This is a genomic window from Algoriphagus zhangzhouensis (genome assembly GCF_900148515.1).
Taxonomy (GTDB): Bacteria; Bacteroidota; Bacteroidia; order Cytophagales; family Cyclobacteriaceae; genus Algoriphagus; species Algoriphagus zhangzhouensis.
This window is the reverse complement of sequence record NZ_FRXN01000001.1, coordinates 1-230686: the sequence shown is the minus strand read 5'-3', so window position 1 is coordinate 230686 and position 230686 is coordinate 1. Positions and strand designations below refer to the sequence as shown.

184 protein-coding genes and 2 tRNA genes (1 of these 186 cut by a window edge) are annotated in these 230686 nt (G+C 37.9%); 72 read left to right on the top strand and 114 right to left on the bottom strand.

Features of this window, described 5'->3' with window-relative positions:
- The 7 genes from BUF13_RS00935 to BUF13_RS00905 all read right to left on the bottom strand — a co-directional run.
- A protein-coding gene (locus BUF13_RS00935) for a DUF3419 family protein (RefSeq protein WP_073569880.1) crosses the window boundary here: on the bottom strand, positions 1–993 show its 5' portion. The gene continues 111 nt to the left of window position 1, outside the view; 993 of the gene's 1104 nt are visible here — the first part of the coding sequence; it begins with the start codon at positions 991–993; the stop codon falls past the left edge of the window.
- Entirely contained in the window at positions 990–2081 is a 1092-nt protein-coding gene (locus BUF13_RS00930) for a hypothetical protein (protein WP_073569879.1), read from the bottom strand. The genes BUF13_RS00935 and BUF13_RS00930 overlap by 4 nt, the downstream gene beginning before the upstream one ends.
- On the bottom strand, positions 2057–2794 hold the full coding sequence (locus BUF13_RS00925) for a long-chain fatty aldehyde decarbonylase (protein ID WP_073569878.1): 738 nt from the start codon (positions 2792–2794) through the stop codon (positions 2057–2059). Before BUF13_RS00925 ends, BUF13_RS00930 begins: the two co-directional genes overlap by 25 nt.
- Positions 2795–2813: 19 nt before the next feature.
- Positions 2814–3866: a GNAT family N-acetyltransferase gene (locus tag BUF13_RS00920; protein ID WP_073569877.1), complete on the bottom strand. Its 1053-nt coding sequence runs from the start codon at positions 3864–3866 to the stop codon at positions 2814–2816.
- Positions 3867–4396: 530 nt separating this feature from the next.
- Entirely contained in the window at positions 4397–4663 is a 267-nt protein-coding gene (locus tag BUF13_RS00915; RefSeq protein ID WP_073569876.1) for a hypothetical protein, read from the bottom strand.
- A gap of 263 nt (positions 4664–4926) precedes the next feature.
- The gene (locus tag BUF13_RS00910) at positions 4927–5181 is read right to left on the bottom strand and encodes a GlsB/YeaQ/YmgE family stress response membrane protein (RefSeq protein WP_073569875.1); all 255 of its coding nucleotides are present in this window, start codon (positions 5179–5181) and stop codon (positions 4927–4929) included.
- A gap of 83 nt (positions 5182–5264) precedes the next feature.
- On the bottom strand, positions 5265–6413 hold the full coding sequence (locus BUF13_RS00905; protein ID WP_073569874.1) for a methionine aminotransferase: 1149 nt from the start codon (positions 6411–6413) through the stop codon (positions 5265–5267).
- 154 nt (positions 6414–6567) lie between these two features.
- Between BUF13_RS00905 and BUF13_RS00900 the strand changes: the two genes are divergently transcribed.
- The 5 genes from BUF13_RS00900 to BUF13_RS00880 all read left to right on the top strand — a co-directional run bounded on the left by BUF13_RS00900 (position 6568) and on the right by BUF13_RS00880 (position 9996).
- Complete coding sequence (locus BUF13_RS00900; RefSeq protein WP_073569873.1) at positions 6568–7077, top strand: YdeI/OmpD-associated family protein; 510 nt, start codon at positions 6568–6570, stop codon at positions 7075–7077.
- A gap of 2 nt (positions 7078–7079) precedes the next feature.
- On the top strand, positions 7080–7616 hold the full coding sequence (locus tag BUF13_RS00895) for a dihydrofolate reductase family protein (RefSeq protein WP_073569872.1): 537 nt from the start codon (positions 7080–7082) through the stop codon (positions 7614–7616).
- 102 nt (positions 7617–7718) lie between these two features.
- On the top strand, positions 7719–8441 hold the full coding sequence (gene pxpA, locus BUF13_RS00890) for a 5-oxoprolinase subunit PxpA (RefSeq protein ID WP_073569871.1): 723 nt from the start codon (positions 7719–7721) through the stop codon (positions 8439–8441).
- Positions 8429–9127: a 5-oxoprolinase subunit B family protein gene (locus BUF13_RS00885; protein ID WP_073569870.1), complete on the top strand. Its 699-nt coding sequence runs from the start codon at positions 8429–8431 to the stop codon at positions 9125–9127. Before pxpA ends, BUF13_RS00885 begins: the two co-directional genes overlap by 13 nt.
- Positions 9124–9996 (top strand): 5-oxoprolinase subunit C family protein, encoded by an 873-nt coding sequence (locus BUF13_RS00880; RefSeq protein ID WP_073569869.1) that lies wholly within the window; start codon positions 9124–9126, stop codon positions 9994–9996. Before BUF13_RS00885 ends, BUF13_RS00880 begins: the two co-directional genes overlap by 4 nt.
- A 2-nt stretch (positions 9997–9998) precedes the next feature.
- On the opposite strand, the gene BUF13_RS00875 is transcribed toward BUF13_RS00880, so the two are convergent.
- The gene (locus tag BUF13_RS00875; RefSeq protein ID WP_073569868.1) at positions 9999–11024 is read right to left on the bottom strand and encodes a hypothetical protein; all 1026 of its coding nucleotides are present in this window, start codon (positions 11022–11024) and stop codon (positions 9999–10001) included.
- A gap of 290 nt (positions 11025–11314) precedes the next feature.
- Between BUF13_RS00875 and BUF13_RS00870 the strand changes: the two genes are divergently transcribed.
- The 4 genes from BUF13_RS00870 (at position 11315) to BUF13_RS00855 (ending at position 16736) form a co-directional block, all read left to right on the top strand.
- The gene (locus BUF13_RS00870) at positions 11315–12550 is read left to right on the top strand and encodes a histidine kinase (RefSeq protein WP_073569867.1); all 1236 of its coding nucleotides are present in this window, start codon (positions 11315–11317) and stop codon (positions 12548–12550) included.
- Complete coding sequence (locus BUF13_RS00865; RefSeq protein WP_073569866.1) at positions 12550–14376, top strand: sensor histidine kinase; 1827 nt, start codon at positions 12550–12552, stop codon at positions 14374–14376. The genes BUF13_RS00870 and BUF13_RS00865 overlap by 1 nt, the downstream gene beginning before the upstream one ends.
- Positions 14373–15125, top strand: a complete 753-nt coding sequence (locus tag BUF13_RS00860) for a LytR/AlgR family response regulator transcription factor (RefSeq protein ID WP_073569865.1) — start codon at positions 14373–14375, stop codon at positions 15123–15125. The genes BUF13_RS00865 and BUF13_RS00860 overlap by 4 nt, the downstream gene beginning before the upstream one ends.
- A 99-nt stretch (positions 15126–15224) precedes the next feature.
- The gene (locus BUF13_RS00855; protein WP_073569864.1) at positions 15225–16736 is read left to right on the top strand and encodes a DUF4301 family protein; all 1512 of its coding nucleotides are present in this window, start codon (positions 15225–15227) and stop codon (positions 16734–16736) included.
- A 102-nt stretch (positions 16737–16838) separates the two neighbouring features.
- Here the strand turns inward: BUF13_RS00855 and BUF13_RS00850 are convergent, their stop codons facing one another.
- Complete coding sequence (locus BUF13_RS00850; protein WP_073569863.1) at positions 16839–18002, bottom strand: THUMP domain-containing class I SAM-dependent RNA methyltransferase; 1164 nt, start codon at positions 18000–18002, stop codon at positions 16839–16841.
- A gap of 165 nt (positions 18003–18167) precedes the next feature.
- Here BUF13_RS00850 and BUF13_RS00845 point away from each other — a divergent pair, with 165 nt between their 5' ends.
- The 5 genes from BUF13_RS00845 (at position 18168) to BUF13_RS00825 (ending at position 27964) form a co-directional block, all read left to right on the top strand.
- Complete coding sequence (locus BUF13_RS00845) at positions 18168–19559, top strand: 3-keto-disaccharide hydrolase (RefSeq protein ID WP_073569862.1); 1392 nt, start codon at positions 18168–18170, stop codon at positions 19557–19559.
- A gap of 12 nt (positions 19560–19571) precedes the next feature.
- Positions 19572–20921, top strand: a complete 1350-nt coding sequence (locus BUF13_RS00840) for a Gfo/Idh/MocA family protein (protein WP_073569861.1) — start codon at positions 19572–19574, stop codon at positions 20919–20921.
- A gap of 347 nt (positions 20922–21268) precedes the next feature.
- Complete coding sequence (locus BUF13_RS00835) at positions 21269–24286, top strand: SusC/RagA family TonB-linked outer membrane protein (RefSeq protein WP_073569860.1); 3018 nt, start codon at positions 21269–21271, stop codon at positions 24284–24286.
- A 6-nt stretch (positions 24287–24292) separates the two neighbouring features.
- Positions 24293–25963, top strand: coding sequence for a RagB/SusD family nutrient uptake outer membrane protein (locus BUF13_RS00830; protein ID WP_073569859.1), 1671 nt, complete (start codon positions 24293–24295; stop codon positions 25961–25963).
- A 195-nt stretch (positions 25964–26158) separates the two neighbouring features.
- Positions 26159–27964, top strand: a complete 1806-nt coding sequence (locus BUF13_RS00825; protein WP_073570790.1) for a hypothetical protein — start codon at positions 26159–26161, stop codon at positions 27962–27964.
- 59 nt (positions 27965–28023) lie between these two features.
- On the opposite strand, the gene BUF13_RS00820 is transcribed toward BUF13_RS00825, so the two are convergent.
- A complete protein-coding gene (locus BUF13_RS00820) occupies positions 28024–29046 on the bottom strand; it encodes a LacI family DNA-binding transcriptional regulator (RefSeq protein WP_073569858.1) in 1023 nt (340 codons plus the stop codon).
- Positions 29047–29218: 172 nt separating this feature from the next.
- Here BUF13_RS00820 and uxaC point away from each other — a divergent pair, with 172 nt between their 5' ends.
- The 4 genes from uxaC (at position 29219) to BUF13_RS00800 (ending at position 33721) form a co-directional block, all read left to right on the top strand.
- Entirely contained in the window at positions 29219–30664 is a 1446-nt protein-coding gene (uxaC, locus tag BUF13_RS00815; protein ID WP_073569857.1) for a glucuronate isomerase, read from the top strand.
- The gene (locus tag BUF13_RS00810) at positions 30661–31479 is read left to right on the top strand and encodes an SDR family oxidoreductase (RefSeq protein ID WP_073569856.1); all 819 of its coding nucleotides are present in this window, start codon (positions 30661–30663) and stop codon (positions 31477–31479) included. The genes uxaC and BUF13_RS00810 overlap by 4 nt, the downstream gene beginning before the upstream one ends.
- Before the next feature lie 33 nt (positions 31480–31512).
- Positions 31513–32688 carry a mannonate dehydratase gene (gene uxuA, locus BUF13_RS00805; RefSeq protein ID WP_073569855.1) on the top strand — a complete coding sequence of 392 codons (1176 nt, stop codon included), beginning with the start codon at positions 31513–31515 and terminating at the stop codon, positions 32686–32688.
- 100 nt (positions 32689–32788) lie between these two features.
- Positions 32789–33721: a UDP-glucuronic acid decarboxylase family protein gene (locus tag BUF13_RS00800; RefSeq protein WP_073569854.1), complete on the top strand. Its 933-nt coding sequence runs from the start codon at positions 32789–32791 to the stop codon at positions 33719–33721.
- Between the two features lie 58 nt (positions 33722–33779).
- On the opposite strand, the gene BUF13_RS00795 is transcribed toward BUF13_RS00800, so the two are convergent.
- The 4 genes from BUF13_RS00795 to BUF13_RS00780 form a co-directional block, all read right to left on the bottom strand.
- A complete protein-coding gene (locus BUF13_RS00795; RefSeq protein ID WP_073569853.1) occupies positions 33780–34409 on the bottom strand; it encodes a DUF2306 domain-containing protein in 630 nt (209 codons plus the stop codon).
- An 81-nt stretch (positions 34410–34490) separates the two neighbouring features.
- On the bottom strand, positions 34491–35138 hold the full coding sequence (locus BUF13_RS00790) for a hypothetical protein (RefSeq protein ID WP_073569852.1): 648 nt from the start codon (positions 35136–35138) through the stop codon (positions 34491–34493).
- Between the two features lie 119 nt (positions 35139–35257).
- Complete coding sequence (locus BUF13_RS00785) at positions 35258–36934, bottom strand: AMP-binding protein (RefSeq protein WP_073569851.1); 1677 nt, start codon at positions 36932–36934, stop codon at positions 35258–35260.
- A gap of 48 nt (positions 36935–36982) precedes the next feature.
- Positions 36983–38140 (bottom strand): acyl-CoA dehydrogenase family protein, encoded by a 1158-nt coding sequence (locus tag BUF13_RS00780; RefSeq protein WP_073569850.1) that lies wholly within the window; start codon positions 38138–38140, stop codon positions 36983–36985.
- A 151-nt stretch (positions 38141–38291) separates the two neighbouring features.
- On the opposite strand from BUF13_RS00780, the gene BUF13_RS00775 reads away from it, so the two are divergent.
- On the top strand, positions 38292–39251 hold the full coding sequence (locus tag BUF13_RS00775) for a phosphotransferase (RefSeq protein WP_073569849.1): 960 nt from the start codon (positions 38292–38294) through the stop codon (positions 39249–39251).
- Entirely contained in the window at positions 39248–40474 is a 1227-nt protein-coding gene (locus BUF13_RS00770) for an ADP-ribosylglycohydrolase family protein (protein WP_073569848.1), read from the top strand. Before BUF13_RS00775 ends, BUF13_RS00770 begins: the two co-directional genes overlap by 4 nt.
- A 57-nt stretch (positions 40475–40531) precedes the next feature.
- Here the strand turns inward: BUF13_RS00770 and BUF13_RS00765 are convergent, their stop codons facing one another.
- Positions 40532–41119, bottom strand: a complete 588-nt coding sequence (locus BUF13_RS00765) for a hypothetical protein (protein WP_073569847.1) — start codon at positions 41117–41119, stop codon at positions 40532–40534.
- Positions 41120–41649: 530 nt separating this feature from the next.
- On the opposite strand from BUF13_RS00765, the gene BUF13_RS00760 reads away from it, so the two are divergent.
- Together BUF13_RS00760 and BUF13_RS00755 are read left to right on the top strand one after the other, a co-directional pair.
- The gene (locus BUF13_RS00760; RefSeq protein WP_073569846.1) at positions 41650–42105 is read left to right on the top strand and encodes an SMI1/KNR4 family protein; all 456 of its coding nucleotides are present in this window, start codon (positions 41650–41652) and stop codon (positions 42103–42105) included.
- A gap of 193 nt (positions 42106–42298) precedes the next feature.
- Positions 42299–42778, top strand: coding sequence for a hypothetical protein (locus BUF13_RS00755; protein WP_073569845.1), 480 nt, complete (start codon positions 42299–42301; stop codon positions 42776–42778).
- A gap of 58 nt (positions 42779–42836) precedes the next feature.
- Here BUF13_RS00755 and BUF13_RS00750 read toward each other — a convergent pair whose 3' ends face one another.
- The 6 genes from BUF13_RS00750 to BUF13_RS00725 form a co-directional block, all read right to left on the bottom strand.
- Positions 42837–43424: a hypothetical protein gene (locus BUF13_RS00750; protein ID WP_073570789.1), complete on the bottom strand. Its 588-nt coding sequence runs from the start codon at positions 43422–43424 to the stop codon at positions 42837–42839.
- Between the two features lie 350 nt (positions 43425–43774).
- Positions 43775–44287, bottom strand: coding sequence for an acyl-CoA thioesterase (locus BUF13_RS00745; RefSeq protein ID WP_073569844.1), 513 nt, complete (start codon positions 44285–44287; stop codon positions 43775–43777).
- 3 nt (positions 44288–44290) lie between these two features.
- Complete coding sequence (pncA, locus tag BUF13_RS00740; protein WP_073569843.1) at positions 44291–44923, bottom strand: bifunctional nicotinamidase/pyrazinamidase; 633 nt, start codon at positions 44921–44923, stop codon at positions 44291–44293.
- Positions 44910–46397: a nicotinate phosphoribosyltransferase gene (locus BUF13_RS00735; protein WP_073569842.1), complete on the bottom strand. Its 1488-nt coding sequence runs from the start codon at positions 46395–46397 to the stop codon at positions 44910–44912. Before BUF13_RS00735 ends, pncA begins: the two co-directional genes overlap by 14 nt.
- A 24-nt stretch (positions 46398–46421) precedes the next feature.
- Complete coding sequence (locus BUF13_RS00730; protein WP_073569841.1) at positions 46422–47225, bottom strand: DMT family transporter; 804 nt, start codon at positions 47223–47225, stop codon at positions 46422–46424.
- Between the two features lie 522 nt (positions 47226–47747).
- Entirely contained in the window at positions 47748–48398 is a 651-nt protein-coding gene (locus tag BUF13_RS00725) for an ABC transporter ATP-binding protein (RefSeq protein ID WP_073569840.1), read from the bottom strand.
- Positions 48399–48550: 152 nt separating this feature from the next.
- Here BUF13_RS00725 and sucC point away from each other — a divergent pair, with 152 nt between their 5' ends.
- Both sucC and BUF13_RS00710 read left to right on the top strand, forming a co-directional pair.
- Complete coding sequence (sucC, locus tag BUF13_RS00715; protein WP_073569838.1) at positions 48551–49765, top strand: ADP-forming succinate--CoA ligase subunit beta; 1215 nt, start codon at positions 48551–48553, stop codon at positions 49763–49765.
- An 11-nt stretch (positions 49766–49776) separates the two neighbouring features.
- A tRNA-Arg gene (locus BUF13_RS00710) sits at positions 49777–49850 on the top strand.
- Between the two features lie 154 nt (positions 49851–50004).
- Here the strand turns inward: BUF13_RS00710 and BUF13_RS00705 are convergent.
- The 3 genes from BUF13_RS00705 to BUF13_RS00695 all read right to left on the bottom strand — a co-directional run bounded on the left by BUF13_RS00705 (position 50005) and on the right by BUF13_RS00695 (position 53057).
- Positions 50005–50553, bottom strand: coding sequence for a pyridoxamine 5'-phosphate oxidase family protein (locus BUF13_RS00705; RefSeq protein WP_073569837.1), 549 nt, complete (start codon positions 50551–50553; stop codon positions 50005–50007).
- Between the two features lie 211 nt (positions 50554–50764).
- Positions 50765–51667, bottom strand: coding sequence for an AraC family transcriptional regulator (locus BUF13_RS00700; RefSeq protein ID WP_073569836.1), 903 nt, complete (start codon positions 51665–51667; stop codon positions 50765–50767).
- 139 nt (positions 51668–51806) lie between these two features.
- A complete protein-coding gene (locus BUF13_RS00695) occupies positions 51807–53057 on the bottom strand; it encodes a glycoside hydrolase family 76 protein (protein ID WP_073569835.1) in 1251 nt (416 codons plus the stop codon).
- Between the two features lie 511 nt (positions 53058–53568).
- Between BUF13_RS00695 and BUF13_RS00690 the strand changes: the two genes are divergently transcribed.
- The gene (locus BUF13_RS00690; protein WP_134204280.1) at positions 53569–57693 is read left to right on the top strand and encodes a hybrid sensor histidine kinase/response regulator transcription factor; all 4125 of its coding nucleotides are present in this window, start codon (positions 53569–53571) and stop codon (positions 57691–57693) included.
- 118 nt (positions 57694–57811) lie between these two features.
- Here the strand turns inward: BUF13_RS00690 and BUF13_RS00685 are convergent, their stop codons facing one another.
- The 13 genes from BUF13_RS00685 to BUF13_RS00625 all read right to left on the bottom strand — a co-directional run bounded on the left by BUF13_RS00685 (position 57812) and on the right by BUF13_RS00625 (position 75628).
- Positions 57812–58633, bottom strand: a complete 822-nt coding sequence (locus BUF13_RS00685) for a ferritin-like domain-containing protein (protein ID WP_073569833.1) — start codon at positions 58631–58633, stop codon at positions 57812–57814.
- A gap of 23 nt (positions 58634–58656) precedes the next feature.
- Entirely contained in the window at positions 58657–59355 is a 699-nt protein-coding gene (locus BUF13_RS00680; RefSeq protein WP_073569832.1) for a ferritin-like domain-containing protein, read from the bottom strand.
- 305 nt (positions 59356–59660) lie between these two features.
- On the bottom strand, positions 59661–60494 hold the full coding sequence (locus BUF13_RS00675; protein WP_073569831.1) for an anti-sigma factor: 834 nt from the start codon (positions 60492–60494) through the stop codon (positions 59661–59663).
- Between the two features lies 1 nt (position 60495).
- A complete protein-coding gene (locus BUF13_RS00670) occupies positions 60496–61029 on the bottom strand; it encodes an RNA polymerase sigma factor (protein WP_073569830.1) in 534 nt (177 codons plus the stop codon).
- A gap of 217 nt (positions 61030–61246) precedes the next feature.
- Positions 61247–62131, bottom strand: a complete 885-nt coding sequence (locus tag BUF13_RS00665; RefSeq protein WP_073569829.1) for a hypothetical protein — start codon at positions 62129–62131, stop codon at positions 61247–61249.
- A gap of 38 nt (positions 62132–62169) precedes the next feature.
- Positions 62170–63426, bottom strand: coding sequence for a DcaP family trimeric outer membrane transporter (locus tag BUF13_RS00660; RefSeq protein WP_073569828.1), 1257 nt, complete (start codon positions 63424–63426; stop codon positions 62170–62172).
- A 15-nt stretch (positions 63427–63441) separates the two neighbouring features.
- The gene (locus BUF13_RS00655) at positions 63442–64815 is read right to left on the bottom strand and encodes a serine hydrolase domain-containing protein (protein WP_073569827.1); all 1374 of its coding nucleotides are present in this window, start codon (positions 64813–64815) and stop codon (positions 63442–63444) included.
- A gap of 7 nt (positions 64816–64822) precedes the next feature.
- Positions 64823–66166, bottom strand: coding sequence for a metal-dependent hydrolase family protein (locus BUF13_RS00650; protein ID WP_073569826.1), 1344 nt, complete (start codon positions 66164–66166; stop codon positions 64823–64825).
- Between the two features lie 66 nt (positions 66167–66232).
- Entirely contained in the window at positions 66233–66697 is a 465-nt protein-coding gene (locus tag BUF13_RS00645; protein WP_073569825.1) for a YqhA family protein, read from the bottom strand.
- Positions 66698–66784: 87 nt separating this feature from the next.
- The gene (locus BUF13_RS00640; protein WP_208327354.1) at positions 66785–68344 is read right to left on the bottom strand and encodes a M20 family peptidase; all 1560 of its coding nucleotides are present in this window, start codon (positions 68342–68344) and stop codon (positions 66785–66787) included.
- 284 nt (positions 68345–68628) lie between these two features.
- The gene (locus BUF13_RS00635; RefSeq protein ID WP_073569824.1) at positions 68629–72912 is read right to left on the bottom strand and encodes a hybrid sensor histidine kinase/response regulator transcription factor; all 4284 of its coding nucleotides are present in this window, start codon (positions 72910–72912) and stop codon (positions 68629–68631) included.
- Between the two features lie 123 nt (positions 72913–73035).
- A complete protein-coding gene (locus tag BUF13_RS00630) occupies positions 73036–74322 on the bottom strand; it encodes an aminotransferase class V-fold PLP-dependent enzyme (protein ID WP_073569823.1) in 1287 nt (428 codons plus the stop codon).
- A 421-nt stretch (positions 74323–74743) separates the two neighbouring features.
- Positions 74744–75628, bottom strand: a complete 885-nt coding sequence (locus BUF13_RS00625) for a DUF3078 domain-containing protein (RefSeq protein ID WP_073569822.1) — start codon at positions 75626–75628, stop codon at positions 74744–74746.
- 44 nt (positions 75629–75672) lie between these two features.
- On the opposite strand from BUF13_RS00625, the gene BUF13_RS00620 reads away from it, so the two are divergent.
- Complete coding sequence (locus tag BUF13_RS00620) at positions 75673–75948, top strand: DUF202 domain-containing protein (protein ID WP_073569821.1); 276 nt, start codon at positions 75673–75675, stop codon at positions 75946–75948.
- A 79-nt stretch (positions 75949–76027) separates the two neighbouring features.
- Positions 76028–76237 (top strand): hypothetical protein, encoded by a 210-nt coding sequence (locus BUF13_RS00615; RefSeq protein WP_073569820.1) that lies wholly within the window; start codon positions 76028–76030, stop codon positions 76235–76237.
- A gap of 82 nt (positions 76238–76319) precedes the next feature.
- On the opposite strand, the gene BUF13_RS00610 is transcribed toward BUF13_RS00615, so the two are convergent.
- The 8 genes from BUF13_RS00610 to glsA all read right to left on the bottom strand — a co-directional run bounded on the left by BUF13_RS00610 (position 76320) and on the right by glsA (position 86065).
- Positions 76320–77264 carry a GDP-mannose 4,6-dehydratase gene (locus BUF13_RS00610; protein WP_073569819.1) on the bottom strand — a complete coding sequence of 315 codons (945 nt, stop codon included), beginning with the start codon at positions 77262–77264 and terminating at the stop codon, positions 76320–76322.
- Between the two features lie 36 nt (positions 77265–77300).
- On the bottom strand, positions 77301–78221 hold the full coding sequence (locus tag BUF13_RS00605; protein WP_134204277.1) for a glycosyltransferase family 4 protein: 921 nt from the start codon (positions 78219–78221) through the stop codon (positions 77301–77303).
- A gap of 236 nt (positions 78222–78457) precedes the next feature.
- Positions 78458–79381, bottom strand: coding sequence for a glycosyltransferase family 8 protein (locus tag BUF13_RS00600; protein ID WP_073569817.1), 924 nt, complete (start codon positions 79379–79381; stop codon positions 78458–78460).
- A gap of 190 nt (positions 79382–79571) precedes the next feature.
- Complete coding sequence (ppk1, locus tag BUF13_RS00595) at positions 79572–81695, bottom strand: polyphosphate kinase 1 (protein ID WP_073569816.1); 2124 nt, start codon at positions 81693–81695, stop codon at positions 79572–79574.
- Between the two features lie 101 nt (positions 81696–81796).
- Positions 81797–83755: a DNA topoisomerase (ATP-hydrolyzing) subunit B gene (gyrB, locus tag BUF13_RS00590; protein ID WP_073569815.1), complete on the bottom strand. Its 1959-nt coding sequence runs from the start codon at positions 83753–83755 to the stop codon at positions 81797–81799.
- Positions 83756–83912: 157 nt separating this feature from the next.
- Complete coding sequence (locus tag BUF13_RS00585; RefSeq protein ID WP_073569814.1) at positions 83913–84293, bottom strand: CoA-binding protein; 381 nt, start codon at positions 84291–84293, stop codon at positions 83913–83915.
- Positions 84286–85269: a glycine N(alpha)-acyltransferase GlsB gene (gene glsB, locus BUF13_RS00580; RefSeq protein ID WP_244547789.1), complete on the bottom strand. Its 984-nt coding sequence runs from the start codon at positions 85267–85269 to the stop codon at positions 84286–84288. The genes BUF13_RS00585 and glsB overlap by 8 nt, the downstream gene beginning before the upstream one ends.
- Positions 85235–86065 carry a lyso-glycine lipid O-acyltransferase GlsA gene (gene glsA / locus BUF13_RS00575; RefSeq protein ID WP_073569813.1) on the bottom strand — a complete coding sequence of 277 codons (831 nt, stop codon included), beginning with the start codon at positions 86063–86065 and terminating at the stop codon, positions 85235–85237. The genes glsB and glsA overlap by 35 nt, the downstream gene beginning before the upstream one ends.
- Positions 86066–86305: 240 nt before the next feature.
- Between glsA and BUF13_RS00570 the strand changes: the two genes are divergently transcribed.
- From BUF13_RS00570 to msrB, 5 genes are read left to right on the top strand one after another with little or no spacing between them, the layout of a single operon-like run.
- Positions 86306–87202, top strand: coding sequence for a class I SAM-dependent methyltransferase (locus tag BUF13_RS00570; RefSeq protein WP_073569812.1), 897 nt, complete (start codon positions 86306–86308; stop codon positions 87200–87202).
- A gap of 9 nt (positions 87203–87211) precedes the next feature.
- A complete protein-coding gene (locus tag BUF13_RS00565) occupies positions 87212–88402 on the top strand; it encodes an aspartate aminotransferase family protein (protein ID WP_073569811.1) in 1191 nt (396 codons plus the stop codon).
- Between the two features lies 1 nt (position 88403).
- Complete coding sequence (locus BUF13_RS00560) at positions 88404–88688, top strand: hypothetical protein (RefSeq protein ID WP_073569810.1); 285 nt, start codon at positions 88404–88406, stop codon at positions 88686–88688.
- The gene (locus tag BUF13_RS00555) at positions 88688–89065 is read left to right on the top strand and encodes a magnesium citrate secondary transporter (RefSeq protein WP_073569809.1); all 378 of its coding nucleotides are present in this window, start codon (positions 88688–88690) and stop codon (positions 89063–89065) included. Before BUF13_RS00560 ends, BUF13_RS00555 begins: the two co-directional genes overlap by 1 nt.
- A gap of 36 nt (positions 89066–89101) precedes the next feature.
- Positions 89102–89521, top strand: coding sequence for a peptide-methionine (R)-S-oxide reductase MsrB (gene msrB, locus BUF13_RS00550; protein ID WP_073569808.1), 420 nt, complete (start codon positions 89102–89104; stop codon positions 89519–89521).
- Positions 89522–89531: 10 nt separating this feature from the next.
- On the opposite strand, the gene BUF13_RS00545 is transcribed toward msrB, so the two are convergent.
- On the bottom strand, positions 89532–91718 hold the full coding sequence (locus BUF13_RS00545; RefSeq protein ID WP_073569807.1) for a penicillin acylase family protein: 2187 nt from the start codon (positions 91716–91718) through the stop codon (positions 89532–89534).
- A 62-nt stretch (positions 91719–91780) separates the two neighbouring features.
- The gene (locus tag BUF13_RS00540; protein WP_073569806.1) at positions 91781–92671 is read right to left on the bottom strand and encodes an aldo/keto reductase; all 891 of its coding nucleotides are present in this window, start codon (positions 92669–92671) and stop codon (positions 91781–91783) included.
- Positions 92672–92803: 132 nt separating this feature from the next.
- Between BUF13_RS00540 and pfkA the strand changes: the two genes are divergently transcribed.
- Positions 92804–93778: a 6-phosphofructokinase gene (pfkA, locus tag BUF13_RS00535; protein WP_073569805.1), complete on the top strand. Its 975-nt coding sequence runs from the start codon at positions 92804–92806 to the stop codon at positions 93776–93778.
- A 1-nt stretch (position 93779) separates the two neighbouring features.
- On the top strand, positions 93780–94115 hold the full coding sequence (locus BUF13_RS00530; RefSeq protein WP_073569804.1) for a hypothetical protein: 336 nt from the start codon (positions 93780–93782) through the stop codon (positions 94113–94115).
- Here BUF13_RS00530 and miaA read toward each other — a convergent pair.
- Complete coding sequence (gene miaA, locus BUF13_RS00525) at positions 94103–95017, bottom strand: tRNA (adenosine(37)-N6)-dimethylallyltransferase MiaA (RefSeq protein WP_073569803.1); 915 nt, start codon at positions 95015–95017, stop codon at positions 94103–94105. The genes BUF13_RS00530 and miaA overlap by 13 nt on opposite strands.
- 33 nt (positions 95018–95050) lie before the next feature.
- On the opposite strand from miaA, the gene BUF13_RS00520 reads away from it, so the two are divergent.
- Genes BUF13_RS00520 through BUF13_RS00500 form a run of 5 tightly spaced genes read left to right on the top strand, consistent with a single transcriptional unit; the run spans position 95051 to position 98796 of the window.
- The gene (locus tag BUF13_RS00520; protein WP_073569802.1) at positions 95051–95806 is read left to right on the top strand and encodes a response regulator; all 756 of its coding nucleotides are present in this window, start codon (positions 95051–95053) and stop codon (positions 95804–95806) included.
- A complete protein-coding gene (locus BUF13_RS00515) occupies positions 95803–96180 on the top strand; it encodes a response regulator (protein ID WP_073569801.1) in 378 nt (125 codons plus the stop codon). The genes BUF13_RS00520 and BUF13_RS00515 overlap by 4 nt, the downstream gene beginning before the upstream one ends.
- 2 nt (positions 96181–96182) lie before the next feature.
- On the top strand, positions 96183–96461 hold the full coding sequence (locus tag BUF13_RS00510) for a hypothetical protein (RefSeq protein ID WP_073569800.1): 279 nt from the start codon (positions 96183–96185) through the stop codon (positions 96459–96461).
- Positions 96458–97222: an MBL fold metallo-hydrolase gene (locus BUF13_RS00505; protein ID WP_073569799.1), complete on the top strand. Its 765-nt coding sequence runs from the start codon at positions 96458–96460 to the stop codon at positions 97220–97222. The genes BUF13_RS00510 and BUF13_RS00505 overlap by 4 nt, the downstream gene beginning before the upstream one ends.
- Positions 97222–98796: an NFACT RNA binding domain-containing protein gene (locus BUF13_RS00500; protein ID WP_073569798.1), complete on the top strand. Its 1575-nt coding sequence runs from the start codon at positions 97222–97224 to the stop codon at positions 98794–98796. Before BUF13_RS00505 ends, BUF13_RS00500 begins: the two co-directional genes overlap by 1 nt.
- Here the strand turns inward: BUF13_RS00500 and BUF13_RS00495 are convergent, their stop codons facing one another.
- From BUF13_RS00495 to BUF13_RS00480, 4 genes are all read right to left on the bottom strand, one after another.
- A complete protein-coding gene (locus tag BUF13_RS00495) occupies positions 98797–99555 on the bottom strand; it encodes a response regulator transcription factor (RefSeq protein WP_073569797.1) in 759 nt (252 codons plus the stop codon).
- A gap of 121 nt (positions 99556–99676) precedes the next feature.
- Complete coding sequence (locus tag BUF13_RS00490; protein ID WP_073569796.1) at positions 99677–101542, bottom strand: fasciclin domain-containing protein; 1866 nt, start codon at positions 101540–101542, stop codon at positions 99677–99679.
- 168 nt (positions 101543–101710) lie between these two features.
- Positions 101711–103135 carry a pyruvate kinase gene (gene pyk / locus BUF13_RS00485; RefSeq protein ID WP_073569795.1) on the bottom strand — a complete coding sequence of 475 codons (1425 nt, stop codon included), beginning with the start codon at positions 103133–103135 and terminating at the stop codon, positions 101711–101713.
- A gap of 6 nt (positions 103136–103141) precedes the next feature.
- On the bottom strand, positions 103142–103570 hold the full coding sequence (locus tag BUF13_RS00480; RefSeq protein ID WP_073569794.1) for an IPExxxVDY family protein: 429 nt from the start codon (positions 103568–103570) through the stop codon (positions 103142–103144).
- A gap of 152 nt (positions 103571–103722) precedes the next feature.
- On the opposite strand from BUF13_RS00480, the gene BUF13_RS00475 reads away from it, so the two are divergent.
- From BUF13_RS00475 to BUF13_RS00455, 5 genes are read left to right on the top strand one after another with little or no spacing between them, the layout of a single operon-like run.
- A complete protein-coding gene (locus tag BUF13_RS00475; protein ID WP_024282156.1) occupies positions 103723–103959 on the top strand; it encodes an acyl carrier protein in 237 nt (78 codons plus the stop codon).
- Positions 103960–103978: 19 nt separating this feature from the next.
- Positions 103979–105229 carry a beta-ketoacyl-ACP synthase II gene (gene fabF / locus BUF13_RS00470; RefSeq protein WP_073569793.1) on the top strand — a complete coding sequence of 417 codons (1251 nt, stop codon included), beginning with the start codon at positions 103979–103981 and terminating at the stop codon, positions 105227–105229.
- Positions 105230–105236: 7 nt separating this feature from the next.
- Positions 105237–105977, top strand: coding sequence for a ribonuclease III (gene rnc / locus BUF13_RS00465; protein WP_073570786.1), 741 nt, complete (start codon positions 105237–105239; stop codon positions 105975–105977).
- Between the two features lie 16 nt (positions 105978–105993).
- Positions 105994–107835, top strand: coding sequence for an NAD(+) synthase (gene nadE, locus BUF13_RS00460; RefSeq protein WP_073569792.1), 1842 nt, complete (start codon positions 105994–105996; stop codon positions 107833–107835).
- Between the two features lie 5 nt (positions 107836–107840).
- Positions 107841–108944, top strand: a complete 1104-nt coding sequence (locus tag BUF13_RS00455; RefSeq protein WP_073569791.1) for a prolipoprotein diacylglyceryl transferase — start codon at positions 107841–107843, stop codon at positions 108942–108944.
- Here the strand turns inward: BUF13_RS00455 and yidD are convergent.
- Complete coding sequence (gene yidD, locus BUF13_RS00450; RefSeq protein WP_073569790.1) at positions 108941–109165, bottom strand: membrane protein insertion efficiency factor YidD; 225 nt, start codon at positions 109163–109165, stop codon at positions 108941–108943. The genes BUF13_RS00455 and yidD overlap by 4 nt on opposite strands.
- A gap of 61 nt (positions 109166–109226) precedes the next feature.
- Between yidD and BUF13_RS00445 the strand changes: the two genes are divergently transcribed.
- From BUF13_RS00445 to BUF13_RS00410, 8 genes are all read left to right on the top strand, one after another.
- Entirely contained in the window at positions 109227–110681 is a 1455-nt protein-coding gene (locus BUF13_RS00445; RefSeq protein ID WP_243839673.1) for a POTRA domain-containing protein, read from the top strand.
- Between the two features lie 76 nt (positions 110682–110757).
- Positions 110758–111573, top strand: coding sequence for a PorV/PorQ family protein (locus tag BUF13_RS00440; RefSeq protein ID WP_073569789.1), 816 nt, complete (start codon positions 110758–110760; stop codon positions 111571–111573).
- Positions 111564–113669 (top strand): ComEA family DNA-binding protein, encoded by a 2106-nt coding sequence (locus tag BUF13_RS00435; RefSeq protein WP_073569788.1) that lies wholly within the window; start codon positions 111564–111566, stop codon positions 113667–113669. Before BUF13_RS00440 ends, BUF13_RS00435 begins: the two co-directional genes overlap by 10 nt.
- A 65-nt stretch (positions 113670–113734) precedes the next feature.
- Positions 113735–116164: a zinc-dependent metalloprotease gene (locus BUF13_RS00430; RefSeq protein WP_073569787.1), complete on the top strand. Its 2430-nt coding sequence runs from the start codon at positions 113735–113737 to the stop codon at positions 116162–116164.
- A gap of 161 nt (positions 116165–116325) precedes the next feature.
- Positions 116326–117705, top strand: a complete 1380-nt coding sequence (locus BUF13_RS00425; protein ID WP_073569786.1) for a tetratricopeptide repeat-containing protein — start codon at positions 116326–116328, stop codon at positions 117703–117705.
- A 23-nt stretch (positions 117706–117728) separates the two neighbouring features.
- Positions 117729–119762, top strand: a complete 2034-nt coding sequence (locus tag BUF13_RS00420) for a M3 family metallopeptidase (protein WP_073569785.1) — start codon at positions 117729–117731, stop codon at positions 119760–119762.
- A 48-nt stretch (positions 119763–119810) separates the two neighbouring features.
- Positions 119811–120911, top strand: a complete 1101-nt coding sequence (locus BUF13_RS00415) for an AI-2E family transporter (RefSeq protein ID WP_073569784.1) — start codon at positions 119811–119813, stop codon at positions 120909–120911.
- Positions 120895–121827 carry a tetratricopeptide repeat protein gene (locus BUF13_RS00410; RefSeq protein ID WP_073570784.1) on the top strand — a complete coding sequence of 311 codons (933 nt, stop codon included), beginning with the start codon at positions 120895–120897 and terminating at the stop codon, positions 121825–121827. The genes BUF13_RS00415 and BUF13_RS00410 overlap by 17 nt, the downstream gene beginning before the upstream one ends.
- Here the strand turns inward: BUF13_RS00410 and BUF13_RS00405 are convergent.
- The 3 genes from BUF13_RS00405 to BUF13_RS00395 form a co-directional block, all read right to left on the bottom strand.
- Positions 121815–124715, bottom strand: coding sequence for an ATP-binding protein (locus BUF13_RS00405; protein WP_073569783.1), 2901 nt, complete (start codon positions 124713–124715; stop codon positions 121815–121817). The genes BUF13_RS00410 and BUF13_RS00405 overlap by 13 nt on opposite strands.
- 342 nt (positions 124716–125057) lie before the next feature.
- Complete coding sequence (locus tag BUF13_RS00400) at positions 125058–127322, bottom strand: aconitate hydratase (protein ID WP_073569782.1); 2265 nt, start codon at positions 127320–127322, stop codon at positions 125058–125060.
- A gap of 141 nt (positions 127323–127463) precedes the next feature.
- The gene (locus tag BUF13_RS00395) at positions 127464–128774 is read right to left on the bottom strand and encodes a TIGR00366 family protein (protein ID WP_073569781.1); all 1311 of its coding nucleotides are present in this window, start codon (positions 128772–128774) and stop codon (positions 127464–127466) included.
- A 102-nt stretch (positions 128775–128876) separates the two neighbouring features.
- Here BUF13_RS00395 and BUF13_RS00390 point away from each other — a divergent pair, with 102 nt between their 5' ends.
- On the top strand, positions 128877–130646 hold the full coding sequence (locus BUF13_RS00390; RefSeq protein WP_073569780.1) for a sensor histidine kinase: 1770 nt from the start codon (positions 128877–128879) through the stop codon (positions 130644–130646).
- Here BUF13_RS00390 and BUF13_RS00385 read toward each other — a convergent pair.
- The gene (locus tag BUF13_RS00385; RefSeq protein ID WP_073569779.1) at positions 130643–131659 is read right to left on the bottom strand and encodes an acyl-CoA reductase; all 1017 of its coding nucleotides are present in this window, start codon (positions 131657–131659) and stop codon (positions 130643–130645) included. The genes BUF13_RS00390 and BUF13_RS00385 overlap by 4 nt on opposite strands.
- A gap of 119 nt (positions 131660–131778) precedes the next feature.
- Between BUF13_RS00385 and BUF13_RS00380 the strand changes: the two genes are divergently transcribed.
- From BUF13_RS00380 to cas6, 5 genes are all read left to right on the top strand, one after another.
- Positions 131779–132126 (top strand): 4Fe-4S binding protein, encoded by a 348-nt coding sequence (locus BUF13_RS00380; RefSeq protein ID WP_073569778.1) that lies wholly within the window; start codon positions 131779–131781, stop codon positions 132124–132126.
- A 170-nt stretch (positions 132127–132296) separates the two neighbouring features.
- Positions 132297–132626: a DUF3276 family protein gene (locus BUF13_RS00375; protein ID WP_073569777.1), complete on the top strand. Its 330-nt coding sequence runs from the start codon at positions 132297–132299 to the stop codon at positions 132624–132626.
- Between the two features lie 80 nt (positions 132627–132706).
- Positions 132707–133795 (top strand): AI-2E family transporter, encoded by a 1089-nt coding sequence (locus BUF13_RS00370; RefSeq protein ID WP_073569776.1) that lies wholly within the window; start codon positions 132707–132709, stop codon positions 133793–133795.
- Between the two features lie 4 nt (positions 133796–133799).
- A complete protein-coding gene (gene ychF, locus BUF13_RS00365) occupies positions 133800–134897 on the top strand; it encodes a redox-regulated ATPase YchF (protein WP_073569775.1) in 1098 nt (365 codons plus the stop codon).
- Between the two features lie 96 nt (positions 134898–134993).
- Positions 134994–135884, top strand: a complete 891-nt coding sequence (gene cas6 / locus BUF13_RS00360; RefSeq protein WP_073569774.1) for a CRISPR-associated endoribonuclease Cas6 — start codon at positions 134994–134996, stop codon at positions 135882–135884.
- A gap of 363 nt (positions 135885–136247) precedes the next feature.
- On the opposite strand, the gene BUF13_RS00355 is transcribed toward cas6, so the two are convergent.
- Positions 136248–137522, bottom strand: coding sequence for a type IX secretion system plug protein (locus tag BUF13_RS00355; RefSeq protein WP_073569773.1), 1275 nt, complete (start codon positions 137520–137522; stop codon positions 136248–136250).
- 40 nt (positions 137523–137562) lie between these two features.
- Positions 137563–139488: an ABC-F family ATP-binding cassette domain-containing protein gene (locus tag BUF13_RS00350; RefSeq protein ID WP_073569772.1), complete on the bottom strand. Its 1926-nt coding sequence runs from the start codon at positions 139486–139488 to the stop codon at positions 137563–137565.
- A 91-nt stretch (positions 139489–139579) separates the two neighbouring features.
- Here BUF13_RS00350 and BUF13_RS00345 point away from each other — a divergent pair, with 91 nt between their 5' ends.
- Positions 139580–140773: a PQQ-dependent sugar dehydrogenase gene (locus BUF13_RS00345; protein WP_083586325.1), complete on the top strand. Its 1194-nt coding sequence runs from the start codon at positions 139580–139582 to the stop codon at positions 140771–140773.
- Positions 140774–140833: 60 nt separating this feature from the next.
- On the opposite strand, the gene BUF13_RS00340 is transcribed toward BUF13_RS00345, so the two are convergent.
- The 6 genes from BUF13_RS00340 to BUF13_RS00315 all read right to left on the bottom strand — a co-directional run bounded on the left by BUF13_RS00340 (position 140834) and on the right by BUF13_RS00315 (position 149219).
- Positions 140834–142213: an exonuclease domain-containing protein gene (locus BUF13_RS00340; protein WP_073569770.1), complete on the bottom strand. Its 1380-nt coding sequence runs from the start codon at positions 142211–142213 to the stop codon at positions 140834–140836.
- A gap of 79 nt (positions 142214–142292) precedes the next feature.
- A complete protein-coding gene (locus BUF13_RS00335; RefSeq protein WP_073569769.1) occupies positions 142293–143873 on the bottom strand; it encodes an NAD(P)/FAD-dependent oxidoreductase in 1581 nt (526 codons plus the stop codon).
- A gap of 135 nt (positions 143874–144008) precedes the next feature.
- Positions 144009–145919 carry a polysaccharide biosynthesis protein gene (locus BUF13_RS00330; protein ID WP_073569768.1) on the bottom strand — a complete coding sequence of 637 codons (1911 nt, stop codon included), beginning with the start codon at positions 145917–145919 and terminating at the stop codon, positions 144009–144011.
- Positions 145920–146182: 263 nt separating this feature from the next.
- A complete protein-coding gene (locus tag BUF13_RS00325; RefSeq protein ID WP_317129060.1) occupies positions 146183–146758 on the bottom strand; it encodes a sugar transferase in 576 nt (191 codons plus the stop codon).
- Between the two features lie 35 nt (positions 146759–146793).
- On the bottom strand, positions 146794–147930 hold the full coding sequence (locus BUF13_RS00320) for an aminotransferase class I/II-fold pyridoxal phosphate-dependent enzyme (protein ID WP_073569766.1): 1137 nt from the start codon (positions 147928–147930) through the stop codon (positions 146794–146796).
- A gap of 128 nt (positions 147931–148058) precedes the next feature.
- The gene (locus tag BUF13_RS00315) at positions 148059–149219 is read right to left on the bottom strand and encodes a glycosyltransferase family 4 protein (RefSeq protein WP_073569765.1); all 1161 of its coding nucleotides are present in this window, start codon (positions 149217–149219) and stop codon (positions 148059–148061) included.
- Between the two features lie 250 nt (positions 149220–149469).
- Here BUF13_RS00315 and BUF13_RS00310 point away from each other — a divergent pair, with 250 nt between their 5' ends.
- Complete coding sequence (locus BUF13_RS00310) at positions 149470–150171, top strand: sugar transferase (RefSeq protein ID WP_073569764.1); 702 nt, start codon at positions 149470–149472, stop codon at positions 150169–150171.
- A 1299-nt stretch (positions 150172–151470) separates the two neighbouring features.
- Here BUF13_RS00310 and BUF13_RS00305 read toward each other — a convergent pair.
- Together BUF13_RS00305 and BUF13_RS00300 are read right to left on the bottom strand one after the other, a co-directional pair.
- Positions 151471–152115 carry a DUF6266 family protein gene (locus BUF13_RS00305; protein WP_073569763.1) on the bottom strand — a complete coding sequence of 215 codons (645 nt, stop codon included), beginning with the start codon at positions 152113–152115 and terminating at the stop codon, positions 151471–151473.
- Between the two features lie 1086 nt (positions 152116–153201).
- Positions 153202–153462, bottom strand: a complete 261-nt coding sequence (locus tag BUF13_RS00300; RefSeq protein ID WP_073569762.1) for a hypothetical protein — start codon at positions 153460–153462, stop codon at positions 153202–153204.
- A 232-nt stretch (positions 153463–153694) separates the two neighbouring features.
- Between BUF13_RS00300 and BUF13_RS00295 the strand changes: the two genes are divergently transcribed.
- A complete protein-coding gene (locus BUF13_RS00295; RefSeq protein ID WP_073569761.1) occupies positions 153695–154093 on the top strand; it encodes a helix-turn-helix domain-containing protein in 399 nt (132 codons plus the stop codon).
- Positions 154094–154152: 59 nt separating this feature from the next.
- Here the strand turns inward: BUF13_RS00295 and BUF13_RS00290 are convergent, their stop codons facing one another.
- The 26 genes from BUF13_RS00290 to fbaA all read right to left on the bottom strand — a co-directional run bounded on the left by BUF13_RS00290 (position 154153) and on the right by fbaA (position 184577).
- Entirely contained in the window at positions 154153–155388 is a 1236-nt protein-coding gene (locus tag BUF13_RS00290; RefSeq protein WP_073569760.1) for a WcaI family glycosyltransferase, read from the bottom strand.
- On the bottom strand, positions 155389–156786 hold the full coding sequence (locus BUF13_RS00285) for a UDP-glucose 6-dehydrogenase (RefSeq protein WP_073569759.1): 1398 nt from the start codon (positions 156784–156786) through the stop codon (positions 155389–155391).
- A gap of 47 nt (positions 156787–156833) precedes the next feature.
- Entirely contained in the window at positions 156834–158369 is a 1536-nt protein-coding gene (locus tag BUF13_RS00280) for a capsule assembly Wzi family protein (RefSeq protein WP_208327353.1), read from the bottom strand.
- Positions 158370–158458: 89 nt separating this feature from the next.
- Complete coding sequence (locus BUF13_RS00275; RefSeq protein WP_073569757.1) at positions 158459–159553, bottom strand: glycosyltransferase family 4 protein; 1095 nt, start codon at positions 159551–159553, stop codon at positions 158459–158461.
- 10 nt (positions 159554–159563) lie between these two features.
- Complete coding sequence (locus BUF13_RS00270) at positions 159564–160328, bottom strand: sulfotransferase domain-containing protein (RefSeq protein WP_073569756.1); 765 nt, start codon at positions 160326–160328, stop codon at positions 159564–159566.
- The gene (locus BUF13_RS00265; RefSeq protein ID WP_073569755.1) at positions 160312–161337 is read right to left on the bottom strand and encodes a glycosyltransferase; all 1026 of its coding nucleotides are present in this window, start codon (positions 161335–161337) and stop codon (positions 160312–160314) included. The genes BUF13_RS00270 and BUF13_RS00265 overlap by 17 nt, the downstream gene beginning before the upstream one ends.
- Positions 161330–161830: an acyltransferase gene (locus BUF13_RS20825; protein WP_073569754.1), complete on the bottom strand. Its 501-nt coding sequence runs from the start codon at positions 161828–161830 to the stop codon at positions 161330–161332. The genes BUF13_RS00265 and BUF13_RS20825 overlap by 8 nt, the downstream gene beginning before the upstream one ends.
- The gene (locus tag BUF13_RS00255; protein ID WP_073569753.1) at positions 161824–162399 is read right to left on the bottom strand and encodes a serine O-acetyltransferase; all 576 of its coding nucleotides are present in this window, start codon (positions 162397–162399) and stop codon (positions 161824–161826) included. The genes BUF13_RS20825 and BUF13_RS00255 overlap by 7 nt, the downstream gene beginning before the upstream one ends.
- On the bottom strand, positions 162396–163733 hold the full coding sequence (locus BUF13_RS00250; protein WP_083586324.1) for an O-antigen ligase family protein: 1338 nt from the start codon (positions 163731–163733) through the stop codon (positions 162396–162398). Before BUF13_RS00250 ends, BUF13_RS00255 begins: the two co-directional genes overlap by 4 nt.
- On the bottom strand, positions 163730–165187 hold the full coding sequence (locus BUF13_RS00245) for a lipopolysaccharide biosynthesis protein (protein WP_073569751.1): 1458 nt from the start codon (positions 165185–165187) through the stop codon (positions 163730–163732). Before BUF13_RS00245 ends, BUF13_RS00250 begins: the two co-directional genes overlap by 4 nt.
- Positions 165177–165869 carry a sulfotransferase family 2 domain-containing protein gene (locus BUF13_RS00240; protein ID WP_073569750.1) on the bottom strand — a complete coding sequence of 231 codons (693 nt, stop codon included), beginning with the start codon at positions 165867–165869 and terminating at the stop codon, positions 165177–165179. The genes BUF13_RS00245 and BUF13_RS00240 overlap by 11 nt, the downstream gene beginning before the upstream one ends.
- On the bottom strand, positions 165870–167165 hold the full coding sequence (locus BUF13_RS00235) for a hypothetical protein (protein WP_073569749.1): 1296 nt from the start codon (positions 167163–167165) through the stop codon (positions 165870–165872).
- 6 nt (positions 167166–167171) lie between these two features.
- On the bottom strand, positions 167172–168191 hold the full coding sequence (locus BUF13_RS00230) for an NAD-dependent epimerase/dehydratase family protein (RefSeq protein WP_073569748.1): 1020 nt from the start codon (positions 168189–168191) through the stop codon (positions 167172–167174).
- A gap of 34 nt (positions 168192–168225) precedes the next feature.
- The gene (gene cysQ / locus BUF13_RS00225) at positions 168226–168984 is read right to left on the bottom strand and encodes a 3'(2'),5'-bisphosphate nucleotidase CysQ (protein ID WP_170865134.1); all 759 of its coding nucleotides are present in this window, start codon (positions 168982–168984) and stop codon (positions 168226–168228) included.
- A 230-nt stretch (positions 168985–169214) separates the two neighbouring features.
- Positions 169215–169493, bottom strand: a complete 279-nt coding sequence (locus BUF13_RS00220) for a four helix bundle protein (RefSeq protein ID WP_208327352.1) — start codon at positions 169491–169493, stop codon at positions 169215–169217.
- Between the two features lie 137 nt (positions 169494–169630).
- Complete coding sequence (gene cysN, locus BUF13_RS00215; protein ID WP_073569747.1) at positions 169631–170890, bottom strand: sulfate adenylyltransferase subunit CysN; 1260 nt, start codon at positions 170888–170890, stop codon at positions 169631–169633.
- Between the two features lie 116 nt (positions 170891–171006).
- Positions 171007–171912: a sulfate adenylyltransferase subunit CysD gene (cysD, locus tag BUF13_RS00210; protein ID WP_073570782.1), complete on the bottom strand. Its 906-nt coding sequence runs from the start codon at positions 171910–171912 to the stop codon at positions 171007–171009.
- 24 nt (positions 171913–171936) lie between these two features.
- Entirely contained in the window at positions 171937–172530 is a 594-nt protein-coding gene (gene cysC / locus BUF13_RS00205; RefSeq protein ID WP_073569746.1) for an adenylyl-sulfate kinase, read from the bottom strand.
- Between the two features lies 1 nt (position 172531).
- Entirely contained in the window at positions 172532–174247 is a 1716-nt protein-coding gene (locus BUF13_RS00200) for an SLC13 family permease (RefSeq protein WP_243839672.1), read from the bottom strand.
- Between the two features lie 142 nt (positions 174248–174389).
- A complete protein-coding gene (gene gmd / locus BUF13_RS00195) occupies positions 174390–175502 on the bottom strand; it encodes a GDP-mannose 4,6-dehydratase (protein ID WP_073569745.1) in 1113 nt (370 codons plus the stop codon).
- 78 nt (positions 175503–175580) lie between these two features.
- Positions 175581–176531 carry a GDP-L-fucose synthase family protein gene (locus BUF13_RS00190; protein WP_073569744.1) on the bottom strand — a complete coding sequence of 317 codons (951 nt, stop codon included), beginning with the start codon at positions 176529–176531 and terminating at the stop codon, positions 175581–175583.
- Between the two features lie 19 nt (positions 176532–176550).
- Positions 176551–177546, bottom strand: coding sequence for a mannose-1-phosphate guanylyltransferase (locus BUF13_RS00185; RefSeq protein ID WP_073569743.1), 996 nt, complete (start codon positions 177544–177546; stop codon positions 176551–176553).
- Between the two features lie 364 nt (positions 177547–177910).
- Positions 177911–178462 (bottom strand): hypothetical protein, encoded by a 552-nt coding sequence (locus BUF13_RS00180; protein ID WP_073569742.1) that lies wholly within the window; start codon positions 178460–178462, stop codon positions 177911–177913.
- 1224 nt (positions 178463–179686) lie between these two features.
- Positions 179687–182134: a GumC family protein gene (locus BUF13_RS00175; protein ID WP_073569741.1), complete on the bottom strand. Its 2448-nt coding sequence runs from the start codon at positions 182132–182134 to the stop codon at positions 179687–179689.
- Entirely contained in the window at positions 182134–182955 is an 822-nt protein-coding gene (locus tag BUF13_RS00170; protein ID WP_073569740.1) for a polysaccharide biosynthesis/export family protein, read from the bottom strand. The genes BUF13_RS00175 and BUF13_RS00170 overlap by 1 nt, the downstream gene beginning before the upstream one ends.
- Positions 182956–183515: 560 nt before the next feature.
- Complete coding sequence (gene fbaA / locus BUF13_RS00165) at positions 183516–184577, bottom strand: class II fructose-bisphosphate aldolase (RefSeq protein WP_073569739.1); 1062 nt, start codon at positions 184575–184577, stop codon at positions 183516–183518.
- Positions 184578–185065: 488 nt separating this feature from the next.
- Between fbaA and BUF13_RS00160 the strand changes: the two genes are divergently transcribed.
- From BUF13_RS00160 to BUF13_RS00150, 3 genes are all read left to right on the top strand, one after another.
- Positions 185066–186109, top strand: coding sequence for a LacI family DNA-binding transcriptional regulator (locus tag BUF13_RS00160; RefSeq protein ID WP_073569738.1), 1044 nt, complete (start codon positions 185066–185068; stop codon positions 186107–186109).
- A gap of 119 nt (positions 186110–186228) precedes the next feature.
- Positions 186229–188664 carry a glycoside hydrolase family 31 protein gene (locus tag BUF13_RS00155; RefSeq protein WP_073569737.1) on the top strand — a complete coding sequence of 812 codons (2436 nt, stop codon included), beginning with the start codon at positions 186229–186231 and terminating at the stop codon, positions 188662–188664.
- 162 nt (positions 188665–188826) lie between these two features.
- Positions 188827–189693 (top strand): type 2 periplasmic-binding domain-containing protein, encoded by an 867-nt coding sequence (locus BUF13_RS00150; RefSeq protein ID WP_073569736.1) that lies wholly within the window; start codon positions 188827–188829, stop codon positions 189691–189693.
- Here BUF13_RS00150 and BUF13_RS00145 read toward each other — a convergent pair.
- The 6 genes from BUF13_RS00145 to dnaG form a co-directional block, all read right to left on the bottom strand.
- Entirely contained in the window at positions 189670–191637 is a 1968-nt protein-coding gene (locus BUF13_RS00145; RefSeq protein WP_134204275.1) for a tetratricopeptide repeat-containing sensor histidine kinase, read from the bottom strand. The genes BUF13_RS00150 and BUF13_RS00145 overlap by 24 nt on opposite strands.
- Before the next feature lie 118 nt (positions 191638–191755).
- Complete coding sequence (gene surE / locus BUF13_RS00140) at positions 191756–192538, bottom strand: 5'/3'-nucleotidase SurE (protein ID WP_073569734.1); 783 nt, start codon at positions 192536–192538, stop codon at positions 191756–191758.
- 3 nt (positions 192539–192541) lie between these two features.
- On the bottom strand, positions 192542–193192 hold the full coding sequence (locus BUF13_RS00135; protein WP_073569733.1) for a hypothetical protein: 651 nt from the start codon (positions 193190–193192) through the stop codon (positions 192542–192544).
- A 158-nt stretch (positions 193193–193350) separates the two neighbouring features.
- Positions 193351–193989, bottom strand: coding sequence for a hypothetical protein (locus BUF13_RS00130; protein WP_073570780.1), 639 nt, complete (start codon positions 193987–193989; stop codon positions 193351–193353).
- Between the two features lie 87 nt (positions 193990–194076).
- On the bottom strand, positions 194077–195288 hold the full coding sequence (locus BUF13_RS00125) for a bifunctional 3,4-dihydroxy-2-butanone-4-phosphate synthase/GTP cyclohydrolase II (protein WP_134204273.1): 1212 nt from the start codon (positions 195286–195288) through the stop codon (positions 194077–194079).
- Positions 195289–195372: 84 nt separating this feature from the next.
- Positions 195373–197313 carry a DNA primase gene (gene dnaG, locus BUF13_RS00120; RefSeq protein ID WP_073569731.1) on the bottom strand — a complete coding sequence of 647 codons (1941 nt, stop codon included), beginning with the start codon at positions 197311–197313 and terminating at the stop codon, positions 195373–195375.
- A 158-nt stretch (positions 197314–197471) separates the two neighbouring features.
- On the opposite strand from dnaG, the gene BUF13_RS00115 reads away from it, so the two are divergent.
- From BUF13_RS00115 to BUF13_RS00090, 6 genes are all read left to right on the top strand, one after another.
- Complete coding sequence (locus BUF13_RS00115) at positions 197472–198566, top strand: Mrp/NBP35 family ATP-binding protein (RefSeq protein WP_073569730.1); 1095 nt, start codon at positions 197472–197474, stop codon at positions 198564–198566.
- 4 nt (positions 198567–198570) lie between these two features.
- Entirely contained in the window at positions 198571–198819 is a 249-nt protein-coding gene (locus BUF13_RS00110) for a NifU family protein (RefSeq protein ID WP_073569729.1), read from the top strand.
- 13 nt (positions 198820–198832) lie between these two features.
- Positions 198833–201907: a M43 family zinc metalloprotease gene (locus BUF13_RS00105; RefSeq protein ID WP_244547788.1), complete on the top strand. Its 3075-nt coding sequence runs from the start codon at positions 198833–198835 to the stop codon at positions 201905–201907.
- A 118-nt stretch (positions 201908–202025) separates the two neighbouring features.
- A complete protein-coding gene (locus tag BUF13_RS00100; protein ID WP_073569728.1) occupies positions 202026–202790 on the top strand; it encodes a PASTA domain-containing protein in 765 nt (254 codons plus the stop codon).
- Between the two features lie 8 nt (positions 202791–202798).
- Complete coding sequence (locus BUF13_RS00095; protein ID WP_073569727.1) at positions 202799–204631, top strand: T9SS type A sorting domain-containing protein; 1833 nt, start codon at positions 202799–202801, stop codon at positions 204629–204631.
- 9 nt (positions 204632–204640) lie between these two features.
- A complete protein-coding gene (locus BUF13_RS00090; protein WP_073569726.1) occupies positions 204641–204937 on the top strand; it encodes a rhodanese-like domain-containing protein in 297 nt (98 codons plus the stop codon).
- Between the two features lie 261 nt (positions 204938–205198).
- On the opposite strand, the gene BUF13_RS00085 is transcribed toward BUF13_RS00090, so the two are convergent.
- A tRNA-Ile gene (locus BUF13_RS00085) sits at positions 205199–205272 on the bottom strand.
- Between the two features lie 243 nt (positions 205273–205515).
- Between BUF13_RS00085 and BUF13_RS00080 the strand changes: the two genes are divergently transcribed.
- A complete protein-coding gene (locus BUF13_RS00080; protein WP_073569725.1) occupies positions 205516–206148 on the top strand; it encodes an HAD family hydrolase in 633 nt (210 codons plus the stop codon).
- A complete protein-coding gene (locus tag BUF13_RS00075; RefSeq protein ID WP_073569724.1) occupies positions 206138–207247 on the top strand; it encodes a site-2 protease family protein in 1110 nt (369 codons plus the stop codon). Before BUF13_RS00080 ends, BUF13_RS00075 begins: the two co-directional genes overlap by 11 nt.
- 53 nt (positions 207248–207300) lie before the next feature.
- Here BUF13_RS00075 and BUF13_RS00070 read toward each other — a convergent pair whose 3' ends face one another.
- The 14 genes from BUF13_RS00070 to BUF13_RS00005 form a co-directional block, all read right to left on the bottom strand.
- On the bottom strand, positions 207301–208209 hold the full coding sequence (locus BUF13_RS00070) for a S1 family peptidase (RefSeq protein WP_073569723.1): 909 nt from the start codon (positions 208207–208209) through the stop codon (positions 207301–207303).
- Between the two features lie 3 nt (positions 208210–208212).
- Positions 208213–210336, bottom strand: a complete 2124-nt coding sequence (locus tag BUF13_RS00065) for a protein-disulfide reductase DsbD family protein (protein ID WP_073570778.1) — start codon at positions 210334–210336, stop codon at positions 208213–208215.
- A 22-nt stretch (positions 210337–210358) separates the two neighbouring features.
- Complete coding sequence (locus BUF13_RS00060) at positions 210359–211411, bottom strand: PLP-dependent cysteine synthase family protein (RefSeq protein WP_073569722.1); 1053 nt, start codon at positions 211409–211411, stop codon at positions 210359–210361.
- Between the two features lie 95 nt (positions 211412–211506).
- The gene (locus tag BUF13_RS00055) at positions 211507–214344 is read right to left on the bottom strand and encodes a M16 family metallopeptidase (protein ID WP_073569721.1); all 2838 of its coding nucleotides are present in this window, start codon (positions 214342–214344) and stop codon (positions 211507–211509) included.
- A gap of 105 nt (positions 214345–214449) precedes the next feature.
- Positions 214450–215778 carry a thioredoxin family protein gene (locus tag BUF13_RS00050; protein ID WP_073569720.1) on the bottom strand — a complete coding sequence of 443 codons (1329 nt, stop codon included), beginning with the start codon at positions 215776–215778 and terminating at the stop codon, positions 214450–214452.
- Positions 215779–215781: 3 nt separating this feature from the next.
- Positions 215782–217116: a thioredoxin family protein gene (locus BUF13_RS00045; protein ID WP_166669800.1), complete on the bottom strand. Its 1335-nt coding sequence runs from the start codon at positions 217114–217116 to the stop codon at positions 215782–215784.
- Between the two features lie 184 nt (positions 217117–217300).
- Entirely contained in the window at positions 217301–220048 is a 2748-nt protein-coding gene (locus BUF13_RS00040) for a M16 family metallopeptidase (protein ID WP_166669799.1), read from the bottom strand.
- A gap of 32 nt (positions 220049–220080) precedes the next feature.
- The gene (locus BUF13_RS00035; protein WP_073569717.1) at positions 220081–221559 is read right to left on the bottom strand and encodes a hypothetical protein; all 1479 of its coding nucleotides are present in this window, start codon (positions 221557–221559) and stop codon (positions 220081–220083) included.
- 21 nt (positions 221560–221580) lie between these two features.
- The gene (locus BUF13_RS00030) at positions 221581–222681 is read right to left on the bottom strand and encodes a hypothetical protein (protein WP_073569716.1); all 1101 of its coding nucleotides are present in this window, start codon (positions 222679–222681) and stop codon (positions 221581–221583) included.
- A 49-nt stretch (positions 222682–222730) separates the two neighbouring features.
- On the bottom strand, positions 222731–224164 hold the full coding sequence (locus BUF13_RS00025; protein WP_073569715.1) for a RagB/SusD family nutrient uptake outer membrane protein: 1434 nt from the start codon (positions 224162–224164) through the stop codon (positions 222731–222733).
- 12 nt (positions 224165–224176) lie between these two features.
- Entirely contained in the window at positions 224177–227821 is a 3645-nt protein-coding gene (locus tag BUF13_RS00020) for a SusC/RagA family TonB-linked outer membrane protein (protein WP_166669798.1), read from the bottom strand.
- 124 nt (positions 227822–227945) lie between these two features.
- Entirely contained in the window at positions 227946–229148 is a 1203-nt protein-coding gene (locus tag BUF13_RS00015; RefSeq protein ID WP_073569713.1) for a FecR family protein, read from the bottom strand.
- A 96-nt stretch (positions 229149–229244) separates the two neighbouring features.
- A complete protein-coding gene (locus BUF13_RS00010; RefSeq protein ID WP_073569712.1) occupies positions 229245–229802 on the bottom strand; it encodes an RNA polymerase sigma factor in 558 nt (185 codons plus the stop codon).
- A gap of 394 nt (positions 229803–230196) precedes the next feature.
- Positions 230197–230532 carry a hypothetical protein gene (locus BUF13_RS00005; protein WP_073569711.1) on the bottom strand — a complete coding sequence of 112 codons (336 nt, stop codon included), beginning with the start codon at positions 230530–230532 and terminating at the stop codon, positions 230197–230199.
- Between the last annotated feature and the right edge of the window lie 154 nt (positions 230533–230686).

Below are 230686 nucleotides of genomic sequence, written 5' to 3'. Positions count from 1 at the left end.
AGGTACTTCACGAGGTATCATCAAGTTTCTGAAAATGACTCTTGCATGTGGATTTGCAGTATGTAAAACAGCCCTAAATAAACGAGAGGTTTCCTCCTCACTCATTAGCTCACAAATATTGGACAAAGCAAAACAATCAATACTTCTATCTGGTAATCCATTCAGAAAACTCTGAGCATCTTGAGTCACGATTTTTACTCGATCAACTCTGGATTTTATAATTTCGAAATTGGACTTTTTTAAATACTCAGGAACCTCATTTCGATTTCGATATTTCCCAAGCAAATAGAGTGATAAGAAGTAGTTTCCTTCAATTGGCAAATCTCTAAATACTATTTTAGAACGTTTGTAAAAACTCTCTGAAAAAGAGGAACTTCCATCATCAAAATGGAAATAATCTGCAACCAGACCGCGTTTCGCCAAGATCCATTTATTGAAAAGAATTTTAAATAAATATTTAAACCTCCTTGTATTCCAAACATTATCAAAATACTCCTGTTGTTGTTTTTTTGACTTTGGGTCGAATAGACCAACAACCATTTTTTTACCCTGAAGGAAATTCAAAAATTTACCTGCAAATATTACAAATCGTTCATACTTACCAGCCATTAGAAATCCTTGAGAAATAATGGTTTGGTTCGCCTTCCAAAAGGTCAGAGCATCTGGACTAAGGTGATTTCCTACTTTTTCAAAAATTAACTCTCGATTACCATTTTTCTCCAATCCAGAAAACACACAAAACTCTTCAAAACTTAATGCTTTAAACCCGGCGATTTTCAACTCTAGCACATAAGATTGCGCTAAATTGATGTCAACACTATAGATTTTTTTAGGATCTTTCAATAAAAATCCGAGAACATTACACCCTCCAGAAGTTATCGTAAACAAGGAGCTGTCAGCTTGGATATTTAGTGCTAATTCATCACTTCTTGGATCCTCCCAATTGTGAGTAAACACAAGCTTAGATAATTGCACCTGTTCAGCATTTTTCATTTTTTGTTCGAATTATTACCCTGATTGCATAGACCTCTAGAATTGTAAAATGGAGCCAGAATAACCCCGTGTTTCAAACTCCAACAATATATTTCTTCTATTCCTTTGTTTGTTATATTCCCTTTCCCTGTAGAGTAGTTTTCAAAAACATTTTCAAAAGCCAAAACGATTACCTCCAAAACACACCCATGTGCCAAGAATTGGTCAGGATAGGTGTAAAAAAAATTGGAGTAATCAGGTCGAAACCAATAACCATGACTTACTTTACCCATTCCCCCATGAAATAATAGATTCTCCTTTAAGTCTGAAAATTTCAAATCAAGATTTTTGGGATATCCAGCATCACATATTATAACTCCCTCACGGACATTTTTTATTTCAATATTATTAGAACTGGCTACGCTAATAATGACATCAGCCTCAGGAATCAAATCCTCCAAAGAATTCCCAAGTGCAATATTGACCCCTTGTTCAATTAGCTCTTTTTCGGCATTTTCTAGTTTTGCTTTATTTCTGGCATTTAAGATTAGTTTTTTTACCTTCCCTTTAAAATATTGGATGCACGCCATTCCTATATCTCCAGTCGCTCCGATAACCAGTAGTTTTACACTGTTCAAGTCCTGTCCCGATTCAGCAACTGCTTTTTCTACTGACTTTACAATAAATGCAGCAGTTAGTGTATTGCCTGTAGTCACCTTGAGATCGTACTCCTCAAATGAATCTATATTTCCTTCTAACAAGATGGAAGTAAAACCTCCCAAAGCAACGCGCTTTGCATTTAATTTAGCCGCAAGAATTACGGCCTTTTTCACTTTGTTAATGTTTGTTCTTAAATAAGTTACTCCCAGTTTATCGGGATCAATAAATGATTCGATATAGACACCTGTGACTTCCTTTCCAGTTTTAGATCTAAGAGTAATTCTAAAAATCTCTCTAGGAGGGATAAAACCGAACACCTCCTTGATTTTATCTACAGGTAAAGGCTCCAATTCAGCAGTCCGAATTCCATTAATGAACTTTTGAATACTTTTCCAATCTTCTGAGTGACCTACTATGGCAAAATCTAAGCTGGGAGTTTTGCTATCCATACCATCGATTTATCTCCTGGAATCCCAATTTTATCCAATGCCTCAGCATACAAGTTCAATGCATTTCCTCTCATAATAACTGAATCAAGACCGATATGATGCAATGAATTTTTCATGCACTCTCCATTGCAAACTCCACAATGTCCCCTAAGATCTTGGGTTGCGGAAAATTGAGACAATATTGTCATGCAATCGAAGTGAATAGTCTCAAATTTGGATATGAAGCCTTCAGGATCCTTCTGCAATTCCTCTTGAAGTATTTCAGTTGAATGTTCCATATGCTCCTTTTCTTCATCAGCAATAGCCAAAAATAGCTCTCCTGGAAATCCTCCCAATGCATTCCCAACATCCGTATACATGGATACAGCAAATGATTCTAACATTACTTCTTGGATAATCAGACAGGATATAAAATCATTCTTTTCAGCATATTTTAGAAAAACCTCTCTGACACTTTTCCAATATTCACCATTCAAATTGACTTTGGTGTTTAGTCCCATTTTTTTTGAGCAAGCCAAAAAACCTTCAGCATGATGTCTTTCACTATCTGCATGTTCTACAGCTTCCATTTTCTCATAGGGATCTTCAATAGTTCCTGAAAGGGATGCAAAATTTGACATACCTATGAGCTCTCCTGTAATAGCTTGAGAAAAAACATCTGAGACCACATTAAAGGTCTCTACATTATTAAAATCATAACTAACTTCCTCCATATTTGACAAACTAGTTTATTTAAACAATTGAGTAATCCTTATATGGGATCCCTTCTTTTATTCCCTTCATTTTCATTTTACTATCCTTCATGCTAACAAGCATCCCAACTGATTGAAATGTAAATCGAATTCCTTTGGGAAGCATTTGATTTAGTCCATCCTTTTCATGCAGGCTTAAAGAAACAAATGCGTAGCCTTTTTGAAATGTAATGCGCCTCGCCAAGGAGATTAGCTCATTAATTAGTTTGGGATCTTTACTTTTGACAGCAAAATACTTGATGTACAACATCTTGATAGGCTCACCTTCCAAAGGCAGTTTGGACAACCGAAAAAAGGTGCGAGCACTATTCAAAACAGATAAAGCGAATTTTAAATGCCACTGCATTTTTATAACTACATTTTGCTTTAAATCCATAGTATCGATGAGACACATTACAGATATTAATTGATCACCTTCTCTGACTTCATATAATTGAGTTTTCTCAATCTTATTATTATCAATCACACTGGCCAATTCATGTTTTGAATAATAATTATTTAGAAATTGAAGTATTTCAGAACTTGCTATTGCCTGATTAATTTGATATTTAGAATGAACTTGTTTTTTATTTGAACCTATAAACTGGTAAATATTGAATATTCCTATATTCTCAAAATCAGGGTAGTTTTTCCTGTCGCTAAAAAATACAAATGGCCTTTTATTACCCTTAGAAACATTTAGAAATGCAAAATCTGCATCCTTACTTTCCAGATATTTAACAACCTCATTTGTTAATTGTAGCCCAATCCCCATGTTGCGATGAGACGGTGCTACCTTGAAATCACTTATATAAAACAAAGGTGTTTGGTTCCCATTTATATATACTTCTTGGTCAGACACACATATGGAACCAACAATGGTACTTCCTTCTATAGCGACATAAACATAGGTTTTGCCACGTAACTTATTCAAAGCAAAAAAATTGGGAAATCTATCTATCCGTAAGGCCATATTTCCGGCCATACCAGAGTTACTAGTTAGATCTAACAACTTTTGATTATCCTCTCTTGTTGCCAACCGATATTCTATCATCTAATAATTTACAAAAAAATATCAAACAAAAAACTATAAACAATTAATAACCAGTACTTTATTATATTTAAACTGAATTAATTCCCATATAAAGATCACAAATATCGAATCTTAATTATTGGCTTAATCTAAAGGAGAACTACGCCAAATCATGGGAAAAAGAAGATCTAAAGACATTGTAGATAATTGATGTAGTTACTCGATTTTATTCAACTAACAGTAAATTATCTTTCAAAAGTGATTCCATTTTCAATTCGATTTTTACTCAAATTTTTATTTCCACCGACTCCACCTAAGCAGATAGCCTTGCTGATGGTTGGACGAAGGTCAGAATCAAAGGGGGTTTTACGGCACAACACGAACATACCATTGTAGTTACCGAAAATTCTACCCTGATTTTAAAAGAAATGAATGGGCTCTGGAAAATAAGAGTCACCTATTCATAACAAATGAAATAGGGTATAATTTGAGGCATAAAAAAAAGACCGGAACACTCCCGGTCTCTTTTTCAATCTATTCGAACCTATTAATTAATTCTCATTTAAAACTGTCTTACTTAGCTCTTTGCCTTTTTCAGTAGCCTGAGCAGTCAATTCCTTGCTTCTTTCAGCTGCCTGAGCACTAATCTCTTTCACCAGCTTACCGATTTCATTTCCGGTCTTTTTCATGCTCCCGATCATTTTGTCGAGGTTCTTTTGGTTGATTTTATCGCGGTTTTGATACACAAGGCTTCCTGCAGCAACACCTGCTACCAATCCTCCCAACCAATACATCCAAGATTTATTATTCGTTTTCATAGCTGTAGTTTTTAGTGGTTATACTTTTTATTAAAATTCTATACTACTTAAACGAAAAATCCCGCCAGAGATCTAGTTCTCTAGCATTTATTTGACAACCAATTGAATTTTAGATACTTAAAGAAGTATCAATTTTTTGGTGGTTTTAAGAAATTCTTGCTTTTACTCTTTGCATTTGCACAGGATGTAGAAAGGTTTCTACAAAAAATAAAAAAGCACAGATTCCATAACCTGTGCTTTTCGATTCTTAAGGGTAATTAAAACTACTTTCTCGCAACTTTATCATAGATCCAAAGAACTACCAATGCACCGACAACTGCGGTGATGATACTTGAAAAGCTAAAGCCTCCTGTTGTCCCGATTCCGATAAAACTACCTAACCATCCCCCAACAAAAGCACCTACAACTCCCAAAACCGTTGTCATCAGACAGCCTCCGCCTTGATCGCCTGGCTTGATCCATTTAGCCAATGCACCAGCAACTAATCCTAAGGCGATCCAAACAATAAAATTCCACATGGTATTTACTTTTAAATGTTACTCTTTAAATCTAATATTTTAATTTGAAAATTTATTCGTTTTCAGATCAATTCCTTGAAAATCTAAAATAACTCATTCAGCCTATCCAACCTTTTTAAGGCTTCTTCCAATTCTTGATCTTCTTTGGCAAAGCAAAAGCGTATGATTTTGTCGTCTTGATGATCATGGTAGAAGGCCGAGACAGGAATACAAGCCACCTTCAGTTCCTTGGTCATTCTTTCGGCGAGTTCTTTATCCTCTATTTTGCTCAAATGTCCATATCGTGCAGTTTGGAAGAAACTTCCTTGAGTGGGTTCCAGAATCAAATCCGTCTTTTGCAGACCTTGTAGGAACAAATCTCTCTTTTTCTCATAAAATGAGGGAATAGATTCGTATCGCTCCGGTTTTTCCAAATAGTCACACAAAGCAAATTGAAGGGGTGTGACGGTACTGAAAGTGACAAACTGATGAACTTTTCGAAATTCTTTGGTCAATTCTGGTGGAGCAATGCAATAGCCAATTTTCCATCCAGTCACATGGAAGGTTTTCCCAAATGAACCACATACGAAGGTCTTTTTCCTTAATTCTGGATGTCCAACCAAAGATAAGTGAGGTCTCTGATCAAATGTGATATGCTCATAGACTTCATCACTTACCACATAAATATTTCGATCTCTTACCAAATCAGATAGCTGTTTCATATCCTGCTCAGCCCAAACATAGCCACTGGGGTTGTGAGGCGTATTAATGACAATGAGTTTGGTTTTATAGGTAATTGCATGCTTGACTCTTTCCCAATCCACAGAAAAGTCCTTGGAATCAAGTGGAACATGAATGGTAATTCCTCCTGCCAATTGAATTGCCGGTTCATAGGAATCATAGGCTGGCTCTAAAACCACTACCTCGTCACCTGGGTGAACCACTGCAGTAATTGCTGAAAAAATAGCTTCCGTCGCCCCAGAAACGATGGTCACTTCTTCATCTGGATTTACTTCTGCCCCATAACACCTTAGGATCTTTTCAGCCATTCTTTGTCGAAACTGAGGAATGCCAGACATCGGTGCATATTGATTATAGCCACTCTTGGTATAATGTGCCACCAAGTCCAATAGAACCGGATCAGCACCAAAACCAGGGTATCCTTGGGAAAGATTGATGGCACCTTCATCATGGGCCATTTTGGACATGACTGTAAAGATGGTGGTCCCTACCTGAGGTAATTTTGATCTCATGGGTTGAAAAATGCTGTAAACTTCAAGTAATCGATTTATTTCAAAAAAAGCGACAATTCCTGAGGTTTGTTGGAAACAAAGCCTTTTATGAATTCACAAGAATGAAAGATTCCATAACTTCCACTTTCTGATTCTAGAAAAATTCCCTATTCCTATGGTTCAATTCGAAGAAAAGCTCCAAAAGTTTGATTTCAATCACTGGCAAGTTCATATCCCTGTGGCCGATGAATTCGCCAATCAGATGATGGACAAAAATCATCGAAGGGTTTTGGTTTGGATCAATGATAGTGAAGCCTACCACATGGCCTTGATGAAAGCCAAAGCCTATTGGTACATTCTAGTCAATCAAGATATCAGAAAGAAACTTCGAATTGACGTGGGAGATCAAGTAACTGTCAAATTGGAGCGGGACCACAGTGAGTATGGTCATGAATTACCCGAGGAATTTCAAGTTTTGATGGATCAGGATAAAGAAGGAGCTGCCTATTTCAAAGCCTTGACCCCAGGCCATCAAAGAGGACTGGTATATATCATCACCAAAGTCAAAAGCCCCGAAAGCAGAATGAAAAAAGCGTTGGCAATCATGCATCATCTGAAACTTGCCAAAGGAGTTTTGGATTATAAACAGCTTAATGAATTGATCAAATATTATAATAATCTCTGATCATGGAATTCAAAAACTCAGTATTTATAGCGACTAGCCTAGATGGGTTTATAGCCGATAAGAACGGGGAAATCGAGTGGCTCACCTCCATCCCCAATCCCGATCAAAACGATATGGGCTACCATGCTTTTATGGATTCTATTGACGCCTTAGTAATGGGAAGGGTGACATATGAAACTGTTTTAGGGTTTGGAGGAGAATGGCCCTATTCAAAGCCTGTATTCGTCTTGAGTAATACCCTTGAATCCATACCAGATTACTTAAATGAAAAAGTCTTTTTGATTCATGGAAACCCAAAAGAAATCTTAGAAACCATTCATTCAAAGGGTTTGAATCGACTCTATATTGATGGAGGAAAAACCATTCAATCTTTTATGAAAGAAGGGTTAATCAATGAATTGATAATCACAACTATAACGATATTATTGGGTAGCGGATTTTCTTTATTTGGGGATCTCAATATCCCAATCCATTTTGAATTGAAATCCTCTAAGGTGTATTTAAATCAATATGTTCAGAATCACTTTGTAAAGTCATAAATGACTCAACCATCCTAATGCTGGAATTCCAAAAAGTCGAAGCTAAAAACGGCTTTTATAAGGTAATTTCCATTGAAGCCAAAATCTTTTTAATTTTCATCGATGCTTGAAAACAGAATAAAAATCAATTGTGACCTAGGAGAAGGAGTCGAATGGGAGGATCAAATCATCCCCTATATTGATGCTGCGAGTGTAGCTTGTGGTGGTCACTATGGAAACGCAGCTAGCATTCGAAAAACCCTTATTTCTTGTCAAGATTCTAATAAGAAGGTAGGTGCTCATCCTTCTTATCCTGATGTTGAAAATTTTGGTCGGATCAGTATGGATATTCCCGTTGAAAAGCTGCTGGAGTCAATTGAACAGCAAATTGCGCTCTTTGAATCCATCCGAAAAGAATTGGGAATGGAAATGGATCATATCAAATTTCATGGAGCACTATACAATGATGCAGCTAAGAATCCTAATCTGGCAAAAGCCTTAGTTGATTTTATTGCATCAGCTTATCCAAATACCTGTCTATTCGTTCCTCCACAATCAGAAACAGAAAAGGCAGCCAAAGAAAAAGGATTAAAAATTAGAAGGGAAATATTTGGAGATAGAGCCTATGGGAATGACCTGAAATTAAGACCCAGATCTGAAGAAAATAGCCTTTATCATACATTTGAGCAGGTTAATGGTCAATTAGAAGCGGTTTTTGAACACCGGTCAATCAGAGCGGTAAATGGTCAATTGATCCCTATCATGGCAGAAACCATTTGCTTTCATGGAGACAATCCTGCTGCATTGACAGTTCTACCTCAAATCAGAAAGAAATGGTGGAGCTGAAACCTGAAATAAAACAAATTGGACCAAACCTTACTGAAATCTCCTGGCCCACTCAAATGGTTGGAGAGCTGCTTTTCAAGCGAATTCAGATCGAAAAAGCTATCCAAAAAGAGTTCTGCAACTATATCATTGAAACCAGAGCCGGATATCAAAGCATTTCTATTGTCTGGAAAAAAAAGCCGGAAATGGAACAATTATCGATGTTTTTGAACCAGGTTCAAGAAGATTCTATTCAACTAGATTTCAATCTTTGGGAAATTCCCGTTTGTTATGATCAGATTTTAGGAAAAGATTTATATGCATATTCAAAAGCTAAATCTTTTAGCATAGAAGATATAATCAACCTCCACTCTGAAAGTAACTACCAATTGAATTTCTACGGGTTTTTACCGGGTTTCATGTACCTCTCAGGCTTAAATCCTCTTTTGGCCCATCCTAGGAAGTCTGTACCCGATCGGTCGATAGATGCGGGTTCTGTTGCCATTGGAGGAAATCTAACTGGTATTTACCCTCAAAACAGTCCTGGTGGCTGGCATGTCATTGGTAAAACTCCTACACCCTTTTTCAATCCCTATTGTGATCCTCCTGTTTGGGCTAAACCAGGAGATCAAATCAGATTTACTCCTATTTCAATGGCTGAATATGAAAGAATGTCTGCTCACCCCAAATTCCCCAAAGTAGTATGATTAAGGATTGGACATTTGCAAAAATCCTAGCATCGGGACCTGGAACCAGCATTCGAGATCTTGGAAGAGTAGGCTATGCACAATTTGGTGTACCTATTTCAGGTCCAGCAGATTTGCAGGCGTTCCAATGGAACAATCATTTGCTTCAAAATAAAGAAAATGATGCCCAGCTAGAAATCAGTCAACCTGGATTTAAAATCCAATTTCTAGCTCCAACTCTCATTTCAATCTCAGGAGCTTTATCTAAAGTAATACTTAAAAATAAACTCATTAATAATACTGGTTTACAGGAAATTAACTTTGAAGACATTCTTGAAATCGGAAATATTGAATCAGGGTCAATTATTTACATTGGTATAAAGCATGGTTTCCTGTCAGAGCAAATCCTGAAATCTAGAAGTCTATTAAAAGGAATCACTAAAACCTTTCAAATAGCAAAAGGAGATGAAGTCCCCTACTTTACCAATCAGGAAATCCCGCTGTTGAATAGGCTTTCTCAAGTAAAGTGGAACAGCCAATATCTTTCTGAGGAGATAGTCCGAGTCTTTACCGGACCTGAATGGGATCAACTTCCACCAACTATTCAAAAATCTCTTTTCAACCAGTCCTTCCATATTTCACCTATGAAAAACAGCATGGCTGTTCAATTGGAGGAATTGATTTCAAATGAAATTCCAGGTATTGCTTCTGCTCCTGTTTTCCCGGGAACTATTCAATTGACATCAGGAGGGAAATTGCTGTGCCTTCTGCAGGATGCCCAAGTGACAGGAGGCTATCCACGAATTCTTCAAGTAATGGAGGATGATCTCAGGATTTTGGCACAAAAAAAACCGGGGCAAAAGCTCCGGTTCCTTTTGGTTAAAAATTAGACCTATTCCCAGGTCGGGGTACCATGGTACGTTTCCCAAAACGCTTTCCAGAAAAATAACATTTCCATTTCAAATTTTTTCCTGTTCAATTGAATCGTAGCCCAGTCTATGTCTCCTTCATCATCATACTCCTCCGAAACTAACTCGGCAAGTGAACCTGCACCACCATAGGCAAGGAGTTTATTCATTTGTGTTTCGACGTCCACACCGTAATAGGTTCCCAAAGTTTCGATCAAAATATCAGCTTTGCCTCTAGCATTTACGCCCAATCTTGCCGCCTCTCTTACTCTTTGTACTGCTGGCAATAGCAAGCTTACTTGTACTGGCTCCATTCCTGTTCCTACCTTCAATTGCTCAATCAATCTGGAAGTTTGCGCTGGATCTCTTTGATAGGACAATTCAAGAAGTAAAGCTGCAGTCTCCTCTGTTTCAGGCTTTTTCACTGGAGGAATACTATCACACCAAATGTTATCACAAGGCTCAGTAGCATTTGCAGTAGAGCTGTTACCAATGATCCTCGAGAAATGAAAACCTGGTTCTCTTCCATCTCTTGACTCCCCAGGGATGTCAGGAATTCTCAAATAATAGTCGATAGCGGCAGTTTCGTCATCGATGAACGATGCAATATCAAATTCAATCTCATGCTCATCCCCAGCCATTTCATCATGATTTCTTTGAGATAGAGGGCTTAGAAACTCCCCTCTTTTCTTCAAGGTAGAATCCCAGACTGACATAGACTTTTTGATCATATCCTCAATGAATTGGACTTCGTCTCTCGTATTCTCAAGTTTCATCAATGCTTTTTCCTTTGGAATACATATTTCCAAACCTTCATAGGCATATTCTGCCAACTGATAATTCTTGTCAATTTTATTGGTAGCTAGCATTTCTACTTCAGCCATTCTTGCATTTGCTATTGAAAGCTCTCCACTTTGCACTTGTGGGTCAACCGCTTCGTTTTCCATGCTGTCACATGAACTTTGGAGAATCATCGCTCCTACACCTAAGATTAAAAGATACTTTTTCATGATTTTATAAAATTTATTTTTGGTTTCGATCTCTAGGGCATTTCCCCTGTTGGACGATTCAAACTTAGGATGGATCGAAATTCTTTACCTCGGAGAATTTATTGAAAACAGATTCCAATTGACGGATGAAGGATTTGAATTGATAGATGCAAAAATCAATTTAAATCACTGATTTACAGATTTTTAATAGGACTATTTCATCCGTCAAATGAAAAGCACGATCCATCAATTGAAAAGCCCTATTCATCAAAATCAAACATAAAAAACATCACTAATTCTCTAATTTTCACATGCTTCAAAGAGGCAATTTGCCAGAAGCATTAATGGAATTGAGATTAAATAAGAGTATCGTGAAAAGCATTCAAGCTTCAGAAATAGAGGAAATCCTCCTTCACTTTTCAAAGTCTATGGTGACCATAGATTCTGAGGAGGAATTGCTGTGGGATATGGTCAAAAACTGTATTTCCATTCTGGACTTTGAAGATGCAGTAATCTATTTAATGGATGAATCTGGAGAGTTTCTGGTTCAAAAAGCAGCCATTGGGCCCAAAAGTCCTGATGGTAAAGAATTGATCAATGCAATGAAAATCCCTTTGGGATCCGGAGTGACCGGAAAAGTCGCACAAACTGGCCTTCCCATAGTCATCAATGACACCAGGCTTGAGCCGGATTATATTCAAGATGATGAGTTTCGTTTATCTGAATTAGCTGTTCCTATCCTATTAGAGGGAAAAGTAATTGGTGTCATAGATAGCGAAAACTCCAAAGAGGGCTATTTCACTGACCAACATCTTCGTATACTTCATGCCGTTGCCTCCATCTACGCCGGACAGATAGCCCGATTGAGAGCAGAGCAAAAAGCCAAGAAAGAGCAATTCGAACGATGGAAAGTCCAGCAAAGAATCTACAGAATGCAAATGGAGGCCATTTCCGCACAGCTAAGCCCTCATTTTGTATTCAATTCTTTGAATGCGATTCAACACTATATCTTATTGGAAGACAAGCGGAAATCTCTCCGATTCCTGAGCATTTTTGGAAAGCTTTTAAGGTATTTTCTTGGACAGATCCATCAGGAGACAGTTTTGGTACGGGATGAAATACAAATGTTGGATTGGTACCTCCAGCTCCAAAAGTTGAGATATGAGGAGAAATTTGTTTACGATATTGAAGAACACAGGGTAGATGCTCTTCCAAACAGTAAAATTCCTGCTGTGGTAGTTCAAAGTTTAATTGAAAACCTTCTTGAAGAACACATCAATCAAAGCCAGGGAAATCTGAGAATCAAAGCCCTCTTTTCTATCAAAGAGTTCGAAGTACATTTTAAAGTCCAATTAGAAATCCCTGAAAATGAATGTGAATCCAAGTCAAAATCAGAATATTTTAGAGAATTGACCCCTTGGGAAGATTATGTCAAACTCATCAATGAAATACGTCCTTATCAGATCAAAAGCCAAGTGAAGCAAGAAAAGTCAGAAAATGGACATTGTTTGAAAGTTGTTGAATTGATTTTTCCTAACTTGATGTAATGAGAAAGAATATTTTTTTAATGCTTTTTCTTGGATTCTTGCTTTCAAACCTTGCCTTCTCGCAGTCCATTTCTCTCAACTATAAAATTCCAATTCCAACTAAGGTCCTTGCTATAGACACAGCCGCTTCTATCAAACAAATTCAAAATCTATCGGATTTGAGGACTTTCCATGGCTCTGAAAATTTAGGTTCTGCACGTGCAAAGACCAATTACTGGTTTGAAATTGACTTTTCTGAGTTTTTAGAAAATCATCCGAATCTAGACAGTTTGATATTCTATCCTGTGGGAATCGAAAAAGGAAGTTTATTTGTTTGGAATCAAGACCACTTTGATTCGCTTTCCTTAAATCGCTTTGAGGAAAATGTACTCTTACGCTCTGAATTCTCTGGCTTGAACTATGTACCTATTCCCGTTCAAAACCTATATCATGGCAGTAAGTTGTTCATGCGGGTTAATTACATCCGGATTTCTCCCAATCTCACCAACAAAGTGTTCTATAGCAGCACTCCGCAAGCTCACGCTACTTTTTCAAAGTTAGTCAGTAGAAACAGTTTCAAATCCCAGGTACTGGCCTATTTTTTCTTGGGGGTTGCCTTTGTACTGTTGGTTTTTAACCTGATTCTCTTCTCCTATATGAAGGATCGGCAATACATCTATTACGGTCTGTTTATCCTGTTCCAATTGATGTATTATTCCCAAATCAGCCCAACCCTAGCCCACGTTTTCGGCTACCAATATTCGAAGTTCTTTTTTTGGTTGACGACCGTTTCCCAAGTCATCATCAATTTGACCTACTTGATGTTTATCCGGCACTTTCTGGATTTCAAGGAAAAGATGCCCAAGTTTGATCGGATCGTGAAAGGACTTGCTTACGGGCTTTGCGGATTCACTCTCCTGATGGCTGTTTTGGTAATTATCAATCCCTACAGTCGTCTTCAGGCTGATTTGATGAATGTGGAGAGGATTTTTATGGCCACATTCACTTTATTCGCAGTCATTTATCTCTGGAGAAATTACCCAGACAATCTAGTTTGGTTTGTGATTTCAGGAACAGTCATTTTTACTACTGGAGCCCTTTGCACGATGTTTTTGCTTGATCTAGACTACATGGTTGCCGGCTCTGCGGTGGAAAGTATCATCTTTTCCTTTGGTCTTTCTTACAAGATCAAAGCAATCAGTTCTCAAAAACAAAAAGCAGAAATCGAGGCCTATCAAACCAAACTCGGTGCACTCCGGGCCCAGATCAATCCGCACTTCATTTTCAACAGTTTAGCCTCTATTCAACACTTAATCAGCAGTGGACAGAATAAGGCAGCACTTCGGTATTTGTCCAAATTCAGCAAGTTTGTTCGTCAGGTGCTAGAAAATTCATTGGACATACATATCACTTTGGAAAAAGAAATTGAATTGCTGAAAGTCTACCTAGATCTAGAATCCTTGCGCTTTGATCATGCTTTTTCCTACGAAATCGAAATTGATGCTAAGTCAAATCTGGATCAAGAGGAAGTGCCAATGATGATCGTTCAGCCTTTTGTAGAAAATGCCATCAAGCATGGCTTGCTCCCCAAAAAAGAAGGAGATAAAAAATTGAAAATCCATTTTCACGAATGTGATCAATTTATCCATTGCGAAGTGATGGATAATGGAATCGGAATAACAGCTTCCAAAGCCAATAAAAGTCCGAATTCAAGACCATCTAGAGGCCTGATGCTCACCGAAGAGCGATTGAAAATGGCTCATAAATCCATCGATCAGGAAGAATTGATTCAATTCTCAGATTGTCACCCAGGAACCAAAGTTCTAATCAAAATCCCCAAACTATGAAATCCATCACCGCTGTAATAGTAGAAGACGAAGTACATAGCAGAGAGACATTAAAGAGTTTTTTGAAGGAATTTTGCCCAGAAGTTGAGCTTTTGGATATGGCTACGAATGTGGAAGAAGGCATTCAAAAAATCACCCAATTGAGGCCACAACTAGTATTCTTGGATATTGAGCTCCAGACAGGCACTGGTTTCGACGTACTTCAAAAAGTAAATCATCTGGATTTTCATCTGATCTTTACTACAGCTTTCGAACATTATGCAATCAAGGCCATCAAATTCAGCTCCATTGACTATTTGCTTAAACCCATAGACATTGATGAATTGGTGATGGCGGTACAAAAGGCTTTGAAGCAAGCTGAGCAAGAGACAAGACAGAACCTGTTTGAAAACCTACTCAACAATCTCGGTTCAGGAAGTAAAGAGGCGAAAAAGATATGTTTGGCGACTTCAGAGGGCATAGAATTCATACCTACAGATCAAATCTCCCACTGTGAAGCAAACGGGTCCTATACAGACTTTTTCTTGACAGATGGCAGAAAAATGATGGTGAGTAAAAACCTGAAGGAATATGAAAACATGCTTTCGGACATGAATTTCATGAGAGTTCACAATAGTTATCTGATCAATCTTTCTGAAGTCAAAAAATTCGTCAAGTCAGAGGGTGGCTATATAGTCATGAATGGAGATCAACAAGTAAGTATTTCCAATTCCAGACGTGAAGAGTTTTTAAAAAGAATGGGGATTTAGATTAGGCGCTCAAATTTTTTAAAATTAATGCGGCTTCAATTTTGAGTCAAGGGTATACTCCTGTTAACTTAGGTCTTTTACGAATTAACCCTAGCACTAATGGATGCCCTGTTAAAAGAAAAAATTATAGGCCAAGGCATGAGCCCAGGCCCTGTTGAAGAACAAATCAACAACTTTAAGAACGGATTCCCTTTTTTGACCATTACAGCACCTGCCACACCTGTGGACGGGATCAAAGTGATGACTGAGGAAGAGCTCAATCATTTTGTGGAGACCTACCCCATGAATGCCGCCTCCATTGACGTTGTCAAGTTCGTTCCAGCTTCTGGCGCCGCATCTCGAATGTTCAAAGATTTGTTTGCTTTCTTGGATGGAGACGGTGATTTGTCCAAAAGTGCTTTCGTTCAGAAATTCATCGATAAAATCGAAAAATTCGCTTTCTACGATGATCTGAATGCTGTTTTAGAAAATAAAGGAACCAGTATTTCAGATTGCCTGGATAGAAAGGATTACAAAGAAATAGTTGCCTTTCTCCTTTTAGATGATGGATTGGGCTATGGAAACCTACCTAAAGGTTTGTTGAAATTCCACTCTTATCCAGATGGAAGAAGAACTCCTGCCTATGAGCACTTGGTAGAAGGCATGCAGTATGCGGTAGGACATGGAAATACTGTTCAAATCCATTTCACCGTTTCTCCAGAGCATGAAATCAAGTTTAAGGAAGAAGTCAATGGCATTATTGCCCAATTGGAATCCTTGACCGGCTTGAAATTCAAAGTGACATATTCCGAGCAAAAAAGAGCTACCAATACGATTGCCGTTACGATGGAAAATGAACCATTCTTGGAAGAGGATGGAACAATCCTTTTCAGACCTGCGGGACATGGAGCCTTATTGGAAAACTTGAATGATATTTCAGCAGATCTGATTTTCATCAAAAACATCGACAATGTTGTTCCTGACAGACTCAAGCCAGAAACCAAAAAGTATAAAATGGCAATTGGCGGACTTCTATTGGAAATTCAAGCTAAGGTATTTGCCGCTTTGGAAGAATTAAACAGAGAGTTTTCTCAAGATACAGTAGACCAAGCTCAAAAAGTATTTACAGAGGATCTAGGTGCCAAATTACCAGAAAGTTTTGATGATAAAACGATGGTCGAGAAGGCTAATTTCTTGAAAGGAAAGCTAAACAGACCAATAAGAGTTTGCGGAATGGTAAAAAATACCGGTGAACCAGGCGGTGGACCTTTCTGGATTTTGGAGGATGATGGAAGTCAATCGCTTCAGATTTTAGAAACAGCACAAATCGACTTGGAGGATCCTGAATCCAAAAAGCATATGATGGCCTCTACGCACTTCAATCCTGTCGATTTGGTTTGTGGAACCAAAGATTACAAAGGCAAAGATTTTGACCTTTTGGAATACAGAGATATGAAAACTGGTTTTATCACTGAAAAATCAAAAAGTGGTAGAGATTTAAAAGCTTTGGAACTCCCAGGTCTATGGAATGGCTCCATGTCTGGATGGAACACCTTATTTGTAGAGGTTCCTTTAATCACTTTCAACCCAGTGAAGACTGTAAATGATCTTTTGAGAGACGAACACCAATAAAAGAAAGTCAGAAAGCTAAAATGAAAAAGCTGAAATCGACAAGTAGTCAATTTCAGCTTTTTTTATGATTTTCAGATTTGAGAATTGAAAATTGAATCTTGTCTATTCTTCCCTTTTCCCTTCATATAAATCATACTTGAGCAGACGGCAATCAATCGTTCCATTCCAAAACTCGATCCTTCTACTTGCCTTCAAGCCGACTTTTTTTGCCAACTCCATATTTCCGGTAAAAATATATCCTCTATAACCAGCACATTGCTGCTTCATGAAATCACCCATCCTTTTATAGGTCAAAGCCAATTCGGTCTCTTCCCCTAGCCTTTCCCCATATTCGGGATTAAACATGATCACTCCTCTCGGTCTTTCTGGAATTTCAGTATCGGCAAAATCACAAACCTGAAACTCAATCATATGATCCACACCTGCGGTGATCGCATTTTCTTTTGCAAAAGAAATCGCCTGTAGAGAGATATCTGAGGCTATAATTTTCACCTCAGGTACTTCCATGATCTTATTTTGGATCTTTTTAATTTTTGCCTGGTAGGCATTTTCATCATAGCCCAAAATGGACATGAAAGAATAATGATCCCGGTATAAGCCAGGGAATCGTTTTGTAGCCATCAATGCCGCCTCAATGGCCAAAGTCCCAGAACCACACATTGGGTTGATAAAGGGTACTCTGGTATTCCATTCCGTAGCATAAATAGTCGCAGCTGCCAAATCTTCCATCATTGGAGCCTTTCCGGGAATTTTTCTGTAGCCATGCTTCGCCAAAGTTTCCCCAGAAGTATTGATATATAAGGTAGCTTGAGTCCCTTTCCAGAACATCTGGAAAACAGCCCCTTGAAACTCAGAACCGGAATCAGGTCTTCTGCCGAATTTCTCCCGGAAGCGATCTACGATAGCATCTTTGACTTTCACATTGACAATCAATGGCGTAGTCACAGTTTCATTGTCTACAACAGAATTGATGGAAAAATAGCCATCCACATCCAGGTAATCCTCCCAAGAAATAGCTTTCACCCTTCTATAGATATCATCTGCATGACGCAAATAGAATGACTTGATTTCAAACAAAACATGGGAGGCAGTTCTCAAATGTAAATTTAAATCCATGCAATCCTCCATAGAAGCGATCAGCTCTACTCCAGTTCTTTGGACTGACTCAGGCACAAAGCCTAACTCTCTTATCTCCTTTTCCAAATAGGAAACAGATCTATCCTTGCAGGTAACAAAGACCTTTCTTCTTTCATTAAAATCAAGCATGCACAAAAGTAGGAATTTCAAACCAAAGGAATTCAATGAAAATTCAATCCTCCATTGGTAAAAAACAGTCCTATAAGTCGCAATCGATTGCGTAACTTACCTATAAATCGACTTGCTCGAAACCACCGAAATGGTCAATTTAGATTGTTACAAATACCCTAAATAATGAAATACAAAACGATTTTAGGCCTTTTTGGCGCTTTAGCAATATGGGCATCTGCCTGTTCCTCTCCACAAAAAGAGACCACCTCTGATGATGGTTGGAGAGATTTATTTAACGGAAAAGATTTGACCGGATGGAAGCCACTTGGAGGAGAGGCAACTTTTGATGTAGAAGATGGAGTTATAGTGGGAAGAGCTGTTGCAAACACCCCAAATACCTTCCTTGTTACAGAAGAAACTTTCGGCGATTACATTGTAGAGTTGGATCTAAAAATTGAAAATCTAAGCTCCAATTCAGGTGTGATGGCTCGTGGTCAATTTGATCCCAATGCCAATGATGGTCAAGGAAGAGTTTTTGGTTATCAAATCGAAGCGGACCCAAGTGAAAGAGCTTGGTCTGGTGGATTGTATGACGAAGCTAGAAGAGGATGGCTTTATCCTTTGGACCTGAATCCAGAGGCTAAATCAGCTTTTAAAATGGGAGAATTCAACCATTACCGAATCGAGGCTATTGGGGATGAAATCAAAACTTGGATCAATGGTGTAGAAGTCGCCTACGTAGTAGATGATATGGACGCAACTGGTTTTATCGGTTTGCAGGTCCATGGAATCAGAAACCCAGAAGACGCTGGCAACAAGACCTACTTCAAAAATGTGAAAGTCAAAACAGAAAACTTGGATCCTATGCCTTTCAGCAAGGACATTTTCGTAGTTAATAACAGATTGAATGAATTAACAGAATACGAGAAATCCAAGGGCTGGAAATTGCTTTTCAATGGACAGAACTCTGATGGATGGATCGGTGCTTACAAAGAATCTTTCCCTGATCATGGTTGGTCAATCACAGATGGTATTTTGACTATTGCTGCAACTGACGGAAGTGAATCTACCAATGCAGGTGATATCGTAACAACAGACGAATATTCAGCTTTTGACCTTGCTTTTGAATTTAAATTGACTGAAGGAGCCAATAGTGGTTTGAAATATTTTGTAACACTTTCTGAAGGAAACTCAGGTTCTGCCATCGGTTTGGAATATCAAATCCTAGATGATGAAAAGCATCCAGATGCAAAAATGGGGATAGAAGGAAACAGAACGCTTTCCTCTTTGTATGATCTAATCAAGGCTGACAAGCAGTCTCGTTTCATCAAACCAATTGGCGAATGGAACAAAGGCAGAGTGGTAGTATATCCTGACAACAAAGTAGAGCACTATTTAAATGGTGTCAAAGTAGTGGAATATGTAAGAGGTTCCCAAGAGTACAAAGATCTGGTAGCAATCAGCAAGTATAAGAAATGGGACAACTTTGGTGAGGCAGAAAAAGGTCGAATCCTGTTACAGGATCATGGCGATGAAGTAAGCTTCAAAAACATTAAGATTAAAGAATTGAAATAAGACCCAAAATCCATGAGTAAACAAAACAGAAGAGAGTTTATCAAAAAAAGTAGTGCTGCGACACTAGGACTCTCTGCATTAGGAGCAGTAGGATTTTCAGCGAAATCTTATGGAAGAATTCTGGGAGCCAATGATCGTCTCAATGTTGCGATAGCAGGATTGGGTAGAAGATTGGGAGCCTATTATCAACCCATAGCAGCTGAATCAAGCAATGTCAACTTACTTTATCTATGCGATGTCATGGATAGTCAGATGACCAAAGCTGCTGCAAACTTCTCAAAACATATCTCCTATCAGCCCAAATTGGAAGGTGATATCATGAAAGTTTTGGAAGACTCCGACCTAGATGTATTGATCAATGCAACTCCTGATCACTGGCATGCCCCAGGGACCTGGTTAGCATTGGAAAGAGGGAAACACGTTTACGTTGAGAAACCCTGCTCCCATAATCCAAAAGAAGGTGAGCTTTTGATCGCATTTCAAAAGAAATATGATAAAGTAGTCCAAATGGGAAACCAGCAGAGATCTTCGCCGGAAAGTCGTGAAATCATTTCTGCTATTCATAATGGAGCTATTGGAAAGCCTTACAAAGCATTAGCTTTTTACTCTAATCAAAGAGGAAGAGTGATAAACCCTACTCCTGCTGCTCCACCGAGCGGATTGAACTGGGATCTCTTTCAGGGGCCAGCTCCAAGAAAAGCCTATCAGCATGACACTTGGGATTACAACTGGCACTGGTACGGTTGGGATTATGGAACTGCCGAAACAGGAAACAACGCAACACACGAGCTAGATGTAGCCCGCTGGGCACTGCAGGTAGATTACCCTAGCCACGTCAATGTAGATGCGGGAAAATACCATTTCGTAGATGATGGATGGACGATGTATGATACCATGGAAGCTCAATTCAAATTCGCCAACGGATCTACAATCGTCTGGGATGGAAAAAGCCGAAACGGTTACAATACATATGGTGCCGACAGAGGAACCATCATTTATGGATCTGAAGGAAGCGTATTTGTAAACAGAGGAGGTTATAAGCAATTTGATAGAAGTGGCAAGTTGGTCAAAGACAGTTCTTCAGCCAGTAATGAGGCTGGAACAGCTCTTGGCGGTGGAGGTGACATGAGTACCACACACGTTCAAAACTTCTTCAATGCAGTACGAGGAAAAGAAAAGCAGAACTCAAATATTGAGGAGGGTGCAGTGAGTACACTACTGTGCCATTTGGCAAATATTTCTTACAGATCTCAAGAGCAATTGATCTGTGATCCATCCAATGGTCATATCACCAACTCTAAAAAAGCCCAAGCTCTATGGAGTAGAGAATATGAAAAAGGCTGGGAGCCACCAAAAATGTAATGTAGTTTATATATAGAAAATTGCAAAAGGTCAAATTATATAATTTGACCTTTTTTAGTTCCTTTATTTTTTCCGAAATCGTTTTCCTTATATAGAATATATTTTAGATAATTTTTCCACACCTTTTTTTCACTTTAAGCAATTTTTCCACAGAAAAATTACCAAGTTTTTACCTTTCTGATTAACAGGAATTTAAACGCAATCGATTCCGTAACAAACTTATAATAAGGTATTGTTAAGATATTTTAATCTGCCTAATTTTTTGTTTGTATTTCACTTTGTTTAACCACACTTAAACAAGTGTTTATACACTTTATTATCTATCTATTAACAAAAACCTAAAATTTATGCGTACAAAACTTTACACCTATTGGATGGTGGCGCTGATCTTTGTCTTGGGTATTACAAATACCTATGCACAAGATCAACAAATCCGGGGGGTAGTCTTCGATGAAGATGGTTCTCCTTTACCCGGTGTTACCATTTTATTAAAAGGTACTACACGAGGTACCACTACTGATCTAGATGGTGAATTCGCCATCTCCGCTCCTTCTACAGGAGTTTTGGTTTTCTCATTCATTGGATACAACCCAACAGAAATAACGATTGGTAACCAAAGCCAAATAAATGTGACTATGAGTCCAGATTTAGCAGATCTGGAAGAAGTCATTGTAGTTGGTTATGGTACTGCAAAGAAAAGCCAATTGACAGGGGCTATTTCATCAGTTGGTTCCAAAGAAATTCAGGAACTGCCAATTACAGATGCCAGACAAGCCCTTCAAGGTCGAGCTGCCGGTGTTGACGTAACCCAGCCTGGTTCGAAGCCGGGTTCTGCTCCTCAGGTAAGGATCAGAGGACGTAGATCATTCAACGCTTCCAACGAACCACTTTATGTAGTAGATGGAATTCCAATTGTAGGTGGATTGAACGACATCAACCCTCAGGATATCACTTCCATGGAAGTACTAAAAGATGCCTCAGCAACGGCCATTTATGGTTCCAGGGGCTCCAATGGTGTGGTTTTGATCACTACTAAACGAGGAACAAAAGGAAAAACTATAGTATCACTTGATTCCTATTTTGGTGTGAATAAAAAGCTCGGTACAATTGATGTATTTAACGGTGCTGAATTTGCTGAATACAAAAGAGAGTCCAGGAGAGCAAGTGGTGAATATCCTGATGGTCCAGCAACACAAGCTGCAGATGAGTCTTTATTTGAGCCTGTTGAATTAGAAGGAATTGCATTGGGTAGAAGTACAGATTATGTTGGTGGCCTTCTTAGAAATGGCGCAATCCAAAGTCATCAAATCGGTGTAAGTGGTGGATCAGAGAAAACCACTTTCTTCGTTTCAGCCAACTACTTTAATGACAAAGGTGTAATCATCAACCAGGATTATACCCGCTATACCTTCCGAGCTAATATTGATCATCAGATCAATAAGAAAATCAAATTTGGAACCTCCACCTTAGTTTCTTTCAGTGAAAGAAACGGAGAGAATTTTAATCCACTTGGAGGAGCTTTGGCAGAAAACCCATTAGGAAAACCATATGATGATGAAGGCAATCTTATTTTCCTTCCTACTTCTGATGGTTTGCGAACAAATCCATTTGCGGAAATTGTGCCGGGTGCTCAAGAGGATTTGACCAAAAACTACAGAATTTTCAATAGTATCTATGCAAATTGGGAAATTGCCAAAGGCCTAAATTACCGTTTTGTATTTGGACCAGATATCACCATAAGTAGAAATGGACGCTTTACAGGCTCTCTTACCAACTCGAGACGTGGTGGAGATGCAACGGGAAGCGTAAATGATGAATTTACTTTTAATTATACTTTGGAGAACATTTTGACCTATAATAAGACGGTCAATGAGGTTCACAACTTCAACTTAACAGCCCTTCAATCCATACAAAAGGACCGATTTGAACAATCTACTATCAGTGTTTTGGGCATTCCTGCTGAATCCCAGCTTTTCCATCGGTTAGGAGATGCTTCACAAATTACTGGAGCCAATACTTTATTGACTGAATGGGCATTGATGTCATTCATGGGGAGATTGAACTATGATTACAAAAACAAATACCTTTTGACGGCTACTTTGAGAGCTGATGGTAGCTCCCGATTCGGTGAAAACAACCGATTTGGTTACTTCCCTTCTGTTGCATTGGGTTGGAATATCCACTCTGAAGATTTCATGCAGTCTTCAAAAGTATTTGATCAATTGAAATTGAGAGTATCCTATGGTTCAATTGGTAACCAAGCGATTACACCGTATCAGACCCAGGCATTATTGGGAAGAACTTCCTATGCATTTGATAACTCTCCTGCTTATGGATATAGACCAAATACAATTGGTAACCCAGATTTGAGATGGGAAACTTCATCTACATTTAATGCAGGTTTGGACTTTGCTATTTTCAATAGCAGAATCTTCGGTTCATTGGAATACTATATTACCAACACCTCAGACCTTTTGGCGCCTCAGCCTCTACCTAATTCAATCGGTTTTGGAGGATTTACCACAAACATCGGTGAAACTCAAAACAGAGGTATTGAGTTGACACTTTCCACTTTGAACATTGAAAAAGGTGATTTTATGTGGTCTACTGACTTCATTTTCAATAGAAACAGAGAGGAAATCATTTCCCTACCAAATGGAGATGATATTTCTGCTGGAAGATTCATTGGGCAACCTTTGACCATCTTTTACGACTGGAACAAGATTGGTATTTGGCAATTGTCTGAATCTGATTTAGCTACTTCATTTGGAGATAAGCCAGGAGAGATCAAGGTTGAAGACATCAATGGAGATGGCAAAATCAATGCTGATGACAGACAATTCCTAGGATCTGTTGTTCCAAAGTTTGCTTTGGGTATGACCAATAGATTCACCTACAAAGGTTTTGACCTTTCTTTCTTCCTGTATGGCAGATTCGGATTTATGATCAGATCCCAATTCCATACTGGCAACAACACTTTGGCAGGACGATATAACAACTTGGATGTGGATTACTGGACTCCAGACAATCCGACGAATGAGTTCCCTAGACCAAACGTGAACCAGGAAAGTGCAAAGTATGCTAGCTCCATGCAATATTTCGACGGCTCATTTATCAAAGTGAGAAACATCAATTTCGGATACAATCTTAACCCTGAAGCAGCTAAGAAGATCGGCTTAACCAGCTTGAGATTGTATACAAGTATCCAACAGCCTTTCATTTTCGCAGAATATAGATCCAAGTACAAAGGAATAGATCCTGAGGTCTTTATGGATGGAGAACAAGGAGTAGCTGCTGGTTCAGTCAATGCCAATGTGGCACCTGCGGTAACTTCTTTCACATTTGGTATCAATGCAAAATTCTAAAGAGAGATGAAAAATTTAGCAATAAAAATGAACACATGGGCTAAAACTACAGCCCTAGCAATAGGATTTACAGCAGCAGTTTCCTGTAATGGTTTTTTAGAAGAAGATGTAATTTCTCAAATCGGAAATGATTATCTAAATACCCCAAAGGGACTTAATGATGGTATCAATGCGGCCTACAGCACCATGCGCGCATGGTATGGAACAGAGCGAGGCAACAACTTCACTATTTTTGGGACAGACATCTATACAAATGGTGCTGATGGTTCCTGGAAATTCATGAATACTTACACCAATCAGTTTGATTCCCAAAATGGGCATGCTCGTGAGGTATGGGATGAATTATATCGAGGAATCAACACCTGTAATGCTGTAATCGACCGATCTGTAAATGTAACTGGGGTTAGTGAAGAAGTTTTACTTCAGAGAATAGCTGAGGCTAAATTTATTCGCGCTCATCATTATTTCATTCTTGTCCAGCTTTTTGGAGGTGTGGATTTGCAATTAGCAGAAACGGTCATACCAACCAAAGAAGTGACTCGGGCATCTGTAGCTTCTATCTATGCAGCCATTATCCAAGACTTACAAGAGGCTATCCCAAATTTGGAAGCTAAAACACAATCTTCAGATTATGGAAGAGCCACGAGACCAGCTGCTGAGCACCTTTTGGGTAGAGTTTATTTAACAAAAGGAACCTCTGAAGCTGCAGAATCATCTGATTTTGCAAATGCCGAGCCGCTATTGCAAAATGTAATATCAAATTATGGGTTTGAATTGCTTCCGGACTTCGGGGATGTTCATGCCTTCGGCAATGAGATCAATAATGAGGTCATCTGGTCAGTACAATATACCAGAGATCCATTGACGAATGGCGGTGGGAACAATGCTCACGTGTTTTTCCTAATGGAATATGATGTACAACCAGGAATGCAAAGAGATACAGAAAATGGTAGACCATTCAAGAGATACAAACCTACCGATTATACTCTTGATGTGATCTTCGCAGATCGTGTTAATGATTCCAGATACAAAAAGTCATATCGTGACAACTTCCTTTCCAACAAGCCTGGCACCTACAATACCACTTTTGACAAGTCAAAAGAGACTGTGACTTTTGCGCAAGGAGATACCACGATGTGGCTTCCAGGATATAACATGTCTGAGGCTGAAAGAGCGAAATATCCTTATCAGGTTTTAACTCCTGAATTGTATACTGAGCGTCTTTTCCCTGCCTTGAAAAAGCATATGGACCCAGGAAGAGCTGATAGAACTCAATTTGCAGGAGGTAGAGATTATATCGCCTTTAGATTGGCTGATACCTATCTGCTTTTGGCTGAGGCTCAATTCCGCCAAGGAAAAACTGCTCTAGCTACTGAAAACATCAACATGGTCAGAAAAAGAGCAGCTTTCGAAGGAAAAGAAACCGATATGGAAATTTCTGAAGGCGATTTGACTTTTGAATTTATCACAGAAGAAAGAGCCCGTGAATTGATCGGTGAGCAAACCAGATGGCTGGATCTGAAGAGATGGGGAATTTTGGTGGAGAGAGTAAAAGCTTACAATCCTCAAGGAGCTCCAAATATCCAAGACTTCCACGTCTTGAGACCTATTCCACAGAACCAAATAGATAGAGCTGAGGGCAATGCCAGCGCATTCCCTCAAAACCCAGGTTATTAATAATTTATTGGGTTATTAATTTGATTAGCTGCCTTGATATTCGAGGCAGCTATTTTTTTATCTCTTTTTACAAATTTTTCAAAGGCAAAAATTCCTGATTTTTATCATGGCTTGGCGAGACATATACTAGGTATTGCCTGTGCTAATGGAGATAATTTTACTGAATTAAATTGTCAAAATATTCGCATTACCTATATGAGTACTATTTCTCAACAAAATCCCCCTCATTCCTTTCATATTCCTGTGATGGGCTTGGGATATACTGTAGATAGCCCTATTAAAGTAGCTCACCTCGGAATTTCCAGCGTTATCTCCATCATGGATGATCAACTCTTGGAAATGATGAGAAAAATTTATTCTGAAAAGCATCATCTTGAATTTCATCCTATTCATGAAAAGGAGGAAGATTCAAGAGCTAAGCGGATCACTGCTTTTTTGGATTTGACTCATTATCTGGTCGATAAGCAACTAGATGAAGTCAAAAATTTTGAAAATCTGGACTCTCCTCTTCTCCAAAAGTACATCCAATTGCTCCCTGACAACCACCCTTTGGTTGGTCTAGTCAAATCTTTGGAAGGGAAAGAAATTTCTGAAAAAGAAAGAATTGAAATTCAAAATTTGATCAAGCCAGGGAAAATTGACATTAATATCATGACCAAGGTCGATAAGATCAACTATGATGAAAATGGCAATCCCCTATCCAGAGAGTATTCGGATGCACTTTCAGCATTGAGAGGCTATGCGAATAGTAAATTAGAATCATCCGTGATTTTCTCAGCGGGGATGAATCCTGCTTTGTTTGCCTATGCTGAGAATTTCGAAGACTTTTTCCCTGATGATTCAGGAAACATAAAGAAGAAAATCTGTCTGAAAGTCAGCGATTATAGATCTGCTTTGATCCAAGGTAAATTTTTGGCTAAAAAAGGGCTTTGGGTTTCAGAATTTAGAATAGAATCTGGACTCAATTGCGGGGGTCATGCCTTTGCCACGGATGGATTCCTGATAGGCCCCATTTTGGAGGAATTCAAAAGCAATAGATCCGAATTGAAATCATCTATACTCGAGATTTGTAATAAAACCTTGTCTGAAAGAGGAAACAACTCGATTCAGGAAAACCAAGAGTTAAAAATAACCTATCAAGGAGGTATCGGAACCTCAGAAGAAGATCATTTTTTAAGATCTCATTATGAATTGGATGGAACCGGCTGGGGAAGCCCATTCTTATTGGTTCCTGAGGCCACTTCCGTTGACCAGGACACCTTGAATAGATTATTAAAAGCCAAGCAATCAGACTATTTCCTCAGTGCTGCTTCTCCTCTTGGCGTTCCATTTAACAACCTAAGAACATCTAGTGGTGAGGATCAAAGAAAGGCTAGAATTGAGAAAAATAGACCCGGTAGTCCTTGTTACAAGAAGTTCCTTTCTTTCAGTACAGAGTTTACCGAAAAACCGATCTGTACCGCCTCTCGCCAATACCAAAACCTGAAAGCAAAGCTATTTCAAAAAGGAGAAGCCAGTGCTGAATCCTTTCAAGATACCTTAGAAAAAGATTGCCTATGTGAAGGATTAAGTGCGCCTGCTATCCTGGCAAATGGAGGTACTCCTAAACGAAATCTGAATGCAGTAACCATCTGCCCAGGTCCCAACTTGGCCTATTTCAAAGGTACTTTCAGCCTTCAGGAAATGGTGGATCATATATATGGTAAAATCTCCTTGAATCTGGATGCCAACAGACCACATGTATTCATCAAGGAGCTCCAACTTTACATTACATATCTTAAAAATGAACTCGAAAAGGTAGGACCTGAAATCAATGCACGGAAGCAATCCTATTTTGAAAAGTTCAAATCCAACATTTTGGACGGAATGGATTACTACAAGGGCTTGATCCAAGAATACACTCCTGACACCGATGAAATTCTGGATAAAATGAAATCCCAAATGAATCAAATCTGGCAGGAACTGGATGAATTATTACCCAAACAAGCTGTCAATGCTTAAACACAAAAAAGCCCTTTGAAATGATTCAAAGGGCTTTTTCATATTCTTTTTCGAAATGATTACCGAGCCATAGTAGACTCTCGAATTGTCAATTTACTTGGTATCACAATCACTTGATCTTTCAATTCATTATGACGCGGCTTGGTCAGTTTCTTGATCAACAATTTTGCGCACTCCTGACCAATAGTCAATGCCGGTTGAGTGATCGTCGATAGTGATGGACTCAGCAAACCAGCAGAGCTCATATTTGAAAATGTAATGATCTTCAAATCATCTGGAATACTGAGTTTGGTTTTTTTCACCGAATGGTAGGTAGCCAATGCCAATTTTTCTACAGAGGACAATATCCCATCAGGCCTGTTTTCAGACTTCAATAGCTCCGTAATCAATTGAATATTTTCCTCATCACTACGACAGCAATGCAGACTAAATGTTGGCTCTGGCTGCATCCCAGCTTCTTTCAATGCATCCAAGTATCCTCTATATCGCTCTTTGGTAATGGAAAGCTCCTTTGCCAGCATCAAAAAGGCAATTTTTTGACAACCCTGCTGGATCAGATGCTTAGTACCTTCGTAGGCACTTTCATAGTCATTAGTGATAAACTTCGTAGTAGGAATATCCGAACAAACTCTGTCAAAGAAAATGATTGGAAGGTCTCTTTGGTACAACTTTACCAAATGTGAAACGTCACTGGTCTGACTAGAAACTGACATCACAATTGCATCTGCTCTTTTATTTTGAAGAAGCGAGACGATCTTCTTTTCTTTCTCCACATCCTCATGGGTGCTGTAGACCAATAAATGGTATCCATGCTCATGAGCTATTTCCTCAATACCATCCATCACTTGAGCAAAAAAGTTATTGATTCGCTCAGGAATAATCACCGCAATGGTCTTACTTTTATTCTCCCTCAAGCTTCTTGCAAAGGGATTAGGCTGATAATTGAGCTTTTCAGCCATGCTGATCACCTTCTTCTTTGTCGCCTCCGAAATCTCGTAGCTATCGTTCAAAGCTCGGGAGACTGTAGAAGGTGCCAATTTCAGTTCGGCAGCCAATTCTTTTAAACTAATTCCATTACTCATGACTATTTTGGGTTGTTTGAAATAAAAGTGCTTGAAAATACGAAGGAAATAAAGTCTCTTCGTAAAAATCTTTAAAAAATCGCAATCGATTTCGTATTTAAATCTTAAAAAACCCTCATTTCAGGGTAAATTCAAGCATAAATAGCCAATCCTAAAACAAGGAAAAGTACCTATGATCTCTACCGAAGTCCAAACCAATTTCCTATCGGAAGACTTTCTTCTACAAAGCCCATACGCCAAAATTTTATATCATGATTTTGCCAAAAATCTACCAATCATAGATTATCACAACCACCTCCCTCCTAATGAGGTCAATGAAAATCGGAAGTTTGCAAATATGAGCCAGATCTGGCTTGCTGGAGACCATTACAAATGGAGAGCTATGCGAACTCTAGGGGTTTCAGAAAAATTTATCACTGGAGATGCATCCGACAAAGACAAGTTCGCAGCTTGGGCCAAATCAGTTCCTTACACCATGCGAAATCCACTTTATCACTGGACTCATTTGGAGCTAAGAAGGTATTTTGGTGTTGATGATCTATTAAGTGAGGAAAATGCCTATGAAGTATATAGTCATTGCAATGACCAATTGGATTCACCTGATTTCAGTACCAATGGCTTGTTGAAGCAGATGAATGTTGAGGTAATTTGCTCTACGGATGACCCTGCTGACAGCCTTCAGGAGCATGTAGAATTTGCCCAAAAAGCTGATTCCTTTCAAATGTATCCAGCTTTCAGACCAGATAAATCCTATGCTGTTGAAAATCCGGAAATCTACCTTTCCTACTTGGAAAAACTAGGAAAAGCGGCTGGAATCAAGATCAATACCTATGAGGATCTTTTGGCAGCTTTGGCCATTCGGATTGATTATTTCCATGATCGAGGCTGTCGCCTATCTGACCATGGTTTGGAGCAGCTTTACTTCTTCGAAAAAGAACAATACAATATTCAGGACCTATTTGAGCTCTTGAAAAACAATAAGACTTTAACTACTTCAGAAATCCAGTATTTCAAGTTTAAAACCTTAACGGCCCTTTGCAAAATGTATCATGCCAAAGGCTGGGTTCAGCAGTTCCACCTGGGAGCTTTGAGAAACACAAATCACAGAATGCTTTCTACCCTAGGACCTGACACTGGTTTTGATTCTATTGGTGATTTCGTGCAAGCAAAAGCCTTAGCTCAATTCTTCAACGAATTGGATTCAACAGATCAGCTGACCAAATCTGTGATTTACAATTTAAATCCTGGAGACAATGAGGTCTTCGCTACCATGGTAGGTAATTTCAATGATGGAAGTACTAAAGGAAAGATTCAGTTTGGATCCGGCTGGTGGTATTTGGACCAAAAAGACGGAATGGAAGCACAGATGAATACCCTTTCCAATATGGGCTTGATCTCCTGCTTTATTGGAATGCTGACAGATTCAAGAAGCTTCTTGTCCTTCCCAAGACATGAGTATTTCCGAAGAATCCTTTGTAATCTTTTCGGAAAAGATGTAGAAAATGGAGAATTACCTTGGGATGAGAAGTGGCTCGGCAAAATCATCTCAGACATCTGCTATTTCAATGCTAAAAACTATTTTGACTTTCACCCAACCAATATTCAAATTAAACCATGAGTAACCATCTTTTCTCCCTCCAGGGGAAAACAATTGCATTTTCAGGAGCCACAGGAGTTTTAGGCGAATCCATGAGCCTTCATTTAGCTCAAGAAGGTGCAACAGTTTTGATTTTGGGAAGAACACCAGCCAAAGTGGATTCCCTTGTAGAAAAAATAAAATCCGAAGGCGGAAAAGCCCAAGGATATATCTGTGATGTCACGGATGAAACTAGTTTAGCTGGGGCAGCAGAAGCCATTGAAAAAGACTTTGGTTCTATTGATATTTTGATCAATGCCGCAGGAGGAAATATGCCTGGAGCAGTCGTAACTCCGGATCAGAATTTTCTGGATTTAGACACTTCTTCTCTTCGCAAAGTAATGGATTTGAACTACATGGGAACTGTACTTCCAATCAAATTCCTACTTCCTCTAATGCTTAAAAACAATAGAGGTAATATACTGAATATCAGCTCAATGGCCGCAACAAGACCAATGACTCGTGTAATGGGTTATGCTTCAGCAAAAGCTGCGATTGACAACCTAACCAAATGGCTTTCTGTAGAATTGGCAGGTAAGCATGGACCGGAATTCAGAGTAAATGCAATAGCTCCGGGATTCTTTTTAACAGAACAAAACAGGACCCTTTTGACGGAGTCAGATGGCTCTCTGACCAAAAGAGGAAACCAGATCATCACCCATACTCCTATGGAAAGATTTGGAAAGCCTGATGATCTTCTGGGAGCGCTTCAGTGGCTTTGCTCAGATGCTTCTGCTTTTGTTACAGGAACAATCGTACCTGTAGATGGTGGATTCAGTGCCTATTCCGGCGTTTAATTTCGATTATATTTAATCCCAAAATAGATCTTTATGATTCCTAAAATGGAACAGACCATGCGTTGGTATGGTCCCAATGACCCAGTTAGCTTACAAGACATCCGTCAATCTGGTGCTACCGGAATCGTGACGGCTTTACATCATATTCCAAATGGTGAGGTTTGGTCAATCGAAGAAATCCAAACCAGAAAGAAAACCATCGAAGATGCTGGCCTGACTTGGTCGGTGGTAGAATCTGTCCCTGTTCACGAAAAAATCAAAACAAGGACCGACAACTTTGAGGAATTGATCTTAAACTATCAGCAAACGCTGAGAAATTTAGCTTCTGAAGGCATTTTTACGGTTTGCTACAACTTCATGCCTATTCTTGATTGGACCAGAACGGACCTTTTCAGAAAGCTTCCAAATGGCGCCACTGCTCTTTTTTACGAAAAGAAAGCAGTTCAGGCTTTTGACCTTTTCATTTTGGAAAGACCTGAAGCATTTTCCGAGTATAGCCAAGAAGAGATTGCTGCTGTGAAATCTTATTATGAAGCTTTGAGCGATGATAAGAAGCAATTGATCATCGACAATATTCTGAAAGGACTACCTGGATCAGAGATCGGTTATACATTGGATGAGTTCCGAGCTATGCTCAAAACCTATGACGGAATTAATGAAGCAAAACTTCAGGAGCATTTACGCTTGTTCTTAGACGCTATTGTTCCGGTAGCTGCAGAAGTTGGAGTTTATCTAACAATTCATCCTGATGACCCTCCATTCTCCTTGTATGGACTTCCTAGGATCGTTTCTACGGCAGCAGATGCAAGAAGAATCATCACCGACAATCCAAGCCCTCACAATGGACTTTGCTTCTGCACAGGAAGCTATGGAGTGCGTCCTGATAATGATTTACCTGCCATGGTTGCTGAATTCGGGGATCACATCAATTTCATTCACTTGAGAAGCACTCGAAGAGATGCCGAAGGAAATTTCTTTGAAGACAACCATCTGGACGGAAATGTTCCAATGGAAGCTGTCGTAGATGAAATCTTAAAAGTTCAGGAAAAGCGAGGAAAAAGCATCCCAATGAGACCAGACCATGGTCATCAGATGCTGGATGACTTGAATAAAAAGACCAATCCAGGCTATTCCGCAATTGGAAGGCTGAAAGGATTAGCAGAAATCAGGGGAATTGAATCTGCCCTGATTTATACCAGAAATAAGTAATACTCAAGCCAGAAATTAATTTCTGGCTTTTTTTATCCTGTTAAATGCGAAACTATTCCTTATTTTCGCAACGATTCAATTTTAACATCCCTCCAAATAAATGAAAAGAGTTTTGGTAAGCGGTGGTGCCGGATTTCTAGGAAGCCATCTTTGCGACAGATTATTGAAAGAAGGAAATGAAGTCTTGTGTGTTGACAATTTTTTCACCGGAAGAAGAAGTAACATCCACCATCTTTTAGACCATAAAAATTTTGAACTTCTAAGACATGATGTAACCCATCCTCTGTTTGTTGAAGTTGATGAAATCTACAATCTGGCATGTCCAGCCTCTCCTATTCACTATCAATTTGATCCCGTACAGACTACCAAGACCTCTGTAATCGGAGCAATGAATATGTTAGGCTTGGCCAAAAGGCTAAAAATCAAGATCCTTCAAGCAAGTACTTCTGAAGTATATGGAGATCCAGAAATCCACCCGCAGCCAGAGTCTTACCGAGGAAATGTAAATACCTTGGGTATCCGTGCTTGCTATGATGAAGGCAAAAGATGTGCTGAGACTCTATTCTTCGACTACCATAGACAACATGGGGTTCCGATCAAAGTAATGCGTATTTTCAATACCTACGGACCTCGTATGCACCCGAATGATGGTAGGGTTGTCAGCAACTTTATCGTTCAGGCATTGAAAGGCGAAGACATTACGATTTATGGCGATGGTATGCAGACCCGTTCTTTCTGCTACGTGGATGACAATATCCAAGGAATGTACAGTCTGATGAACTCCAGAGATGGATTTACAGGCCCAGTCAATATTGGAAACCCTGGTGAATTCACCATGTTGGAGCTCGCTAATGAGATCATAGAGCTGACCAACAGTAAAAGTAAATTGGTATTCTTGCCATTACCTCAGGATGATCCAATGCAGCGAAAACCTGTCATTGACCTGGCGAAAAAGGAATTGAACTGGGAACCTACCATCAAATTGAGAGATGGATTGACAAAGACTATCGAATATTTCGAAGGAGTTATTTAAAAAATATATTCCAGCGATTTAGACCCTCATTGGATTTCCATTGAGGGTTATTTTTTGTTCAATCAATAACCCGACTTTTAAACTTTCTCTTGACCTTAATTGCAGGAATCCAAGAAATAGCAAATTCAATAACTAAAAGTGGAATAATCCAACTGATCCATTCCAATGTTGAATCCCGCATTTCTGGAGACTCGATAAAAAAGAATAATTTTTCCTGTGGAATATCCCCTATCAAACGCAAGAATACAAATACCAAAGCCATCCCATAACTACGAATGGCAAATAGTCGATGGTCTTTGATATTTCCATTTCGAATGGTAATCCAAGCTGCAGCCACCATAAAAATCCAGGTCAGTGAAAGTAAAATCAATGAAACAATTGAGCCTTCTAGGTCAAGTCTCACTCCCAAAACGAAAGCCGAAATTCCTCCCAACAAAGATCCAAGGAGGTAGATTTTCCCCAAGAATCGATGAATTTTAACATTCTTGATTCGAAGACTTTTTGAAAATTGAAAAGGCCCTAAAATCAGAGGAGCCAAGGCGGTCAAAAAATGAAAGACATACCAAAACACTTTGGTTTCCAGATTTCCTTCTGTTAGGAATCTAAATCGAATACCTCTAAACAAATAAAAGGCACTCAAGAGGATGATCACCGACCAAAAAACTCTTGCAAGAATTGGTTTTTTCAAATGAATTCAAAGAAATAGAATGGATCTTCTTGGTCTAGTTTTGATCTAAAATAAGCCTTTTTGGGTCAATTTTCGATATTTCTAATCCATCCTGTTTTTGAAATCATAAAAAATAGAAAGCCTCAAATCAGAACCTTCACTTTTTGCAAGTATTTCCTCTTCTGAACATAGTAACTCCCGTTTATAAGCCCACCCATTTTCAGGTTCAATCCGATAGCAGTTTCTCACAAATCTGACCGTATTCATCAATTCTAACAAGGAATATTTGATTCCATGATACCTTCCTCCGTACAAAAAATAGGGGGTTATATTAAAAACCATTCTACCAATTTGTTGAGAATAATAATAATCAATCATAGATAAAGCTTGATCGTTGATATATACAATCCCTTCTAAAACAGGCATTTCTCCTTCATTTCCTGCACCAATCGGGAAGTAGTCCCCTTCCTCCTCCCGAAGGAAAAAAACCAACTTTTGACCATTTTGATAAGGTGTCCATCTCATTGCACAGGTCCAATTGATAAATCTTCTGATCTTAAGGAAGCCCCAATCATGATTCAAAGATTGCTCCACTCTTATTGTAATATAGACAGGTTCAACCTCCACGATTTCACCCACAACAATTTTATCTGAAATTAAGATAAGTTCATCGAGAGGGATTGGAGTATAATCGGCCTTGCACAGATTACTAAAAGTGAAAAAGAATAAGAAAAATAAAAGCTTCTTCATAGCGTGAATTTCTATGAAGTTATAAATATGAATTCCTTTTTACTGAAACTCTTCGTTAAACGTAGTTAAACCAATTAAAAAAGGCTTAAATCTCTTTAAGCCTTTTTTAATTCATGATTTCATCTTCTCCCCATATGAGCTTCTTTGATCTTCCTCCTTAGGATTTTGCCCACATTGGATTTTGGAAGTTCATCCGTGAAATAAACCTCTTTTGGCACCTTATAATTAGTCAAATACTGGTGGCAATGCGTAATTACTTGCTCTGATGTCAGTGATTTGTCTTTAGGTACAATATAAGCCACAACTTTCTCAGTGGATCGCGGATCTGGCATACCAATTACACCTACCTCAGTCACTTCATCCATTCCGGCAATACAATCCTCCACCTCATTTGGATAGACATTGAATCCAGAAACCAAAATCATTTCTTTCTTTCGGTCTACGATCTTGAAGAAACCATCCTCATCCATCACTCCGATATCTCCTGATTTAAACCAATCTCCATGCATAACTTTTGCAGTTTCATCAGGTCGATTCCAATAGCCTTTCATCACTTGTGGTCCTTTGATCAAAACCTCTCCTCTTTCGCCTAAGGGAACTTCATTCCCATCATCATCAGCGATCATCATCTCAGTATTCGGAAGTGGAATCCCAATAGTACCAATCCTCTCTGTTCCATCAATAGGATTACAGGAAGCTACTGGTGAGGTCTCAGTCAAACCATATCCTTCTGCCAATGGAACTCCAGTCAAAGATTTCCACTGCTCGGCAGTATATTTCTGAACGGCCATACCTCCTCCAACTGCGATTTTCAACTTTTTAAAATTCAAGCTTTTGAAAGAGTCCTGATTCAATAATCCATTGAAAAGAGTATTCACTCCAGTGAAGACTGTAAACTCATGTTTGGATAAATCCTTACAAAAAGCCTTCATATCTCTCGGATTGGTAATCAGCAAGTTATGAGCGCCAATTTTCATCATTGCTAAACAATTGACAGTCAAGGCAAAAATGTGATAAAGCGGTAATGCTGTCACAACCAATTCTTCTCTTTCTTTCAATTTTGGCTTCATCCAAGCAGAAATCTGCTGCATGTTGGCAACGATATTCCCATGGGTCAGTTCGGCTCCTTTTGAAACTCCTGTGGTTCCTCCAGTGTATTGCAAATAGGCGGTATCTTCCAGACTAATAGTTTCCTTGGAGAAGGAATATTTAGCCCCTTTTGCCAAGGCATCTTTAAAAGAAACTGCACCAGGAATGGAATAAGCTGGAACCATCTTTTTGATATGCTTGACCACCAAGTTGACGATAGTTCCTTTCAATCCTCCCAATAAATCTCCTAACTCAGTTACCACCACGTGTTTGGCTTTGATTTTACCCATAATCTTCTCAAGATTACTTGCAAAATTTGCAACGATAACCACCACATCGGCTCCTGCATCATTAAACTGATGCTCCATTTCGGAGGGAGTATAAAGTGGATTGGTATTTACTACAATCATCCCGGCACGCAACGCTCCAAACATTACTACAGGATATTGTAGCGTATTGGGCATTTGAATAGCAATTCTAGTTCCTTTCGGTAACTTGAGCTCTTTTGAAAGGTAGTTCGCAAAATTCGCACTTAAAGTATCCAATTCATTGAATGACATGGTTTTACCCATACATTCGTACGCTGTATCATTTTGATATTTCTCTACGCTTTCCTCGAATAAATCGACAACGCTAGTGTAAGCCTCGCAATTTACTTCCTTGTCTACCGATGCTGGATAATTTTTAAACCAAGGATATTCTTTCATTATCAGGTTTTTTGGGTGATTCTGTGGGTTCAAAGATTGAATATACTCTTATTTCAATATTTTTCGGGCTATTAACTCCTTCATAATTTCATTAGTTCCGGCATAAATTCGCTGGACTCTTGCATCCGCATAGGCCCTTGCAACCCCATACTCCCACATGTAGCCATAGCCTCCATGAAGCTGGACACATTCATCGGCCACTTTACATTGAAGCTCTGTCATATTGTATTTAGCAGCTGAAGCCATTGCCGAATCCAACTTTCCTTCATTATGTAATTGGACCAAATAGTCACAATAAATCCTACCTTGCTCCAAAGCAGCAGTCATTTCAGCTAACTTGAACCTTGTATTCTGGAATTCTGAAAGGCTTTTGTTGAAAGCTTTTCTTTCCTTCACGTATTCCACAGTAGATTGGAGCATATATTCTCCCAAAGCTACGGCAGCCAAAGCAACTACCAAGCGCTCTTGAGCTAATTCGGTCATTAAATATTTGAATCCCTCTCCTTCCTTACCCAACAAATTCTCTTTGGGCACTTTTACATCCTCAAAAAATAGCTCGCAGGTATCTTGAGCATGAAGGCCTACTTTTTCAAAAGGTTTCCCTTTCGTGTAACCTTCCATGTCACTATCCATGAGGATCAATGAAATCCCTTTAGCACCTTTGGAAGGATCCGTTTTTACAGCAACCACTACCACGTCTGACAAATATCCATTGGTGATAAAAGTCTTGGATCCATTCACCAAATAATGATCCCCTTGATCTACCGCGGAAGTCCTTATCCCCTGCAAATCAGACCCAGCTCCTGGTTCTGTCATGGCAACAGCACCAATATATTCACCCAAAATCATTTTCGGGATGTATTTTTCTAAAACAGCCTGAGTACCATAATGCAAAATATAGGGCATCACAATATCACTGTGCAAAGGATAACCAATCGCAGGTCCAGAACAACCGCTCAACCCTAATTCTTCAATCAAAATGGCATTGAACCTAAAATCTTGAATATTCATCCCTCCTAACTCTTCTGGAGCCTGAATTCCCAAAAATCCATTCTCACCAAACTTGAGCCAAGATTCGCGGGAAACCATCTTTTGCTTCTCCCATTCGGCGTTATGAGGAGTGATCTCCTTGGCTATAAAATCTCTAACACTTTGCCGAAAGAGTTCATGCTCTTCCGTAAATAACATTCTAGGTAGTCCAAACATTGGGTTTATATATTTTAGATTCTTTCAAAAATAAAAAAATACATCATTTAGGAGGCCTGTAGGCATATTTGATTTCAAAAATCCTAGATAAAAAAGAGGTTCCATTATTTAAATATTCGCCTTATTTTACCCTACTTAATCAACCAAATTCATGCAATTAACATATGAATCTCTTCCAGAGGACTTATTCCAACTCGATATTTGGAACCCCGAAGAATCCATCATTTCTATTGCACCTGCTGGTGAAAGTAATATGAATGTTGTACTGAGGGTAAAAACCAACCAGCGCTCCATTATCCTCAAACAATCCAAACCTTACGTTCGGAAATTCCCTCAGATACCGGCCCCCATTGACAGGATCGACGTAGAATTCAACTTTTACTACATAATCAATTCGAACAAGTTTTTGGCAGCTTACTCACCCGAAATCCTAAAATACTGTATTACTGACCATACCCTAGTCACCCAAGATTTAGGTGATGAAGGCGATTTTTCCGGCTTGTATTCTCAATCAAGAGAATTGACCTCTGATCAATTGATGGATTTAGTCACTTATTTAGACACGCTGCACAAGCTTCCCATTTCTACTTTTCCAGAAAATATGGAAATGAGAAAGCTGAATCATGAGCACGTATTTCATTTTCCTTTCATGGAAGAAAATGGCTTTGATCTAGACACAATCCAGTCTGGCTTACAAGAATTGAGTTTTGACTGGAAGAAGGACTCAAAACTGAAACAAGAAATAGAAAAGCTTGGAAATCGATATCTAAGTACTGGAAATACTCTTTTGCATGGAGATTTTTATCCAGGAAGCTGGATCAGTTCCTCTGGTGAAATCAGGGTAATCGACCCGGAATTTAGCTTTCTGGGGGATGCAGAATTCGACCTTGGTGTTTTCTTGGCTCATGGAGATTTCTGTGGAATGACTGAGTCTTTTGAAAACGCTATAGAATTAAACTATTACAAGTCTTTCGACGCCCGGTTAGCTAATCAATATCGAGGGGTGGAATTACTCAGAAGACTAATAGGAATAGCTCAATTACCATTGAATCTAAGTTTGGAAAAGAAGAAAGCCTTAATGGAAAAGGCCAGAAAATTCATCCTATCATGAAATACGGCTTATCCATCCTGTTCTTTGTTTGGCTTTTGGCATCATGTAGTCCACCAAAATCTGAGCATATAGATAAATTGGCTGAATCAGGGCTCTCAAAATTTGAGCTTACAGACAAAATCAAAGGAATGATCGTGGGTGCAGCTATCGGAGACGCCATGGGAGCCCCAACAGAAATGTGGTCCAGAAATGACATTCAGGCCACATATGGATTTGTCACGAGCTTGGACACGATGGTTCGTGAAGTTTCTCCCGAAGGTATTTGGGTAGCCGATCTACCAGCTGGAGGAACCACAGACGATACCCGCTGGAAAGTTTTGGCAGGTGAATACCTACTGACCCAATCCTCTAACGAACTCAATCCGCAGGACTTCGCTTCCCAAATTTACCAGCGATACAAAGAGTACTTTGATCAATTATCCCAACTTGATAGCTTTGATAAGATTGGAATTGAAAACGCATTCTTGCGAGTCGGATGGCTTCAGGAATGGGCAAAGGTCAGTCAACCTTTCCTGAATAATGATTTGACGGGATATGCAGATTCCTTGGGTCGATTTTATGGAGGGGAAATGGTTTGTGCAGGCCTTTTGTATGCACCGAGCTTGGGAGTTTATTTTCCAGGAAACCCCAAGAAAGCCTATGAGGAGGCCTTTAAGCTCTCCATTTATGATTTGGGTTATGCAAAAGACTTAACCGCAATGGCTGCTGCTATGACCGCCGCGGGGATGAAAAAAGGGACAACAGTTGATTCTTTATTGGCGAGTCAAAAATTGGATCCATCCCATTATTTTCAAAGTAGGTTGGTTGGAAGAACAGCCGATCGAATCTTCAAAGATGCCATCTGGATAGCCAATGAAGCAAAAACCATGGATAGTTTGGGTACCTATTTCGATCCAGAAAGTTCTGCTTTGAAATTTGCATTTGAGCAACTGGATCAAAGGCTGCAGGACATGCCTTTTCATGCGGGAGAAATCTACCTGCAAACTATCACAGCCATGGTTTATGCTGATTTCGACTTTATGAAGACCCTGATTTTCCTAACCAATTATGGTCGTGATAATGACACTACAGCAGCATTGGCTGGAGGTATTTTAGGGGCTTTTTATGGATTTGACGCATTACCAGAAAAAGAAAAAAATCAAGTCCTAGAAGTTAATAAAGCCATTTTAAATCAAGATCTAGAAAAATTGGCGGCGGCAATCAGCGACCACATGGCCCAATAATTTTTACATAAAAAAAGTCCCGGATTTCTCCGGGACTACCTTCAAAGCTGGTTTAGTTTAGAAATGAAGGATTCGAGTTCTTCCTTTTACATCTTTTACTTCTAGATAAACATCTTCAGGATTTACACCTTCCAATTTGTAATCCTTACGGAACCCGTCTGGATGATCAATTGTCTCAGCATAAATCAATTTGTCAGTGTCTTCGTATCTGATTTTCACATCTACCCCTGGCTCAGTCAATCCGATAACAGCCAAGTTGATGGTTTCACCGTCGATGATTTTACCATAAGCCATTAGAGGATACTCTCTGATCTCTTTCTTTTTGTCAAAAGTCTCAACTGTATAGGTTACTTCTTCATCTTCAGTAGTGATTTTCACTTGATATTCTCCACAAGGAAGGCTATTCAAATCATAAGGGACCAAAACGTTTTCGTCAGTGGCTTTTACTTTTCTTTGATGAAGGATTTTTCCATTTTCATCCATGATAGCCACTTTGGCTTTGCCTACTCCCTCTTTTAATAATACATTGACTTTCTTGAACTTAGCTCTTGCGTCAGAAAGTGCCATTAAATCTTCGTTGTCATTAGATGCCAGAGCGCTTGTAGCTAAAAGTCCGGCTAGTGCGAAAGTGAATAAAGTTTTCATAGTGTAGTTTTGTTGGTTTAGCAATGTTGTGATTTACCTTATGCCAACCACATACCAAATCAGGTTTGGCATGCCAAAACCCACTATATCGAATGGGATGATTTTTAGAAAAATTAAGATTTACACAAAATATTATTCTGTTCAGTTGACCATTTTTTAACAAAACCTGTATTTCTTCTGTACACTTTTCCGTTCGGTTGTCACAGTGCCGTACACTTTTGTATGGTTTTCGAAAAATGCCAAGGTTACAGCTTATTGTGTTTGTTAAGGAAAAATAATTTTCAAAAAAATATTTTTGACATAAGTCAATTTTATTGGATCGTTCTAACCTGTACGCTTGTGTACATCTCTTGTCCGCACAGACACAAAATTTCCGAACACTCAATCGATTGCGAAGCCTGAAAATCAAGTTTTTATGAAGAAATCATATCCGAAAGATGACTAAACCCTTTCTATAATTATCTCAAATTGAAGGAGTTTATTTTCCAAACACTTATTTTAATAATCAGTTGTTCCCAATTTGACCAAAAATGACATTCGAAGATTTAAAAGAAAAATATCCTGACCGAGAACCAGCATTTCCGCAAAACTGTCCCCAGCCAAATGAAACGTATTTGAATGAACTGGTTGAAAAATATTATTGCAAATTTCCAAAGTCATTTATTGACTTTCAATTAAAATACTGTTTAGAAGTTCCAATTGGAGATTTTGCATTTGAGGGATTTGGTTTTGCTAATAATGAACTTGACCCTTATATGAATTTGGAAGAAGTTTTAAAAGATTACGCTGAATTAGAATTTCCTCAATATCTAACACCTTTCAAACAAGACAATGGAGACTTTTGGTGTTTTGACAATCGAAGTTCTTATCCCGAAGTTCCCATCGTGATTTTTAACCATAACACCAACGAAATAGAATCTGGCTCAAATAATAATTGGGAAAATTTTATTGATTGGTTGGACAAAACAATGGAAGATGAATATTAAAAACTTCATATATCAATTACCTAACCTATTTAAATAGATGAAGTAAATTACAAATCCTAATAAAAATCCGTCTCACGCGACTTCAGCGCTTGCTCAAAACCCGCACTAGTCTTAGCCGAGCCGAAAATATCCATCAGAAAGCTTATCGCAGATTCTTTTCAAATATCGTCTGAAATAAAACTTCAAAATCGTTATGAAAAGGCTTTCTCTACTTCCTTTATTTATTCTGTTTCAACTTAGTGCTTGTGGGCTGGTCCAAAATGAACCTGAGCTGATTATTGACCCTAATAGATCCTTTCTAGAAGGAGAATGGAAGCTAGTCAAGAGCATGGGCTCTATGATCAATATTGTGCTCGAAGGAGATGATTTAAAGCGAAAAGAGGTATATACTTTCTTTAATGATGGAACTTATAGTAAAACTGTAGAGGATGAGGATTACAAAGCATCAGCCACTGGCACCTATGAAATCGATGAAATCTCGGAAGATTTCAATGAAAATTATCTGGCAGTAGCAGTCCTAAGCCAAACTGGAGGCGATGCATATGCCTACAATTGTTCAAGTGGAGATATTGAAAAGGAATACCTTCACATTTCCAAAGAAGGAACTCTGGAGAATATCATCTGGGCTCCCTGTGACGGACCTTATTTAGTCTATCAAAAATTAGAAGACTAATTCCATAAAAAAAGCCATCCCTTTCGGAATGGCTCTTTGACTTATCAATTAAATCTTTTTAAAAGAATAGAGACTTTACAGTTCCCTTTTTGTCTTTGATCTCGACCATTACATCAGAAGTGTCAATATTTTTGAACTTATAGATTTTGGTGAAACCTTCTGGCTGATCCACTTCTTCAGTAAGCAATACTTCGTTGGAGAATTTCTCTCTAAAAGTAACCTCAACTCCAGGCTCTTGCAGACCGATTACAGTCAATCTCAGAGAATTATTATCTATCTCTTTGCCATATGCCATCATTTTTGGCGCAACTGGCTGAAATTCTGATTTGGTAGTGGTGAAATCATAGATCATTTGATCCTCATTTGAACTTACCTCCAAAGAGTAATTTCCTTCAGGTAGATTCTCCAAGTTATAAGGAAGAACAACATCCTTGTCATAGTCTTTAATTTTGGACTTTGCCAAAACTTTACCTCTTTCATCCAAAAGGGTAACCTTTACAGGACCGCTTTCTTGATTCAAGTAAAGGCTTACTTTTTGATCCTTTGCAACTACAGTTGCTACGTCTTTCAAATCTTCATTGCTGGCGTTTGCTATACTTGTACTAGCTAAAAGTCCAGCTGCTACTAGTGATAATAAAGTTTTCATTTTTTGTTGGTTTAGATATGCTCTCCTTGTTTCCAATGGCATACCAAACCAAATTTTCTAAATCCCATTTCCTTTTTCTGAAAAGATGATTTTTAGAAAATTTAAGGGAAAATGCTCTTTTAACAAGCTCAAAAAAATATGATTTCGTAATTCTTAAAATCCAAAAAAACAGCCTATCTCAGTCTAAACGGGCATTTTTCTACATTTGAAAAGGTTACACTTTTTAAGAAAAATTTTCAGAATTAAATTTTAAAAAAGCTTCAAAAAAAATTTTTCATTCTGATTCCAAAGAAAAAGCCTGTACGATACCGTACAAGCTTTGTTCGTTGGGATTCATTTTTTCGGACAATCTACTTCTTCAGTTCCTTTGCAAGTTGCTTTACGCGGTCCTTAATATCCATATCTGAGACATCAATATCACCGGAAGTCGCTTTCAAGAAGTCTAAAACTGCCCCACTATGATCTGTTGATTTTCCTTCTGCCAATGTCACATAGCGCATGGTAGACCATAGCACCGTTTTCAGCTGGGTCTTCGAATCATCAGTCATGTAATATTCCACCACGATAGTATTGTGATTGTGCCAGATCACCCGGCTCATAATCCTCACCCACTCTCCGACCATGGCCGGCTTGACATAGCTGATGTTGTGATTGTAAATCACCCATGCGGCATTGTATTTCCTAATCAGATCTATCATTTCCAATCCATAAAGCTTGGGAACCTGATCCTCTCTTGCATTGAAGAAATAGTCAAAGTACTTGGCATTATTCAGGTGACGCAAAGGATCACAGTCCTGAAATCGGATCACAACTCGACTTTCTGTCTCCTGCGGGTAATGTTTCTCTGGATCGAATTCAAACATGATTTATTCTATTTCGCTGGATGTGATCAAATGAATTCCAGCCTCTTCCATTTCTTTTAAAGCTAAATCTCCGTCCTCTGGAGCCAAATTCACTGCTTTGGTCGCATCAGTGACCAAATATGTATCAAAGCCTAAACTCTTTCCATCCATGGCTGTGAATTTCACACAATAGTCCAAAGCCAGCCCGCAAATATAAATAGTCTCAACACCTTTTTCTTTAAGGAAATCACCCAAACCGGTATCTCCCCTTCTCGCATTGTCAAAAAACCCAGAATATGAATCCACCTCGGGATTGGTGCCTTTTTGGAAAATAGACTCCCAGTTACTCTGATTAAGATCAGCGGAAAATTGAGCTCCTTTGGTGTACTGAACACAGTGATCAGGCCATAAGATTTGATCAAGACCGTGCAAATCGATCATATTTCCAGGCCTTTTACCCAGATGGTTGGAGGCAAAGCTCTGATGATCCGCTGGATGCCAATCCTGCGTCGCTACAATAAATTCAAACTTTTCCTGAAGCTCATTGATCACAGGAATAATCAGATCTCCATCATTGACAGCCAATGAACCGCCAGGCAAAAAGTCATATTGCACATCTACGATGATCAGTGCTTTGGATTGATTAAGCTTCTCCATTTTCCATTTGTTTTGCTTTCAACACCAAGTTCATCCGCATATGGTGTAGATTTTCTTCCAATCCCACTGGATATAGGTGAGGATTCACAATTCTCTTATGGGTTTTATCAAAAGAGGCCAACTGATTCTGGGCTCTTTCTCGGATGTCTTTAATTTTTGGACTTTTATAGACTAGTTTCCCATTTTTGAATATTGGCTTCAAAAGTTCCTCCTCCTTATAAAAAGCAGGCATAATTCGCTTTCTACGAGTTGCATCGGTAGGATCAATAATAACCGTCCCTCTCGGGTTGATTTCCTGATCCTCCAGGTAAATCATATCCGCAACTGCTTTTCCATTGGAATAGTAGCGCTTCACATTGTGAATTCCTGGAATATTGATTTTCAGTGATTGTTGGGAAATCTTGATCTTAGGAACCCATTCACCACTTTCCTCCTTTACTGCAGACAGCTTATAAACTGCTCCTAAAGCTGGTTGGTCATATGCCGTAACCAGCTTGGTCCCCACTCCCCAAACATTTACAGATGCCTCCTGACCTTTTAAAGAATGAATAATATTTTCGTCCAGATCATTGGAAGCAACAATTTTAGCTTCCGGAAAACCAGCCTCATCCAACATCTCTCGGGCTTTGTTGGAATAGTAAGCCAAGTCTCCGCTATCGATGCGAATACCGATCATTTCTTTGCCTTTGCTCCTGAGGATCTCTCCTACCTTAATGGCATTCTTGACTCCATTGATTGTATCGTAGGTATCTACGAGGAAAACACATTGGTCTGGAAAAGCATCAGCATAGGCTTCAAAAGCCTCCAATTCACTTTCGAAGGACATAATCCAGCTGTGGGCATGAGTTCCTGAAACAGGAATTCCAAATAGCTTTCCTGCCATCACATTACTTGTAGAAGTACATCCACCAATATAAGCTGCTCGACTTGCCGCCAAAGCCCCATCGATTCCTTGTGCTCTTCTTAGACCAAATTCCAAAACAGGCTCACCTTTCGCTGCCAGATTGATTCTAGCTGCTTTGGTAGCAATCAGTGTCTGGAAATTGAAAAGATTGAGAAGTGGCGTTTCTAAAAGCTGACATTGGATCAATGGTCCTCTCACGCGGATCATAGGAGCATTGGGAAACACCACTGTTCCCTCCTCAACCGCATCGATATCGCAGGTAAATTTGAGTTTGCTCAAATAGTCAATAAAACCCTTTTCAAACTGTGGAGAACCATCAGGAGCTTTCATTTTGGAAAGGTATTCTAGGTCCTCTTTTCCAAATCTGAAATTCCTGCAATAGTCAATCACATAATCCAGTCCTGCGGCCAAAGTAAATCCGCCCTGAAATGGATGCTTTCTAAAAAACAGGTTAAATACAGCCTCCTGCTCCCCTTTATCAGATTTCCAATAGGCATAGGCCATTGTCAATTGATAAAAATCAGTCAGTAAGGCTAAACTTCCGTGGTAAAGATCTTTGGTAATCTTCATAAAATTATTTCGGCAATAAAAGCTTTATTTAACCCTTAAATTCAACAAAATCCCCAGCAAAACCAATCCCATTCCCACATAAGACATGGTCCCAAAGGTTTCCCCAAACAGCAGGAACCCAAAGAAAAGGGCATATAATAAACCCAAATAGGTCATGCTGGATACCTTGGCGACATTAGCATTTTGATAGGCAACAGTCATAAAATATTGGGCAGTCTGGGTACAGATCCCAATCCACAATAAGATCGCCCAATCCCAACCTACTGGCTGAACCCAAGTAAAGTAACTGACTACTGTTGCAATAGGCAAAGTCACCAATGGGAAATAGAATATGATTACTAAAGGATGCTCGGTGTTTTTCAGCTTTCGAATAACATTGTAGGCCAATCCTGAAAATATGGCAGAAGTCACCCCTATTGCTGCATAGAACAGATTGACTCTTGAGTCAAATCCCTGCACCACTAACACTCCTGCAAATGAGATCGCGAAAAAGAGAAACTGAATGGGTTTGACTCTTTCTTTGACTAGAAATATCCCCAAAATCGTGGTGAAAATCGGAGACAGATACTGGATGGTCACGGCGGAAGCCAATGGGATTTTCTGAAGGGTATAGAAGAAGGTAATCAATCCAACAGACCCTACGACTCCTCTCAAAACCAACAACTTTTTGTTATTCCCAAAAACAGGGACTTTTTGCTGCTTAAGGATAGCATAGCTGAAAATCAAACTAAATAAAGACCGGAAAAGGATGATCTCAATGGCTGGAATGTGAGGAATGAATTTTACAGAGACATTCATCAAGGCAAAAAATATTCCTGCTAACAGCATGGATTGTACGCTCGAAATCTTCAAAAGCCGGTGTTTTAAGGGATGATGCTAAGCAAAGGAAATTTCACGGTAATGAGTTCACAAAACCCACTCAAATTTACCATTCTTCAAGTTTTTAGGAAGAATTCTAAACTATAATGATCAAATGAATTCAACTTAAAAGTGAAAAATAGATTTCAATCCATCTTAAAAATAGAATTTCCCACAGATGAACACAGAAAAAGTCACAGATAAACACAGATCTTTTTCAAATCAAAGGAGTATTCAAATTTGAAATTCTGGTTCTATAATATTACGATGAAGGCATATTTCTAGCGACGAAAGAGCTTATTTCGCTGAAGCCCTATCTCTTTTATATAGTATTTCGCCGAAGGCCTATTTTAAACTGTATTTCGCGAAGCGTATTTCCAAATACTTCAATCCCCCTACCCCCTTGCCAAGGGGGATTTGGGTTATAATTAATTGAAGTCTAATCAAAAAATATAGACTATTTCAATTGAATTTCGCGAAGCGTATTTCTTCTTATAAAATATTCCCATCCTTCATCTCCACTTTTCTATCAGCCATAGCGGCTAATTCCTCGTTGTGGGTGACGATGACGAAGGAATGCCCCAATTCTTTTCTAAGCGTGAAAAATAATTCATGAAGCGCTCTTGCATTTTGGGTATCGAGATTACCACTGGGTTCATCAGCAAAAACCACCTGCGGGCTATTGATCAATGCTCTGGCGACGGCCACACGCTGCTGTTCTCCTCCAGAAAGACTGGAAGGTTTATGATCCAAGCGTGAAGTGATTCCTAGCAATTCTGCCAGCTCTCCGGCCTTCTTTTGAATCTGAGCAGGGCTTTTGCCCTGAATGAATGCAGGGATCTGGATATTTTCCAAGGCTGTAAACTCAGGAAGAAGGTTATGGAACTGAAAAATAAAGCCAATTTGCTCGTTTCTAAATTTAGCCAGCTCCTCAGATTTCATGTTGAACAGGTCTTTTCCTCCCATCTGCAGGCTTCCTTGATCAGGTTGATCCAAAGTCCCCAAAATATGCAAAAGGGTACTTTTTCCTGCCCCTGATGAACCGACTATGGAAACTATTTCAGAAGCTGAGATTTCAAGATTTACCCCTTTGAGTACGTGGAGATTCCCATATGATTTATGGATGTCACTGGCTATCAACATGCTAATTAGTTTTGTAAGGCTAAAATTAGAACAAATCCTTGGCCTCAGAGAATTTGAAGAGGCAATTAATGGGTTTATTTGCGAAAAAAGGCAAAATCTTGGGTTGATTTATCCACGGCTAGGGCTTAACTTCGCCCAAAAATTTTCAGAGGATGAACATTCACGAATATCAGGCTAAAGAGGTACTAAAAGGTTACGGCGTTAGAATTCAGGAAGGCATTGTAGCAGACACTCCTGAGGCCGCAAACGAAGCAGCAGTTAAACTAAACGCTCAGACCGGAACTTCCTGGTATGTGATCAAAGCTCAAATCCACGCTGGTGGCCGAGGAAAAGGTAAGATCCAAGAAACTGGTTCCAACGGTGTAGTTCTTGCTAAAAAATTGGAAGAGGTTTCCGAGAAGGCAAAGAATATTTTGGGTGGTACTTTGGTTACTCACCAGACAGGACCAGAAGGTAAAAAAGTAAATAAGGTATTGGTAGCTGAGGACGTATACTATCCTGGCGATTCCGAGCCAAAAGAATATTATCTATCTATCCTTTTGGACAGAGCTACTGGATCCAATGTGATCATGGCTTCTACCGAAGGTGGTATGGATATCGAGGAGGTCGCTGAAAAGACTCCTGAAAAAATCATCAAAGAATGGATCGATCCTAAAGCAGGTTTGCAGGGATTCCAAATCAGAAAGGTTGCTTTCAAATTGGGATTGACTGGAAATGCTTTCAAAGAAATGGTGAAATTCATCGCAGCTCTTTACAAAGCTTACGAAGCAACTGATTCTTCTCAGTTTGAAATCAACCCTGTGTTGAAAACATCCGATGACAAGATCTTGGCAGTAGATGCGAAGGTAAACTTGGATGACAATGCTTTGTATCGTCACAAGGACCTAGCTGATCTTAGAGATTTGGCTGAAGAGGATCCTTTGGAAGTAGAAGCTGGTAAATCAGGTTTGAACTACGTGAAACTAGACGGTAACGTAGGATGTATGGTAAACGGTGCCGGTTTGGCAATGGCTACCATGGATATGATTAAGCTTTCTGGTGGTGAGCCTGCTAACTTCCTAGATGTAGGAGGAGGAGCAAATGCTACTACTGTAGAGGCTGGTTTCAGAATCATCCTTCAGGACCCGAATGTAAAAGCTATCTTGATCAACGTATTCGGTGGTATCGTAAGATGTGACCGTATCGCAAATGGTGTGGTAGAAGCTTACAAATCTATCGGTGACATCAGAGTTCCTATCATCGTAAGACTACAAGGTACCAACGCAGAGCAAGGTGCTAAGATCATCGATGAGTCAGGATTGAAAGTTGCATCCGCGATCACTTTGAAAGAAGCTGCTGAGAAAGTACAGGCAGTACTTGAAGCCTAAAAGCTATAGAGGCACTCGTAGTTCAACTGGATAGAATATCGGATTTCGGCTCCGAGGGTTGAGGGTTCGAATCCTTCCGAGTGTACAAAAAGCTCAGACGAAAGTCTGGGCTTTTTTTGTTGTTATTCACCACAGAGGCCGCAGAGGATTAGCCAACAAAAACCCTCCAAGGGTTTCGAACCCTTGGAGGATTATTAGATTAAACTCTAGCATCAGTTTTCAAAAGAGAGATTTTTCAATTATTCCTCCCCAAAAATCTGAGTTTCAAAGCCATCGATGCTTTTCCTGTTTTTATTATCCCAATAGGCTTCAATTCGTTCTTTTCCTTGTTTTTCTGCCCAAGTATTCAAAGTCGAACGTTCGGATTTAAACTCCATAAAAGGAACAGCAAAACCACAGGAAGTTTGAACCAAATCCACTTGCATAGAAATGATTTGACGAGTACCCACATTGGTTGGAAAAAGCCCCAAATAGGAATGAAATTGCTCATCTCTTTCATGATATATCTGGGCAGTACCATACAATCGGAGAATGATGGGTTTCTCTTCAAAGCTGCAGAACATAATCGTCATGCGATCATTGAGCAATAGATGTGCAGCAGTTTCATTTCCACTTCCTGTCAGATTCAGCCAAACGACTTGATTTGGCCCAATCACGCGAAAAGAATCTGTGCCCTTAGGAGAAACATTGACCCTGCCCTCTTCGGCAGCTGTACCAACAAAAAATATCTTTTGATCTTCTATGAAAGCCTGCAATTCAGGAGTTATAGATTCTAGCTGCTTACCCATTATGCTACTTATTTTAATTAAAAATTATCGATTCTTTCGACTCTATAAATTTCAATAAAATGAATCGAAGCTCCCTACTCTTTCAAAACTAATTAAAAAAACCTGCAGGAATATCCTTGCAGGCTTTTCAATCTTCCACCTTTTAAAAAAGACGGTAAAACCCAGATGAGAATGAAAATAATTGGTTTATAAGCTAAAGTTTAGTGCAAGATTAATTGGAGTAACCCAGGGCTTGATTGTTTTTTGAAAAGTTGAAATAAGACTTCTTGTAATCATTAGGAGTCATTCCAGTAATCCTGCGGAACTGTCGATTAAAATTCGAAAGTGTGTTGAAGCCGCATTCATAGGAAACGGCTAAAATCGAATCATTTTTCTCAATCAACTTGCTGCAAGCTTTCGAGATTCGAATCTGAGTGACATACTCGATTAAAGTCTGATTCGTAATGGATTTAAAATATCGGCAAAAAGAGGTCGGACTTAGATTGGCAAGAGCAGCTACTTCATCCAATTTTATTTCGTCTTTATAGTTTTCCTTGATGTATAAAAACACCTTCTCAAACCTATAAAGCTCCGGAAGCTGAGCCATCTCGCCATCCACATATCCAGGAGAAATAATGGAATATTCATGGGTCTCAGACAAAACACTCACCAATTCTAGTAATAGAGCTAAGTTTTTCGAACTACCCTTTGACTTGAATTTTTGAAATAATTCAATGAGTTTAAGTTTTGAATCTCCCTTGATAATTAAGCCCTGCTTTGCCTTTTCAAACAAGGTTTTTAGTGTATGGGCTTCAGGAAACTTAGAAAACTGAGTGCTGAATTGTGTTGAAAATTCAATTACCTGGGATTCTATTTGGCCGCTATTCTCTTTTTGAGCATTTCCCAAATCAAAACGCCAGGCATGTGGAAGATTTTCTCCCAATAAAAAAAGGTCTCCTTCTGCAAATGAACTCACCTCATCACCGATGTATTGAATCCCTTTTCCCGACACGATGTATCGAAGTTCTAACTCAGGATGAAAGTGAAGAGACTCGTTTAATTCTCGAGGATTTTCAACTCTAAAATTGAAGGATTTTAGTGGCTCAAATGGAATTTTAAAGAATTTAGCACTCATAGTAAATTGAATAGGTTTGGGTTTAATGTTATCTAAATAAGACTATCCAAAAGTCTTCTTGAGTTGATTGCAAACACTCTTTTAATGGAGTCTCAAGAATCAAAAGGATAGCCTTAAATAGATTTAGGTTTGGGTCTTGTTAATTTGTTAATGGTTTCAATACACACATCGCCTCCGCTAGCATGCATCCCGATAGCATCGGGGTCAAAGCTACAGGGTCATTATCTGCAGGAGCATTCCACCAATCACCCCCAAATAGCATTGTATTTTTGTTCAGGCCATTTTCAACCATGACCGTAGCGGCATTGGTAATGTAATCGTGGAAATTTTTGTGAGTTTGGGGATCCAAATCCGGATCATTTACCAGCTGGACGAAGTACCTGAAGAAAATACCATTGAATAGTCCACCATCTCCTGAAGTAGAATTGGAAAGCAGCCCATTGTTATTGGATATATGGTCAATCACATAATTGGAAGCTTTTACTGCATCTTTGAGGTATTGCTTGTCACCGGTAATTCGATACAAATCATGTGCAGCCCCTATAAATGTGCCTTGATTGTAGGTATAAATGGAAGGGCTTACCTTCCCTTCTCTATTCATATTGTCAAAGACTTTTCCGCTTTCAGCATCATATAGATTGCTTTTCAGCCAGGAAAAAATCTTAACAGCTTCTTCAAAATAAGCCTCTTTTGGCTTTGATCCGGGATTTTCTAGCTGATCATACATCTGATATATTCTCGCAGCGACTAGGGCTGCAGGTCCGTTGGAACAGGCATTTTTTGTTTTCTCCACATCGGTCTTCCAAGTGATTCCTCCATACCAAGGTGCTTCATCCTCCGGTCCCCAAGCAGGCCAAATCCAATCATTATACATCTGAATGGCCTTTAGAATATATTTTTCATTGCTCGTAGATTGATACATTCTGATTTGGGCAAGTGTAATCCACTCCATATCATCCACAAATACATTCCACCAGGCATCTTCTGGTCTACCAGAGAAATTGAACTTGGGAGCTCCCTCCCACCAAAGTGGGTAGTAATCAAGGTAAAACTGGTTTTCAGACCTTTGATAGGAATCCACGAGCACATCCATCGCATGGGCTTGAGGCCAATAATGATTAGTCGTCATATTGGACATATCACTGCCATAGTTAAAATAATAGCGATCCTCATAGCCTTTGAAATTGGCTCCCCAATAATGCTTGATCAAAGAACGGCTCATTTCATCAGCCAGATTTTCCCAATAGGCTTTGTTTTTTAAATTCTCATTTGATTTGACTTCCTCCGAAGTTCGAGTCAAAACCTCATCCACTTTTTCAGAATTGTGATCCCCTAAGAATGAAAAAACTACGAGTACAGAAAGGAAAATAATTGAGTTAATCTTTAGCATTTTGTTGGTTTATTGTTTCAAACTTTTGGCTTTTGAATTCCACCTTGCATCTATTGGAATCATCTGGCCAACTCCTTCTAAAAGGAAAAGATGAATCTGAATTTAGGTTTTCAAAAGGCTTAAAATCCACAGATATTCTTTGAATGGGGATTCCTGAAAAATCAGCTTTTTAGGTAAAGTGAGGATCCATTTTTAGATCCCCACCTTTAAGTTGCTTAGGATTAACCAAGTCACCTCATAATCTATCTATGCACAAGTACAGATATTTACCGTCCTGTATGGCTGTGCATTTGTTCATATTTTTATTCCGTTTGTACATTTCAACAGGAAAATGGCCCTTTTGACCAAATAGACCCTTGGTTCGGCTTTTCAATACATTCATTTTTTTTGTACAATCGTGCAATTGCTATCTTTCTCGATAGAAATTAATAATACACCCAGAAGCTTTCTTGTGAGAATCATCCATTCCTTAGATTTCTTTCTTTCCCCTAGAATATTGAAAAAAGGCTTTATGCTGACTTTCCTTATTGTAGCCTATGTCTTCTCGACTAGTTCAGTAATTGGACAAGCTTTCCCTTTCAAGTTCAATTATCTGACCATGGATGAGGGATTGTCCCATACAGATGTCAATGATATTGTGCAGGATGATATGGGTTTCATTTGGATCGCAACCAACTTTGGATTGGATAGATTTGATGGCTATAACCTCCGCAAATTCTATAATTCAAATGATCCGATCCAAAATGCTTTTAGAAATCGGATCATGAATATTTACCCTGATGAAAAGGGGGATTTATGGCTTTCCACAGAAGGCGGGCTTCACCGGTTTGACCCCAAGACCGAGAGATTCATGGATTATGTCCTTTTGGGAAGTCAATCCAGCCCTGTCTTAAGTAATATCTATAAACCGGAAGGTGATTTGATTTATGGAAGACTAGGATTCACTTTCAAGATTTATAAGATCTCTGGGAATCAGCTGGAGGAACAGGAGATTCCTCTTCCAGAAGGGATCCAATTTTATGATATCCAACCAGATCGCAATGGGGTCTTGCATTTTGCCGGAAATCAAGGACTTTGGAGATTAGAAAATGGAAATCAGATTAGCCAATTGACAGTATCTGGCTTGGATGAATCTGTCCTGCATAAAGTGTTTTTTGACAAAGAAAACCGAATGATTCTCTCTGCAGGCAAAACACTTTTTCTCACCAATAAAGGTACTTCGAATGGTGAATCCTCCGAGTATATTATCGAAAAAAAGGTAACCCTTGAAGAAGCTGAATCTATTCAAGTCTTTTCTGTGGCTTCCAATGGCGATTTGTGGATCAATTCACGAAATGGAATGATACGCCTTGATTCTCAGCTAAACTTCATTCAGAAAATTGACACTCAAAGCACTCCACAAAGTCTCAACACCAATGTGGCAATGAGCTCCTATATTGACCGCTCGGATTGCCTATGGGTTGGCACTTCCAATGGAGGACTCAATTACTGTGACCTGAATCAAAAGCAGTTTTATACCATGAGAGACATTCCTGGCCTGGAAAACTCATTAAATGGGAATAATGTCAAAGCGATTCTGGAAAATGGAGATGACCTATGGATAGCCACCAATGCCAAAGGTCTGAATTTATACAACCTAAAGACTAAGCAATTCACCTATTTCAACACAACAAGCTCTCCTATAAAATTAAAGACAGACGAAATTTCTTCACTGGCATTAGATGATGATAAAAACCTTTGGATAGGCAGTGTGAAAGGAATTGAAATCCTGAAAGCAGATAAAAGTGGACTTCTAAAGCCTTCAGGTTTTGATCAATTCCCTGATTATAGAATCTATACCCTGGCTAGGGATTTTTATGGAAACATCTGGTTTGGCAACTTTGAAAATTTCGGTTCTATCTGGAAGGATGAATCTGGAAAATTCCAAATCAAGATCTATGAGGAAGGTTATTTCATCTATCCAGACCCAAAAAAGCCCCAGCTACTTGTTTCAGGTCGGCACGGTTTAAAAAGGATTTTAATTGATGAAAAAGGAAACATCACAAAGACCTTCAATTACACAGCTTCAGATGCCAAAGGTGCCTTGAATTCGGATTATGTGACCGCCATAAGCCAGCAGAATGACAGTACTTATTGGATAGGAACCATTGGAGGAGGTGTAAATCAATTTAAACTCGAGCCCGAAACCAATAAATTTTCATTCCGAAATTTCAAGGATCAAAGCGGAGACTTTAATGATGTCGAAAGTGTAGAAATAGATGATAATGGAAATGTTTGGCTTGGAGGAAACGGTCTGGAAAGAATAAACCCAAAAACCTCAGAAGTAATTAGATTCAACAAGGACGATGGTTTACAGGGCAATAGCTTCAAAGTTGCAGTTTCCCACAAAGGGGCCGATGGCAAATTATACTTCGGTGGTACCAATGGGCTGAATTACTTTTATCCAGAACAAATCAAAACAAATACAATCCAGGCAAAGCCTGTTCTGACAGATATCTTAATCAACAATAAAAGGCCATCCTTTTCAAGTGAAGATTCATTACAAAACAATATCAAATATGCCATTGGATATGACGAAAATCTGACGCTCAATTACCTGCAGAATAATTTTGTCATCTCATTTTCAGCCATGCATTATGCAAATCCTTTAAAGTCCCAATACCGGTATAGACTGGAAGGATTTGATCAGGGATGGAATTACACCGATGGAAGAAGACCTTCCGCTTCTTATAATAATTTGGATTACGGAAGCTACAATTTGATCGTTCAGGCCAGCAATAATGATGGGATTTGGAGCGACGCCTCCACAGAGTTAGAGATTGTGGTTACCCCTCCTTGGTGGAATTCCAAACTTGCCAATTTCATCTATTTGTTGATTATTATTTCAATCGTTGTCGGTATATATCTCTATCAGGCCAGATGGTATAGGCTGAAAAGAGAAATGGAAATCAGAGCGATCAGTGAAAAGAAAAAGGAGGAATTATTTTCCCGCCGGGAAGAACTCTATCAACAGCAGCTGACCTTTTTTACCAATATCTCCCATGAGTTCCGCACTCCCCTCACCTTGATCATCGGTCCATTGGAGAATTTGATGAAGCAAAACCGAAACAAGGCCATCGATTACTCTTACCAGGTGATGCTTCGAAACTCCAAAAGGCTTTTTAACCTCATCAGTGAACTGATGAATTTCAGAAAGGTCTCCGAAAACATGATCAAATTGCAGGTAGAAAAATTGGATATAGAAAAGTTCTGTCTTGATCTCTCGAAGGAATTCAAACCTATTGCGTACAAAAAAGAGATTGATTTTCAGTTCATAAATAGAACCAATCATACTCAACAGGGATATTTTGATCTTCCAATTATTGAAAAAGTCCTTCTCAACCTTTTAAATAATTCATTCAAATACACAGGAACGGGAGGAAAAGTTGCGTTCGAAATCTTTGATGATTTTGAAAATTACACACCGGCATTTTCCTCTGGTTTCAATCTGATCAATGAATCCTATCGGGCAAAAAACTACCTCTATTTTAGGGTCTATGACTCAGGCATAGGAATATCAAAAGAAACAATCACCCATATTTTTGATCGCTTCTACAGAGTCAGCTCAGACCATTTGGGTTCAGGAATAGGTTTGGCGCTGGTCAAAAGCCTGACTCAGGTGCATAAAGGAGATATCTATGTCTACAGTGAAAGACAAGAAGGAACAGAGATTATCATTGGAATTCCTTGTGGTGCTGAAGATTACTCTGCTTCAGAAAAGGCCAATAATAAGGCCGTTCAGGAAGTTCGATTGGAAGCTGTGGACAAATATGAGGAGATGTTTTATACCGAAAGAATTCAACAGGAAACCGAAGATTCCAGCCCAAGCGACAGAAGTATTTTGATTGTGGAAGACAATGAGGAGCTGCGGACATTTCTGAAACAAACATTTGATAAAACATATACTGTCTACCAGGCCGAAAATGGGGAAATAGCTTTGGAATTGGCCAAAGAGAAAGTCCCCGATTTGATCATCAGTGATGTCATGATGCCAGGAATGAATGGAATTGAACTCTGCAAAGTACTGAAAGAGAGTTTTGAAACCAGCCACATCCCCTTTATCATCTTATCAGCCAAAGATGCAATCGCTTCCAAGATCGAAGGAATGGAATCAGGAGCCGACTATTATTTCTCCAAACCCCTGAGCGTCAATTTACTTTCCCTCACGGTTCAAAACATATTTGAACAAATTGAAAAATTGAAGCTGAAATTCAGAAATGATGACTATGCGGAAGCCACCCAACTGGTTCATTCTGAGAAAGATAAACTCTTCATTCAAAAACTTTTGGATCTGATTGAGGAAAATATTGAAAACACGGAATTGGATGTAGATTTCCTATGCAAACACATGCACACGAGTCGAACCAAACTTTATCAAAAGATCAAGAGCATCACGGACCAATCTGTGGCAGATTTTGTCAGAACCATCAGATTGAAAAAGGCAATTGAAATCATGACTCATGAGGATATTGCTTTGAATAAAGTCGTTGAAAGAATCGGCATGCAGAGCAGCTCCAATTTTTCTAAGATTTTCAAAAAGAAATATGGTAAGTCCCCTTTACAGTTTATGCAGTCCTTGAGAGAAAATCACAGTTAAAAACTGGATTAAATTCCAAATTAAGCCCACAAAAAAACCTGTAAGGGAATCCTTACAGGCTTTTGCAAAACCCATCTCCTTTCTAAGATGGTATAACCCAGTTTACCAAAAAATTCTATTAAGAACTCAAAAACAGACTGGCAATCCCCAGAGTTTGTTCCATGGTTAGCGGTTCATCCCAACCTTCAGAAACAGCATCCTGATCGATTCCGGTTAGATTTACAACGTTCACGCCAGCATGACTTACATTTTCCTCTCCTGCATAAATACCCGCTGCAGCCGCAGGCAAGGTTCCGTAATCATTGCCAGTAATCCAGCCTTTGGTCATGTCCTGACCCTTTTTGGTTCGCAATCTTCTGACCATGGAGGCGTGTCTAGCCTCCACAGAATGGATGGATAAAGCAGCCGTCAAGACCACATCACTCTCCATCACATTGCCTGCCTGACCTTTGTATGCCCGAACTCCGGTGTCCTCAAAAGCCTGAGCTAAAGCAAGGAATGTCGGATAATCATCAAAAGGCATGAAATTTCCCCCAGCAGTAAAATCAAATGAAGGTTCTGCAACGGGTGTTCCCATCAGAACATTGGAAATCACTTCGGTCAGGAAATTGACATGGGCCAATTCATGATCTCTAATTTTTTGAAAAATGGGACGCTCGGCGGCATCAATCACCCCAGAATCCAATCCCATTTGGTAATAGTTGTATTCCAAATGCTCCAATGTCAAGGCATAGTTTAAAACACCAATCAAAGAATCGGTATCTGCTTTGGCCACATTAGGTAAAGCACTGAGTAAAGAAACCGGCACAGCAGCTAGAGCCATCTTTTTACTCATGTCTCCAAATTGACGAAAAGCCTCCCTCCTGCTATAGAAACGGTCTTTTTCCTCAGAATTTGTGGTATCAGGACACATACTGTCCAATAGTTTTAACAAGTTCATAATTTTCAGTTTAGAGTTGGAGATTAACTTGGAAGTTGGCTGAAGTCAATTTCAGTTTTGACATAAGCACTGGCCGCAGTCAAAACCTCTTGGAAATTCAATGTCCGCTCCAAGCCATTGGCATCGATGACATCATCGCCTGCAAAATCAGCCGAATTGGGATTGATCAAATCTCGGATAGCAGCTGCATGTCTGGCTTCAACCGAAACAATCTTTCCCGCTATCAGCAACAGATCGCCACTTTCCAGAAACTGTCCTGCACCATTGTATGCGGCAACTCCCAGATCTTCAAATGTTTTTGCTGCACCCAGTACTGAATTTCGGCTGCTAAAATCAATCGAGCTGAAATCCACTTCCAAATCTGCAATCGCATTGGCCCCTAAAGCCGCTTTGAAAAACTCACGGTGAGCACGTTCATGCTTTTCCAAATCACCCATGATCGTTTTTTCTTCCGCAGAAGCATTGGCAAAATAGCTACCCATCATCACCTGAGCATAAAATGCAGCTTCCAGCTGCTCTAAAGCATAGGCATAATTCAAGATGCCCACATCTCCGGATCCTAAACTCACACCACCAGAAACAGGAGGCATTACGTCTTCGTCATCCTTACAGCCCATTAGCAGAAGTCCTGCTCCGGCTACAGATAAGGTCCCCATTTTGAGAAAAGCCCTCCTGTCTGTATGTTGAATCAAACCTTGTGGTTTGAAAAGTTCCTTTTTCATTTTGGATTGTTTTTAAGGTTAAAACTCTTTTTGGTTTCCATGGAAAAAATTTTGGCAATTCACGTGATTTGAAAAGAATTACGAGGTCGGTTCACCGATTGGATTGCCGGGTTTTGATTTTTTTTAAAAAAGAGTGGAAAAATTGCAATCTATTCCCTGAAGACCATCACTGATCACAGCCTAAAAAACTGGTTAGCAAGAAATTGAAAGAATTGTTTAATTCAGAGAAAATAGGCAATAAAAAATCGGACAAAGCAGGAAATAGACCCACAGCGTCTTTAAAAAAACAGGAAATACATTGAAAATTAAGCGACCTCTCCCAGGACAACCAGTTTCTCGAGTGTCGGAGATTCAGAACCACCCTTTGGCTCTATGGTAATGGCAAACGCCCCTGCAGCAGCCACTGCATTCATTTGCTGTAAGGTGAATTTCTCGCCCGGATTGACCAATCCGATGCCTATTGGACCATCTTCACCGATAGCCCATAACTGATAATCAAATTCGTCAGAAAGGGAGTTTAGGTTATTGACAGCTACAAACACCTCTTGGGCATTTTGATCCCAGAATACATCTACTTTGGCATCTTTTTGCATCGGAAGTGCTTCCCCCTTCATTTCTACTCGCATGAAGTCACCAGCAACAATCCGATCCAAACGGGATTCAGTTTCCTCGAATTCCAAATTGGCCTTATTCAAATTATCAGCCATCACTTGCTGATCTAAAACCAGTGCGGTGAATTTCTCATCGGTCTCGTAGAACTTCTGTGCGTAATAAATAGCAGCACTCGAGGCCAGAATTGCCACCAATGAGGCTGCAATGGCAAATGGTCTCCATGTGGAAGCTTTTACCACTTTGGCTTCTTTGACCGGTTCGGTTTTGTTAGATGCTATTGATCCAGATGTGTCCTCTTGGAAGTCTTTCTCCAAAGCAGCAAATAATTTATCCTTCACCTGAGAAGAAGGCTCTTTGCCGGTCATATCATCAAAAGCAAACATCCCCTCCTCAAGCGCATCCAATTCGGCCTGAATCTCGGGGTGAGCTTGGGCCATAGCAATGACTTCCTCGCGCTCACGCTCGGTCAACTCTCCCAGTAGGAAAAGCTCCAGTTTGCCTGATTCGATATATTGTTGGATGTCCACGCTAGATTCTACTTGAATTCTTTTTTAATACTTGCAATGCTGCCCTTACTCTTGATTTGACTGTACCCAAAGGAATGTCAAATTCCTCGGAAATTTCCGAGTGTGTATATCCTTGAAAGTAAATATACTCGATGATAAATTTTTGGTCCGTATTGAGCTGATCCATGAGCTCTCTGACTCCAATCCCGTCCACATGATCTTTTGTCTCTGATTGACTTTCTAAACCAAATACGAAGTCATCTATCGTATTGGTCTTAGTAGTTTGAGAAATTTCTTTCGAACGCAATTTATCGATGGCTTTATTCCTACAAATATTAGCCATCCAGGTATACAATCTTCCCTTTGACTCATCGTATAAGTCTATTTTTCGGGTGATTTTGATAAATGAATCGTGAAATACTTCCTCTGCAATCGTCTGATCTGAGATAATTCTCGAAATAACAGCAAATAGGGCTCTCGAATACTTTTCATAAAGGTATTCGGTAGTTGCTCGATCTCTGGACCTTAGCCCTGCTATTATTTCTTGTTCCTCCAAAAATGGTTCGGTTTTGGACCCAAGGTCTTAAAAATAAAACTCCGCACCAAATGGAAATTCTAGGTTTCAGAAAATAGATTTTATTCTTAAAAAACTGAAATCAACACAACGTAAATCTTATGAATTTTATAGAAATAGTTAACCCCCGCTTATTCGAGAGCTAACTATTATATATTCAGGATCAAATGAAAAAATATTTTACAAACTAATTTATCCATTACCAAGGCAATGGAACAACTGGAGCAAAAGTGAATCTGAATTGATGTTGTGGTCCAAAAGCTTCAGGTGAAGAAATATAATACCAGTATTGGAAGCCAACTCGAATAGGCATCTTTCCAGCCAGCAATACTTTCTGGGCTCCTGTTCCTATGGGAAATGTAAATTTGTTGCCCTTGGTGCCATTATGATTATAAGAATATGTTGGAGAAGCAGTAATTTGCCATCCTTTGGTCAAGTTGATGGTGTAAAAATACTGCCCTGCTGTGACTTTGGCACTTTTTGCTCCTTCAGCAGTAAGCCAATAGTCATCTGATAAAATTGTTGAAGTTCCTGCATCTGGATCCGTGGGGTCTCCTACTCCCCAGGCTTGGCTAACCATCAGGCCCAACACTCCAAAATTGGTCAATTTTGCTACCAAAAACTCTGGACCTAAAGTTACTTGCTTGGCTTTCAGCGCATCATTGGAAGCGGTTGGAAATCCTCCAAAAACCCCTACCAATGTTACCCATTTAGAAGGCCAACTTTTACCGACTGCAATATCAGCACTGATATTCCCTAATGCTCCTTTTTTCTCAAATCCCGCATCACCCAAAACAGGCTGTGAAATGTAAATAGGAATCAATGGTCGGACATAGAGATTTAGCCCTTCGGAAAGAGGAATAGGAAGTGATGGTTGAAAGCTCATCACCAAGCCTCCTTGATTGGCATCATTGAGGGAGCCATTGTATCTCACATAGTCAATGGGAAACAACATTTGTCCCACCGTAGCATTCGGGTTAGCCAATTCTTTGGCCAATTGTTCTGAACTCTTTTCTTCTTGAGCGAAAACGGGATTTACAAGCAATAGGATCACACTGTAAATCAGTAAATGTCTGATTTTCATAACTTTAATATTTAAGTAAGATTTCTGTTTTTTCTAGGTTAAAACTCGAATTTGGCCATTAATTGAAATCGCTTTGCATTACCGAAAGCATCATTGGAAGTCCGCTGGGCGCCCCACATATATTCTCCACCGATTGAGAAATTTTGATCAAAATGTTTGATTAGATTCAGATGACCTACTCCTCCTCTTTTCAATGCAAATGGAGCTCTTGATTCAGGTGCATCCAACCAGCCATAGGCATAATTGAAATTGGACTCCAAACCTTCCACCCATCTGTGCATAAATCCAAACATGATGGATTTGGCAGGGATAGGATCCAGTTTTCCTTCCTTATTCAATACCGCATTGGCACTACTTCCTGCAAATGCAATGATATTCTCTCCACTCGCATTCCCGAGACTGATATTGTAAGTGAAATAGTTATTCTTTCCGATATACTGCCTTCCAGCGATTACTGCATCAAATTGCAGCACTTGATCCTCGGGCCCAGTTGATCCTCCATCCCATCGCAGTTCTGCCAGGCTTGAGCCCAAAAACAAGACTCCAGTCTTCCACCGGTAATCAATTCTAAGTGCTATTAGTGGAAGTCTCAGGTTTGCCTGTCCATCAAATCCATTGGAATTCTCTATTCCCAAAGCACCTAAGTATTCCAATCCCGCAGCTATTTTCACCTTCTCACTCACTTGCTTTTGATACCTGATTTGAACAGATCGACCTCCGAACAGCGCATCTCCAGCAGCAAAGTCTATCATGAACGCCATAGACTCTAGAAATGACAAGGTTGTCCATGTTTGTCCGATGATAAAGTCACCGGCAGTGATATAGGCATGCCTTAGTCTAAATTGATTTGTAGTGGAGAAAAAATCGCCTTCGACAAAGAGCTTCAAGGGTATTTTATTGTCTGAAAAACGCCTAATATCAATATTGACCCGAGTCTCTTTTGCCAAAAAATACACATAGCCCTCATTCCCATAGGCGTCCTGTCCCTCCACAGGAATCGTTGACATCAAAAACTGGCTTTTATCAGTAGTTCCATCAAAATCATATAACAGGTCAGCTTTTAGATAGCCACCGATTTTCATTCTCAGGTCTGTTCCAAACATCGGCCAGGATCCTACGAACTGATCACTGGTTAAATCCTCGGCAGCAGTTTTCAATATATCTTCCTTAAGATCCGATTCGGGTATCACAAATTGATTCTTCGAAGAATCTTGAACTGTGATTACCTGAGTGAAACCTGATACAGGAACCAAGAAAATTAAAAGCACTTTGAGTAAACGTGAATAATTTTTCATCGACGTCATTGAGTTTTATTGCCCAGCAAGATATTTTGCAGACCTCCTTAAATAGCCCATCATTTTATCTTCACCATATGGGGGGATGTAGCCGTTGGTCGAAAAATAAACCCCCACAAAATCTCTTTCAGGATCGATGTAGATTCCCTGGCCTACATTGCCATGCTTGTATAGCGCTCCATCACTAAATACAGCGTCAAATTGAAAGGAATTCATGAGAGGTTCCTCTTGGAACTCTTCTGTAAGGCCCTTGAATTTTGCGCCTCTTCTGAAAGCTTCAACGCTTCCACCTGTTTGCAGTCTTTTTAATACTTCTGCAGAGACCACGGGTGTTACTGCTGCTTTTTCCCAACTTGGGGTAAACAGCATCCCAAATCGTCCAAAATCTTCCAAAGTGGTAGAAATTAAGCCATGAGCCACTGAGGTTCCATCAGGGGTTAGATGGTGCTGCATATCTAAGCGTGCTGTCATTTTGCCCCACACTCGCTCCTCAAATAGTTTTGCCCAGGTCTTGTTTTCGATGCGCTCGGCAATCACTACAAATATTTGTGTGACAGCGGAGGAATAACGGAAGACCTCACCGGGTTTTTCCCCTTCGATTTTTTCTGCATCCTTTAAGATATCCAGCCAGTCATCCACTTTTCCGGTTTCAGGATTTGCTGTTCCAAATTCAGCGCTGAAGAATTTTACAATGATGGAGGATGGATTGATAATGGCATCCAAAGTTTCTTCCAACTGGAGTCCTGTTGCCATATTAGCCGCATCGATCATTTTGATTCCATCCCAATTCGTTCCTTTGAATTCTGGGATATAGTCAACCACTTCTTTCTGCATATCGACTTTACCTTCCGCTTCCAATTGCGCTATCACCAACCCGACTGTTGTTTTTCCCGGTGACATCCAGGCATGCATATCCATCGGGTTCATCCCTGGATAGGCCTCATAAACGATTTTTCCTTTGTGAATCATGAGTGCTCCCTGAACCCGATGGTTGGGATGAACTACATACTCATTGACAGTTAGTTCACCTTCTTTCACAGGAAAAGTGACCTTGTTTCCAATCTCCGCATTCAAGCTTTTATCCAGCGGTCTATATAGCTCATTAGGTTTAGAAGTAGCTGTCGGCAACATCTCACTCAAGTGTAGGTTATAATAAACCGCATGGTCGCCTCCCATCTGATAATGAAAGTTTTCAAAGCTCTTTAATGCCTGCTGAGAAAATTCGAGAGAAAAAGGAGACTTCGCGAAGTTGATAGGCAGGGTTACCTTTGCCCCTGGCACTTCCAAGTATTTTGCAAGTGGGTTATCTTGGCTATATGACATGCCGGAAATCAGTGTTAAACCAAATGCAAACCCCATTCTGAATATTGTTGTCTTTAAATTTTTCATGATTGATTTAGTTTAATGTGTTTTTATAGATTTTACCGTCTTTCATGATCATCACAAAGTTGTTTTCAGGATCGGCTATTAAATTGATATCCTCCAAAGGATTACCGTCTAATAAAAGTAAATCTGCTAAGGCCTCTTCTTCAATGACTCCATTTTTTCCAGGATAAGGATCCCTGGGTCCACACAACTTGAAGAGTTCATAATTGGTACTAGTAGCCATTTTCAACACTTCCCATGGCTCATACCACCTCTTGAGTTTTGCTAGTGCCTTACCCTGTGTGGCTGCAATGGCTGCCCCATTTTGCAAATCCGAACCAAAAGCAACCTTCAAATCATATTTTGCGGCCAACTCGTAGGCTTTTTCAGTGCCCGCAGTCATTGCTAAAAATTTTTGTTGCTCGAAAGATCCATCAGGAAATGGAATGGCATCTTCATCATTCAGCAAAGGTTGCAAACAAAGCCAAGCATTATGTTCTTTGATCAATTTAGCGGTCTCTTCCGTAATCATCTGCCCATGTTCAATGGATTGAACTCCAGCTTCTAAAGCACCTCGTACCGCAATATCCGAATAAGCATGGACGGCTACATAGGTATTCCAAGTAGCTGCCACTTCTACCGCCGCCTTCATTTCATCCAGCGTATATTGCCTTACATCCAGTGGATCACTCAGCGAAGCCACGCCTCCACCCGCCATCACTTTGATCTGTGTTGCACCGCTCATTAAATTCTCGCGAACACGTCTAATCACCTGAGGAACACCATCTGCGATCTTTGTCCAGCCCATCAATTCCCCATCAAGAAGTTCTCTTCCATCTTTCCTAGTCATAGCAGTAGGAAAACGGAAATCTCCATGTCCGGAAGTCTGGGTGATATAGGCTCCTGAAGGATAGATTCTTGGCCCTACAATCCTTCCTTCATCGATCATCTTTTTGATTCCAAAAACTGGCCCACCTACATCGCGGACTGAGGTAAAACCCCGCATCAAGGCGGCTTCAGCAGCTTCTGCACCTACCAAAGTCAGATACCCAATATCATTCACAAAGATTTGCATACTGGCAATATGCGCGTGCATGGTATGCCAATGTGCATCGGTGAGCCCTGGTATCAGAGTTTTGCCAGAGGCATCAATGATTTTTGAATTCTCATCCTGGGTGATCATGATCCCTTCAGCAATCTGAACGATCTTGTTTCCACGAATAAGTACATCCTTACCTTCGAGCAAGGTATTTGTACCATCAAAGATTTTAGCGTTGATAATTAAAGTTTGCTTTTCTTGTGCTTGGACATATGTCACCGAACTAAGGAGAATCATCGACACAAACACAATTATATTAATATTTAACTTTTTCATTTTTTCATCAATTAGACAAACCTTATATAAATTATATAACAGATATAATATAATTCTAATAACTCACTATTTCAAATCCCCTTTCATCAGTTTTAAACCAAATGCTAGCAATACAATTGTTATCGGAAAAATAAGTTGCTTGTAATCCAAATCATTAGGATTTGAGAAGAAGGACAATGAACACCAAACAGTTAGTGTCAATAGCAATGTCTCCCACAACAGCACTTTTAATTCTAAAAAAGAGGTTAAATGAGAGAATATGATACTATTCTTGAATGTATTCTCATCCCCGATGAACAACTTATAAATCCCTCCAGCCAGAATTAAAATAACCAAAGCAAAGAGAAAAGTATCCACTGATTCGATTAAAGCAACACCTGTCACCCCCTCATGAATACCAATCATAATCATTACACTCTCAAACAATTCCATTGCACCTAGAATAATTACGAATACTCCAGAAATTAATATCAAAATTGATATAATCAAGGCAAAATATCTTATCCTAAAAAGATCTTCTATATTTTTCATTTCTTCTATTTATACTATATATATACAACAAGTATTTTATAATATTTTTGAAACAAACACTCAATTAAAACATACTTTATTCCTTTTCTATAAGCTTTCTAGATTCCCGAAAATCTGATAAAAGAATCCGATGGATTTCCCATATTCTCCGACCAAAATCCGCTCATTTACTCCGTGAAAACCTTCAAATTCTTTGGTATTTTCTAATTGCAAAGCGGTGATGGTATAGACATCCGGTGCGAAAGGACGGGCCTGAAAGTGCTTGGAATCTGATCCTCCAATGACAAAGAATGGAGATACCAAAAGATCATTCCCCCAAATCTGTCGGATGGTTTTTTCCAGCATGTTGTAAGCAGGATTGCCTACTTCGGCGATGTTGGTGGCTGGAGTGGAAGCCGAAATATCCCGAATGGTGATTCTGTCATCTTGAATCGCATCTTTCACATGTTGGATGATGACTTCCGGAGTATCGCCCGGCATAGGTCTAAAGTTCACCACTGCTGTAGCTGCAGGAGGCAAAACATTATCCTTGATCCCGGCATTAAACATCGAAACTGCAATAGTCGTGTGGAGCATAGCTCGGGTTACCTGGTTTTGGGACATGGTCTCTATAAATTGTTCTTCCAAATCAGTCATTTCTCCATCTTTTCCAAAAGCCACAGCTGCAAAGAGAGGCTGAAGTTTTTCATCTAACTCTGGACCCAAATAGCGGTATTGGGAACGAACAGCGGGATGGATTCTGTAAGGAAACTGCGCGGCTTCCAATTTGGTAATAGCTTTAGCCAATATTCCAATATTGGATTCAACCGGTGGTTGGGAAGAGTGACCTCCTACTCCATTCATGGCTAATTCCAAACTGATAAATCCCTTTTGGGCAATTCCGATCAAAGCGGTGTTTTCTTCTATTCCCGGAAAAATACCCGGGGTCAAAGGAGCTGATTCATCCATGACATAGGAAAATCTTTTGATTCCCCGCTGTTCCAAAACATCTGCTATATATTTGGCTCCTTCCGGACCGCCAACTTCCTCATCCTGACCAAACACAAAATAGATGGTTCGAGATGGCTGCCAACCTTCCTTGATACGCATTTCGGCGGCTTCCAATATCCCATGAATCTGATTCTTATCATCCAACACCCCACGGCCCCAGATGTATCCATCTTTTACAGTTCCGGCAAATGGATCTACTTCCCATTGATCTCGAGAGTCCGCGGGTACAGGCACTACGTCCTGATGGGCATAAAATAATGCCGGTTCCAGACTCGGATCTGTTCCTTCCCAGGTATAGAGTAAACTATAGGGCCGTGGATCCCCCAGCACTTCTTTTTTCAAGGTTTTGTGAACCAATGGATAGGCTTGCTCCAAAAATTTGTGATAATCCAAAAATGCCTTCGTATCAAAGTCATCCCGATCCTGATTGGAAATGGTAGGAAAGGTTACCGCTTTGGACAGGCGCTTTACAGCTCCATCTAGATCCACTTCTATGGAAATCTGATCAACCCCTTTCATTTGCATAGAGGTAAATTCCTCCAAATTAACCGAAGTCTGCGTGGAGGATTCCTGATCTACTTTTTTTGATTCTTGAGTGCAAGCAGTCATCATCCAAGTGATGAACAGTGCAGCCAACGAGTAATTGAATGTTCTCATGATTTTATCAATTATGGTAATAAGCTTTTCTTAACTAGAAATCAGTAAGCGTAATCGGTATTCGTAATCGGCGGGCTTATGAAATCAAGGAATCGTATTGTGAGCCCCGTAAAAATCTTTCTACAAATGTGAAGTGAAATGAAAAATGGAATTTCACTTATAGTTCTAAATGTTTGACCTATTGTTTCAAACTTGTAAAACCAATTTAAAAAACAAAAACCACTGATTTTATGATAATTATCAGTGGTTTAAAAAATTTTACCAAATGTTCTAAAAGACTTTACCTATTGTTTATGACAGTATATTTCTCTGTATTTATTAGGTGATACGCCAAACTCTTCTGTAAAAATTCTAGAAAAATAAGATAGGCTATCTAAACCTATTTCAAGCGCAACTTGACTGATATTTAAATCAGTAGTACAAAGTAATTCTACTGCCTTTTCCAGTCTAACCTGTTTAATAAAATGGGAGGTGGATTTATTGGTGAGTGATTTAATTTTATTATGCAACTGGGTCCGGCTCATATAGGCCTTTTTACAAAGTTCAGGAACACCAAAGCTCTCCTCTTCCATGCTGGCTTGCACGATTTCTCGAAGCCTGATAATGAATTCATCTTCCTGCTTGATTTCAATATCTTCTGAAGGTTTCAATTCTTTCAAATCACCATACCGAGCCCATAGCCTTTGTCTTTGAGCCAAAAGATTTTGCAGCTGGATCAACAGCTCCCGCTTATCAAATGGCTTGGCCAGATAGGCATCTGCACCTCTTTCTAAACCAGAGATTCTTGATTCTATATCTGCTTTGGCGGTAAGCAATACGATAGGAATATGACTTGTTTTCTCATCGTTCTTTAGGTTCTGGCACAAAGCAAGTCCATCAGCTTTTGGCATCATGACATCACTTAAGATGATATCGGGCACTTGCTCCAAAGCCATTTCAATTCCCATTTGTCCATCCACAGCAACCTGAATCTGATATTCCTCATCCAGGCAGGAGGCTATGTAGCTCCTGACATCAGCATTATCCTCCACTATCAATAAGGTAGGGAGATTACCTTCAGCTTCTTTATAAGTTAACGTTTGGGAATTTGCATTTTCAAGGTGAATAGGCACGTCAATCTTTGCATGTTCCGGTTCTTCCAAACCTGCCAGATGCGAAATAGGAAGCCGAACCGTAAAAGTGGTAGACTCTCCTTCCTTACTGGAAACCGAAATTTCTCCGTTTAAAATCTTTACCAACTCCCAAACCAGCGTCAAACCAATTCCTGTTCCACTTCCTGTCCTACTGTACTCATCATCCACCTGATAAAAACGATCAAAAATATGACCTAATTTATCTTCTGGAATTCCTATGCCATTGTCGGAAACTACGATCTCGTAAAAAGGATTTTCCTCCTGTTGATTGTCATTTAGAGTAACCGAAACATGTCCTCCTCTCGGAGTAAACTTGATCGCATTGGTCAATAAATTAGAGACAATGTGTAATATCTTTTCAGGATCATAATCTACCAGCAATTCTGAAGATTTGGATTCAAAACTAACAGCAACCCCTTTTTCTTCTGAAAGGGATTCAAATGACTCTATGATGTATTGAATATGGCCTAATACGTCTCCTTGGATGAAATGGGCACTTTCTGGACCAGATTCCAACTTCCGTAATCGAAGTATTTGATTGACTAGATTTAGAAGCAGTTTTGCATTTCTACGAATCAGACTTTTTTCTTTTTCATTTTCCTGAATCTGATCAGACACTCCCAATATCACAGTCAGTGGCGTTCTGAATTCATGGGAAATATTGGTAAAAAATCGCGATTTGGATTCATCCAGCTCCTGAAGTTTGAAGGCTTGCTGAGTGATTGTTTCTTTATCCTCTTGAATTTTCTTCGTCCTGCGATGAACCTCAACCTCTAATCGGTTCCTTTCTGTTTGTATCCTTCTTACATAAATGTAAATAGCTAATAGAACCGGAATAGAAATCAGAATGTAAAACCACCATTGCTTATAAAAGTACTCTTTCACATAAATGGGAATTTCTAAAGGAGTCAAGGTTTGATTTGACTTAAAATCACTTCCCTTCACCTGAACCCTATACTCTCCCGGAGGGATATTATTGATGGTTACTTCAGAAGCAGATCCAATATTGATCCAAGAAATTGCTGATTCTTGCTCTAGGGAAGTCCCCAAAGGAAGCAATCGATACAAAAAAGCATGCTCTTTCATGTTCCCGTAATCAGACAAAGCAAAATCAAGCTTCAAAAACCGCTGGGCAGCAGGAATGATTAATGGTTCTTTCAGCTCATAAGATCCTTGTCTAATCCTATTCTCCCTTTCATTACTATCGAAATACTCCAAGCTGGTTAGGTAAATTGAATTAGATTTCTTTAAGGCAGTTTTTTCAAGTACCTCCTTCGGATCCAAAATAATTGTCCCAGCATAGCCGGCAAACACCATCTTCCCATTTGGCATTCGGTAGCAGGCCTGTTTGTGGAATATTTCATGAATTAAGCCGTCCTTTTGATTTAATTCTAGCAGGACCATTCCTTCTGAATCCACTACTGTAATTCCATTGTAGGTAGAAACCCACTGGTTCCCTTCATCATCAGAAAGAATTCCGACTACCGTATTATTAGCCAAACCCTGACTTTCAGAAATTTGTTGAATGGCAAGGCTCTTAGGATCAAAAATGAGAAGACCTTGAGTACCTGTTCCCAACCAAAGTTTTCCTTTATCATCTTCATGGATTAATAAAATATCTTGGTCTTGGAGCAATGGTATTTGATAGAAATGCTCAATCTCCTTCTTTTTGAGATCTATTGCCCAAAGCCCATTTTGAGCCCCAACCCAAAGAAGAGAGTCTTCTAGCAATAAAAGATCATTTACTTTAGCACGAATGCTAAATGGCTTTTCTTCAACTAGAAAAGGCCTTTTTGATTGGGTATTGATGTTAAAAATAAAAAGTTCACCATTTTCACCGCCATCAATTCCATCATCCTTGAAAAGAGCTACCTCTTGATCATTCAAAAAGATAAACTTTTCAAATTTGGCATCTGTAGGAAAGTAGTCTATCTGGTTGGTTCGAATATCATAGGATTGTAGGCCAACTCTTTTTTCGGTATAAAAATCAGCGGACATCCATATTTTCCCATTCCTTTGAATTAGAGAAGAAAACTCCCTCGCTCTTACAAATTCTCCCCCCGTCAAGCGACTCCCTTGCCAGCCTCCATTGATCAAATCATACCGGTTGACTTGCACATCAGAATTATAAACTAAACTGGTATCACCGATACTGATGATTTGACCTCTTTTATAACTCGGACTCCCATGGATTTTGGTGATGTTCAATGGTGCCTGAATATCCATAAATGCAACTCCAGCTCTTCTTTGAGAAGAACCTATTTCCGTTTTGAAATCCTCGCTAAAAAAATTTCCTTCATGTTGGAAATCATATTCATATGAGAAACTTAATTCTTTGATTAAATCACTATAATCTACCCAGAAACCATCACTGCCTATCAATAGAGCCTTTCGATTCGCTGTAGCAGTTGCATATAAGTAAGGATCTGGATATCCAGATACCAACAAGATGTTACCTTTTTTATCTTTTGAAATAAAAACCCGGAGCACGGTATTATCTCCTTCATCTCTTAGAATCACCTGATTCAAGCCTCCATTTGGCAACAGAGTTTGTGTTTGGGTATCGAGCTCAAAAAATCCATTTTTCTTTCCCAGAAAAATCAAAAACTTCCCATTATTCTGAGACATAAGCTTCCACTCAAAACCACTTCCGTTATCTGCCATTCCTTCCTTTTTAACTGGAGGAATTCCTTCAAATTGAGTCCATGGAATAAATTCGAATTCACCTGAATTCAAAGCTGCTTTTACGAGCCCTTTTTGCTGATGAAAAAACCAAGCATGGCCATTTGAAATATCTAAAGAGTAAGCAAAAGTTCTAGGAGGAGTCGGTGAGAGTTCCCCATCAAAATTGAGTTGGATTGATCCGATCTCTTCATTTTGGGATTTATCAAAGTTAATTAAATGGTATTTGGCGGAATCAAGTTGACGTTGGTTTTCTCCTTCCAAAGTCAAAGCTAAGATCCCTCCATTAGGATCATGGATTGCATTGAGGAGTTTGGAACCTTCATTCAACTTAAAAAAGAATTGTTCTCTTGTATCTGGGTTCCAGGAAAACAAAGTCTCATTCTGTAAATCCGCACCGAATAAATCTCCCTCAGATGTGATCCCTAATAAATACCAGACAGGAGCCAAATCACCTTCTTTTATCCAATCGGGTTTGATTTCATAAAAGAAACTCTGCTCTCCATCGAACTGAAAAAAACTCATTCTTAACTCCCTCGCATCTTCTTGACAAGGATTCGCCCAAAGCCTCCCTTTTTGATCTAAAAAGCTAGTACCCAGACAATAAACAGCCAATCCGTCTGAAAGGCCAAAGTTTTGAATATTGATACTGGTAGGTGCATGTGCAAAGGTTATACTGTCCCGATCATAAAAAGTAAATCCTGTATTTAGGACAACTAAAATATATAGTATAAAAATCTTTAAATAACCCATAAAATCAACTAAGAGATTATTAAATAAAGTTCGTTAGATCTGTATTTAATAAAAGAAATAAAAAGCCTCTTAGCAAGATTTAGGAATATGAGTTTTATTCTATTTCATAAGAAAAATTAATTATTAGCTCTTAGCTAAATTGATAATTCCCCTAACAAATCTGTCTAATTCCTGAGTAGTCGTATAAACATGGGGAGTGACCCGCATCCCATGAAACTTCCCAGTCTTATCACCTTTTTGAGTAACATGGATATGATACTCTTTGAGAAGTTTTTGAGCAACTTCACCATCTGGCATATTCTTTAGAGAAAAAGAAGCTAATGCGCAGGCAAATTCAGGTTTCATGGAAGTCTTGATTTCTACATTTGGGATATCGATTACTCTCTCCACCCAATAGTTTTTTAAGAACCTTAACCTTTCCTCTTTTCTTTGAATCCCGATGACATTGTGAAACTGAATAGCTCTGGCAATTGATAATTCAGCCGGTAAATTTCGGGTTCCAAAAGTTGAAAACTTATTGATATTATCACTTTGGGGGTTTGCATGGGTAAACAGCGGCCACAGTTCCTGAATTTCAGATTTCTTGACATAAAGCATTCCTGTGCCAAAGGGAGCACAAAGCCATTTATGCAAACTGGTACCATAAAAATCACAGCCCAATTCTGGAATTTTAAAATTGATATGGCCAAAAGAATGAGCCCCATCCACTAAAACCTTCACTTTGGGGTTTACTGATTTGACAGAATCTGAGATTTTCCTGACAGGCAAAATGTTTCCATTGATATTATTGACATGAGTGATCGTCACTACTTTGGTTTTATCTGTAACAGCATTTTTATAAGCCTCCACGATCACATCATCATCCTCAACTGGTAAATCAAAAGAAAGCCATTTCAAAGTCACACCATACCTAGCCTCCACCTCCTGCCAGGTATTCATGACAGAGGTATAATCCTGCTCACAAAGAATGATTTCATCTCCTTTTTGATAATTCATCCCCCAAATGACAGTATTAATCGCTTCAGTGGTATTTCGATTGACTGCGATCTCTTCCGGACTACAACCGGCCAATTCTGCCAATTGCTCTCTCACAGCATTAGAAATATCACCTTTGCTCCACATATACATGGAGGGGATCGTATTGAATTCCCGAGTATAATGCTCAAAGACCTCCTGAACCACCTTCGGTTGTGGACTGACACTTCCATTATTCAGGTTGGCGATAGTCGATGATACGGAATATTCATTTCTCACCCAATCCCATAGAAAATCATCTTCTTCTATCAAAGGCAGTTCTTTCCAGACATCTTTTTCTTTTCGGGTTTCCATGGAAATACCTGGGGTTGCAAAAGTGGAGGAAGCCGCTGCGGCCAGAATTCCTTTCTTCAGAAAGTTTCTTCTATTATTCATTTGTATGGGTGGTGGTTTGAAAAAGATAATACTGATAAATTCTTTTCGAGTAATGAAGAATTCATTGAAACTCAAAAAATGGTGATAAGTGGAGAACTATTTCAACCAGGGCAGATTGGAAAGAAACATTCTTCATGACTCAATTCAAATTCGGAATTGTAAATGAATCAAATGTTCAGAGTTCTTATCAATAAGGAAACTCCTATGCCTTTAAGAAAACTGAAATTGAATAGGGATTGAATTGAGTGAAGTCAAAAAACAAAAAATTGTAATATTTCAAGAATAAAATAAAAAAGCAGGAGAAAATCTCCTGCCCTTTATTTGAAAACTAAACCAACTATTATTTAACTACCACAATGAATTCAAAAATAATACAATTATTAACAAAACAAAATCCAAAATAAAAATTTGTCTTTTTTATTTATTCTTTAGGAAACGTACTGCGCTGAAAAGCAATTCCCAAAGCTAGCCCCTGGCTAAATTGGATTTTATCGTCTTGGTCAATATCGTAAATAGTCAGTGTGGTTAAGCTCACATTGATCAAATTGGAAACTTTAGCATTCAAGCCTACATCTAAGCGATGATCAATCGTATCGAAAGCCAAAGTTTCATAATTCGCATACATCTGATATCTAACTAAAAGTGAGACATTTTCAGATAATTTCTTATTCCAGTCGGCCAGCAAACTAAAAGCCGCCCATTCTTTTCGTACTGTTTCCCCTATTGGTACTCCATAGTTTTCTGGAACATTCAGATACAAATCTTTATCAGTCACAAAAGTAAATCTTGGAGAAAATGGAGAAAGTCTCAGGCTAAACTCATCGTTTGGCTTGTATTCGAATCCCAAGGCAGTTGTCAAGTAAGCTGGATTGGCAAACTTGGATATCAATGTTCTTGTTCCATCATCATTGAATTCATAACCTGCAGCAAATTGTGAAAGGAAGTTAGCAGAAAAGAACATATTCCACTTTGGTCCAATAGCATAACCCACCTTTGAATCCAAGAAAATCCGGTCATTTGACTTTCGGCCATCTTCACCTTGGTTTTTCACAATCCCGTAGATGAAATCCATGGTATTGTCCCAAGACCATTTGTCTTTCTTATAATTCGCTCTACCATTGAGGTAGGTACCAATGGCAATCGAATTGACACCCCCACCCTTCCAGTTACTACTAAAAGAACCTTGATTGAAATTCAAACCTCCACCAATTTCTTTTAACCAATAGGTGGTGTCTTTTTCTGCCTCCTGGGCCATTACCTGTGTAGCCATCAAGGCTAAAAAGAAAAGCGTAAATAATCTTTTCATAAACTGTAGTTTGAGTAATTTAACTTTAAATAATTAATACAAATATGGAAAAGGACTTTGAAAATGAACTGATTATCCGAGATTTTTTAGCTAGACAGCGGACAACTTTGGCAAATCAACGTACTCTTTTGACATATATACGCACATCTCTTTACTTTTTAGTCAGCGGTACTGCACTATTTGAGGTTGAGCATTTAAATCATATAAGAGACTTCGGTTACCTTGCTTTTGTTCTTTCTGCAGTCTTTTTGGTTCTTGGTTTTTACAGTTATTTCAGTGTAAGGTCGAAACTAAAGAAAGGAAATTATCACAAAATGTAATTTCAATAATTGATAAAATTTTAATTTTAGTTTACCTATATTTCAAGTAACAAATAAACCCATTTTATCCCAAATCCATATGAAAATCTTAGGAGTAATTTTAGTTATTGCAGGAGTATTGATGCTTTTTAGTAATAGCATCAGCTTTACCACCAAAGAAAAAGTGATCGACGCGGGCCCTATTCAGGTGAGCGCAGATAAAGAAAGGACACTCGATTGGCCACAATATGCTGGAGGCATTGTTGCTGCAGCCGGAGTTGCCATCATGATTTTTGCCAAAAAGAAGTAAAAGCCCAGTCTACACATCCCTTTTACAAGGGATTACCATTCAATATCCCCCCTATAATCGTTCAAAGGTTGAGAGTTCTTTTTCAACCTTTGATCATTTTTTCAATAATCCCCTCTAATCCCAAGTGGGCTTTCCACCCCAATTTTTCAAATGCTTTTTTTGGATCTGCCCTACTTACCAATAAATCAGTAGGTCTAAAAAACTCTTCTTTTTGAATCACATGGTCCTTCCAATTTAGACCTAATTGATAAAAAGTCTGATCGACAAAATATTCTAAAGAATAAGACTTACCAGATGCCACTATAAAATCCTCAGGAATGTCTTGTTGCAACATCAGCCACATCGCTTCGACATACTCAGGGGCCCAGCCCCAGTCTCTTTGGATATCCAATCGTCCCAAGGAAAGCTTTTCTTGAGAACCTTTCGAAATCCTTTTTGCTGATTGAATAATTTTTTGGGTAACAAAACGCTCAGGCCTCAATGGGGATTCATGATTAAACAAAATCCCCGTACTTAAATGTAAACCATAAGCCTCTCTATAATTATCAACGAGCCAACTAGCCGAAGCTTTTGCCAGAGCATAGGGACTTCTGGGATGAAAAGGAGTTGATTCTGTCGCTGGGAATTCACTAGTTCCACCAAAAGCCTCCGAACTACCGGCGTGATAAACTTTTATATCATTGTCTTCCAATTTAACTGCCTCCAAAATATTCAAAATGCCAAGTGTAAAGCTTTGAATTGTTTCAGCTGGCTGCTCAAAAGATAACCCTACCGAAGATTGGCCTGAAAGGAAGTAGACTTCTTGAGGCCTAGACTTCTTGATTGCCACCAGGACAGACCTGAAATCTTCCTGGTCCATGGATATTAATTCTACGTGGGACTTGATCCCCAATTTTTGAAGATTTAAAAATGCTTTTCCTTGCGCATCTCTCGAAGTGCCATACACTTTATATCCTTTATGGATTAAAAATTGGGCAAGATAGCTTCCATCTTGACCACCAACACCACAAATCAGAGCGGATTTCATAATAGATTTTTAGATTGACAATTTTAATCGACAAGCCTACAAAAGCTGTCTGTAAAGTTGAAGAGTTTCTATTGATGTTCTTTCCCAAGAGAACTGTTGAAACCTCTCATTACCCTTAAGAATATATTCTTCTCGAACCGATTCGCTTTCTCCAATTTTTTCCAGTTGAGTCTGGATTTCTTCCAGGTTATTTGGATTGAAAGTCAATGCAGATTCACCCACTACCTCAGGCAAAGAACTTGTATTACTGCAAACAACTGGGCAATTATACCCCATAGCCTCTAGTGGTGGTATTCCAAACCCTTCATATAAAGAAGGATAAACAAATGCATAGGCAGCCTTATAAAAACCGGCTAATTTATTATCATCTCCTGCTTCCCATCGTATCTGATCCTTTTCGAAGCCAAGAGCTTGGAAAGAGTCCAATTCCTTTCTTGAAAAGCCCTGGGGACAAAAAGCCACGATGTCAAAATTCTTCATCAGTTTTTCGGATTGAGAAAATGCCTTTACAAATCCTTCGAAGTTTTTGTGCTTTAACCTGATTCCTACATAGAGAAAAAATGGTCGCCGTTGCATAGGAGGCGTAATAATCAATGAATCCGGCAAAGGCTCATCAGCGGCTAAATGAGTCACCTTAATCTTCTTCTCATCAATGTTGAAAAAATTAAGCATATCCGATTTTGTATGATGAGAGATACTTATCACTAAATCTGATCTGTCAAAAGCCGCTTGTTTTTCTTTTGTCTTCAAATAGGAACTTGGAAACAACTCTGGAAAAAGTTCATGAAGAGCATCATATTCAGTAACAACTCTCGCTTGATTTCCTTTGAGAAAAGGCTTATCGCTAAAGTAAGTTTCATGAATAATATTCGGTGGATTTACCAATTGATATCCACTGTTGATTACATTTCCTAAATCTCTTAAAACACGAATGGACCTCTTTGGAAAGGATACCATATGAGTTCCAGTTCGCAGACTCGGATCTATGTCTCTGAGGTAATTATTTATATAAAACCCTCCAAGTATTTTAGGATTTTGTCCTAGACCTTTTAATTCCTTGGCAAGCCTAACAAAATATTTAGAAATACCTCCGTATCTCTGGAGCCTAAATGTCTGATTATCAAAATGTATTCTAACTGGATTCACTGATTAAAAATTAAAAAAGACCAATAGTAATTGAAGTTGAAGACAATCTAATTTTTGTTTTTCAAATACCTCCAATATCTCTTTTTTATTGATTTAGGTATACCCCATTTTACATAATCTTTCAATCCATATTTATTTTTAAACTCTTGAGCATATTCAGTTTCATTCAAATAAGTCCAATAAAGATCTTTTAGGGGGTGTTTATTTTGGAAATGCCAAGGTTTTGAGGCCTCAGTATAATGAATGATTATTGGGTTTTTAATTGCATTTTGGAATTTCTCTTTCCCGAATTGAGACACTGCAACAGAGAATATTTCATTATCAAAAAATGAAGTTTGTACATTCCATTTAGGATCCAATCTCAACCATTCTCCCTTCAAAACCGCATTAAGCCCACACTGATCCGCATATTTAATTTTATCGGGATATTTAAAAATATACTCCAAAGCTTTTTCTCCAAGCTGCATTTCCCTCCATTTATTCAGGTTTAATACTATCATTCCTGAATTGAAATACCCTTCTTCCTTAGAGAGCTCCAATCTTCCAAAATCTTCTATTTTAGGATCTGAAACAGCAGCTAATGCATGGTCTCCTAATTCCACATTGAATAAATCGGAAACACTTCCATTAACAATAATATCCGTATCTAAATAAAGTGCTTTATCCTCTGATATCAAATCTGCTGAGAAAAGTCGAAGATAAGTAGCAACTGAAAAATGCAGTTCAACTTTTACGTTTTTTAATGAATCAAAACCAACTTCTTTTACAGTGAAACTAGCTCCTTTTTTTTTGACAAATTCTTCGATTGGCTTCAACCAACTATTATCTGGTCCCTGGCAGATTATATAAAAAGAGAAATTTAAATCGGGATTATTTTTGATCAGAGAATGGATAGTTACTGTCGCTGGACCCAAAAAATTCTTATCAAATGCTAATAAAACAGGATATGTCCTTGAATTTGTATCTTTCAAAATATACTGGAATTTATTTCTATTGGAGTCCAAAAATAAGTGGATAATTCTTAATTATATCAACTTTCCTCAACCACTAAAAAGTTATTTTTCACCACTTGGAATATTATCAAATTATATATAAAAAAGGGAACCGAAAATAATTTTCGATCCCCTTTATTCAATTAATATTTCTGCTACTAAGGTTTCCTTATTCTACTAGTTTTACTTGCATCACCTGTTCGGGATCCAAGTTGAAAAACTCTTTATGAACGTTGAAAGCGGGCTCATCTCCTACTGGATGCTTAGCAATATAAGTTCCATTTTCTTGCATCACATAAGCGTTGCAATTATCTCTCAAATTGTAAGAAAGAATATTCATCAATTGCTTTTCTAACAGAGGTGCCTCGATCTTAAATAAGGACTCCAATCTCTTATCAAAGCTTCTCACCATCATATCAGCACTACCTGCATAGGTTCTGGTATTTCCATTGTTATGGAAATGATAAATTCTGGAGTGCTCCAAGAAATCACCAACGATAGAAATCACCTCAATATTTTCACTCAAGCCAGGTCTTCCCGGTCTCAAGCAACAAATACCTCTCACAATCAATTTAATAGTTACACCAGACTGGGAAGCTCTATACAAGGCATAAATTGTCTCTGAATCTTCAAGGGAATTTACTTTGATGAAGATCCCACTTGGCAACCCATTTCTGGCATTCTCAGCCTCCTGCTCGATATATTCAATCAATTGATTTCGCATATCTCTAGGAGCAGTAATCAGGTTTTGATATTGAGATGGCATGCTATGACCTGTGATTACATTGAAGAATTCCGAAACATCATTCGCCAACACTTCATTGGTTGTCAAAAGACCAATATCTGTATACAACCTTGCGGTATCTTCATTGTAATTCCCTGAACCCAAATGCACAAACCTGGTAATCTCATTGTCATCCTTACGAACAATCAACAATAGTTTAGTATGGGTTTTTAAGTGGGTAATTCCATAAATCACAAAACAACCAGCCTTCTGAAGCTTTTTAGCTTCACGGATATTATTTTCTTCATCAAATCGAGCCTTCACCTCAAAGAGAACAGAAACGTGTTTCCCATTTTCGGCAGCTTTCAAAAGTGCTCTCGTAATACGACTATCTTTTGCGAGACGATAAATGGTCATCTTGATAGCCATGACATCTGGATCATCAGCAGCTTTTTCAATCAAATCCAAAATCGAATCGATGTTGTTATAAGGATGGTGAAGTAAAATATCTTTCTCCTTCAGCGTATCAAAGATCTCAGCCTGTCCTACCTCTTGGTAAGAAAGTGGCTTCACAGGATCGGGCATCTGAGGCAATCTATCTCTAAACTTTTTATTTCCAACGATTTGCCAAAAGCCAGTATAATCCAACATACTTGATCTTTTCACCATGAAAACTGAGTCATTTTTCAGATTCCATCGTTCCAACAGTGAATTGAGCATCCATTTGCTATAGCCTTCCTCAATTTCTATCCGAACAACACGACCAGTTTTCCGCTCCATCAACTTCCGCTTCACTTCTTCTAGGAAATTGGCATCCATATCTTCACTTTCTTCAAGTGTAAAATCTCCGTTGCGGGTGATTCTAAACAAACTGACTGCTTCGATATCCACATTTCTGAAAAGTGAAACAATGTTTTCACGAATCACCTCTTCGATCGGAATCATCAAAAGAGAGTTTTCTCTTTCAATCTCAAAAAAGCGTGGAATATTAGCCGGAATCTGGACAAAACTTAATTTGCGCATATCCTTTCGCTCACCGGGACTGGTAGTCACCACTCCAAAAATCAGGAGCTTATTCATCAGAATCGGGAAAGTCCGATAGCCATCATAAACCATCGGAGTGAGCATCGGATAGATTGCCTTTTGGAAATAATCTTTCACTTTCCCGTGCTCGGCTTCTGTCAACTTGGATGTATTTACCAAAGAGATTCCTTCGTCCTCTAATTGAGGAAGTACCTTGTCTACAAAAAGCGAATGCTGATTCGTATGAAACTGCTGGCAATCCTTCATCAATTTTGCCTTGAAAGGATCTTCTCGCAATCCAGAGTAATCCACTCTCTCTTTTTCGTAATCCAGATAGTTGTACAAGGACCCAACACGGATCATAAAAAACTCATCCAAATTGGAGGCGGTAATTGCCAAAAATTTTAATTTCTCAAAAACTGAACGGTGTTCTTTCTTGGACTGATCCAATACCCGTTCGTTGAATTTTAACCAACTTAGATCTCTACTTACAAGATCACTTTTTTGGACTACTGATTCGTATCTGTCTCCTACTGCCAGTTTCATACTGTATAAAATTAAGGGACCGGAAAAATAAGCTTTTTAGCCGGAATTCGAATTTACATTTTTGTTAAGACAAAAAAAGGGGCCCGAGAGCCCCTTTATGATTAAGTATCGATTTTTGCGTATTTGGCATTTTTCTCGATAAATTCTCGTCTAGGAGCAACTTCATCTCCCATCAACATACTAAAGAGGTGATCTGCTTCAGCTGCTGAATCGATGGTTACCTGTTTGATTGTCCTGACATTTGGATCCATGGTAGTAGTCCAAAGTTGCTCTGGATTCATTTCACCCAAACCTTTGTATCTCTGAACGTTTACACTATCCTCTTTTCCATCTTTGGCCATTTCGGCTGTCAAGATCTTTCTTTCTTCCTCAGTCCAGCAATAGCGCTCGTCTTTTCCTCTTTTCAATAAGTAAAGTGGTGGAAGTGCGATATAGATATACCCATTCTCGATCAATGCTCTCATGTATCGGAAGAATAGAGTCAAAATCAAAGTTCGAATGTGAGATCCATCAATATCGGCATCCGTCATGATGATGATCTTATGATATCTCAATCCGGACAGATCCAATTCCTTATCGTCATTGACAGTTCCAAACTTTACACCCAATGCGGTTAGGATATTTTTGATCTCATCATTGTCATAAATCTTATGTTCATGAGCTTTCTCCACGTTCAAGATCTTACCTTTCAAAGGCAAAATCGCCTGGAAATCTCTATCACGACCTTGCTTTGCAGATCCACCTGCAGAGTCCCCTTCCACAAGGTAAAGCTCACATACAGTTGGGTCAGAGTTAGCACAGTCAGCAAGTTTACCTGGCAAACCTCCGCCTCCTAGGACGTTTTTACGCTGAACCATCTCACGTGCCTTTCTGGCAGCATGACGAGCCTGAGCAGCCAAAATCACTTTTCCTACAATAGTCTTAGCCTCTTTTGGGTGCTCTTCTAACCATGATTCCAAAGTTTTGGAAACAGCTGAATCTACAGCTCCAACTACATCAGAGTTACCCAATTTGGTTTTGGTCTGACCCTCAAATTGAGGTTCAGCAACTTTCACTGATATAACAGCAGTCAATCCTTCACGGAAGTCATCACCGGAAACTTCAATCTTTAACTTATCAAGCATTCCTGACTTATCCGCATAAGACTTCAAAGTTCTGGTCAAAGCTCTTCTAAAACCGGTCACATGAGTACCACCTTCATAGGTGTTAATGGTATTCACATAAGAAACCACATTCTCAGAATAAGAGCTGTTGTAGCTCATGGCTACTTGAACGGGTACTTCTTGATCAACAGACTCAATGTAGATCGGCTCCTCGATGATTTTGTCTCTGGTTTCGTCCAAGTATTGAACAAATTCGATCAAACCACCTTCAGAGAAGAATTCATCTGATTTTGGATTGCCATCCTCCTCGATTTCACGAAGATCTTTCAAGAAAATTCTTATACCAGCATTCAAGAATGCCATTTCACGAAGCCTGTTGGCAATCGTTTCGTATTTGAATTCTGTAACTGTGAAAATGCTCGCATCCGGTTTGAAATGAATGGTAGTACCTCTTCTTTCAGTTTTACCGACTTCTCTTGCCGGATATTGGGGAACACCGATCTTGAATTCCTGCTCGGTAATGACCCCGTTTCTATAAACAGTAGCCTTTAAATCTGTGGAAAGTGCATTCACACATGACACCCCTACACCGTGCAAACCACCGGATACTTTGTAAGTGTCCTTGTCAAATTTACCCCCAGCGTGAAGGACAGTCAAAACAACCTCCAAGGCTGATTTCTTCTCCTTCGGGTGCATGTCCGTAGGAATACCTCGGCCATTATCTTCTACTGTGATGGAATTATCTTCGTTGACAGTCACGTGAATAGTATCACAATGACCAGCTAAAGCCTCATCAATGGAGTTATCTACAACCTCCCAGATTAAGTGATGAAGACCTTTGATACCAACATCCCCGATATACATGGCTGGTCGCTTTCTTACTGCTTCCAAGCCTTCCAATATCTGAATATTCCCGGCACCGTACTCTGCCGGCTTTTTCGCTTGTTCGTCGCTCATATTTGTTGGAAAAAAACCCTCAAAATCGGGCTGAAACGGTGATTTTTTGATAGTTTATTGATTCGGCAAGTTAAGCAAAAAATGTGAGTTTATCACTATAAAATTCAGGCAATTACCCCCTCCTTAAGCTTACCTAAAGTATCTAAAAAGCAATCACTTAAAACTGATTTGTACTGAGCATCACCAAGTTGCAAGCAGGAACCACCTCTACCCCCTGAGCTTTAGCCTTTTGAAAAAATTCTGGATTTTCTGTTCCCGGATTGAAAATGATCCTCTTTGGATTCAGAGAAAGCAAATAATCAATCCATTCCCCCTGATGATCTGGACCAATATATAGGGTAATCGTATGAATATCTTCCAAATCGGGCTTTCTCCTCAAATCAAGAATTTCCTTACCATATACCTCTCCATTTTTGATTCCGATAGGAATGAATTCGTAGCCCTTATCCTCATACATTCCAGCTGCTACATAAGCATACCTGGAAGGATTTGGAGTTGCTCCTACAATTAAGGTTTTGATGGTTTTTGGACTAGACATCCCTACTTCCTAAGACTCTATCTCTCTCAAAAGTATCCATATGCCTATGTTTTTTGGATTCGTAGATATCGGACAAAGTGATCAAAATCCCTGTCTCTTCAACCTCACCAAATTCATCATTCAAAGCTGTACCAAAAGTCATCATTGTAGGTGACAAATTCATGTAAGTATTGATCAAAGGAGGAATGTTCTCCCCGTAAGACCTTACACTGGTATTCAACAACTTATACCCCTCTTTATAGCTCAATCCTTCAAATGGATTTGGTCCTGTACCAACGCCTGTTTCGTAATCCAATTTCAATTCAGGCTTTGGAACTACCAAGGAGTTTTTATCTGGGAAATAATGATTCATAAATCGAAGCAAAAGGTCCCTTGCTTCACGATTGTAATGAGGATACATGGTCACCTTTCCAAACAGAAACTTCACATCTGGATTGAGTAAAACCACGGCACCTAAGCCATCCCACAAGTTATCCAGGCTGAAAATCCCTTTTCTGTTATCTATGCTTGGCTGATATTTCGGTTGAACGAAAGACCTTCCAAGTTCAATAGTATAGGGTAAATAGTTTTTAATAAACTCTTCTGAAAAATCAAACAAATGGGTGGTAGAAAGATTGATATCACCATCTTCTCCTATAGCCGTCTTGCAATGAATCAAACGGTACCCAGCAACTATTTCCTCATTCTCCGGATTCCAAGTGATCAATTGTTGATAGCAATTTTCACAGGTGTCGTTCTCATCCAAATCCAACTCAAGACCGGTCCCCCCTCCCGCAGCTCTAAAAGTCAGCTCTCTCAATCGACCGATTTCCCTCACTACATTGGGTGAATTGTGGAAGTCCACCAAGTAAACCAAATTGTCCCCGTTATTTGCATATCGAATGAATCGATCCGGGCTTAATTCGGCCTTTATCAGTGCTGTATCTACAGCAGGGATTATCTCAGCTTCTCTTTCCATTTTTCGATCCAAATTCATAAACTTTTTCTTTCAAAATTTCGGCCCATTTGGCATCAGAATTCTCATTTGTCAAACTCTCAAATGGGATCTGCTCACCAATCCTAATTTTAACCTTTTGTCCACGTTGCTTATACATTTCATCCACAAGATAAAACATCTCAACGTTTGCCTTAACTCCAAGTTTCTTTCTCCAATCAGCTAAATTGTAAAAGAAATTTGAATTCTTTCCTTCAATAAAACAAAGAAGGATATCTTTTTTGTACTTTTTAGCCTTGGTAATAAAGCTCTTTTTCCATTGAAGATCTCTAATCCCATTTCCTGATTTCCTTGAAACCAAACCTGCTGGAAACACCAAGACAGCAAAATTGTCGGCATATGCTTCTTCTATTTTTGCAAGAGTTTCCTGAGAGTTTCTTCCAAGCTTATTAACTGGAACAAATAGAGGTTCAAAATTTTCAAAGGCCATCAAAAGATCATTTACCAAAAAACGAATGTCTGGCCTGATTTTCCCAAGGGCATACATCAAAGCGATTCCATCCATGCCACCAAGAGGATGATTGGCAGCTATAATCACTCCTCCTTCTTTCGGTATTTTTTCCTCTCCTATTAGCTCAACTTCCAATTCAAACTCCTCAATAATACTATTGACAAAATCAATTCCTTTGAGGTGATTTATTCGATCCAAAACTTCATTCATCCAAGTTTCATGAGTCACTTTCTTAATATAAGAAAGTACAAATCCAGGCATCCACTTTAGCAAAGTCGGATTCTTGGAATGAATCGCTTTTTCTATATCGATAAATTTCTTCGACATATTATTTCTAGGATCAAAAAGGAGAATTTAAACTGGGTAATCTTTGGTAAAATAAAGTAAAAACAGGAAAAGTTCTGCATGCATACATTTTTTAATCATTTATTAAAACGCAGCTACCTGAAAACCAAATGATATCAAATCTGAACTTAACACCGAAAAAAATCAAGAAATACGGATAATCTTCCATCCTCTCCTCTTCCAGTTATAATTCCCTATTTTTGCCTGCTCAATCGATGAGCTATGAACGAACGCATTTTATCCTTGACTCCAGGTCCGTGGAATGATTACGAATTGATCGATACGGGTGGCTTTGAAAAGCTGGAAAGATTTGGAGAATTTATTGTTAGCAGACCCGAGCCTCAGGCCATTTGGGACAAAAGTATGTCCGAGTCAGAGTGGAGAAAAATGGCTCATGCTCATTTTGCCAAAGAAAAAAACAACCCTGACAAAGGAAAGTGGGAGCAACTCAAAAAAATGCCCCACAATTGGCAAATAGCCTATTCCAATGAAGACGGACTCAATTTGAAACTCAACCTGGCTCAAACTTCTTTTAAGCACATCGGGCTTTTCCCTGAGCAAGCAGTCAATTGGGATTATCTCTATCAGACGATTCAAAAGTCACCTGTTCAAAATCCAAAAGTTTTGAACCTATTTGCCTACACAGGCGCTGCTTCAGTAGCAGCCAAAGCTGCAGGTGCTGATGTAACTCATTTGGATTCGGTCAAGCAGGTGGTTACCTGGTCCAGACACAATATGGAAGCCTCCAAGCAGGAAGGAATCCGATGGATGGTAGATGATGCGATGAAATTCATCAAACGGGAAGCCAGAAGAGGAAATAAATACCAAGGCATTATCCTGGACCCCCCAGCATATGGAAGAGGTCCAGATGGTGAAAAGTGGGTTCTCGAGGAGCAAATCAACGAAATGCTAAAAACCTGTGCAGAAATCTTGGATCCAAAGAATCATTTCCTTTTACTCAACATGTACTCATTGAGCTTTTCCTCTTTGATAGCGGTCAATTTGATCCAATCCAATTTTGGAGAAGTGAAAAATCCAGAGCATGGAGAATTATACCTGCAGGACAGATTTGACAAAAAGCTTCCTTTGGGAATTTTCTTCAGATTCTCCAGCTATTAAAACCCAATTATGAACAACCGACAATTATTTCTATCCCATCTAGCCCAAACCACAGATTTTCCACTGCTGATCGAAATCGAAAAGGCAGAAGGAGTCTATATGTATGGCCCCAATGGGGAAAAATACATGGATTTGATCTCTGGAATCGGTGTGAGTAATGTAGGCCATCGCCATCCCAAGGTTTTGAAAGCCATCCAAAATCAGCTTGACAAATACCTCCACCTGATGGTATATGGAGAATATGTACAAAGTCCCCAAGCACAATTAGCAAAAGCTATTTGTGACACACTACCTGAATCTCTGGACAATGTCTACTTGGTCAATAGTGGCTCTGAAGCTGTAGAGGGAGCTTTAAAGCTCGCAAAAAGATATACCGGAAAACCCAAATTGGTTTCCTGTGTCAATGCTTACCACGGTAGTTCAAGTGGAGCTTTAAGCGTGGGAGGAAATGAGATTTTTAAGCGTGCCTATAGACCACTTCTACCAGGGGTCTCCAATATTCAATACGGAAATCTGGAAGATCTTGAAAAAATTGACTCAGACACTGCTGCAGTCATTGTGGAAACCATTCAGGGTGAGGCTGGAATCCGTGTGGGGACCCAAAAATACTTTAAAGCTTTAAGAGATAAGTGCCTAGAAATGGGTACCTTATTGATTTTGGACGAAATTCAAGCCGGATTTGGAAGGACTGGAAAATTCTGGGCTTTTGAGCATTTTGACATCGTTCCTGATATTGTTGTTTGCGCAAAAGGAATGGGTGGAGGAATGCCGATTGGAGCTTTTATCGCCAACAAAGAAGTGATGGGAGTTTTCAAAAACAACCCGCTATTAGGACATATCACCACTTTTGGAGGACATCCAGTAAGTTCTGCAGCTTCTCTAGCTACCATTCAGGTCTTGCAAGAAGAAAATCTGATCAATCAGGTTGAGGAAAAAGCAGAATTGTTTAAAAGCTTTCTAGTTCATCCCAAAATCAAAGGAATCCGAAATAAAGGATTGATGATGGCCGTAGAGTTCGAATCTTTCGAAGTCTTAAAACCCATCATCGATCAGGCCATTGAACTTGGAGTTATTACGGACTGGTTTCTATTCTGCGATGATTCCATGCGCATTGCTCCTCCATTGACGATCACCAAAGAACAGATCAAAGAGGCTTGTGACGGTATCCTGAAAGCTATCAACCTGGTAACTGAAGCTTGATATGGGACAGAAAAAATGCCCTCATTGCAAAGAATGGTCTGCTTGGAGCCAGAATATCGAAGATGTTTGTGAGCATTGTGGAGAAAAACTAAGCCATTTGGAGCTTGCCAGAAATCAGAAAAGAGAGGAAGAAAAGAAGGCCAATGAAGAGAAATGGAAGTTTTATATCCAGAAAGCAGACCCTCCTTTTATAGTGTTTTTGAAGAAAGTTGGGAATTTGTTTTACACAGTCTTTATGGCTATTATCACCTTTCTTATTTGGTTAATTGCAGCTCTTCCTGGATAATGACAGTTTTAAAAAATCCAATTTTTTTCGTTTCAGCCCTTCTATTTTGGGTAAATCAGGGAGCCGAGAAATTATTTGGTGAGACACATTCTTTCATTAGATCCTATGAGGACGATTTACTTGCAATGCCTGTGATTTTAGGCATCACACTTCAAGTATTCCAATGGATTCACCCCTTAAAAAATCAATTTCGATTTACCTGGGTCCAATGCTTAGTGGGCTTCCTTTATGTTTCAGTGGCTTTTGAAGGAATATTACCACTTTATTCTGAAACATACACCCGAGATTACTGGGATATTGTATGCTATGCCATTGGCACCTTCGGTTTTTATAAATTGATCAATCCAAAAGCCAGCCCGCAAATTTCTGAAGGCTAAACAAAACTTACCGAAGCTATTTTTGGTTGAAGTGATATGAGCAAAAAAGATAAAAAGGAATATCCAATCCAGATTTCAGAAGAGGATTTGAAAGGAAAATTAGATCCTGAATCCTATCATGTATTGCGAGAAAAAGGAACGGAAAGACCATTCACCGGTCAATATTATCTCAACAAGGATACCGGCATCTACGAATGCAAAGTTTGTCATAATGAGATCTTTCATTCCAGCAAAAAATATGATTCTGGCTGCGGATGGCCAAGCTTTACCGAACCGATTAGGCCAGAAGCCATTGACGTTCAGATGGATTATTCCCATTTCATGATCCGAGAAGAAATTTTATGTGCCAATTGCGGTTCCCATCTAGGACATCGGTTTCCCGATGGTCCCAGTGATCAGGGAGGCATTCGCTATTGCATCAATTCGGTAAGTATGGATTTTAAAAAAGGGGATTAAATCCCCTTTTTTATTTTCTTCTTCCTGGAACATACCTCTCCTCTGCCCTAGCCTCTACATCCTCACGATAGTAGGCTACATCCTTAAAGTTAGCATCTGCATACCGTTGAGCTTGATCCAAGAAATGAGGAGAATCTGGATGTCCGCTTTCTCCTCCTGCCAACATACTTTTTGCTTTCACCTTCTCTCCGAACTCTACCACTGCCACAAAGCTATTTCCAGAGCTCCCATACAATCTTTTAGTTCCTTCCTTGGTACTCGCTCCATAAGAAGCCAATGCACCCCAACGTCCAGAAGCCAAGCCAATTGGAATGTAAGGTTGATCATCATCATATTTTAAGTTAATATCACCAGTCAACCTCTGGAATCTATTGATCTCTCCCCAAGGTGTATTCCAGGTCCCAAAGTCTTCATTCATTTTATTCAAAGTGAATTCCAATACCTCTACCATTCTTTTTTGATAGGAAGGGTCAGCAAACTCTGGCAATGTTTCTACCTCCACCAATCGATTCAAGTTTCTAAACTCACTTTGGTAATTCATGGCATAAAAATGAGCCAAACTCATGGCTACAGACTCCTTAGATGTTTGAAAGTTCCAATCTTTCAACACTGCCAATGCTGGTTCGACTTGCTCAGAACCACCTTGCTCTTCAACTGCCTCCACTAATGCCGGAATGAGACGCTCAAAAGCCGGAATCGTGGGATCGTATGCCAATTTGATAAAGCTGTCCAGATTTAAATTACTGGCTTTTTCAAGAACGCTGACGGCGTGAATTCCTCGGAAATTCTCCGCATCCGGAGCCATGTAAACTGGGTAATCTTCTCTTTTTGGACTAAAATCCCCTGCTGCCGTAAATGGTGTGGAATTACAGTTCTGTATCCAACCAGTCCCGGGATTTAAAACGGTTATCGTTTCATCCACCTCATGCAAACCCTTCCAGTCGGTTGCAGGATCAAAACCATCTACAGGCATGGAATAATCAAGATTAGGATCTCTTTTGGGGATAAAATTCCCATGGAAGTAGGCAATATTGCCTTCAGAATCCGCAAAAACGGTATTGTTTGAAGAGTTAGTTCGAATGTCCATCATCTTTCTGAACTCTTGATAATTGGCCAATTTGGTTCTGGAAAAACTCTGAATCAAGGCATTAACAGGATCCCAATTAATTTTAGTTGCCACCCAATAATCATCCAATTGATGGGTGATCGGGCCATGATGAGTTCGATAAAAAGTGAATTCCTTTTCCTTCAACTCCTCACCCTCTTTATACTTCAAACTGATTGTTTGACTTTGAACCTCTCGCTGTTCATCTCCATACTTGTATTGGAAACCATCAGCTGTTTCATTCACTTCTTCTTTGAATTCATCGATAAAATCCACCCGAGTAGAGGTGTGAATCCAACCTGTATTTTCATTGAATCCCTGATATACGAAAAACTGTCCCCAGGTCACTGCCCCGTAAGCATTTAAACCTTCTTCCGATACGACATGAACCTCTGGTCTAAAATAAAATGAAGTATGGGGATTGATCAAAAGCATCGCATTCCCAGATTCTGTCATTTCACCTGAAACTGCAATTCCATTCGACCCTTTGGGCTCTTCATAAGGGTCTGGATGCACCAATCCATCTCCATATTCAGAATAAGCCAATGCCTTTTGCTCCTCATAAAAAGCCTGAATTCTACGAGTTGAGATTTGCTCTATGTCCCCTCCAATTGAGCCTTCGAAAAAGTACATCGTCAACCAAGGTTCATAGGTCTTGATCACTTGAGCCTCCACTTCAGGATGTTGGTTCAAATAGAAGTTAATTCCATCAGCAAATGCTACACAAAGCTCCTTCAACCAATCTGGAGCAGTTTCATAGGCAGCTTTTGCTTCGGCCTCTGTCATATATAGATTAGCTCGCAAATCAGAGAAAATAGCTTCCTCCCCTTCTAACTCTGCCAGCCTTCCAGATGCCCAAACATAATTTCTCTCTACTCTTCTGAAATCATCTTCACATTGTGCGAATAAGAGTCCAAATACGGCATCAGCATCTGTTTTACCATAAATATGGGGAACTCCAAAATCGTCCCTAATGATCTCAACATCATAGGTTTTACCGTTCCACTCAAGGGCATTGGAAGTAGAAACTGGTTCACACGAACTAGCTAAAACTAGGGAAACCAGAAACATTAAGATGAAATTCTTTCTCATAAAATAGGGTGATAGAATTCTTGAATTTAATTCATTCCAAAATCAATTTTCAACAAACTTGATTAGCGGTGATCATGGTAAAAATTTGCAGGTAATTTCCTTCTTACTGCTTGGATAAAATCCTCCTCAATCCCTTCACTCTCCTCATATGATCGCGCAATCCGTTCGATCTGTTTGACATTACTAGCTCCGATCACAAGCGATCCAACAGCTCTTTGACTCAATCCAAATCGGATCAACAAAGCCTCTGGTGAAAATTCGAAGGAGTTAAAAAAATCCTGAACAGATTTAACTTTAGCAGCATCGTAGCCCAAATAATCACGGGAATCCTTATTGATCAGCAATCCTTTTGCAAAAGCTCCTCGAACCAATACTTTGGTCTCACTTTGTTCCAAAACTGGAAAAACCACCTCTTCAGGCCTTCTATCCAAGGGATTGTATTGCATCATGATGGTAGCTGGAGGATTCATTTCCATCACTTTGCGAATGACATTGGGACGAATAGAAGAAATTCCAAAGGCTAAAATTTTACCTTGATTCTTAAGAATTTCAAAAGCCTCCAGTGTTTCTTCCCAAGGATCATCGATGGTCCCTCCATGCAACTGGTACAAATCAATTCGATCGGTACCCAACCTTTTCAGGCTTTTTTCAACAGCTTCTAGGATATATTCCTTTTTTGGATTCCAATCCCAACCACTTCCATCTGCTCTCATTTGATTCCCAACTTTGGTGGCAAGGGTGATTTCATTTCTCTTACCTTTGATAGCCTCACCTACCATTTCTTCATTCAAGCCATTTTGGTACAAATCCGCCGTATCCAGCAAATTAATTCCATGTGAAATAGCAGAATGGATAATGGCCTGAGATGTTAATTTTTCCTGAGGAAGAGACATACAACCCAGCGAAATTTCTGGGATTTTAACGTCCGTATTAGTTAGTGGAATTGTATTCATTTGTTTTTCAACAGGTTATAAATCGGGTTTTTTAGTTTCAAGAATCAGGTGATTTTTTACACTTAATTCATCCAAGAAACTACTGCTTTCCTTCTTTAATCCCTATTTTTGGGGGGCTTAAAACCTATTACTATGAAAAAAATCGCTGTTTTTACTTCTGGGGGAGACAGCCCCGGAATGAACGCCTGCGTAAGGTCAGTCGTAAGAACTGCCATCTATAAAGGACTGGATGTTTACGGAATTTATCATGGTTACGAGGGCATGATCGATGGCAACATCAAGCGCCTTCAATCCGGATCTGTTTCCAACATAGTTCAACGTGGCGGAACCATTCTAAAATCTGCAAGATCTCAAGAATTCAGAACCCCTGAAGGAAGAAAAAAAGCCTATGAAAACCTTGTCAAGCATGGGATCGAAGGCATCGTAGCCATTGGTGGTGACGGTACTTTTACAGGGGCGAAGATATTCTTTGAAGAGTACGGAATTCCAACTGTAGGATGTCCTGGCACCATTGACAATGATATCTATGGAACTGATTATACCATTGGCTTTGATACGGCTGTCAATACGGCTTTGGAAGCCATTGACAAAATCCGAGATACTGCCGCAGCCCATGACAGAATCTTCTTTATAGAAGTGATGGGAAGAGATGCAGGGTTTATCGCTGTTGAATCTGCCATTGGAGGTGGAGCTGAATTTGTGATGGTTCCTGAAACCAAAACTGATTTGGACGCGGTAGTCAAGTCTTTGAAAAACCTTCGCAAAACCAAAACTTCAAGCATTATCGTAGTCGCTGAAGGTGATGAAGAAGGAAATGCCGAAGAAATCATGGCAAAAGTGAAGTCAAAAATCAAAGACAACACCAAAGAGTTTAAAGTAACTACACTAGGACATATCCAAAGAGGAGGAAGTCCGACTGCCAGGGATCGAGTTTTGGCAAGTAGATGTGGAATGGCAGCAGTAGAAGGATTAATTGCAGGAAAAGTAAATTGCATGGCAGGAATCATGAATCAGGAAGTGGTCTACACTCCATTCAGCGACTGCATTGGCAAAACCAAACAATTGATCCCTGATCAACTGAAATTGATTGATATTCTAAGTATTTAATATGGGCTATATCCCTTTATTTCTAACAGTAGGAGGCGCATGCCTCCTATTCTTTCTTACAGTAAAAAATTCACTCCAAAAGAAGCTAAACCTTCAAAAGGAGTTGACTGCTCAATTAACCATGGCTTTTCCGGAAATGGGAATTACCGGTTTTGAAAATTTGGATACCGAATCGATTTTCGAAAATCTAAAAGCATCTGGGCAAAAAAAATCCAAGGTTGAGGAAGCTTTAAAATTACTTCGCCAATTGAAAATCAACCGACTTCAGTACAACCAACTGATTAAAAAAGCCCCTTACAATTGGGTGGCTAAAATGAGTGGTTTTCAGGAAATCTGATTTTCAATAAAAGCAATGATTTCATCCTCTTGATCCGGGTGAAACCAATAGATTTTTTCATCTCTTCTAAACCATGTCAATTGTCTTTTGGCGTATCGCCTAGAATTTCTTTTGAGAAGACGGATAGCCTCTTCCCTATCATATTTGCCTTCCAGCGCTCCAAAAATCTCCTGATATCCCACCGTTTGAAGGGAGTTGAGATGTCTCTTATCAAATAAACTTTCGGCTTCCTCAAAGAGTCCAGCCTCAACCATCTGGTCCATTCGAAGATCTATCCGTGAATACAATTCATCACGATCCCGATTTAGGCCTATTTTGATGGTTTCGAAAGGTCTTTCAATTTTACTTTTCACTCGAAATGAGCTAAAGGTTTTCCCGGTTCCTCTACATACTTCCAAAGCTCTCATCAGGCGCTGTGGATTCTGCTGATCAACTATTTCAAAATATTCCGGGTCCAGTCTTTTCACTTCATTTTGGAGGAATTTCAATCCTTTTTCCTGATACTCTTTGATCACCTCTTCTCTGATTCCTGCAGGAATCTCAGGCATCTCATCCATCCCTTCGGTGACTGCGTCTGCGAAAAGTCCAGAACCTCCAGTCATGATCACCACTTTATGCTTTTGGAACAATTGGTCCAACAATTCCAAGGCATCCTCTTCGAATGATTTCACATCATAATTTTCCTCAATCGAATGAGAATTGATCATATGGTGAGGAACTTGGTTTAACTCTTCCCTTGTTGGTTTGGCAGTACCCAAATTCATTTCGCGATAAAACTGTCTACTATCGCAGGATATAATTTCTGTATCGAATTTTTTGGCTAGATTTAAACATAGGTTAGTTTTTCCAACCGCAGTTGGGCCTACCACCAAAATCAAAATAGGTTTTTCAGAAATGTCCATAAGGCAAACTTGGGGCAAAATTGTTATTAAAGTATGAAAAGCAAAAACATTTTAATTGTTGATGACAATGATCTCAACAGGAAGCTTTTCGAAAATTTGGTCGGTCAGATCTGGTCTTACCAAACTGCTACCGATGGTTTAGAAGCGATACAAAAAGTAAAAGAAGATAAATTTGACTTGATCCTGATGGATATTCAGATGCCGAAATTGGATGGGATTTCTGCTTTAAAGCAAATCAGAGCAAGTGAATTGGCTACCTGCCCAATCATTGCAGTGACAGCTTTTGCAGATGAATCTGATCGAGCAGCCTTTCTGGACCAAGGTTTTGATGAATTCATTACCAAACCCATCAGGCCAAGGGAGTTCTTAGAAAAAATCCAGAAATTTTTGGATATAAGCCAAGAAAAGGACTCGAAATCTCCTGATAAAATGAATGTAAAAGATGTCATTCTAGACATAGATGTATTTCAACAACTTGGCAAATACAACAATCCTCAGATGATCAAAAAAGTATATTTAGATTTCATAGAGGAATCAATGGGGATTTTGGAACAAATCCCAAAAGAATTAGAAAACAACAATTTTAATAAAGTAGCCGAGTTCCTTCATATTCTGAAAGGAAATTCAGGAACATTAGGTGTCAACAGAGTTTTTATTGAAGCCCAAAAGGCTGAACTTTTGGCAAAAGAGGAAGACAAATCAAATCTATTGTCTCAGCATGAAAAAATCCAAAAGGAAATCGAGTCATTTCTAAATTATTTAAACGAAGCAACTATTTTTGAATCATGAATGAACCCAAAAAAATATTGGTTGGCGAAGACAGTTCTGTAATCATCAATTTGACTAAAAACGTCTTGGCATTTGAAAATTACAAAATGACAGCAGCCAGAAATGGTCAGCAAGTTTTGGATTTATTGGCCAAGGAAGACTTTGATCTGATCTTGATGGATATTAGCATGCCTGTCCTTGATGGAATCGCATGCACGAAAGCTATCAGAAACCTGCCAGATGAAAAGAAATCCTCTCTTCCAATCATAGCCATTTCTGGAAATATTCTAAACATGACACATGATGAATTCCGAAAGGCTGGTTTTGATGATTTTATTCAAAAACCACTTGATTATGACCAGGTGTTGGCCACAGTCAAAAAATTCCTGAGCTAATCATGGCTATCAAATTCACAAAGCATTTTTTGGACAAATTGGAAAACCTTTTTGCAGCGTCGGAATATGTACTTCGCTATGAAAAAGGGAACTTCAAGTCCGGCTATTGTGTATTGAAAGAAACCAAAATTGTTATCGTCAACAAATACTTTCCCCTAGAAGGAAAAATCAATGCCCTAATCGATATACTTGGCGAATTGCAATTGAACCCGCAGGATTTTAAAGAAAAATCAGCACAGGATTTCTTGAAAGAACTGCAACAAACTCAATTAAAATTTTGAAAATCAAATTCTTAGGAACCGGAACTTCCCAAGGAGTACCAGTCATTGGATGCCAATGTGAGGTCTGCAGATCCTTGGATTATCGGGACAAAAGATACCGATCTTCAATCTACTTGGAAATAGATGGTGTTCATCTGGTGATCGATACCGGACCTGATTTCAGGTCCCAGATGCTTGCACAAAACATCTCCAGACTTGATGCTGTCTTGTTTACCCACGAGCACAAAGACCATACAGCCGGATTAGATGATATCCGCCCCTTTAATTTTTCTCAGCAAAAAGACATGCCTGTCTTTGGAAGAGAACAAGTTTTGGATCAAATCAAAAGAGAGTTTTCATACATTTTCTCAAGCCAAAAGTACCCTGGTGTTCCACAGGTAGAACCCATAGAAATCACAGAATCTCCTTTCACTTTTGAAGGAATTACCATCACTCCCATTCCTGTTTCGCATTATAAGCTACCGGTTTTTGGATTTAGAATTGGAGATTTCACTTATATCACTGACGCCAATCAAATCCCTGAAAGTTCAATTCAATTGATTCGTGGATCAGAAACAATCGTCTTGAATGCCCTGCAAAAAACTCCTCATATCTCCCACTTCACCCTAGAGGAGGCAATTGAGATGGCTGAACAATTAGGCGCGAAAAACACCTATCTAACCCATATTTCACACAAGTTGGGACTTCATGCTGAAGTGGAAAAAGAACTTCCTGAAGGAATCCACCTAGCTTATGACGGCTTGGAGTTATCTTTGCCTTAATGCACCTTAATTTTCATTTCCTACAGTACCTCTGCCCTGTTCTCAGTTCCGAATTTCAGGGAAAAACTATCACCGAATGCTTTTCTCAAAGTAAGGATGAACTGGTCATTCATACCTCGGATGAAAATGATGAAAGATTCATTAGGGCTCATTTTTTACCTCCTCAGATTTATTATTCCTTTCCCAGCCAGTTTAGTCGGGCTAAAAGGAATTCGATCAATCTCTTCCCAGAAATCATAGGAGAAACCATTCATTCTTGTCAGGTATTGCAATTTGAGAGGGCTTTCTACTTCGAAATGGTGTCTGGCGGAATCCTCCTTTTCAAGCTTCATGGAAATCGAAGCAATGTCATTTGGTATCCTGATGGTGAAGAAACCCCAGAAAAGATATTTAGAAATGAGTTCCAAGAAGACAAAGCCCTCAATTGGAAGGATCTAGAAAAGAAATTAGACCTTAGTAAGGAATCATTTGAAGCTCTTGATGGAAACGCTTCTAAGTATCTGCCTACTCTAGGAAAAGTACCTAGAGAATGGCTGAAAAATCAAGGTTATATAGATGCGACTTTGTCTGAAAAATGGGAATTGATGCAGGACTTAGTCGACATGTTATCTACTCCTCTCTTTTCTATTGCAGAAAAAGATGGAGATGTATTCTTGAGCCTCCTTCCTGAACAAAACACCATAAAGACTTTTTCCGACCCAATAGAAGCAATCAATGAGCTTTTCTACAAAGCAATGGTTGTCGGAAACTTTGAAAAGGAGAAAAAGCAGCTTTTGAAAAAATATGGGGATGAGCTGAAAAAAACCGAAAACTACATCACCAAGTCCAGGCAGAAGCTAGAGGACTTGCAAAACGCCCAACCTCCCTCCCAAATCGCGGATGTAATCATGGCCAATTTGCATCAGTTCAATTCTTCCAAACTGGAATACGAATTGGATAATTTTTACACTGGCCAAATCTTAAAAGTCAGCTTAAAACCGAATCAAAAGGCAACAGAACTGGCAGAAAATCTTTATCGAAAAAACAAAAATCGTCAGATTGAAGTCGATCAAATAAGCCAGGCAATCCAATCCAAAGAAAACAAGCAATTGGAATTGGAGGAAAAAATTTTGGAACTAGAATCCATGGATGGATTTCGGGATCTCAAGGATTTCAAAAAAAATCACAAAGAGGACAAGGCTTTGCAAAAGGAGCAAATCAATCTTCCATTCCGACAGTTTGAGCTTCAGGGCTTTTCTATTTGGGTAGGGAAATCCGCCAAAGACAATGATGAAATGCTTCGTCATTATATCCATAAAGATGACTTATGGCTCCACGCCAGACAGGTTGCTGGATCACACGTGGTGATCAGAAATAAAGGAAAAGCGAGTATCCCCAATTTTGTATTGGAAAGAGCCGCCTCATTGGCTGCTTTTTATTCCAAACTCAAGTCTGATAGCTTGGCTCCAGTGATTTACACCGAGGCCAAATTTGTTAGAAAAGTAAAAGGATTGGCTCCCGGAGCGGTGATGGTAGACAAGGAAAAAGTCATTCAGGTCCCGCCGCAAGGGCCATCTGAAGACATCATCTCCTAATTATTGGTTGATCCAGTTTTTGAATTCGGTCACCCTTTCCCGGGCTACCACCACCATTTCCTCAAATTTTGAATTCATTGAAAGGGCCAATCTTCCATTGACATAAGGTTTGATTTCGATGAGACTTTCTAAATTAATGATCATCGAGCGATTGATTCTGTAAAAATGAAAAGGGTCCAGCAAATCATTTTCCAGCTCATTGAGGCTGTGATTGAGGATGTATTTATTAGATGAGCCATTTTCCATTAAATAAGTAATCCCGTCTTCGGTAAAGAAAAAAGCAATTTCCTGAGTCGGAATAAATACGTACTTCTTCCCTATTTTAGTTAAAAATCGCTTTCTGAAAGATTTGGGCTTTTCTTCATTCCATCTATTTTCTTTCCTAAATTTGGAAGCCAGCATCGAATTGATTTTTCTGGTCTTTTCAAAAGCCTGAATGATCCTATTTTCATTGGCTGGCAAAACGATGAAGTCCAAGCAAAAAAACTGAGTAGCCTGATACGCATATTCGGTTGAATGGGCTAAAAAAATTATCGGAGTAGCAATGCTATCCCTTTTCAAAACATCAAAAACAAAGGGCTCTGAATCAGAGACTTGACAAAAGATCAAGTCAAATTGGTCAAAATTGGGGCTTGAATCTTCGAGGAATTGCAAAGGAGATAAAGCTAAAAAGCAGGAATTCGGAAATTCGGTCAATCTCAATGCGTTTCTAACCAAATTTTGACTTACTGAATCACAGCCTACTAGAAGAATATTCATCGATTATTTGGGTTAAAAATTGTGGAAACTGGGGCACTTTTAGAACTGGGTCAATTGAAAAATGTTTAAAAAAAAAGGGGTAGAAACCTCTACCCCTCGATGTGCCTGTCTGAAATTAATATTAAAGAGTCGGTAATAAGACCCCGTCAATCACATGCACAACGCCGTTCTCGATTGCCACATCTGCAGCTACGACATTATAGGTATTCCCCATGGCATCGGTCACGGTTACTCCAGATCCAGATTTGGTAACGGTCAATTCTTCTCCTGCCAAAGTTGGAACCATTTGAGTTCCTTCAACTAAGTCAAATGAAAATGCAGCAGCAGGAACTACATGAAATCCAAGAGTCTTTTGAACACCATCTAGACCAATCATATTAACCAATTCCTCCAAAGAACCCGCTCCCAGATCAGTTAACAAATTCATAAAAGCCTGATCGGTTGGAGCAAAAACAGTCATTTCCTCTGCATCCAATAAAGTCTGTCCCAAACCGGCTGCGGTAACTGCCTGAATCAAAATATTCAAATTTGCAGCTGTTGCGGCTTCAACCACATTTGGCAGAGAAAACTCTGGAAGTAGAACTCCATCAATCACGTGAACTACCCCATTTTCGATGGCCACATCGGCAACTACTACTTGGGCTGAATTTCCCCACGCATCAGTCACCATCACTCCTGAACTACTAGCCATCACTGTCAGATCTTGTCCAGCTAAAGTGGTAAATGTATTCGTTGCTTCTAAATCTGTAGAGAATGCTACAGCAGGAACGACGTGGAATCCAAGTATAGTTTGTAGGTTTTCAATTCCACCTATTTTGGTTACCAGTTGGTCTAAATTGTCAGCATCATATGCTTCCAATGCTGCAGCAAACGCATCATTGGTCGGAGCGAAAACGGTCATGGCTTCAGCTCCCAAAAGCGCATTTCCTAATCCTGCTGCAGTCACGGCATCTATTAGGGTGGTCAAACCTGCAGCCTGAGCAGCTTCTACAACATTTGGAAGCATCAAATCAGGAAGCATCATTCCGTTAAGAACATGTACGACACCATTAGCGATTTCAATATCAGCCGCTACCACTTGAGCCGTTCTACCCCATTGATCAATTACCGTCACAGTTCCACCTGAAACTTCTACCATTATTTCTTGACCAGAAAGCGTTGTAAACGTATTACTTGCATTCAAATCCCCCGAAAATGCCACCGCAGGAACGACATGAAATCCTAAAACCTTCTCCAGATTTTCAACTCCTCCTATTTTCACTACCAGCTCATCTAAGCTTGAGGCATTAAAATCATTCAAGGCTGCAGCAAACGCTTCATTGGTTGGTGCAAATACTGTAATCTGGTCGGCCGACAATAGGCTTTCAGCTAACCCATCCACGGCTGTAACCGCTGTGATAAGTGTTGTTAAATTATATTTTGTCGCTGCTTCTACTAAAGTCGGAGCAGGTAACTCGATTGATGGAATCAATACCTGATCAATCACATGAACCACTCCATTTTCAATTTTCACATCTGCTTGGATGACACGGGAAGTATTTCCTGCATAATCAGTGATAGTAACTCCTTGCGAAGACTTTTCAATCTTTAAAGCTTGCCCAGCAAGTGTATTTACATAATTGATATCCTGAAGATTTCGTGAGAAAATCTTGGAAGGAACGACATGAAATCCCAAAACAGTCTGCACATTCATAGCTCCTCCCACCTTTTCAACCAATCCATTTAAATCTGTCGCTCCAAATTCTTGAAGTGCATTAGCAAATGCATCATTAGTTGGAGCAAACACTGTAATTTGATCTTGATCCTGAAGAGTTGCTTCAAGACCCGGAATGGATCTAACCGCGGTCACCAAAGTAGTCAATCCGGCATCTTCAGCCGCTTCCATTAAGGTTGGATAAGGAATCGGACCTTGATAGTCCTCATCATCACAGGAAAGGATCGAGAGAAAAATCGACCCCAAAAAGAAGTACTTAAATAATTTTGTCATAGCTACATTAGTTGTTTCTAGAACAACCGCTCTATTTACTTGAACCTGAAAAAATCTTCCTTGAACTGTTTGATTACCTAGCTCAATTGAAGTTTTAAAGGGATGAGCCGAAAAACAAAAAAGGCTGAAACCCTTAAGGAATCAGCCTTTCACTTGAATAATTATGGTCTATTCCACCATGTGGATTTTCAACATATTCGTTCTTCCTTTTGCTTTCAACGGCATGCTAGCAGTATTGATGATCAAATCGCCAGAGCTTACATGTCCATCATTTTGAAGAGTCTTTTCGATATCTACAAAAGTAGCGTCAGTGGAAACCTGATTTTCATAGAAATAAGCTTTCACACCCCAAACCAAAGACATCTGAGTAATCAATGATCTATTTCTTGTGAAAATAAATACACCAGCTGAAGGTCTGTGAGAAGCAATTTTGAAAGCAGTAAAGCCGGAAGAAGTGATTCCTACGATTGCTTTTGCACTGACATTTCTTGAAAGTCTAGAAGCCATCAAAATCAAATTGCTGCTCAAGAAAGTCGGATCTTCTTCAGGAATTTTATACAAATTGTGGTAGATATCTGCATTCTGCTCCAAATAGCTGATAATGCTGCTCATTGCCTTCACTGCATTCACAGGGTATTTTCCTGAAGCTGTTTCTGCAGAAAGCATCACTGCATCCGCACCATCCAATACTGCATTACCCACGTCATTGGTCTCTGCACGAGTAGGACGAGGATTAGTAATCATACTTTCCATCATCTGAGTGGCAATGATCACTGGTTTGCTAGCTAGTTTACACTTTGCAACCATTTTCTTTTGCCAAAGTGGAACGATTTCCATTGGAACTTCCACACCCAAATCACCACGAGCTACCATGATTGCATCTGTAGCTTCGATGATGGCATCAATATTTTCTAAAGCTTCAGGCTTTTCAATCTTAGCAACAATCTTACAATGCTTTCCAGCTTTTTGGATTCTTTCTCTCAAGTCAACGATATCCTCAGCAGAACGCACAAAAGAAAGTGCAATCCAATCTACATCTTGGCTCAAGCCAAAAGCTAAATCTTCAATGTCTTTTTCAGTCAATGATGGAGCAGATACTTTGGTATTTGGAAGGTTGATACCTTTTCTTGATTTCAAAATTCCACCGTGAATTACGGTACAGTTAACGTTCTTTCCATCAGTATCATTAACTACCACTTCCAAGTTTCCATCATCAATCAAAATACGATCTCCAGGAACTACATCATTTGGAAGATTTTGGTAAACAGTGCTCACCAAAGAACTTGTCCCTATTACCGGATCATTGGTGATGGTGATAGGTTCTCCAGGCTTGATTTCAACTCCGTTGTTTTCAACTTCTCCAACGCGGATTTTAGGACCTTGCAAATCTTGAAGAATCCCCAAATTCCAATTCATCTCTGCATTTACTTTGCGGATGATTTCAATATTGGCTTGGTGAACATCATGGGATCCATGAGAAAAATTCAATCTAAATACATTAGCGCCGGCCAAGGCAAGACTTTTGATCGTCTCATAATTATTAGATGCAGGGCCTATGGTCGCAAGTATCTTGGTTTTGTTAATATGACTCATTGATTTTTAATAAGTTAACAGGTTCTCTTTAGATTTAAGTTTGCTGACGTCCAATTTCATCACGTTCTGAATAAAAGGAATTTTCGCCAGTTCGTTTACAAATGTATTAATACTTATTTGAAAGGTTTGGTCTTGTACCAAAAGGAAATAATCCATGGACTTCAGCTCAGGGATGAGATAAGACACCTGGTTGTTGGTGTTTAGGGCTTTGTTTTTGAGCAATTGAACATATCCATGCGGTAAAGAAAGGAAATATTGACTAATTTTCAGTTGTGGATCCGAAAGAAACTCAATTTCTAAGTCCTCCCATTTAATGAGGTCCAGGTCCAATTGCCGATTGATCAACCAGGCCATCTTATAGTCCCTCACAGGGGACACAAGGCCCAATACATCAAAATCATACGTATGTTCAATCTGTAATTTTACCTTCTTCATGGAGGAAGAAAATGGAGCTAAACAAAGTTAGAAAATTAAATTCTACACAAAGAAAAGGCAATTTGCTTAAAAATTTACTTGAATCATTTCTTTGTCAATTAGCTTATAAATATATTTCTTTGCGGAGTGTTATTAACTAAACTGATCACAAAATGTCTGAAATTGCACAAAAAGTAAAAGCCATCATCGTTGACAAACTGGGCGTTGAAGAATCTGAAGTGACTATGGAAGCTAGCTTCACCAATGACTTGGGAGCTGACTCTCTTGACACTGTAGAACTAATCATGGAATTCGAAAAAGAATTCAACATCTCTATCCCAGATGATCAGGCTGAGCAAATCGGCACGGTGGGACAGGCTGTTTCCTACCTTGAGGCTAACGTAAAATAATAACCAATAAATTCATTCCATGAATTTAAAAAGAGTTGTTGTAACTGGTATTGGTGCCCTTACCCCCATTGGCAATACTTCCGAAGAATTTTGGAAGGGATTGGTTGCGGGTGTAAGTGGCGCTGCGCCAATTACCAAGTTCGACGCTTCACTTTTCAAAACCCAGTTTGCTTGTGAAGTAAAAAACCTTGACCTGGATCAGTTTATTGATCGAAAGGAAGCCAGAAAAATGGACCCTTTCACTCAATATGCTATGATCACAGCGGACGAGGCCATGGCAGACTCCGGTTTGGATCTAGAAACAATCGACAAATCCAGAGCAGGTGTAATTTGGGGATCGGGTATCGGCGGTCTGAAAACATTTCAAGATGAGGTGACTTATTTTGCGAATGGTGACGGGACTCCTCGATTCAACCCTTTCTTTATCCCAAAAATGATCGCTGACATTAGTGCAGGCTTTATTTCCATTAAGTATGGATTTAGAGGACCAAACTTTGTTACCGTATCTGCTTGTGCATCTGCTACCAATGCCCTGATTGATGCATTCAATTACATCAGATTAGGCAAAGCAGATATCTTTATTTCCGGTGGTTCTGAAGCTGCAGTGACTGAAGCGGGAATCGGTGGGTTTAATGCCATGAAGGCACTTTCCCAAAGAAATGATTCTCCAGAAACTGCTTCCAGACCATTTGATAAGGATAGAGACGGATTTGTATTAGGTGAAGGTGCGGGAGCATTGATCCTTGAAGAATATGAACATGCCAAAGCCCGTGGAGCTAAGATTTACGCTGAGCTCGTAGGTGGCGGAATGTCTGCAGATGCCAATCACATAACAGCACCACATCCAGAAGGATTGGGAGCAAGCTCTGTGATGGATTTCGCTCTTCAAGACGCCAATTTGAAACCAGAAGATATTGATTATATCAATGTGCACGGGACTTCCACTCCACTAGGAGATGTAAGTGAAACCAAAGCAATCCAAAAAATATTTGGTGAGCATGCATACAAATTGAATATCAGTAGTACCAAATCCATGACGGGCCACCTTTTAGGTGCCGCAGGTGCTATTGAAGCAATTGCTTCTATCAAGGCCATTCAAACAGGCATAATCCCTCCTACCATCAATCATTTCACCGATGATGAAACCTTTGATCCGGGATTAAACTTGACCTTTAATAAAGCTCAGCAAAGGGAAGTAAATTATGCTTTGAGTAACACTTTTGGATTTGGCGGTCACAACTGTTCTGTCATTTTCAAAAAATATAACTGATCAGGGTTTGAAACTCTTTCAGCAACTCGGAGTACATCTTCTCTTTCTCAATAAAAAAGACAAAAGGCTTGCTGCCTCCATCAAATTGATGACTGGCAGCAAGCCTTTTAATATTTCACTGTATCGTCTTGCCATCACTCCAGCAGGACTAGGTGAAGAAACCAGCCAAGGATTTAAAATTTCTAATGAACGGCTTGAATTCCTAGGTGATGCTATTCTCGGTTCGGTAATAGCAGAACATCTTTTCCAGAAATACCCGTACCGAGACGAGGGATTTTTGACTGAAACAAGGTCCAAATTAGTCAATCGAGAAAGCCTCAACCAAACCGGTATAAAAATCGGTCTTCGAAAGGTCCTCGATCAGGAACTGGAAAACCGAACTTTCACTGGAAATAAATCTCTTTATGGGGATATGTTGGAAGCATTTATTGGAGCCACTTACCTAGATCATGGCTATGCTTTCACCAAAAAATTTATTCTAAAGCGAATTTTGCTTCATTTTGATTTGGAAGGTATGATAGCTACCACCACCAACTACAAAAGCAAAATTATCGAATGGTCCCAAAAGGAAAATAAACAGGTAGAATTTAAAGTTTTACATGTCCATGGGAACCAGCGATTCAAGGAATTCATTGTTGCTTTAGAAGTAGAAAACAAGGAAGTTTCCCAAGGAAAAGGAAGCACCAAAAAGAAGGCAGAACAGGATGCCTCCAAAAATGCCTGTGAAGAACTCAACATAGCCACCTGATTTTGATATCAATTCTATGTCATCAATAAAAATCGGAGCAGCCACTCTCAACCAAACTCCATTAGATTGGAAAGGGAATTTCAATAGGATTGTCAATGCCATTGAGCAAGCTAAATCCGAACAGATAGAGATACTTTGCTTTCCTGAGTTAGCTATTACCGGCTATGGTTCTGAGGACCTTTTCTTGAGCTATTGGTATCCTAAAAAAGCGCTCGAACAACTCAAGGCTTTAATCCCCCATACAACAGGTATAACCGTTGCTGTTGGCCTCCCGGTTAGAATTGACACCCAAGTATACAATACAGTCGCAATTGTCGAAAATGGCCAGCTAAAAGGCTTTGTCGCGAAGCAATTCCTAGCAATTGACGGAGTTCATTATGAATTTCGCTGGTTTACCCCTTGGAAGGCCTTTGAAAAAGTTGAATTTGACTTTTTTGGTGAGATCGTTCCATTTGGAGATGTGACTTTCCATCACAAAAACATCCATTATGGATTTGAGATTTGTGAAGATGCCTGGAGAGGCCCTGTGCGACCAGGATATAGACTTCAGGAAAGAAAAGTAGACCTTATTTTCAACCCAAGTGCAAGCCATTTTGCAATGGGTAAAACTCTGGAGAGAAAAGAACTCATCGAATCCAGCTCAGAGATTTTCGATTGCTATTATTGCTATGTCAATTTACTAGGTAATGAAGCCGGAAGGATGATTTTCGATGGAGAAACCATGCTAGCAAAATCTGGCAAACTTCTGTATAGAAATCAACTTCTTTCCTACCAAGACTGCCAACTTCAATCCTTTTTCATAAAAGATGAAGCTCAGGATATTGCCCCAGTTTTAGAAAAAGAAAAAGAATTTGTCCAGGCGGCTAGCTTGGCTCTTTTTGATTACCTGAGAAAAAGCCGAAGCAAAGGCTTTGTGCTTTCTTTATCCGGAGGAGCTGATTCCTCTACCATTGCAGTGTTGGTGGCAGAAATGGTAAGACGTGGATTGGAAGAATTGGGAGTTGAGACATTTTGTAAAAAAGTAGGAATCCCTATTCCTGAAACTGACAAAGACATTGAAAAAGCTTTGGTGAATCAGTTATTGACCACTGCGTATCAAGGCACTAAAAACTCTTCAGAGGACACCTTCCAAAGTGCCAAAAAATTGGCAGAAAGTCTCGGCGCAGTCTTTTACGATTGGAAAATCGATGAAGAAGTAGAATCCTATACTTCCAAGATCGAAAAGGCTATTGGAAGAGATTTGACTTGGGAAAAAGACGACATCACCCTTCAAAACATCCAAGCAAGAGCGCGTTCTCCGATTATCTGGATGCTTGCCAACATCAATAATGCCCTACTCCTTTCCACTTCCAACAGATCTGAAGGAGATGTGGGCTATGCGACCATGGATGGAGATACCAGTGGCAGTATTTCACCGATAGCCGCTGTAGACAAATACTTTATTCTTCATTGGCTAAGATGGGCACAGGAAAATTTGGACAGACCAGGCTTGCAATACGTCAATTCCCTGCAGCCTACAGCTGAACTGAGACCTTTGGAAAAAACCCAGACGGATGAAAAAGATCTGATGCCATATTCATTGATTGTGGAAATAGAAAAACTTGCAATCCGCGATCAACGTTCACCCATGGATATCTATTTAATCCTCAAAGAAGAGGTCGAAATAGAAGCAGAACAATTAAAAGGATATATTAAAAAATTCTTTCAACTTTGGTCACGAAATCAATGGAAGCGAGAAAGACTTGCCCCTTCTTTTCACTTAGATCAATTTAATGTAGACCCTAAAACCTGGTTTAGATTCCCGATTCTTTCTGGTGGATTTGCCGAAGAGTTGGAATTATTGGATAAAACTGAATAAAACTTATGCTTTCTTATTTACTGAATTATGTAGTGTGGGATCCCAATCCAGCTGTTTTTGCTGGTTTTGAGCGACTGAGATGGTATAGCCTTCTCTTTGCCTTGGGTTTTATCATCTCCCAGCAGTTCATGATTTACTTTTTCAAAAAAGAAGGACAAAATCCCGAATTAGTTGACAAGCTGACCGTTTACATGGTTTTGGCAACGATCATTGGGGCCCGATTGGGACATGTTTTATTCTATGAACCAGATAAATACTTAAGCAATCCCATTGAAATCCTGAAAGTATGGGAAGGAGGACTAGCTTCTCATGGTGCTGCGATTGCGATCCTATTTGCACTTTGGCTTTATGCTAAAAGAACTCCCGGACAAAGCTATTTGTGGGTGGTTGATCGAATTGTGATCGTTACAGCTATGACCGGTGCATTAATTCGTTTTGGAAACCTGATGAACTCTGAAATCGGAGGCAAGGATTCAGGCTCTGATACTGGCATCGTCTACATGTGGCATACAGATGAATTGCTTCAATCTCTTCGAGTACCGATCGAATCCATTGATTCGTATAAACCAACAGATCGAGATGGAGAAGCCACCGGAAATGGAGTTGTTCCTGTGAATATTGAGATCAAAATCAATAAAGGAAATTTCACCAAGGAGACATTGGAGACCACTCTAAGAAGTGATGTAAAGTATGCTTTGACACAATTCGAATCTTCCAAAACCTACTTGGCAGAAGAACCGGAAACTCCTCTAAACATGACCTTGGATGAGAGTGGTAGTGAATATATTGCCACTGTGAAAACTTTTGGCCGAGTGAAATACCCTACTCAGATTTATGAGTCTCTTTCTTACTTCGTCATCTTCTTAATTCTGCTTGCCATTTGGGCTAAATACAAGTCTCAAGTTCCTGAGGGATTGCTATTGGGACTATTCTTGATTATGGTCTTTGGAATGCGTTTCGTGTGGGAGTATTTCAAAGAAAACCAAGTAGAATTCGAAGATGCCATGCAATACAATATGGGACAGCTATTGAGTATTCCGTTGGTATTGATTGGAATTGGATTAGTTATTCGAGCCTTGAAAAACGGGCTTCCAAAAAAAATTAATTAAGGAACGGGGTCATGGCCATGGCCTCCCCAAGGATGACATCGGCCGATTCGTTTCAACCCCATCCATCCACCTTTGAAGGGCCCATGCTTTAAGATTGCTTCTTTCATATACTGACTGCATGTAGGTGTATATCTACAGTTGGAAGGAAATAATGGAGAAATCATGTATTGGTAAATCAATACAGGGAATATTGCAATCTTTCTGATGAGTGTTTTAAGCATTTGTATTACCTTTTGGAAAGGTCTCGATCTATGAACCAAAAGTATTGAATCAGAATTCCTTTTGAAACTGAAAATTTTACGTAAACTATTATTCGCACTAATTTGTCTCCTTTTTGCTCTTCCTAATGGATTTGCTCAAGATACTTCATTGGCACCGGCAAATGCCATTTCTCCAGACTCGCCTGAACGCGTCAAAGTCAATAATATTTTTATTATCGGGAATGAAAAAACCCAAAAAAACATCATCCTTCGGGAGCTAGATTTCACCACCGACTTTTATTACGACTGGGCTACTTTTTTAGAAATCATTGAGGCCGATCGCAAGAAAATTTATAACCTAAGGCTATTTACCTCTGTAGAAATCACTCCTCTTATTACAGGAGAGGAAGAAGTAGAAATATTAATTGAGGTCAAAGAGAGATGGTATATCCTTCCTTCTCTTATTTTCCAATTGGCCGATAGAAACTTCTCGGAATGGTGGACAAACCAAAATCGGGATTTTTCACGAGTAAATTATGGGCTCCGCCTCTCCCATGCCAACGTTGGTGGCCGAAATGAAAAATTGAAATTTGCTGGTCAGCTGGGATTTACAAGAGCATTGGATTTGCAATACAGCAAGCCATACATTGATAAAAAACAAAAGCATGGATTAGCCATGCAGGTTACTTTTTTTGAACAAAAAAACATTCCGCTTAAATCCAGTAATAACAAGCAGGTCTTCTACACCAATGAGAATGAAGACATTTTGAGGAGGAATTTGGGTATTGCCATGCGATACACGTATCGGAGAACTTTTTACAATTTCCATTTTCTAACATTCGGGTATAGCAATACCAGAGTTCATCCAGATGTACTGCTAGAAAACCCAGAATATTTTCAACATGGAGATGATAAGCTTCGCTATCTCTATGCTACTTATAGTTTCAGGCATGATAGAAGAGACAATGTTTCTTATGCCACAGATGGGGAGCTTTTGCAAATATCAGCTACCAAATACGGTGTCTTTTATACCAAAGAATTGGATGAAGTCGAAGTAAACCTGACTGCCAATAAATACTTCAAATTCAATGACAAATTTCACTTCGTGACCGGACTTACCGCCAATTGGTTTTTGAGTATCAGTCAGCCATACACTTTGGTGAGAGGAATTGGATATAGTCCGAATTTCATTCGAGGCTATGAATTGAATGTGATTGAAGGACAACAGTTATATGTCCATAAAAATAGCTTTAGATGGAAGTTTGTAGACTATGATGTAGATATTTCAAGTCTAGTCCCTTTGGAGCAATTGAATACAATTCCGATTCGATTGTATTTAAGCGCCAACTTTGATCATGGCTATGTAAAAGACAGAAATTTCAAACCAGAAAATGCCAACCTAACCAACCAATACCTTTTTGGATATGGACTGGGAATTGACTTTGTGGGCCTTTATGACAATGCCATTCGATTTGAATATTCATTCAACAACAATGGAGGAGCCAATTTCTTTTTAAACTTCAAAGCTCCTTTTTAAACTCAAATAATCACTTAATTATTTAGTAATTAGTTATTTTATAACTAATTTATACTTAGATTTTTTTAAGTGATCTATGAGGTTTCTATTAATTCCATTTTTACTATTTGGTTTAGTTACGGTTGGCTTTGCTCAAACTGATCCATTGACTCAAACTCATGGGGCAATCAATCAAGGATTGGGAAACTTGAGAGTAAATCCCACTAATGCTCATTCCTATTTCAATAATCCTGGGGCTTTATCAAGAATAGAAAAGTCAGAAATGGCTGTCGGCTTCGATTTACGATATGGGCTGAAGGAGCTTTCCACAGGTGACTTGGCATTGGCATGGAAGAGGCAAAATGGAACTTTCGGGTTTGGAATCAGTGCATTTGGAGGGAAACTGTTTAAACAGCAAACCATTGGAATGGCCTACTCTAATCAAATGGGAATAGTAAGTGCCGGGCTAAAAGCTGAATTGCTTCAAACTCAAATCGATGGATTCGGGAGTGCCACTTCTCTGATATTCAGCTTCGGAGGAATTGCAGAACTCAGTCCAAAGTTTTTCATTGGAGCTAATATCAGCAATATAAACCGTGCTAAAGTCAGTGCAGAAAGTAACAATAGATTACCAACTGGAGTCCAATTAGGAATCAATTACCTCCCGACAGATCAACTTTCACTTTTTCTTGAAATTGAAAAAGACATTCAACTAGAGCCAATTACCAAGCTCGGAATCTCCTATTCCATTCAGGATTGGATCATCTTGAGATCAGGGATCAATACCCAACCATCTCGCTTATTCTTTGGACTGGGGATTTTACCAGGAAAAATCAGCATCAATTATGCCTATGGTCAAAATTCGAGTCTTGGTAGTACTCATCATTTGAGTTTTGGAATGCCATGGGATTAGGTTGGAAACATATTATTCCAATCCTACTTTTTGGATTTTGGAGCAACTATTCATTCTCCCAAAACCCACCAATTCCAGAAATAAACTCAGAAGACCTCACGGAAAGATTACTTCCTGTTCAGGATGAAGATTTGGACTATGAAAGCATTTATGAAGCACTTTTCCAGCTCTATCAAAACCCAATAGACATCAATAAAGCCAATGCAGAAACATTGCAGGCTACTTATCTCCTTACACCTATCCAAATCCATGAATTAATCACTTATAGAAACAAATTCGGACCATTTCTTTCGCTTTACGAATTGCAGGCCGTCCCTGAATTTGATCAAAAGACGATAGAAGCCATACTCCCTTTTATTCAAATTGGTTCTAGTCGGAAAAGTAATGAACCATTTTGGCAAAGAGTCAGAGAAGAAGAAAACACTTATTTGTTATTCAGAAGCAGACGAGTTTGGGAAACCAGAAAAGGTTTTACTCCACCGGATACCAGTTCCAATGGAGCTTTGAGCAGCCGATATTTGGGTGATCCAAATGACCTTTATTTGAGATGGAGAATTCAGCATATTCGTGATTTTAGTATAGGAATAACCTTGGACAAAGATGCCGGAGAGGAATTCACCTGGGATCCCAAAACTGCACGATACGGAGCCAACTTCTTTTCATTTCATTTTACCAGATATCAAGTTGGAAATTGGAAAACCATTTCAATTGGGGACTATAAAGCATCTTTTGGCCAGGGCTTGGTGTTTGGAGCAGGTTATTCTTTAGGAAAAGGAGCCGAGACTGTTCCGACAGTAAGGAAAAGCTCGGTGGGAATCCTTCCCTATACTGCGGCTTTGGAATTTGGGTTTTTCAGAGGAGCAGCAGCTACCTATTCGGGTAAAAATTGGGAAGCCACTTTGATCACATCTTATGCACCAAGGGATGGAAGAGCTAGCGAAAGTCTGGATTCTTTGGAGCAAAATTCAGATTTAATTTCTTCATTTAACCAGAGTGGTCTTCACAGAACAGTTAGCGAGCTATCGACTAAAAATCAATTCCGAGAATTAAGTTTGGGAGGAAATTTTCAAGTAAACTTGACACCTCAAATCACTGGTGGAATCAATTTCCTCCACACTGGATTTAATCACCCCTGGATTCGTGACCCAAAACCCTACAATCAATTTGAATTCAAAGGCCAATCCAATCAAATAGGAAGCACTTATTTCAATGCCAATTGGAAAAACTTCTTCTTGTTTGGAGAAACTGCCATTTCAAAATCGAAAGGAACCGGGACGATTTTGGGATTTATCAGTAGCCTGAGTAAACAAGTAGACATTTCTTTTCTTTGGAGAAATTATGACAAGAACTTTCATACATTCTACGGAAATGGATTCGCAGAAAGCACTCGTCCCATTAATGAAAAAGGAACGTATTTGGGATTGGAAATTCGACCTATATCTAAATGGAAAATCAATTTGTATTACGACTATTTTAGCTTCCCATGGCTCAAATACCGAGTTTTCGCTCCTTCAGATGGTCATGAATGGTTGGCAAGATTGACTTATAAACCCTACAAAACTTTATCTGCATACATCCAAATCAGAAATGAGAGAAAAGCCAGAAATCTCCCCGATTCAGGTGAACCTTCACAGACCTACAAAACCGCTATTATTTCAAAAACCAATGGTATTTTCAACTTGGACTTTCAGGTCAGCAAACAATTATATCTTCGATCTCGAGTGCTGTGGAGTAATGTTGATTTTCATAATTCCCAAAGCCATGGTTTCATGATCCTTCAAGATGTAAAATTTGGAATGAACCGATGGAGAATCACAGGCAGGTATGCCCTATTTGATACGGATGATTATGATTCCAGAATTTACACTTTTGAAAACAACGTCTTATGGACTTTTTCGATCCCAGCCTTCTCAGGACAAGGTCAACGGTTTTATTTGATTGGCCAATATGATCTAGGTAAGAAAACCACCCTTTATTTGCGATTTGCTAGAACGACCTATACAGATCGAGATAAAATCAGTAGTGGATTGCAAGAAATTGATGGTCCACATCAAACAGAAAGCAGTTTTTTGATCCGATATTTCTTGAATCGTTAATTTTCCATCAATGGTGTATAGATACCTTCCATTTTTTAATAATTTGACATCAAAGACAAACCTTTATGAAAAGAACATTTACCACCACCCTTCTCCTTCTTTTCTGCATTTTCCAGATTCAAGCCCAAGGCTTGGATTTGAGTAAAATGACCAAAAAAGAAGGATTCATTACCTTTTATCTGGATGAGGATAAAGGGAAAATTTATCTGGAAATCGACAAACTGGAAAATGAATTTCTCTATGTAAGCTCTCTGACAGCTGGTGTAGGGTCCAATGATTTGGGTCTGGACCGAGGACAATTAGGCGGCACGAGAATCGTTGAATTTCGCAAAACTGGCAACAAGCTTTTGCTAGTTCATAAAAACTACGATTTCAGAGCTTATTCAGACAACCCGTATGAAGTAAAAAGTATCCAAGATGCATTTGCTGAGTCAGTACTTTGGGGCTTTGAGATTGCTCAAAAAGACGGCAACAAATTAATTGTTGATGCCACCAATTTTTACATGCAGGATACCCATGGTGTCGGAAATAGATTGACACAAAGAAGACAGGGAAGTTATAGAACTGATGCTTCTAGATCCGGTCTTTATTACCCGATGACCAAAAACTTCCCTGAAAACACAGAAGTGGAAGCTACTATCACTTTAACAGGAAGTGCAACTGGTGGAATGGTAAGATCTGTCACTCCTAGTCCTGATGCTGTGACTGTCAGACAAAGACATTCTTTCATCAAGCTTCCGGATGATCAATATACTCCTCGAGAATTTGATCCTAGGGCCGGTTTTTTCTCCATCAATTACATGGATTTTACCACTCCTATTTCCGAGCCGATAGTCAAAAGATTTATTTCCAGACATCGTTTGATTAAGAAAAATCCAAATGCAGCAGTTTCTGAGGTAGTTGAACCGATCGTCTATTATTTGGATAGAGGAACACCAGAGCCGGTTGCTTCCGCTTTGATCGAAGGAGGAAACTGGTGGAACCAGGCTTTTGAGGCCGCTGGATTCAAAGATGCTTTCCGAGTAGAGTTGGCGCCGGAAGGTATGGATTTGATGGACGTACGATACAATGTCATCCAGTGGGTTCACAGATCCACTCGAGGATGGTCTTATGGAAGTAGCGTTCGTGATCCTAGAACAGGAGAAATTCTAAAAGGACATGTTTCCTTGGGTTCCCTTCGAGTTAGACAGGATTATTTGATCGCTCAGGGTTTGATTCAACCATTTGAAGAAGGAAAAGAAGCTGATCCAAGAATGTTGGAAATGGCTTTGGCCCGATTGAGACAACTTTCTGCGCACGAAATCGGACACACTATTGGCTTGGCACATAGCTATGCCACTTCGGCTGATGAACGCTCGTCTGTCATGGATTATCCTTACCCTATGATCACTATGAATTCAAAAGGTGAAATTGATTTGAGTGATGCATATGATGATAAAATCGGAGCTTGGGATAAGTGGGCTATTACTGTGGGATATGGTTATCCAAAAGCTGGACAGTCAGAAACTGAGTTTATCAATGAAACATTGGAAAAGACCTATGCAGAAGGACATGAATTCATAACGGATTCTGATTCCAGAGATCCAAGTGGTGCGCATCCAAGATCTCATTTGTGGGATAATGGAGCTTCAGCTTCAGATGAATTGCTTCGTATGTTGGAAATCAGAAAAGCCAAATTAGCCACTTTCGGATTGAATGCAATTCCAACAGGAACTCCAGAAGCACTTTTGGAAGAAGTTTTGGTTCCTCTTTATTTGATGCACAGATATCAACTGGAAGCTGCCACCAAAGTAATCGGTGGATTGGATTACAATTACAAAGTAAAAGGAGATAATCAACCAGCACATAGCTGGGTTCCAGCTGCTGCTCAAAATGATGCTTTGAATGCCCTTTTGACTACTATCTCACCGGATCAATTGGAAATTCCTGCTGATATTCTAGCCTTGATCCCTCCTAGACCTTATGGATTTTATAGAAACAGAGAAACTTTCGTTTCCAGAACAGGACCTGTTTTCGATCCAATAGCTCCTGCTGAAAGTGTGGTGGACTTGACTTTAGGTTTCCTTTTCGAATCCGGAAGAGCAAATAGAATTTATTTGCAAAAACTTCAAAACAGCTCTCTACCAGGATTTGAAGATCTATTGATGAAAATCGATTCAGACGTATTCCAAAAATCACTTCCTTCTGGGTTGAAGGGTGAAATCAAAATGATGACAGAAGCTAAAATCGTGGATCATTTGATTTCATTGGCAAACAATGCCGATGCTTCCAATACTGTGAGAGGATTGATCAGAGCTTACTTGGATGGTTTGGCAAATAAAAGCTTGAGTTCAAGAAACAGCTCGACTTTATTGGCTGCACATTCAAATTACCTGGCGGACAAAATCAATTCCTATTTGGAATTGCCTCAGGAGCTGGTCGTTCAGGAAAGCTTGAAAGTTCCAGACGGATCTCCGATTGGAAGTGAAAGCATGACTTGTGACATGGATTATTAATTGATATTAACCATATTCATTCAAAGCAAGGCTGGTTTTTCTGGCCTTGCTTTTTTTATTGCTCTCTTTATTAAGACAAAGATTATATCTGTTGAAATATGAATTCTTCACTGAAAAACTTAGATTAACAGGAATAAATCACTCTTTATCAATTTTTTAAAATGGGAGAATCTAAGAAAAGATGCTTTGTTGTCATGGGTTTTGGAATCAAAACCGATTTTGTCAATGGTCGGAAATTAGACTTGAACAAATCCTATCGGCTTCTAATCAAACCAGTCGTAGAAGCCAAAAATCTGGAATGTGTCAGAGCCGATGAAATTCTTCACTCTGGCAATATTGATGTCCAGATGTATAGGGAATTATTAGAAGCGGATTTGGTAATCGCTGACCTTTCTACCGCCAATCCTAACGCCTTATACGAATTGGGTGTGAGACATGCCTTAAGACCTTATACCACAATCGTGATCTCTGAAGATAAACTTGTTTACCCCTTCGACCTCAATCATATTTTAATCACCAGTTACCAGCATTTAGGAGATGCTATTGATTATGAGGAAGTTGAGAGATTCAGAGAAGCCCTAGGTAAAATTATTGATTCAGTAATCGATAAAGTCGAATCAGACAGCCCCGTTTACACCTATTTGAACTCCCTTGTTCCTCCATCGATTCAGGAGAAAATCAAAGAAGCAATACTGGATTCTCCTCCACCTCCAGTTCCAGCGGCAGAACCTTCAGCAGCCGTAGGAAAGGCATTTTCCTTAATTATTCAAGAAGCCGAAGATGCAATTGAGGTCAAGGACTTTTCAAAAGCTAGAGATTTATTTAAAACAGCTCAAGTTCTTTCCAAAGATCAGAAAGACACCTATTTAGTTCATCGACTTGCTTTCTGTACTTATAAAGCCGCAGAACCAGACTTGGTGACTTCTCTATATCAATCTCTGGAATTACTTAAATCTATCAACCTGGCACATACCAATGATCCAGAAACTGTATCCTCAGCCGGCGCTGTAGAGAAAAAACTTTATGAGTGCGGTGAAGGAAATCAGCATTTGGAAGATTCAATCCTCTATTACCAAAGAAGCTATTATCTACTTAATAATCGCTACAATGGAATCAGTCTGGCCATGACATTGGTATATAGGGCTACCTCCAGTTTAGCCAAATCTGACCAAGATCGGGTTGCTGATTTAATCTTTGCCCGAAGAACCTGGGAACGGGTATTGTTCCTTTGTGACAGAGACTGGCCAATCATCCTCTCCAAAGAAAAAAATGATTCCCAGCTAATGAATGATGGTACAAAAGACGGTCAGGAATTGGGTGAATATTACAATTCTCAAAAATATTGGATACTTGTCAATCGAGCTGAAGCAATGTATGGCTTGGGAAGATTTGAAGAGTCACAGAAGGCCATTGAAGAATCCAAAAAAGTCCAACATCATCCTTGGCAAGTTGAGAGCTTTCAACAACAATTGGGTAAATTAGCAACTGAAATGAAAAAAGTCGGGCATCTGCTAGAACCAAAATGGATCTCTCCCGATTAAGTAATTAAGCTAATCGAATCTTTATGAATAACCCACTTTTGGCGAATTTCACAACGCCATTTGAGACCGCACCATTTGACAAAATCAAAAACGAAGACTTTTTACCTGCTATTAAAAAAGGCATTGAACTAGCCAAAGCAGAAATCTCTACCATCAAATCTGAACCACTTCCTACTTTCGAAAACACAGTGGAAGCTTTGGATTTGGCAGGGAAAAAGTTGAATGTCATTTCATCCGTATTTTTCAATCTCAACTCGGCTGAGACCAATGACGAAATTCAAAAATTGGCGCGTGAGATTTCACCTTTGTTGACTGAATACTCAAATGATATCCTTTTGGACAAAGAGTTATTCGAGCGTGTTTCTCAGGTTTTCAATCAAAAAGATGAATTGAATCTAAGCCCAGAGCAACAAACCCTCTTAGAGAAATCTTATAAATCCTTTGTCAGAAACGGAGCAAAACTTTCTGAAGAAGACGCTGCAACACTTCGCAAAATAGATCAAGAATTAGCTCAACAATCCCTTCAATTTGGCGAGAATGTACTGGCTGAAACCAATAAGTATGTCCACTTTGTAGAGTCTGAAGATCTTTTGGCAGGATTGCCGGATAGTATCAAAGAAGCGGCAGCTCAGATTGCTGAAGAAAAAGGAAAACCAGGTCAATGGGCCTTTACCCTAGCCTACCCTTCCTACATTCCTGCATTGACTTATTTGAAGAATAGAGCTTTGAGAAAAGAACTTTTCATTGCCTACAATACCAAATCCAGCAAAGGAGACGAGCTGGATAATCAAGAAATCATCAAATCTATTTTAAGACTTCGAAATCAAAGAGCTGTGCTTTTGGGATATCAGTCTCACGCACATTTTGTTTTAGAAGAGAGGATGGCCAAAAGTCCTCAGGCGGTCATGGATTTCTTGAAAAACATGTTGGTTAAAGCCAAGCCAAAGGCTGAGCAAGAAGTTGCTGAATTGGAGGCTTATGCCCAGAGATTGGATGATTTGGATCGTTTGGAAAAGTGGGATTTCGCCTTCTATTCTGAGCTTCTCAAAAAAGAAAAATACGAGTTGGATGATGAGTTGCTAAGACCCTATTTCCAATTGGAAAAAGTCATAGATGGAGTTTTCCAAACAGCATCCAAATTGTATGGACTCCAATTCATCCCTAATCCAAATATTCCGGTCTATCATTCAGATGTTACCGCTTACGAGGTAAAAGATTTGAAGGGAAACCATATTTCGGTATTTTATGCTGACTTTTTCCCACGTGCTGGAAAAAGAAATGGGGCTTGGATGACCAGCTTTAAAGGCCAATTCCAATCTCATGGTCAAGACCACAGACCTCATGTTTCCATTGTCTGCAATTTCACGAAGCCAACTAAGAGCAAGCCAAGCCTTTTGACTTTCAATGAAGTCACTACACTTTTCCACGAATTCGGTCATGCCCTACATGGAATGTTGGCAAATGGACATTATGAAACTCTTTCTGGAACCAGTGTTTATTGGGACTTTGTAGAACTTCCATCTCAGATTTTTGAGAACTGGTGCTATGAAAAAGAGTGTTTGGATCTTTTTGCCAAGCATTATGAAACAGGAGAAAAAATCCCAGAAGAGCTGATCGAACGGATCAAGAAAGCAGCAAATTTCCAACAAGGCTACCAAACTGTCAGACAATTGAGTTTTGGGCTTTTGGATATGGCCTATCACAATCAAGATCCGGCGAGAATTCAGGACATCTTTGATTTTGAAAAGACAGTCATGAAGCAAACAGAACTCCTACCCGATGTTCCTGGATCCTTGATGAGCACTTCTTTCTCTCACATTTTCCAAGGAGGATATTCCGCGGGTTATTATAGCTATAAATGGGCGGAAGTTTTGGATGCGGATGCTTTTGAGCTATTTCAAGAAAAAGGAGTTTTCGATGCAGAAACTGCACATTCTTTCCAAAAAAACATCTTGTCAGCAGGTGGAAGCGAGCATCCTTCTATTCTTTATAAAAGATTTAGGGGTCGCGAGCCAAAGCCAGATGCACTATTGAAAAGAGCAGGATTGATTTCCTAGTCTTTGTTTTTCGAAAATGTAAGATTAACTTCTATCAAAATTTGAAAGATGGCGGCAAAAAAGCTGAATATCCCACCCTACCTATCTGCACTTTCGATTATGCTATTCGTAATCGTATTGGTGTTTTTACTGATAGTTGGCAAAAGCCTCTTAATCCCCTTATTTCTAGGAGGTTTTTTTGCCATTCTTTTCACACCATTAAGCAACTGGTTGGAAAAATTCAAAACGCCTAGGACTCTTTCCTGTTTTGTTTCCTTACTACTCATGACCTTACTGGTAGGAGGTCTGATCTCTTTCATCATCGCCAATGTAGCCAGTTTCACCAATGACTTTGATGATGTCACAGGGAGAATTGGACATTATGCTGAACAGGTTGATGGATGGACCAAATCTAATTTACAATCTGATTATGAGTTAAGGAATAAGGTCAATACTGACTATTTGAAAAACATTTTATTAGAAAATAGCTCCAGCATTTCTGGATTTGCCTTAAAGACGGTTGGTTCCCTATCAGGAGTTGTTTTGATTCCTGTTTTTATGTTTTTCTTCCTATTATATCGAGATCATTTGACCAAAATGATGATCATGATTTACCGTGATCGTGATCCCGCAATAGTTAAAATGAGGATTACAAGCCTCACCAAAGTGATCCAACACTATATCGTAGGTGTAGGAAAAGTGATGATCATTCTTGCAATACTTTATATAATTGCTTATTCAGCTTTAGGAATCAAGCATGCAATTTTCTTTGCTGTTCTTGGAGCAGTTTTAAATATTATTCCTTATGTAGGCCCTTTTATTGGAATTTTACTTCCAGTTCTCTATTCATTTCTTACAAAAGACAGCCTCTTTTATCCTGCGGCGGTATTGGTTACTTATCAAATTATCCAAATGGTAGAAGGCAATTTCTTAACTCCTAAGATTGTAGGAGGAAATGTAAACCTCAATGCCTTTATAACTTTTATAGGATTATTGATTGGTGGGACAATTTGGGGAGTAGCTGGTATGGTTTTGGTTATTCCGACGATGGCCATCCTACGGGAGATATTTGACCTAAGTGAAGAAACTAAACCATTTGCCTTTCTCATGGGTGAGGAAAAAACCAATGAGAAAGAAAAACCAACAACTAAAGATGAAAATTCAGAATAGCCTTCTGGCAGGAATAGTCGCTTTTGCGATTTTCTCTTGTGATTCTGTCGAAGATAAAAAAGGCAGGTTTTTGCTTAAAGGGAATGAGAAGCTGGAAGAAAATGACCCAAAATCCGCCATTGATTTCTATCATGAGGCCTTAGATTTAGACTCAACCTATTCTGATGCTTGGTTCAACAAGGCAGTTGCTCATTTGAAACTACATCAACTGGATGAAGCCATAGCGGATTTTTCTCAAGCAATCAATTTCAGACCTGAATATCCGAATGCTTATTTCCAAAGAGGCTTAAGCTATCTGGATAATGGCGAGTTTTACAAAGCAAAGTCTGATGCTGATTGGCTTCAAAAGAATGATTCTGAAAATTGGGAAGCTTATTTCTTAGCGGGTTTAGTTGCCGAGAAATTAGAGGACTACCCTACAGCCCTTTCCGGTTTTCAAAAAGCTTCAGAGCTGAATCCAAGTAATTCTGACCTCTTGGTAAATCAGGCTACTATTCACTATTACCAGAAAGAAGTTGATGAGGCATCTACCCTTTTAGACAAGGCCGAATCTATCAATCCATCAGAGCCAAATCTTCATAATTTAAGATCCATGATTGCCTTTGACAATGGCAATTATCAAGAGGCTTTAGAAGATGTAGAAAAAGCAATTTCTTTGGATAGCCGTCAAGCCTATTATTACAACAATAAAGGCTTGTATTTGCTTTTTCTAGATGAAAAGGACAAAGGACTTGAATTGATCAACCAAAGTATTCAGATGGATGATTCCAATCCGTTTGCGTTTAGAAATAAGGGAATATATTACGTGATGGAAGGAGACAAAATATCAGCCCTACAATACTTGACTGAACTTTACCAAGATTATCCAGAAATGGATTTAGTAGAGGAATATTATTTGAAAGCTCAAGAACTCTGACCTTCCTTAATCACCTCTTTAATTTTCTTCAATAATTCCGCTGCATCAATAGGTTTGGCAACGAAACCATCAAAGCCGATCTCATTGATTTTCTCCATAATCTCCAATTTCGCTGCTGCTGTCAAAGCAATTACAGGGGTATTGGAGATCTTTTTTATCTCAGATGTTGCCTCAAATCCATCCATAACTGGCATTTGAATATCCATTAATATGCAATCATAAGTATTGGATTTAACAGCTTCTACAGCTTGTGCTCCATCTCCTACTCTTTCGAAAGTATACCCCCACTTTTTGATAATCTTTCCTAGGACCAAAGCATTAACATCGTTGTCTTCAGCCATCAAAAGATGAAGCTTTGAAAAATCTTTACTATAGCCATTGAACTCACTGTGATGATTGATTTTCTCTGTTGCCAAATCAAATTCAAGCTCAAAATAGAATTTACTTCCTTTTCCAACTTCAGAATCCAACTGAATCGATCCTCCCATCAAACTCAATAAACGACGAGTAATAGACAGCCCAAGGCCAGTTCCACCATATTTGGTGCTAAATGTCGGCTTCACCTGATCAAAATCCTGAAAAATCTTTTCCCGATTTTCTGGTGCAATTCCGATCCCTGTATCTTTTACTTCAAAATAAACTTTGACTTTGTTCTGGCTACTTTCTTTTAATTGAAGTGATACATCCACATGGCCATCATGAGTAAATTTCAATGCATTTGTAATCAGATTATTCAAAATCTGAGAAATTCTGGTCTTATCTCCTTTAACAGTTAAATCCAAACCATCACCCAAGTGCAATTGCATGTCATTCTTACTATCTCTGGCATGGAAAGAAAGTCCTTTCATCACTTGTTCTACCAGCCCTTTCAAATTGAAAGGAGCTTTTTCAATAGTCAATTTACCCGCTTCAATTTTTTGGAAATCCAGCAAGTCATTGATCATGATGATCAAATTATCAACAGCAAAATTAATCGTATTGAGTGTATTCTTTTGAATCTCATTTGGGTTCTCTTGAAGCAAGGAATAAACAGACCCCGAAATTGCATTCAATGGAGTTCGCAATTCATGACTAATCATAGACAAGAAATCAGATTTGATCTGACTTGCTTTTTCGGCTGTTTTTCTTGCCTCATCCAGCTTGGTCTCAAATTCTTTTTGTTGGCTGATGTCAGTCAAATACCCGTACCAAACCATATCCCCATTCTCCAAGGTCTGAGGTCTGGCAGCGCCAAGGACCCATCGGTAGCCGGTTGGCTCTGCTTCATTTTTAACTCTAAACTGACATTGCCACGGCTCTTGCTTTTTGGCCGAGGCCACAGAACTCATGATAACATTAGGCAAATCCATAGGATGAACTCTCGAGATAGCTACCGATATATCCTCAAAGTTTTCAATATCCTGAGCTGACAATCCTAAGACAGAACTGATTCCTTTGGATAAAAAGGAGAAGCTCATCTTTCCATTTTCATCCAAAAGCAACTGATACAATCCTCCTGGGACTTGCTCAGTCAAATTCATCAAGAAATCACTGTTTGCCTCCAGTGTTTTTTCAAGAGTAACTTTCTCGGTGATATTCTTAAAGGAAAGCAATACCAAATCATTTCCATTATCATGAAAAGTTTTGGATGCTATTTCAAGAGTTAGTTGCTTTCCATTTCCATTTATCAAAAGGGTAGAAAACCTCTTTGATCCCAGTTCAAATCCAGTAATATTGATCCAATCTTTCCATTGATCAGTTTCTTCAAAAATCACATTCAACTCAATCAAATGCTGGAAACGCTGACCACTTTCTACTCCTAATAATCTTCTAGCCTCGTCATTACATAAAAAGACCTTCCCATCAGGATGAACAACCATCAAGGCATCAGGAGATTCTTTTAAAAGGTTTTTGACTAATTGGACAGAATCTTCTAATTCTTTTCTTTCAGAAGTATCAATCACAACTCCTATCCATTGTTTATTTCCAGATATAGAATTAATCAATTCACCCCTCAGTTCTAAAGTAGAATTAGGAAGAGACTCTTGAAAAGATTCTTTTCCTTCAGGAATTTCTTGAAGTTTAGATTTAAGACCAAATTCAATAGAGGAAAGCTCTGATTTATCTTTTGGCAAAATAGCCATTGCAGATTCATCCCAATGAACCCCAATAGAATCTAAATACCAAGTTCCCGATTTACTTAATCTATTTGCCTTAGTTTGGATTTGAGATTGATGCTTTACTTTTTGCTCAGATTCAAATTGATCTGTTTTATCTCTACCAATCAGATAAAAATGCTCCTCAGTAAATTGTACAGAGCATTCTAAATATCTGTAAGATTCATCTTTCCCTTTGAAACGAGCCTTAAAGAATCCCAATTGATCCTTATTTCCTTTAGTCCTCCACAAATCCCTTACTAGCTCTAAATCCTGTTCATGGATAAATGGACAAAGACTAGTATTTAGTAGCTCTGAAGGATCATAGCCTAATATTGGCTTTACTGCTGAATTGGTATAGGTAAGAAAATCATGCTGCCCAATAGCTATAAGGTCCAGTCCAGATTTAAAAAACTGATGAATTTCTTTTCTTCCCGGTAAACCATGGGTCTTTTGTTCCTTTCCTTTGTAGAATAGGAAATAATTGGAACCACTTTCTTGAGGCAATTCCAATCTGAAAGAATAATCCTTATTCCCGAGAGTTAGGATAAGTTCCTCTTTAAAAATATAAGCATTGATATCGAGCCCGAGCCCAACCAAGTTTCTCTCCTCTAGAGATTCCCCGATCTGACTTTCGAAAGACTCATTTCCATAAAAAATACTATAGGGAAAAGTATCATCAGCCAAAAAAACCATCTCTGAAGATTCATAGATAATCTTTTTAAAAGTACTATTGATACCCCTTTCTTGCATTGAATTATTCTTTCAAATGAGGGTATTATGCGTTCTAGTTTGTTAGATAAATTAACCCTTCACTTATTTACTGTAAACATACAGCAATTTGTATTTCATAGCAAGTATTTAACTTTTCAAACTAGAAAAAGGCGTTAAAATTTATAAAAACACTCATATTTATTCCATAAACGGGGCTTTGTTTCCCTCTTAAAAAAATCCAGCTAATCTAAAATCTGTACTATAATCATTTAAACAGGCTTTTGGATAAAAAACTGAGGCCACTTCCTGAATAGAAAAAAATGGGCAACAAAAAAACCGCAACTGAATCAGCTGCGGTTTCTTGTTATTATTCAATGTAGATTAAGCATTCGCTGCTTTGATCAAATTCAAAGCAGAACCTGCCTTGAACCATTCGATCTGACCTTCATTGTAAGTATGATTTACCTCAATAGTGTCAGAAGACCCATCTGCATGGTTCAACACCACCTGAAGTGATTTTCCAGGAGCAAATGAATCAAGACCTACGATATCGATAGAATCATCTTCCAATACTTTATCGTAATCTGCAGGGTTAGCAAATGTCAATGCCAACATACCTTGCTTCTTCAGGTTAGTTTCGTGAATTCTAGCAAATGATTTCACCAAAATCGCACGAACACCCAAGAATCTAGGCTCCATTGCTGCGTGCTCACGAGAAGATCCTTCACCGTAGTTCTCATCTCCTACTACAATACTTCCGATTCCGTTAGCTTTATAGTATCTCTGAGTAGCTGGCACTTCCCCATACTCACCAGTCAATTGGTTTTTCACAGAGTTGGTTGAGTCATTGAAAGCATTGACAGCACCGATCAACATGTTATTGGAAATGTTATCCAAGTGACCTCTGTATCTCAACCATGGACCTGCCATAGAGATGTGGTCAGTAGTACATTTTCCTTTTGCTTTAATCAAAAGCTTCAAACCTTTCAAATCTGTACCTTCCCAAGGAGAGAAAGAAGCTAGCAATTGAAGACGCTCAGAAGTTGGGCTCACGATTACTTCAACACCAGAACCATCTGCTGCTGGAGCTTGATAACCTGCATCCTCTACAGCAAATCCTTTTGTAGGAAGTTCCAAACCTTTAGGCTCGTCCAATTTCACTGCTTGACCTTCTTCATTGACCAACGTATCAGTCATTGGATTGAAAGTCAAATCTCCTGCGATAGCCAAAGCTGTCACGATTTCTGGAGAAGCTACAAATGCGTGAGTATTAGGGTTACCATCAGCACGCTTTGCAAAGTTTCTGTTGAATGAAGTGATAATAGAGTTTTTCTCCTGCTTATCTGCTCCATGTCTTGCCCACTGACCGATACAAGGTCCACAAGCATTAGCCAAAACAACTCCACCCATTTGACCGAAGGTGTCCAAGAAACCATCCCTGTCAACTGTATAACGAACTTGCTCAGATCCTGGAGTGATTGTGTACTCAGACTTAGCAACCAATTTCTTGTCTACTGCCTGCTGAGCCAAAGAAGCTGCTCTTGAAATATCTTCGTAAGAAGAGTTGGTACAAGATCCTATCAAACCAACATCCAATTTTGCTGGCCAGCCGTTTTCTTTCACAGCAGCAGCAAATTTAGAGATAGGCCAAGCCAAATCTGGAGTGAATGGACCGTTCACGTGTGGCTCCAACTCAGAAAGGTTGATTTCGATTACTTGATCGAAGTAAGAAGCTGGATCAGCGTAAACTTCATCGTCACCAGTTAGGTGTTCTGCGATTCCATTTGCCAACTCAGCGATATCAGCTCTACCAGTTCCTTGAAGGTAAGCGGCAGATTTTTCATCGTATCCGAAGATAGAGGTAGTTGCACCGATTTCAGCACCCATGTTACAGATGGTACCTTTACCAGTAGCAGAAAGAGAACGAGCTCCTTCTCCGAAATATTCAACAATAGCTCCGGTTCCTCCTTTTACAGTAAGGATACCAGCTACTTTCAAAATAACGTCTTTAGCAGAAGTCCAACCTGACATTTTCCCGGTCAACTTCACACCGATAAGCTTTGGAAACTTCAGCTCCCATGGCAATCCAGCCATCACGTCACAAGCATCAGCACCACCGACACCAATTGCGATCATACCTAGACCACCAGCGTTTGGAGTATGAGAGTCAGTACCGATCATCATTCCTCCAGGGAAAGAATAATTCTCAAGGACTACTTGGTGAATAATACCTGCTCCTGGCTTCCAGAAACCGATGCCATACTTATTGGAAACAGATGCCAAGAAATCATAAACTTCACGGTTTTTGTCTTTGGCTTTGTCCAAATCTTTATCAGCTCCTACTTCAGCTTGGATCAAGTGATCACAGTGAACTGTAGAGGGTACAGCAACTTTGTCTTTCCCAGCTTGCATAAACTGCAACAATGCCATTTGAGCGGTTGCATCTTGCATAGCAACTCTATCAGGCTGGAAATCCACATAGGATTTTCCTCTATCATAAGCCTGAGAAGCAGTTCCTTCAGTCAAGTGAGAATACAAAATCTTTTCTGTCAGGGTAAGTGGCCTACCGACTGCCGCACGAGCAGCTGCTATTCTTTCTGGATAGCGGGCATACACTTCCTTGATCATGTCAATATCAAAAGCCATTGTATATGATTTTAGGTGTGTAAATGGTTCAAAATTTTCGCTGCAAATATAGGAACTTCGAAGCGAAATAGATAACCAGACAAATGTTCAAAACGCTGGTTTATCCTTATTTAAAACCATTTTAGACTATTTTAATTCCATTCAAAAAAAGAAAAATACAACCACAACTAAAAATGTAAAGCCCGCTAAAAATAACCAACCAGTGTATCTCAGTAATTCTCTGGCACTTAAGCCAGTGATCGCTAATAGCGGCAAGGCCCAAAATGGCTGTAATAGGTTCGAAATTTGATCTCCATAGGCAAAAACCAAAATCATTTTACCAGAATCTAAATTTAGGTTTTTTGCAACCTCCATGATGATTGGACCCTGAACGGCCCATTGACCTCCTCCCGATGGAACCATCAAATTGACAATCGCAGAAGATGTCAAAGCCAAAAAAGGAAACACATCCCCATTGGTGGTATTGAGAAAAAACTGAGAAACAGACCCCAAAAGCCCTGAATAAGTAACCAATCCAAGAATTCCGGCATAAAAAGGAAATTGAATAAAAATATCTACTGAATTTTTTAACCCTTCCAATGTGGCCTTCGTGAATTGGCTCAGGTTTCTGTAAATAATCAAGACGAGAGCAAAAAGAATGAAATTCATCCAGTTCAAATTGACATACTCTAAACCAAAGCCTTCATCCCCAATAAAAAATTGAACTACGACAGCTAGGATCATCGCAATGCCAACCATCAACCCTGCAAATCCAGATTTCCCTGGAGCAATTGGTGACAATTCTTTGGAATTGATTATCACCTCATTTGGAAGGTTCTTTTTCGACAATAGGTAAAGTGTCAACATAAAAACAAGAAGCAGTCCAGCAGTAACAATCAAATTGAAGTTTGTGAAAATTGTTTGGTCCACTGAAATGATTCCAATAGAACTTTCTAAAAAATGTCCCTCTTCGGCAACTTTCAATGGAGCCGATCCCGAAAGTCCTCCATGCCAAACGGCCATCCCCAAATATCCGGCAGCACCTAATAAGGCTGGATGAACCATCACTCCTTTTTCCTGCATTGCCTTAGAAACAAATCTGGCCAGAAGGGCACCTACAATCAAACCAAATCCCCAATTGAACAAGCCCGAAACCATGGTAATTACCCCAACAAACAAGACTGCGGAAACTTTACTATTCGGAGCAGAAGATATCTTTTTCAAAAATTGATGAATTGGTTTAAATACCGCTAAGGCATATCCAAAGACTAAAATCATCATCATCTGCAAGGTAAAATCAAGCAGACCAAAAAAACCATCTTTCCAAAAGCCCAATGATAAGACTAGTCCTTCTACGATAGTTTTGCCTTCTTTATTTAAGTGTATAATGGCTATAAAAAAACAGAATAGAGTTAGAAACAGGACTATATCAAATGGTGTAACTGAATATTTATTTGATTTTTTCGAATCCAAGCCAAGATGATTTAAAACTTTTAAAATATTGACGTAATATTATACTTCAATCCCTTTAACTAATCATAATATAAATACCTGTAAAGGTATTTCAACTAAAAAATGGAGATTTTATCTAATCCATTTTCAGCTACGCTGGTGATTTCCAGCTTATTAATCGGTGCACTTTCATTTTATATCGCTTATATGCTAAGCGATTCTACAAGATGGATTGCAGTCACCATGATTTTAGTTTGCATTTGGGGCTTTTTTTATGGATTAGAGCTTAGTAGTACCACTCATGATCAAATGCTCTTTTGGATTGATTATGAGTATATTGGAATAAGTTTTATGCCAGCTGCCTGGTTGGTATTTTCATTACAATACACTGGCTATAAAAAATGGCAATCACCATTAATTTTAGTTGCCATATTCCTAATTCCTATTTTAACTTTTTTAGCGGTCATAACAAACGATTTCCATCACCTTCATTATTTACATACGGAGGTAAATACCACAAGCCCGTTCCCAATTTTAAGTATTGAAGTAGGGCCATGGTATTACATACATACGGCATATAGTTATATAGCTTTCGTGACTGGAACATTGATATTATGGAAGAGATTTAGGTTTGCAGACCCTATTTTCAGAACTCAAACCAAACTATTGATTATTGCGGGATTCTTCCCATTGATATTAAATGTCCTATATCAACTCCATATAATTAAGCCCTTTGACGGTATTGACCTCACTCCTTTTTCATTTTTATTAACCTACTTACTACTCGGATTTGCCATCCTGAGATATAGTCTATTTAGCCTTAAACCGATTGCTCAAAATCGAATAATGGAAGCCTTGAATAGAGGAGTATTGGTCATAGATGCCAGACAAAAAATAGTAGACTTCAATCCGGCTCTAAAAAACTTTGTCAAGCAACCTGAAAAAATATCAATTGGAGTATCGGTAAAGAATTTATTTGAAGAAAATCAGGAGATTTTAGATTTAATAAATAGAAAAAAAGAAAGTAGCATTACTATCTCGATTCCAAAAGATCCCGAAGATCAAATCATCAAAGTAGATCTGATCCAAATGGATGTAAATAAGTCTGGAGTATATGGAGAGATTTTACTTTTTGATGATCAAACCGAGCAATTCAAAATAAATAAGAGATTGCGGGAACAAAAGAAAGATCTGGAGCAACTTAATGACCTCAAAGACAAGTTCTTTTCTATTATTTCTCATGATCTAAAAGGACCTATTTTTGGAGTCAAAGAGTTGATTTACATGACTCAAACTGGATTGATCAGTGAAGAAGAGTTTATGGAATTACTTCCAGAACTATCCAAAAACATGGAACAGGTTGCCATATTATTACAAAATCTATTGGCATGGGCTAGTTCGCAAATTCGGGGTGAGCAACTGAACATTGAAAACTTCGAAATCAATCATCTTTTGCAACAACAGCAAAAGCTATTGTTGAGAATTTCTCAGGAAAAAAACATTCAAATCGAGATTGACTCCGAGGAAGATTTATGGGTGTCAGCAGATAAAAACATGATTGATTTAGTTCTTAGAAATCTGATCAATAATGCTATCAAATTTTCGAAAACAGGGGAAAAAGTACTTTTAAGCACTAGTCTATCGGGAAACAGAATAAAAATCTGCGTCGAAGATTCAGGAACAGGAATCAGTCCAGAAAACTTGAAGAAAATTCAAGAGGGCACTTCTTTTACCACCAGGGGCCAGAATAACGAAAGTGGAACTGGTCTTGGGCTTGTCTTAGTCAAGGACTATGTAGATAAGAATAATGGGAAGTTGAGCATTACCTCTGAAATGGGTAAAGGGTCCAAATTTTGCCTTGAGCTACCCAAAGGAAGCCCAGAAACTATTTAAAGCTTACTCAAGAAATCTAAAGTATCAACTCCATCTGCATAATCCCAAGGTTCTGGAGATTGAGCTTTACCAAAAGCAACAGCCCCCTCCCATTTTTCAGGATTAGCTACCACACATTGAATTTTTGACTCTAGGGAATCAAGTTTTTCTTTGAGCTCTTGCTCCGAGGAATAAAGCTCGTAATAAACCACAGCAATAGGAGAAACCAATTCCTGACTTTCTTTCAAAATCAAAAAGCCATTATCCAAGTGTTTCTCAGTATTTACCAAATAAATGGATTTATTGTATTCGTAATTGTTATGGAACTTATGCAATGAAACTTGATCAGAAAAACTGTTCAAAGCATCAAGCAATCGAGTCAACTCTTCCTCTGATTTGACATAGATTTTGGAAACATTTCTACAGCCCAATCCAAAATAAGTGAAGATATCTACACCTAGTTTTTTTAAAGTCTCCTCATCTTCTGATCCATCCAAAATAGCCACAGAAGTTCTATTTTGACGGATAATAGAAGGATACTTCCCAAAATAATAATTGAAATATCTAGCAGAATTATCAGATCCAGTTGCTATATAGGCATCTTTTCCTTTCAACATTTCTGGCGTTTCAATCAGCTTTTCAAAGCCAGGCTCAATCTCTATCAACTGGCCAATCAGCCATTTCATCAAAACCTCATCAGCTGAACTCAATTTTGCACTCAATTTATGACCAGATAATAGGACTGTCATCATATCATGAAACCCTACTGCCGGAATATTTCCTGCCATCAAGACTCCAACATTTTTTGAATCTGATGTATTCTCTAATGAATAGCCAGATAGCCATTTTTTTAATTTATCCTCTTGCAACATAAAGCCCAACCCTTCAAATGCATTTTCACAGCTTTGAGGAGTAAACCAATTATTTTTATTTCCTGCTCTTCGGAAAAGATCCTCCTTTTCAAAAGTGTCCAAATTTTGAATTCTTTTTCCAAGAGCAACAAAGGCATTAATTCGTGCATTCAAATCAATCATGCTGCAAATTTATCAGATTCAGGCGGATGAGTCTAAGAATTATTTTAAATTAGTTAGTATGACAACTTTTTATTGTCGGTCTTGGTTATGCTTATTACTTTTGAACAAACTTTTGAGTTATGGCTATAATGATTACAGACGAATGCATCAACTGTGGTGCATGCGAACCAGAATGTCCAAATACTGCAATCTATGAAGGTGGCGTAGAATGGACTTGGGGTGGAGGTACATCTTTGAAAGAAGTGACTTTGGAAGACGGAACAGTAGTAAGTGCTACAGAGAAACAAGATCCTGTTTCAGATGAGTTTTACTACATCGTTACCGATAAATGTACTGAGTGTAACGGATTTCATGAAGAACCACAATGTGCTGCAGTTTGCCCAGTAGACTGCTGTGTGGATGACCCTGACCACCCTGAAACTGAAGAGCAATTACTTGCTAAAAAGGCATTTATGCATGGTGAATAAAAGGCGGCCTAACCGCCTTTTATTTTGTTTTCTTTGGCTGTTTTTAAGCTTCTCATAATAATTCTGGTATTTTTTTAAAAATATTCTAATATCTATTTGATTTCTAGAATTGAATTATGCTATCTTAGTTTTGAAAAAATTACCCCTATAAACTAAAACTTATACGCATTGTGGAAGATCGAAGAGGTTATGATAGAGATGAGATATTTTCTAAAAAGGTAAAAGCCGGAAAGAGAACTTATTTTTTTGATATCAAGTCTACTCGTGCTAATGATTACTATCTAACCATTACCGAGAGCAAAAGAAAAGTTAATGGAGATAACTTTACATACGAGAAGCATAAAATATTCTTGTATAAGGAGGATTTCTTCAAATTTGTAGAAGCTCTGAATGAATCTGTTGATCATGTAAAAACCGAATTGATGCCGGATTTTGACTTTGAGCAATATGAAAATGAAGATTCAGAAAACGAATACAGAGACGAATTGAAATGGGAATAGAAATGCCCAAGCGGATATTTTTTCCCGCATTGTAATACTTATATTAGAGGAGGCTTTGGCCTCCTTTTTATTTATCAATGATGCAACGGTTTTTCATATACCCAATTTTAATTCTAGCCGCCCTTTTCCTTTTCGGGTGGTACTTTTCCAATATTACAGCCTACTTGATCCTTTCCTTGATCCTGGCTGCTCTACTAAGACCGCTTACCAATAAACTAAATGATTTTCATGTTTTAGGACAGCACATCCCACGCTGGACAGCTATTCTGGTTTCATACTCAGCAATCATTTTATTATTAGTACTTCTAAGTCTATTATTTTTCCCATTGATCAACAATCAAATCAATATTTTAAGTGGTTTGGATCTAGAAGGGATTTATGAGCAGATCAAAGTACCCGTAGGCAGATTTGAAAACTGGCTTCATAAATACCAATTGGTAGATTCAAAGCCCGGTCATTTATTTGAGGAAATCAAATCCTCCTTTATTCAGATGATTGCTGGGATTGATTTTGGGAACATCATCAGTCAAATCATTAATACCGCGAGTACGGTTTTTATCGGTTTGATGGCAGTAGCTTTCATCACCTTTTTCTTATTGTTGGAAAATGGCCTTTTGAGAAGAAACTTGCTAAACTTGATTCCAAACCCCTACTTCGAGCTTTCTGTAGCCACATTTACCAAAGTGGAAAAACTCCTATCCAATTATCTCACGGGGTTATTTCTTCAAATCTTAGCAATATTTTCAATTGCTAGCCTTGGACTAACAATCATGGGAGTTGAATATGCATTAACCATTGCCTTATTTGCTGCAATTGCCAATTTGATTCCCTATGCTGGTCCAATCCTTGGGGCTACATTTGGGATTATCGTGGGAATTTCAACAGGGAATTTCGCAGATAGTGATGCAATCACATTCCTATTAATTAAGATTTTGGCAGTTTTTGGAGTAGTTCAAATGACAGATAATATCCTTTTACAGCCCTTGATTTTTTCTAAATCTGTAAAAGCGCATCCCCTTGAAATATTTGTTGTTATCTTTGCGGGTGCAAAAATCGCCGGCGTATTAGGGATGATCTTTGCAATCCCGGTTTATACCATATTTAGAGTGTCCATCATGGAGTTCTATCAGGGGTATAAATCCTATAGAATATTTAAAATAAAATCTTGAATTAATGGCCTTACAATGTGGCATCGTAGGACTTCCAAATGTAGGAAAGTCCACTTTGTTCAATGCGCTTTCCAGCGCCAAAGCTGAAGCAGCAAACTTCCCCTTTTGTACTATTGAACCTAATGTTGGAGTTGTTACTGTTCCTGATAGAAGACTTCAGATCCTAGAAGAACTTGTCAACCCTCAGAAGGTACTCCCTACTGTCATCGAGTTTGTTGACATTGCCGGCCTGGTAAAAGGCGCATCCAAAGGAGAAGGATTAGGAAATAAATTCTTGGCTAATATCCGAGAGGTTGACGCGATTATCCATGTAATCAGATGTTTTGAAGATGACAACATTGTTCACGTTGCTGGAAGTGTCGATCCTATTTTTGACAAAGAAGTAATTGATACGGAGCTTCAGTTGAAAGACTTGGAGTCAGTAGAAAAGAAAATCCAACGGATCGAGAAAATCGCAAAATCTGGTGATGCAAAAGCCAAAAAAGAACTTGAAACTCTCACCGCATTTAAAGAAGGATTAAAGTCTGGATTGAATGCAAGAGCGGTAGATGTAGAAAAAGAAGATTTGGAAGCAGTTAGAGATTTACATCTTTTAACCATCAAGCCAGTTCTTTACGTAGCCAACGTGGATGAAAGCAGCATCCAAACAGGCAATAAATACGTAGATCAATTAAAGGAAAAAGTAAAAGAGGAAAATGCTGAAGTCATTTTACTCTGTGCAGCTATTGAATCTCAAATCGCAGAATTCGATGATCCTGAGGAAAAGGAATTATTCTTAGGAGAATATGGTTTGGAAGAAAGCGGTTTGAACAGGCTGATATCTGCCGCCTACTCCCTACTCGACTTAATCACCTATTTCACAGCGGGGGTACAGGAAGTAAGAGCTTGGACTATCAAAAAAGGATGGAAGGCACCGCAAGCGGCAGGGGTAATTCACACCGATTTCGAACGTGGATTTATCAAAGCTGAGGTCATCAAATTAGCGGATTACCAACAATTCAAGACCGAGGCCGGATGTAGAGAAAATGGAAAAATTGCGATAGAAGGGAAAGAATATATTGTAAAAGACGGAGATATTATGCATTTTAGATTTAACGTTTAACGTTTTTTCAAAAATATATGTAATTTTGTCGCTACTTATCATCCCAAGTTACGTTATCTATTTTCCTTAATTATTGTCTCATAATTTTTAATAACCGTGAGAGTTAGACTAATATTTTCATTAAAAAACAAAGGTTCCTATCTACCTTTTCATCACCAGTATATCCTTGCTCAATTCCTTAAGGGATTGATCGTCAAGGGTGGTAGAGAGGAATTCTTCAACTACAACTACTTCAACTTTTCAGGCCTGAAAGGTCAGACAAAAGTGAGTAGAAGCGGTTTGCATTATTATTCCAGTTTAGTCACCCTAGTTCTGGCTTCCCAAAGTGAGGAGTTCATGGACTATCTATTGGAACAAGTATTTGCTACTCCAAAAATTGAGTTGGGGAACCTTATCCTTTCGCCGGAATACACCGAAATCGAGGAGGAACCGACCCTGGAAACTTCAAACAAGTTTGTTTGTATTTCTCCATTGGTATTGATCACTCCTGCCTTCAATGAAGAAGCAGGAAAAAGATTCATCAGCCCAGACAGTGATGAATTCTCAGATTTGCTTTACGAATCGACCCTGACCAGAATGGAAAGATCCGGCTGGTACACTCCTGAGCAAATGGAAAGTTTCTACAAATTCCAAGTTGTCCCTGATATGGTTTATGTAAATAAACTAAAAGAGCAACAAAAGAAATTTGCTAGAATCTATGCCGTTTACGACATGGACGTGAAATATGAAGTAAGAGGATATACGCTTCCATTTACTTTATATGCTGCACCAGAGGTTCAAGATTTCGTATTTAAATGCGGATTGGGAGCATTTACTCATAAAGGCTTTGGTATGCTGGATTTGGCTAACCATCCTGCAGGTAACAGAACTACAACTTACAAATTCAAAAGAGAAGGGTTTGTACCTTACAGACCAACTGAGCGAGTAAGACAAAATGTAGCTCCTGCTGAAGGTGGCGAAGAATCCACAGAAAGTTCAGAAGACTAAAAAATCAAATCCCTGATTCACATCAGGGATTTTTTTTGTCCATTTTTTCAATATTTCGCGATAGGCATATCTTAATCGACGAGGGAGATTGTATCTTGGCAAAGCCATATCTTGAGATAATTAAGATAGCCCTGCGGGCAGATAAATTAAGATAGCTAAAGCAGATAAAGATAAATCTCGCCAAAGATTTATCTCAATCGACAAAGGAGGTTGTATCTTGGCAAAGCCAATCTTGAGATAATTAAGATAGCCCTACGGGCAGATAAATTAAGATAGCTAAAGCAGATAAAGATATATCTCGCCGAAGGCATATTTCAATCGACGAAGGAGATTGTATTTCAGCGAAGCTGTATCTCTTTTAATTTAAAGTCTCCTTCTATTGGGATGGAGATAAATATATCCAACCAACTGATCATATCTGGAACCTAATGCCCTGAAATAAACCAGCACTTCATATTCATTTTCAGTTTCAAAATATGCACCTTCGAAAGGTAAGGTTTCAAAAACGCCATTTTCCTGAACTCCATACTGATAGTCATACCAGCCTTGCTTTAATAGCAAAGTCGATTCATAGACTTTCAAATCTTTATTCCAAGTCAATTTTGCTTCCGGTGAATTTCCCCAAGATGTCATGCTCCCCAATAAATAGATAGGAGTACTCTGTTCAGGAATAGCCAACCGGAAAGTAGTCAGCATGTATTCGCTTTCTATTTCAGGATCTCCCCCTGGCCTATCATTGGTATAGACGATGTACTGCCCATTTAAATCCAAATATTGAGAATAGGATTCTTGAGGCCTAGGGGTATCAATTTTGGCAGTGGCATAGATCACATCATCCTGAACATCAACAGCAGCTACGTTCATCCCGGTTGCTCTCATAAAACGGAGATCCACAAACCGGAACTCATTTCCTGCATTGAAAGTATTCGATCCATCAAAACTTTCAAATCGCATCATTTTGGTAGACTCATTGATAAAGGTCGGAGCCTGAAGGTATTTAGCATTATCCCAGCGCTGATTTTGACGAAGAATAACCTTGACTTGATTTTGAGGATTCATGACTTCTCCTTTCGAATAGTTAACTACCACATTGATCTGTTGACCATCTTTCCGCTGAGAAGTTTGAGACGGAGGTACAATAGAAGCTCCGACAGCAAACAGCTCTTCATACACCATAAATCGTTTGGTCAATATTACTTCATCTTCATTTCTATCTGAAAAAACTTTCAATACATAATTTCCAGATTTGGTGACTTTGGGAACCTGAAAAAAGTAATGGATATAAGGAATTCTTGTATTGACCGAATAATCAAAATCCTGCACATTGAATTCATTGAAAGCATTCAGAAAATCATTATCCTTCAATTGTGACTTCTCCCAATTGGCATCACAATGAATGAGCTTGGCGGTGTATAATGAAGGATCGTAGGCTATATCATCAAAATACAACATTAGTGGTCGCGAATCTGAAATAGAAACCACCGGGGCATCCAATTGACTGTCATACTCTGCTCCAACAGGAAAAAGTCGAACAGATTGAATATGGTCTCTATAAACTTGATCCTTGATTTGAGAAAATGAAAAAGTCGGGATCAGGCTTATTAAAAAAAGCCATGAGATTTTTTTAAAATTCAGCATGGCTTAAAATAGGCAAAATGAGGACCAATTTGAAAGAAAATTAATTGAGTAGTTCTTGCAGTTCAGAAATTTGATCTACCAAAGCTTCCCAATCCGAGTTTTTTTGATCCAATTCAGTTTTTACTTTTTGATACTGATCTTGAATTTGGGAGGATTTCTTTTCATCAGAATACAAATCAGGGTCAGCTAATTCACTTTCCAGTTCTCCCTGTTTACTTTCTAGCTTTTCAACCTCCTTTTCAATTTGCTCTAGTTGATATTCCAACTTCTTTAAATCCTTTTTGGCTTGCTGAACTTCAGGATCATGAGGAGATCTTGGTTTTTTCTCCTCTTTTTTAGCGGGTTTCTCTTCAACTTTAGTCTCTTGCTGAACCTGATTGGCTCTCCAAATTTCATATTCTGCATAAGTACCAGGATATTCTTTGATCTGATGATCCTCGATATACCAGATTTTGTTGGCTACCCCTTTGATAAAATGCCTGTCGTGAGAAACGGTGATGAAAGTCCCTTCATATTGCTGAAGTGCCTGAATCAAAATATTCACTGACTGAAAGTCCAAGTGGTTGGTCGGTTCATCGAGCAAAAGAAAGTTGGCTTCAGAAATCAAGGTTTTGGCCAAGGCTACTCTGGACTTCTCCCCTCCTGACAATACTTTGATCTTTTTGAACACATCATCGTTGGTAAACAGAAAACAGCCCAAGACATTTCTCAATTCAGTCTCGGTTTTTCCACTTCCTGACTGCCCCATTTCTTGGATGATCTCATTATCCAAAGTCAAGGCCTCTAGCTGATGCTGAGCAAAGAAAGATTTGATCACATTATGACCTTCCGATCTTTTTCCTGATATCTTTTCAGAGCCATCAATAATTCTCAACAGTGTCGATTTCCCTTTTCCATTGGCTCCAATCAAAGCAATTTTATCTCCTCTTTCGATTCTGGCTGTGGTATTTTCCAAAATTTTCAAATCTCCGTAAGATTTCCCCACATGATCCAACACCACTACATCTCTCCCTGATTTTTGGGAAAAAGTAAACTTGAAATTCACAGAAACCTGATCATCCACAACTTCATGTACACGATCCATTCTATCCAATGCCTTGATTCGGGACTGAACTTGATTGGATTTGGAAGCCTTAGCACGGAATCGCTCAATAAATCGCTCGGTTTGCTTAATCATCTGCTGCTGATTCTCATAGGCATTTTGCTGGATCTCCATTCTCTCTTTTCTTTCATGCTTGTAGAAAGAGTAATTCCCCGCATAAACTGTCAGCGTATGATTAGCTACCTCCACGGTAGTTGAAATACAATTATCCAAAAATGTCTGATCGTGAGAAACCACAATCACAGCACCTTCATAGGTTTTTAGATAGTTTTCCACCCATTGGATAGACGGAAGATCCAAGTGGTTGGTAGGTTCATCAAGCATCAATAAGGATGGCTTTTCCAAAAGTAATTTTGCCAGCATTACACGCATTCTCCAACCACCTGAAAAAGTCTTCAATGGTTTCTGAAGATCTTGAGTCTTAAACCCAATACCTTCCAACACTTCCTCAGCCTTTGCTTTGATGGTATATCCCTCGTTTGCTTCAAACTGATCCTGCAAACGTGCCAGACGATTGATGATTTCCTCGGAATGATCAGTTTCCATTTGTCTTAAGACCTCATCGATTTGATCCTGAAGAGCCAAAGTCTCTTTGAATGCTTCCAAAGCGACATTCAAAATACTGTCATCAGACTGATAAGAAAGTAAATCCTGGTTCAAAAAGCCGATAGTACAATCCTTAGCCTTTTGAACCTCGCCACTTGAAGGCTGATAATCTCCACTGATGATTTTAAGTAAGGTTGATTTTCCTGTACCATTTTGACCAACCAAACCAATTTTGTCTTTAGGTTTGATATGAAGGTTGGCATTTTCGTACAAGGCTCTACCGCCTATGAAATAGGAAAGATTAGAAATCGAAAGCATGGGGCAAAAATAAGGAAACAACCGTTTATTGAGGGCCCATTTAAAAACATTCTCAAAAAGAATTAACTTCGAATACTTAACACATAAACCAATGAAATCACTCTATAAATCAACCTTAGTCTTAGCTATGACTTTGGGAAGCTTAAGTGTAAGCTGTCAGCAAAAAGGAAAACTCACTCCTATTCCGACCACAGATTCTCCAGAACGAATCTCAATATCCTCTGCAAAAGCAGATGTTCAATTAGATAAGTTGACACTACCTGAAGGGTTTAAAATTGATGTATGGGCGGCGGACCTGCCAAGTGCAAGATCCCTTGCTATTTCTGATAAAGGGATCATTTTTGTCGGAAACAGAAGAGAAAACAATGTTTTCGCAGTTGTCGATGAAGATGCAGATGGAAAGGCAGATTATAAATACATCATCGGAGAAGATCTTAATATGCCCAATGGAGTAGCCTTCAAAGACGGAGATTTATATGTGGCTGAAATCAATAGAATTCTCAGATTCAAGGATATAGAAAACAATTTAGAAAATCCTACCTATGAAGTGGTCTATGATGGATATCCAACAGAAACCCATCACGGATGGAAATTTATAGATTTTGGACCGGATGGAATGCTATATGTTCCGGTTGGCGCACCTTGTAATATTTGTAAAGAAGAAAATGAAATCTTTGCTTCAATCACCCGATTGGATGTCAGCAAACCCAACCCTACTCCCGAGGTATATGCACATGGCGTAAGAAATTCAGTGGGTTTTGACTGGAATCCCAAAACAGGGCACCTATGGTTCACAGATAATGGAAGAGATATGTTGGGAGATGATGTTCCTGATTGCGAATTGAATTTGGCAACAGAAGCTGGCCAGCATTTCGGATACCCTTATTGGCATGCAGGAACTGTGAAAGATCCTGAATTTGGTGATAAAGGAAAGGCTTCCAGTGAGTATGTTGCTCCTGCGGAAAAAATGGAGGCTCATGTAGCTCCATTAGGAATTAAATTCTACGATGGATCCATGTTCCCTTCCTCTTATGATAATAGAGCCTTTATTGCAAAACACGGATCTTGGAATAGAAGCAAAAAATCTGGCTATCAAGTGGTGACAGTTTCGATGGATGATAATGAAAAGGTCACAATACAAGAAGTTTTTATTTCAGGCTGGTTGGATGATGCTACACAGGATGTTTGGGGAAGACCAGTTGCTTTACAAGAACTCCCTGATGGTAGTTTATTGATATCAGATGATATGGCTGGTTGTATTTACCGTGTTACTTATTCGAAATAACAGAAATTCACCATTTAAAAAATTGGCCTTGGGATCTCTCAGGGCTATTTTTTTTTTGAATCAAAAATCAAAACTCAGAACAGTCTGAGGGCCTTTTCTAGGAGCAATTACCTGAATCTGCTCTGGATCAATCTGATGGAAAAATTGCTTTAATAAATAAGAAGTCTCTGGATAAGGTCTCACTCTTTCCAATGGCTCATCATCATTTTTGACAAATCCATATTCAGTCAACATCCCCGCCTCGAAAATACAGATTGCTTTTTCCTCCTCTTCCCGACCAGGGAACTCAATCTTGAGTCCTCCTTTACTTTCTTTTATCTTTTGGATAAAATCCTGAGCCCGAGAATTATATTCTTTAGGCTTTTCTTCGGAAGCACATGCTCCTAGGCAGCTAGAGTCCTGAATTACCTTGCAATTCACTTTTCTGAGCCCGCAAAGCTTTGGACAAAGCTCATAGGTATTGATCCCCGTTTTGAGATACTCTTTCGCCTCATCTGAGGAAAAAAAGGTCTCCAATGGCTGGAGAGACTTATTCATTTTTGCGATTTGGAATCTGGTATATCCATTTCCATCCTGATAAGAAAACAATCCCCAAAGGGTTCTAGGCAGTTTTAAAGCTGCATTGTATTTCGGCCAAATCCGTTTGATTTCAAGGGTTTCGACCATTAAAGCCATAAATTCTGTCCCTGTCAGCTGCCACTTCAGATCGAAAACTTCAGCCTTGAGTTGTTGCTTGAGATGGGGATGACTTTGACCCGAAAAGTGACCTTTGAATCGCTCCTGAATATTGATCGCTTTCCCCACATAAATCACTTTTCCTTTGTCATTGAGCATGTAATAGACGCCACATGCTTTTGGGATTTCTCGAAATTTGGAAAGAGAAAAATTGGGAGGCAAAAAGGATTCACCCGAATTCCTTTTTAAGCTGGAAGAAATAACATCAGAATGTCCTTTTAAAACCTTATCAAAAAGAATTGCCGTTGCTTTAGCATCACCCATTGCCCTATGCCTTGCAAGAATGGGAATATCTAATTGTTCACAAATTCTTCCCAAACTATAGGAGCGCTGGCCGGGAAATGCTTTCCTGCTCAAACGAACCGTACATAGCTTTGCCGGCTTGAATTCGTAATCAACTCTCGAAAAAAATTCACGGATAAAACCATAATCAAAGTTGACTGAATGAGCAACAAAAACCCGCCCTTCCAAAAGTTCTATCAGCTCCTCTGCAATCTCTTCAAAGGTAGGAGCATCAGCTACCATTTCATTATCAATCCCGGTCAAACCAGTGATATAAGCTGGAATAGATTGCTCTGGATTGATTAGAGTCTGATACTCTTGAACAATGGATTCACCATCATGAATGACAACAGCGATTTCAGTAATCCCTCCATTCCGGAAATTACCTCCCGTTGTCTCAATATCCACGATTGCATATTCCATTGTTTAAAGATAACCGAGGAAGGTTTCAAAAAGTTGTAAATAAATAAAATTGACAACAAATGTCTTTATATGAAGCTTTTTAGGCTTTCACATAGGCCTCGATAAGCTTTTCCGCACAGCGCTCTCCATCCATTGCTGCAGAAACAATCCCGCCAGCATATCCGGCTCCTTCCCCACAAGGATATAAACGCTTTAGTTCTGGATGCTCAAAGCTTTCTCGATCTCGAGGCACACGAACAGGAGATGAGGTTCTGCTTTCCACTCCGATCAATTGGGCCTCATTGGTCAAATAACCTTTCATTTTTTGCCCAAAAGCTTTGAAAGCAAATCGCATTCTTTCGGCAATAAAATCAGGTAAAACCTCATCCATATTGGAAGAAGCTAAGCCAGGTTGATAAGAAGTATCCAACAAAGTGCTACTGGATTTTCTATTTACAAAATCCATCATTCTTTGGGCAGGAGCAACTTGGGTCTTCCCTCCCACTTCCCAAGCTTTTTTCTCGATTTCTGCTTGAAAATGCATGGCTGCCAAAGGCCCGTATTTTTGATATTGCGGAAGGTCCTCCAATTCAACAGCGACCACCATTCCAGAATTCGCAAATTTGCTATCTCTTCGACTAGGGCTCATTCCATTCACCACCAATTCTCCTGGAGAAGTTGCAGCGGGAACAATAAACCCTCCCGGGCACATACAAAAGCTAAATACACCTCTTTGTTTTCCTTTGAATTGGGTTTGTTGAACTAAAGAATAAGAAGATGCAGGCAAATAAGGTCCCCTGTCAACCTCACAATGATATTGAATCTGATCGATCAAATTTTGAGAATGCTCAATTCGAACTCCCAAAGCGAAAGGTTTGGCCTCTATTAATACATTCTTTGCATGAAGTAATTCAAAAATATCCCTAGCAGAATGTCCTGTAGCTAAAATAACCCCAAGGCCATGGATTTTCTCACCATCTTGAGTTACAACTCCCTTTAATTCATTTTCTTCTATCACAAAGTCTTCTACACGAGTATCAAATAAGACTTCCCCACCGGCATCTAGAATACTTTCCCGTAGCTTCGTCACCAATACAGGTAATTTATTTGTCCCGATATGGGGATGAGCATCAACCAATATCTCTTCTGTTGCCCCATGAGCAACCAAGATTTCCATTATTCTACGGACATCTCCTCTTTTCTTAGACCTTGTGTAGAGTTTCCCATCCGAATAAGTTCCTGCCCCTCCTTCTCCGAAACAATAATTGGAATCTGGATTTACGAAATGATCCTTATTGATTGCTGCCAAGTCCCGTCTTCGCGATTGAACATCCTTTCCTCTTTCAATCACAATGGGCTTCACTCCTAACTCAATAGCTCGAAGTGCAGCAAACAGCCCTGCTGGTCCAGCCCCAACTATGATGATGGGATCAGAATTTTTTACCGATTGATATTTGGTAGGAGGGTCAAATCGTGGAGTCGGGGGTTCATGAAAAAACAACTCAGCCTCAACATTGACTTTTACATTCCTGCCGCGAGCATCGATTGATCGTTTGATTTGACGAACGGAGCAATCTTTTTCGTCACTCTTTAATCCTGCTTTTTTCAAGACCACTTGTTTGAATATTTCAGGATCATAAGCCTCTTTTGGGCTTAGCTGTAGTGTGAAGGTCTTTTTCATGGTAAGGTGTTTATCCTTAAACTATGGGTATTTGAAATGCAAATTTACACTAGCTTCAGTAATAAAGAGAAATTGCTCTAAAATAAAAAAGACTGCATTTGCAGTCTTTCAATGTTTAATTGCTTTCCGGGAAGATTAATTCAATCTATCCAAAACCTCAAATCTAGAAGAGTTTGAAATGAATTCAGGAACTATAGTCTTCAAGTGACCGACAATTTCATTTTCCGAACTTTTTTGAATCAATTCTTGGAAAAGCTCAACTTGGCCATCTACCTTATGGTAGGCAGAAGGTAATACTTGAGCTATTTTGATTTTAGGATGATGGGTAATTTTCACTGTTTCAAAATCATTGAGCAGTTCCTCATACAACTTCTCTCCTTCTCTCAAACCTGTGAAAACTATCTTAATATCTTCATCAACACGCTTTCCAGAAAGCTGAATCATCTTCTTCGCCAAATCCAAAATTTTCACAGCTTCTCCCATGTCAAACACATAGATCTCACCACCATGTCCCATGACTCCAGCTTCCAATACTAATTGACAAGCTTCAGGAATAGTCATAAAGAACCTTGTAATCTCCGGATGAGTCACTGTTATCGGACCACCATGCAAAATTTGCTTTTTGAATAATGGTATCACCGATCCATTAGATCCCAAAACATTACCGAATCTAGTTGTAATAAACTTCGTGTGGTATTTTTTGTGATTGACTTCTAGGTATTCATTCAAAGCTTGAACATACATTTCCGCTGCGCGCTTGCTTGCCCCCATCACATTGGTAGGGTTTACAGCTTTATCAGTAGAAACAAACACAAACTTATCCACTTGGGAAAGTACTGAAAGGTCGGCAAGAATCTTTGTTCCCAACACGTTTGACTGGATAGCTTCCTCAGGATAATTCTCCATCATAGGAACGTGCTTGTATGCAGCTGCATGGAATACTACTTGCGGTTTGAAGTTTTTAAATACTTCCCGCATTTTCTTTTTATTCCTTACATCACCCAAAATGATTTTGATAGGACAATTAGGATAGCTCTCACGAAATTCATTTTCCACATCATACAATGCCGATTCCGCAATATCCAACATCACCAACAATTTCGGCTGGTAATGTGAAATTTGACGACAAAGTTCAGAACCAATTGATCCAGCAGCACCAGTTACCAAAACTACCTTATCCATAAGGTCTTCCTGAATTCTTGGATTGTCCAATTTAATTTGCTCCCTTGAAAGCAAATCTTCAATCTTAATTTCTCGAATTGCTCCTGTTGTCAGACCACCTTTTATCCATTGATCAACAGGAGGTATTATTGAAACAGAAATTTTAAGTCTTAAACACTCATCAATGATTTCTCTTTTTCTTTGAACGGAAAGATCCCTAACAGCAATAATTAACTCAGAAACAGAATGCTGCTCTACAAGTCTTTCTAACTCCGTCAACCCTTCAAAAATGCGAGTTCCAGAAATGTTTTTCCCCTCCTTTTTAGAATCATCATCCAAAAAGGCTACAGTATTATAAAAGCTCGTTCCGTCTCCTTTGATAGCTTCTTGAGCGATAATCCCAGATTCTCCCGCTCCAAAAATGACAACGTTTTTAAGCTCTTTTTGAACCAAGCCATACTTGATATAGACAAAAAGCTCTTTTACCAGTAATCGATAAAAGATCAAACTGAAAAGAGATGACAAACTAGCGATAATAAGGACCGAAGTCGGCAATAGGAAGCGGTCATTCAGGAAGTTCCCATGAAAGAAATTCAAGAATAGAAACAGCACGAAATTAATTCCAATGGTTTTAAAAATATTGGAGCCGTCCTTAAACCCTGTATGACGAACAATTCCTTCATAACTTCTGGTGTTTTGCATTACCAATAATCCACCTACCATAAAAGTAAAGGATCCAGCAACTGCATCATTTTGCTCTATTAGAGCTAATTCAAAGTTAAAACGAACCAGGTATCCGAAAAGGGCACAATGGAAAAGTATCACTGCATCAAGGGTGGCAATAATCCATCGTGGAAGGATTTTTAACCGAGTCAAAAAATTCATAGTAGAATTGGATTCAAATATGGTTGGTTAATTGATGTGCCAAAACAATTATAATTGCACACAAAATAAGCTTTTTTTTACAATTTCACCAAACATCCTTGGGTAAGTTTCGGATGTATCCAATTTTATTTTGCATTAAACCAAGGACTTTCAGCAAAAAAAGAATTACATACGGAAAATAAGAGCTTGAAGAAATTGATTGAATAAAGATAAAATTTCTACAAAATTTAAGATTAAGGGAAAATGAATTATGGATGAATTCCTCAATTACCCTCAAACTTCCCCATACTCACGTGACCTTGCTGAGAAACTCCTTTTCCTTGGATTACATTAAAAAAAGTAATGAATAGTATTTTCAAATCTAAAATGATAGAGATGTGATCAACATAATACACATCCAATTGAAATTTCTCTTCCCAGGAAATGGCATTTCTACCATTAATTTGGGCCCAACCTGTAACGCCGGGTCTTACATCATGTCTTTTAATTTGCTCTTTGGAATAAAGGGGTAAATATTCAACCAAAAGAGGTCTAGGTCCAACTAGGCTCATATCGCCTTTGATCACATTGAGGAGTTGAGGAATTTCATCTAAAGAGAACTTCCTTACCAACCTACCCAAATCAGTAATTCTCTCGGAATCTGGTAGCAAATCTCCTTTTGCACTCAGGGTATCTTTCATTGTTTTAAACTTCAAAATCTGAAAAATTTGAGAGTTAAGACCAGGACGAGGCTGAGTAAAAATTGGATTCCCTCTAAAGTGGATGGAAAGAATAAGAAATAGAATGAAAAAAATTGGCAATAAAAGGAGAAACAGCAGAGATGATAGAAATAGGTCCACCAATCTCTTTCCAATTTTATTATATAGCACCTATTCTAGAATGTTTTTGCCAACTCTTTAACTATAACACCGACTATATTTTCTTGATCCTCAAAGGTCAAATCGGCTGAACTAGGTAAACAAATTCCTTTTTGAAAAAAGGATCTAGAGGTATCTCCTCCAAAAAATTGAATCTCTTTAAAGACCGGTTGCATGTGAAGGGGTTTCCATAGAAAGCGTGTTTCGATGCCATTCTTCATAAATGCAATTCTTAACTGGTCATTGTTGAATCCAGTGACTTTTTCATTTATTAAAATTGTACTTAGCCAATAATTAGAAAATGCACCAGGAATCTCATTTTGGAATATAATTCCTGGAATACCACCTATAAGTTTTCTGTAATTGGAATTTATCTGTCTCCTTTTCTTGACACACTTATCCAATTGCTCAATCTGGGCTAACCCGATAGCAGCAGAAAGATTATTCATTTTATAATTATACCCTATCTCCAAATGCTGGTAATAAGGAAGGTCTTCGCGAGCTTGAGTAGATAAATAACGGGCTTTTTGTACCAAAGAAGAATCATTTGCTATCAATGCTCCTCCTCCACCTGCTGATACAATTTTATTTCCATTAAATGAATAAACTCCAATGTCGCCAAAAGTCCCACAGGATTTTTCATCAATTTTGCTTCCGACAGCCTCTGCAGCATCTTCCAAAACTGGAATATGATATTTAGTAGCAATTTCCATTATTTCTTTCATTTTGGCAGGCATACCAAATAAATGAACTACTATAATGGCTTTAGGCTTTTTCCCATGCGCAATTCGGTGCATGATTGCATCCTCCAACAATTCCGGAGACATATTCCAAGTATCTTTTTCGCTATCAACGAAAATAGGTTTCGCTCCTAAATAAATAATTGGATTAGCTGAGGCACAAAAAGTAAAGGATTGACAGATTACCTCATCGCCCGAAGAAATGCCCAAAAGAACTAGGGCTAAATGAAGCGAACTTGTTCCAGAGTTAAGAGCTACAGCTTGATGAGATTTGAGCTTTTTACTCAGCTTACTTTCAAATTTATCAATAAAACTACCAGTTGTAGCCAGTTGCCCAGAGGTAATTGCTTGTTGGGAATAAATCAATTCATTCCCATCAAATATTGGAGCAGAAAGTTTGTACTGGTAAGCCATTAATAAGATTGAAAGCAGTATTAGACCGTAACTTACTAGCTAATATGCAAAAAGCCAACCAACCTAAAAATTAGTTAAAACAAAAAATTTCCTTTAATGGCATTTTATGTGTTTAAACGTCAAATTCATCAATTCATATTAACCTTCGAGTCAGTGATTTTTTTCAGATCGATATCAATTTTGGATTTATCCAACGTTTTCTTCGGACTCACTTCTAAAACTCTAGGAAGTTTGGAGACCTTCTTTTTAACGTTTTTAACAGCAACAGTATCCAGCCAAAAGCCTAATGAAAGAGCTAAGATTGAAATTAGCGGCAATACCAAATGATCTGAATAGTTTTTCATTCCAATGGCAATGGCAATAAATAATAGCTGAAGCCCTCCTAAAATCAAAGAAACCTGATTGTGCTTCAAACCCATTCTCATTAAAAAATGGTGAACATGGCTCTTATCAGGAGTCATCGGCCCTTTCCCTCTTTTTATTCTACGGAAGAAAACTCTTGCCATATCATATAAAGGGAACATCATTAGTGCTACCCCCATAGAGAATATAGACTCAAATCTCCATGGAGAAGAATTTTCAGGTAAAAGAGCATTATGTTCCATAAAAGCGATAATCAAAGCCCCCATGGTAAAACCTAATGTTAAAGACCCGGTATCACCCATAAAGATTTTTGCAGGGTGCCAATTGAAAACCAGAAAAGCCAAAACCCCACCTAAAAAGGTGAAAGAAAGAACTGCTAAGCTTTCCAAGCCATGGTACATAAACCACAAACCTAAACAAGAAAAAACGATAACAGCCATAGTCCCGGCAAGGCCATCTAAACCATCTATTAGATTAAAAGCATTAGTCAATGCTAAAAGAACAAATGCAGAAAAACCATAAGATATCATCAGAGGCAATTCCCCTATTCCCAAAAATCCGTGCAAATCCTTAATTCTGATATCTGCGGCTACAACAACCATGATCACGGCGATAAGTTGTCCCAATAATTTTCTAGAGGCCCTTAATTCTACCATATCATCTCGAAGCCCCACAAAAAACACCAATAAAATTCCCCCAATCAGAAATCTATAGCTTAAAGGAGATAAAGGCCAATTCCAAATCAGAATGGACAATAAAGCAGCAATAAAAAAAGCAATACCTCCCATAGAAGGCACTTCATTCAAATGAATCTTTCGTCCCCCTGGGCTATCTGAGTAATTAAATTTGGTAAATATTTTAATCAGTACAGGAAAAATGGAAATCCCAATTGAAAAAGCAGTTAAAAGCGCAAAAATATTTGTCATTTTGTTAATAGTCGGTTTCCTACCTAACGATGAAAATCAGCATTATGCGACTCAAAGCTAGTGCTTTTTACGTGCTTCTACTAAAAAACCGTACCAAAAATTACTTGCAGCCTATTTTTTATGAACAAAATACAATTTTATGTATTTATAAAAATATCAGTGTTTTCTGTGAAAAATCGTTAATAATTTAGACTTTTATAGTACCCAAGATAAACGGAACCAACAATTTTTTCAATTAACCACCAAACTAATGTTAGAAGATTTTCAGAATATTCATCGTTATCCAAGGTTAACGATAGAAGAAAAGGTACTAAATCAAGAATCTGACGAAAGACTATTCTCAGAACATTTTAATTGGCAAAACTTAACCATTAAAAGGGCCGTGGATTTAGGACTTTCCTTAGGCTATATGATTCTAGTAGGATCATGGCTTTTTCCTATCATTGCTATATTAATTAAGCTCGATTCCAAAGGTCCTGTATTTTTCAAACAGAGCAGAGAGGGGTTGAATAATACCACATTTAATTGTTACAAATTCAGAACAATGGTGGTGAACAAGGATGCAGACATTAAGCAAGCAACTCGAAATGATCCAAGAATAACCAGAGTGGGTAAGATTTTGAGAAAAACCAGCTTGGATGAATTGCCACAATTATTGAATGTAATATATGGCAATATGTCTTTGGTAGGCCCAAGACCTCAAATTCTTAAACAAAATGATGAGTATGCCGAAAAAATAGAAGGTTTTAAAAATCGTCATTTAGTTAAACCCGGCTTAACAGGATTGGCTCAAGCCAAGGGATACAGGGGAGAAACACAAGTTCCTAATTCAATGTACTTCCGCTATAAATTGGACATGTATTATATCAAAAATTGGGATCCCTACTTCGACATAAAAATTATTGGCATGACCATCAAGTCTATTTTTACTGATAATGGGAATGCTCATTAATATTTCAGACAGCTTAATTTTAAAAGGCAACTCGGTGAAGGGTTGTCTTTTTTCATTTTAAGGGAATTTGATATCTAGAACCAAGATCCGAGAACCAAGAATCAAGTACCAAAGAAATAGGGATTGGAGAAAAGAGAATAGAGATTGGAGAAGAGAGATTAGGGATTAGGGAATAGTGTTGTAATAGTTGTGAACTTCGTGTTGTAATTGTTGTATGCCTGCGGCGTTTTTATAGGTCGAACCGGGAGGAATTGGGAGATTAGGAGACTTTTTCAAAAAACTCTGTGAAACCTCAGTGTTCTCTGTGGCTCTGTGGTAGGGATTCGGGAATAGGGAATTGGTAAACGCCCATGTTCGTGTCTTCACGAACATCTTAATGCTCCTGTTCGTCCTTGCGCCCATGTTCGTGTCTTCACGAACATCTATTTACCGGATTTCATCCCTTGTGTAACTTGGGGTTGGGAATTCCTAGCATCCATCATAAAAGATTGCAAGTTCAAAAAGAAATTATCAAATGTGCCTAAAAATTGATTCTTCGTCCACTCCTCGGCACCAAGTCTAGTGGTCAATTTATATCTCGTAGCCGTGGGAAATGGCCTTTGTTTCTATCTATAAAACCTGGGCTAAAGCCCAGGCCTATTCAAGGTTGAGACCATTTAAGGCAAATTTTTATTCGATATTCGAAATTTGATATTCAAAATTTAGCGTTCATCAACACTCCGCGTACACCCATCAACCCCCTTTCTGCTTTCACCTTTGAGCCTCTTGATATATTTCTCATATATTAGTTCCCTCTTCCCTACCATAAAAACGCTGAAGGCAGACAACAAAAACAACCCTTCCAACTTCCATTACCTGCTCTCTCCCTGTGTTAAAAGGATTCCCAAATTTTGCAATATTCCAATCTTTCAATTTTCCAATTCTTTAACTATCACAGCGCCAAAGGCACATAACCATCACAACCCTTTCAACTTTTAGCTTTCTGACTTAACCTCCAACATTGAACTATGGACTGTGGTCAATGGACTACTAACCACTTACCGTTTACAACTTACAAGCTAATCACTGAACACCGACCACTAAATCCTTCTTATCCGATTTCCCAATTTTGCAATTTTTCAATCTTTCAATTTTCCAATTCTTTTCCAATCTCAACGCCGAAGGCATACAACAATGAAAACCCACTGGATCATAGACAATACACTATCAACAATTAATTCTCTATAAAAACTCAGTGAACTCTGTGGTTTCTTGGAAAAAAATTAAGTCTTCCCTTAACCCTAGTTCCTGAATGCAGATCTATACCTTTCCTAAATAAACAGAATCAGAAATCAAGCACCTCTTTTGGCTCATTTCCCTATGAAAAAGAAAATATAGATCCCAGGATAATTCTGAATCAAATTCTGAAGTAGAAATCAAACATTGAAGGTCCCTCCTTCTTGCTACCTTTTCTTTCCAGAGATATTTTTTTGTTTCTGGATGATTCAATAAAATATAACATTCATCAAACTCACTGGCATTACCATCATAACAATTGTTTAGCCAGCTTATCAAAATCCCTTGAACAGAAATTTGTACTGAAGGATTCTCAGGCCCCAATAAATTCCCCTTGCTTATTTGTAGAAATTCAGGATTTATCCGTGGATTCGCGTTATGATTATAGCCTTTTGTTGCCAAAGGAGAATGAGCCCAATTTACACCAGTCTTCTGATCAAGAAAGTTTTGATATCCAAAATCTAATATTTGCTTTAGTGGACGAAGGAATGCATTGACCTCTTTCAACCTGTTTTGATAGACCTTTTGAAGTTTACTGGGATGGGTTTTGTTCTTATGAGGCCCATCAGGCAAAGACCTCATAATGGTTTTCCCATTTAGTTTATAAAAAGTAAATCTCCCCACTTTTCCCTGAGGCTGAATCAGACTATTTTCAGATAATTTCGCCATTGTATTTAATTCTTAGTAAACCTAATATTAAAGTACATATAAGTCTTTAATACTCAAAGCTAAATCCAGAAAAAAGAAAGTTCTATACCAATCAAATTCAGATTTTATCCATTTGATTCTTAAATAAACCTAGATTAAAACCTGCTTAAACCTTGGATAAACCCTGTATAAACCTAAGCTATGATTAGCCTTTGCTATAGGAAATTTATGAGCGAACTGCCTGGCAAGATCAATTCAATTTTAAAGGGGGGTTAGGGAATGGGGATCCCGATAAGAACCGGGAGGGATTGGGGAAAAGAGAGGAGAGATTGGTGTTTAGGGAATTGGGATTGGTGAATAGTGTTGTAATAGTTGTGAACTTCGCGTTGTAATTGTTATATGCCTGCGGCGTTGTTATGGTTGGATTTTAGGCATGGTAATGGGGAATAGGGAAAAGGGATTGGGATCCCGATAAGAACCGGGAGGGATTGGGAGATTAGGAAACTTATTCAAAAAACTCTGTGAAACCTCAGTGTTCTCTGTGGCTCTGTGTTAGGGATTCGGGAATAGGGAATTGGCAAACTCCCATGAGGAGTCTAATTCAGAAAGCTAAAGGCAGAAGTCTGAAAAACCAATAATTTAAAGTGTTGTAATTGTTGTATGCCTTTGGCGTTTTCATTGTTGGGGATTAGGTATTGAGGAATAGGGATTGGGATCCCGATAAGAACCGGGAGGGATTGGGGAAAAGAGAGGAGAGATTGGAGAAGAGAGATTAGGGAATTGGGAGACTTTTTCAAAAAACTCTGTGAAACCTTAGCGTTCTCTGTGGCTCTGTGTTAGGGATTCGGGAATAGGGAATTGATAAACGCCCATGTTCGTGTCTTCACGAACATCTTTTGGGGCTGGTAATTTTGAATAGGTATGCCACTTTAGCCCAAATAAAATTTACCTTGCCAGTGGATGGTAGAGGCCCATGGTCCTTGTCGGCCAAAAAGTTGTGACGAATGATGGCTAATAAGCAAAGATTCCAATGCTGGAACTTCATAGCTACTTTTTAGCCTTTCCTTATTAAACTGCTAAGATTGAAGGCTAATCAAAATTTAGAATTCAAGGCTTGATAGATGAGTTTGATTTTGGAATGCCTAATTCCATATCCTTCTTAGATTGATAATTTTTTAAGCCTTTGAATATTTCATTTGCCAAAAGCTCAAAAAAATACTGTCTATTACTAATGTCCAGATAAGTATTATCTCTCTGGGAAAGTTCCAGCATCCAACATTGGTAAATCTCCCAGAGATAGCGATTGATGTCATGGCCATGGTAGAACTCAAATATTGCATTTTCGGAATGGTCAAAAAAAAGATTCATAATGATAAGCAGCTAATTGAAAACTTCAAATTGAAAACAATTGATTAACTAAAGTATTCCTTCAAGGGATTTTTCAGAAAAGACCAGGAATAATTTATTCGAATAAAGTTTGATCAAATTTCAAGTGAATCTTCATTTTTAGGGTATCTATTATTGCCTAGATTGACAGAACTGAATAAATTAGTTTAGACTATTTTAGGAGAATTTTATAACTTTCTTTTTTATAAAAATTATGAGCGACAAGATCCACCACGGCCGAAATATCAAGAGATTCAGAGAAATGATGGGAATCAAGCAGGAAGCCTTGGCTTTCGAGTTGGGTGAAGACTGGTCCCAAAAGAAAATCAGTCTCTTGGAGCAGAAAGAAGAAGTGGAAGAAGCTCTGATTCGTCAAGTAGCTGAGATTCTAAAAGTTCCTTCTGAAGCAATTAAGAATTTTGACGAGGAAAAAGCTATCAATGTAATTTCCAGCACCTTTAATGATAACTCAGCCGTTGTTAATAATAATCCAATTTTTAACCCTATAGAAAAATGGGTTGAAGCTTTGGAAGAAAACAAAAAGCTTTATGAACGTCTTTTAGAATCAGAAAGAGAAAAAGTAGAAATTCTAAAAGAGTTGACACAGAAATAAAAAAGGAGACCGAAGCCTCCTTTTCTGTTTTATTTTAAATTGGGTTCCCCCTATTCTTCCTAAGATTTCAATTCCTCTTTTAATTTTCTTTCAAAAGCTCCCAATACAGCATCTTTTGCCAAATACTTTTCTGCATAGAATCTGGCATTGGATTTTAATTGTTCGCTTCCTACTTTATTTAAGCCATCTTCAATTCCATTATATAAAGCATCGGCACAGCCTGGCTCCACTAATATCCCCATTTTATTATCAGAGACAACTTCATAAAGCGTAGTCTCTGGAACAGCAGTGATTACAGCCAATCCTCCAGCAGATAAAATCCCTGTCAATTTGGATGGCATCACCAAATCCGAGGCTTCTTTCTTTTGAAGAACTAAATGTAAGTCAGCGACTGCCAATAACTTAGGAAGGTCCTCATAAGCTTGAAGCGGAAAGAACATTACATTTTCTAATCCCATTTCTTCCTTCATAGCCTCTAGACGCTCTTTGGCTCCACCAGATCCAAAAATCAAGAACTTAATATTGGATTCTTCTTTAAATCGATCAGCTACCTCCAATATCAATTCTAAGCCCTGCTTCTCCCCAAGATTTCCTGAATAAAGAACAACCTTATCCTGATTTGAGATTCCAAAATTGGATCTTAACGAACTCTGCTTTTTAATTGGTTTAATAAAATCAGTATCCACCCAATTGGGAAACATAATTTGTTTAGATTCCTCAACTCCCTTGGAAGCAATTTTCCTTTCCATTCCCAAGCTGATTGTACTTACCCAATCACTTTGTTTTAGGAAAAAGCGCTCTACTCCAAACATGGCCTTTAAAAAGCCTTTGTTTTTTATCATCCCCATATCATTCACCACATCCACCTGAAGGTCCTGGATATGTGAAATCAACTTCCCTCCTCTTATCCACTTATAGAATAAAGGAAAGACTGTTAAATGAAAAGGTGGGTTAATGCTGAGCACATAATCATACTTTTTGGAGAAGAGAAGTTTCAACCAAACCGGAATAGAACTAATCAAAAAAGTACATTCATGCAAAATCTTCTTTGCAGCCGTAGGATTTGTTGGAACATAGAGAGGACAACGAAATACCTTTACTCCATCCTTTTTTTCCGTTTTCCAAAAATATTTGGGATAATCAGGATGATAAGTCCATTCCGGATAATAGGGATGGGCCGTTACCATAGTAACCTCATTCCCATTTTCCGCCAAAAAGGCATTCATTTCACCAGTATATTTACCAATTCCTGTTAAATCAGGTGCTGAATTGATTCCAAATACTAAAATTCGCATTTATTGTGGTTTGCCAATGGCGTAAACTCGAAATCCAATTTCCCTTAATTCTTCATGATTCAATATATTTCTACCATCGAAAATTTGAGCAGGTTTCAACATTGAATCATAAATTTTCTGCCAGTCATATGATTTAAATTCATCCCACTCAGTTAAAATAGCAATAGCATGGGAATCTTTACAGGCTACATATGGATCAATTTCAACTGAAACCAAAGTATCATTTTCTTCTTTTGAACGGGTTTGCAAATAGTTTAAATCGAATTTTATTTGAGTTTCTTTAACCTTTGGATCAAAAATAGAAATATTAGCCTTTTCATTCAGTAGGTGATCAGCAACATAAATAGCCGCCGATTCTCTGGTGTCATTTGTATCCTTTTTAAAGGCCCACCCTAAAAAACCTATCTTTTTACCACTTACTGTATTGTAAAGAGATTTGATGATTTTTTTAGCAAATCTACCTTTTTGATGATCATTCATTTTGATCACATGCTCCCAATAGTCAGCAACTTCTGTCAATCCATAGGATCGAGAAATATAAACCAGATTCAAAATATCTTTCTGAAAACATGAGCCACCAAAACCTACTGAGGCCTTCAAAAACTTACTTCCAATTCTACTATCCGCACCAATTGCTCGAGATACTTCATCAATATCTGCTTCAGTTACTTCACACAATTCAGAAAGGGCATTTATTGAAGATACTCTTTGTGCCAGAACTGCATTGGCTGTCAATTTGGATAGTTCAGAAGACCAAACATTGGTTGTTAATATTTTCTCTCTTGGGATCCAATGTGCATATACCTCAACCAATGCTTCAATTGCCTCTTTTCCTTCCTGAGAATTTTCACCACCTATAAGAACTCGGTCAGCCTTCTGTAAATCCTCAACTGCTGTACCTTCTGCTAAGAACTCCGGATTGGAAAGAATTTGAAATTTCACTCCCCCACCTGTATTTGATAAAATATCTTTTACAGCCTCAGCCGTTCTTACTGGAAGTGTAGATTTCTCAACAACGATTTTATCTGTACCCGAAGCAGCTGCAATTTGTCTGGCACAAAGCTCTATCCATTTCAAATCAGCAGCTTGGCCTTTCCCTTCCCCATAAGTCTTAGTAGGAGTATTGACAGAAATAAAGACCATTTGGGCTTCCTTGATAGACTTATCGACTTCTGTAGAGAAAAATAAATTTCTTCCTCTTGCTTCTGCTACAACCTGATCCAATCCTGGTTCATATACCGGCAGATTATCTAAGTTCTCGTCATTCCAGGCAGCGATTCTAGCTTCATTGATATCAACAACTGTAACTTTAATTTCAGGACATTTTTGAGCAATTACAGCCATAGTAGGTCCTCCTACATATCCTGCGCCGATACAACAAATATTGGAGATTTTCATTTAAATATGATAAGTATTTTTATAATAATTGAATTACGACATTAAAATTATTTTATATAATAAATAAGATTAAATTGGGAGCTATTCGAAAACTTATTATTCAAAGTTGGAAAAGAATCTTGGACTCCATTTGATTGAGACCAAAAATAATTATTAGTATAAGTAAAAAGCACCCTAGCACTTAGAAGTAAATTTTTCCATCTATGATTGATAATTGGTCCTAAAGTATAATCTACCCAAGGTTTATAACCATATGAAGATAAATTTGCAACATCATAAAAATCTGCATGTTGGACTAAGCGTTCAGAATAAAATCCAATTTTATTATAATTATTTATAACTGATAATTCAAATATCTGGATATTAGACCCAGTTCCAATTCCAACTCCCATAGCTTGATCGAAATTACTAAAGCCTCCAACAGTTCCATTTGTATGCCAAGCTTGATTACTACTAGGCCTTGTAATCCAATTTACAGATTGAAGTTGATGCGTTATTTCACTCCTTAACAGAATTTTTTTTGAATCAATCAAATTAATCGTTTTATTAAATCCCAAAATGAAAGCTCGACTATGTTCAGGGTTAAGTATTAAATCACGAATATTCAATGCATGATCTCTTCTGCCATATTCACCATAAAATTCAAATCCTAACCTATAAATAATATACCTAAAGAACACAGAAATTTGTTGATCTCTACCTTTATCAGATTTTCCTATCAAATCTGAACCAACTGCTTCTTTTGTTATACCCCAAAAAACAGGAAAAACATCAATAAATTTTTTTACGTTTACCGAATCTCTAAAAGTTTGAACGGTCCTAGTAGCTCCAACATGAAGACCTTTTACCCATTTAGGGTTCAAAGAAAAAGAAATAGCATTTAAATATCTTTCCCTTTTTTCAAGTGGGTCAAAATATTCTTCATTCAATTCTTTTATTTGAGTAGGCGCGTACTTTTTGGAATTCAAAAACCCTGAAATTAGCTGAAATTCAAAGGATCCAAAAAATGTTTTAGCGGGTCTATGGGTTCCAAAAACTCCATGTAAAAATCCCGGTGCATTATTTGAAATAGTAAGGGAATTCCATTGGCCAGGTCCCCACCATAAATTCCTATTAGATAATCCTAATTCAATAGCTCCTAGTTTACTAACAATTTTTGACTGCCCCAATCCTAATTTAAGATAATTACCAGAACCAAATAATTCTGGAGAATCACCACGTCTTAAATCCAAAAAATAACGACGGTTTAGATTGTCCTCTGCAAAACCAGAAAATCCATCGAAACTGGAATTACTAGAAAACACAAATTCAGGAAAAACTTCAATTGAAAAATATTTTCCTGATAAATAAATGCCTCCTGAAGTATAAATCTGAGCTCCTTTACTAGGAATCATCGCATATGGACTATACCAATAGGGCCTTTCAATATTATTAAAAAGTGAGAAATTTAGCGGAAAAAAACCAAATCGAATATTCTTTATTAATTGAATATTTTTTTCAGAATCAATTTTTGAACCCAAGCGGATCAAATAAGAATCATTTAAAACAGAATCGCTATATTTTAGCTGTGAAATTCTGTCCATTTCTTCAATTATTGGAAATCCTACAGGTAAGGTTTGACCAAAAACAAAAGATGTTATTGAAAAAAACAAAATAATGAAAATACAAATCCTCATAATTTCTTTAGATCAATAAATACATTATAAATTTTATTCTTTATAATCTCATAGCTAAAATTATTATGAAAATGATTAATAGATCTTTGTTTGTATTGTTGAAAATATTCAGGATCCATAAGAAGAATTGAATTTAAAGAAGAACGCAGCTGGTGTACTATATCATTTTCTTTATCAATCATAAATGAAAAATCACTATTTAGCATATCAGGAATACCAGCATGATTAGTAACTAAAGGAACACACCCTTGAGAAATAGCCTCAATAATACTTCTAGGAGAAGCTTCAATTTTGTAAGTAGTAGGTAGTGCAAACAAATCAGAAGATGAAAATATATTTTTAATTAAATTTCTATCACTGATTTTGCCATAAAATTTAATATTTGGAAATCCTTCAATTTCATTAAGAATTTTATTTTTTACATTTTCTTCACCTTCACCATAAATAAATAAGGTAAATTCATCCTTAGAAAAATATTTTACTGAATCTATTAAAGAAAAAATCCCCTTACTAGCAAATAAATTGCTCAAATAAACAATTTTATACGGTTTACTTGCGATAGAATTTAGATTATCATTACTATTAAAAATTTCATCTACAAAATTAGGAATCACAACAGACTGATTTTTAGGAACAAAGCTATTTTTTGAAAGAAGCTCAGAAAGAAAAATAAAATGAAAATTGGAAAACCTATATAAAAAATTAAAAGGAAATTTAGAAATTGAAAAACTCCCACTTCTAATATGACAAACAATCCTTTTTCTAAAAATTAAGAAAGGTAGATAAAACAAAAAATCTCTATAGAATCCCTTATTATTACTACTTGGAACAATATATAATACATCTGGAAACTTAATTATGAAAAAAAACCATAAGTAAAAAATAGTAAATAAATACTTAAAAAACGAAATAAAATAATAAAATAACTTGACAACAAAAGAAGCATTGTCAGTAGGATACCAGGTAATATTCCAACTGAAAGATTTAATGATGAAAAGAGGATTTTTTTCAAGCATATCTTTAACAAGGAAAGTACCAATATTTTGCCCATTAAAAGGAGGAGGAAAGCTACCAGCAATAAAGATTTTCAAAATAAATATATTAGTTTGTTATTTTTTTAAGACCAGTTGAGGAAATATTATCATTGTAAAAATTAATATCTTCAAGATTTGAAAAATACTTTGATATAGATCTATCACGTTTCATTGCGAAATTATAGTTACTATTAGCATCAAGCACATTAGATATTTTTGAAGTTTTGTTTCTCCTAGTCTCAACGATAGCTTGAGTCATTAAAACTTCATCATATACAAAACCTACTTCATTTAAAGAATTAATTATTGTTGAAATATCATTATTTATAAGATCATTATAGCTAATTTCCACTTTTTTAACAGAATTCCAGGATTTTAAATAGGAGGAAAAACCTTTAATTCCAGATTTAGATCTTAAAAATTGAGAAAAACTAACATCGGAAGATATAATTTTTCTTGCAATAGAATAATCATAAAAAGACATTAAAGTTTCACAATCAAGTCGATCTATATATAAAATAGAATTTCCTTTTAAAAAATACCTCAAAACAGAATAAGGAAGATGAGACTTAACAAATAAAACTGGAGAAACATCATTTACATAATTACTTAAAATTTTTCGAGAGCTTTTAATATTTCCCCTCCCTATCTCAGGTAAGATTTGATTTGTAAATTGATAATTAAAATCGTTAGTAAGATTATTTTTTATTTGAAAATATTTAGCAATGGCTAATCTAATTCTAGTATTACCAGATTTAGGATAACTTGCAACAATAATATCATTACTTTTCAAATTATAGAAATCACTGAAATAATTAAATACTTTTCTCATATATATTTTTGTATAATCTAATATATTGATTTGAATAATTCTCAATAGTCAATTTTTTTATAACAGATTTAGATTTCGATAGCATATACCGTTTCTGTTCTAAAGATAAAGATAAAAACAACTTAAGTGCTCTAAGTAAATCCAAATAATCACCTGGCTTAAAATAGATAACAGAATCTACAGTAAACCAAAGACGGTTTTGAGGAATATCCGATAAAATTAAAATACAATTTTGAGATAGTGCTTCAAAGGCAACATTAGGCATTCCTTCATAATAACTTGGAAGTATTAAACACTCTGAATGATAAAAATAATCAATAGGATCATCTAAATAACCAACAATTTCTAAATTTGAACATTTATTAAATTTATTTTTTATAGATTTAAATAAAGACCCAGTACCAACCAATTTAAGGTTTACTGAAGCATCATTTAACTTTGTGAAAGAATTCAATAAATCTAAAACTCCCTTATGCATTTCAAATCTACCTACAAATAATAATTCAAATTTCTTAAAATTTAAATCATTATGTAAGAGGGAATTATATTTAATAGCATTAGGAATAAATAAAAAATATTTACCAAATGCTAATCGATAGAAATAATTATGAATAGAACTTGGAGTATTAGATACTATATTAGAAAAAAAGAAGTAACATAAAAATTGATAGATTCTTTTTATTGAATTAAGTCTATATTTATTTCTAACACCTAAAATTGTAATTTTTCTAAATTTAAAAAAGAATAGAGGAGATAAATGAGTAAAAACATCAGGAATCCAAATATGAAAAATAAGATTATTAAAATTTAAAGAATTTTTAAGCATTAAAAATTCTGAATTACTTATGAACTTTATATTTGGAAAATCATTAAATGGAAAACTATCGTTGACAGTATTATAAACAACAAAATTTTGATATACATTTGTCAATGATTTAGCTAATAATAATAATTGAGTCTCAGCGCCGCCTCCACTAAGATTAGATGTAAAATGAAAAATTTTAATCATTAAAAAAATATTTGTTCAAATAAAAAGAACGTTTATCCTTTTTTGAAAGTTTTTTAGTATCAGATCCCAAAAGTTCAATTTTAGAAATATATTCAGAAATAGGCTTAATTACTTTAGCAGGAACACCTGCCACTACTACATTAGAAGGAATATCCTTTGAAACAACAGAGTGAGCTCCAATTACAACATTATCTCCTATATTAACACCTGGTAAAATTATAGATCCATAGCCTATAAAAACATTATTACCAATATTGATTGGCCTAACAAGGTCAATATTAGAATTCTTTCTTCTAATTACCCAAACACCACCATCATGCGTTTCAAACCTAACTTTTGTGGCACTTACATAATCTCCCATTTTAATTAAATAAGGTTCAGTGCTAAAATCTACTTTTATAAACCTACAACCTTTTCCAAATTTAACTCCAATTTTCCTTGCGTAACCAAGAGGTGAAATTAATTTATAAACAAAATAATAAATTCTTAACATTGTTTAAAATCTGATAAATTATTAATCATATGAACATTAGCTGAAATTGAACTAGAAATAATTTTACAGGGATTTCCTATAGCTATACAATTATCAGGAACATTAACATTAACAAATGAATTAGCAACAATTAGAGTATTATTTCCAACATTAATTCCTCCTATAATTACAGAACCAGGGCCAATAAAAACATTATTTCCTATTCGAGGAGAACCTACATTTTTACCATATTTTACATTACCTAATGTAACACCATGAAGTATATTACAATTATCACCTATAGAAACTTTAGAATTAATAACAATATTACCGAAATGAGGAAAAGCTAAACCTTTTCCTAAAGAAACAGATAAAGGAATTTGAAAACCATATTTAATGGAACAATGTTTATAGAACAAGTAAGAAAAAAAACCAAAAGGCGTAATTCTTGAATATCTTTGAGAAAGACGAAAATAAAACAGAAACTTAAAACCAGGAGAAGAATAAAGACATTTTAAAAATGAAAAAAAACCACATTGACCGGTAACCCTAAAAAGATCAGATTTAATATTACAAATAATTTCTTTCATTTACTATTAAAATTTAAAATAGAAATCCCCATTAAGGAGCCAAATGCTATTAAATAAACTTCATTAATTAACAAATAATTAACAGAAAAGCAATACAATAAAACTATATACAAAAAAGCTTTATAAAAAAGTAATTTATTTTCATTAAAAATATAAAAAGAAGAAGGTAAGCTATATATTGTCTTAAACAAAACAAATATAAAATATAAAACATATAAAATTCCAAAAGAAAATGAATCTTCTAAAAATTGATTCTGACTAGCAACTGAAAAAATCCCTCTATTAATAAAATCATTTCTCAAAGAAGGACCATACCCAAAAAAAGGGCTTTTTAAAATATATTCTAAATACTGGAATATTACCTCATATCTGTAATTAGCACTTACATCATTGTCAAAATTATTAGTATTAAATTCTATTAAAGATGTAAACCTGTTAATTATATCCCCATATCCTAATAAGGACAAATAACTGGAAGACAAATAAAAAATAAAAATAATTAAAAGAGCAAAAATTGGAACAGTAAAAAAAGTAAGAAATTGAAGAAAATATCCTTTTTTACTTTTTAAAAGAAACACGTCTTTAAAAACAATCCGAGGAAAATAATACATTAAGAAAAGAAAAAACAAAATAAAGACAGTTCTTGAACCAGTAAATAAAATACAAACTAACAACAAAACTATAAATAAAATAATCAAATAAATTGATTTATCATAAAAATAGGTGCCAAGAATAATAATAGAAGAAAATAAAAAAGCTCTAGAAACCATATTAGGATGATCAAAAAAACCGACTACTCTGATTTTTTCAGAAGAAATAAAAGCAATATCTTCAGTAGCACGGTTTAATGTCATAAAAGCTCTAATAATATCATAATATTCAATACTTAGCCAAACACCAAAAACAGTGATAATAAATGCAGAAATATAAAAGATACTAATCTTACTACTTGAATTATAATTAAAAAACAAGATAGAACTAGAGCAAAACATTCCTCCGGCTAATGAATAAATACCTAACCAATAAATCAATTGATTTAATGATATATTTCCTAAAAAAAAGTGAAATATTAATAGAATAATTGGAAGAAAAAATATTAAACATAACCAATGGAAAAAAATTGGAACTTTAAATAGAAAGGATAATTTAGAATTATTAACAATAATATAAAAAGAAAAAAATATAATTAAAAAAATTGACCATATATAAGTTTGTTGATTAATAATTAGTAATAATAATTTATAAGAATTAGTAAATTGAAGTAATAATAAAAAGAAAGTTAAAAAGGAAATTAACGAAGCAAAAAAATCCTTAAAACGTAAATTAGATATCATTTAATTATCTTTTTTAGATTAAGAAAATTTAGAATATTTTTCAAATCACTAATATTACATACGTTTAAAATATTTAAGAAAGCAAAGTACAAAAGAATTAGGAAAGGAAATAAAAAGTATATCAAATATTTAAATTCAAATATAGTTAAGCAAAAATTATTAATAAATACGCATACTAACCCACATATAAATATTTTTAAAACAATAGCTATTTCTCCAAAAAAATCACTATTTATAATTTTCCTTGATCTTGAAAAATTGATAAAAAAACTAAATACACTAGTCAACACATATCCAAAGATTAAATATTTAATATTTAAATAATAAACACCAAAAATAATAGTAATTATTTGGAATACTTTTTTTATAATTTCTAAAACTAGAATATTTGAAGTTTTATCAAAAACTTTAAAAATAATTCTATTAAACTGTTCTTGCATATAAAAAAAGGATGCAACAATAAACAATTGCAAATAAAAAACAGACCCTAACCATTTACTTCCAAATAACAAAAGTATAATAGGTTTAGAAAATATGAAGATAAACAAACCGAATAATCCTACAAAAACTGTAAATAAAATATTTATTTTATTATACACCCTACTAAATTCTAACTTATTATTTTGAGATTTAGATAAAACTGGGAATAAAACCCTTTGACTGAATGAATTCAAAATATTATTAGGAACTTTTTGCAATTTTTGAGCTTGATAAAAATAACCAACTTGAGTCACAGAAAAATATCTACCCAAGACAAGACTATATATATTTTCAAATGTAGTTTCAATTAATGAAGCTAAAGTAGTATTGACTCCAAATTTATAAGTCTTTTTAAAGGATTTAAAGGAGAACATATATCCACCATGAAAACCTTCACTTAAAATCAGGAAAATTGTTAAAAATAAAGATGTATTCAAAGGCAATAAGGCAAGAGCCCAAATACCAAAATCATTTAATGCAAGAACAACTGATATAATACTTGCTATTAAAGTAGAAGAAAATTCAAAAATAAAACGTTCTTTAAATTTCCAAGATCGTACTAAATTAGTAATATTAATAAGTTGAAAAGCATTAACAATCAATGTTAACCCAGTGATTCTTAAAAGGATTTCAATTTCGTTATGACCATAATATATAGAAATTTCTTCAGATGAAATCCATAAAATAATATATAAAATTGTGCTTACAATTAAATTAAATACAAAAACAGTAGAATAATCTAATGGATTTACTTTTTCCATTCTAATTAATGCTCCAGACAATCCGCCTTTGGCTAGGACATCTCCTAGTAAAACGAAAAACATAATTATACCCATCACACCAAACTGATCGGGAGATAAAAATTTTGCGAGCACAATATTGATACTTAGATTAACAATTACCGTTAAAAATTGTCCCCCAGAAGTCCAAATTAAGCCACTAAAAAGACTTTTCTTAATACTCTCACTCTCCACTACTTAAATATCCAAAATTTTCAAAATCCCTATTATATATTTCTAAAACAATTTCTCTTGATAAATCACTAATTTTATAATCAGAATTTTTAGAAAGAAGAAATTTAATAACCTTTCCATATGTTCTTTTAACAAGATTTCTATTTGAAAAATTTGTTTTATTATAATGCTTTAGCTTTGTATCTGATTTATAAAAATCTATTTTATTAGTAATCTTTATAAAATCATCATTTAAACTTTCAAACTTTCCAATAAAATCGACAAGACAATTACCATCTGTATCAAATAAATAATCATATGATGGCTTTAAGAAAAAATCAAACTTAGGATTATTAAGCAATAGTCTTAACTTCTTTTGAATAAATTCATCAAAACTATAAAGCTCATCATAACCTAAAAATTTATAGGTAGAAAATAATCTAGTAAAAGGATTTCTAACAAATGAAAATTTATAATATGAATCATACAATTCTCTAGAAATATAGTGATGATTAACATAATCACTTGCAAATAAATGTGAGACTCTTCTTGGACCTAACCTATTATTATTATTTTGCCCTAATAATAAAGAATGTCGATTATCCATATCAAGATCTAAATCTTCTAGGAAAACACGCTCAATACTTGTACCCGCCGCTTTTGGTACATGAACAAATATACATTTATGTTTATGTGATATCATTTAATTCAAATATTTCAAATTTAGTGAATCTAGAATTTCAGGATTAAATTTTCTAAAAACTGAATCTGTTTGACGAAAACCACCCACGAAAGTTTCTGAATCAATAATGACTCCTTTCTTACTTATTATATTTTTAATAATTCTTTGATCTATGTAATCCCTATTTTTAGGATTAGCTCCTGAATTATTCAAAACATAATTTTTGACATCAATTATTGGAATTGGAGTAATATTTTGATTCCAAATGGAGTAGTTCGAAACTAAATTTGAGGTATCTCCTCTATACAATTCAATTGGCTTACCATTCCTTTCAATTGCTAAATTATCTTTAAAAAATAATTCACACTCTCCATAAATAGCCTCAAAAAGCGGAATATCTTTCGAATTAATACCCTTTTCCATATAATTACCAACAATACTTATTCTACCTTTTTGAATTTTTCTATTGGCCCACTCCTTTTCTGATAGCCGATAGGCCATCGCCATTTTTCCAGGATTATAAATAAAATTATTCACTATGGCTCCAGATGCTCCTCCCTTAAAGATTGGATTTCTTCTATCATTGGAATAAAACAAATTACCAATAATCAAAACATCAGTTACATTATCATGTATTAACATACCCATAGAATGAGATACACTATCAGAATGTTTAGAATTTGCTAATCCTTCTGCAATTATATTATTGCTAAAAGTAATCCTATGTGAAGTATTATTTCTCCATTCATCAACAGTGTTCCCTTGAAACCTTGGCCCTGATGCAGATAAATTTTCATCAATAGCCCAAGAAAAGCTGCAATGATCGACTATAATATCATAAGCCCCTCCCATTGTAGTAATCCCATCTATTGAGTTACCATTTAAGGTATCACCAGGACGAATATGTAAGTGTTGTACAATCACATCATGAGTTGCTATTCTCAAACCTCCATTAATGATTGTAATTCCAACCTCAGGAGATGTTTGCCCTAAAATTCTCAAATAGGGGCATTCAATTTTAATTGATCTTCCTTTAAAATCTATATTTCCAGAGACCTCAAAAACGATTAATCTAGGTTCTTTAGCCAGTAAAGCGTTAATTAAAGATCCTTTTCCACTCGAATTTAAATTTGTGACTTTATAAACTTTTAAGGTTGGCCAATCTTGTTGAATTCCAGAAGTCCATCCAGTATTCAAGCCGTCTATATCAGATAATCCATAGGAATTAATCTCAATCTCATTATCTATAGTGGAAATTACATTCTCTATAAAGCAGAATATTGAATAGAAATAAATGATGGAATTAATTAAAACCAACTTTTATCAATTTGGATTTATATTATAAAACTTCTTATACCAATCAACAAATCTTTTCACACCTTCATTAATATCAATAGTACTTCTATAGCCAAGTTTATTTAATTCACTTGTATCTGCAGAAGTCCGAGGAACATCTCCAGGTTGCATTTCCAAAAATTCAATTTTTGCTTGGATACCTAAATTATCCTCAATCGAATTTATAAAATGCATAAGTGGTTGAGGGGAACCAAACCCAATATTCATAATTTCATAAGGAGAATCTAAGTCTGGAATGTTATTAAATACTATTTCTATTCCATTAATAATATCATCGATATAGGTAAAATCCCGCATCAAATCTCCATTATTAAAAACCTTGATCGATTTACCTTCTAGCATAGCTTTGGTGAATAAAAACATTGCCATGTCTGGTCTTCCCCATGGCCCATATACCGTGAAAAATCTTAAACCAGATGTCGGTAATTTATACAAATGACTGTAAGTGTATGCCATTAACTCATTACTTTTTTTTGATGCAGCATATAAGCTTATTGGATTATCTACTCTATCTTTTATTGAAAATTTTTCACTAGAATTCTCCCCATATACACTGGAACTACTTGCATAAAGTAAGTGCTTGATTTCATGATGCCTGCAACATTCCAAAACATTTAAAAACCCCACAATATTACTATCGATATAAGATTCAGGATTTTCTAAACTATATCGTACTCCAGCTTGAGCTGCAAGATTGACAACCACATCAAATTGCTCGTTCTCAAATAACTTTGGAAGCCCCTTTCTATCTTCAAGGTTCATTCTTATAAAAGAAAAATTAGAAAATTTTGACGAGTTAGTTAGAACTTTGGATTGTTCTGCATTAATCCTTTCTACGCCTAATTCATTAAGTCTTGCATACTTAAGATTCACATCATAATAATCATTTATATTATCCAATCCAACTACTTGATTTCCCTTCTCTAATAGTTTTTTTGAAAGGAAAAACCCAATAAATCCTGCTGCTCCAGTTACTAATATTTTCATAGAAAAATGATTAATTCAATTAAAATTCAGGTTATTAATTATAAACTATAAACCATGGGTTTAAGAGGTTCTCTTTATTATATCCCAATTCTATCTTAGAAGGAAATTGTAAAACCATTCCTTTATTTGCTAAAATCACTCCCTGAGCTGCCGCAGTGTCCCATTCCATGGTTGGAGCGAAGCGAGGATAAATTTGCGACTTTCCTTCAGCTATCAACATAAATTTCAAGGAGGATCCCATAGAGATTACTTCTACTCCTGGGTATTGATCAATAAATTCTTGAGTTTCTGGACTTAAGTGGGAACGGCTGGCAACTATGGTTTTCACTTCAGTATCTTCTTGTTTTTTCAATTGGATTGGATTTTCATTCCCTTCTTGTTTCCAAGCTCCTTCCTCTTGATTACCCCAATACAACCATTCCAAGACTGGAGCATATACTACTCCCATTATTGGCTTTCCTTGATGGATTAAGGCAATATTTACAGTAAACTCACCATTCTTTTTGATAAACTCTTTGGTTCCATCCAAAGGATCTACCATCCAGAAATACTCCCAGTCTTTTCTTACCTTATAAGGAATATCTTTTCCCTCTTCAGATAATATGGGAAGTCCAGTTTCTTCCAGGTATTTGACTATGACCTGATGAGCTGCTTGGTCTGCTTTAGTTAAAGGAGAGTTATCCCCCTTTATTTCAACACCAAAATCAGCAGAATTATAGATTTCTAAAATAGCCTTGCCTGCGGCTAGGGAGGCTTCTTTGGCGAGGGAGGTGAGTTTTTTTATGTTAATCATTGTTTTTAATGCTATTAATTGTCTTTAGTCAATTTCTCGTTGAGTCTTAAAGATTATAACTATGAGACTGAGAGACGGAGAGGCTTTAGGGACTGATGTGAAAAAGAGACTGAGAGACGTAGGGACGAAGAAGATTTAATAGGTCCATTTTTCAGGATATTGCCCCATAATTACCAGCTTACCCAAGATTTGGTTGTATTTATCATCTAAGTCTGATTTACATGCTTCATCTATATATTGACATTTAAAGGCATATAATAACCAAAATGAGTTTCAGCAGCTTCACCTTCGCAATCCACTAATTTTGACACAAAGTATTTCGGGTATTTCCTTTTTCTAAAAGCCTCTGCAAGATTTGCACATACAGATCTTGAACTTCTCCTTATTTGATCTGTCAATGAATATTTTTCATCCTTAGGGAAAGAAATGGATAATTCAAAGATTCTCATGGAGGCATCAAATGCTAATTGAAACACCTGTAAATCCTCATGACTTCGAATCTTAACCACTACTAATTACTTTATTGAAGAATATCTGAATGATTGCCCTTTTTTCTCTTCGTCTCTCTGTCTCTATTTCCCTTGGCCACCTGGTCTTATTGTTTATTCGTTTCTTTTCTTGATTCTAGGATCTAAAATCTTGACTCTTAGATGATCATTCCAGCTCCAACGGTTTCATTGGTATTGGGGTCAATTAAAATGATTGAACCTGTTTGTCTATTCTTGCTATAGGAATCAAAAAAGATTGGGGAGGCTGTACGAATTGAAACTCTAGCAATATCATTCATCCCTATTTCCTGGATGTCTTCTATTCTATGTAAAGTATTCACATCAACTTTGTATTGAATATCTTTCACCATAGCCTGACATTCTTTGGTTGTATGCTTGACAATGAGTTTAGTTCGGTTCTGAAGTGATTTTTGATTCATCCAACAAACCATTACTTCCAAATCTTGCTCAGATTTAGGTTGATTATTTGGTCTGACAATCATATCTCCCCTACTGATATCTATTTCATCTTCTAAAGTCATGGTTACAGACATCGGAGCATAAGCTTCCGCAATTTGCTCTCCATTTAACTCAATGGTTTTCACTTTGGAAGTAAACCCAGATGGCAATATCTTGACTTCATCTCCTGGCTTAAAAATACCACCATCTATTCTTCCAGCATAGCCACGGAAATCTTGGAATTCAAGTGTATGAGGACGGATTACCATTTGAACAGGTAGTCTACAATCAATATGATTAAAGTCTGAGGCAATATGAACATGTTCCAAATGATATAATAAAGTAGAACCTTCGTACCAATCCATATTTTCAGACCTGTCTACCACATTATCTCCCTTTAATGCAGAAATTGGAACAAACTGAACATCCTTTATATCCAACTTACTTGAGAATGCCTCATAATCGGCAACAATTTGATTATAGACTTCTTCCGAATAATCAACTAAATCCATTTTATTCACACAAACCACAACATGAGGAATTTTCAATAGTGATGCGATAAAAGAATGTCTATAAGTTTGTTCTAACAAACCTTTTCTAGCATCTACCAAAATAATAGCCAAGTTGGCAGTAGAAGCTCCTGTCACCATATTTCTAGTATATTGAGTATGACCAGGAGTATCGGCAATAATGAATTTTCTTTTGGGCGTTGCAAAATATCTGTAGGCAACATCAATTGTGATTCCTTGTTCTCTTTCAGACTTAAGCCCGTCAGTTAATAAGGAAAGATCCACATAGTCAAAGCCTTTTTTTTCAGAGGAAGTTTTGACAGCCTCAATTTGATCTTCGAAAATGGATTTGGAATCATATAAAAGTCTTCCAATTAGAGTACTTTTTCCATCATCAACTGATCCTGCAGTCGTAAATCGAAGTAATTGATTATTTTCTTGTATGGACATTTTTTTGAATTCTCTTAGGTTAAGGTGCTGCGAAACTTAAAATATTCAAATTTGTTGTTTTTACAGCCTAATAAATTTGTTACAGTTTTTTATAGAAAATTGGGAATCATTGAAGTCTAAAAATATCCTGCTTTCTTTCTATCCTCCATTGCCGTTTCTCCCCTTTTATCATCAGCTCTGGTACCTCGTTCAGTAGTTCTTGTAGTAGCCACTTCTTCTATAATCAATTCAAGTGTGTCTGCATTAGAAAGGACGGCACCGGTAATTGGCATATCACCACATGTTCTATATCTAACAATCAATTTTTGAATTTCTTCACCTTCTTTCAGCGGTAAAAACTCAGACTTGGCAAGTATCACCTCGTCTCTTACAATGCATTCTCTTTCATGAGAAAAATAAAGGGATGGCAATGCAATATTTTCTTCTTTGATATACTGCCAAACATCCATTTCAGTCCAATTAGAGATTGGGAAAATTCTAAAATGCTCTCCATGATGTTTTCTACCATTGAACAAATTCCATAATTCTGGTCTCTGATTTTTAGGATCCCATTGTCCAAATTCATCCCTATGGGAGAAGAAACGTTCTTTTGCTCTTGCTTTCTCTTCATCTCTTCTTGCACCTCCCATAGCAGCATCAATCTTTAGATCTTCTAGGGTATCTAACAAAGTGACTGTTTGAAGGGCATTTCTACTGGCATTAACACCTGTTTCCTCCCTAACTCTACCTTTATCGATACTTTCCTGAACGGAACCAACCACTAATTGAACACCTAATTCTTCAACCAATGCATCTCTAAATTCCAAAGTTTCAGGAAAATTATGTCCTGTATCAATATGGATTAATGGAAAAGGAATCTTAGCTGGGTAAAATGCTTTTTTTGCCAAATGAGCGAGTAAAATACTGTCTTTTCCTCCTGAAAATAGAAGTGCTGGTCTTTCAAATTGAGAAACAACTTCACGAATAATAAATATTGCTTCGGCTTCCAGCTCTTTAAGATGTGATAAATAATATTGTCCCATTGTTTTAATTTCTGGATTGAACATTTAATGGCTAATACTAGCCGAAATAGTTTGAATTACTTTTTGAACCGAGGAAGTTAGCTCCTCTTTATCAGAATGGATATGTACTGCCGGTTTAATTGGAGCCTCATAAGGAGAATCGATTCCTGTAAAATTCTTAATAATTCCCTTTCTCGCTTTTGCATATAGCCCCTTCACATCCCTTTGCTCACAAACTTCAATTGGGCAATCCACAAAAACTTCCAAAAAATTCTCTTCACCTACAAGGTCAGCAACCATTTTTCTTTCATCCCTAAATGGAGAAATAAAGGCAGAAACTACCAAAAGCCCAGCATCCATCATTAATTTGGCTACCTCGGCAATTCTTCTAATATTTTCAATTCGGTCTTCATCAGAAAACCCTAAATCTTTGTTGAGTCCTGTTCTGATATTATCACCATCTAATAAATAGGTCATATATCCGTACTCAAATAATTGGGATTCTACTGCATTAGCTACGGTAGACTTACCAGAGCCAGATAAACCTGTAAACCAAATTAACTTAGGAGATTGTTTTAATCGGGACTGACGTTGTTTTCTTGAAACCTTAAAAACAGTTGGATGTATGTGGTTTTCCATTTTAGAAATAAAATAGATAAATAAATGTGATTACGATACTTGAATAAATAAAAGTCAGAGGTAGACCAATTTTCGTATAATCCGAAAATTTATAATTTCCAGGTCCCATCACCATCAAATTAGTTTGGTAGCCAATTGGAGTCATAAAATCCGCTGAGGCTGCAAAGGCAATTGACATAAAAAAGGGAGTTAAATCCCCACCATATCCTAGGCCCATTTCATAGGAAACAGGAAACATAATGGAAACTGCAGCTGCATTTGTAATCAATGAGGTAAGACCTAAAGTCATTAAAAATAAGATCCCAATACCCCATATTTCTGAAAGACCATTAAAAATTGAGGAAATTTCTCCAACTAATAAAGATGCTGTCCCTGATTTTTGAATAGCTAATCCAACAGCCAAGGCAGAAACTAATATGATTAATAGATCTAGATCAATTGAAGATTTCAATTGATTTAAGTTAATCACTTTAAACAAGGTCATGATTATGATGCCTAGAAAAGCAGCTAGAAATAAATCAATAAGCCCAAAAATTCCAATCAACAAAATTACAATTGATAAGATACTTGGCAGGCTATTTTTGAAAGAAAGCTCAGTATTGACTTCTCCCGACTTGGAAATTGCAATTAAATCTCTACTTGAATTGAGTTTAGAAAAGTCATTTGAACAAAGTAGAAGAAGCAAATCTCCTTCTTTCAATATTGTTTCTCCCAAATTTCCTTTTACTTTTTCACCTTTTCTATAAACTGAAATAATTGAAGCTTTATATCTATCCCTAAAACCCAATTCTTTAATAGAATTTCCGACTAAAGAAGATCCAGAAGGAATTACAGCTTCGGTCATAGCAGAAAACCCATTGGATAATAAATGCGATGAATCTGGAATCTCCAACCCATTATCATCATTGATCAAATCAAGAATGGATTGGGTATTTCCAGCAAAAAACAATAGATCATCTGCATGAATCAAACGATCTGATGAAACAGCTGCAATATTCCTTTCTCCCCTTTTAATCTCCACCAAGAACAAATCATTTAGATGTCTCAACCCTGCTTCTTCGATAGTCTTTCCAATTATGGGTGAATTTGTCTTTACCCTTGTTTCCACTAAATATTCATTCAACTGCTCCAAGAATGCTTCTTTATTGGCGGTTGTATTGGGTAGTAATTTTTCAGAAAAAATAGCCAAATAGATTATTCCAATTACAGTTACAATTAATCCCAAATACAGGAAGTCATAATATTGAAGAGAATCTAAACCAGATTGCACAATCAGGCCATTCAAAACCAAATTGGTGGATGTCCCAACTATTGTGATCATTCCTCCTAAAATAGTCGCAAATGAAAGTGGTATCAAAAACTTAGATGCTGAATATCCATTTCCTTCTGCCCAGTTCTTTACATACGGAATCATAAATGCAACCACAGGTGTATTATTCAGCATACTGGATAGCCCTGATACCATTAGCATCATTCTCAATCGAAATTGAAAGGGAGTTAAGGATTTCTTGAATAAAGAATAAAAGAAGCCCTTTCCCAGATTTTGCTGAATTCCAGATGTTAAAATCATCAATAAAAAAATGAGGATTATTTGCTTATTGGCTAAGCCAATCAATAAATCATCTATTGTAATTATTTGAAAAATAATAAATACAAAAACCGCTATTGCAAAAGCAAAAGATGGTTTGAGCAGGTTTTTATATAAAGTAATTATCAATCCAATTACTAAAATAAAAGTTAAAAAAATCTGGAGAGTCAAAGTAGCTTTTTAATGAGAATGTAATTTATCTTTTTTACCACACCCGAAAATTGCTTTATTAATCAAAGACGGAAGACCTAAGACAAATTGCAATCTTTTCTTAGCCAACAATATGCTCCCATTGAGCATTAAAGTTTTTCTTAACAATTTCAACATCTGAAGCGACCATCTCACTTACTAGACCTGCTAAATCATATTGAGGCTTCCAGCCTAGTTTGGTTTTAGATTTAGTTGGATCACCCAATAATAAATCCACTTCTGTTGGTCTATAGTATCTTGGATCAACTTGAACTACCACCTTTCCAAGTTCCAATTGGAATTCTGGCTTTGAGCAAGAAACTACTTTTGCAACTTCTTCTTCTCCTTCACCTTCAAATGACAACTCAATTCCTACCTCTTTAAATGCATATCGGACGAAATCTCTAACAGATGTAGTAACTCCAGTAGCTATTACATAATCTTCAGCCACATCTTGCTGCAAGATTCTCCACATAGCTTCTACATAGTCTTTGGCATGTCCCCAGTCACGAAGAGCGTTCATATTACCCAAGTACAAGCAATCTTGCTTACCTAAAGCGATGGCGGCAGTAGCCATGGTGATCTTTCTGGTCACAAAGGTCTCTCCTCTTCGTGGTGATTCATGGTTAAAAAGAATTCCGTTACATGCATACATATTGTAAGCCTCTCTATAGTTTTTCGTAATCCAAAAACCATAAATCTTAGCAACCCCATAAGGGGAACGAGGATAGAATGGAGAATTTTCATCATAAAATCCCTTTTCATTTTTATTTTCTTCCAGGCCACCATAAAGCTCTGAAGTGGAAGCTTGATAGATTCTGGTTTTTTCCATTAACCCTAAAATTCTTACGGCTTCAAGAATTCTTAAGGTTCCCATTCCATCCACATTGGCAACATATTCGGGAGAATCAAAAGAGACTTTCACATGAGACATAGCTCCCAAGTTATAGATCTCATCTGGCTGCACTTCCTGGATAATTCGAATGATATTGGTAGAATCTGTCAAATCACCATAATGCAATTTAAAATTCACGTGCTTTTCATGCTGATCTATATATAGATGGTCGATTCTAGCAGTATTGAAAGAAGAAGCTCTTCTTTTTACACCATGGACCATATAGCCTTTTTCTAAAAGTAGTTCGGCCAAGTAAGAGCCGTCTTGACCAGTAATGCCTGTGATTAGTGCCGTTTTCATAATGTATTGTTAAATGTTAATGGTTAATGGTTAATGGTTAATCAGAATACGATTAACTTATTAACTATTAAACAATAACTATATTTTCACTTCCTTAAAATTCTCTTGATTTTCCAAAAACCATCCATAGGTTTTTTGTATTCCCTCCTCTAGGGATGTTTTAGCTTTCCAGCCTGCTTTATCCATTTTGGAAACATCCATCAATTTCCGAGGAGTACCATCTGGTTTGGAGGAATCCCATTTCAATTCACCTGAATGCCCTACAATCTTTTGAATCAACTCAGCCAGTTGCTTAATAGTCAAATCCGTTCCTGTTCCTACATTGTACAAATTATCCTGAAACTCGTTTTCCAAAGCAAAAACTACAGCTTCAGCCAAATCCTCTACATATAAAAACTCTCGCATGGGTGTTCCAGATCCCCAAAGTTCTACTGGAGTATTTCCATTTTGTTTAGCATCATGAAACTTCCGGATCATAGCAGGAAGCACATGAGAAGTTTTTAAATCAAAATTATCAAAAGGGCCATATAAATTGGTAGGCATCAAAGAGATGTAATCCTTTCCAAATTGCTTTCTAATAGCCTCACAAGCTTTTACTCCAGTGATCTTGGCTACAGCATACCATTCATTGGTCGGTTCCAAAGGACCTGTTAACAAATATTCCTCCTTCAAAGGCTGTGGCGCCAGTTTAGGATAAATACAAGAAGAGCCTAGGAATATAAACTTCTCAACATCTGCTTGGAGAGAGGTATTGATCAGATTATTTTGAATCTGCATATTCTCCATCAAAAACTGATAAGGATAGGTATTGTTTGCTAAAATCCCTCCTACTCTAGCTGCAGCATCAATTACTACTTCTGGTTTTTCATTTTTAAAAAATTCCTTAACTGCAACCTGATTTTTCAAATCCAATTCCTTAGAAGATTTGCCGATTAAATTCGAATAGCCCTTTTCTTCCAAAGCTCTCCAAATAGCCGAACCCACCATTCCTTTATGACCCGCTATATAAATTTTTCTATTTCTATCCATATTTAATTAAATCAAAAAACTAGACTAATTCTGGCTTTTCTTTTTCAAGGCGTTCGTAGACTTTTTTGACATCTTGAGCATGTTCTTTTTGAAGAACCAAAATCGCATCCTTCGTTTGTATCAATAAGGTATTTGATAAACCTGTGAACTCAGTATGAACATCAGTCCCAATTACCATATTCCCACAGTCGTCTTTTGGGTAGCCTTTTGTTTCAAAGTATTCATAAATAGATTCAAAAGAACCCATATCTGACCATTCAAACTCAGAAGGAACAACCTTGATCTTTTTTGTCTTTTCCATCACTGCATAATCAACAGAAATAGAAGGAATTTTCATTGAAAGATCATAATCCAATTTCCCTTCAGTAGCATTTTCAAAGGCGATTTTTGAAGCTTCAAAGACCTGAGGTTCTAACCTTTCTAATTCATCCAGAAATACTCCCGCTTGAAAGCAAAACATACCTGAGTTCCAAAAGAAATTTCCTTGACTTAAAAATTCCTTAGCTTTTTCTAGACTAGGCTTCTCGTGAAAAGCTAAAACATTTTCTCCATCTGACTCAATGTAGCCAAAGCCTGTTTCTGGCTTTGAAGGCTTCAATCCAAATGTTACAACATTGCCTTCACGTGCTAATTGAATCCCCCTTTGAATTGCAGATGCATATTTTTCATTGGATTCAATCAGATGATCCGAGGGAGTCACAAATAGAATATCTTCTTTTTCGCAAGACAATGCGGCAAAGGCAATGGCAGCAGCAGTATTTCTTGGACAGGCTTCGATAATTTCCAAGAAATCCTCTAATCCACTTTCTTGAATATCTTTCCTCGACAATTGATAATTCCCCGAATTCCCAACCACTAAAACTGTGTCACAAAACTTGCGATTCCTGTTTACCGTTTTTTGAAAAAGCGTCTCTCCTTCAAAAATTGGAAGATATTGCTTTGGTCTTGCTTTCCTGGATAATGGCCAGAGTCTAGACCCCACCCCCCCAGAAAGTATTACGTTAACAATAGTCATAAAAAAAGATTGAAAATTTTACAGCTTCGCCCTTTCAGTCCCATAAAGAAAAAAAGAAATAGGTGAGGGAAATTTAAATAGACTATGTCTTTGAATTTAACTCCTCGATTCTCCCTAATTTCTGATTCTCAGTATAGTCTTAGCTTAGAAAATTGGTTAATAAAGATTTCGACTTAAAACTGTCAAAATTTGAAAAAAAGAAATAAAAACAGCGCAAATAATAAATTATTGACAGTTTTATAGCCCTTTTTCTGATGTAAATATAATCAACTGAGTAGTTTTAGTACTCATTTTTTATCCAAATTTTTAAAGGATTTTTCATATACATTTTAATGTATTTCAATTAAAAAATTGGCTTTTTCATTTAATCAAAACCCTTTATTTCTGAATAAGAAAAAAGCTTCCAAAATTGACTATGCCCAAAATTTTCAGCATATAAAATAGAGTCCTTTGAGCCTTGAATTTTTAAGCCTTTCATAGCATCGACTTTGTCACCAATTTGGATTTTAAATGAGTCCTTTAACATCTCGAAATCTTTTCCAAAGTCATAAATTCTTAAAAAGGTAGCAAAAAGTATATCTCCAGAATAAAACTCATACAAACTCGAAGCCTTTTGAGAATCAGCCTTTACAAATCTGTAGGCTTTCATGTTTTTATCATTTTGCTTCCAGGAAACACTAACTGAAGGTTCTAATTCTCCATGATTAAACTGCCCATCCCTTTGGAAACTTTCCGAATTCTCATTTAAAATTAAATCCGTGGAATCGATTTTAAATGAAGCCTCTTGAATCATAGAAATAGGATCAAAAAAAACCGGTTTCCCAGAATACCTATACTCCATAGGAATCCCCTTTACCAACTTCCTTTTGATCTTATATCCTATTAAAAACTTTGAGATTAATGATATCGCATCCATATCATATCAAATACAAAAACAAAACCTATTCAATCCTCAAAGGTTATTGAGAGTAGGATTATTGAAAAAAAATAAAAATAAATACTCAAAACCCTATTATTCAATTATTTACAACACTTTTAAAAAATAATTTTGATTGTTCCTCACAAGAAATTCTAATACTATCTGTGTATTCTAAAAAATTAAAGCTGAAAATCGTGGAACAAATCCCCAGTTTGATTACATGGGAAAATGATCAATAGTCAATTTTCAATCCCGATGAATATCGCGGATCAAGAAATTAAACTCTGTGTATCCTCAGCGAACTCTGTGCCTCTGTGGTGAAAATTCTATAGTCAAAATTTATTTTCGTTACCTCCTCGGCAAAGTGTCTTTCCTAATAATGGAATCTCATGGCCGTGGGAAATGATCATTAAACTCTTTTCCCTGGGTTAAAACCCTGGGCTATTAAGCTTTTAGCCCTCTGGGCCGTTCACTCAATTTCAATTATCAAGGAAAAATACTCTGTGAATTCTCTGTGATCTCCGTGAATCTGTGGTGAAAAATCTATAGTCAAAATTTATTTTCGTTACCTCCTCGGCAAAATGTCTTTCCTAATAATGGAATCTCATGGCCGTGGGAAATGATCATTAAACTGTTTTCCCTGGGTTAAAACCCAGGGCTATTAAGCTTTTAGCCCTCTGGGCCGTTCACTCAATTTCAATTATCAAGGAAAAATACTCTGTGAATTCTCTGTGATCTCCGTGAATCTGTGGTGAAAAATCTATAGTCAAAATTTATTTTCGTTACCTCCTCGGCAAAGTGTCTTGCCAAATAATGGAATCTCGTGGCCGAGGGAAATAATTATTAAACCCCCTTTCCCTGGGTTAAAACTCAGGGCTATTAGGCTTTTTGCCTTCTGGGCCTTTCACTCAATTTCATTTATCATGAAAATATACTCTGTGAATTCTCTGTGATCTCCGTGGTGAAAAATCTGTGCTCAAAATTTATTTTCGTTACCTCCTCGGCAAAGTGTATTGCCAAATAATGGAATCTCGTGGCCGAGGGAAATAACTATTAAATCCTATTTCCCTGGGTTAAAACCCGGGGCTATTAAGCTTTTGGCCCTCTGGGCCTTTCACTCAATTTCATTTGTCAAGAAATTATACTCTTTGAAATCTTTGTGGTCTCTGCGACTCTGCGGTGAAAAAAGAAAAAACCCCGAATAGATCGGGGTTTAAATTTTTAAGATTTTCTTTTTAATGCTCGTTTCCACCAAGGAAGCTGAACTTCTTCATGATATCCATAAGAATTCCCACCATATCCATAGCCATAACCATAGCCGTAGCCATATCCATAACCTTTGTCTATATGAAGATCATTTAGGATTCCATACATTTTCGAAACTCCTCCTTTTTCTACCAAATTATTCAGAATGGCTGTATTTCCTTTCATGGAATAGCCTTGGCGGAAGACATAGAAATTGATATCAGCTAATGCAAAAAGCTCCTTTGTTTCTGAAACCAATCCAACTGGAGGACAGTCAAATACTACAACATCATATTCTTCTTTAATTTCTTCAATGATTTGGGTGAACTTATCTTGAAGAAGTAGTTCTGCCGGATTGGGAGGAATCGGTCCTGATAGGATCACATCCAAATCTGCATGCGAAGTTTTCTTAACTGTGTTTCTCCAAGGAGTATTGGAACTCAAAGCAGTACTCATCCCGATATCATTCGGCATATTGAAATCTTCTGAGATTTTTGGTTTTCTTAAATCCAAACCCAGCAAAATGGTCTTTTTACCCATCAAGGCAAAAACAGATGCCATATTCATGGAAACAAAGGTCTTTCCTTCTCCTGAAATGGAGGAAGTAAATAAAATTGTCAGCTTTTCCTTATTAGCACTTAAATAAGACATATCTGCTCTTAAAGAACGGAAAGATTCAGTTACTGTGGAACGAGGACTATTCAAAACAGGAAGGTTATCATCGGTATTTGACCTTCCAATCATCCCAATTAATGGAACCTTGATCTGATGCTCTAATTCTTTTGGGTCTTCAATTTTGGTATTCAAAAAGTCTTTAATAGTAATAAATCCTATCGGAAGAATCAATCCTAAAATCAAGCCTATTAAATAGTTTAATTTAGATTTAGGGGCAACAGGTATTTGTCCAGATTTAGCAAAATCCAAGATTGAGTTCTTTGGCATATTAGCTGCCATTGTAATTTGAGCCTCTGCCTTCTTTTGAAGCAAATACACATAAATATTCTCATTGATAGAGAATTGCCTTTGAATTCCTATCAAATTTCTTTCAGTCTCTGGAAGAGAATTTACATCCCTTTCAATAGATGAAATTCTATTATTTAAATCAGCGATTACATTTCTGGTATTTTGAATGGCAGAATTTACATTTTCCTTAAGAGCCTTTTTTGTATTTTCTATCCTTGTTGCATTGTCTCTAACAGCAGGAAGCTCATCAGAATAATTTGTTCTCAAACGAATTCTTTCTGCTTGTAGTTGACTTAAAGACTCAACCAAGGAATTTAGCAAAGGGTCAGTTACTCCTATAATGGAAGGAGCTACTAATTCTCCAGATTGATTATTTACTAAATAGTCGCTTAAAGTCTGGTAGTATTTGAGATTTAATTCGGACTGGCTTTTTTCTTTCCCCAACTCTTGCAATCTCTCAAAGATTACTGCCCCTTCTTCAGAAAGATTGAATATATTATTTTCAGTTCTATACTTCTGAAGTTGAGTTTCAGAAGATTCCAAAGATTGGGTAATTCCTGATAGCTGTTCTTCAATAAAAATTACAGTACTTTCAGAAGCTCTATTTTTCTCATCCAAATCTCTTTGAAGGTACATTTCCATCAATTTATTAATGTAATCTTCACCAAGCTTCCTTACCGGAGTCTCTAAACCTAAGTTTAAAATTGAAGCTTGCTTATTGATTGGAGATACTGTTAAGGCATCTTTATACTTTAACGCAAGAGAAGGAGTATCAATCAATTTAAATTGAATTTTTTCCCCTTGCAAAGCTGAAATCTGTTCAATTTTAAATGAATAATTTTCTCCAGAAATTATCTCACCAAATGAATACACAGATTTTTTTAATTCAATTTCTTTATCAAGCTTACTTTTGTAAAAGGGGTCATCAGGATTAAATACACTAAATTCTTGTTTTACAATCTTTATCTCAAAAGAATTATTATCCAATACTTCCACTTCGAAGAGGCCTCCTACTATTTGAGGTTGATCCCAATCCACTTCAACTAAAATTGGCAACTTATCATACTGTTGAACATCTCTAATTAATCCTTCTGAAAAATATTCAACATTAAAATTTAATTCATTGAGAGCTTCTTCAGCTAATGAATAGGACTTTAAAATCCCAATTTCATTTTCGATATTGTTTTTTCCCTGCAAGCCAAATCCAGCAGATTCAAATAAATCCATACTTAACCCACTTTGCTCATCCTTTATCAAAACAGAGGATTGAACAGAATAAATTGGATTAGAATATCTATTAAATAAAAATGCCCCAATCAATCCTACCAACATAAAAGCAAAGATCAATGGCCAAAATTGTAGGTAATTGAATAATAGAACTTTTAAATCAATCTCATCCTCATTATTATGAATAAACGGTTGAGAACTTCCCGGGGTGTAATTTTGGTTGGAGAGATTCATTATTTATTCAGGGAAATTATTAGGTTAATAATAAGGGCAGCGGCCGTTATGGATGAAATAACTAAAGAAATAGACTGCGCAGCATTTTCACCTGCTCCAATTTCACGAACCTTCATTGGCTCTGCATAAATCTGATCATTCGGCTGAATAAAGTAAAATTGAGATTTTACCATTTGTCTATCATTCAAATTAATTCGATGCAATTTGGTCCCTTCTGGATATTGGCGAATCAACAATATTTCATCTCTTTTTGCAATTGGGGTTAAATCACCTGCATTGGCTATTGCTTCAAAAATGGTCATTCTATCCTGCAAAACCACAAATTTCCCAGGCCTCCTAAATTCACCCAAGGCAGAATATCTGATACCTCCCAATTTAACTTTCACATATAAATCAGACTTAATATATTCTCTCAAACTCTCTTCTATCCCCTTTCTTGCTTCTTCAAGAGTTTTATCCTTTACATAGACATCTCCCAATACTGGCAATTGAATGCTTCCGTTTTTATCAACAGAATATCCAGTCATATAATAAATATCACCACCTGATTGTCCAGCGATATTACCCATTTGTCCACTCATTTGGGTGGATTTGGAATTGAAACCAAATTCAAGCAAATCCTCGATAGTTTGAATATTAATATCAATGATATCATTGTATTGCAATTTGTATTCAGGAATTTCGTATAAAATCAATTCTCCTTCTTCAATTGGATCTTCCCCTTCTAGATTCTGGAGGTAGATGATTTTTTCATTAGATACACAGCTTATAGCTGTTAAAAAAACCAGGGCATACACTACCCCTGTCCAAATCTTCTGCATATTCAATTGGTCTATCTATATTATATTACTAGGCTTGGCAAACATAAAGAAAATCTCCCTAAATCATCTCTAAAATTCGTAGAGTGGCGGATTAATTCGTTGATTTTATTGTTAAGTTTCTAGATCTCAAATAAATAAATCAGAAATATCACACCCCGAATCATTTCCTTGAAAATCAATAAGTTTCACAAAATAAAAATCAATTAAAGCTAATTAAAATTCTATCAAACTTAATAAAGTATAAATTTCACCTTCCTGCAAAAGCATTTTCAAAAAGGAGATGGGTGATTTTGGGCTTAAAATTTCCTTTTTCAAAAATAGCTGGATAAACTAGCATACAGCAGTCTTTCAAACTCTCTTGATCAAAATAAATACCATAAAAGCTTCAAAGCGTATTTCAGTTTCAAATCTAAATCAAAAAGCTCATAGACCTAACTCTTTTCAATTAAAAAAACTCCGCCTATATAAACACTGAGTAAGTGCTCCCCAAATTGAGGGAAGGCAGTTCTAAAAATGAACAAATAAAAAAGTCACTCGAAAGAGTGACTTTTTTATTTTGATTAGTTTCTGTTAACTGCATTCAGCATATCGAAGGCCATTTCCAAGCGCTTCACGAAGTTCTCTTCGCCTTTTCTTAACCATACGCGAGGATCGTAGAATTTCTTATTTGGACTATCAGGACCTTCTGGGTTACCCAATTGTGTCTGAAGATATCCTTCATTCTTTTTGTAGTAATTCAAAATACCTTCCCACATAGCCCACTGCATATCTGTATCGATATTCATTTTGATAGAACCATAAGAGTTAGCTTCTCTGATTTCCTCAACGGAAGATCCAGATCCACCATGGAATACAAAATTCAATGGTTTTCCACTCAAGCCATATTTTTCATTAATATAGTCCTGAGAGTTTTTTAAGATGATTGGCTTTAGGCTTACGTTTCCTGGCTTGTATACCCCATGAACATTTCCGAAAGCGGCTGCAATGGTAAACAAGTCACCGATTTGCTTCAAGTTCTCATAAGCGTAAGCAACTTCTTCAGGTTGGGTATACAATTTTGAAGAGTCGATATCAGTATTATCTACTCCATCTTCTTCCCCACCAGTTACTCCCAATTCAATTTCGATCGCCATTTGAAGCTTTTCGAATTGTTTGAAATAGTTGCAAGAAATCTCCACATTCTCTTCCAAAGGTTCTTCTGAAAGATCCAACATATGGGAGGAGAACAAAGGTCTTCCATTAGCCGAATAATAAGCTTTTCCGGCTTCCAACATACCATCAATCCAAGGCAACAATTTTTTAGCCGCATGGTCAGTATGCAAAATTACAGGCACACCATAAGCTTCAGCCATTTGGTGAACGTGATGAGCTCCAGAGATCGCTCCCGCAATGCTTGCCTGCTGCTTATCATTAGCAAGTCCTTTACCTGCAAAAAACTGTGCTCCACCATTGGAGAACTGAATAATTACCGGAGAATTTAATTTCTTGGCGGTTTCCAAAACAGCATTCACTGAATTAGTACCAATAACATTCACTGCTGGCATAGCAAACTCATTCTCTTTCGCATAAGCGTAAAGATCTCTGAGTTCCTGACCATATTTTACACCAGGTTTAAATTTCATGTTTGAGTTAGGTTTGGTTATTTTTCTAAAAGCGCTAAAACACGCCTGTCTGCTTTCAAACGCTTCAAAGATATAAATCCCTGCAATAAAATTCCCCTATTCCAATTTGAAATCGGAGAATATTCTACTAAACCCCATAAAATCCTTTTACTATTCTGAAAAATAAAAAACTAATTTTTCAGCTGTCCATTTGCTCAAAATATTAGAATAGTACAACTTATTTTGAATTTCAAATACATAATTCTTGATTTAATAAAATTTTATTAGCTGAAATCTAAATATGGGACAATATTAATTGCCATTTAAGCGATTTTTATACAAAAAATACAATGCAAACGATTGCAAACAAATTAAACTTATTTTATAATTTGAAAATTAATTCCCTCATTTTCAATATTTTATAATTAAACAATAAATATTACATCACTAACCTTACATCAGATTGAAACAATTTCTCATATATTCAAATCTCAGAATAATCTAATTTTATGAAAAACGGGCAAGCCACAATCAAGGATATTGCAAGAGAATTAAAGATTTCTTTCTCGACCGTTTCCAGAGCTCTGAAGGATTACCCAGGGATAAGTGAGGAGACAAAAAGGAAAGTGAAAGAGATGGCAATAAAGCTAAATTATAGGCCCAATGCCATAGCACTTTCTTTACGAAAAAACCGATCATTCAACATTGCAGTCATTGTTCCAGAGGTCGTGCACTTCTTCTTCTCTACAGTGATTTCTGGAATTGAGGAAATTGCCAAAAAGAGAGGTTACAATGTGATTTTAACTCAAACCAATGAAAAATTGGACAAGGAAAAATCAAGTATAGAAGCGATGCTTTCTAACCAAATTGATGGCTTTTTGATCAGCTATTCTAAAGAAACTACAGAATTTTCGCATTTCGAAAATATTATTGACCAAGGATTTCCAATTATCTTTTTTGACCGGATCCCAGACATCCCCAACTCAATAAATGTAAAAGTGGATGACTTTGAGGGAGCCTATAATGCAGTTTCCCACTTAATTTCTCAGGGCTATGAAAATATTGCACATTTGACAGGTCCTAAAAATTTGAAAATTTCTCAAGAAAGAGAAAGAGGTTATCGTGAAGCTCTTGCAAATCATGGCATGCCTATCCGAGAAGAAATGATCCTTGAGTGTCCAATGGGTACTAACGAGGAGGGAAAAAGATTGGCTTTAAGCATGCTAGATCAACTTAACCCAAGACCTGACGCATTCTTTGCAAATAATGATATGGCTGCTGTAGGTGTAATGATGGCATGTAGAGATTCTGGTTACAGAATTCCTGAAGAAATCGGGATTGTTGGCTTTAGTAATTGGCAATTTTGCACAATGCTCGAGCCAGGTTTGACATCAGTCTCACAGCCAGGAATTCAAATGGGCAAGAAAGCTACAGAGTTACTTCTTGATATAATTGAGAAGAAGGTAGAATTAGACACCATTCCAAATTCTATAACCTTGAACACAGAGCTTTTCATCCGAAAATCTTCGATGAGACTCCATAAAAAGTCATGATCCGTGACTTCTCATATTACTCTTTGCAATTACCTAATACAAAACAATAAGCCAACAATTTTCTTGAACCTCTATCATTTCTAGATTAGCTTTCAGCTCCTAATTAAATCCGGAGAGTCATGAGCAATAATAATTTAGAAAATGAATTTTCTTCTTCCGCAAAGCATAAGAGTCTTGGCTCTTTAGAAAATTGGTCCAAAACTGAAAATGGGATATTCGGTAAAACTGAAAATGGATACTTTCAAATCACAATCTGCAATGAAAATGTAATCCGGGTACAAGCTAGTAAATACCAAAAGATCACCTCTAACCCTTATTCTATCATACCAAATGATTCTGAACCAGAATTCAGCATCATTGAGTCAAAGGATATCATTTCAATCACAACTAGCGAGATCTCATTAACACTCACCTTCTCCCCTTTTACCTGCACTTTTTTTGACAAAAATGGAAATGTCTTAAATCAAGACGACCCTCTTGGCATCTCTTGGATTGGAACTGAAGTAACTTGTTATAAGAAGGTTCAAAAGGATGAAAAATTCATAGGTCTTGGGGAAAAAACCGGGAATCTCAACCGAGCGGGACAAGCCTACATCAACTGGAATACAGACTACTTTGCTTACGGCACCGGGGATGATCCTTTATACATGAGCATTCCATTCTATTTGGGAATCCATGAAAATGGCGCTTATGGGGTTTACTTTGACAACACTCATAAATCAGTTTTCAACTTTGGTGCAAGTACCAATCGATTTATGTATTTCTCATCTGAGGATGGGGAAATGGATTATTACTTTATCCATGACCAAGACATTGGGGCAATTATCTCCAAATACAGCGACTTAACCGGAAAAATGCAGCTCCCTCCTCTTTGGTCATTGGGCTTTCAGCAATGCCGCTATAGTTATTATCCTGAGTCTGAAGTAAAGACTCTGGCCCAGACTTTCAGAGACAAAGATATTCCGGCTGATGTGATTTACCTGGACATCCATCATATGGAGGAATACAAGGTTTTCACGTTCGACGGAATCAAATTCCCAGATCCAAAATCTTTGATCAAACACCTCAAATCAAAGGGTTTCCGGGTAGTAGTCATCATGGACCCAGGAATCAAAGCTGATGAAAATTATAAGCCTTACCTAGAAGGAAAATCATCTGGATTATTCGTAAAGTATCCTGATGGAGAAGAATATCAAGGTCAAGTTTGGCCTGGCTGGTGCGCTTTCCCTGATTTCACAAATGAGAAAACCAGAAAGTGGTGGGCTGAAAAAATGGAATTTTACACTGAAGCCGGAGTAGATGGCTTTTGGACAGATATGAACGAGCCAGCATCCTGGGGACAATTCACTCCAAATTTGATTGAGTTTGACTTTGAAGGAGAGGAAGTCTCGCATAGGAAAGCCAGAAATGTATATGGGATGCAAATGGCCCGTGCAGCTCAAGAAGGGTCAATATTTCAAAATAAAAACCTTCGCCCATTTGTATTGACTCGATCTGGATTTGCTGGAGTCCAGCGCTATGCTGCTGCCTGGACTGGCGATAATGTCGCTACTGAAGAACATATGCTAGCAGGAGTAAGACTCGTAAATAGCCTAGGCTTGAGCGGAGTGCCTTTCGCAGGATTTGATGTAGGAGGTTTTGCAGGAGAAGCTACCAAATCTCTTTATGCAAGGTGGATGAGCATCGGAGCTTTTACGCCCCTATTTCGTGCACATTCTATGATCAATAGCAATGATGCAGAGCCTTGGGCATTTGGTGAAGAAGTGGAAGAAATTTGTAGAAACTATATAAAGCTAAGGTATAAGCTCCTCCCCACGATTTACTCCAAGTTCTATGAATCCTCCCAAAATGGACTTCCAATCAACTCAAGCTTAGCTATAGCCTATCCTCAAGACGCAAAAATTTACCAATCAGCCTACCAAAACCAATATCTATTTTGCGATACGTTTTTAGTAGCTCCGGTCGAGGGTACTAAAGAAATCACGAAAGTTTATCTACCAAAAGGTAACTGGTACAACCTATATTCTGATGAATTTCTTACTGGTGGAAAAGAAATCTATGTTGATTGCCCTTTAAATTATCTTCCAGTTTTTGTGAAAGGAGGTTCTGTTTTCACTATGCAATCTGATATTTCGCACACTGGAGAATCTCATGATCAGGTCTTGCGAGTTCATGTATATTGCAGCGAGCAAGAAGGAGCATTTTTACAATACGAAGATGATGGAGAATCTTTCCAATACTTAGAAAATGATTATTTCAAAAGAGAAATCAGTTATTCTCCCAAACAAATGACTTTATCATTTGGTCCTGTGGAAGGTAAAAGAAAGGCTTCTTATAAAAGGATTCGTGTTTACCTCCACGGGTTCCAAACAGATGTCTTGAGTATTGAAGGAAAGAGTCAAAGTTTAAAAAAAGAAGACTTCGCTTTCTTAGAAAAACTGTCCGAATTTGATCCTCTTCCTGAACATGATCATCCATTTTATGAAATTAAAAATCTATCCTTCATAGAGTTTGACCATAGTAAAGAACCAATTACAATTTCAGGATTATTCTAAGATTGGGATCGGCAGATTTGATAAAAAAACGAAATTGGAATATTCTAAATCTGAATTTATTTTCGCCTCCAAATCAATCCATTTAGGACTTTAATTCCCCTTTCAATTAGAAAAAAGGTCTTTTCTAATACCTTCCTATTACTTTTGCAAAAACCCAAATAAATGAAAACCCTACGAGTAACCGGTGTTCCTGAACACTTCAATTTCCCTTGGAAAAATGTCATCCAAAATCAACCATTTTTAGAAAATGATGTGGAGCTAGAATGGATAGATGAAAGCAGAGGATCAGGCCAGATGAATCTAGCCCTCAGAAATGGAGAAACTGAAATTGCACTGGTTTTAACGGAGAGTTTTCTAAAAGATTTTGAATCTGGAAACCCTTCCAAGATGATCGGCTACCATGTGATTTCCCCTCTAATTTGGGGAATTCATGTTGGAGCAAATAGCAAAATCAATGAACTGGCTGACATCTCCAATCCCCTATTCTACATCAGCAGACCAGGATCTGGATCAAACTTAATGGGCCTTGCCCTTGCAGAAAGAGAAAACTGGAATCCTGACACTCTACAATTTGAAGTGGTCACCAATTTACCGGGAGCTTTAGAAGCATATAAAACGAATCCTGACGGTCTATTCCTTTGGGAAAAATTCACAACCAAACCATGGGTTGACTCCAAACAAATGAAAAGAATTGGGGAGATCCCAAGCCCCTGGCCTTGCTTTTCAATTATCGCAAGTGATCAAGCTTTGAATGATTTTGGCAAAGAGATCTTCCAATTGAGAGATTTGGTGTATGAGGAAGCCTATCGATTGGAAAATTCTAAACCTGAAACTATACGAGCAATTTCCATGGCTTATGAACTTCAGGAAAAAGATGTGAAATCTTGGATTTCCCAAACCAAATGGGCTACAACTGAAACGGTGAGTCTAGGAGAAATAAAAAATTCGATGGAAAAGATGGTCAAGCTTGGAATCCTCAAGGAATCGATCCCTCCTAAAGAATTTTTAAGAATTCACAGGATCAAGTAGCTTTTTCGGAAGTTTATCTGGGATACTAACACAAAATCTAGAGCCTTTCCCAAGCTCACTTTCGATCAATAATTCCCCATCACACATCCGGATAAATTCCTTACAAACCTGTAATCCCAAACCAGAACCTTTTTCTCTATTAGTTCCAAGTTTAGAATTTGTCAAGGAGATTTTGGAACTCAAGATCTCTTTGACTTGCTCTGGAGTCATTCCTGTCCCCTCATCTTTCACACACCAGTTTAAAACCCCATCTATCTCTTGAACATTGACTTCAATGGATTTACCGTTTTGAGAATATTTGATGGCATTATTCAAAATATTTCTCACCACTACTTCCATGATATCCCTATCCAAGTATACTGGCAATTTTTCTGGCATATGAACCAAAACTTCAATGTTCTTGGCTTTAATCTGGGTGCTTAAAAGCGATATAGTTGTATCAACAACATCTCTTAGATTGAATTCTGTAAGAAATACTTTAAAACCTTCCATTTGAGCAGTAGACCATTTTAAGGTATTGGTCAAGGTAAAATGGACTGTATCTAAATCCTTTTTCATTGAATTCAATAATTCGGCAAACTCATCTTGATTTAAATGGGTAGTAGTTGCCAAATCCACAATTGCCTTCACCTGACCTACAGGTCCTCTTAAGTCATGCCCTAGAATTGAAAAAAGCTTGTTTTTGGTCTGATTGATTTCTTCTAACTCCGCAGATTTAGCCTCCAAAGCAGAGTTTTGATCTTCAATCAATTTTTGCTGTTTGACTAACTCTGTATTGAATTTCTCAACATTTCTATTCAAACGGAACAACCAAATCAACAATCCAAAAATCAAAATGGCCGCAATGGAAATTATCCAAACTACCTTTTTTATAAAGTCAAGTTTATTTGCCTGATTCTCATTTTGAGCTTTTAGCAATTCTAATTCAGATTTCTCCAAATTTTGCTCAAACATACCCTGCATTAAAGCCATTCTATCCCGATTCGATTTATCTACCAAAGAATCATTGATAGCCAAATACAAACTTTGATGGTCAAATGCGGATGGAATATCACCTCTTTTTCTGTAAACTTCGGCCAAATATTTATGGCTTTTTGCTAATTCATCCCTCAAATTATGGGCTTGGGACAAAGCAATTCCCTCCTCTAGAACCTCTTGAGCATTGTTTAGCTTACCTAACTGGATATATGTATTTCCTAATCGATGAATAACACTGGCAATTGTAGTAGAAATCCCTTGTTTGCGAGCCATATCCAAGGATGTCTCAAAATAAGTTTCAGCAGAATCCAATTGACCTCTGGCCAAAAAAACATCTCCAATTACCCTATTTGAAAATGATGTCAAATAAGGTGAACCGGCATTTTCATTTGTTTGGATTGCCTTTTGAGCAAAAAACATTGCCGAATCCAAGACTCCTAACTGGCTATAATTAAAGGCCACATTGTTAAGGCTCCGAATTTGGGTATATAGGTCATCAGAGTTTTTACTGATTTCATAAGCACGCTTAAATTGGCGAATTGCCATTCTAAAATTTTGCTGCTCATAATACAAGGCCCCCATATTATTTAAGACACGAGCGGCACCTAATTCATCTCCAGCCTCTAAAGATAACTGGTAGGCATCCTCAGCATATTCAAAAGCCTTTTGCCAATACCCAGTTCTGTAATAAACCCAGCTAATATTCTCTTTTGCTTTGGATTCACCAGGTAAATCCTGAATTTCAATAGCCAGTTTCTCAGCCTCCACAGCAAATTCCATAGCTTCGGCTTGATTGATTTCTCGAAGTAAAAATGAAAGTTCAACTAATAAATCAACTCTTTCTTCACTTTTAGAATTAGACAAAAGTGACCTCAAACTGTCCAATTGCACATTTTGTGCATGAATAGTGGGGCTTACAAATAGACAAAAGAATAGAATACTAAAATGAATCCAGTACTTTCTCACGCTTTAATTGAAATTTGAACTTGCAAATTAATTAGATTAAGGGGAATCCAAATTTTTCTGGAACGATAATGACCTATATACGAGAAGATTAAGTGGTCCAGATTAGCTAAAAATTAATTTATTTCAGTTTTTCCCAATCCCAATCTTTATTCATCTGAGAAATAGCATGATGTGCTGTTAAGTCATATTGGCAAGGAACGATGGATACATAATTATTGGCTATTGCCCATTCATCATTATCCTCTCCTTTATCGAAATTCACGAAGTTACCTGCTAACCAAAAATACTTTCTACCTGTTGGATCAAATCGCTCGTCGAATTCTTCCTGCCATTTGGCATCCGCCTGACGGCAAACTTTTACGCCTTGAATAGGTTCATTTTGTTTAGGAGGAAAATTCACATTTAATGCAACTCCTTTAGCAATTCCGTTTTCCAATACTTGTCTTGCGATCTTTTCCACCCACTCTTCTATATGTGAAAAATCGGCTTTGGAAGAGTAATCACATAAACTAAACCCTATGGAAGGATATCCTTCTAAAGCTCCCTCAATGGCAGCGGACATGGTACCAGAATACAAAACTGAAATTGAAGTATTCGATCCATGATTGATCCCACTAACAACCAAATCCGGTGTTCTGTCTTTTAATACATAATGTTTGGCAATCTTTACACAATCAGCTGGAGTTCCACTCGACTTGTATGCGGTGACACCTTCAAAAATATCTTCTTCAGCTAATCTGAGTGTTTCACCAATAGTAATAGCATGCCCCATTCCTGACTGAGGACTATCTGGTGCAACTACCACCACGTCCCCCAGTTTCTTCATGATTGATACTAAAACGCGGATTCCTTTTGAGGTAATTCCATCGTCATTTGAGACGAGAATAAGTGGTTTTGACATGTACTAATTTTTATTCAATTCGTTGTAATAGGAAGCAATTAGAAGTAGATCTGCTCTTTTATCATGTTCCAAGCCATTCTTACGCATGAATTGATTAACCTCCTCTTCGTAGCCTGGCAAAAAGGCAAATAAATCTTTTTTCTTGAGACTGTACTTTTGGATTTCATTATCCTTGAAAAAATAATAATTGAAGGCCACGCGATTGCTTCTAATTGTCTTAGGACCATTTGAAGGTATCGCCCCAACTACGCCCTTTGTCCCTGTATCTTTGTAATCAGTCTCAATGTATTCTCTACACAAAAGAGTAATATCGTAGCCTTCAGTTAGGACTTCGAAAAAAATAGGTGTTTGGCTGTCACCATTTGGACTATATGGAAGACTGTAAAAACTTCTTAGTCCATCATTTGATTCATTATGTATTTCAAAATGGCTGACATTGGAGGCTGGAAAGATAGAGATGGTCTCAGTTTTTAACTGAACCAAATTATTTTCCAAATCATATTTCACCAAACCTTCATAAGTCTGCCCATCTAGGCCATAGATAGAACCTTTGTGCCAAATTTGGGAGGGGAACTGATTTTGAGCAAACAAAGAGAGAGACCCCACAGCCACCAAAGCCAATGTAAATACTGCTCTTGTTATGGATTCTTTCATGCTTGAATTTACGCTATTTAAAAAACGGATTAAAACTCCCAAGTCCTTTTCTCTTGATATCCCTAGAAAGAAATTATTTCATCGTGAAATACACCATTTTGGCAATTTCTTTGTCAAACACCAGAATTCGTAAAGAAAATCAAGGATCTAGACTTGAATTAGTTTTTATTCAGCTCATTATAATAAGCTGTAATTCGAAGCAAATCTCCACGTCTATCATGCTCCAACCTATTTTTTCGCATAAAGAGACTGATCTCATCATTGTGTCCCGGGAGGAATGCAAATAGATCCTTTTTCTTCAAACTATATTTTTGAATCTCATTGTCCTTGAAAAAGTAATAATTGAATGCCAAACGGTATCCAGTCATCGTCTGTGGTCCCCAAAATGGATTCATACCCATTGGTCCCCAAGTCCCCATATTTCTCGAATCGGTAGCTACATATTCTCGACAAAGTAAGGCTATGTCATTTCCTTCGGTCAAGACCTCGAAAAAAACCGGCGTTTCGTAATCTCCATTTAAACTATAAGGAAGACTATAAAACCTTCTCAATCCACCGTAAGTCTCATCGAAAATTTCAAAATAACTTACATTGGATGCTGTGAAGGTGGAAATTGTTTCAGTTTGAAGCTGAACGAGGTTATTTTCCAAATCATACTTCACCAAGCCAGCATAAGTCTGACCTTCTGTACCGTAAATATTTCCTTTGTGCCAAATCTGGGAGGGGAACTGATTTTGCGCAAGCAAAGAGAGCGCTCCCACAAATAGCAAAGAGAATGTAATTAATGCTTTTTTCATGGATCCTTTCATGCTTGAATTAACGTTAATCGGCAATAAGGGTTGAAAATTCAATCCATTATTGCCTTAATTTTATTTAAAACGAAATCATTTCAAAATGTTGTGTCCCATTTTGTCACGCTTCGTTTGCAAGTACTTTTCATTATGGGGATTTGGCTTAATCTCAATTGGAACTTGTTCCACGATTTCTAAACCATACCCTATTAATCCAACTCTCTTTTGAGGATTATTGGAGATCAATTTGATCTTACTTACTCCCAAATCCCTCAAAATTTGAGCTCCGACTCCATAATCTCTAGAATCCATTGGAAGCCCTAAAGCCAAATTGGCCTGAACTGTATCCATACCCTGCTCCTGAAGCTTATAGGCTTTCAACTTATTGATCAAACCGATTCCTCGACCTTCTTGATTCATATAAAGCACCAAGCCTTTTCCTTCTTTCTCCACCATTTCCATGGCAGCATGAAGCTGAGGTCCACAGTCACATCTACAACTTCCAAATATATCCCCGGTCACACAAGAAGAGTGTACCCTAACTAATATTGGTTCATCCTTATCCCATGTCCCTTTGATCAATGCCAGGTGGATTTCCTGTGTATTGGTCTGACGAAAAGCGATCAAATCAAAATCGCCCCAATTGGTAGGCATATCCACTCCGATTTCTCTTTTGATCAAAGACTCATTCTTCAATCTATACGCAATCAGATCCTTGATCGATACTAACTTCAGATTAAAACGCTTGGCAACTTCCACTAAATCCGGAAGTCTAGCCATAGTCCCATCCTCATTCATGATTTCAACCAAGACACCTGCTGGTTGCAAACCTGCCAATCTTGAAAAGTCGATGGCAGCTTCGGTATGTCCCGCTCTTCGAAGAACTCCTCCTCGCTTTGCCTTCAATGGGAAAATATGACCAGGTTTTCCTAGTTCGGAAGGATCGATGCTATCATCAACCAATGCTTTGATAGTTTTAGCACGGTCAGAAGTAGAAATCCCAGTGGTACATCCATGACCAATCAGGTCAACAGATACAGTAAATGGAGTCTCAAATGCTGCTGTATTTTGGCCAACCATTAATTCAAGCCCCAATTTTTCACATCGGTCTTCAATCAAAGGAGCGCAGATCAACCCTCTACCGTGGGTAGCCATGAAATTGATAATCTCTGGCGTTACTTTTTCGGCAGCACAAACAAAATCACCTTCATTTTCACGATCCTCATCATCTACTACGATGATTACTTCACCGTTTTTGATTGCTTCGATAGCATCTTCAATGGGATCTAACTGATAATTTTCCACAAGATTTGGGTTTAAATGAAATGGGAAAGGCAAATTTAAGGCCTTTCGATTTTAAAACAGGTTCTAGCCAAAGAAAGTTTGGTTTTAACCTATAACAATACCGAGTTCCCGATCTATATCAATCTGTACTTTCTTAAGAGTGAAATAAATCTCCTGAAGCTCTGTCACTTGCGTATCATCCAATTTTTCAGACTCAGCGTTCTTTATTTTCTGTTTAGCTTCCTCCATCATCTTTCTGACGAACTTTCTCTTCAATCTTAGGATGGATTTATAGCCAGTCAATGTCAAATCATCATTTTCTCTTCCAATTATGATCTGATGAGTTTTCTCCCAATGAGTGGAAACTTCATGTCTCGGGCTAATCAGATCAATTACTTCTGTTTTGATTTCTTGATCCTGAACCGATAGAAAATAATCTGTACTTGGAATCAGATTTTGAGCTAACTGGTAGCGATACATTTTCAAAATCTTAGAATAAACAGGCGTTTCAAATTCTAAATCCTCTGTCTCATCCAATAAATATTGACAGAGGTGCAGCTCCTGCCCTTCCAGCTTTTCGAAGCCATAATTCACCAAAAGCCTGATCATCTCCCGCTCTTGGAGACGTAGAATCTCTGAAAAAGAAGTTTCCTTTTCCTGAGCCGGCATAAATTCCTCGAAAGGAGTGAATTCATCCGGTCCTTCTGGAGGTTTTTGAAATGAATCTTTTTGCCCTTTTAAGAGAATTTTATTGAGCTCTGCATGAAGTACTTCCTCCTCGATTTCCAGTAATCCTGATGCTTCTTTCGCGTAAACAGAGCGAATGATCGGATCTGGAATTTTCCCGATACTTTGTACAACTTCACGAATTACTTCAGCCCTTCTAATCGGATCTTTCTCGATTTCATCCTTATACAATCCAATTTTGAAACCGATAAAATCCCTACTGTTCTTTTCTAAGTACTCCTGAAAGGCCTGCGAACCTACTTTTCTGGAATAACTATCTGGATCTTCTCCTTCTGGGAATACAACGGCCTTGACATTCAATCCGCCTTCCAGCAATAAATCAATCCCTCGCAATGAAGCTTTGATACCAGCCGAATCTCCATCATAAAGGACAGTTACTTGATCAGTAAAACGCTTGATCAATTTAATCTGGCCATCAGTCAGGGAAGTACCTGAGGACGCTACAACATTTTCAATTCCTGACAAATGAAGTGAAACCACATCGGTGTACCCTTCCACCAAATAGCAATTATCCTTATCCCGAATTGCTTTCTTGGCTTGATACATCCCATAGAGCACATCACTCTTATGGTAGACTGCAGTTTCTGGGGAGTTGATGTATTTGGGTTGGTTTTTGTCCTTGGTTAAGATCCTAGCACCAAAACCTATCGGTTTCCCACTTATGTTATGGATTGTAAATGTGACCCGATTTCGGAAACGGTCGTATTTGCGGTTTGGATCTTTTTCACTTTGAAGAACAAGGCCTGCTTTTAAAAGAACATCTTCCTGATAACCGGCCTCTATGGCGGCTTTCAAAAGATTATCCCATCCATCCAAAGCATATCCCAAATCGAATTTCTCGATAATTGATGGTCCAAAACCTCTTTCCTTGAAATAGCTTAAGCCAATGGATTTCCCTTCAGGAGTCTGAAGATTTTTGACAAAAAAGTCTCTAGCGAAACCAAGCGCTATTAAAAGGCTTTCTCTTTCGCTTTGGGCTTGTTCTTGTTCTGGAGTGCGTGTCTCATCTTCCTCTACCTCAATTCCGTATTTCCCCGCCAGATGCCTAATGGCTTCTTGAAAGCCAATACCTTCAATATCCATAATAAACTGGATCGGATCACCAGCTTTACCACAACCAAAACACTTGTAAATCTGTTTTGCTGGAGCCACGGAGAAAGAAGGTGTTTTTTCACCGTGAAAAGGACAACAGGCCCAAAGGTTCTGTCCTTTCTTTTTCAATGGAACATAATCGGAGATTACCTCCTCTATGTCCATTCTTTCTTTGACTTTATCTGCAGTGATTTTACTGATTCCCATAGTGACTCCTTATGAACAAAGTTAACGCTCCATCTCAATTTAAAGGTCAAAAAACAGAACTATTTAGAATTTGATGGGGTTAAAATCTGACCGCAATTGAAGAAGGTTTCTAAAAGCCGATTCTAAGCCTTAACTTGCGCCAAATTTCAATTACCCCCATGCAAATCACCAAAGAAGCTATATTAAAGTCCCTTTCCAAAGTTCAAGATCCTGATTTAAAAAGGGATTTGGTCAGTTTGGGAATGATCCAAAATATTCAAATTGCAAGTGATCAAGTGAGTTTTAAAGTCGTTTTGACTACTCCAGCTTGTCCACTGAAAGAAGTTATAAAAAACAATTGTTTGGAGGAGTTGGAAAGCGATTTTGGTACAGGAATCAAATGGGATATCCATATGACTTCTCAAGTCACCACCGTAAGAGATGCTACTCCGGTTTTACCACAGGTTAAAAACATCATTGCAATTGCTTCAGGAAAAGGTGGTGTTGGAAAATCTACTACATCTGTGAATTTGGCTGTTTCCCTTGCTGAATTGGGAGCAAAAGTTGGTTTGATCGATGCTGATATCTCTGGTCCTTCTATTCCTACAATGTTCAATGTAGAAGGTGAACAGCCAGCCGTAAAAAAAGAAGGGGATAAAAATGTTATTATTCCAGTTACACAATACGGTGTGAAGTTAATGTCAATCGGCTTCCTGACTCCTACAGACTCAGCTGTGGTTTGGAGAGGACCAATGGCAAGTTCCGCACTCAGACAATTTATTTCTGATGTGGACTGGGGAGAATTGGACTACTTATTGATAGATCTTCCTCCTGGAACCTCTGATATTCACCTTACTATGGTCCAAACTGTTCCAGTGACAGGAGCTGTGATTGTGACTACTCCTCAAAAAGTAGCCCTAGCTGATGCAAATAAAGGTTTATCTATGTTCCGTCAGCCACAAATTAACGTACCTATTTTAGGTGTTATTGAAAATATGGCTTACTTTACACCAGAGGAATTGCCAGAAAATAAATATTATCTTTTCGGCAAAGAAGGTGGGAGAAAACTAGCTGAGAAATACGAGGTTCCATTCTTAGGTGAAGTTCCAATTGTACAAAGTATCAGAGAGAGTGGGGACACTGGATATCCGGCAGTATTGAAAAAAGGGGTGACCCAAGATGCATATATGGAATTAGCCGAAACAGTCGCAAGGCAGGTAGCTATCCGAAATGCATCAGACAAGAAAACAGAAATAGTAGAAATAAAAGCATAAACACATGCAAGCAGAATTAAAAGAGCAAATTGAATTCGCATTAGACACTATCAGGCCCTATTTGGAAGCTGATGGAGGTAATGTCCGAATTGTTGAGCTTACTGATGATATGGTATTGAAAATCGAAATGTTGGGTTCTTGTGGATCCTGTCCAATGTCTTCCATGACGTTAAAAGCAGGTGTAGAGGATGCCATCAAACGTGCTATACCTGAAATCACGAAGGTAGAAGCTGTAAATTTGACTATAGCTTAATTAAATAGACTAAATGAAAAAATGGTCCAGCTTTTTCATTAAAGCCAACATGCTCCTTATGGGAGCTATTTTTGCATATAACAGTACCTATTCACAAGGATTTAAAATCACCCCGTTTCAAGGGTTCTCAACTCTAGACACCAAAACCAGCCAAGAGCACAATGAAAAATGTGCACAGGTTCATTTGCATGAAATGCTGGAAAAAGAAATGGGGTATTTTGGAACCGAGGAATTTTTTGAAAATTGGCTGGACACCAAAATTGAAGAAAGGCGTAACAATCCTCAAATCTATCTAAGAACTCAAGAGGATGTAAGACTAATTCCAGTTGTGGTTCATGTAGTTCACAATGGAGAATCAGTCGGAACGGGAAGTAATATTCCCCTTTCTCAAATTGAGGCTCAAATCAGAATCTTAAATGAGGATTTCAGAAGACTGAATTCTGATGCAAGTCTTACTCCAGCAGAATTTCTTCCGGTAGCAGCTGACGCAAATATCGAATTTGTATTAGCCAAACAGGATCCTGATGGTCTTCCTACTGACGGAATTGTAAGGATTGAAGGTCCGAAAACCTCCTATCTGGACACTGATGCCGTTACAATCGGACAATTGACTCAATGGAACCCTGAGGAGTATTTAAATATCTGGGTGGTTCCTTTGACTCAGCCTTACATCGGTTATGCAACTTTTCCAGTCTCTGACTTACCTGGTTTAAACTTTTCTCCTTCTGCCGCCATCACAGATGGGGTCACGATTGATTATAGATTTTTTGGAACAGGAGGCAATTCTTCTTCAGCTTCCCTGGGAAGAACAGCTACACACGAGGTAGGACACTACTTTGGTTTGAGACATATCTGGGGAGACGGCGGTTGTGATGTTGACGATTTTGTCGAAGATACTCCGGATCAAGATAGCTCCAATAGCATTTGTAATTCAAATCCTTCACGAATCAGTTGTGGTTCCAATGACATGATCCAAAACTTCATGGATTACACTCCAGACGCCTGTATGAATTTATTCACGCTGGGGCAGGTAGAACGATTCAATGTTGTTTTAGAAAACAGTCCAAGAAGAACTACATTAATCAACAACAGAGCAACACAGGATCCTACTTTGGTAGATAGAGACCTGGCAATAACAAAAATCAATGAACCGGGTGATTTTGTTTGTTCTCCGGTCATCATGCCATCTATAGAAGTGAAAAATGCAGGTAATTTGAATGTGACCTCAGCTAGAATCGCTTTAAGAAGAAATGGCACTGTGGTTGAAAGCAGAACTTTTTCAATGAATTTGGAAACAGGCGAAACAGCAACTTTAAATTTCCAAAATTTCACATTGGCTGCCGGTACAAATGAAATCGAATTTGAGGTAATTCAAGTAAATAATAGTACAGACGAAAATGCCGCCAACAATTTAGCTTCATCTAGTCCTGTTCTTCAATCAGCAGTTTCTTTACCTCTAACATTAGATATAGGTAATATTCCAAACTCTTGGTCAACCATCAACCCAGATGAATCCATGACTTGGGCTGATACCACTTTGACCATCTCTGGAGTTGAAGAAGACCTATTATATATTCGACATTATGAATATGAGGCACCAGGAGCTTTAGATTATTTTGTATCTCCAATCATCGACCTGAGCCAGTATCCAAATGCGCAGGTTGTCTTTGAAGTAGGTCATGCACCTTATAATCAAACTGGCTTCCAAGATGAGCTGATCGTAGCGATCTCTGCTGATTGTGGGAATACGTTTGACTTTGCCAATGCCACTTATAGCAAGTCTGGATCGTCATTACAAACAGACACACCTACCTTGGATGAATTCATTCCATCTGGATCTGATCAGTTCCGAACCGAATTGGTGAACTTGAGTGCTTTTGCAGATTTGGGACAGGTCCGAGTGGCATTCATCACTGTAAACTCATACGGGAATAATATCTTCCTAAAAAACATCCGAATTTTAGAGGAAGAGGAGTACAATTACAACATAAGAATAGATGAATTGATGTCTCCTTTCCCTATCGCAAGTGATAATATCGATACTGAGATTCTTTCAATCACAAACACTGGGAATTTACCTGTTACTCAGTTTGTCTTTACCAAATCAACCAATAACGGGACTGCTCAGCAGTTTTTAGCTAGTGGATCATCCATTTCCCCTGGCCAAAGTGTAAACCTTACAGGTGATAACACTACAGTAGAAGGCAAAAACAAATTGGAATTCGAGATCTCACTTCCAAACTTTGACCAAAATGGTGGGAATACAAGTGAGCTTTCCCGGTATGTTGTAGTCAATAATGAAACTGCTCTCGTTCCTTGGAGGCAAAACTTCAATCAATCTACTTCTTTAGAACCTTGGGCTACAGTCAATCCTCAAGAAGATCAGCCTGCATGGGAAGTTATTGCAACAGGTTCAGCAAATGAAAACGTTTCTGGGGTCTTAGAACCTGAAGGTGGAATGAGTTATTGGCTGGGATCATCGATGTTTGACCTTTCTGATAAAACCCAAGCCTCTATATTCTTTGATTTGGCAGCTGGAAGCATGGCTTCCAACACTTCCTTCAAAGTTTTGGCAAGCCCAGATGGTGGAGCTAATTATTTGATTTTATGGGAGGCGTCAGGATCTTCAATTAGTACAGTAGGTTCTGGTTCACCAAGTCCGAATAATGTAGAAGACTTTGAAAGAAATTACATTGACTTAACCAACATTACCACAACCGAATTCGATTCTGTTAGAATTGCCTTTGTCTTAGAAGTAGCAAATGGAAGCAACTCCCCTATTTATCTGGACAATGTCGAGTTGTTTTTGACTGCCAACCCAGACCCAGTAATCCCTGGAGATGGCATGGCAATCTTGTACCCTAATCCAGCAACAGATTTCTTTAATATTGCTTTCAACCTTCCAGCTTACGAAGATGTCACCATCCAGATAGTTTCAACAAATGGTGCAGTACTTCATGAAGTGGAATATCCAGAAACATTGAACCAGACATACTCCTTCAGTAGGGAGATTTTCCCTCCAGGTCTTTATATTGTCAGGATCACAAGTAATTCGATCAGCGAAACAAAAAAATTGATCATAAACTAAACAAATGAGCCGAAGACAAACACTTCGGCTTGTTTTTTGCCCAGCACCCAATGCGAGCCCCTAAATCTTTGTGGGGTTTAAAATTCCCGATTATCTTTAGCAATTGTAAATTTCATTCATGAGCGGCTTTTCTTACTCTTTGAAAAAAGTAATAATCAATATTATCGTAATCCTTGCATTATCATTTTTGCTTGGCTTTCTATTCCTTCAGCTTTACCTCCCCATGTATACCAATCATGGTGAAACAGTCTCAGTGCCTGATCTTTCGGGATATACTTTTGACGAAAGTATTGACATTCTTGACAATTCTGGGCTTAAGTATGAGGTTTCTTTGGATTCCGGATTTAGTACAGATGAAAAAGCTTTGGCGGTATTGAAGCAAATCCCAGCCGCTGAAGAGCAAGTAAAAAGTGGAAGAAAAATTTATTTGACATTAAATGCTCGAAATGCACCTTTGATCAAAATGCCCAATCTTGTTAATATGCTTTTGAAAAATGTTCAAGAGACTTTGGCAAATATGGGATTGGAGAGAGGAGAGATAATTTATGTTCCAGATATCGGAATCAACGTAGTTTTGGAACAAAGATATCGTGGGGTAAGTATCAATGAAGGGTTTGAAGTACCCAAAGGTGCAAAAATCGATTTGGTAGTAGGAGATGGATTGGGAAATCAAATACTTAGCGTTCCCAATTTCGTGGGAATGGATGAAACTGATGCTGAATTTTTAATTTTAGGCTCAGGTTTGCGTTTAGGTCAAAAGAATTATTCAAAAAATGACACGATTCCAACAGGATACGTTTTTAAGCAAACTCCTGAGGCCAATATGCAAGTAAAAACCGGAGAAATCATCGATCTTTGGATTTCCGGTGAAAGAGATTTTTAAATAATTAGATGGGAGCAAAAACCCAAAAGTATGGCCTGTTAATCCTATTCTTGATTTTTTCAGGAATAGCAAAGGCTCAGTTTGTTCAATTCGCTCCTGTTCCTCAGACTAAATATAAAAAAAACACTTCGGTCTATCCGGTAAATGCCAAGGTAGCCAATTACTTGACTTTGCCCTTCTGGGATGATTTCAGCCAAGGAATGGACACGCTTTCTTGGGATTTTGAAGGCTCCACTTTCAGTTCTAGCATTGGTAATTCAGCACCTTCCTTTGGAGTAATTCTTTTAGATGGAGTTGATGCAGATGGCACCCCCTACTCTAGACAAGTCAGAGATCAGGGAGCGGGAGATTATTTGACCTCCAAACCATTTGATCTTTCTGGATTAAGCGCTTCAGAATCTGCAAGTCTTTATTTAAGCTTTTTCTGGCAAGCTGGAGGAAAAGCCGAAAGGCCTGATGAAAATGATCGGCTGACCGTTCAGTTTTTAAACGCCTCCGGCCAATGGGAAACTGTGTGGGATGTAAATGGAGGAGCTGACAGGGACCCAGAAGTTTTTACTCAAGAAATACTACAAGTTGGTTCATCCTACCAGCATGAGGCTTTTCAATTTCGATTTGTAAATATGGGGAGACTATCAGGACCATTTGATTCTTGGTTGGTCGATTATATTTTCCTCAATACAGGAAGAAATGAATCCTCTATCTATTACCTAGATCGGGCATTGACTCAATTCAACTATTTTCAAATAGGTTCTTATGCAGCTGTTCCAGCGGAATTGATTGGAGATTACTCCTCAAGTGATTTTTCAACAGTTCAAAACGAATTCTACAATCTCGAAAATAGATTTAGAGCCATGGAATATTCCATAGCTGTTTTGGATCAAACAAATGGCACAAGCACATCCATCAACCTCAACACTCCTTTTAATCCAGTTCCAAACGCTTTGGAAAGAAGAGTTTTTGAAAGCAGAGAAATCGATGAAATTCCATCGATAAAAACAGAAACAGACCTAGAAGTAATCACTTATTTAACTACCGGTGATAAGAACTTTTATACCGTTTCTGCCGAAGATAGTACTTTTTACGATCAGGTAGATTTTAAAATAAATGATACCGTTAGAACCCAAATTCCAATTCGTGATTACTTTGCTTATGATCATGGAAGTGCAGATTATGCAGCTGGAATCAATCAAAAAGCGGGTCGCTTGGCTGTAAAATATGAAGTTGATCAAGAAGTTTTTTTAAAAGGGATTTCCATCAATTTTACCAACCCCAATCAAGTTGATCTCCCAATAGATATTTTGGTTTGGCAAGACTTGAGCAAGGAACCAATCTTTGCTAGAGAAGAACTCATCCCTCTAAAAGAGGAAGGTGAAGATCTACTCTATTTCTCTTTGGACACCAACTTGAGGGTTATTGGAGAGTTTTACATTGGATTTGCACAGTATTCAAGTGATTTTATCCATGTCGGATTGGACAAGACCAATAATCAGGCTGACAAGATTTATTACAATGTTGCTGGAGCTTGGGCTCAAAATGAAGAGGTTTTAGGATCCCTGATGATTAGACCTCATGTCAGCATAGCTGCACCTTTTGAACAGAGTGAAGAAACTGGATCAAATTTCAAGTATTATCCTAATCCTGTCGAAACTCAACTGACCATCGAAGGAGAATATTCAGACCTGAGAGTATATGATTCCTTTGGAAGGGAGATTTTCCTTGAAAGAGAAGCAATGGACAAAAGAGAATTCCTTAACTTTATAGGACAAAAGTCTGGAATCTATGTTATTAATCTAATAACAAAGGATGGACCTCAGTCATTTAGAATTTTAGTAAAATAGTATAGCGCCATGGAAGATATCACCGTAAAAGAGCTCAAGGAAAGACTTGATAACAATGAAAAATTCTTTTTTCTTGATGTAAGAGAAGAATGGGAATATGACGATGACAATTTGGGAGCAAAAAACATCCCATTAGCTAATTTACCTCATCAGTTGGATGAATTGGAGGCTTATAAAGACCAAGAGATCGTAGTTCACTGCAGAAGCGGTGCAAGAAGTGGAAACGCCAAGAAATTCTTGGAAAGCAAGGGATTCTCAAAGGTTAGAAATGTTCCAGGAGGAATTTTAGCTTTTAGAGAACTATAAGTTTTCAAATACTCAAAAATATGTAGGCGCTTTGAAGGCGCCTTTTTTATTTGGGATAAAAAAAAAGAGTCACACAAACGCGCAACTCTTTTAGATGTGGGCCCAGCTGGGCTCGCCCGCGATAGCTATCGGGGCAGCGACCTCCTTTCTTCCAAAACTTTGGAGAAAAGTAGACAAGGTAATTGCACCAACTGGAATCTGCTGAAATCAAAATGGATAAAACAAAAAAAGAGTCACACAAACGCGCAACTCTTTTAGATGTGGGCCCAGCTGGGCTCGAACCAGCGACCTCCTGATTATGAGTCAGAAGCTCTAACCAACTGAGCTATAGGCCCAATATTTTCACTTGGGATTCTCATTTCAATAATATTCGAAAAGTGTCAGAAGTCTAACCTCCTCGATAGTTATCGGGATGAGCTATAGGCCCAAGATTATCAATTTTTATATCCAATAATGAAGTTTGAATATCAATTTAAAATCCTCAAAACCGCTTCAAAAACCTTCCTATTTTCGAAATACCTTGGTTTTGGGAGTGCAATGTTACATATTTGAAAGGATATTAACAACCAATCTTTCGAATGAAAAAAACACCTGATGCGGACTTTTTAATATTTGATTTAGGAAATGTCATTGTTGACATAGATTACCAAAGGTCCTTAGAGCTTATCCGTCAGGAACTTCCATCCTCCCACCACCACTTATTGGAGGATTTTTATAAAACTGAATTTCATCACAATTACGAAAAAGGAAAGATAGATTCTTTGACTTTTCGTCAAGAAGTGAACGCATATTTTGGTCAGGAATGGGAAGATGAGCATGTTGATTTCCTTTGGAACTCCCTGCTGGGAAAAATCCCTGCTGAAAGACTGGAGCTGGTGAAGCGAGTAAGAGAGCATTATCAGGTTGGAGTTTTGAGCAATACCAATATGATCCATATTCATGCAGTCAATAGCATCCTTTGGAGAGACCATGGATTGCAAAATTTCGATCCTGTTTTCGACTGGGTCTTTTTGAGCCATGAGATGGGACTGTCTAAGCCACAGCCTGAGATCTATGAGAAAATGCTTACCGATTTGGGTACTTCACCTGAAAGAGTGGTATTCTTTGATGATTTGGCTCCAAATGTAGCTGCCGCAAATGAAATAGGAATTCAAGCCATCCATGTTACCGGACCAGAAATCATCTTTGATTATCTAAAGGATGTACAGTAGCAAAGAATACCTTAAACACGGATCCCTATTCATTCTCACACTCATCGCGACCACTTTGGCAGGTGGAGAATGGGTATATGGCAAATCTGTTTTAGGAGAAGGAGACAGTGCACTTACTTGGGAATATTTCACCAAATCTTTAGCCTTTTCTATCCCTTTCATAGGTATTCTTTTGATTCATGAATTGGGACATTTGTTTACCTCCATTTACCATAAGGTAAAATGCTCCCTGCCCTTTTTTATACCTGCTTGGTTTGGGTTTATTGGTGTACCTTCCATTGGAACATTCGGAGCGGTGATTCGGATGAAAGGCTTTGTTAATTCCCGAAAAAAGTTTTTTGATATTGGCGTAGCTGGACCTCTAGCAGGATTTATCATAGCCTTAGGGGTATTGATTTATGGATTTTCAACCTTGCCTCCTGCTGACTATATCTATGAAATCCATCCAGAATATGCCGATCCCAATTTCGAAGGCTATGGAGAGGAAGTTTTAAACTTTGCCTTAGGAGACAATCTGTTATTCTGGGGTTTAGGAGAAGTTTTCGCAGACCCTGAGCGACTCCCTGCCATGGATGAGGTAATCCACTACCCTTTCCTATTTGCGGGCTATTTCGCCCTCTTTTTTACGGCCTTGAACCTTTTACCGATCGGACAATTAGATGGAGGACATGTAGTGTTTGGATTGTTCCCAAAGCACCATCGACAGATTTCATTTGTCGTGTATACTGCATTTATATTTTACGCAGGATTAGGGATGATTAGCCCTTTTATGCCCTATGAAGATCTGGTACTGCGATTACCATTGTACCTAGGCTTTCTATTTATCTGCTATCAAAGGTCGGGGTTACCACTTCAAACCAGAATTACACTTATCCTTTGCATGGGAGCAGTTCAATACTTAATTGCATTCCTAATTCCAAGCATTGAGGGCTATCAAGGTTGGTTATTCTTTGGGTTTTTATTAGGAAGAGTCATGGGGATCAGGCACCCTGAAGTTTCCGGCTTTAGAAAATTAGATACAAAAAGACAATGGATTGGTTGGCTAGCAATTTTGATTTTCATTTTGTGCTTTACTCCTCAACCTTTTGTTTTTACCTAAAAACGAAAAAGGGAGCCAAAGCGACTCCCTTTTTTTATATCCTTAATTCCAGCTCAATTTCCTTCCTGGATTAATTTTAGAAGGGCCGCTGAGGGAATTGTCGCCTTCAAAACCATTTGGGTTTTTGATACATCATCAGAGTGTTGTAAAGTTTTGGTATAAGTCACAGTTCCGATCACATTTCCAAATTGATCAATGATGGCCGCACCACTGGATCCAGCAGCAAAATCAGCAGAAATAGCCATGGTGTTTCTGTATTGTCCTGCTTTGATTTCACTGAATTTATCTGTCACCATTCCTGATGAAAAAGAATAAAAGTACCCTTTTGGATGACTGACAATAAATACTGGATCACCAATCTCAGCATCTTTTGTTGCAATGTTAAGATAAGGTAATTCAAGTCCCTGTGTATCGATTTTCAAAATTGCCAAATCATTTGCTTTATCGGCACTTAATAGCTCTACTACAGGCAAAACTGTCCCGTCCTTGAGCATTACAACCCAAGCATCTCTGGAATCTTTATTGTACTTCGTTACATATCCATTTGCCACATGGTAATTGGTCACGACTATCCCTTCAGAAGAAATAATATAGCCCGATGCTGGATAGATATGAATCCGATCACAAACTTTCCCTTGATCATTGATTTCATTACACTTTCCTGCTGAAGAAACGATGACTGTAGCTTCGGAAACTTTCCTGTAGATTTCACCTGGGCTTAAAGGTGTAATTTCCATCGTCCCCAGTTCGATATTTACAGGAGAATAGCCTTTTGCTTTAAAATAAGGCTGCAATGAATCTGCAGTCAGCAATTTTGCACCTGATTCGATCAATTTAGACGACCCACTCATCAAAGGAACCTTATAATCGCTGATATTATTTTTATATCGCTGCGCCTGAACTGAAAATGCCAGAATGCAGAATAATACAACTAGGACTGTTTTATTTAAAATGCTTTTCATTCTTTATTCATTAAAGGATTTAAGGCCTTCCAATAAGTAATTATGGTATTTATCCAAATCGTAAATCGCACCTACTGGTTTGATCAATGGAGTATCCTCATCACCTAGGACTACATAATAGGGTTGTGAATTGGAGTTGAAATTTGCAGCCTGAAAATCCGACCATTTGGCCCCAATTGTTTTAATGGTCTTTCCACTAAATTCAGAGACTTTCCATTCTGATTCTGGCAATTCAGTTTTGTCATCAACGTAAAGCTGAATCAAAACATAATCTTCCATCAAAGTCTTTAATACTTTCGGATCTGACCAAACATTGGCTTCCATCTTACGGCAGTTGACACATGCATGCCCTGTAAAATCAATCAAGACCGGCTTTTTTACTTTAGCGGCATAAGCTATCCCTTCTTCATAATCGAAAAATGGATTCAAATTCAAAGGAGCATGAAATAGGTCAGCATACTTTCTTGGCTCTTTCTCCTGATTCACAGAACTGATACCTGACCCAAATGAAGAAGTATACAAATCAAAATCTTGGGTATGTTGAGGAGGAAGAAAGGCGGAAATCGCTTTCAAAGGAGCTCCCCAAAGGCCAGGTACCATGTAAATTGTAAATGCAAGAACTATGATACTCAAGAAAGTTCGAGGCACTGAGAGATATGTAAGCTCGCTATCATGTGCAAATTTGATCTTACCAAGCAGATACAATCCCATCAATCCAAAAATGACAATCCACAAGGTCAAAAACACCTCTCTATCGAAAAGGTCCCAATGGTAAGCAAGATCTACGTTGGATAAGAATTTCAAAGCAAGAGCCAATTCCAAGAAGCCAAGAACCACCTTGACGCTATTCAACCAGCCACCAGATTTTGGAAGCGATTTCATCCAAGAAGGAAATATGGCAAATAAGGTAAAAGGAATAGCCAAGGCTAAGGAAAAACCAAACATCCCAACTGCTGGTCCCAGATAGGCACCTGAACTGGCTGCTTGAACGAGTAATGTCCCAATGATCGGCCCTGTACAAGAAAACGAAACTATAGAAAGAGTGGCTGCCATAAAAAACAGTCCCAAAACCCCTTCCTTATCAGATTTTTGGTCCAGCTTATTGGACCAGGAATGAGGTAAAGTCAATTCAAATGCTCCAAAAAAGGATGCTGCGAATACCACCAATAGTAAGAAGAAGAGAAAGTTGAAAATCCCGTTTGTAGAAAGGGAATTTAAAGCGTCAGCTCCGAAGAGAACTGTTATCAGCATTCCTAAAGCCACATAAATAACGATAATGGAAACTCCATAAAACATCGCCTTTCCGATCCCAGCAGCCTTATTTTCTGATTGTTTGGTGAAAAAGCTAACAGTCAGGGGTAGCATAGGGAAAATACAAGGCATCAAGAGCGCTGCAAAACCTCCCAAAAAACCAGCAATAAATATTCCCCACACAGAGGATTCTTCTTCCGAGTGGTTCTCTTCTTTTTGGTTTTGATCGGCTAAATGTCCTGAATTCTCCTCTGAGGATATTGAAGGATTAACCTCAAGCTCTTCTGAAGCGACAGGTAAATTCTCAATCTCAGGACCCTCGACTTGGCTTTTATCAATTGCCTTTTCCACCTTTACAGTTGTTTGTACAGGCTCTTCAACTGTCTTTTTTACCTCAGTAGTCTTGGGAGTACTTTTAGTAAGATCGGCCTCAAACTCGATATCCATTGCCACCTCATTGGGTGGAAGACATTGGGTATCATCACAGACCATAAATGTTACCATCATGGAAACGACTCCAGTTTGATTCTTTGCCTGAATGATTTGCTTAAACACAGCCCGATCACTGAAAAAGCTGACATCCATTTCGAAAAGCTCATCAAATTCAGTTGTCACCTTGGAGATTTCCTCCACTTCAGCTATCAGCTCAAACCCTTCATTTTTGTCAAAAGAAAAACTGGTAGGAATCGGACCTCCCTCATCCATATGCTGACTATATAAATGCCAGCCCTTTTCTATATCGGCAGTTATGATCAATTCCACCAAGCCATTTTCCAAAGGCTTACTTTCGGATGACCAACTTACAGGTTCTAGAATCTGGGCTTTTGCTGCAAGGGTCAAAAAAACCATAAACAGGATAAGAGCAATCTTTTTCATCAGCATCATCTTTTCGAAAATCTTATTTAGATCTAGCGATAGGCTTAAAACCAATCAGTTCAACTTCAGAACTTAAATAGCCATCTTTAACAGGCTCATTTTTCACCAAATCTGTACTCAAATACTTTTTATTACTATCGGCAAAAACGGTCACGACATTCGCCTCTACTCCCATTATCTCCTGCAATTTGATCGCAGCGATTAGGTTAGCTCCAGAACTGATTCCTACTGCCAGTCCAAGGCTTGTTGCTAATTTTTGAGCCATCAAAATGGCATCTCCATCATTTACCTGGATTATTTCATCCAATTGATCCAGCTTCACAATGCTGGGGATGAATTCATCAGAGATCCCCTGAATTCTATGGCTTCCTACTTTGTAGCCTGTTGTCAAAGTTGGAGACTCGGCTGGCTCCATAGGATGTACTTTTATTCTTGGATTGACAGCTTTCAAATATTTTCCAACTCCACAAACAGTACCTCCTGTACCTACACCGGCTACGAAAGCGTCGACTTTCTTTCCAACATGATTGAGTTGGTCGATGATCTCAGGAGCGGTGGTCTTCTGATGAGCTTCCAGGTTGAAGTTGTTATCAAATTGTCGAGGAAGAAAAACATTAGGATCCGCTGCTCCCATCTCCTCGGCCATTGCAATACTTCTTAAAAAGCCACCTTCTTCTTTACTAACCAAAATGATTTCAGCTCCCAAAGAACGGATAATGTCCACGCGCTCTTTACTCAACCAATTGGGCATAATGATCTTCACAGGATGTCCCATGCTTCGACCAATCGCCGCAAATGCAATCCCTGTATTTCCAGATGTAGCTTCAACGATGGTATCCCCCGGTTTGATTTTACCAGTTTCGTAAGCTCTTTGAATGGTATATAGAGCCATTCTATCCTTGATACTTCCAGTAAGATTGTAATGCTCACATTTAACAAAAATGCTCCCTACCCTTTCCTGATACTTGTAATTCAGCTCAATCATAGGTGTATTGCCTACCAAAGACCATAATTCAGAAACTTTCAAACAAGGAAGACATTCCTTCACTTCTGGTAATTCAACTGTATCATTCATTATATTTTATTATAAGAGTAGAATTTGATTTAAAAGGGGAATTCATTTGAGCAAATCCCCCCCTTTTTTGGCTTTAATAGGTATGAGAAAACTCTTCAATCTTTTTCAGCAACAGTCTTATCTTCAGTTCCTTCTGGGTAGAAAATCACATCAACAATATTTGGACGTTTGAAGAATTTCTTTGCATAATTCTGAATATCTTTTGAGCTGACTTTGTCTAGGATATCGTCTAGATATGCAGAACTGGTAATGTCTTCATTGAACTGATAAAAAGACTTGAGAGCTCTTAGCCAATAACTATTGTTCTCCATTCGGTCCTCTGTATTTTTTTTGATATTGAAGACAACCTTCTTCAAATCCTCCTCAGAAACACCTTCTTTAACTTTTTCTATTTCGTCATAGACAATTCTCTTCAATGCATCGGTATTTTCTGGGTCACATTGAAATGAAATATTCAAGGTTTGGCCATTTCTTGGAATTCGATCTGAATCTGTTCTAACACTCACACCATAAGTTCCACCCTCTTTTTCGCGAATACTTTCGGTATATCTTAATTTCAAAATCGAACCCAAAATGGAGTGATAAACAACCTGCTCCCTTGAATATTTCAAATCATTTTTCATTTTGATATAAACGGTTCCTTTTGGCTCGACCATAGGAATGCCAATTCGGAATTGGTTTTCTCCTTTGGGTGAAAAATCGTCATGATCAATCCAATCTTCGGTTCTATCAATATCATGGATGCTTCCTATGTACTGTTCTACCAAAGGTTTCAATTCTTCTTTATCTATATCTCCGACGATGAAGAAAGTGAAATCACTAGCATCGCTGAATCTATCTAAATAGATCTCTTTGATCCTGTCGAAGTCTATTTGATCTAGGTAATCTTTGTCATATTTGATGGCTCTCGGATTACCATTGGCCAAAATATGTCCCAAAGTATCCTGTTGAATACTATTGGCAGTTTCGACTTGGTTTTCGAGGGCTTCATAGCGCTTTTTCATCAGCACATCAAATCGCTCTTTATCAAACCGTGGTGCTTCAAACCTCAGATAAATCAACTGAAGCATCGTTTCAATATCCTTGCTTACAGCAGACCCTGAAACTGACTCGTATGTATCACTGATGTTAAAGCCACTATTTGCTGTTTTACCAGTCATTATTTTTTTGAAGCTATCCTCATCAAAATCTCCAATACCGAAACTATTTACAAATACATCAGCTCCTTTGACAGATGGAAGATCCTTGGGTTCATAAAGTGAAGACCCTCCTACGCTAACAGCTTCAATACCAACTACATCTTTTTGATAATCAGCATGTTTAAAAACAACCTTTGCACCATTGCTCAAAGTCCATTCTTCGGCACCAAAGTCTTCCAACTGCTTGATATTCAAAATCTCACCAGGCTTTGGCATATCGGAAATCAATTCTTTTTGGTCCGGAACATCATCCTCATAGGCTGAGAGTTCTTGCCTATTTACTTTCGCAAGGATCTCTTCCAATTCAGTTAATGTAGGAACTTCATTTTCTTGATTTTCAGGAGAAACGATCGTAAACACTCTATTTTCCTTTTTCAAGAAATTAGTGGCAAACTGACTAACCTCCTCTACCGTAATCCCTGCAACAACCTCTTTTACAAAATCATAGGAAAAATCAGCATCTGGCACAGAAATACCATCGAGGTATGTTCTTTTCAATGAATTGGCATAGGAGTCATTGGTAATTTTATCTCTCCTATTGTATCGATTTTCAGCAGAAACCAAGGTATTGGTTTTCAATCGTTCCAATTCCCCTTCAGTAAAACCATGTTGAAGGACTCTTTGTAGTTCAGTATAAATACCTTCAAAAGCAGCATTCAATTCTCCGACCTTGGAGGTAGCTGTGACACTATAAATTCCATAGCCTTTGACCAATGAGGAACTCGATAAGGAGCCACCTAAAAATGGCGCATCTCCTTTTACAATAAGTTCTCTAATTCGAGCTCTTATCAAGGCGTTGAAAAAGCTCGCAATGTAAGACTCCTTTAGACCACCAATCGTGTTATCTGAAGGGTTTTCATATCTAATCCGAAGTGAAACACTCTGGTTTTCTACTTCCTTATCAGTTGCTACCGCATATTTTGGTTCCTTGTGATCTGGAATGACAATAAAAGGTCTCTCTTTTGGATTTTTAACAGCAGGAATCGCCGAAAACATTTCTACAATTCGATCTTCTACTGCATCTACATCAATATCACCGATCACAGATATAGCCTGAAGATCAGTCCGATACCAATCATGGTAGAAATCCTTTAATGCCTGGTATTCAAAGTTTTTCACCACTTCCATATCGCCTATCACATTGCGATATGCATATATGGTCCCATTATATTTTGCTTCATCTACCTGTTCTCCGATTCTGTATCCAACATTGTATCTGGACCTCCACTCTTCAGTGATCACTCCTCTTTCAGCATCTATTTCTTCTTCCTCAAGAGAAAGTTCATTACTCCAATCTCTCAAAACCATCAAACAAGAATCCACCAAAGCAGCATTTTCGGTAGGGACCCTACTAATGTTGTAAACTGTTTCGTTGGTTGAGGTATAGGCATTGATATCTTTTCCAAATTGGACCCCGTGACGCTCTAGCATATTTAGCATGCTTTTACCAGGAAAAGTTTGGGTGCCATTGAAAGCCATATGCTCCAAAAAGTGAGCGAGTCCATTTTGATTATCATGCTCCAAGACTGCACCTACATTCTGATAAATATAGAAACTAGCTCTTCCTTCGGATTCCTTATTCTCTCTGATATAATAGGTTAAGCCATTTGGCAAAACTCCTGTTCGGAAGGCGGGATCCATAGGGACTTCCTGAGAAAGATCCGTGAACTGCTGCCCAAATGATATCCCCGTAAGGGAAACTAAAACCAAGAACGAAAGGGTAATCTTTTGCATTAAATCAAATTTTGGAAAACTGGTAAAACAGGGAAAGTGAGAAGCCAAAGGCAACCCATTTTCCCATCAACCTCTATGAAGATTTTATATGTTTTTTGAAGGTATTTAAAGAGTCAATGTCAACTCGCCACCTTCTTTCATGATTTCTAGATCAACTTTCATCCCCTCAACCTTTTTAGACTCAGCTTTTTGAGAAATTTGAATGGCCTCTTGTTTCATTTGAATCGCCTTTTCCTGATTTCCAAAAAGGTATTCGTAATCAGCGTATTGATTCAAAGTTTCCCCATCTCCTGGTACGATTTGATAGGCAATATCTATCCAACGGAGTATGTCTTTTTTGTCAAGATCACTTTCTACAAAACCAGCATACATACTTGCCATGGCAGCCAAATCTTGACTCTTTCTTACTGCGTAAGGTCTCACTTGCAAAGCCTCCAAGTCTCCTGCGGCTTTTTTCTGTTCCCAGTCCAAATAGGTTGCTCTTAAATCTGCAACATCCAAGGATTTAGCATAGGCTTCGATTCCAGGTCTGACACGAGCCTTGTAAGCTGGTCCATTCCCTGTTTTAAAATAGAAGTACTCGTAAAGTCTATTCTTTTGAGCTTCATCTGAAGGGGCACCGATCAATGCTGCTGCATTCAAGGCTAATTCCAAATAAGTAGAATCATTTTTTGTCACAGCGTATTCTGTGGTAGTGACAATCATATCTTTTGGAAGCTTCTGATAGATCTCTCTGATATCTTTTCTTACATATTTCTTCCATGACTCAGTGCCTAGATTTTCAGCGATAATTCTATCTGCATTACCACCCAAAACGACCTCCTTATGATGTTTAGCCAAAAGCAAAACCATAGCTTGGCTAGAGTCTGCGACACTTTTTTGAATATCTAGATAGTGTTCCAAAACGTCAGCGTATCCAGTGCTTTTCCCTTTGTGAAGCTGCTCAAGATATATTGCCAAAAAGTTCTCATCGTTCTTTTTTTCTTCGTAAACCTCATTTAGTCTTCCCAAACTATTTGGATCTTTTGCATAGGAAACAGCAAGAGTCACTTCCTTCAAAAATTCATCAGTCGGCATGGCGGCAGAAAAACGATAAATAACATTCCCCTCACCATCTAAAAAGACATAGCCTGGCAAACCTTCAATATTCAATCTTTTCTTTAACTCAGGACCTTCTCCTCGTTCAACATCAACTTTTAAAGCAATCAAATTTTGATCAAAGTAATTGCCTACTTTTTCCTCCTGAAAGACAGTCTTGTCCATTTTTTTACAAGGCCCGCACCAGATAGCATAACCATCTATAAACAAAACCTTTTCTTCTGCTTTTGCTTTGTCCAAAGCATCCTGGAAGCTTCCATTTTCAAAAGTGATTCCCTGAGAAAATCCAATAATCGGTAACAATACCAGAGATAAAATTCCTAAAACAACTTTCATAGTTTAGTCCTGCTTCATTTTGGCAAGTTCATCTTGCTTCGTACTCAATATTTTATCTTTTTCCGGCCAATTATTGATGGCCATCTCCTTATAAGCCAAGGCTTTTTCCTTGTCACCAAATTTGTAAAACAATTCAGCCTGAAGATCATGGAGCAGGTAACTATCAGGAAGAAGTTCGTAGCCGTAATCAATCCATTTCTGCAATTGCTTGGACTCCTTCTTACCATCATTGAGTCTCAGGTATTCACTACCAACACGACTGATCTCACTTACTCGGCTTCTGGCAGTTCTTCCTTCCTCGTAATTCTTCAACATGATCTCTCCCATTAAGCTGGGCTTTTCCAGATACTTCTCTTTGAAATTTTGATAAAAAGCCTCATCCTCGGTTTTGATTTCCTCCACAGTCTTAAGACTTTGAAGGCTATCCATAAACGTCACTGCCAGCTTATTGAACTCTTCGGCATTTCCTACCATGGCGTTATATTCCATTTTGAAATCAAGAGGTCCAGTATTCCTTTTGAAGTTTTCTGGGAGTTCTTCCCAGTTTTTCATGAAAGCCAGATACAACTCAGGATTTTGATCCTCCAAGGCCTTCTCCTTCGTGTTTTTCACAATGGCATTTTTCATTCTGCTGAGCGTCTTTTCTTCCATTTTGGTAGCAATACTCATAAACTCATCAAAGTTCTCTTCCAGAATTTGTTCTGCTTTTCCATCTACCAAAAGGTATTGCTGATGGTCCATCAAAAACTCCATCATATCCACATCATCCTCCTCAATACTCTTTTGAATAGACAACCAAGCCTCAATACTTTCATGTGGATCTTGGCCATATTCAATTATCTTATCGATGTATAATCTCAAAAACTGCTCATTGTCTTTTTTCTCAGGGTATAGCTTCTGCAGACTGACCAGATTCATATCGCTGGTTCGAAGGATATTGGCTTTTTCACCCATAGCAATCATGGAAGCAATTGGTTGAGATCCTGAATCCTTGAAAATCATTTCCCCATCCCCGTTGATAAAAAGGAAAGTGGGATAACTATTCACTTCAAATTTCTCAGCAGCCACTTTGCCTTCACGCTCCGCATCCAACTTGATATTGATGAATTCCTTGTTGTATAATTCTCCTACTTCCGCCTCAGGAAAAACCTTCTTTTCCATTTGTTTGCATGGAGAACACCAAACTGTATAAAAATCCACAAAGAGGAGTTTATCTTCTGCTTGAGCCTTTTCCAAGGCCTCTTCATAGCTAATTGGAAGGAAATCTACTCCCTGAGCCAAAGATTTTGCAGCAAAAAGTGTCAGCAAAACAAGCCCTATTCCAAGTGATTTTTTCATCATCATTTTCAAGGTTTTAAATACAAAATTGCTTGATTAGAAAAGTTGCCAAAATAGTAGCAACCTTGTTTCCGTATGTAAGACGCCCGTTTATGAAAGTAGAGTGACAAGACCGAAAAAAAACCGTTATTTTTTTATGAATAACGGTTTAAGTAGCAGGGCCTAGCCTAACAATTCGGTAATATCAAGAGGTAGGTAACCGTAGAATTTTGATCTGAAATTCCGGCCTTACCAAACTCTTCATTTGCCGGCTAACATCTCTCCTAGATATACCATCGATTTGCTTTTTCAATTCATCGATTGTGAATGCATTTCCATATCTCAAGTACCATTTCAGATAGTCATTGGAAATTTGTTCTGGCTCATAAAAATTCAACACATATTTACTTCCCAGCATCCCTTTTATCTTTCTCAAATCCTTGGTGGAAATATCTCCTTCAGTCATAGGGACTAAAACTTCCTCTTGCATTGCTTTGGTAGCATTCTGGACATTGCCAGAATCCACCATAAATCGGAAGCTCAAAGAATTAAATGGCTTCGGGTATTTTTCAACAAAACTTGTTGTTCCCATCACATAGATATACCCATATTTCCGTCTAATGATTTCATAGATTCGAGAAAAACCAAATTCGGCAATCCCTTCATTGACCAATTCATCATCGAAACTCATCTTTTGGGCAGGCTGACCGAAGTAGTGTTCAACTAGAGGCAAATCTCTGTTGAAATCAAACTCGAACTCATTTGGCGTCTCAATAGAATTCCAATTTAAATCAGCCGTTTGCTCGGAGGAAATAAGATGTTCATTGTGATAAAGGGGAAGGTTACCAATGGAGCTAGAAATTAAATCATCCACATTTGGTGGTAAATCTCCCCCTAAATAGAAAACAGAATTTGAAAGGTCTTGAACAAGTTCTTGACGGTAGTCATAGAACTTTTTGAGTAGCTCCGGACTAAAATCTGGCAACTCTCCTTTTTTGATTGAAGTACCATCAAGTCTAGCCTTAAAGGACTCATAATCTTCATCCTTCACCGACTCTTTCTTCTTTTTAGAAGTATATTTTCTTTTAAAATCAATCGAATCGGGAAATGCTCCCTCAGTGATGGATAGCACGAATACCTGAATCATTTCCTTCAAGAATTCTTTCTTCCCACTCACTGAATATTCAAACTCAAAATCTGTGATTTCGGTCTTTTTACGAATACCAAGAGAACGCTCCATCTGGCTCACTTCTTCTGAAGAGTATTCGCCATAACCATCTTCCAGCAAATCAATAGAAGCTGCAAATGCAGAACGATCTTGAAGCGGAAGCCTATTTAGCCCACCATTACCCAACAGCTTGATTTCTGATGGAGCAAAACCTGAATTATAAACGATAACAGAAGCTCCATTCTCATATTTCAAAAGGTATAGGTCATCTCCCAATTCTATCCTGTGGATGATTCTTGCAGCTTTCTTCTCCTCTACTCTAGGGAAAATAGGCTCCAGTTCACTTTTGATTACAAATGACTGCTGAGGGGGAACGAATTCAAATATCTTATTAAGAGATTCTTGACTGTCTCTGAGCTTTTCTAAAATGAATTCATCTGTAAATTCTGTATCAAATGCATCGGATGATCCATCAAAAAAGATGGTCTTTTCTAGTTCCATCATTTGGTCAAGCATTTCTACAAAATCAATTTCTGGAAGCTCTTTTTGGAGTTGTTCCATCCATTGGAGTTCTTGAGTTTTGGAAACAATAGGTGTTTCTTCCAAAAAGCTTTCTTTTACATCTTTCCAAGCTAAAGGTTCCTCTTTTCGATCAAGGATAGTTTTTAGGCGTCGATTAAAAAAGAATTCAACTTCTTGAGTTGCAAATCCATACTCTTTGGCCTGATTAATCACCCTTGTAAATTCAATCAGTAAATCCCGATAGGTTATATCTTGATCTCCATAAAGCCTAAGATTGAACATAGATGTACCTGGAATCATATTCATATGACTCAAAGTAGATTTTCTATTTATCGATCCAGAACTGTTCACCAGTCTGTTTTCCAACATTTCGCAAAAAACACTTCGGACAAGTTTGCTTCGGAATGAAGGATAATCTCCCAATTCAATTTCAGGAGATTTGAATGCAATGGCTAAAAGAGGAAATTTCTCAGGTCTGCTTGGCTGATAATCATCTCTAATAACTGTTTGCTTAGAAATATCAGGATATTTATTCTTGGGGGCTGAGCCTGTTTTTCTCACTGAATTAAAAACCTGCTCGATGTATTTCTTTACTAAACTACGGTCTACCTTTCCTTGGATAACCAATGCCATTTGGCTTGTCGTGTAGAATTTGTTGTAAAAATTCTGCAGTTCTTCAAATTGGGCTGAAGCAACTTCCTCTGGCGTACCTAGACCATTATGACCTTCCAAAAGTGTCCCAACTAGATAGGGGTTTACGCTTCCTTTCCCCTTTCCTATTTCTTCTATCACTACATTCTTCTCCTTTTCAAAGGACATTACCTCCATTTGGAGATCAAACATCGATTCTCTAATCCAGATTAGAAGCTTCTTTAACTCCTTAGGATTTTCTGAAGAAATATTGAAATAATAATTGGTTTCGGTCTTATTAGTGGCCGCATTGTATTCTTTTCCAAATCGCAAACCCATCAGCTCTAAAGCCTCAATGGACTTTTCTCCTGGATATCTCTTGCTTCCTTTGAAAATCATATGTTCCAAAAGATGAGCAAATCCTCGCTCAAAAGGTGATTCTACATAAGAACCGGTATTTGCTAGAACCCTAACGGAAATTTTTCCTGGCGCCTCTTCAGGTAATAGGTAGTAGGTAAATCCATTTTCCAATTTACCTACTACCGACTCAGTATGTTCAGCCTGAGATTGCGCTAAAATTGACTGAGAAACAAAGCCAAGAACGAATAGTATTCTTGTTACTTTCTTATTCAAAATTAAAGAGAGGCGCACCTATTGAGTCTCAATTATTCGTAGAAGAAATAATAGGTTTCTATCTTTCCTTCGTAAATGTAACCTCCTGATGTAAAGATCTTTGTAATCTTTGTGATATTCCCATCAGTATCCGTTTCATAGCTGTAGGAAGGTTCTCTCAAATAAGTACTTGCATAATTAGGATCAGATGGCACAGTCCTAGTCATGACATATTTATTTGAAAATAAATCATCTTGAAGATTCAAAACAATGGACTTATCCATGAAATAAGGAGGTAATCCTTCCATAAATACTGGCATCAAAACTGGATCATATTCGGTTTTATGCTGTCTCCTCAACGTATTGCTTCCCATGTAGGAAGAGATTTGCCAATATTCACCGAACACATTTTCTCCAAGGCCAAATGGATCGCTGAAATACACATTTTCAACTTGTGAATCTGTGTAATAGGAAAGCAATTTTCCTTCCTCATCGTAAACAAAATCACTTGCCTCAATCTTTAGCTCTCCCTCTGAAACATTACCCTGATCGTAATCAAAATCTTGAGATTGAATTTCTTCAAGTAGTTGAGTCCCTTCTAGATATTTGAAGTATAGGAAACTTTCCGAATCAAATTCTCCTTGAGTATCAATGTTTTTATAACTCATAGTATCCACCATATTTTGATCATTGTAGGTGAATTCTACGTGGTTATAGCTACCATTAGGGAATACATAATCAAATGAGGTGATTTGACCATTTTCATTGTATTCGATTGGGATTTTATTCAAATTCCCAAGTCTATTATTATAGTGAATTCTATATGGTCTTTTGATTTCTGAACTCTTCCTTACGGTCAAAGTCGTCGTAGAAATCTGGCCAACTTCATCTTCGATAACGATGTCGATGCTATAATCTACTCCGTCTAGTAGCTCACCCAAAAAGACTACTTCTTTGATGGACAATTCATACAAAACTGTATCGCTTTCCGCTGCAGAAAAAGAATATTGCTCCTGATCATCAAATAAGATCTTCACTGATTTCAATGGATTTAATCCTGTAGAAACCAGACCCTTTACGATATATGCGGGAGCAGCTACTGATATGTTTTTACCCCCAACCAATTCTATTTCAGGAAAAGAAAATCCTTTGACATCCAATCTGATTCCTTGGTTGAAACTACGCTGATCTTGATCAATCACTTTGATGATGTAATTCAAAACCGTATCCTTTTCAAATGGAGTCAAATCCACCTGATAGATCATATCAAATTTTGTCTGACCTGAATATCCGACTATCTCTTCTACCAACTGGTAATCTGAAGCATTGATCAGTTCTATGGTTTTCACCCTATTGGGCACATCCATTTTCATAGTAATGTCATAGAAGTCAGCTGTATCTCTTCTTACTTCTACTCTTTGATCACCTATTTCAAACCCAGGATCTGGAAATGTCGGTTCTTGCTGACAGGATTGGAACATCAACATTCCCGTAAAAAGAGCCAGGATGGTAAGTATTAAATTATTCTTCATGGTTTCCTCTTTTTAAAATTATTATTGAAATACAGCCAGATCTGGGTTGATTCCCACCAAATTCACTCCCCATTCATCAAATGTCTCCAGCAACAATCTCATGTTTTCTTGGATGTTTTCCGGAAAGGCCAAAAGCTCGGATTCGTCTCTATGGATCATTTCATTGATATAGCTTCTGACATCTACAGCCCTGTCAGCTACGAAGGAATAACTAGGCAAAATTGCTCTTTCATGTTTGATGTAAGATGGCAGACGATTTCCATCCTCATCATAATATTGGTAATATGTTCTAAGTCCCGTTCTGCTGAAGAAATAATTAGCATCTACAAAACCTTTAGAGTAGAACCAATCCTTGTCCACTACATACACCGTCTTTTCATCTGCAATCCCATTTTCCTCACGGTAGATTGCTTCCATTTCCTGATTGTAATAGGAAGATTTCCCATTGTAGAATGCCTCTGGAATCTCATCATATAGATTATGCATCCCCATGATTCGACTCAATAGGATATAGAAATTATCCAGACTATACTCCTCAAGATCTTTTTGTGCATCTTCCTTATTGACATTGAATACAATAGCATGTCTATTGAATATCGTGCGGAGATTATTTCTTGGTGAAGAAGAGAAACGAGAATCAGATTCCACCAAGATGAGAGCTGGATCACCTGAGATAGTACCCACAGAATAGATTGAGCTGCTTAACAATACCTTTTTGGGCATTAATGAACCAATCTTTTTAGCGGGATCGAAATAAGTTAAGACCGTAGTATCTAACATGGTAACCACTTCTTCGACGTATGCTTTATATTCTGTGTCAGATCCCAATACTTCTCCATCACCTACAAAGAGAGTTTTGATCATTGGAATTTCCACACTTGCCCATACCTCTGCGGCAGCATCTGATGAAGCTATGTAAGCAAAATCCAAAGTATCTTGATACTCATAAAGTAGGCCCATATCAAAGTCTTCATAAAGACGACTGATTACAGGATTTGACAAATCGATCTGGGAACCGATTCTATCCTCATCTTTCAAGGAAGGGGTTAAAGTATCCTCACTAACACAGCTCACTGCCAAAAGTGAAATGAGGACAAGGCAAATAGTTATGGTGTTTTTCATGATAAAGTCTTTTGAATCATCAATAATCCCTGCTTGGGAATCCTACTTGTTAGTTGATTTCAGGGATTTTTTCATATCTCTCATTATTCCTGATCAAAGGATTGTTTTGCCTTTCCTTCAAAGGAATAGGAAGAGTATAGTTGTAATCATTTGGAAGCAGGGTAAAAGTCTCTGTTCCCAACTTTTCATTGTTGTCATCAATCAGCGTAAACACGTGGCTGATCTCTGGTTGAGTTTCCATTCTCCTCAGATCAAACCACCTGTGATGATCCTCAAAGCACAATTCTTTTCTTCTTTCAGCGAACAAAAAGGAAATCAATTCATCAGCACTAGTGGGATAAACCACTTCCGAAATATCTGTATATCGGGTGCGATGAAGAGTCTGAATATCTGAGACTGAATTTTGAATCTGACCTAGATTAGCATAAGCCTCAGCCCTATTTAGGTAAGCTTCTGCTACCCTTAGGTTGGCAAAGCCCAAACTTGTATAAAGATCTCTCTGATATTTTTTAGTCCTATAGTTGTACTTCCCTGTACCGTCATCCACAGCGATGAAAAATGCAGATTTTCGCAGGTCTTTATCGTCGTATGAATTGATCAATTCTTTGTTGACAAAGAAGGCAACCGATGTCAAATCCGTTCCAGAGGAATACAGATTGAAAATGGGAGACGTTGTATAGTAAGAATAAAGAATCTCTTGATTGTCTGCAGTAACAAAAGGAGAGTTTGCGCTTACTTTGGAAAGTACTCCTTGGTCGATCACTTCAGATGCATAATAGACCGCCTCATCCCATTTTTGCTGGTAAAGCATCACTCGAGACAATAGCAAGTCAACTGCAGCAACTGTTGGGTGCCAAATGCTTTTCGAAACACCACTTTGAGCAATCAGTTCTTTAGCCAAAAGCAAGTCTGATTCTATATGGGCGTAGCCTTCAGCAACTGTGTTTCTTTGGTATGTGACTTCTACACCAATATCATCTCTCAATGGTACTCCCAAATCCGTAATAGCAGTTCCGGGATTGAATGGTTGCCCATAAAGATTCAACAAGTTGAAATAAGATAAACCTCTGATGAAATAAGCTTCTCCCTTGGTATAGTCATTTTCTTCTTGGGTACCGATGGCCTCGTCTACCAGCTCAATGACATAGTTGGCGATGGCAATATCCTCGTACATTTTCTCCCAGGAATAATTGATGTTGTTGATACGATTCCCGTACTCATCCAGCTCTATTTCTCGCTGCCAGGTATAGGTGGTTTTCAAATCAAACTTTCTGGAAGTTAAAGCGCTTGGATCCTCAACGACATTGTCAGTCATATGATCAATGGACCTAAAAATCGGATAGGTAGCATTAAACTCCTGTAGCATCAAAGCGGAGAAATGGTCATTTTTTTCGGGAACCAATTTATCTTGGTCCACTTCATCCAAAAAGCCATTACAGCTCAAAAAAGGTAAAAGGAATAGTATATATGATAACTTTTTCATTTTTCTCTTCTTTTAGAATCCCATGTTTATACTGAAACTATAGCTAGGCACACTTGGTAAACCTATACCAGAAACTTGCTCTGGATCTTGACCATTCAACCTCTTATCAAAGGACCAAACAGCGATGTTACTGCCCTGAAGACCAAGAGTTAGATTACTAATTCCGGCTTTATTGATGACATGGTTTGGTACATTATAGGACAAGGTCAAAGTCTGGAATCTGATATGGTCAGCTTTCACCACTCTTGCATCGCTATAGTCATACATCCACCAGGCATTCGTTCCTTCTGGAACTACCGTTCCATAATTGCTCACATATATTCTGCTATAGCCATCAGCTGCTGTACTAGAACTGAAAGCCATGTTGTGATTTGTAAGTGCAGGGATATCGGTAGTCAACTCATCACCAGGATTTCTCCATCTGTCATTGAAATCACTGTGCATATTTTCATATGGCAAGGGAAGATTTTGATTTCCATTGAACAAATTCAACAATCTGGTCTTGTACCCTAGCTTATAGGTGAAATTGGCTGCCAATCTGAAATTGCCCATTCGGAATTGAGTCCCAAACCCACCATAATAAAGTGGCACTCTGCTTCCCTCATAAGTCAATGCAGCTTGCAATTGCTCTTCGGCAGTCATATCTCCTTCATCCAAATGTTTGAATGTAGGAAGGCCTTCTTCAGTCAAGCCGTCAAATTGGTAGGAAAAGAATCCGTTGGTAGGGAATCCTTCACGGTAAATATTACCCTGCAAATAATTATAAATCGTTAGGTTACGCTCAGCTCCATCCTCAAAACCTTGCAATACTCTATCGCGATCATAGGAGAAGTTCAAATGGGTACTCCAAGCAAACTTTCCTCTCTTCACATTGATCGTCTGAACCATGAATTCATAGCTGCTGACATCTTTACTTCCAGAATTATACATCTGCACCGCAGTACCATTCACCAAGGAAACTGGTCTGCCTTGAAGCAAGTCAGTACTTCTAGAGTAGGAGTAATCAAATGCACCACTAATTCTTCCACCCAACAAACTGTAATTCAATCCAAAATCAGTTGTCTGAGTCTTTTCCCACCGAAGATTTGCATTTGGAAACTCCGATAAAAACGATGTGTTTTCAGGATAGTAGGTAGCATTATTCTTCCCATAATTGGTAATGATCAAATATGGGCTCGAGCCTGGCATAGTTCCTCTTACACCATAGGAAGCTCTGAAAGCCAATTCATCGAAGATATTATTTCGATTCCAGAAGGCTTCATTGTGAATATTCCAACGGGTAGAAACAGACCATGTAGGCTTGAATTTATATCTTTCGTATTGACCAAAGGTATTCGAACCGTCGCTTCTTAAGTTAAAATTAAAGATGTAGCGATTGTCGTAGATGTAATTGAAAATCCCGAATACAGAAAGGTTATTTATGGTTCTGTCAGTAATTTTAGGATAGACATTAAGATTTCCTCTTGTAGTCAACCAATTGATCATCGCATCATAATTATAATCTGCGAAATTCAATACAGTATTGCTATTGTCATCAACTGTGAAAGAAGGAGCAGGTAAAGCTACAAAGCCTCTACCTTGGAAATGGTTGTAACCCGGAACTGTAAACCCGGTAGCTCCCCAATATTTCGTAGAGCGGGCTTCTTGACCCAAATTGACATTGATGACATGTCTATTGTTGATGGATTTATTATAATTAAGCTGATTGGTAATGGAGTAGTAATCTTGATTAACCATTCCTCCGTTGTAAACTCCCCCGAATGGCACCATGGAATTGTTATCTACCTGTCTTTGAACCAAATCTTCAAAGGCATCATAAGATCTCAACTTAGCTGTGTAGAATGCATCTTCAGTGATCCATTCTTCAGTCAAATTTGTAGTGTTTCTAAAACTCGCCTGACTTGTAAATCGGAAGTTTTCCAAAAACTCCCATCTTAATGATGCTACAATGGAAAAGTCCTTATTTGTAATATTTTGCTCTGAATTGGCTATTTCATTGAGCACATTGTATCTGCCATAAATCTGATCATCATTGGATCCCAGAATTACCTGACTTTGGTAGAAATATTCTCCATTTTCATCATAAATAGGAACAGTTCTACTCGTGTAATAAGCAGTATTAAAGGAGTTTATAGAGCTATGATTATAACTTCCTTCCTGAACCGAACCATTCATTCTGAAAGACAAAACCACATTATCGCGAAGGTCTAGATCCAAATTGGATCTGGCTGTAATTCGCTTCAATCCGACATTTTGCTCTGCACCTTGTTGATTATCATATCCTAGAGAGAAATAATAGCGTGCACTTTCACTACCCCCAGATGCACTTACTGAGTGTTTCTGGCTAAAAGAGTTTCTAAAAAGTTCACCAAACCAGTCACTATTCAAAGTCTCCAAATACCCTACTCTATCCTGAAACTCTTGGTAAGTATAAGTACCATCCCACAAGTTGATCAATGCCCCCTCATATCCGAGACGATCTACGTTTTCATAGGAACCAGAGTAGCCCAAATTTCTTTCATACATTTCTCTGGAGACATCGATTCTCTCCAAAGAATTCATCAGATTGAAATTGCTGTAATGAGGAGCTTGTGTAAAACTATATCCACCAGAATAATTCAGAGATGGAGCACCTTTTTCACCTCGCTTTGTGGTAATCACAATCACGCCATTTGCTGCTTGGGTACCATAGATTGCTGTAGCGGATGCATCTTTCAAAATGTCAATTTTTGCAATATCAGATGGATTGATTCCTGTCAAAGCATTTCCAATGATATTGACATTGTCAAAGCTATTGATATCACTTGCACTCAAAGGAACAGGATCACTGTAGATAATACCATCCACTACCCAAAGTGGGCTTTGATTTCCTGTAAAAGTACTTCCCCCTCTTACACGTACTTTAGCTGCTGCTCCCGGAGTGGAACTGATATTATTTACCATAAGGCCCGGAGCCTTTCCTTCAAGCATACGATCCACCGTGATAGCAGGCACGATATCCAAATCCTCGGCAGTCACTGAAGCGATGGAGCTGGTCAATTCAGTTTTATCAATGATCTGATAACCTGTCACCACAAACTCATCTATATCCATGGACTCTGACTCCAAAGCAACATAAACCCTTTCCTGGCTATCGATTTCTACCTCTTGGGCAGCATAACCCATAAAGGAAAAAACAAGAATTGGATGGGTACTTCCACTTGCCAATGTACCTGGCAAGTTGATATGAAAGTTCCCATCCAAATCTGTTACTGTTCCTAAAACGCTTCCCTTTATTCTGATATTAACTCCTGGAAGCGGATCACCTGACTCTTTTTCTATAACTGTTCCATTTACTGAAACAGTTTGATTGACAGGCTCCCGGTCAACTATTACAATAACACCATCGACCATTTTGTATGTCATTGTAGTAGGTCTCAGCACAATCGTAAGTAGTTCTTTGACCGTTATATCTGACTTTGAAATGGTAATGCGATCCAATTCAGCTATTTTCTTATCGTTAAAGAAAAAACTGTAATCTGTCTGCTTTCTGATTTCTTCAAAAAATTCAGGAAAGCTTAAATCCTTCACGTTTACACTAACTTTCTTCGTTTGTGCAAATACTGAGGTGGATAAAGCCAACAGCACGATTATTATTAGCGGTATAGATTTCCTCATTTTGAACATTATTATTTCATTCCGTCAGCTGGGATGCCGATGAATAAAGGGTAAACTTCTTAATTAGGTTGGCGAATTTTTTATACAGAATTCCTTTCAGACCACCACGAAAAGTGATTTGATCTTACTTGGAAACGACTAGCTTCTTGTTGTCCTCAGTTTGGATTTTAATTGAAGTTTCAGCTTCAATTATTTTTAGGATACTGGACATATTAATATCTCGAGGTAGATCTCCAGAGAATTTCATTTCTTTATCAGAATTGTCAACAAACTCCACCTCAACATCATACCATCGACTTAGTTTTTGAAGTATTTTTTCCAAAGGCTCATTTCTGAAAGAGAACTTCCCTTCTTTCCAAGAAACAAATGGATAAGTGTCAACGGTCTTTTTCACCACATCTCCTCCTACTTTATGGTAGACCAACTGTTCGTTTGGCAGCAAATTCTCTTCCTGAGCTACTGTTCCTGATTCAAAGCTCTGGACCATCACTTTCCCTTCTACTAAAGTGGTTGTGATCGTAGCATCTTCTTGGTAAGCAGAAACGTTAAATTCAGTCCCAAGCACTTTTACTTCCTGATTTCCAGAGCTTATGATAAAAGGCTTTTCTTTATTTGGTGCAACATCAAAGTATGCTTCTCCTATCAAGGAAACTCGACGTTCGTCACCCGTAAAAGGGACAGAATAGCTCAATTCAGTTTCGGAATTCAACCAAACGACTGTTCCATCAGACATTTCCAACTTATACTCGGCACCTCTAGGAACTCTTAAAGTATTCATCACACTTACTACACCTTCCGCATCCTCCTCATCATTGTAGGACAAAAGTCCTTGAGTATTTGCTATGGAAATATTTCCTTGTTTGATATCTGCAGGTTGACTTTCCAAATCCACTACAAGTCCATCGGATAAAATCAATTCAGCATGCTGAGTTCCAGGCTGAATATTCACCTCAGAAGCAGATAGATAGGATCCTTCCGAATTTGATTTGATTGATTGATAAGAGAAATAAAGTGCAACAGCTACTAAAATCACCGCAGCAACGGCTGCAATCCTTCTGTAAATTGAAATGGAAACGACTTTAGTTTGAGCGGATTTTTCTTGCATATTTTTAAGAAAAACTTGCCACTCTTGATCCGTTTTCACTTTCTCCCTTTGCTCAACCCATTCACTGAATGAGGTTTCATTTAGGATATCATCTTCCAATTTTTTATTGGACTCATCACTCTCCCATTCCTTCAGTACTTTCTTCTGCTCTTTTGACAAAGAACCAAGAATCTTCCCAGCGATTAACTCCGCAAATTTCAGTTGATTTCTTATATCCTTCATTTGACCCTAAAATATATTGACGAGCTCGTATATTGTAAGGACGCAGACTATATGGGTTGCGGGTGACACCCAGGTTAAAAATAAATTACCTTTCTGTTAAAAAAAGTGGATAAAGTCCGTGAGCAGAATCATAACAAACTGACCACCAAGACTTTCCCTCATTGCCTTATAAGCTCTTTTTTTTACCGTTTTTACTGAATTGAGTGTAATATTTAATTCTCCCGCGATTTCCTGATTCTTCATTCCCTTCAATGCAAGAAGGACAACTTGCTCAGCTTGAGGAGATAATTTTTTGATTGCCTCGTGAAGCAACACATAGGTCTCCTCTCGCAAAACAGCTTCTAAATACCCATCATCTTCTACAGACTCCCCTTCTTCTAGGGAGGTTTTTTGAATCTTTTTTTCAGATCTGATATGACTGATACAAGCATTTTTCACCAAAACATATAAGTAAGCTTTCAGAGCATTTTCATCAGCAAACTCCTTTTGGTCCTTTTCCCATAATTTTACAAATGCCTCTTGAGCTATATCCTTTCCTTTTGATTCGTCTTTGAGGATCCGTGAAGCCAACATGCACATAGATGGAAAAAGCCATTCAAACAGTTCGTTGAAAGCTTTACTATCATATTGAATGTCTTTTCCGGATATTTTCATAAGACCTTTTGTCAATCAAGGTATCCTTCGATCAAAAGAGGCTAACTCTAGGAATATGGGTGAAGATTTATGTTTTAGCCTTTCAAATTAAAACCAAAGATTTTTGCCGTGAAAGGAATTGGCGCTAGAAAATAATTCCATAGCTATCCTAGTCACTTGAAAATCTTGAGTTTCTGAATGCAAATTTAAGAATGAATCTTAGGATAAGAATAGCCAAAATCTAAATAAGTCAGGATTTCTTTTCTGAATATTGAATCCATGTTGGAATCTTTGAATCATTCTCTACCTTTTCAAGAGATCAAAAAAAATGGCTCCCGATCTGGGAACCCTTTCAATTACAATAAAAAAATCTTATCAACCTAGTTGATATATTTTGAGTGAACTATTTTAAATTTTAGCTAACCCACTCGCAAATGACCTTCAATTGATTTGTATGGTATTGTGAAGTTGATTTTTTTTCAATAATCAACTTTAAATAATTACAAGAAATCTTTTTTGTTTTCACCTTAGCAATTAAGAAAACTTCATCCTCTAGGCTCATTTCAAGGTAACCTACTGCATTTTTCAGGTTCATTAGACTTGACTCATCAATTAGGTCCTCCATATAAATTTTTGTAATCCTTTCTTCAATACCATTTAGTCCGTTCTTTACTCTATAAATTTGAAAATCAGGTAATTTTAAGACCAATTCAGCCCTATTCCTTTGTTTATTTATTTTAATCTTATTCACTTTTGATTAAAAACTCTAAACCTTTTTTTAAAAGTCTACTAATGATTTATAATACATCCACCTTCTTCTGTCTTCCTGTGTAGGTGAAAGAAGATTTGCCTACTCTGAGCTCTGTTCTTCTGTTCAGCTGATGCATCGCATCGGTACAGGTCAG

Coding starts and splice junctions, on each gene's coding strand:
- BUF13_RS00725 (WP_073569840.1), bottom strand. CDS start 48,398: ATGTTGATAGCCAGTGACATCCATAAATCATATGGGAATCTCCACGTA.
- BUF13_RS00035 (WP_073569717.1), bottom strand. CDS start 221,559: ATGAAGAATAATTTAATACTTACCATCCTGGCTCTTTTTACGGGAATG.
- BUF13_RS00920 (WP_073569877.1), bottom strand. CDS start 3,866: ATGATAGAATATCGGTTGGCAACAAGAGAGGATAATCAAAAGTTGTTA.
- BUF13_RS00605 (WP_134204277.1), bottom strand. CDS start 78,221: ATGGTATCCTTTCCAAAGAGGTCCATTCGTGTTTTAAGAGATTTAGGA.
- BUF13_RS00390 (WP_073569780.1), top strand. CDS start 128,877: ATGGAGATTTTATCTAATCCATTTTCAGCTACGCTGGTGATTTCCAGC.
- BUF13_RS00490 (WP_073569796.1), bottom strand. CDS start 101,542: ATGACAAAATTATTTAAGTACTTCTTTTTGGGGTCGATTTTTCTCTCG.
- BUF13_RS00895 (WP_073569872.1), top strand. CDS start 7,080: ATGGAATTCAAAAACTCAGTATTTATAGCGACTAGCCTAGATGGGTTT.
- BUF13_RS00105 (WP_244547788.1), top strand. CDS start 198,833: ATGAAAAAATGGTCCAGCTTTTTCATTAAAGCCAACATGCTCCTTATG.
- sucC (WP_073569838.1), top strand. CDS start 48,551: ATGAACATTCACGAATATCAGGCTAAAGAGGTACTAAAAGGTTACGGC.
- BUF13_RS00265 (WP_073569755.1), bottom strand. CDS start 161,337: ATGATTAAAATTTTTCATTTTACATCTAATCTTAGTGGAGGCGGCGCT.
- uxaC (WP_073569857.1), top strand. CDS start 29,219: ATGATCTCTACCGAAGTCCAAACCAATTTCCTATCGGAAGACTTTCTT.
- gyrB (WP_073569815.1), bottom strand. CDS start 83,755: ATGAGCGACGAACAAGCGAAAAAGCCGGCAGAGTACGGTGCCGGGAAT.
- BUF13_RS00435 (WP_073569788.1), top strand. CDS start 111,564: ATGGGATTAGGTTGGAAACATATTATTCCAATCCTACTTTTTGGATTT.
- BUF13_RS00765 (WP_073569847.1), bottom strand. CDS start 41,119: ATGAAAACTTTATTCACTTTCGCACTAGCCGGACTTTTAGCTACAAGC.
- BUF13_RS00030 (WP_073569716.1), bottom strand. CDS start 222,681: ATGAAAAACACCATAACTATTTGCCTTGTCCTCATTTCACTTTTGGCA.
- BUF13_RS00335 (WP_073569769.1), bottom strand. CDS start 143,873: ATGAAAAAGACCTTCACACTACAGCTAAGCCCAAAAGAGGCTTATGAT.
- BUF13_RS00255 (WP_073569753.1), bottom strand. CDS start 162,399: ATGAAAGAAATTATTTGTAATATTAAATCTGATCTTTTTAGGGTTACC.
- ppk1 (WP_073569816.1), bottom strand. CDS start 81,695: ATGAAACTGGCAGTAGGAGACAGATACGAATCAGTAGTCCAAAAAAGT.
- BUF13_RS00330 (WP_073569768.1), bottom strand. CDS start 145,919: ATGAATTTTTTGACTCGGTTAAAAATCCTTCCACGATGGATTATTGCC.
- fbaA (WP_073569739.1), bottom strand. CDS start 184,577: ATGAAATTTAAACCTGGTGTAAAATATGGTCAGGAACTCAGAGATCTT.
- BUF13_RS00150 (WP_073569736.1), top strand. CDS start 188,827: ATGAAAACCCTACGAGTAACCGGTGTTCCTGAACACTTCAATTTCCCT.
- BUF13_RS00750 (WP_073570789.1), bottom strand. CDS start 43,424: ATGAAAACTTTATTATCACTAGTAGCAGCTGGACTTTTAGCTAGTACA.
- BUF13_RS00305 (WP_073569763.1), bottom strand. CDS start 152,115: ATGGCGAAATTATCTGAAAATAGTCTGATTCAGCCTCAGGGAAAAGTG.
- BUF13_RS00665 (WP_073569829.1), bottom strand. CDS start 62,131: ATGAAAATCAGACATTTACTGATTTACAGTGTGATCCTATTGCTTGTA.
- BUF13_RS00855 (WP_073569864.1), top strand. CDS start 15,225: ATGGATGCCCTGTTAAAAGAAAAAATTATAGGCCAAGGCATGAGCCCA.
- BUF13_RS00735 (WP_073569842.1), bottom strand. CDS start 46,397: ATGAAGATTACCAAAGATCTTTACCACGGAAGTTTAGCCTTACTGACT.
- BUF13_RS00175 (WP_073569741.1), bottom strand. CDS start 182,134: ATGAATCTCTCCAACCAAAATTACACCCCGGGAAGTTCTCAACCGTTT.
- BUF13_RS00545 (WP_073569807.1), bottom strand. CDS start 91,718: ATGAGAAAGAATTTCATCTTAATGTTTCTGGTTTCCCTAGTTTTAGCT.
- BUF13_RS00020 (WP_166669798.1), bottom strand. CDS start 227,821: ATGAGGAAATCTATACCGCTAATAATAATCGTGCTGTTGGCTTTATCC.
- BUF13_RS00170 (WP_073569740.1), bottom strand. CDS start 182,955: ATGCAGAAGATTTGGACAGGGGTAGTGTATGCCCTGGTTTTTTTAACA.
- BUF13_RS00885 (WP_073569870.1), top strand. CDS start 8,429: ATGGTGGAGCTGAAACCTGAAATAAAACAAATTGGACCAAACCTTACT.
- BUF13_RS00055 (WP_073569721.1), bottom strand. CDS start 214,344: ATGCAAAAGATTACCCTTTCGTTCTTGGTTTTAGTTTCCCTTACGGGG.
- BUF13_RS00015 (WP_073569713.1), bottom strand. CDS start 229,148: ATGAAGGATATAAGAAATCAACTGAAATTTGCGGAGTTAATCGCTGGG.
- BUF13_RS00405 (WP_073569783.1), bottom strand. CDS start 124,715: ATGCAAGAAAGGGGTATCAATAGTACTTTTAAAAAGATTATCTATGAA.
- BUF13_RS00415 (WP_073569784.1), top strand. CDS start 119,811: ATGGCGGCAAAAAAGCTGAATATCCCACCCTACCTATCTGCACTTTCG.
- BUF13_RS00695 (WP_073569835.1), bottom strand. CDS start 53,057: ATGCTAAAGATTAACTCAATTATTTTCCTTTCTGTACTCGTAGTTTTT.
- cysQ (WP_170865134.1), bottom strand. CDS start 168,984: ATGATTAACATAAAAAAACTCACCTCCCTCGCCAAAGAAGCCTCCCTA.
- BUF13_RS00900 (WP_073569873.1), top strand. CDS start 6,568: ATGGTTCAATTCGAAGAAAAGCTCCAAAAGTTTGATTTCAATCACTGG.
- BUF13_RS00850 (WP_073569863.1), bottom strand. CDS start 18,002: ATGCTTGATTTTAATGAAAGAAGAAAGGTCTTTGTTACCTGCAAGGAT.
- BUF13_RS00915 (WP_073569876.1), bottom strand. CDS start 4,663: ATGAAAACGAATAATAAATCTTGGATGTATTGGTTGGGAGGATTGGTA.
- BUF13_RS00090 (WP_073569726.1), top strand. CDS start 204,641: ATGGAAGATATCACCGTAAAAGAGCTCAAGGAAAGACTTGATAACAAT.
- BUF13_RS00810 (WP_073569856.1), top strand. CDS start 30,661: ATGAGTAACCATCTTTTCTCCCTCCAGGGGAAAACAATTGCATTTTCA.
- BUF13_RS00480 (WP_073569794.1), bottom strand. CDS start 103,570: ATGAAGAAGGTAAAATTACAGATTGAACATACGTATGATTTTGATGTA.
- BUF13_RS00425 (WP_073569786.1), top strand. CDS start 116,326: ATGGGAGAATCTAAGAAAAGATGCTTTGTTGTCATGGGTTTTGGAATC.
- BUF13_RS00830 (WP_073569859.1), top strand. CDS start 24,293: ATGAAAAATTTAGCAATAAAAATGAACACATGGGCTAAAACTACAGCC.
- BUF13_RS00250 (WP_083586324.1), bottom strand. CDS start 163,733: ATGATATCTAATTTACGTTTTAAGGATTTTTTTGCTTCGTTAATTTCC.
- BUF13_RS00340 (WP_073569770.1), bottom strand. CDS start 142,213: ATGGAATATGCAATCGTGGATATTGAGACAACGGGAGGTAATTTCCGG.
- BUF13_RS00680 (WP_073569832.1), bottom strand. CDS start 59,355: ATGAAAAAGGAACTTTTCAAACCACAAGGTTTGATTCAACATACAGAC.
- BUF13_RS00295 (WP_073569761.1), top strand. CDS start 153,695: ATGAGCGACAAGATCCACCACGGCCGAAATATCAAGAGATTCAGAGAA.
- glsB (WP_244547789.1), bottom strand. CDS start 85,269: ATGAATTTGGATCGAAAAATGGAAAGAGAAGCTGAGATAATCCCTGCT.
- BUF13_RS00135 (WP_073569733.1), bottom strand. CDS start 193,192: ATGAAAGAATCCATAACAAGAGCAGTATTTACATTGGCTTTGGTGGCT.
- BUF13_RS00700 (WP_073569836.1), bottom strand. CDS start 51,667: ATGAGTGCTAAATTCTTTAAAATTCCATTTGAGCCACTAAAATCCTTC.
- BUF13_RS00290 (WP_073569760.1), bottom strand. CDS start 155,388: ATGCGAATTTTAGTATTTGGAATCAATTCAGCACCTGATTTAACAGGA.
- cysD (WP_073570782.1), bottom strand. CDS start 171,912: ATGGGACAATATTATTTATCACATCTTAAAGAGCTGGAAGCCGAAGCA.
- BUF13_RS00560 (WP_073569810.1), top strand. CDS start 88,404: ATGGGACAGAAAAAATGCCCTCATTGCAAAGAATGGTCTGCTTGGAGC.
- cysN (WP_073569747.1), bottom strand. CDS start 170,890: ATGTCCATACAAGAAAATAATCAATTACTTCGATTTACGACTGCAGGA.
- BUF13_RS00100 (WP_073569728.1), top strand. CDS start 202,026: ATGAGCGGCTTTTCTTACTCTTTGAAAAAAGTAATAATCAATATTATC.
- BUF13_RS00905 (WP_073569874.1), bottom strand. CDS start 6,413: ATGAGATCAAAATTACCTCAGGTAGGGACCACCATCTTTACAGTCATG.
- BUF13_RS00655 (WP_073569827.1), bottom strand. CDS start 64,815: ATGAAAAATTTAAAGACAACAATATTCAGAATGGGGTTTGCATTTGGT.
- BUF13_RS00050 (WP_073569720.1), bottom strand. CDS start 215,778: ATGAAAGTTGTTTTAGGAATTTTATCTCTGGTATTGTTACCGATTATT.
- BUF13_RS00410 (WP_073570784.1), top strand. CDS start 120,895: ATGAAAATTCAGAATAGCCTTCTGGCAGGAATAGTCGCTTTTGCGATT.
- BUF13_RS00115 (WP_073569730.1), top strand. CDS start 197,472: ATGCAAATCACCAAAGAAGCTATATTAAAGTCCCTTTCCAAAGTTCAA.
- BUF13_RS00510 (WP_073569800.1), top strand. CDS start 96,183: ATGGCTATCAAATTCACAAAGCATTTTTTGGACAAATTGGAAAACCTT.
- nadE (WP_073569792.1), top strand. CDS start 105,994: ATGTCATCAATAAAAATCGGAGCAGCCACTCTCAACCAAACTCCATTA.
- BUF13_RS00760 (WP_073569846.1), top strand. CDS start 41,650: ATGACATTCGAAGATTTAAAAGAAAAATATCCTGACCGAGAACCAGCA.
- BUF13_RS00280 (WP_208327353.1), bottom strand. CDS start 158,369: ATGGACAGAATTTCACAGCTAAAATATAGCGATTCTGTTTTAAATGAT.
- BUF13_RS00155 (WP_073569737.1), top strand. CDS start 186,229: ATGAGCAATAATAATTTAGAAAATGAATTTTCTTCTTCCGCAAAGCAT.
- dnaG (WP_073569731.1), bottom strand. CDS start 197,313: ATGGGAATCAGTAAAATCACTGCAGATAAAGTCAAAGAAAGAATGGAC.
- BUF13_RS00860 (WP_073569865.1), top strand. CDS start 14,373: ATGAAATCCATCACCGCTGTAATAGTAGAAGACGAAGTACATAGCAGA.
- BUF13_RS00515 (WP_073569801.1), top strand. CDS start 95,803: ATGAATGAACCCAAAAAAATATTGGTTGGCGAAGACAGTTCTGTAATC.
- BUF13_RS00775 (WP_073569849.1), top strand. CDS start 38,292: ATGCAATTAACATATGAATCTCTTCCAGAGGACTTATTCCAACTCGAT.
- ychF (WP_073569775.1), top strand. CDS start 133,800: ATGGCCTTACAATGTGGCATCGTAGGACTTCCAAATGTAGGAAAGTCC.
- BUF13_RS00370 (WP_073569776.1), top strand. CDS start 132,707: ATGCAACGGTTTTTCATATACCCAATTTTAATTCTAGCCGCCCTTTTC.
- BUF13_RS00875 (WP_073569868.1), bottom strand. CDS start 11,024: ATGAAAAAGTATCTTTTAATCTTAGGTGTAGGAGCGATGATTCTCCAA.
- BUF13_RS00315 (WP_073569765.1), bottom strand. CDS start 149,219: ATGACAAATATTTTTGCGCTTTTAACTGCTTTTTCAATTGGGATTTCC.
- BUF13_RS00640 (WP_208327354.1), bottom strand. CDS start 68,344: ATGAGAACATTCAATTACTCGTTGGCTGCACTGTTCATCACTTGGATG.
- BUF13_RS00475 (WP_024282156.1), top strand. CDS start 103,723: ATGTCTGAAATTGCACAAAAAGTAAAAGCCATCATCGTTGACAAACTG.
- BUF13_RS00820 (WP_073569858.1), bottom strand. CDS start 29,046: ATGAGTAATGGAATTAGTTTAAAAGAATTGGCTGCCGAACTGAAATTG.
- BUF13_RS00230 (WP_073569748.1), bottom strand. CDS start 168,191: ATGAAAATATTAGTAACTGGAGCAGCAGGATTTATTGGGTTTTTCCTT.
- BUF13_RS00880 (WP_073569869.1), top strand. CDS start 9,124: ATGATTAAGGATTGGACATTTGCAAAAATCCTAGCATCGGGACCTGGA.
- BUF13_RS00690 (WP_134204280.1), top strand. CDS start 53,569: ATGCTGACTTTCCTTATTGTAGCCTATGTCTTCTCGACTAGTTCAGTA.
- BUF13_RS00065 (WP_073570778.1), bottom strand. CDS start 210,336: ATGAAAAAGATTGCTCTTATCCTGTTTATGGTTTTTTTGACCCTTGCA.
- miaA (WP_073569803.1), bottom strand. CDS start 95,017: ATGGACATTTCTGAAAAACCTATTTTGATTTTGGTGGTAGGCCCAACT.
- BUF13_RS00045 (WP_166669800.1), bottom strand. CDS start 217,116: ATGAAAAAATCACTTGGAATAGGGCTTGTTTTGCTGACACTTTTTGCT.
- BUF13_RS00925 (WP_073569878.1), bottom strand. CDS start 2,794: ATGGAGGAAGTTAGTTATGATTTTAATAATGTAGAGACCTTTAATGTG.
- BUF13_RS00620 (WP_073569821.1), top strand. CDS start 75,673: ATGGAAAAGGACTTTGAAAATGAACTGATTATCCGAGATTTTTTAGCT.
- BUF13_RS00840 (WP_073569861.1), top strand. CDS start 19,572: ATGAGTAAACAAAACAGAAGAGAGTTTATCAAAAAAAGTAGTGCTGCG.
- BUF13_RS00380 (WP_073569778.1), top strand. CDS start 131,779: ATGGCTATAATGATTACAGACGAATGCATCAACTGTGGTGCATGCGAA.
- BUF13_RS00010 (WP_073569712.1), bottom strand. CDS start 229,802: ATGAAAATATCCGGAAAAGACATTCAATATGATAGTAAAGCTTTCAAC.
- BUF13_RS00745 (WP_073569844.1), bottom strand. CDS start 44,287: ATGTTTGAATTCGATCCAGAGAAACATTACCCGCAGGAGACAGAAAGT.
- BUF13_RS00270 (WP_073569756.1), bottom strand. CDS start 160,328: ATGAGAAAAGTATTTAATTATTTCAGTGATTTCTATAATTTGAAAAGT.
- BUF13_RS00060 (WP_073569722.1), bottom strand. CDS start 211,411: ATGAATGATACAGTTGAATTACCAGAAGTGAAGGAATGTCTTCCTTGT.
- BUF13_RS00865 (WP_073569866.1), top strand. CDS start 12,550: ATGAGAAAGAATATTTTTTTAATGCTTTTTCTTGGATTCTTGCTTTCA.
- glsA (WP_073569813.1), bottom strand. CDS start 86,065: ATGTCGAAGAAATTTATCGATATAGAAAAAGCGATTCATTCCAAGAAT.
- BUF13_RS00845 (WP_073569862.1), top strand. CDS start 18,168: ATGAAATACAAAACGATTTTAGGCCTTTTTGGCGCTTTAGCAATATGG.
- BUF13_RS00130 (WP_073570780.1), bottom strand. CDS start 193,989: ATGAAAAAAGCATTAATTACATTCTCTTTGCTATTTGTGGGAGCGCTC.
- pncA (WP_073569843.1), bottom strand. CDS start 44,923: ATGGAGAAGCTTAATCAATCCAAAGCACTGATCATCGTAGATGTGCAA.
- BUF13_RS00180 (WP_073569742.1), bottom strand. CDS start 178,462: ATGGATGCGATATCATTAATCTCAAAGTTTTTAATAGGATATAAGATC.
- BUF13_RS00320 (WP_073569766.1), bottom strand. CDS start 147,930: ATGGCTTACCAGTACAAACTTTCTGCTCCAATATTTGATGGGAATGAA.
- BUF13_RS00825 (WP_073570790.1), top strand. CDS start 26,159: ATGAGTACTATTTCTCAACAAAATCCCCCTCATTCCTTTCATATTCCT.
- BUF13_RS00790 (WP_073569852.1), bottom strand. CDS start 35,138: ATGAAGAAGCTTTTATTTTTCTTATTCTTTTTCACTTTTAGTAATCTG.
- BUF13_RS00500 (WP_073569798.1), top strand. CDS start 97,222: ATGCACCTTAATTTTCATTTCCTACAGTACCTCTGCCCTGTTCTCAGT.
- BUF13_RS00400 (WP_073569782.1), bottom strand. CDS start 127,322: ATGGCTTTTGATATTGACATGATCAAGGAAGTGTATGCCCGCTATCCA.
- BUF13_RS00310 (WP_073569764.1), top strand. CDS start 149,470: ATGTTAGAAGATTTTCAGAATATTCATCGTTATCCAAGGTTAACGATA.
- surE (WP_073569734.1), bottom strand. CDS start 192,538: ATGTCAAAACCACTTATTCTCGTCTCAAATGACGATGGAATTACCTCA.
- BUF13_RS00685 (WP_073569833.1), bottom strand. CDS start 58,633: ATGAACTTGTTAAAACTATTGGACAGTATGTGTCCTGATACCACAAAT.
- yidD (WP_073569790.1), bottom strand. CDS start 109,165: ATGCTTAAAACACTCATCAGAAAGATTGCAATATTCCCTGTATTGATT.
- BUF13_RS00345 (WP_083586325.1), top strand. CDS start 139,580: ATGAAATCACTCTATAAATCAACCTTAGTCTTAGCTATGACTTTGGGA.
- BUF13_RS00645 (WP_073569825.1), bottom strand. CDS start 66,697: ATGAAAAATATAGAAGATCTTTTTAGGATAAGATATTTTGCCTTGATT.
- BUF13_RS00570 (WP_073569812.1), top strand. CDS start 86,306: ATGAACGAACGCATTTTATCCTTGACTCCAGGTCCGTGGAATGATTAC.
- BUF13_RS00495 (WP_073569797.1), bottom strand. CDS start 99,555: ATGAATATTCTTCTAGTAGGCTGTGATTCAGTAAGTCAAAATTTGGTT.
- cysC (WP_073569746.1), bottom strand. CDS start 172,530: ATGGAAAACCACATACATCCAACTGTTTTTAAGGTTTCAAGAAAACAA.
- BUF13_RS00780 (WP_073569850.1), bottom strand. CDS start 38,140: ATGTTTGGACTACCTAGAATGTTATTTACGGAAGAGCATGAACTCTTT.
- BUF13_RS00705 (WP_073569837.1), bottom strand. CDS start 50,553: ATGGGTAAGCAGCTAGAATCTATAACTCCTGAATTGCAGGCTTTCATA.
- BUF13_RS00615 (WP_073569820.1), top strand. CDS start 76,028: ATGAAAATCTTAGGAGTAATTTTAGTTATTGCAGGAGTATTGATGCTT.
- BUF13_RS00420 (WP_073569785.1), top strand. CDS start 117,729: ATGAATAACCCACTTTTGGCGAATTTCACAACGCCATTTGAGACCGCA.
- BUF13_RS00300 (WP_073569762.1), bottom strand. CDS start 153,462: ATGAATCTTTTTTTTGACCATTCCGAAAATGCAATATTTGAGTTCTAC.
- BUF13_RS00610 (WP_073569819.1), bottom strand. CDS start 77,264: ATGAAATCCGCTCTGATTTGTGGTGTTGGTGGTCAAGATGGAAGCTAT.
- BUF13_RS00080 (WP_073569725.1), top strand. CDS start 205,516: ATGAAAAAAACACCTGATGCGGACTTTTTAATATTTGATTTAGGAAAT.
- BUF13_RS00770 (WP_073569848.1), top strand. CDS start 39,248: ATGAAATACGGCTTATCCATCCTGTTCTTTGTTTGGCTTTTGGCATCA.
- BUF13_RS00930 (WP_073569879.1), bottom strand. CDS start 2,081: ATGGATAGCAAAACTCCCAGCTTAGATTTTGCCATAGTAGGTCACTCA.
- BUF13_RS00835 (WP_073569860.1), top strand. CDS start 21,269: ATGCGTACAAAACTTTACACCTATTGGATGGTGGCGCTGATCTTTGTC.
- BUF13_RS00440 (WP_073569789.1), top strand. CDS start 110,758: ATGAGGTTTCTATTAATTCCATTTTTACTATTTGGTTTAGTTACGGTT.
- BUF13_RS00185 (WP_073569743.1), bottom strand. CDS start 177,546: ATGACTATTGTTAACGTAATACTTTCTGGGGGGGTGGGGTCTAGACTC.
- BUF13_RS00870 (WP_073569867.1), top strand. CDS start 11,315: ATGCTTCAAAGAGGCAATTTGCCAGAAGCATTAATGGAATTGAGATTA.
- pxpA (WP_073569871.1), top strand. CDS start 7,719: ATGCTTGAAAACAGAATAAAAATCAATTGTGACCTAGGAGAAGGAGTC.
- BUF13_RS00910 (WP_073569875.1), bottom strand. CDS start 5,181: ATGTGGAATTTTATTGTTTGGATCGCCTTAGGATTAGTTGCTGGTGCA.
- BUF13_RS00555 (WP_073569809.1), top strand. CDS start 88,688: ATGACAGTTTTAAAAAATCCAATTTTTTTCGTTTCAGCCCTTCTATTT.
- BUF13_RS00095 (WP_073569727.1), top strand. CDS start 202,799: ATGGGAGCAAAAACCCAAAAGTATGGCCTGTTAATCCTATTCTTGATT.
- BUF13_RS00530 (WP_073569804.1), top strand. CDS start 93,780: ATGGGCTATATCCCTTTATTTCTAACAGTAGGAGGCGCATGCCTCCTA.
- BUF13_RS20825 (WP_073569754.1), bottom strand. CDS start 161,830: ATGTTAAGAATTTATTATTTTGTTTATAAATTAATTTCACCTCTTGGT.
- BUF13_RS00110 (WP_073569729.1), top strand. CDS start 198,571: ATGCAAGCAGAATTAAAAGAGCAAATTGAATTCGCATTAGACACTATC.
- BUF13_RS00430 (WP_073569787.1), top strand. CDS start 113,735: ATGAAAAGAACATTTACCACCACCCTTCTCCTTCTTTTCTGCATTTTC.
- BUF13_RS00660 (WP_073569828.1), bottom strand. CDS start 63,426: ATGAAAAATTATTCACGTTTACTCAAAGTGCTTTTAATTTTCTTGGTT.
- BUF13_RS00800 (WP_073569854.1), top strand. CDS start 32,789: ATGAAAAGAGTTTTGGTAAGCGGTGGTGCCGGATTTCTAGGAAGCCAT.
- BUF13_RS00585 (WP_073569814.1), bottom strand. CDS start 84,293: ATGTCTAGTCCAAAAACCATCAAAACCTTAATTGTAGGAGCAACTCCA.
- BUF13_RS00240 (WP_073569750.1), bottom strand. CDS start 165,869: ATGATATCACATAAACATAAATGTATATTTGTTCATGTACCAAAAGCG.
- BUF13_RS00785 (WP_073569851.1), bottom strand. CDS start 36,934: ATGAAAGAATATCCTTGGTTTAAAAATTATCCAGCATCGGTAGACAAG.
- BUF13_RS00190 (WP_073569744.1), bottom strand. CDS start 176,531: ATGGATAGAAATAGAAAAATTTATATAGCGGGTCATAAAGGAATGGTG.
- BUF13_RS00285 (WP_073569759.1), bottom strand. CDS start 156,786: ATGAAAATCTCCAATATTTGTTGTATCGGCGCAGGATATGTAGGAGGA.
- BUF13_RS00635 (WP_073569824.1), bottom strand. CDS start 72,912: ATGGGTTATTTAAAGATTTTTATACTATATATTTTAGTTGTCCTAAAT.
- BUF13_RS00565 (WP_073569811.1), top strand. CDS start 87,212: ATGAACAACCGACAATTATTTCTATCCCATCTAGCCCAAACCACAGAT.
- BUF13_RS00025 (WP_073569715.1), bottom strand. CDS start 224,164: ATGAAAAAGTTATCATATATACTATTCCTTTTACCTTTTTTGAGCTGT.
- BUF13_RS00455 (WP_073569791.1), top strand. CDS start 107,841: ATGCTTTCTTATTTACTGAATTATGTAGTGTGGGATCCCAATCCAGCT.
- msrB (WP_073569808.1), top strand. CDS start 89,102: ATGAGCAAAAAAGATAAAAAGGAATATCCAATCCAGATTTCAGAAGAG.
- gmd (WP_073569745.1), bottom strand. CDS start 175,502: ATGAAAACGGCACTAATCACAGGCATTACTGGTCAAGACGGCTCTTAC.
- BUF13_RS00520 (WP_073569802.1), top strand. CDS start 95,051: ATGAAAAGCAAAAACATTTTAATTGTTGATGACAATGATCTCAACAGG.
- BUF13_RS00755 (WP_073569845.1), top strand. CDS start 42,299: ATGAAAAGGCTTTCTCTACTTCCTTTATTTATTCTGTTTCAACTTAGT.
- BUF13_RS00350 (WP_073569772.1), bottom strand. CDS start 139,488: ATGCTTTCGATTTCTAATCTTTCCTATTTCATAGGCGGTAGAGCCTTG.
- BUF13_RS00075 (WP_073569724.1), top strand. CDS start 206,138: ATGTACAGTAGCAAAGAATACCTTAAACACGGATCCCTATTCATTCTC.
- uxuA (WP_073569855.1), top strand. CDS start 31,513: ATGATTCCTAAAATGGAACAGACCATGCGTTGGTATGGTCCCAATGAC.
- BUF13_RS00540 (WP_073569806.1), bottom strand. CDS start 92,671: ATGAATACAATTCCACTAACTAATACGGACGTTAAAATCCCAGAAATT.
- BUF13_RS00385 (WP_073569779.1), bottom strand. CDS start 131,659: ATGATTGATTTGAATGCACGAATTAATGCCTTTGTTGCTCTTGGAAAA.
- BUF13_RS00630 (WP_073569823.1), bottom strand. CDS start 74,322: ATGAATAATAGAAGAAACTTTCTGAAGAAAGGAATTCTGGCCGCAGCG.
- BUF13_RS00650 (WP_073569826.1), bottom strand. CDS start 66,166: ATGAAAAAGTTAAATATTAATATAATTGTGTTTGTGTCGATGATTCTC.
- fabF (WP_073569793.1), top strand. CDS start 103,979: ATGAATTTAAAAAGAGTTGTTGTAACTGGTATTGGTGCCCTTACCCCC.
- BUF13_RS00160 (WP_073569738.1), top strand. CDS start 185,066: ATGAAAAACGGGCAAGCCACAATCAAGGATATTGCAAGAGAATTAAAG.
- BUF13_RS00730 (WP_073569841.1), bottom strand. CDS start 47,225: ATGCTGTTAGCAGGAATATTTTTTGCCTTGATGAATGTCTCTGTAAAA.
- BUF13_RS00070 (WP_073569723.1), bottom strand. CDS start 208,209: ATGAAAAGCATTTTAAATAAAACAGTCCTAGTTGTATTATTCTGCATT.
- BUF13_RS00355 (WP_073569773.1), bottom strand. CDS start 137,522: ATGCTGAATTTTAAAAAAATCTCATGGCTTTTTTTAATAAGCCTGATC.
- pyk (WP_073569795.1), bottom strand. CDS start 103,135: ATGAGTCATATTAACAAAACCAAGATACTTGCGACCATAGGCCCTGCA.
- BUF13_RS00625 (WP_073569822.1), bottom strand. CDS start 75,628: ATGAAAAGATTATTTACGCTTTTCTTTTTAGCCTTGATGGCTACACAG.
- pfkA (WP_073569805.1), top strand. CDS start 92,804: ATGAAAAAAATCGCTGTTTTTACTTCTGGGGGAGACAGCCCCGGAATG.